Source organism: Psychrobacter sp. JB193 (assembly GCF_002285555.1).
Lineage (GTDB): Bacteria > Pseudomonadota > Gammaproteobacteria > Pseudomonadales > Moraxellaceae > Psychrobacter > Psychrobacter alimentarius.
Genome location: NZ_NRGY01000003.1, coordinates 1 through 230,686, shown reverse-complemented (window position 1 = coordinate 230,686; position 230,686 = coordinate 1). Strand labels below are relative to the sequence as shown.

Here is a 230,686-nt window from a genome sequence, read left to right as displayed (position 1 = left end):
TGGTTTTATCACGCTCATCTTCTACTGCCTATCTTCGGTTATGTATCTTAAGTGCACTTGGCGTACTTACTATAAATGCCACCGCAGCACCCAACGATGCAAACGTTATCAACGATGATGAGATACCGAAAGTCGAGCTTGATAAAATTGTTGTCACTGCCACGCGTACGCCTACTAAAACCAGCAACATCATTGCCCAAACTAGAGTCATTGATAGCGAAGAGTTGCAACGCTATCAAGGTCAGACTGTTTTGGAAGTGATTAAACGTCAGCCGGGCATTAATTTTAAACAAAACGGTGGTATTGGTGCTACTTCAAACTTTTATATGCGTGGCTACGATAGCAAACAAGTCCTCGTGTTAATTGATGGTATACGATATAGCTCGGTCAGTGCTGGAGGCGCTGCGTTAAATTTACTACCTACTGATCAAATCGATCGTATTGAAGTTCTATATGGCGCATCAGGTTCTAGCATCTATGGTGCAGACGCTATGGGCGGCGTGATTCAAATTTTCACTAAAGGCCATAATGTAGATCGAAGCAGTATGTCAGTTACCGCGGGTATCGGCTCAAACGATCATTATGTATACGGTGCAAGCGCACAACTTGCCAATAATAATGGTACTACATTCAGCCTTTCAGCCAGTCACAACGAAACAGATGGTATCAATGCGACCCGACTAGATCCCAGTAATCAATATGACCCTTATAATAAAGACGATGATGGTTTTGAGAGCGACAGCGTAAGCCTAGTAGTCAATCAGCGTGTTAATGACACGTTACTGACAGGTGCTAGCGTCTTGTACAGTAAATCCACTACTGAATATGACGATGGTACTTTTGAAAACGCTCATGCTGATCAAGAAAACGGCGCAGCGCAAGCTTATGTCGACTGGCAATATATGCCTGATGCTTCTATTAAGCTCCAATACGGTCATTCTATTGATAAGAGTAAGTCTTATGCTCAGTTTCCTAATGTATTCGATGGTACTCAAGACCAAATTAGCTTAGTTGGCAAAAACAAGCTGCTAGCTGGTGAAGGTGTTTATGGTCTGGAATACCTCACTCAAGACTTGGACAGTACTGCTTACAGTATTGATGAGCGTAATGTCAAAAGTGTCTTTGCTGGCTATGTCGTCGCCAATGACCGATTTGATGCTCAAGCCAACCTACGCTACGATGATGATTCACGTTATGGAGATGAAACCACCTATAATTTAGGGGGCGCGATGCATCTTAGCCCTAATTTTCGCGTTGGTGCGAGCTATGCTAAAGGCTTCCGCGCACCTTCCTTCAATGATTTAAGCCCTGCATACGGTGGCGACCTTAACCTTAACCCTGAGACTAGTGACAACTATGAAGTGTTTGCTCAGTACGACAGCACCAATCACAGCACACGTCTGACAGGTTATCGCAGTAATGTGGATAATTTAATTGCTTACTCTAACTTCGAAGCAAAGAATATCAATAGCGCTAAGATTGAAGGCATATCTTTAACCTCTGACTGGGAGATGAACGACTATCTATTCGGCGGCAGTTATGACTACAACCAGGCAGAAGACAGTAGTGGCGGAAGTGATGATGGGAACTCTCTTCCCTATCGTCCTGAGCATGAGGGCTTGGTATATGTCGGATACCGCCTGCCTAGCTTAGATATACGTGCTGAATATCAGTATGTGGGAGACTATTACAGCAGAATTACCAATACTGATGCTCAATTTGTGGACAATTATGGATTGCTGAACATCAGTGGTAACTACAAACTTACTGATAACTTGTCTATGACTGCACGTCTAAACAATATCACTAATGAAAACTATATAACTGATATTGGCTACAACACTGATGGCATCAACTACTTTACCTCACTAACCTATAACTGGTTCTAATCCTGAACACTTAACCGCACAAAACCACTAAGAATAAATAGGTCACCAATTGGTGGCCTTTTTTATGATAATTAAAATCACATACCACATATGCCATTATTGCCTATCATTTACCTTATCCAATAGGTGACAAGCTAGGCCTCATCTATTACAATAACGACCTCCGAGAGGTGTTGCGCCATAATGATGGATGGCGGTGTTTATGTTGAAGCACTTGCTATTCAACCCTTATGTTAGGCTCGGTTAACTGTTGGCTACCTATTCTTGGTCATCAACAGCGCAAATAACGGCACCTGCGTTTTTATTCTTTTTATCATAAATCAACCACTGATAGGAGCATATTATGGACGCAGTGTCTAACACCCCATCTGCCCATACAATCGATCCCTCTTTCACTGACTATAAAGTCGCTGACATCAGCCTTGCTGATTACGGCCGCCGTGAAATCACGCTTGCTGAAGCTGAAATGCCTGCCCTAATGGGTTTGCGTCGTCGTTACGAAGCAGAGCAACCACTCAAAGGCGCTAAAATCGCTGGCTGTATCCACATGACGATTCAGACTGCCGTGCTTATCGAAACGCTAGTTGCGCTAGGTGCTGAAGTACGCTGGACCTCATGCAATATCTTCTCAACTCAAGATCACGCAGCGGCGGCCATTGCTGCGGCTGGTATCTCTGTTTATGCTTGGAAAGGTGAGACAGAAGAAGAGTATGAGTGGTGCTTACGTCAGCAAGTACACGTTGGCGGCGAAGCATCAGGTCAGCTTTGGGATGCCAACTTAATCTTGGATGATGGCGGCGATTTGACCGCTCTGATTCATGATGAGTATGCTGAGCTTCTTGATAATATTCATGGTATCTCAGAAGAAACCACCACTGGTGTACACCGTTTGGTTGACATGTTGAATAAAGGTACACTAAAAGTACCAGCTATCAACGTCAATGACGCGGTCACAAAATCTAAAAACGACAACAAATACGGTTGCCGTCATAGCTTAAATGATGCCATTAAACGTGCAACAGACATGTTCCTTGCGGGTCGCCGCGCCTTAGTTATCGGTTATGGCGATGTAGGTAAAGGCTCTACGCAAAGCTTACGTCAAGAAGGCATGATTGTACGTGTATCAGAAGTCGATCCTATCTGTGCTATGCAAGCTTGTATGGATGGCTTTGAAGTATTATCACCATACATCAATGGCGACAATACTGGCGGCGCAGAAAACATCAACAAGCGCTTGCTTGAAGATACAGATATGATCGTCACCACCACTGGCAACTATCATGTTTGTGACAGACATATGCTAGCAGCATTGAAGCCTGGTGCTGTGGTTTGTAATATTGGTCATTTCGATACCGAAATTGACACCCAATTTATGCGTGACAACTGGCGCTGGGTTGAGATCAAGCCGCAAGTTCATCAAATCTTCCGCTCAGATGATGAAAACGATTATCTAATTTTACTTGCTGAAGGTCGTTTGGTGAATTTAGGTAATGCAACCGGTCACCCATCACGCGTGATGGACGGCTCATTTGCTAACCAAGTATTGGCTCAAATGTACCTGTTTGAAGGAAAATTCGCTGAGCTGCCAGTTGATGAGCGTTTTGATAACTTATACGTCAAAGTACTACCAAAGAAGCTGGACGAAGAAGTAGCAGCAGCGATGGTTGCAGGCTTCAATGGTACACTGACTAAGCTAACTGAAAAACAAGCTGAGTACTTAGGTGTACCAGTTGAAGGTCCATTCAAACCTGACGCTTATAAATACTAATCAAAGTACTGAGGAGCATGACTATGAGTAAGCCTGCTTTCTCATTTGAATTTTTCCCTGCCAAAACTGATCAGGGACGTGAGAAATTACTGAGTACTTTTGATGAGCTAAATACATTGTCACCAACTTACTTTTCAGTGACCTATGGTGCTGGTGGCTCTACTCGTAGCCGCACCTTAGACATTGTGCAAGCACTAAGCACGCGCGGTGACACTGATATTGCACCGCATATGTCGTGTATCGGTGACGATAAAAGCGAAATTGCTGAGTTACTTGAGCATTATAAAAGCTTAGGTATCAACCGCCTTGTTGCACTCCGTGGTGATTTGCCATCGGGTCAAGTTGGTATGGGCGAGCTGCCGTTTGCGTTAGATTTAGTGAAGTTCATTCGTGAGCATTCAGGTGATCGTTTTCGCATTGAAGTGGCGGCTTACCCTGAAATGCATCCACAAGCACGAAGCTTTGAGTTCGATGTTGACAACTTAGTAAATAAGTTTCAAGCAGGCGCAAATGCAGCTATCACGCAGTTTTTTTATAATGCTGATAGTTATTTGTATCTGCGCGATACGTTAGAAAAACGTGGTATCAATACCATTGACCAGCCTTTGGTCGCTGGTATTATGCCAATCACCAATTCTAGCAACCTCATACGCTTTGCTGATAGCTGTGGCGCTGATATTCCCCGCTATGTACGTAAGCAGTTATTTGATTATGGTGATGACAGTAAAGCCATCCGTGAGTTTGGTTTTGACGTGGTCTACCGTCTGTGCGAGCGCTTGATTAGCGAGGGCGTGCCAGCCATGCATTTTTATAGCATGAATAAAGTTGAGCCAAATAAACGCTTGGTAGAAGCCTTAGGGTTGACTGCGTAAGCTTGCAATATATTGATACCTTAATGACTGGCGCTCTTAGGAGCGCCAGTTTTTTGTTGCCGTTATTATTTTTATCCATTGGCGACAGAAAAAATAATAAATGTAGGATATCACCTACCAACAATAATACCTTTACCTTCTGTAATGATATTCTGCTAAGATATTTGAGCATACTATTATTTAAAATATAGGACTAAGTGACTGTGCGACGTTTTTTTTATGCCATTAGTGATGACATCAATACCGATAAAGACACCCCCTACTCTCGGCTGGATGCTTTATCTATAGGTGCCAGTATTGAATTAACAGACAGTATTGTTCACCACTGGTGCCGTGTATTGAGAGCCAATGTTGGCGACCAAGGCATCCTATTTGATGGCTTTGGTGGTGAATACCAGGTGCAGTTGCAGACCATCAGTAAAAAACACGCCACTGCGACCTTACTTTCGCATTTGGCTGATGATCGAAGCAGCTCTGTCATGACCCAAATCGGCTTAGTCATGAGTCGTGGTGAGAGAATGGACTACGCCATCCAAAAATCCACTGAGCTTGGTGTTACTGCCATTCAGCTACTTAGTAGCCATCACGGCGAAGTCAATCTCAAGCCAGCACAAGTAGAAAAAAAGTTGGCGCATTGGCAACAAGTGGCGATTGCTGCTTGCGAGCAATGTGGACTCAATCGTCCGCCCCTTGTCATAGCACCTTTATCGATTGGGGATTGGCTGAGCAATCTATCTATTCATTCTTCGAATTTAGCGTCGGCTGTCAGCCCTATTGTCGCTGCGCTCAGCCAAGATCCTTATTATCAAGTGCTACAACACTCAGCAGATTTGCGGATGCAGCTCAGTGTACCTGCCGCAGGACAACCTGATATGCCTGAGTCGTTGCCTAAGATTTTGAAGCAACAGACGTCTTATATTCAGCTATTGATTGGTCCTGAGGGTGGACTTAGTAATGATGAATGTAAGCAAGCTCTTGAAACAGGTTTTGAGCCTTGGCAAATTGGTACAAGAGTTTTACGTACTGAGACAGCTCCAGTCGTTGCCCTTGCAACGATGCATGTTTTAAGTCTTTAACATGCCAGCGTCTCATACATGTAAATCCATTTCTGATTCACCTTTGACGTTATGAGTTCCATTATGACTGATTTCACGCCTATTTCTATCGCAGACAAGCAGCAACTACTCGCCACATTGTGCGAGCAACTAGAGGATGCTGTTTTTATTTTAGATGCAGATTTGCGTTATCTGGCCGTTAATGCCAGCTATGAGATGATTATTGGTTATAGTGAGACGTTTATACTAGGGCGGCCACTGGGTATTTACGCAGCAGAATTTTTATCAGAAGAAGAAAGAGTTGTCTTAAAAGACATTATCCAGCAATTAGATATCAATGGTTTTTATGAAAATGACTTCTCAATGCCAAACCGTTACGGACAGGTCATTGAATGCCATATGACGTATCGTAAAATCTGTATTGAGCAGAGAGTGTATTATGCTTGCATGGTACGTGATATATCTTCAATCGTTAAAGACCGAAAACAAGTCGCACACTTGCTCAATTATGACCAGATTACTGGCTTACCAAACCGCAAAGTATTTTTGAGTCAAACCAGCGATCTGTTGTTAGACAGCTATCAAGAAGTGGTCATTGTCCGTCTAAATATTGACCGCTATCGTAACCTTGCCAGCTTACTGGGTCCCGATGACATTAACACCTTGGTTGAAGATTTTGTCAGTCGTGTCAAAGATCTTAAATTGGACAACTTACACTGTTTTTCTCACTTTGGTGGTGATGATTTTGCTTTATTGTTTGAGTGTACTGACGCCAATTTGATACGGCATCAGCTAGACAGCTTAATGCAAATGTGTGAACGCCCTTTTTCATTAAACGGAAATACTACGACTGATACCAATATCTACTGTCATATTTCTGTCGGAGTCAGTTATTTTCCTGAAAACGGCGACGACTTAAAAGAGCTGCTGGCCAAAGCCGAAAAAGCTTTGCACTATGTCAAACAGCAAGGTGGTGATGACATTTGCTGGTATGACACGACTATCAATGAGGCAACTGATGACAGTTTACGACTAGAAGCAGAGCTAAGAGATGCTTTTAATGAAGGTCAGTTTATCCCTTATTACCAACCAAAGTTTGAACTAAAAACAGGTATCATTACAGGTTTTGAAGCCCTTGTACGTTGGCAGCATCCAACGCGTGGACTGCTAAAACCCCACCATTTTATCAATGCCATTATCAATAATCGGCTGTCGTTTGAGCTGTTCTCACAGATGGCCATTCAAATTGCTAAACAGCTCGCTATCTGGCGACAAAAAGGCTTTTGTCAGCACATTTGCGTCAATGCTGATGCCGCCGAATTTAGTCATCCTGATTTTTTTGACATGGTAAATCGTTTGCTCAAAGAGTACGCCATTTCTTCTCATCAATTTCATATTGAAGTCACTGAATCCTCTTTGATTCAGCGCCACTCTAATATCAGACAAAAACTTAATCTGCTCAAAGAGCTGGGCGTTTTTTTGGCCTTAGATGACTTTGGTACGGGCTATGCCTCTTTAAGCTATCTTCAAGAATATCCATTTGATTTTATCAAAATTGATAAGAGTTTTATCTCTAATATCACAACTGATCATATCCAGCGTGCAATTGTAAAAGCCATCTTAGACTTGGCTACTGCCCTTGACATGCAAGTAATTGCTGAAGGTATCGAGACTGAAGAACAGCGTGATGTGTTGTTAGACATGGGTTGTCAACAAGGACAAGGCTATTGGTTTGGCAAACCTGTGGCGGCGAACGTAGCAACTGAAATGCTGGTTAGGCAATACGCTTCTTAATCCACTCACGTCATCTCTTTTGTAATTTTTCAATAATTCTAATAATTTCAGTCATTTATACATCTATAATCTTCCCCCTTACCGTTGATTGCCCAATCGATGCAAGATAGGTTCATGACTTATCAGTGCTGTGACCAAACTTGTATAATCGCTTATGAAAGCCTATCTTTTATGATGAATTTGTTAGATTGAATCAAGTCATACGCCGACTCTGACAATTACCATTCTCTTCGATAAATACTGTAAATAATTGATAACTGCATCACTCAGCGTTACTGCCTATTTTTCATTTAGGCTCGCTAGATTGAAGTGGGCAACATCTGCGTACTGATTGATTGTGCAGTTATGTACCTACTATTGACTGGTATCAGTTATATTCTAAAAAGGACAGGAAGTTATGCAATACAAAGCACCCTTACGTGATATCCAATTCGTTATGCATGAACTACTTGATAGTGAAAGCCATTACAAAACCTTGCCCGCGTTTCAAGAAGCTGACCGTGAATTGATGGACAGCTTATTTGAAATGGCGGCAAGCTTCGCTGAAAACGAGCTGTCACCATTGAACCAAAGCGGTGATGCTGAAGGTTGTCAATTTAACAATGGCGTCGTGACTACCCCAAAAGGTTTTAAAGAAGCATATAAAGCGTTTTGTGAGCTTGGGTTCCCAGCTTTGTCTGCTGAAGAAGAATTTGGTGGTCAAAACATGCCATTTTCATTATCTACAGTCATCAATGAGATGGTTGGCACCGCTAACTGGTCATTTTCTATGTACCCTGGTCTATCGCATGGCGCTATTCAAACCATCGAGCACCATGGTACTGACGAGCAAAAACAAACGTATTTAGAAAAAATGGTCACTGGCGAATGGTCAGGCACCATGTGTTTGACTGAAGCCCATGCAGGTTCTGACTTAGGTATCATTCGTACCAAAGCTGAGCCTAAAGAAGATGGTACCTATAGCATCACTGGTCAAAAAATCTTTATTTCAGCAGGTGAGCATGATTTAACAGACAACATCATTCATATTGTATTGGCTCGTCTACCAGGCGCACCTGCCGGCACAAAAGGTATCTCACTGTTTATCGTACCCAAAGTCATGGTCAATGAAGACAACAGCTTAGGCGAAAACAATAGCGTGGTTTGTGGCTCTATTGAGCATAAAATGGGCATCAAAGCCTCTGCTACTTGTGTCATGAATTTCGATGGCGCAACGGGGTATTTGATTGGACCAGAAAACCGTGGTTTACAGTGCATGTTCACCTTTATGAACGTTGCTCGTATTGGTACAGCCGTTCAAGGTCTTACGGCTGCAGAGTATGCATTCCAAGGTTCACTGACTTATGCAAAAGATCGCTTAGCGATGCGCTCACTTTCAGGTGCAAAAGCGCCAGACAAAGTAGCAGATCCTATCATCGTTCACCCTGCCGTTCGCAACATGCTATTGACGGAAAAAGCCTTTGCAGAAGGTGGTCGTGCATTGGTTTATTACCTCTCACACTTTGCTGATACTGTGGCAAAAGGCGAAGGCGATGCGCTTAAGTTCGCTGACCAAATGTTGTCATTATTAACCCCCATTGCCAAAGCGTTCTTAACAGAAACTGGACTAGAAGCGGCAAACCATGGCGTGCAAGTATACGGTGGTCATGGGTTTATCAGTGAATGGGGTATGGAACAAAACGTCCGTGATACTCGCATCGCTTGTCTGTACGAAGGTACGACTGAAATCCAAGCACTGGATCTATTAGGCCGTAAAGTCTTGGGCTCACAAGGCAAGCTACTCGCAAATTTTATACAAATCATTCAAAAATTTTGTCAAGAAAACAAAGACAATGATGAGATGGGTCAATTCATTCGTCCACTTGCCAAGCATATCAAAGAATGGGGCGATCTAACGTCACGTATCGGTATGCAAGCCACTGAAAACCCAGACGCTGTCGGCGGCGCTGCAGTTGACTATATGTACTTCAGTGGTTATGTGACTCTTGCTTACCTATGGGCGCGTATGGCACTCGTTGCTCAAACGGCTATCGCAGATGGGACTGGCGAAAAAGCATTTTATGATGCCAAGATTAAAACAGCGCAGTTCTACTTCGCTAAGTTACTGCCACGCACCACAACACATGTACAGCGTATCAGTACGGGTGTTGAGCCATACATGAGTATGGACGTGGATCAGTTTGCTTTTTAATGAAGCGTTAGATACTTTTCATACTATATTTTATTGGCAACATACTTCGGTGTGTTGCCGATTTATTTTAGGCATCTCTTTAAAACAGCAGTAGTTCTAGTGTCTCTCACTATATTTGTTATTTTTATTTTTGAAAAAGCAGAATACTTCTGAGAGTAACTCTATTTATCAAAATATATTTTATTACTACAATAGCCACTGCCAACTTTTGGTGCACGCATAATTCACGAAGAAATACACCCGCCTACATGCTTATTTGCTAAACTTTGATTGTTAATCGCTAAGATTACTTCAAGAAAACAGTTGATAATCAGCTCAGTTGATAACTTTAGTGACTCCAATTTTATTCATTTGAACCAAAGGAATGTTTATGGCTGTTTATAATGCCCCTCTGAATGACATGCGCTTTATGTTAAAGGACGTCTTTAAAGCGCCAGAATTTTGGCAAAACAACGAAAACTTAGCGCATGTTGACATGGAAACGGTCGATATGATTTTGGAAGAAATGGCAAAACTGTCAAAAAACATTTTATTACCTATCAATCGTAGCGGCGACGAAGAAGGCGCAACTTTTGAAGGTAATGGCGTGGTCACCACCCCTACTGGATTTAAAGAAGCCTATAAGCAATATGCAGAATCAGGCTGGGTTGGTTTAAGTGGTAATGCTGAATACGGCGGTCAAGGTTTCCCCAAAATGGTCACCATGTTGACCGAAGAGATGGTATTCACGGCCAACCAATCGTTTGCGCTTTATCCAAACTTGACAGTTGGGGCCACGCTTTGTCTCAATGCAGCCGCTTCTGAAGAACAAAAACAGACTTATCTAGAAAAAATGTACAGTGGCGAATGGTCTGGCACTATGTGTTTGACAGAACCACATGCAGGTACGGATCTAGGTATCATCAAAACCAAAGCCGTCCCAAACGATGATGGTAGCTACGATATTTCTGGTACCAAAATTTTTATCACAGGCGGTGAGCACGATCTGACTGACAATATCATTCATTTGGTACTGGCAAAAACACCCAATGCGCCAGAAGGCTCAAAAGGCATCTCACTTTTTGTTGTACCAAAATTTTTGGTAAACGAAGACGGTAGCTTAGGCGCGCGCAATACGTTAGCCGTCGGTTCTATTGAGCACAAAATGGGCATCAAAGCCTCTGCTACGTGTGTCATGAACTTCGACAACGCTAAAGGCTGGATGGTTGGTGAAGAAAACACAGGTCTGTCATCAATGTTCATTATGATGAACTATGAACGTGTCACCATGGGCTTGCAAGGTCTTGGTGGCTCAGAGCTGGCTTATCAAAATGCAGCTTTATATGCCAATGACCGTGGTCAAGGACGCAGTGATACTCAGCTACAAAGCCCAGAAAAACCAGCCGATGCGATTATTCATCATGCTGACGTCCGCCGTATGCTATTAAACGCTAAAGCCAACACCGAAGCATCACGTTGTTTTGCGATGTATGTGGCCAAAAGCCTTGATGAAGAAAAATTTAGTACTGACCCTGAAGCTGCTCAAGCTGCTGCTGCGCGCGTTGCCCTACTCACACCAGTGGCTAAAGCCTTCTTAACAGACAAAGCACTTGAAGCCACCGTAGATTGCCAGCAAGTCTTTGGTGGGCACGGCTATATACGCGAATGGGGTATGGAGCAAATCGTTCGTGATACCCGCATTGCCCAGATTTATGAAGGCACAAACGGTATCCAAGCACTTGATTTGCTGGGTCGTAAAGTGGCAAAAAACAACGGCAAATATGTCATGCATTTCTTAGGTGAAATTCGTGATTTTGTGAATAATATGCAAGCCGATCATGGTATCAAACAAGCCACACTTGAGGCTGCAGATACGATTGAAGCTCTAACCAAAACGGTTCTTAGCAATATTGGTGAACGTAAAAACGAGATCAATGGTTGTGCAGTTGATTATATGCATGCCTTTGGTTACCTTGCTTATTCGTACATGTTTGCGTTGATGGTAGAGGCAGCCAACGGTAAAGAAGGTGATTTTTATACCAATAAAGCCAAACTTGCTGATTACTTCGTTGGCCGTATTTTGCCACGTATCGATGCGCATGCAAAAATGGTGCAAGCTGGTAGTGATCCAATGATGAATTTTGATCTTGATTATTTCGATGTTCCTGCTAGCTAAGTAGTTATTATCATCGATTTATAGTACCCTAATCAAAAGGACAGTGACGCTACTGTCTTTTTTTTTGTCAGAAGGATTTTTAGATTGGTTACGAAAAAATAACTGCTAACAAAATAATTAACCATCGATGCATGGTTATGATTAAAATAACGCAAGTAAAAGTGTCGCGTAGATTACATAGTTCAGTTCAAATGTAAATATTACCGAGTTTTTAGCAATGTTTGCCATTGCAACACATTATATAATGGTCAACACTTCGTTATAAAAACTACTGAAATAATCATAATAAAGGATGCGACGTGTCAGAATTAAAACGCATTTTACAGCAGATTACAGCACTGAGTGATGTGCCCGATCCTGCGGTACTCAAACGCTTAATAGATGAGCTGCGGGTGAGTGAAAAAGAAACCGCGTTAGCCAATGAAAAAATTCAGTCTTTGATTGATATTCTTCGTCAACATCCAGAATATGGAGATGGGTTATCAAGTTTTGTTTTAAAATTAATCATTCAATACCGTCAAATCTCACTCTATACTGATACTGGCATTATGTCAGATCAGGGGTTTTTTAACAGCTTACGTCGCTTAATTGGTCATCGATTTTTACCGTTATTACCTCAAGATGACTCCGTTGTCGAACTGGCCGGTTACTTGTTCAATAAGCGCTCTGATGAGAAGTGGCTTGCCAATATCGAGAAAGAAAAGTGGGATGAGCTGGTTTCATTAATCAGAGTAGAAGAAAAGCACTTAGACTTAGTTGCCACGGCAAAAAACAGCATTTTAAATGCGATTATTATCTTATCTTATCGAATCAGCGGTATTGGTTTACATCCTGATTTGATGGAGTCTTATCCGCAAATATTGAATTACTCTGCATCTTTTGTGGCTCAAAACCAAGAAGCGGTGCTGTTCGTCAATCAATATAGACAAGCACATGAACTCGATAGCTTGACGGATATTACACCTGAGCAGGCTGTCGATCCTGCTCCTTTATTAGTGATGGTTGAGCAGTGTGAAGATATTGTGGCCACTGTCCGAAAACGTATTTACAAGACAGGCATCTCTATTCGCCTGACTAATATGATGCTGCGATTGGATCAAAGCTTACAACGCATGCGCATCTTGACGGCGCTACTGACAGAAAGTCATCAAAACCGTGATCGTGCAGTGATTGAGCTGATTCAAACCCTGATTACGACTTCCAATCGCCGCTACAGTATTGGCTATTTGATCGATAACAATACCAAACTGCTCTCACGTAAAGTCACTGAAAACGCCAGTCGCGTTGGTGAACACTATATCAGTACTGATAGAGCTGGTTATCGCCAAATGTTCAAAAAGGCCTCTATCGGCGGGTTTGTCATCGCGTTTATGGCTACCTTGAAAATCATCACGTACCAGTTGGCGCTTGCACCCATGGGTCGCGCCTTCCTTAATAGTATGATTTATGGATTGGGTTTCGTATTTATCCATGTCATTCGAGGTACGGTGGCGACCAAACAGCCAGCGATGACAGCAGCAGCCATTGCCTCTACCATATCTGAAAGCTCTGGCAAGAAGTCTCATCAATTGACCAAACTGTCAGAGTTAATCGTCGATATTTTGCGTACTCAGTTTATTGCAATTATGGGTAACGTCATGCTAGCGATACCCGTCGCGCTCATCATCTCTTTTGCATGGTTGCAATATACAGGCGCGCCGATGATTGGGTCCGAAAAAGCAGGACACCTCCTTCATGACCTTGACCCGTTTCATTCACTAGCGCTCCCTCATGCTGCTATTGCAGGCGTGTATTTATTTTTGGCTGGTCTGATAGCTGGTTATTATGACAATTTGGCTGTTTATAACCATGTAGGTGCGCGTATTCAGCGCCACAGATTACTTAAAGCCATACTACCCGAGCCATGGCTTAAACGCTTAGGTGGGTTTGTAGAAGCCAACTTAGGCGCCATTATGGGCAACTTCTTATTCGGGGTATTCTTGGGTAGTACTGCCACTATTGGCTTTATATTTGGCTTACCAATTGATATTCGCCACATTGCATTTGCTTCAGCGAACTTGGCACATGGCCTATTTAACCTTTCTGCTGATCAAGTAAGCTGGAATGTCATTCTATTATCGATACTTGGCGTAGCGCTTATTGGTATGGTCAACCTTATTGTCAGTTTTTCGCTGGCACTGTTTGTTGCGTTACGCTCTAAAGAGGTTCGTTTCTTCGAATGGGGACGCCTCACAAAACTCATTTTTGGTCACATTATCAGTCATCCTTCTGACTTTTTTTGGCCACGTGACAAACCGATGAAGTACGCGCGTATTGATAGCCAAGGTCATATGATATTTGATGATAGTACCGCCGTACAAAAAGGTAGCAAGGCGATACCCAGTAACTATGTGGTGCGCCGCCTGTCTGATGTCAGAGTCATTCCTAAGTCTCAGCAAGCTAGCTCGCAAGGTTCGCAGACGAATACAGACATACATTATGACAATCAACCCAAAGGCGACGCTGTACAGACGCACACCTCACCCACAAAAGTCGTCGATCTTGATGACGGCTTGGTAGATGAAGAATTGAACAGCTCACCTTATACCGATGATATTCAGTATGATCAGGCGACCAAAACGCTAAACACTTCTAACAGTAATAATCCTGAACTGACTGATGATGAGGTAGAACCGACTGGTCTTGACAGTAAGGCGACAGGCGATGCCAAAACGCCATTGCCAAAACCTAAAAAACCACCAAAGTTGCCCAGTTAAAGAGGTAGCTTTGGTGGTTTACATAGAATGATGGTTAGCTCTTAGAAAGATCTAGCCATTAATTTTGAATGAGCCGTTATGGTTTTCACACTGCGCACTTGACGTTATGACTTCTTCATCACCCAGTCTATAAGCCAATAGGTAGTTGCCCCAGACGCAGCCACCATCAAGTGCTCGCGCATAAGGCAAATCAACCTCACCTTGCAGGGCTGCCCAATGACCAAACAGTATCTTACGCGAGCGTGGCACCTGCCATTCAAACCACGGTAAAAAATCTTCTGGCATAGGTTCACTCAAGGTGCCTGAGAAGCCAAACTCAAGCGTGCCATCCTGTTTGCACAGGCGCATGCGGGTAAAATAATTGGCAATGGCTCGCATTCTGGTAAAGCCTGTGATGCCTGAATGCCAGTCATCCGCTTTTTTACTATATAAGTTTGGCAACAATTCATCAAGCTGCTCTAAACTGCCTTGTAGCTGTGCCTGTAACTCTTTTGCATAGCCAGCGGCAGCCTCAATACTCCAGTGGGGTGGTATACCAGCATGCACCAATACCGTCTGTTCATCTGGATAAGCCAGTAATGGTTGATGTCTTAACCACTCAAGTAGCTCATCACAATCATCAGCCGCAAAAATCGGTGCCGTTTTATCTTTTTTCTTGAGTTTTGTCGCACCACGCCACACAGCAATCAAATTGAGATCGTGATTGCCAAGTACCGTTGCAGCGGCTCCTTGCTCACATAATTCCTTAACATCACGTAAGGTATTCAATGAGTCCTCTCCGCGTGCCACCAAGTCGCCAGCAAACCACAGCTTATCTTGACTGGGATCAAAATCCAGTGTTTCAAGTAATTGACAATAGGCAGCATAGCAACCTTGCAAGTCACCGATGACATACTGATGTCGAAAACTCATACTACCTCACAGGTTTAGAAATAATAAAAAACGAGCATCAAAGTTAAGCACAATAAACTTAAGCTCAGATGCGATTAGCAATAATACACAATTTATAAGAGAAGCACCTTGTCGTTATTAACGACTATTTACGCTTCTATCTGCTTTGCACGATTGCTTAGCGTCACAAAGTCTTTAACGCTTAAGGTCTCAGGACGAGCTTGTGGGTTGATATCGCAAGCAGCAAAGTCTTCTTCACTCATCGTCGGCAGTAGGGTCGAATTTTTAAAAATTGCTCGTAGTGTTTTGCGGCGATGGTTAAAGGTCTCACGTACCACAATGGCAAAATAATCCTCATCTTCTGCCACGACTGGCTTATCAATATGCGGCGTCAATCGAAAAACCGCACTGGTCACTTTTGGTGGCGGATTAAATGCGCCGCGTGGTACGGTCAGCAGATAATCGGTATCGCAATGATACTGCATGATGACAGACAAGCGACCATAGGTTTTGCTACCAACGTCGGCCGTGATACGCTCAACCACTTCTTTTTGCAGCATAAAATGCATGTCTTGAATCACATCGGCGAAGCTCAGCAAATGAAACAAGATCGGCGTAGAAATATTGTAAGGCAAATTACCCACCACACGAAGCTTACCGCGCTCTTCACTATATAGCTCACGGTAATCAACATGCATCGCATTGTCTTTGATAATGGTAAAGTTTGGATGACTATTGGCGCCAATCCGAATACGCAAGCTGTCTGCCAAATCTCGATCCAGTTCCACCACTGTCATGCCATCCACTTCTGCCAACAGTGGCTCAGTCAGCGCGCCCATACCTGGTCCAATCTCAATCAAATTATCATCACGTTCCAAACGAATACTATCGACAATTTGACGAATGACACTGGTATCATGCAAGAAGTTTTGACCAAAGCGTTTACGCGGTTGGTGTTTGGCAGCTTTTAAGCTGTTAGAAATAGATTGAGCATCGAACGTAGAGTTGGACATAAAAGAGTCTTAATGTATAAAGGATAAATGGGCAATAGCGCTGTAGCAATAAGGTGCTATTTTATAATGTCGAATTATACCACAGCTCATAATTGGGGCGTATTTTCGAGACATTTTATCTATAAACCATCCACAATTTAGCGCAACCGACATAGCAGATTTTTGTTTTTAAATCATTTACCATAATGTACCTTTATACGTTAACTCCTTTCTTTTTTGTCTTCTTGAATAAGTTGTTCACGTCGTAAGAATGCCCAATCAATTAATGCCTCCATTGACGGCCCTAAAGCAATGCCCATTTTAGTCAAATGATACTCAACCTTAGGTGGCACTTGCGGGTAAACCGTTCGCTCTACAATACCATCTTTCTCAAGTTGCTTAAGTTGTTGGATAAGCATTTTCTGATTTATGTCATCTATACGTCGCTCAAGCTCAGAGAACCGTAGGGGGCATTTTGCTGCAAACAGTTGACAGATAATCACCATTTTCCATTTCCCTTCTAGGACTCTAAGTGTCTCACTCGTTGCCGCAGCCCAAATAAGCTGTTGTTTCGGATCTTCACAGTGCCAATCTCGTTCACTCATATACTTACCTTTTGGTGTGTACCATACCTTTTAGTAGGTTCTTGTTATTTTGAAGGTTAGAGTATATCTTAATTAGTAAATCAATAGTAAGGCGTTTATCTATGAAAATTGGAATTATTGGCACCGGTCATATTGGAAAAACATTAGTAATAAGATTAAGTGAAGCGGGTTATCAAGTAAAAGTAGCCAATTCACGAGGTCCACAATCTATTGAAGCTGATTTGCTGATAAATGGAGCGCAGCCTGCAACGACTGAGGAAGCATTAGAAGATGCCGATGTCGTTATATTGTCGATCCCACTAATACGGATTCCAGATATCGCACCTCTCATTAGAAAACTTCCAGCTAAAACAATCGTTGTCGATACGTCAAATTACTATCCTCTTCGAGATGATCGAATAGAAAGTATTGATGAGGGTCAAGTTGAAAGTTTGTGGGTAACAGAGATATTAGGAAGACCAGTAATCAAGGCATGGAATGCTATTGGTTCCCATTCTTTCGCCGAAAAATTATCTCCCGTTAATAGCATTGATCGCATTGCTATCCCTATTGCTGCTGATAATAAGGAACATAAAGAGATCGGAATGATGCTTATTCAACAAACAGGATTCGATGCAAAATACTCTGGTAAGCTTGCAGAATCGTGGAGACAACAGCCTGGCTCACCATCTTATTGTACTGACTTGACTTATGAAGAGCTTGGTTCTGCACTTTCAATGGCTGAAAAGAATCGCCTCCCTAAAAGAAGAGATATATCTGTCGAAGCTATCTCTGAGCGGATGGGCGATAGTAAGACAAACCCTGATGCTGACTATGCTGTACGTTTAAGTCGTGCACTATTTATGTAAAATATTACTCTATGGACAGAAGCTAAATGCTTTATCAGAGATCGAATATTGCCTGAACACAATGCCTATTATGGCGTGTACCTAATTCCCAAATTGTAACCCAATAATTATTTCCATTTATCAATAGGAACAAATCTTATGTCCAAAATCATTCGTTTTCACCAAACTGGCGGTCCTGACGTTCTTCAAATCGATAATGTCGACGTTGCTGCTCCCAAAGCCAAAGAGGTTCAGATACGTGTGAAAGCCCTTGGTATTAATCGTGCTGAAATTATGTATCGAACTGGACAGTACGTAATTGAGCCACAGTTTCCCGCTGTTTTGGGCTATGAAGCCGCTGGTATTGTTGAGGCCGTCGGGCCGGACGTGACCGAATTTGTGGTTGGCGATACAGTCAGTGTGGTGCCCGCTTTTTCGTTTGCTGACTACGGTCTTTATGGCGAGTTGGTTAATGCGCCCGCGCATGCGGTGGTTAAGCATCCAGAAAATCTGTCCTTTATTGAGGCTGCGGCAACGTGGATGATGTTTGTTACTGCCTACGGCGCCTTGATCGAATTTGGCAAGCTTGAAGCGGGCGAAACCGTACTGATCGGGGCAGCCTCAAGCAGCGTGGGACTAGCCGCAATCCAGATTGCGAATATGGTTGGTGCTACACCGATAGCCTTGACGCGCAGCAGCAAGAAAAGACAGGCATTACTTGACGCTGGAGCTGTGCACGTAATTGCAACGCAAGAGCAAGATCTGATTAGCGAGGTAATGGCGCTCACTGACGGCAAAGGTGCACGCATGGCGTTCGATCCTGTGGGAGGTCCCGATGCTGGGAAAATTCTTCAAACGCTGTCCATGCAAGGAATCTTCTTTCAGTACGGTGCACTGGATAACCGCGATATTCCCGTTCCGGTCATGGATATATTGAGCAAGCACTTAACGCTGCGTGGCTATGAGCTTTTTGAAATTACTGGCGATCTGGACAAGCTGGAACAGGCAAAGAATTTCATCAATCATGGCCTTGCCAATGGCGAGCTGCGTCCTATTATTAATCGGGCATTCGCTTTTGAAGAGATGGCGGAAGCTCACAGCTATATGGAATCCAACACACAGGTTGGCAAAATTGTTGTGACGCTATAGGAAATTTCTAGAGGCATACCTCAAGGGAACTAGTCAGGTGCTTTCACTGGTTCGGTTCCCTAGTGAGGACTTGAACCTTAGGCTGTGAGATATTGCTATTAGTACTCTAAATCTATTTAGATAAAATCAGTGTACATAGCAATGTAACTTTCAAAATGTAAGGTTGAGTATACAAACCGGGACGAATAATAATTATTCAAGATTATCTTTTACTTTGAAAGGTTCTGAGAATTGTAGAATTAAGAAATTAACAACTGATAATATAATCGCTATCTCATAACGTCCATAAGCAACAGAGATGCCGATAGCAGCGGTATTCCATAAACTTGCAGCTGTCGCAGTGCCTTTTACCGTATTATCACCTTTAAAAATCGCACCCCCACCGATGAAACCCATGCCCGTAATAATAGCGTACATGATTCTCGCTTCGGGTTCTGCTGCACCTCCATGATAGATATCGACAGCCACTAGCATGAAAGCACAAGATGCAATACTGACTAATGGGAAGGTTCTGAGTCCTGCACCCTTATCTTTCATCTCACGATTAAGCGCAATCGGTAGGGAAAGCACGAAAGCAATTGCTAATTGAATCAAATGATATAACATTAATTTTAAGTTTAAATCAAATTCAAACATGGCTTACTGCACTCTTTAAAAGAAGGTTAAAGGTTAAATGAACAAGGGTGATCATCGTTATTTTTAATGCGTCGAAGATGACTTATTACTGCGTAACTTACCAATCATGGTAACAATAGCCACGACAATAACACCGACTACTAAACCTACCAAAGCATTTAAAAGCATGGTTGTCACACTTTCAAATATGCCAGTTAGGTGCGCTAAGTCTTCCACTTCATGATGCAAAAAACTGATCCCGTGCACTAAGATACCGCCGCCCACTAGAAACATAGCTAATGTCCCAGCAATCGATAGAAACTTCATCAGCTTTGGTGCCGCAGACAATAAAATCCCACCTATTTTCTGCTTTGCACCGTTCGTCTGTTTCATTAGGTAAAGACCTAAATCATCCATTTTAACGATACCCGCTACTAAGCCATAAACGCCTACTGTAATGCCAATAGCAATAATAGACAGCATCACGCTCTTCTCTAAAAGCGTCGCTCCAACTGCTGAGCCGAGTGCAATTACGATAATTTCAGCCGATAGAATAAAGTCTGTGCGCACCGCACCTTTGATTTTGTCCTTTTCAAAAGCAACCAGATCAACCGTCTCATCAGCATTGGCACGTAGACGAGCTATTTGTTCTTCATTGTGAGGTAAGAGATGTGGCCAAAACTTATGAATGATTTTTTCAGCACCCTCATAAGCCAAATAGACACCTCCGCACATCAATAAAAAGGTGACTAATGGGGGATAGATGGCACTAATCAGCAACGCTAATGGTACTAATATAAGCTTGTTAACGAATGAGCCTTTGGCGACGGCCCAAACTACTGGTAGCTCACGGTCGGCTTTAACGCCTGAAACTTGCTCAGCATTAAGGGCCAAATCATCACCCAATACTCCTGCCGTTTTTTTAACGGCAACCTTGGTCATGATTGACACATCGTCTAGTATAACACTGATGTCGTCAAGCAAGGTTAATAAACTGGCTCCTGCCATGTGTGCTCCTTTGCGTCTATTTATATAAATTAATTGATAGGTTTTTTATTAAAATCTTTCTAATGTTTTTTGGTATCACCGACAATCTTATCCATCAAAGCAAATAACAGGCCTGACAGTACAAACGTCATATGGATAATCACTTTCCACATCAATCTATCAGCATCACCTTCGCTCATCTCTTTAGGTATATCCATAAATGATTTAAGAAGATCAATCGCAGAAATGGCAACGATGGCACCAATCACTTTGAGTTTCAGCCCAGAGAAATTGATTTTCCCCATCCATTCAGGACGATCCTCATGATCTCCGGTATCAATTTTTGAGACAAAAATCTCATAACCACTAAATATGATGATAAGCAATAAACTTGCGACCAATGACATGTCGATAAGCGCCAACGTACCAACGATGACATCGGCTTCAGATGCACTGAACACATGAGTCGTCATATGCCACAGCTCTTGAAAAAACTTAATAAATAATAAAATGATACCGAGCACCAATCCCAAATAGAACGGGGCTAGCAGCCAACGACTATTAAATATGGTTTTTTCTAATCTTTGTTCAGCTTTCTTCAGCATTTGTGTCTCTTGTTGTTGGCAATATAAATGTTTGAATATAATGTCTATTATTAGGTAATAAAAAGCAATGCATGTTAGAAAAAAGGTTATACCAATTATTTGGCATAACCTGTTATTAACGATATTCTAAGATAGGGGCTGTAGTAGATAAGGATTAAATAACACACCTTTTTCTCAAACTTTTAAGCTGCTCATGCTGCTGGCCATTTGCTCAGCCAGTTTTTTAATGTCAGATTGAGTAGTCATTGCTTATTCTCCTGCTATTGGATTATAAGCAGTTACACAGTTTTTAGGAAAAGCTTCAAAGCGCCAACTTATCCTTATATTCACACATACCTTTTAATGCATTATCGATTAACGTTTTCATCTTAGACAGTTCTGAAATTTTAATTTCTAGCTGTTTGTTTTTTTCTAGAAGCTTTTCACCCATTTGTGATTGCGTCAGGTTGTTTGAATACAATAGCTCTGTTAGCTCTCTAATCTCTTTTAAGGTGAAACCTAACTCCTTCGCCATAATAATCATATTGAGCTGTTCCACAATCCTGTTATCGTAATCTCTATAACCATTAGATTTTCTAGATGGTGACGAAATTAATCCTTCCCTTTCGTAAAAACGGATCGTATCTCTGCTTAGTCCGACTGTTTCAGTTAATTCTTTTATATTCATTATCGAGCACCCTCAATTAACGCTTGACTGTGGAGTAATGTCCATAGTTTATAGTAGGCGTTAATTAACAACAAGTAGGTTCTTTTATGGATATAAATATTCTGACGGACGACAACGTCGAGCTGCGTGCAACCCTCTATAAAGCGAATAACCCTAAGGCCGTTGTTCTAATAAATCCAGGAACCGCTACTAAAACTTCTTATTATTTGCCGTTTGCTAAATACTTAAGAGAGCATGGTTTTCATGTCATTCTTTGGAACTATAGAGGGTTTTGCGACTCTAAAATAAATCATCTAAAGGATTGTCATCATCAGTATTCTGATATCGGACGGTACGACATTCCTGCTGTTATCGATACAGCCAAGCGCCTATTCAATGATTTACCCTTGTATTGCGTAGGTCATAGCACTGGAGGCCAACAAGTGGGTCTTGCTTATAACGCTGATCAATTGGATGCTCTAATCGCAGTAGCTGTTTCAGCGGGATATTTTAGCTATATGCCACCTCGTTATCGCCTTAAAGCCAATTTCTTTTTCCGTTTTTTGGCGCCACTTAGTAATAAAATTTTTAATTATGTACCCGCTAAAAACCTAAGACTTATGGAAGATTTGCCTGCTGGTTTTACAGATGAATGGGGGGCTTGGTGCCAAGAAAAGGAGCTGTTTTTTTCAGATAAGTTCTATGGGAAAACCATTCCTCTTGGTACTTATAAAAATTTCAATGTGCCAACCTTCGTCTTCACTGCCGATGATGATGAAATTTGTACTGAACGCAACCTGCATAATTTTTGGAAAAATGTGACTAGCGATCAACCTATTACTTTTAAACGCTATAGCATTGGTAAGGGGTCAGGCCAATCAGTTGGGCATTTTGGCTACTTTAGAAGTAAAAACACTCATATTTGGCAAGATATTTTAGACACGATCAACAAGGTACATCATGATAAATCGCTACAAACAATATAAAACCTTAATTTTCATTGTATTACTTAATGTGTTTTCGAGCATTTTGCACTATGTCCATAATGTGATTCATTTTGAGCACTATCCTGAGCCTGACTGGTTATCCCCTCATCTGGTAGATGCTTTTTGGTTCGTCATGACACCAATCGGTATCTATGGCTTGATCGTGGCTGTCAAAAGCCAAATGAACAAGGGGCGTTGGTGGCTTTATTTGTACGCCTTGATGGGTTTATTGTCATTACTACACTACAACGTTGAGACTGATAATATTATGACCGTTGCCATGCACAGTCTTATCTGGTTTCAAGCAATTTGTGCCTTTTGGTTAATCGGCTATGTAACGATGTATTTTAAAAATGAAGGCAGACATTAAGAGCACTAATAAATGAAACTTTGGTCTTTATAAGAATGACCTAATCTCGTATTTATCGTTTTAAGGAATTAAAAATGAATGTTGAAGAAACAATAGCAACGTGGGAAGCAGAAGAAGCACGTATTAGAGAAAAGCTAGGTGACGCTGATGTTATTCCACTATCAGACTTAACCACTCGCAGCGGTATGGATATTTTTAATGCTATGTTTGCAGGAGAGCTACCTCATCCTCCTATTGGTCTGACACTTGACTACACTCCTATCTATATGGAAAAAGGTATTGCCGTTTTTCAAGGGCGTCCAAAGCGTCATCATTACAATCCACTGGGTACAGTCCACGGTGGCTGGTTTTGTACGCTTTTAGATTCTGCTGTTGGTTGTGCTGTACATACTCTCTTACCAGCAGGAAAAACCTATACAACGTTAGAGATAAAAGTAAACATGGTGCGAGCTTTGACAGTGGCAACACCTTTAGTACGGGCTGAAGGTAAAGTCATTCATGCTGGTCGAAGAACAGCGACTGCTGAAGGCAAAATTGTAGGGCCTGATGGCAAATTATATGCTCATGCCACCACAACCTGCATCATTCTTGATGTTTAGACAAAATTTTTAATAGTCAATAGAGCTTATTTGACAGTCTTAAGTCTAATAGCTTCTAAATCAAAGAAAAACGCTAAGAATATAATGGATGTTATATGGGTATACCCCAAGGGAACTAGACATTTCGCCCCTTCAAACCTATTAATAGACTACTTAAAACAGACTGGTATAATGGAACCATTTATACTAGGTCACGTTTGATAATTTATAAATAGGTATTGCTGATACCAGTATTGTCTAATCCTGCGAAATATACCTTGCTAAGGCACCAACTTATGTAAAAGGTCTATTAGTAAGTGACCTGTCTGCCATCTCATTTGCCATTATTAATGCTTGGTATAAGCTGGTGGCACTCGCACCGCCATGTCCTGCCAAGTCAAGCGCCGTGCCGTGATCGACCGAGGTGCGGATATAAGGCAGACCTAAGGTTAGATTGACCGTATCGCCAAATCCATGCGACTTGAGTACAGGCAATCCTTGATCATGATACATAGCAATCACTGCATCACAGTTTGCCAAGTGTCTGGACGTAAATAAGGTATCAGCAGGCATTGCCTCTGATATATCTACGCCAGCATTGATAAACTCACGTAGCACAGGATTGATAATTTCAATCTCCTCACTCCCCAGATGACCGCCCTCGCCTGCATGTGGATTGAGACCGCAGACCAAAATGCGTGGCTGCGTCAAGCCAAATTTTTCATGCAAGTCATCGATGACAATTTGTACCGTTTGGCGTACGTTTTCTGCAGTGATAGCAACAGGAATGTCTTTGAGCGGTAAATGGGTAGTCACAAGTGCGACTTTCATGGCTTGATTGGCCAGCATCATGACCACTTTTTTACAGCCGCTTTGCTGCATAAAAAACTCGGTATGACCGCTAAACATCGTGCCATCCGGCAGTTTGATACCCGCATCTATCAACGCTGATTTTTGTAATGGTCCTGTGACAATTGCCGCCACAGTTTGATTTGTCGCAAGCTTATGCGCAATCTCTAATTGTTTTGCCACCATCGCTGAGTTATCAATATTAATTTGCCCAGACGTTACAGGCGCGGCACAAGGTATATTCAATAGCACAAAAGCCTGGTCAGTATCAATGCTTTGTTGCGATATCTGCTTTGTTAAAGCCTCCTCTTCTAAATCATCTATATCAAAGGTTTGCCAAGTAGGACAGATTTTGAGCACACCAGCAGCGATAAGCGCGTCCGCACGCTTTTCCATGGCGTTCGCATCAGCAGTGACCCATATTGGACGCAAAAAATCTTGCAACTTATTTTCAGCTGCCAGTAGCAACACAATATCCATACCAATACCAGCAGGTTCACCTGTGGTCAACAAGAGCGGTCGTTTTTCCTGATTATCATTGTGTGTTTTTTTCATATAAGTCACCGATTTTATTGTATTTTTAGTCGTAATATCATTGTTATGTCTACTGCTTTGAGCCATTATTTGACGACACCAAATCCAGAGAATTTTGTCATCAGAACCATCAAGATGTTTATAATGTGATAGAATTTCGCTTCTGATTGTAGCATTTACTCAGGCATGCTGAGACTCCATTTTGATACTTCTGTTGTAGTAATCAAACTTGTGGGTTGTGCGCTATTATCGACCCATTCTAGTCACAAACCTGTTTTATACCGACTTTTAACACATTAGGCACTCATGGCAGACACCGAAAAAACCGACGAACTACTCAATCAAACACCGCCACATAATATCGATATCGAAAAGGCATTACTTGCGTCTTTGATGAGTATTGAAGAGGCGTACGACAAGATTGCCGATATCGTCACCAAAGATGACTTTTATGCAGGGCGACATCAGTATATTTTCGATGCCATTGCTCACCTTGCAGCCGTCAATGAACCTTATGATACGGTCATGGTGCATGACTGGTTAGAAGCACAGAAGCTCTTAAAAGGTGCTGGCGGTGACAGTTATTTGGCAGATATTTTGAGCCAAAGTCCTGCGACGTTGTTTAACCTGACCGCTTATGCTCAGCGTGTACGTGAGCTATCAACACTACGCCAGCTCATTACTACGGGCAATGAGATGCTAACGCTTGCTTATAACCCAAAAGATCAAACCGTCAGCGATATTTTAGACAGTGTTGAGGGCAAGATATTTAGCATTAATGAGCAGCACAACAAACGTGCTGAGCAGCGTGGGCCTGTTGGGATCACCTCTGTACTGACCAACGTTATTGATAAAATACAAGAGCTAAAATCAAATCCTGATGGCATGATTGGTCTACAAACGCCATTTGTCGAGTTGAACAACAAAACACAAGGTTTGCAAGCAGGTGATTTGATCATTGTGGCTGCCCGTCCTTCTATGGGTAAAACCACTTTCGCCATGAACTTAGCAGAAGGTGTTTTATTCAATGAAGATCTGCCGGTCGTGGTATTTTCGATGGAAATGCCAGCCGAATCCATCGTCATGCGTTTGCTGTCCTCATGGGGGGCGATTAACCAGACGCATCTGCGCTCTGGGCAAATGAACGAGGATGAATGGGCAAAAATGATGAATGCCATTCAACATCTGCAATCTAAGCATTTATACATTGATGATAGTACGGCACTGCCGCCATCTGAGATGCGCTCTCGCTGCCGACGTATCGCCAAAAACCATGATGGACGTTTGGGCGCTATCGTCGTCGATTATCTACAGTTGATGAAAGTACCAAGTCTAGACGGCAACCGTGTGGGCGAGATCTCTGAGATTTCTCGTAGTTTAAAAGCGCTGGCACGTGAGCTTGAATGTCCCGTTATTGCCCTATCTCAGCTTAACCGTAGTCTAGAAAACCGTCCGAATAAACGCCCTATCATGTCGGATCTGCGAGAATCTGGTGCGATTGAGCAGGATGCCGATTTGATTATGTTCATCTATCGTGATGAGGTTTATAATGAGAACTCCGACCACAAAGGGGTGGCTGAAATCATCATTGGTAAACAGCGTAACGGCCCGATTGGTACCGTGCGATTGGGTTTTGAGGGGCAATTCACGCGCTTCATCAATCTGACACCAGAGTATTATCAAGGCGTTAGTTTTGAGAATGATGAATAATATTCTCAATATATACCTAGTTAGCGGCAACACTCTCGTCTGATTGTAGCCAAGAACATCTATAAAACATAAGTTATAAACACAGCCAGTGGTGCATCAACATGATTGATGCGCCACTGGCTTTATGCTTTCCTACTATCATTCCATAGCTCTGCTAATTTCGACATTTTGCTAATAAAGAAGGCGATTATGCGTACCATTACCATCAAACCAAAAGCCATTACTCACAACCTCAATCAGGTCAAAAAACTGGCGCCACAATCCAAAGTCCTTGCAATGGTTAAATCCAATGCCTATGGTCACGGAGTGGCAGCAGTACTACCAGCGTTAACGCGAGCAGATGGTATTGGCGTTGCTACCTTTACCGAGGCGTTAGAAGCGAGACAATTGGGCTGGAACAAAACTATTGGTTTGGTAGAAGGGGCGTTTACCGCCGATGAGTGGCAGCAGGCGATTGAACATGACATCAGCTGCGTGATTCATCATGTGCCGCAACTGACGTGGGCATTGGACAATGTCCCACCAGTCGCAAGCGCAACCCGAGTGGTATGGCTAAAATACAATACTGGCATGAACCGCTTAGGTTTCAATGCCGAAAGGGTTATGGCAGCAGCTAAGCGTCTGCATGAAGCAGGATACCAGCTGATATTGACCACGCATTTTGCCAATGCTGATAACCGCGACCATCCGCTAAATGCGTTACAAATACAGCGTTTTACCGATGTTCTAAATGCTTTACGAGAGAGCATTAGTGCTGATATTAAAGGCTCATTGTGCAACTCAGCTGGTACCGTCAATTTTTCAGAGCATCATCATGATTGGGTACGTCCGGGTATCATCTTATATGGCAGCTCACCCATAATTGATAAAAGCGCGCAAGAATTAGACTTACAACCTGCTATGAGTTTTAGTGCCCAAATCATAGCGCTGCAAACTGTCAATGCCAGTGATGCAATAGGTTATGGTAGTCGCTGGGTGGCACAGCAAGATACTAGAACAGCGCTAGTAAGCGTGGGCTATGGAGATGGGTATCCACGTGTGGTCAGTGACGATGCTTATGTGTCTGTTATTGATAATACAAATAACCAAAGCTACCGGTGCGCCGTGATTGGACGTGTGGCCATGGACATGATCGTCATTGATGTCAGCACTGTACCAGAGGACGCCCATCTGTTAGATAGTCAGGTATTGCTGTGGGGAGATGCGCCGCACATTGATGAAGTAGCCGTACATGCTGACACCATCAGCTATGAGTTATTGTGCCGTGTAACAATGCGACCAAGACGCATACAAGCATAATGGTCGCAAGAAAATGACAAATGAATGGTCTACTTAAGTGACTTATCATTCAGCGTAAATTGAACATTTACATTGGAAGTAATTACGCTATACTAAAAGTTTGTTGTCACCCCAGCATATGCATTAATGCGATGCTATTGAAGACTGATAACGTTTCACTGACTGCGATCGACTGCTAGGATTACTATGAGTTTGCGCCATTTTTTGACCTTATCTGATTTAACCAAACAAGAACTAGAAACCCTGATCAAACGCGCGAGCGAACTGCGTAAGATGCAACATGCGGGCGAGATATATCAGCCCTTTGTTGGTCGTACGCTTGGTATGATTTTTGAGAAATCTTCTACCCGTACGCGCATATCTTTTGAGACTGGTATGGGTCAATTTGGCGGTAATGCTATCTTTTTATCGCCAAACGATACCCAACTTGGGCGCGGTGAGCCATTAGAAGATTCAGCCCGTGTCATCTCCAGTATGGTCGATATCATCATGATTCGTACCTTTGGTCACGAAAAGGTCGAAACCTTTGCTGAATACTCTAGTGTGCCTATCATCAATGCGCTGACTGATGAGTTTCATCCTTGCCAGTTGCTTGCTGACATGCAGACTTACTATGAGCATCGTGGAAGTATCGAAAACAAAATCGTGACATGGGTCGGTGATGGCAACAATATGTGCTCGTCCTTTATGCAAGCCGCCAATCAGTTTGGCTTTGAGCTACGAGTGGCTGCGCCCTATGGCTTTGAGCCAGATCCAAAACTGATGGAACGCTTCTCTCATTGTGTGAGCTTGGTCGAAAACGTACAAGATGCGGCAAAAGATTCTCACTTAATCGTCACCGATGTATGGGCGAGTATGGGACAAGAATCTGAACAAAACACCCGTGCCCGCCGTTTTGCACCATATCAAGTGACGCCTTCATTATTAGATAAAGCTGATCCTGAAGTGGTGTTTATGCATTGCTTGCCTGCACATCGTGGTGAAGAGATTTCTCACGATATGCTTGATGACCCTCGTTCAGTGGTGTGGGACGAGGCAGAAAACCGCTTACATGCGCAAAAAGCCTTGATGGAGTTTTTATTAAAAGACAAAATCAAACTGTCTTAATAAAGCCTCTGCGCGAATCGTTTATAAAATAATGCATATAAAAAAGGCAGATCACCTTGATAGTGGTCTGCCTTTTTTGTATTTATCCAAGCGTTAACGCTCAATTAACGGAGCAGTGTTTAACGGATTAGTGTCTCAACCCCGTTACTACTAGCTTTTAGCAGCACATCTGCTTGGTTAGCAGCAAAAATACCGTTACAGACGACACCAACGATATTGTTCAACGCTTTTTCAAGCGCTACTGGATCTCTGACGTCTAAATCATACGTATCAAGAATAACATTGCCATAGTCAGTGACAAAGTCTTCACGGTAGACCGGCTCACCGCCCAATTTAGCCAACTGGCGCGCCACATAAGAGCGTGCTTGTGGTAGTACTTCAATCGGTACCGGAAACGCGCGGCCTAGTGTTTCGACACTTTTGCTCGCATCAACCATGCATACAAACTTATTTGAAGCCGCCGCAACAATTTTTTCGCGAGTGAGCGCACCGCCGCCGCCCTTTATCAGTTGCAGATGCTCATTGACTTCATCAGCGCCATCAATATAAACATCAAGCGTACCCGCAAAGTTTAAATCTACGATTTCTATACCAAGCGCACGTAATTTGTCTTCCGTTACCTGCGAGCTTGCAACAGCTCCGGCAAGCTTTAGCGTCGGCAACAGCTCAATCAAACAGTTGACCGTACTACCTGTTCCTACCCCAAGTATCATATTGTCTTCAATGTAACTTAGAGCAGCCTTGGCTGCGGCTTGTTTTTGTGCTTGCTGATCACTCATTATAAATCCTTGGTAAAATAAACGTATCGTCTTAAAAGAAGTAGAAAGCTAAAAGAGATAAAATGCGCGGCTATTATAACCGATGACTTTATTGAATGTCAGCGTAATCCTTTTTCTAAATTTTAAACCGACCACAGTTTCAGCTCATACTGTTTTTTTGGATTAAGTTTAAACATTTGACAAATAAGGCAACCAAAAGACCAAAGCCAGTAACGTCGCTAATAGTACAGGCGGCGTGATAAGTAGTCCAATTTTCATATACTGGCCCCAGCTGATCTTATAATCTTTTTCTGCCAATACATGCAACCATAATAAAGTCGCCAGACTACCGATGGGTGTGAATTTTGGCCCCAAATCATTACCAATCACATTGGCATATATCATCAACTCTCGAGTCGCTGCCGGTACTTGTGCGCTATCAATGGCCAATGCGCCAACCAGTGTGGATGGCATATTATTCATAATAGACGCCACAATGGCAGACAAAAATCCTGTGCCTAATGTTGCTGTCATTGCGCCCTGCTGCCCCAGCCAACTTAAAATTTGAGCGCCATAATCGGTGAGTCCTGCATTTCCTAAGCCATAAACAACCAAATACATGCCGATCGAAAACAGTACAATTTGCCAAGGTGCATTACGCACAACATCACGCACGGACACCACTGCCCCGCGACCACCTTGCCAAAAGCGACTTGCAATTGCCATCAGGAGTAAGGCCGCCGCGCCAGTGACGAGTGAGATATGTAATCCCAATGACTCAGTTGCAAAATAAGCCATCAATAATAATGCCAGCAATGGGAAAGCGGCTTTGAACACTAAAGGATCTTCGATAGCGGATTCAGGCTTGCTCAGATTGGCAATTGAATAATGCGTTGGAATATGGCGATAATATGCAATCCACAACACTGCTAATGTTGCTATCACAGAGACGATATTGACGGGCACCATAACCGCTGCATAACGCCCAAAACCAATATCAAAATAATTGGCACTGACAATATTGACCAAATTAGACGTCACCAGTGGCAGACTTGCTGTATCGGCAATAAAGCCCGTCGCGATGATAAAAGCCAGTGCAGAGGGTGGTGAAAAATTCAAACGTAGTAGAATAGCGATAACAATCGGTGTCAAGAGTAACGCGGCACCGTCATTGGCAAAAAATGCCGATATAAACGCACCCAAGATAACAATCATAGGAAATAGCAAACGCCCTTGCCCATTGCCCAATCTTGCCACATGCAGCGCTGCCCACCCAAAAAACCCTGCCTTATCTAAGATAAGCGAGATAATGATAAGTGCTACAAAGGTAAAGGTCGCATCCCAGACAATATCCCAAACCACGCTCACATCAGACCATTGCACCACCCCAAAAGCCAAGGCAATCAACGCTCCGCCTAATGCACTCCAACCAATGCCCAACCCTTTAGGCTGCCAAATCACCAAAACCAAAGTCACAATAAAAATAATGAGTGCAAGCATTGAACAGCCTTATTTAAGTAGACTCAATTTAGAACCATTAATTTAGTAATGAGGTTAAATTGATTTTTGATTCACGCGGCGTGAGAGTTCCTCAGCACTTTCTACGCGTTCTGAATAGCGATCCGTTAGATACTCTGAGCGCCCACGTGTGAGCCAAGTAAACTTCACCAATTCTTCGCAAACATCGACGAGGCGCAAATATAAAGGAGACATATCCATGCGATTGTCATCGTTAAATTCTAAAAAGGCTTTTGGGATAGAGGACTGATTAGGGATCGTAATCATGCGCATCCAACGACCGAGAATCCGTAGCTGATTGACCGTGTTAAAACTTTGACTGCCACCACTCACTTGCATCACTGCCAGCGTTTTTCCTTGGGTCGGGCGTACGCCACCAAGTGACAAAGGTATCCAATCAATCTGTGCTTTCATAATGCTGGTCATACTGCCGTGACGTTCTGGACTGACCCAAAGCATGCCTTCTGACCACTGTGCCAGCTCTCGTAATTCTTGCACTTTGGGATGCTCGGCATCTGCATCATCTGGCAATGGTAAACCTGATGGGTCAAACATTTTGACCTCACAGCCATACCAACGCAATAAACGACTGGCTTCTTCGGCTGCCAGTTTAGAAAATGAGCGTGTGCGTAAAGACCCATACAATACTAATATCTTGGGTGGATGACGCGGATCACTTGCACCAAGCAAAGATTCAATATCAATCGGTTGTATGTGATTTGGATCAATATTGGGCAACTCGTCAAAATTGATGCTATCTAACTCTATCGACTCTAAATCAGCCGATCCAAGGTTTGCTTTTTCTGCTTGGTTATTAAGGTTGTGCATGATGAATAACCTCTCCATCCTCTTTAATAAAACTACTCACTGGCGTATCCAATAGACCAAACACTCGCTCTGAAGGGCGGCACAATGCCGCGCCTTTATCCGTAACCACAATAGGACGATTGATTAAAATAGGATGAGCAATCATGGCATCAATCAACTGATCATCAGAGACACTAGCATTATCTAAACCCAGCTCCTTACAGATTGGCTCCTTGCTACGTAGCAGCTCGCGCGGAGAAAGGTTCATTTTTGCCAAAAGCTCAACCAAGTAGTCACGCGTTGGTGGTGTTTTTAGGTACTCCACCACTTCTGGCTCCTCACCTGAGGCTTTGATAATAGCTAAGGTATTACGTGAAGTACCGCAGTTAGGATTATGAAAAATCAATGGCTTCATAGCAACCTCATCTGGTTTGTAGGTGTATTTATCAAAATATATGTCAGTAATCATCTTAATGGTCTGCTTTAACCACTTCGCACCCACTCAAGCTACTGACAAGCGATGCACACAATTCCGGATGTCCTGCACAGCAGTCTTGCAATAAAAACTGAACGACCGCTTCCATATGCGATAAAGAAGCACGATACACTATCTGCCGGCTGTGTCTTTTTGAGACGACCCATCCAGCTCGTGCCAGCACAGATAAATGCGTTGACATAGTATTGTGAGGCACGTCCAATTGACGGGCTATTTCACCCGCAGGTAAGCCACTCGGCTCTTGATTAACAAGTAACCGAAAGGCTTTTAAACGAGTGTCTTGAGAGAGCGCAGCAAAGCTGGCGATAGCAGTAGTCATTTCCATATGTCCAATAATACAGACATATGAAAAGACGTCAAGCGTTTGATGAAGAATTTTATTAAGTTGCGCCGCTAATTTTTACTGGTTCATTCCTAAAGCCGTCAATCATAGCAAAAAATGCAATTGTGTCTTGCAAGACAATCAAAATCAGCATAGGCTAATCTATTTCATTTTTTATATTCATTCATACTTCTTATATTCATCTACATTTTGTTTAGGAATTACTATGCTGTCACGTTGGGTAAGAGCCATTTTGCAAGCCACCGTCTATGACGTTGCTATTCAAACACCACTTGAAGCGGCACCCAAGTTGACTCAACGTTTTGCCAACGATATTCGCTTCAAACGTGAAGACTTGCAACCCGTAAAATCCTTCAAATTGCGCGGCGCCTATAACCGTATTAGCCAATTGAGCGACGAGCAAAAAGCACGTGGTGTGATTTGCGCCTCGGCTGGCAACCACGCGCAAGGGGTCGCCTATTCTGCCCGCAAGTTATCGCTTAATAACATCATCGTCATGCCAACCACCACGCCAGACATCAAAGTAGATGCGGTGAAAGCACTGGGCGGTAATGTCGATTTACATGGCGATAGTTTCGATCAAGCCAATCGTTACGCAATTGAGCGTGCCGAGCGCGAAGGTCTTACTTTTATCCCGCCCTATGACGATGAGCTGGTTATTGCCGGACAAGGCACTATTGGTTTAGAGCTGACTCAGCAGTGGCGTAATATGGATTATGTCTTTGTAGCGGTAGGCGGTGGCGGTCTAATCTCAGGGGTTGCTGCATTTTTAGGGGAAGTCGCGCCGCATGTTAAAGTCATTGCGGTAGAAGCGGATCAATCTGCCTGCTTGAAGGCAGCACTTGAAACAGGTGAGCGCGTTAAGCTTGAGCAAGTCGGATTATTTGTAGATGGCGTCGCAGTCGCGCAGATAGGCGAGCTACCTTTTGACGTGGTACGTATGCAAAAAAGTGATCGCTCAGGTCCTGTGGTCGAGCCTGAAGTCGTTACCTGTACCAATGATGAAGTTTGCGCCGCCGTCAAAGACATTTTTGAAGAAAACCGTAGCATTGTCGAACCTGCTGGTGCCTTGTCTGTGGCTGGCATGAAAAAATATATCAAAGCGAACAATCTACAAGGCAAAAACTGCGTTGGCATCGTCTGCGGTGCCAATATGAACTTCGATCGTTTGCGTTATATCGCTGAGCGTACCGAAATTGGCGAGAAAAAAGAAGCCATTTTTGGCGTGGCCATTCCTGAGCAAACGGGTGCTTTCTTGAACTTCTGCCGCAGTCTACATGGACGCAACATTACTGAGTTTAATTACCGTGCTAATAGCAAAAAATCACCTGATTCTATGGAGCCAGCAGCAATCTTTGTCGGTATTGCCTTAAAAGAAGGCGAAAAAGAACGACAAACCATTAGTAATCAATTGGCAGTTGACGGCTATGAAGCTCATGACTTAACAGATGATGATATTGCCAAATCGCATATCCGTCATTTGATTGGTGGTCATGCTCATATCGAAAACGAACAGCTGCTAAAAGTAGAGTTTCCAGAGCGTCCGGGCGCTTTGCTGACGTTCTTAGAAAAATTGGGCGATGACTTTAATATCACCTTGTTTCATTATCGCAATCATGGCGCTGCTGAAGGGCGCGTTTTGGTCGGCTTGCAAGCCACTGAAAGCAACTCGCGCCAACTACAAGATGCCCTACTCGATATTGGTTATGACTGTACCATGCTAAATGACAATATCGGATATCAGCTGTTTTTGAAATAAGTACAAACGATCATCTAGCAAGTCAGTTTTTTAATGGATTAAAGAACTGACTTTGATGAATTGATAGAGAGTACTAGTTTTTAGCCCTCTCTCATTTATATTAGACATATTGATATTGGGCAGTTATGAAAAACATAATAATGGTCATAGTTTTATTAACTTTAGCGCTCTTAGCTTATAAGACCCTTCAACCTAAAACATCCATAAGTGGGTCTACAGTTGATGCTGTAATCGATATACCAACTGCCACTAATTCTCCATCTACCGATTTTAACGACATACCACCAACGTACGTTGATTCTGACCCATCTACAGCATCAGTCCCAATAGCAGAGCCAGTATTAAGTACAAAACCAGCTGCACCAAGCTTTACGTGTGATGGCAGACAACATTGCTCGCAGATGACCTCTTGCGCAGAAGCCACCTATTTTAGTAATAACTGTCCCAATACCAAAATGGATGGTAACCATGACGGTGTGCCTTGTGAGCAGCAATGGTGTAACTAGTTTTCCATATTGCACCTACTAAAAACGTACCCTTTTTGTCAGAATACAGAAGGAGAGATCGTCTTAATAAGGTCCTCTTCCACGTCTTTTTTTATTTCAATGATCATGCAAACTTTACTATGCTCAATGACAAGATCCATTTGCAAATACGAAATTCGCCCTAATATTATTAGTATTGTCTTGTTTTAAATAGAGATAGAAATCAATACAGAGTAACTATTATGAAAAACAACATTGATGATAAAAATCAATCACTTGCTAGAATTCGTCTTGATAAATGGCTTTGGGCAGCACGTTTTTATCGGACGCGTACGCTTGCTAAACAGGCCATCGAAAGTGGACGGGTGCACTATGGTGGTAGCCGGGTGAAAACCAGTAAAGAGATTGCGGTCGGTGATGAATTAACGATTCGTCAAGGTTCAGCTACTGCGATGACTGAAAAAACCGTCATCGTTGAGGCGCTATCTGCCCAACGTGGTAATGCCGATGCGGCTCAAGTCTTATATTCAGAGACTGAGGAAAGTGAAACGCGCCGCGCTTATTATGCCGAGCAGCGCAAACTTGCCAACCTTGCCAGGCCCGACAATAAACCCAATAAAAAAGAGCGCCGTGACATTCAACGGTTTAAAAGTAAGCAAGATTAAAACCATCAAAACCTTACATCACGCTATCAGATGACCCTATTGTTCAGCCTCTGCCCTTGCCATTCAAGGCATTACGCGTTACGCTGATAGCTGTTTTTAATCGATTGCATGTTAATAAGGGCCACATACGTTACGTGGGTTTCTTATGGCATGTTTTTTTTGTTATGAAAGGTCATATTATGCTGCTAAAAACTTGTACGCCATCGTCGGTACTGTTGGTTTGCTTAGGAAGTATTTGCCGGTCTCCCACTGCTGAGGAGATTTTTCGTCAGCAAGCAGCCATTGCTGGCTTATCGATTAAAGTAGATTCAGCAGGCACAAGTGATGGTCATGTAGGCTCTGCACCTGACGAGCGCTCACAACGACATGCAAAGTCGCACGGTTATAAAATAAATAAATTGGTTGCGCGCCAAGTAAGTGATGATGACTTTCGAAATTTTGATTTAATTTTGGCAATGGATGCGCAAAACTTAGCTGATTTACAAGCCATGAAAGAGCGTTTGGAAGGTTCAGAAGATGATTTGGCTAAGCTTGCTTTGTTTAGTGAAGAAGATCCTACATATAGCGGTGACGATGTTCCAGACCCTTATAAAGGCGATAACGATGACTTCGAAGAAGTAATTGAACGTATTGAGTCAAGTGCTCAAGCTTGGATTGAGAGTTGGAAAGCTTGCTAGGCTTGAGTATTAATTTATGCGCCTTTTATGTTTTGTATCCTTTATAATAAGTGCCGCATAGTTTGCCATTTATTCGCCACATAGGCTCTGTTATGACCTCAACTTTACATCTCGATAGTAGCGCTCAGCCTACCATAGACATTGATTTTCCAAACAGATTACTTTCTGAGTCATCGGTGGATTTATCGCATAGTAATACAATGGCATTGGCTTGTGCAGCTGGGTCGGTCGTAGAATTAACAGATGAATCGCAGCTTGACGTTTTTATGGCAAGTTATGAAGACATTATAAGTCAAAAGTCATTATTTGTACTTTCTGGTGGCAGCAATGTCTTATTGCCAGCGCAGCTAGACGCAATCGTCTTACAGCCGAAAATGCGCGGTATTACTTTGGTAGCGCAAATCGATGAGTACGTAGACATTGAGGTCATGGCAGGCGAAAACTGGCATGACTTGGTGGTACATACGGTAAGCCAAGGCTGGTATGGACTTGAAAATCTTGCACTGATACCTGGTCTTACTGGAGCGGCTCCTGTACAGAATATCGGTGCTTATGGTGTTCAGCTAGAAGATTGCTTAGAGTATGTACGCGCTTATCATTTACCAACCAAAACATGGCATCAGTTAAGCACAGCTGATTGCGAGTTCGGCTATCGTGATAGTATCTTTAAACGTGCACCCAATACGTGGTTAATCAGTTGCGTTGGGTTTAGATTGCATACTGATGTCAACAAAGTCTTAGCCAGTTATGGAGATGTAAAAACAGTTGCACAGCGCTATGCTGAGCAGCAAGACCGTACGCAAGTGACTCCTGTAGATGTGATGCAGGCTATCATAGATATCCGTCAGCAAAAACTGCCCGACCCTAAACACCTACCGAATTGCGGTAGCTTTTTCCAAAACCCTATCATACCTCAAAAGCAATTCACCCAATTACAAACCACCTACCCTACTATCGTTGGCTACCCCATGCCTGATGACATGGTCAAAGTTGCAGCAGGATGGCTTATTGAGCAAGCAGGATTAAAAGGTGGCGGCATTGCACCCATCGTTACTCATCAACATCAAGCCTTAGTACTGACTAATCATACGCCTTATCAAGCAACCCAATATGACGTGGCAACCTCTCAAAAATATATCGCCACGGTTGTTTTTGAAAAATTTGCCATTCAATTATCACGTGAGCCAGTTTGGGTAAATACGGATGGCTCAGTTGGATATGATGAGTATGTGGCGTAAATCGTCAAGATCCAAAAGACGGTCATCTGAGCAACCGTTATCTAAAAGATTGTGGCGGTATTATTTGCGTTCAGCTGAACGTATGATGAAGCTGTTTCGTATTATCAATATTACTTTTGTGCTTGGTTCAACGACGGTTATTTTAGTGATTATCAGTTTATTCACACCGTTGTTTTCTCAAACGATTGTTTATCTATTTACTCTGCTACCGTTACCTAAAGTGTCTGGCATGGCGATGACTTCGCCACCGACTGCTTACGTAGTATTGGGAGGAGGATTAACCAATAATAATAACAATCAAATCATCCTCAATAACTACAGTCTCAATCGTGCTCGTACGGCTGCTAGCGCCTACCATGACTTGCCTTTGCCGATTGTGTTGAGCGGTGCTGAAGCACCATGGCTCGGTCAATGGCTTATTGAGCATGGCATCGATGGACTGATTAGCGAAAATGCCAGTATGAATACTTGCGAAAACGCGCGCTTTACTGCCAAACGTATTCCTCTGCATCATGTGTACCTCATTACCGATAGCTACCATATGGCACGCGCACGTAGACAATTTGCTTTAAATGGTATCAATAGTACGCCGCTTAGTGCTCCTTTGCCTGTCAATCGTGATTGGATGAAACCTGCACAAAACCTGAGCCATTCAAGACGTGCTGTTTATGAAGTTGCCGCCTATTTGCGTGATGTGATACGACCGCAGGTAGATTGCCGTCAGGCTAGAGACGTGACTTCACAACAGTTGCTAACGCCAAGAGGTGATGCTGAAAAGACAACGGCTGAATAGTGGCAAACGTTGGTCTACAAAAGCATATTTTATGATACTCATTTGCCTCACATTCATCACCACACTGACAATGGGTGTATAATGATCAGGGAAACCGCTATTTAAGAGAGTTACCATGCTCAGTATATTTTTACTAATTCCATTAAGTCTCATGCTGTTTGTGGTTGCCATTTGGGCCGTACGATATGCCGTCAAGTCAAATCAGTTCGAAGATTTGGACAACGCCTCACAACGTATCATCTTGGACGACCGCCAAGAGCGCAGGCAAACCATGCAAGCTCATACGCATGTAGAGCCTACTTCCCAGAAGAGCGAGCTGACTGTGACGAACATCAATAACCCAGAATCAGACAGAACCGGTACAGAACTCGCCGATCACGCTGATAAAGAAAAAATATCAAAACTTTGACTGTAATCTGTCCCCCTCTTTCATTGAGCTACTTATCATACTTTTTGACTAACTCTCAAAGACATTATTAGGTTTTCTTTTTTAGGAGATGCCCTCTATGACCACAGCTTTACTTGTTGCCGCGTTACTCATGGGGTTTTTTGGCTCTCCGCATTGCCTAGGTATGTGCGGCGGTCTTGTAACCGCATTCGGGTTATCGATGAAAGATTCAAGCCCAGCCAAACGTCGTGCGCTGGTTGCCACTTATCATATTGGGCGTTTGGGCAGTTATGCATTTTTAGGTTTGATCGCAGGCTTTATTGGTACGACTGTGCTAGAGCCATTGATGACTGGTAACAATCTGCCACGTATTTTATTGGGCTTAGTACTGGCCTTTGTTGGCGTCACCATGCTTGGTGCGCCGTTTTTGAATAAACTTGAACGGTTTGGTATGCGTTTTTGGCAGTACCTAAGCCCCCTTCGTCAAAAAGTATTCCCATTAAACACCTTTCCACGTGCTTTGACTGCGGGTCTGCTTTGGGGATTTTTACCTTGTGGTTTGGTATATGGTGCATTACTTATCGCTGTGGTTGCTCATAATCCTATAAGCGGTGCGGCACTCATGTTTGTTTTCGGTTTGGGAACAGTACCGATGCTTGTAGCCACTCATGAAACCGTTGGCTGGTTGCGTGATAAAATTGGACGTTTCCGTTTAAGACAACTCAATGGTGCTGTGCTAGTGATATCTGGCTTAGCAGTTGTATTTACGCCCATCGTCATGTCTAGTATGCATGGTGGACACAGTCACGGTGGCAGCCATACAACTATGGATCACAGTAGCCATTCTGATATGAGTCAAATGAATCACGATATGAACCCAGAGATAGATCATAGCATGCATGATATGAGTGATGACACTGAGACGATGCATCATGCTCATTGATTTTTAGAAAGTGTCTATAACGCCAATTTTTTCTATGAATAATAAAAAAGTTCCTACTCTCGCTTCTGATAGTAGGAACTTTTTTATTGAGTACCGTTATTTTATAAAAATTACTCTTGCCACTGCTCAAGCGCAAACTTAGTCTCTAAGTGATCTTCTAACGCTGGTATATTAAAAGCATCATCTTCACTCACAAAGCTGATACTAATGCCTTTTTGTCCAGCGCGACCAGTACGTCCAATGCGATGCACATAATCATCTGGTTGGTCAGGCAAAGTATAATTGATCACATGACTGATATCATCGACATGAATACCGCGACCTGCTACGTCCGTCGCCACTAAAACTGAGGCATGACCATCTTTAAAACGCTGTAGATATTTTTCACGTTTTTGTTGAATGACGTCACCCGATAACATGACAATTTTATGGGCTTGGCGCAGCTTATGATAAAGACGTTTGACTTGATCTTTGCGATTGGCAAAGATAATCACTTTTTCTACCGTAGCATCATTAATAATGCGCTGCAACGCTGTTAGCTTTTGATCTTCCGTTAATAAGTAAAAATGCTGATCGACCAACTCACTGGTTTTGTGCTCAGGTTCAATCTCAACAAACTGGGGTTCATGTAACCAGCGGTAAGCTAAATTCATCACGTCTTGGTTGAAAGTCGCCGAAAATAATAAACTTTGACGATCCGTATTAGCTGGCATTCGGCCTACTAGGCGTTTGATATCTGGGATAAAGCCCATGTCAAGCATGCGATCGGCTTCATCTAATACCAGCACTTCCACACGATCTAAAAAAACCATGCCTTTATTGGCAAGATCAATGAGACGGCCAGGCGTTGCTACTAGAATATCAACATATTGACGATCAAGCTCATGCTGCTGATTTTCATAATTGGTTCCACCCATGATGCACACACTATGAAGTGATGTGTACTTAGTCAAGGCAAGACAATCTTCAAATATTTGCTGAGCAAGTTCACGAGTGGGTGCCATGACCACGGCACGTGGCTCTCCTAAGTAGCGTTCTTCATCGCTATCAAAAGGACGCTTAAGTAGTGCTTCCATAATAGTCAATAAAAACGTTGCCGTCTTACCAGTACCCGTCTGTGCCTGCCCAATAGCATCTTGGTTTGCCAAAGTATGAGGCAGTATTTTTGCCTGAATAGGGGTCAATGCCGTAAACCCCAAGTCATTGATGGCACGTAACGTTGCAGCTGACAGTGGCAAGTCAGTAAAGGTCGTAAAATTACTCAAAAAAATGTCCTTTTAAATGAATGGCTACTTATTATTGATTATAAATAGGTGTTGAATAATCGGTTGTCTTACTGTGCAACAGGAACAATGATGAAAACGCCATTTGATCTGCACATCATTGACAAACATAGGAGCATAAAAAAAGTCAAACCCAATACCTTATTCTACCGAGTACATTGATTTTACTCAACACAGGTAAGATAAGCTGGGCTTGACTCAGTAGTATATCAGTAGTGTATACAGACAATATAGCGAAACCGCTGTAATGACTGAATAGATTACTCTCCTACTTTTCTGACTTCTTCAGCTTGAAGGCCTTTATCGCCTTCAACTACGCTAAACTCAACCTTTTCACCGTCTTTCAAAGAACGATAGCCATCACCTTGAATCGCACGGAAATGGACAAAAATGTCTTCTCCGCTGTCACGTTGAATGAAACCAAAGCCTTTTGAGTCATTAAACCACTTAACGATACCTTGCTCACGAGCTGACATAATATTGCTTCCTAAAAAAGTCCGCTTAGCCCCAAATTCCTTTGCAACATTGCATACAAACGGGATCTAAGATTATAAAATCAAAAACTTAAGAGTACTACTTTTACCATCATTATTTGCATAAAGCCGTCGTCTTAAAGAGTTGTTCTTATAACCAAAAACTCTCTTCTTCAAAAGCTCATCATAATGATAGTAACAAACTTGCAATAAATATTGCGTAAAAAATATCATAGCACGGGTTTTTAGCAACATAAAGACTTTTAATCTGTTTTTTATTCTTTATTTTATTTACGCCATAATTTTTTTATAACCTTATGAGCAAGCTGTTATCATAAAGAGACATACTATTAAATTACCTCTTTTTACTTTTTTATCATCGACATATTTCACAATGCATTATAATTTACCCCCACTGCGCAACTGTTATAGAGAACATTATGACAACCCCTTCTCAATCTGCATCAAGTACAGAAACCTCGGATCAACACATCACTAAACACCTTACCCACAAATTGCTGCTGATTAATGGCGTCAATTTGAATTTGCTGGGTAAGCGTGAGCCTGAGATTTATGGTCATACAACGCTTGTAGACATTGAGAAACGTTTGATAGCCCGCGCTGCTGAGCACGGTATTGAGTTGATTTGTATACAATCAAATCATGAAGGCCAGCTGGTTGATGAAATACAGCATTATGGATTACTGGCCAATGCAACCGAGCAAGTGGATGCGATGATTATTAATCCTGCCGCCTTTACTCATACCTCGGTGGCGCTACGCGATGCACTGCTGGCCACACAAAAACCCTTTATAGAAGTACATTTATCTAATGTTCATGCGCGCGAGCCTTTTCGCCATCATTCTTATTTGAGCGATGTCGCTGTTGGTGTTATCTGCGGCTTGGGACATTTAGGGTATCACATGGCATTAACGTATTGGCTTGATAATCTTTACTCTGTGGATATGAACGATATAGATACTCATAACTTCAATCGTAACGACTGATATCAGTAAAAGATTAGAGCTTGCATTAGATAACTTTTTTATCAGCACTGAACCGCCCCGAGATTGTCGGAGACTCAACTTTCTGAGAGAATACGACAATGAAAACACGAAACTATACCCCTGAAATGAAAGAGCGTGCGGTTCGCATGCTCATTGAAGCCAAAGACGAATATCCTTCCACATGGTCTGCAATTCAAGCCATTGCCCCTAAGATTGGCTGTACGCCTGAAACCTTGCGGTCATGGTATAAGAAGCACATCGATCAAACCATACCTGCTAATGTTCAAGCTCAAAGCCAAGCCGAGCGCATCAAAGCGCTTGAACGTGAGAACAGAGAATTAAAGCAAGCTAATGAGATTATAAGGAAAGCAGCTGCTTTTTTCGCCCAGGCGGAAATAGACCGCCCACCGAAGTGATGATCAAATTTATTGATGAGAATAAGTCAGAATATGGGACCCAAGCCATTTGTAGAGTCTTGCCGATTGCTCCATCAACCTATTACCGTGCTAAAGACTTGGAGAGCTGCCCTGACAAGCGCTCATTACGCAGTCAACATGACGACTTCTACATCAGTGAAATCAGGCGCATCTGGCAGGACAGCAAGTGCCGCTACGGTGCGCGTAAAGTCTGGCAGCAAATGAAGGCTGACGGCAGTCATGTGGCTCGTTGTACGGTAGAGCGGTTAATGAAGCAGCATAGCATGCAGGGGGTTTGGCGCGGTAAAGGTAAGATAACCACCAACAGCCGTGATGACCAGAAGCGCGCTGATGATTTGGTCAATCGCAACTTTAGCGCACGCCACCCTAACCAGCTGTGGGTGGCTGATTTTACCTATATCAAGACGACAAGCGGCTGGGTTTATACTGCTTTTATCATTGACGTGTTTGCTCGCGCTATCGTGGGCTGGAAGGTATCTAATCGTATGAACACCGATATGGTGATGGCAGCACTAAACCAAGCAATAGCAGATAGAAATAATCCAAAAGATGTGATTCATCATAGTGATCGCGGGGTTCAGTACTTGTCTATCCGCTATACAGACAAAATGACAGATTCTGGTGTGATCGCCTCTGTTGGTACAACGGGTGATTCATACGATAATGCGTTGGCTGAAACGGTTAACGGGCTGTATAAAACGGAGGTGATTGATTATTTAAAACAGCAGTGGCAAGGTGTGAATGATGTTGAATTAGCAACCCTTGAATGGGTGGACTGGTTTAATAAAAAAAGGCTGCATAGTGCGATTGGCTATGTGTCACCTTTTGAGTTTGAGAAGCGGTATTATGATAATCTTAATCTGTTAGGCATTGCTGCTTAACTTGAATAAACAGTCTCCGATATAGTCGGGGCGGTTCACACATTAGTTAAACAGCAATCATCTGGTTAAAGTATTAGAATTACGGCTGAGCAAACAATCCACTATATGGTGATATGAATGGCAAAATCGTCTGGAAAGCGCTTTATGAAACTCGCTGGTATGACAGCAAGTATTGCCGGTAAAGCAGCTAAAAACTCATTTAAGCATCTCTCAAGTGACGAAGAAAAACGCTTACAAGCGCGCTCAGAGCTAATGCAAGACGTGGGTATTCAGATAGCCGAAACCTTGGGAGAAATGAAAGGCGCAGTCATGAAGGTGGGACAAATTGCATCACAATATAAAGATGTGTTCCCCCCGGAAGTGGCTACTGCATTAGAAAAACTGCAAAAAGATGCACCGCCCATGCCTTATGCGCAAATACGCGTACAAGTAGAGCGGGAACTAAAAGCACCCATAAAAGAGCTGTTCAGCGAATTTGAAGAAGTGCCCTTTGCCGCTGCCTCTATTGGACAAGTGCATAAAGCCATTTTGCCATCTGGACAAAAAGTGGTGGTAAAAGTTCAGTATCCTGATGTGGATGAAAACTGCGATAGCGACCTAAAACAAGTCCGTATGGCATTGAAAATCGCTGGTGTGCTCAACATGAGCAAACAGCTACAAGAACAACTATTTAATGAAATTCGCCAAAGCTTGCATGACGAGTTGGACTATATTAAAGAAGCCCATAATTTACGAGTGTTTGGGGCTTTTCATGCAGATGATGAAGGACTTATCATCCCTAAAGTTATTACCAGTCACTCATCCAAGCGCATTTTGACTTTGACTGAAGAGATGGGCGAAACTCTGACAATTGCTGCAACTTGGAATAATGACATTAAACAAAAGATAGCTGAGCGATTGTTCCACTTTACCGCAGGGCAACTATTTGGGTTGTATCGTATGCATTGTGACCCACACCCAGGTAACTTTGCTTTTCGAGAAGATGGCAGCGTCGTGGCTTATGATTTTGGTGGGATTCGTAGCTATAGTGATAGCGAAGTTCAACTGTTTCGTCGATTCGCCAAACATGCCATCAAAGGTGATGTAACGGCACTTGAGCAGGATTTAATAGCCTTAGATATCCGCCGTGATGATGATAAAAACATACCGGGAGAATTCTATGAAAAATGGTTATCCATTGGTCTAAAACCTTTGTCTATTAAGCCTTATCATGAGGGCGATTTTGATTTTGGTAGCAGCCAGATACATCACGAAGCCATTGCGCAAATGCGTACCTCTTTAAAATACTTTGGACAATTTCAACCTTCTGCAACCACCATGATGCTAGATCGCACCATATCAGGACAGTATTGGAACTTAGTTAATCTAGGGGTTAAGATTGACCTGTCGCCATTCGTTGATGAGTATATTGACGTATAAACGATAATTGCGCCTTTAAACGTTAGACGAATATTATTGCCACTATCTAGACATGTAATGCATGACCACAGCGATCACAAAACTCTGCCCCTATAGCATGCCCAAACTTACCACAGTTTGGACAAGTAACTGGATCGAGCTGCGGACGCATGTTACGCGTCAACTCTGAGGTAAAGATACCGGTTGGTACCGCAATGACAGCGTAACCTGTAATCATGACCATCGTTGCAATGGCCTGACCAAGTGGCGTTTTCGGTGAAATATCACCATATCCCACTGTGGTTAACGTCACAACTGCCCAATAAATAGAGATTGGAATACTTGTAAAGCCGTTTTCTGGTCCTTCTACCACGTACACGATAGAACCATATATAGTCACCAAGAGAACAAGCGATAAGAAAAATACCGTTATCTTTTGCTGACTGGTTCTTAGTGCTGAAGCCAAAAAACCTGCTTGCTGCATATAAGCTTTGAGTTTGAGGACTCGAAACACGCGTAAAAGACGCAAAATACGTATGACGATAAGATACTGCACGCCACCAAAGACAAGGCTCAAATAACTGGGTAAAATGGACAGTAAATCTACAACGCCAAAAAAACTAAATACGTATCGAAAGCGATTGGGTGCCGAAAACAGCCTTAATATATATTCAATCGTGAACAAAATAGTAAAAAACCATTCTGCATAAAAAAATATCGTCCCATATTGCAAACGTACAAACAACACACTGTCTAACATGACCACGCCCACACTGGCCAAAATTGCAATGAGCAACACAATATCGAAAAGCTTGCCCAAGCGGGTATCCGTACCTTCAATAATGATATGAATGCGATTACGTAAGTGTGTGATGGCTTCAGCAGTTGGTTGTTTCATAGAATCCGTACGTCGTAAAATCAATGGCTTGATAATAAGCAATGACTTAAAATATGATGAATAAGGCCAAGTTAGTTAAAATACACGAAACTGGTTTATAATATTACTGACTTATCGCCGTTAATATAGTTTATAAGTTGCCACAGTGTAGCAAAAAAGCACTTCTAACAACATACAAATCGTTAACACATAGGTAGCTCTATTACGTTAAATACACGGATATTCCGAGTAGGAAACGCGCGTTTGAGTATTTATAAGTGTTATTAATCGGTTTTTTAAGCATAAAAAATAATACGCAAAAATTAAGGATGTTATATGGCAGGCCATTCAAAATGGGCAAATATCAAACACCGTAAAGCCCGTCAGGATGCGGTAAAAGGTAAAATATTTACCAAAATTATTCGTGAAATTGTTTCTGCTGCCAAGCAAGGTGATCCTGATCCGGATAAGAACCCACGCTTGCGTGCTGTCATCGAAAAAGCATTGTCAGTCAATATGACCCGAGACACCATCAATCGCGCTGTCGATCGTGGTACTGGTGGCGGTGATAACGAAAACATGGAAGAAGTCAGCTATGAGGGTTATGGGGTTGGCGGTGTGGCAGTATTGGTTGAGACTATGACTGACAATCTTAATCGTACCGTTAGCGAAGTACGTCATGCATTTACAAAAAATGATGGTAATTTGGGCACATCAGGATCAGTGGCTTACCTATTTACCAAACGTGGTGAAATCAGTTTTAATGATACCAACTTAGAAGAAGACGTCATGCTGGTTGCACTAGAGGCTGGCGCGCTCGATATCGAAAATGATGGCGAAACATTGATGGTCATCACTGAATGGGAAAGTTTTGGTCAAGTTCAAGACGCGCTTAATGCTGCTGGTCTTGTCTCTGACAATGCAGAAGTGACTATGTCACCCTCAACCACAGCTGAAATAGACAATGTGGAAGATGCCGAAAAAATCCTAAAAATGATCGATATGTTAGAAGATGCTGATGATGTGCAAGAAGTTTATACTAACGTTAACTTCTCTGCTGATGTAATGGCACAGCTTGAGCAATAAGTTTATTCAATCATTGGTTGTTACTCACAAAAGAGGCCAAACGCCATAAACGTTCGGCCTCTTTGTATTTTACGACTGATAGCTGTTGGTGATAACTCAACTCAAACTAGACTTTGCAGGTAATTCCTTCTAGCGCTAATAAGTACTCTTTCTTATCCAGTCCACCTGTATAACCACCAAGTTTACCATCACTGCTGATGACTCGATGACAGGGAATAATCACGCTGAAGGGATTTTTACCATTGGCTTGCGCTACTGCACGAAAGCCTTTGGGATTATCTACACGCTGAGCAAGAGTGGCATAACTAATAGTCTCGCCATATCCAATCTCTTGCAGTGCACCCCAAACTCGCTGCTGAAATGCTGTACCCGAACTGGTATCAATTGGCAAGTCAAAGTCACTACGCTGTCCTTGCATATAATGCTGTATCTGAGCAATGCTTGCCAGCAATACCTCTTGTTCTTTGTCATTGGACTCTAACTGATCAGCAGCGATAAATGTCACCTCATCGACATCAAATTTATAATGCTTTGATAAAGCTTTGAGTTTGATTTTATCTTGCCAGTGCTCATCAAGCGCAAGCCAATTACACCAAATCAGCTTTGCCGTATTGTTGATGACATGGCTTGCCAGCAACAAAGCAGCCTTAGGTGATGAGCTATTATCGTGAACGATATCGGTTAATACAACGCTAGTAACGATCATATACTGACTCCTTTCCTATTATTTGGTTGCTGGCAGTTTCGCTAATTACTCTTTATCGTCTGTTTCAAACAATGCAGCGACGAACTGTTTTGGACTAAAGGCACGTAAATCATCAATCGATTCGCCCACTCCAATATAACGAATAGGTACATCGGTCGTCTCAGCAATATTGAAGACCACCCCACCTTTAGCCGTACCATCTAGTTTGGTGATGGTAATACCCGTCAATGGTACCGCTTTATTAAACAATTCAACTTGGTTAATTGCATTTTGACCTGTGCCAGCATCAAGAACAATCATACCTTCGTGCGGTGCGCTTGGATCCGCTTTACGCATGACTCGTACCACTTTCTCCAGCTCAGCCATCAGATGCGTTTTGTTTTGCAGACGTCCTGCCGTGTCTGCGATTAGCACATCGATATTCTTTGCTTTAGCAGACTGCATGGCATCAAAGATAACAGAAGCACTATCAGAACCATGACCTTGCGCTACAACTGGGATGTTGTTGCGCTCACCCCAAATCTGTAGCTGCTCGGTGGCCGCCGCGCGGAATGTATCACCTGCCGCCAGCATGACTGATTTGCCTTCACCTTGTAAACGCTTGGCAAGCTTGCCGATAGTCGTGGTTTTCCCCACCCCATTGACCCCCACCATCAAGATAACAAATGGTTTTTTGCTGATATCAATCACGAGCGGCTCAACTTTGGGGGTTAAGATATCAACCAACTCACTTTGTAATGCTTTATACAATGAATGGGCATAGATCAGATCGCCACGGGCCGTCTGCTCAGTTAAGCTTTTAATAATGCGATTGGTGGCATTGACACCAATATCGGCAACCAACAACTGATCTTCAACTTCTTCTAAAAGCTCATCATCGATCTCTTTACCACCGATAAGAATACTGACCATACCTTCAGCCAAATTCTTACGTGACTTACTAAGCCCCGTTTTCATACGATTAAACCAGCTGTCTGATTTTTTATTTTCTTGAGTCTCTTGTGATTCTACAGCAGGGTTTTCTAGTTCTGGCGCTTTTGGTGGGTTGTCCATAGGCGCAACGCTTGGCGTATCCCCTAACTGCTCTTGTAACGGCATGGCTGGGATAGAAGGCATAGCATTAACATTAGCGTTTACTGCTACATTTGTTTCTTGAGTATCTGACTTGGTATCTGAAAAACTTTCAAATGTATTGTAGGGTGCACTCTGTCCTTCTGTTATACCAACGGGAGTACCCAAAGCGATACTATTAGATTCATCCGTATTGACGATACCTTGATCGCTTGTATCATTTACTTGTTGTTCTGGTATGCTTTTATTATTGGGCGTTTTGGTTGCGACGGTATCTTCAGTCTCATCAATAATGGGGACAGATTGCGTCGGCAGACTGGGTAAGGTAATATCATCGTCATCTAAGTCATCAAGATTGCCGTCAAGATTGATGACAACACGATTGCTATTATTTGGATTGTTCATAAGCTTGCCCTAAAAGTTATCACTATCAATTATTCGTTTATTTTAAGTAGATTTATATATCGTCATAAGCGTACTGCCTTATGACAGACAATTTTTAGTCTAGTTTAGCATAGTTCGAGTGGTGCTCAGACCTTACCATCGTAGACTATCATCAAAATTTACAAGTTTAAAAGACCAACGGATGATTTGAGAAAGTTTCGCTTAAGATTCGGACACAAAAATCCGACCTGTTGTCAGCCGAACTTCGCCTACTCTAACAAGCTTTACTTCATCATTTTCTTGTCACTTTATACTTAATTTATAGGAATTACCTATGACATCATTATCCACTCTTTGTAAAAAACAAAGCAAAAAAACAGCGGCCATTAGCGCCACCTTATTATTCGCGACATTTGCTCTATCAGCTGTTTCAGGTTGTACGACCACGCAAGAGTTTAAACCGACGGCTAGCGTAATGGTTGGGGCACACAAATCATTATAAAACCGCTTATGGTTATATTTGGATGTGGTGCATCCATCCCTTCCTCTACAACTTGTCATTTATATAAGTAGAACATACCATGTCATCGTCTTTACCTTTATCTACTCTTTCGCTGCGTATCGCCTGTGCGTTGGCCATAACCGCTACGCTTGCTGCTTGCCAAACCACTACTATTGGCTCTAGTTTATCTTCTACTGACAACAATCAAGCCACTCAAGCTGTTTCAAATAAAAATACCTTGAGCCAGAACCCTTTAGGTCAAAACACAGCAGCTCAAGATAAAAACTCGCAAGCAGATATATCATCTGAGCTGACCATGAATACGTCAGGTCGACATGACTATCAGTTAGAAAATGGCCTAAAAGTAGTGGTAAAAGAAGATCATCGCGCACCAGTGGTTATGACACAGATTTGGTATCGGGTTGGTTCAACGGATGAGCCAGCTGATAAAGGCGGTATTTCTCATTTGCTTGAACATATGATGTTTAAAGGCACGTCTAATGTTTCAAGTGATGATTATGAGCGTTTGATTGCCAAATTCGGCGGCGTCAACAATGCCTTTACCAGCTATGACTATACCGGCTACTACGAATTGTTTCCTGCCAATCGCTTCCCTTTAGCGTTAGAGCTTGAAGCAGATCGCATGAAAAACTTAATGTTTAATGATGACGCTTTTGCTAAAGAGCATCAAGTTGTCATGGAAGAGCGTCGTCAGCGCACCGATGATAACCCATTGGCTAAAGCCTACGAATCTTTCCGTTTGCTAGCCTTACCTAACAGTCCTAAAGGCGAGTCTATCATTGGGCCTATGAATGAGCTGGAATCAATCAAGCTCTCAGACGTAAAAGACTGGTACAAAACATGGTATGCCCCAAACAATGCCACCTTAGTCATTGTGGGTGACGTGGAGCCAACAGAGGTATTGGCGCAAGTCAAACGTTACTTTGGTGAGTTGTCTCCAAGCGAGCTGCCAAACCGCCCTGCTGTCAATCAAAAAGGTTTTCGTGGTTATCAGCAAGTTGATTCTGAGCAAGCCGTACAAGTTCCAGTGCTACTGATGGGTTACAACGTACCAAGTCTAGTAACAGCAGGCGCCAGCAATGAAAACCAAGCTTACGCACTGTCACTGGCTCAGGATGTATTAGATGGCGGTTTGTCTGCACGGTTGGAGAGTCGATTGATACGTGAGAAAGGCCTTTTGACGACAGTAGGTACGTCTTACGACTTACTGGATCGCGGCGATGGTCTATTTTTGATTCAGGCAACACCACGTGAAGGTGTCAGTCTCGATCAAGCGCAACAAGCCATTATCGCTGAAATAGAAAAACTAAAGACCGATCCCATCAATGCAGATGAAATCAGTCGTGCCAAAACCAATACAGTAACAGGTCTTGTCTACGCTCAAGATAGTATGGAGGGTCAAGCACGTATGATTGGTTCACTACAGTCTATTGGTCTTGATGACAGACTGCTTGCCGAACTACCAACCAAACTCGATAAAGTAACGATTGCTGATATCCAAACAGCAAGTAAAAAGTATTTGGTAAAGGATAACTTAACGGTGATGCATATCATACCGCCCACTGACAACGCCGCTAAAAAAGACAAATAGTGACAACGTATGACTCCTTTATCCAATCAAAAAGCCCACTAAAAAGGCTTCATTAATAAGAAGAAAACCATGACTCAACCCAGTGATTTATATCAAATCAGAAAAAAGTCGTTGAATAACGCATACTCCTCAACGCCGGCAGCCACGTCTACGCTCAAGAAGTTGTCCAGTCTGAGCGTTGGCGTACTCTTAGGTCTTGCAACGTTGACCGTGACCGCACAAGCAGACACAGCGGGGGTTGAAGAGCCTCGTGGATCAGCTACATTGGTTGATACCAACGCGCCAATTGCTGCCTTATCAACATTGACGAGCATTGACGATGCCAAGCCATTAAAGGTTACCGCACCCACGATTCAACAGTTTAAAACGAAAGCTGGCGTGCCCGTACTCTTTGTACAAACAACGACCCTACCAATTGTCGACATCGATTTGCGTTTTAACGCTGGTAGCGCCCGTGATGCCAGCATACGTAAGGACGGTTTTGGCATTGCCAATATGACTGCGACGATGTTGACACAAGGCACAAAAAAGCTCAACGAAGATGAATTTACCCGAGCAGGTGAAACGTTGGGGATTAATCTAAACAGTAGTGCTTATAAGGATATGTTTATCGTCTCGCTGCGTAGCTTATCTGATGATAAACATTTATTACCTGGCATCGATTTGATGACCCAAATGCTCAACGACCCTGCTTTTGACGATCAAACATTAGCACGCAACAAAGCACGACTTTTGGTCGGCTTGCAGCAGCAAAAGCAAGACCCAAACAGTTTGGCAAGTGACGCTTTTAACCAAGCCTTATATGGCGATCATCCTTATGCCCATCCATCAGCTGGCACTTTAGACACTGTGCCTAATATTGACCGACAACAATTGATTGACTTCAAAAACCGTTATTTGGTTGCTGCCAATGCTTCTATTGCGATGACAGGTAATCTGACCTTGGAACAAGCGAAAAAGCTGGCAGAAGGTATTACTGCTGGATTACCCGCTGGTCAATCCGCAGCGACCTTACCTGAACCAAAACTGCTCAATCAAACAAAACACATTCATATTCCGTTTCCAAGTACTCAAACCACCATATTGATGGGTCAATTGGGCAGTAAACGCGCAATCAATCCAAAGGATCAGCAACAACAAACCAATTTTGCTGTGGGTAATGAAGTGCTAGCTGGTAGCAGTTTTAATGCGCGATTGATGACTGAAGTTAGGCAAAATCTTGGTTATACCTATGGAATCACAGGCTCAATGAATCCGATGTTGGCCAAAGGCCCTTATCAGATTGGTTTTTCAACCCGAAATGATAAAGCGCGTGATGCTATTGATGCCAGCTTAGCGGTCATCAATGACACTTTGGATAAAGGCATTACCAATAGCGAGATGCGTCTTACAACAGACAATCTTAAAAACAGCTTTCCGATGGGTTTTGCCAGCAATGCAGGCATTAATAACTTGCTCGGTATGATGAATTTTTATCAATTACCCAGTGACTATTTAAGTAATTATATCAATCGTATTGATCAAGTGAAGCTGGCCGGCGTTAATCAAGCGATGCGCGACACACTAAAGCCTGAAGACTTCTTAATTGTCACCGTTGGACAAGACGATCCTTGGAAGGACAAAAAGGCTAAAAAACCATAATCACAAAACCTGCTGCAAAAGACATGTAAATAAGGGGGAATGCTTTATGCATTGCCCCTTATTCACTATAAATGCCACTAATATTTATATTTAATCCAATCTAAAATCTAACAATCAATCAGAAACCGTTACCGCCACATCATACATAAGATTTTTAGGTTTATAAGTTGCCCCGTTGTATGCCAACCGAATCACATGTTTGTCATAAGAATCGACTTTATAGTCGCCATTGGCAAAATTATGCATCATAGGTACTACCAATAGCGCTTCGATTTGACTGTTATTGACTTTGACTGAGATGCTCTGACCGCTACGTGGATACAAAAAATAATCGCAATAGTTGTCTATCATAACTTCTTCAGTACGTTCAATGACCTGACTGCCCACTTCTTCTTGTATCAGTTTTGGACAAAGATCGGTACGTTCAGCAGCCAATCTGGCGTAAGAGTTTCTGATACTCTCTTCAACCTCTTCCGCATTTTGTGCCTTTCTATCAAGCTTGGCAGACTTATCTCCCGTCAATGATTGGTCCTCAGGAGAAGTCTCTGGACTACAAGCACTCACAAATACCAAGAATAGAAAAATCAGACCAAACACAGCCACGGCTATATTGTTTGGTCGTAGAAAAGTCCTTTTTGGTTTACCAGAATCATCATCTTTGGGTATTATTGAATACCGTTTTTTCATAAATCCTGCTCATAATAAGTGCTGTTTTTTACTTTATAAATCAAAGAATATAAAGTGAATAAAACCTACTATTAAAGCACAATTTATGAGCGTTAGAAAATTTATGATGACTTAGCCGTCTATCTTTTAAACTTACGATATTTAACTTTCCACACCGATTTTATCAACATGATTGTACTTTCTATCGCTCTATAAAATATTCATTTGATGGTTGAATGCGTTATAAATCGAATCAGTTAATAGCGGCAAGAAGAGCTACTACTAGCATGGTTAAAGCCCCATTTGCGATAGCCATCCGTATCTAAATGAATGGCGCCCGTGGCATACAATCCCAAACCAAAATTATGCTCCTTTCCTTGGTATTGCCAAAACTGACACAACCCATCTTGCATGGTGCTGCGTTGCCACAAATTATCTTCGTACTCTGGTACCCAAATATCCATAGCGCTGCCATTCATGTGCTTACTACTATCTGCACCACCTGCACAATTATTTAAGCCAGGACTACGATATACTGAGCGTATCTCACTGGTGGCTGGAATAATGCCTTGGTTTTTGAGTTCAGTATACAAACGCAAAGTCGGTACTATATTTGCCCATAATTCTTGCGGTGGTAACTGATAAGGCTCATAACCACATTTGTCCCAGCTACGAGCTGTAGTAAGCAATTGAGACAAAGGTGGTACATTTCGTGCCCCTACTCTTGTAGTCAGATATCGATGATACTCTGCGACTTGCTGAGCACGATAGCTATTGCTGTTTAGCCACGCATTAAAACCTATATTGCTAGAGTCACTATTGTTGCTGTTGTAAGTATTATTTGCGGTACTGTATTTATTATAAGTGGTGCTATATACAGGCGTACGGCGATTGATATTCACCTGTTTATTCTCTTGAATCGATATGCTTGCATTGGGAGTAAAATCACGCTGTTTTTGAGCGATTAATCCTTGCATACTATCACCAGTATTTGCACCGCTTAGTATTGTCACACCAGGACTGTGATTTGAAGCGTTTGTAGAAGAGCTGATATAAGCATTACCATTATCGGCACTATTACCATGACGTATTTGAATACGGCGCTCACTGCTGTCACTCAACAAAGCTGCATGAGCAGAGAGGCTACTGGCACAAATAAATAGTACAACAAGCGGTTTTTGAATCTGTTTGTAAGCAGAATTTTTTGTGTTGGTCATTGCAAGAAACTACCAATAAAAAGGTTTTATCGATACTATCAAATTTTTGATAAGCAGGCTAAACTATCGTCTCTAATTATAGAGGTGATATTCGTAATTAACACTTATCCTCACAGTTTTTATAATTACGTGATTTTGGTACTTGCGCGTTACCTTATTGTTGACATCCAATTAGAATAGACACAGTATCGTCACATTTTAAGCCTTCTTTTTAAGCAAAAACTTCCTCCTACATCAATTGCTAGTCACTCTTTGCCTATGTCTTCTAACCTGCAGTATCGTTTTTCACGTCAAAGCCATCACTTAGGTCAAGGTCATGCACCGACACTATGGCAACGTATACATATAGATCCTTGGTTGACTCTTCTCTTGTTAACGGTTTGCTGTATTGGTCTGACGATTTTATACAGTGCTTCTGGTCAGGAAGTGAATATGGTCCTACGCCAAATGGTCAGCTATGGAGTGGCTTTTTCGGTTATGTTTACCATGGCGCAGATACCACCCAGTATCTATCGCACCTTCACGCCTATCTTTTATGTGCTTGGCCTAGTGCTGTTAATTTTGGTCGATATCATCGGCGAAGTACGTATGGGTGCCCAGCGCTGGATTAATTTACCCGGATTTGGCAGTGTACAACCATCTGAATTTATGAAACTGGGTATGCCAATGATGTGTGCTTGGTTTTTATCCAAACGTGACCTGCCACCTTCTTTTTCGAGTATTGCGATTACCTTAACTTTAATCGTTGTTCCCGTGTTACTGATTGCTAAAGAACCTGATCTTGGTACGTCGCTGTTAGTAGCAGGTAGTGGCATATTTGTACTGTTTTTAGCGGGGTTATCTTGGCGATTGATTTCAGCCGCTGCCATCTTAGCTGTACCTTTTATTGCTTTTGCATGGAATTTTTTATTACATGACTATCAGCGTACACGTGTATTGACCCTACTTAATCCAGAAGCCGATGTACAAGGAGCTGGCTGGAATATCATTCAGTCAAAAACAGCTATCGGCGCAGGTGGTCTGACAGGTAAAGGCTATTTGGAAGGCACACAATCTCATTTGCACTTTTTACCAGAAGGACATACTGACTTTATCATCGCCGCTTTTTCCGAGGAGTTTGGTCTGTTAGGCGTCATGCTCTTGATGTTTATTTATTCTTGTTTGCTTATGCGCGCTTTGTATATTGCATTTACACATCCTGACGTCTATAGCAGATTATTAGCAGGCGCTATTGCTATGTCTTTCTTTGTTTATGTATTCGTTAATGTTGGGATGGTCAGCGGTCTCTTACCTGTCGTGGGTGTACCTTTACCTTTCATTAGCTATGGCGGTACAGCTATCGTCACCCTGATGGCTGGGTTCGGACTGCTGATGTCTATTCACACTCACAAAAGCAACTAGCCTTAATACTACCAAACTATATATGAATCAATGGTTTGCTGTCACTTTCATCCTATTGTGCCCTTGAAATGTGTCAGTAAACCCACCACATAAGCCTTCTCGCTATAATCAATATAGTGCAAAGTAATTATTCAATCGTTATTAGATACGTAGGCGTGGCGATTTATACCCTTTCAACTGGCACTCCTATTCTATCTTTCTTGCTAACGCCCGTTTTATCTTAGTTTAAACAAAGAGATGTTGTAATCGCTTTGTGCAGATAAACGCCCTATTCATCTGTTGCTGATCTTACTAACCCAAAAATGTAATTAGTCATATTGGTAGTGATGTACATCCTTAAACTAGCTCAAATACAGTCAGACGTTCTGATTTTATAGCAGTAGTTACAAAAAATTTATTATTGTTTACTATGAATTTAGTGCTTTTATTATGTACTTTATAAGGATTTCTTCACAATTAGGCAGTTTGACACTCAAGTTCGAAAGAACTTAATCCTTGTTTTTTACAAATAATTGCGTTAACCTCGTTTTATTGCAGCTTGATACATAACCCGTACAGAGCTGCTAATAAACTTTGCATTTAATTATAGTTTGGTTATAGCCCTTACGTATAGTTAGCAGCTTATAGATTTATGAATTTCAAATACACTACTTAATTAACGTTTTAATAACAAAGTAATACGTAATACCTTGTAAAAAAACATATTAATTTAGCAAAGAAAGAAATTTTGTAAATTTGGCATATAGTGGTATTAGCACCCAGATTCTTATTGTAAATTATGGGCTTACCCGTATTACTAACTATCATTTGAGCGTTTTATAAGTATTATCGGTTATGTTGCCGTTATCCACTTATTATAATGAAATGAAAATTACCATATATTAAGACCTATAAAAGCCGCAATTTGACATCAACGATTATATGAACAGCCGGTTGATGGTAAGGCTTTAGAGCTTGTGTGAGTATTAGATTGGTCTATTACTTGTGCACTCAATCTAACAATGATTAGAGCTAGGTTTTGATGTATAAGTTATAGAGGTATCTATGAACAAGCGTTTATCTGGTCTACTTACTATGTCAGCTGTTTTATTTGCTGGCTCTGCAGTCGCTACCAATGCAAATGCGGTAGAAACAAAAACCTCTCTTGCGATGATTTCACAAGATAACGCCTCCCACATTGATCGTGTACTTGGTGAGCTTAGCCGTCAACATGATGGTGCATCAAGTTTGGTTAAATCAGCGCGTCAACCCACTTCACTAGCACTCAACAGCTCTCTATTAGCAAGCGATACTACGCTGGCCAGTAATGATGAAGATGTATTAGAACGTCTTACCGCGGTAGCTTCTAACTCAGTGAGTAAATTTAAGCAAACTGGCTTGGCGTCTTGGTACGGTCGTAAGTTCCATGGGCGTAAAACAGCCAGTGGCGAAACCTTTGATATGAATGCTTTGACAGCGGCTCATCGCTCATTGCCACTTAACTGTTACGTTAAAGTGACCAATAAGACAAACGGCAAAAGCGTCGTGGTAAAAGTCAATGATCGTGGTCCATTTCACGGTAACCGTGTAATGGATTTATCTTATGGTGCTGCTAAACGTCTAGGTATCACGAGCAAAGGTGTTGGTAACGTTGCTATCGAGCGTGTTTCAGGTCCATAGTTTATCGTTTCAGGTTCATGGTTATAAACCAGAGCAAAAAAACAGCGCCTAACTTCATTGGTAGTTAGGCGCTCTTTTTATGACTGATGCTTATCATAAAATAAGTATAGTCGACTCTACATAAAACAGATACATGGTATGGTAATGCTGGATATGCCAACGCTGAACTGGTATAAATTTTTCTTGCTTGCTGTGGCTTCGTAGATAGAGGCTGCCAAACTTCTCTTTTAAAGATAAGATCCAGTCACGCTATATTATTTTTATATTGAACTCACTATGAATGAGCTTACAACTCAAAGGCACTTTCAATCGCATCATCCAGACGCTCTACAGCAATTACATTAATACCTTTAAATTGTGGAGCATCCTTGGCAGGTGCATTGGCCTTCGGAATAATGGCGTGTTTAAAACCATGTTTCATGGCTTCTTTTAAACGCTCTTGTCCGTTGGGCACTGGGCGAATCTCTCCAGATAACCCCACCTCACCAAATACCGCCAACGAAGATGGCAATGCCCTCTCTTTGATACTGGAAGCACAAGCCAACAACACCGCCAAATCTGATCCTGTCTCGATCACTTTGACCCCACCAACCACGTTAACATATACGTCTTGTCCGCTAGTATGAATCCCGCCATGACGGTGCATGACTGCCAATAGCATAGACAAGCGCTGAAAATCTAAGCCTAGAGCCATACGTCTCGGTTGTCCTTGCGAATCATCGACCAATGCCTGCACCTCAACCAGCAACGGTCTTGTGCCTTCACGACTCACCATAACCACAGAGCCTGCGACAGGTTTATCATAGCGGCTTAAAAATATTGCCGATGGATTGGCAACTTCTTTGAGCCCCATGTCAGTCATACCGAAGATACCTAGCTCATTGACTGCACCAAAACGGTTTTTGACCGCCCGAATCATTCGAAAGCGTGAATCAGACTGACCTTCAAAGTACAATACCGTATCAACCATATGCTCAAGTACGCGTGGCCCTGCTAGCGTACCCTCTTTAGTCACATGACCTACTAAAAATAGCGCTGTACCAGTTTGCTTAGCATAGCGTGTCAAAATCGCAGCCGACTCTCGAATTTGGCTGACGCCTCCTGGTGCTGAATTGATCGCGTCAGTATAGATAGTCTGAATAGAGTCAATAATAGCGATGGCAGGCTGTTCTTGTGTCAGTGCGGCGCAAATGGTTTCAACATTGGTTTCAGCCAATACTCGTAATCTGTCAGCAGGCAAATCTAAACGCTTAGCCCGCATAGCAACCTGCGCTAGTGATTCTTCACCAGTGACATATAACGCACTACCTGCCAGTGAATCGACACGCGCCATATTGGTCGCTGTCTGTAACAAGATTGTTGACTTACCAATACCAGGGTCGCCCCCGATCAATACGACGGAACCTGCAACCAGACCGCCACCAAGCACACGATCAAACTCGCTGATACCTGTTGGCAAGCGAGTATCTAACGTGACACTGACCGCATTGAGAGGCATAACGGCACTATGAGTACCAGAGTAATTTCCAGCTGGCGCGCTAGTGCCACGAGGCGTAGCACGGCTAGCATTAGGTTTAGTCGTATTTTTATTATGATGTGGCATACTGACATTTGGCGCTTCAACCAGACTGTTCCATTCACCGCAGTCAGTGCACTGTCCAGCCCACTTTCCAAAATGCGCTCCGCAATGTTGACAGACATAACTACTTTTACTTTTTGCCATAACAGATCAGCCTTATTCAGAAGATCAATCGAGAATAATAAATAGAATAACGTGACGCTTCAATGAAGCGTTTATTTAAGAATAGTTTTTAAGGGAAGCCTATAGTCGAAGTAACTGGCTTAGTTTTATAGAAGAGGCAATACAAGATATAAGAAAAATTTAAATATAAGAAAGAAGATTAATGACCGCTGGCTCAAAATTTTACTTTAAAATTTTGATACCAGCATTAAACGTAGATACAAGCTGTGATATGTTTTGATGTATTCAACTATACTTGAAAATCTTTACCCAAATAAACCGACTTCACCAGCTCATTGTCTAACACTTCATCAGAAGTACCTTCAGCAATAATCGCACCTTCTGACACAATATAAGCCTTCTCACAAATAGCCAAAGTATCACGGACATTATGGTCGGTAATGAGTACACCAATACCCCGATTCTTTAGGGTTAAAATAACGTCTTTGATATCACCAACAGAGATAGGATCAACCCCTGCAAAAGGCTCATCTAATAAGATAAATTTTGGATTGGCAGCTAAAGCACGCGCAATCTCGCAGCGACGACGCTCACCACCCGAAACACTCATACCTAACGATTTACGTACATGCTCTAGATGGAACTCACCAATCAATTTTTCAAGTTCTTGGCGCTGCTGACTTACATTTAACTCCTTGCGAGTTTGCAAAATAGCCAAAATGTTGTCTTCAATAGATAATTTACGAAAAATAGAGGCTTCTTGTGGCAAATAGCCAATACCAGCGCGCGCACGCTCATGCATCGCATACTTAGACAAGTCCATTTTTCCTAAGGTGACACGTCCTTTATCCATATTCACCAGACCCACTACCATATAGAAGCTGGTGGTCTTACCTGCGCCATTTGGGCCTAGTAGCCCAACGACTTGGCCTTGCTCAACAGAAAAAGAAACGTCTTTAACCACCCAACGTTTGCCATAGCGTTTACCCAAATTCTGCATGGTTAATCGCGCAGCAGGTGCTGCATTACTATCAGTTATCAAAGAATCTGTATTTTTATTATCACTCATAACTTACTCATACTGTGGCGAAATACAAGCACCGCTAGAGGCATACGGACTTGTTTATGTATCGATAGATTAACTACCCGGTTTTTTATTAGCGTACACCACTTTGACTGTTATTGCCGCTTGGCGGGAAGACAAGCTCTACTCGCTGATTACCGCCTGCAGTCGCTTCAACGTCGCCAGCTTTTAGGCTATAGCGAATAACGTTACCTGCAAAACTTGCTCCGTTTTGAACCAGCTTTGCATTCCCTGTCAATGTAATGATACCTGTGACCGCATTATAATCAATTTTATTGGCTTGACCTTTTGCTAGGCCTTTCTCCTGCGTGACAACTTGCTGCATTGTCGCTGGACGTCCAGTTGCTACAGCAGAATTTATACTGCGCTGTTGAGACAGATTGACGGTGATATTATCAGCCGTCATCTTAAATGTACCCTGAGTGATGATAACACTACCAGAGTAACTCGTAACGCCTGTACGCTCACTATAAGTTGCTTTATCAGCCAACAGTTTGATTTCTTGATTGGCATCTGATGGTAGTGCATGACTATAAAGCGGTAGCGCTAAGAGCATAACCACTGGCAACGCTTGCAATCGACGCGAGCGATATGTGGCTGAATAAGAACGTATCAATGATGAGCGCAAAGTAGGCAAAAATTTAGATTTCATAAAAATCACTCGTTTTATAAGGGGGTAGTAGGATTTGCAAACTTCATGCGAACTACTGTTTTGTCATAAGTTTTTAGTATAAACGCAGCTTAGATTAGAATAGTGCTTTATCTTGGCGATCAGAAGGCGTAAAAGCAACAGCAACTTGACCGAACTCATACTCGCCTGTTTCAAGATTTGCTGTCATACTTGATGCTTCAAATCGATTCATACCTTGTTCAATCTTAACAGGCTCTTCACTATATACTTTTCCGGATTTAGTGTTCCCTTTAAGGGTGTTACCAGTTACCTTTATCGGTTCAATGTCAGACCCACCTTTGTTGCCTTCACTGACTAAGGTAAACCCCCCCGATAAATTAAGATCGCCTGTCTGCTGACTGATTGCCGCACTACCCGCTTCAATACGATAGCGTTGCTCTGGCGACGGCTCCCAGTTCATAGTGATACCTGACATCTCATCTAGATTGGTCTGTGGATTGTGCGTTAATGATTCAGCTGTAAGCTCGTATTCCGTTTCGCCTTTCTCATTGGTCTGCACGGCCTTGATCTCTGTTGCTTCATAATCAACATCAGACGTTTCCATACTGACAGGCGGCGATACTTCACCTTGCTGCTGAAAAAACCAGCCTGCAATACCAGCCACAATCAATGCAAGAATTATTAAAACACGAGTATTCACGACAAGTCATCCTGAGTTTTTGCTTCATCAAGCGTATAGTGTGCGATAAAGTCTTGATAGTGACCATGACCTTTTAAAATCAAGTCACATATTTCTCGTACAGCACCTGTACCACCTGCACGAGTCGTCACCATATCGCTACGATTAATGACTTCTGCATGCGCATTCGGGACGGTGGCAGCAAATCCTACGGTTTGCATCGCTTTGATATCTGGCAAATCATCGCCCATATAAGCACAGTCGGCAGCAGTGATGCAGAGTGCAGGATCAATAGTGGACAACAGCTCATTTAACGCAATAAGCTTATCATCACGGCCTTGCACCACATAATTGACACCCATTTCCGCAGCGCGCTTATCAACCATAGCACTACTACGACCCGTAATGATGGCTGTCAAAATACCATAACGCGCTAAAGACTTAACACCGACGCCATCTTGAACAGAGAATGCTTTGGTCTCGATACCATTGGCATCATAAATGATTTGACCGTTTGACAAAATACCGTCGACGTCCATCACTAACAGCTTCACTTGTCTCGCTTTTTTGATTAAGTCTTGCATTTGTTATCTCTTATTAAAGGCCATTTTTTAATATAGTCGTCACTTCACACCAGCTTGCAGCAAGTCATGTACAGTAATAATCGCTTCTAGGGAATTTTTTTCATCAATAATCAATAACTGACTGATACCGCTTTCATTCATCACGCTAAGCGCATCGGAAGCACGCATGGTCTTATTAACATGGCGCGGATTGCTTACCATCAACTCACGCATTGGCGTCTTTAGATCAATACCTTTTTCTAAGCCGCGACGTAAGTCACCATCTGTGAACACACCAACGACCTTATCATTGTCATCAGTCACTACTGTCATACCCAAACGACCAGCAGACATAGTAAATAGAGCTTCTTGTAATGGTTCATCTTGATGGATGAGAGGCAAATCCTCAGATTTAGTATGCATCAAATCTTCAACTCGCGTCAGTAGTTGACGACCTAATGCACCTGCAGGATGCGATAAAGCAAAATCTTCTGAAGTAAAATTGCGAGCGTGTACCAAAGCAACAGCCAAGGCATCCCCTAGCGCTAACGTCGCTGTCGTACTTGACGTGGGCGCAAGGTTCAATGGACATGCCTCTTGCGACTTACCAAGCGTTAAAACAATATCGGCTGCATGTGGTAACATCCCACGTTTGTCACGACTAATACTGATCAACGGAATATCTAATCGCTTTACAACTGGCAATAGCATTTTAATTTCATCCGACTCACCAGAATTAGAAATGGCTAGCAATACATCACCCTTTACTAGCATACCCAAGTCGCCATGTCCTGCTTCGCCTGGATGCATAAAGAAAGCTGGCGTACCAGTCGATGCAAAGGTTGCTGCTATTTTTCGACCAATCAGCCCTGACTTACCCATACCCGTAACAACCACACGGCCCTTACAAGCCAAAATAATATCACAAGCTTGCGCAAACCTATCATCTATCTGCTCGGTCAACAATGAGAGTGCAGAGATCTCGGTATTAATCGCCTCTATAGCGGTACTTATAAATTGCTCATAGGTCAAATCGACTTGGGTATTGCTCATGAATCCACTCTATTTTTATAATGAATCAGTATAGTATTTTACTATACTATGTCTAATATTAATAATAATCTACGAAATCAAGGACCGTTATCTTCATAAATGAGGCCAAACGGTTATTTTCTACCTATTCATTCAAACAAAAAAAACCCACTATTAGAAGCAGGTCTTGATCAAATAAACATATCTCAACAATGCATCTTTAATAATGCATGCACACACTTAGCCATTATTCTCATCAGAGCCGTCATTTGGCTTGTCTTCAAATCGTGGACTGTCTACTGAATTCTCAAAGCCACGGTCTTGACCAAAGCCGCCACGCTCAAAACCACGTTCCTGACTCTGACCAAAACTACCACGTTCAAAACCGCGATCTTGGCCTTGGCTAAACCCACCACGATTGAAACCGCTACGATTGGCAGCAAAACCACGTTCTTCAAAACCGCCTGCGTTGGCTGGGTTATTACTGCGCTCGAAACCACTACCTTGATAGCCAGCTGGTGCTATACCTTGAGCTTGGCTACTAGCGCCTGTGGTTGCGCTACGAGGATTACGCGCTGGCACAACCGTTGAAATCGCATGTTTGTATACCATTTGACTAACAGTATTCTTAAGCAATACTACGTACTGGTCAAAAGACTCAATCTGCCCTTGCAGCTTGATACCATTAACCAAAAAAATAGAAACAGGAATGCGATCTTTGCGCAGCGAATTCAAGAACGGATCTTGTAAAGTTTGTCCTTTTGACATGAAATCTCTCCTAAATATTATGTAGTTATATTTTAAGTGCCAATTATTTTAAGTGTTACTGTCATTATAATGGCCAAAGGTAGATACAATACTAAGTTTTCTTTTTAAAACGTATCTAAATAAGCGTTCAACGTGTTTTACTGATATTAAGTTACTGTAAATATATTCATGTGATGCGCAATGGAATAGCTACTCATCTCATTAAAAAACCATATAAACATGTACTAATCAGAGACTAACAATACCAATGTCAAGCTTATTGTTACAACTGATTTAAATTATAACAGTTATCAAAGGTGTATTTTGAAACTAATTGTCATTGCTGTATTATTTGTTTATAAAAACTTTTACTAAGCTATATGGTTAATAAACTACATTTTAAAAATGGTCTAAATTTTATACGCTTGTTTATTGCAGTAAATGGTTCATCACTGTAAATAATCTTTCGCTTGCGCCGTAGTAGTAAACATCTCTACCTTCATACCTCGATTGATAAGAGCGTTTTGATCGTCAACTAGGTTGGCTTTAATTGATGAATTTACTGAAGCATCACGTAACTGTCTTACCTTTCTTAACCACGTGTACTGACGCTTTGCAAGCTGTCTTGTAGCATATAATGCCTTATTTTGCATTTGCTGACAAGCAAGTGCCTCAATCTGTACATCTGAGGTACTTGCTTGAGATAGTGTTTGCAGCGCATTATCCGTTTTAAACGCATCATAAAACAATGCTTTGTCCAAATGCGGTTGCTCAAATACTGGATGCTCAATCTGTACTAAATACTCTAAAACTTGCCGATACCCCACGCAGCGCATAGAAGGCAAATTGGGCGTCAAAGGGTATTTATGCAGCAAATCAATGACTTCAGCTACTAACCCATCATTCCACATAATATCTAAACGCTGCTCGATGCGCTCGTGTAGCCATGAGCGATCTGGCATTACCCCTAGTGCGTACCATTGCTGATTTGGGTTTTGTGCCAATGCCTGTTTGGGCTGACCTTGCCAGTCACTGATTGGAATATTGGTTTGTAAATACACTTCGACTGCACGGGTTATGCGCTGGGTATCAGTCGCATTGAGACGCTTATGACTCGCTGAATCCACTTTACCAAGGTACTCATATAGTGCACCAATGCCTTCATCTTGTCGCCATTGTTCCACGCGTGTACGAATGTCATTATCGCTATCTGGCACAGGAGACAAGCCGTCAAGCAGCGCCATGTAATACATCATGGTACCACCTACAAGCAAAGGTATCTTGCCATTCTGGTGGCAGTTATCAATCAACTGTGCAACATCATCGACAAACTCAGCAACACTATAACTTTGCATCGGGTCAACAATATCTACCAGATGATGAGGATAACGGGCAAGCTCAGCGGCCGTTGGTTTAGCTGTTCCAATATTCATATCACGATATATCAGCGCTGAATCCACGGATATGAGCTCATAACGCCCTGTGTCATAAAGCTCGTAGGCCAAAGCAGTTTTACCACTTGCTGTTGGTGCCATCAAGCACACCACACTGTTATCCGTGAGATCATTGGATAAGCCAGACGACTGTCTCATAGAATTGCCTTTATTAGTAGTTTATATGGTAAGTAATTGATATGAGAAGTGAAATAGGTACGCCCTCAATCTAGGCAAAAGCTAATTGAAAGCCATATATTGCAAATGATCGGGCTGCTCACAATCCAATTGAAAAGTCAGTTTGACAATGACTCTTATATGGAGGTGAGCATCAATGTGACCAGTTGATTACGGTCAATCAATTTGATGGCATTGTTCACTAACAAAGTTTCAATATCTGTTATAAACAAGGCTAAGTCCTGCTGTGTCATTTGAGCACTTATGGTTGCAAGTTGTTGATTGACATCACTGGCGTAGCCTTCGCCTTTTTTAAATACGTGACTATCTAATACAGTAGATTCAAATAATAAGCCAACCTTTACTCGCCAATCCTCCGAACTAATCAAGATGCATTTCTTTTGATAATAAAATAGTAACCAAGGTAGCGGCTTATTATGACAATATTGACCAATGACAGACTCAGGCGCTATGTCATTCATGCTGGTAATAATATCTAGACAATAGGGTAAAGAGGTTGTATAAGCAGCAGATTGACTCAAAATCGTAATGGTGTCGGTATCAGTTGAAGACAACTTTGACGTACCAGTCTTTTGAATCAAAGGCTTTTCAATAAAAGAGTCTACATGCTTAGGGTATTTATCGTTCTCTGATAACTGGTAGGAAGTTTTTGGCGACTGTACTTGCCTGCCTTGGGTAACAGGATTGATTGAGGCCGTATTAGCTAGTGCTTTCTCAAATGGCTGATTGATCAAATCATCCTTTGCAGAATCAGTATTTAAAGAACCACCATTTGACGGGCTGTTGTCTTGTTGAAGACTACTGGTCGCCTTACGTGCTGCAAGCTTTGGGCGCAGCGCATGGCTCAAGTGAGCCATAATATTATTTAACGGGCTGATTCTAATTCGCTGTTTGGAGGGATGCACATTGATATTTAACCATTCAGTGGGTAAGTCAAAATAGAGTGCGTAGCCAACACCTGCAAGCTGTGCCTCTTGGGCGAGTTGTCGAAGCTGATTGCTGATTATTGCTTCTTTGACCAGTCGACCATTCACATAAATCAATTTTGGCAATGCATCGTTTTTTTCATGCATCGGCCATAACCAACCAGTGATAGCCGCATGGTTTCTATTTTGACTGACATTATATTCTGACGACTGTTGTACTAAACCCGATAAGTCCACTGCTACTTCAATAGCATCATCCGTTAACGAACGACCAATGGCTTGCTCAAGACGGGACACGGATAGACGGTTATTGTCACTATCGATAGCATTTGTAGATATAGCGCTTGCAGATAGTGACAGCCGTTTTTTCTTATCGTGAAAAAGAATGATAGTAATATCCGCTCGTGCTAATGCAACGTCGCGAACAACGGTCTCAATATGACCGAACTCGATGGCCATTGATTTTAAATTGCCTCGGCGTGCTGGCACATTAAAGTATAAGTCTCTTATCGTAATCGTCGTACCACGATTGTGTACAACGGGCGATAGTTTGGGTATATCATCCAATACCCCAGCGACCTGTAGTTGACGACCGATACCACTATTATCATGACTACTAATCAGCGTCAAACGAGAAACTGCCGCCGTCGCGGCCAACGCCTCTCCTCGGAAACCTAAGGTCATGATACCGTGCAGATTAGCCACATCAGCCACTTTGCTGGTTGCATGACGAGTAATCGCCATGATCATATCATCAGGATGGATACCAACCCCATTATCCACCACTTCGATCATCCCCATACCACCTTGAGTAACATGTACCTCAATATGGGTCGCACCAGCATCGATGGCGTTTTCAAGCAACTCTTTGACCACGGCTGCAGGACGCGTCACTACCTCACCAGCTGCCAATTGATTGATGAGCAGCGGCGATAATTTTTTAATACGGGTATCAGAAGGATTGTTGGTCATGAATAGCTATAATATATTTTAGTCAGCTGAAGATGAAAGATTATATGTTGGGGTAAAACCTAAATATTAAGTATGGATAAGTCTAGACATTGTGCTTGTCCTGTCTTGGACAGTCGCAACTCAACCTGACGAGCTTCTTTACCATCATGACCATTTGCGCTTTGCGTCAGATTGATGAATAAGTCTGGTACTGGTAAATAGCCATCCGCGCGACTGGCCCATTCAATTATCACCAGCGAATTCGGCTCGTCAAGATATTCATCAAACCCTATAAATGACAGCTCTTCTGGGTCTTGCAGACGATAAAGATCAGCATGGTAGACAGGTTTGGTTATGCCGTTTTCTTGCTCAATACGGTATGGCTCTACCAACGTATAGGTCGGACTTTTTACCGCGCCCTTGTGACCCAAAGCCTGTAGCCAATAGCGCGTCAAGGTTGTTTTGCCTGCCCCCAAATCACCTGCCAGCCAAACGCTCCCTGTCAATGGTAGCGCTGCCAATTGCTTAGCCAATGCCTGCGTATCGTCTTCGGAGTATAAGATTAACGTCTGCACATCTTTGCTATCTGTGTCGGTATGAATTTGAGCTTTATCATTATGCATCGGGCTGAACCTGCATGGTCACTGATGGATTCACAAAGCTCTCACCACGAATCAGCTTGGCATACAGATCGGTGTCGTGCCATTCAGCGCGGACTTGATCACTAAATTCAAAGTCACCTAATACGAGTTTTCCCATTTGTTCATTGGCGACATCATCTGCAAAACATTGCGCGTAACCTGTTGCTGTTTCATGAGCAATTACTGAATAAACGCTAACATCTGTCTCGCCGTTTTGCATTTGAGTTTGTTGCAAAATCTCTTGCGCCCAAAAGAAAATGACTCGTGAAAACTGCTCTGCGGAAGGTGATACTGGCAAACTAATCCAGCGCGCACTGAATTTTTTGCAGGCAGCGATATACTCAGGATCGTCTTTACTCCAAAAGCAGATGGCATGGTCAAAACTGTCAATAATGTCTTTAATCGAAGATTTTAATAAGCCAAAATCATAAACCATTTGTCCATGATCTAAGCGCTTAGCTTCTAGAATCAATTCGATCTGATAGCTGTGACCGTGGATAGAGTGTTTGCAGCGCTCAGAACTACAATTGCGAACAATATGAGCATTTTCAAATTTGAAGAGTTTACGGATACGCATAATAATCAACCAAAACAGTAAGCATCGTCGTGCTAAATGAAATTTGCCGCTTCTAGTTATCGGCTTGTTGCTCATTATAGCAAATCGTCATGTATCCGTAAGTAAGCACTTATGAATACTCGTATTGATTGAACGAATCGATACGAGCCAATTAATCTATAGGTAGATAAGACAATGGCTGGCTCATAAAAAGGCGAAAACGTAGATGAATTGTGCAAAGGCTATCTATTGCTCAATCTTAAGCCTATACTCAAGCAAGTACGCAGTGTCTGCGTCACGTGTGGCGTTCGTCTTCAAGTATAGTGACACTTACTTGCCAGACAACCTACCCGACTCCAAGAGGAAAAAACGATGAGCAAAGGTCAAGACAGCAAAAAGAACGTTAAAAAGAAACCTCTATTAACCGCAAAAGAGAAAAAAGCGGCCAAACAAGCAAAAAAAGATGACAATGGTAGTATCTTAGGTAAACACTAATATTATATGTCTCAAAGCGCTAATTGAACCCTATGGTTCGATTAGTCGTTTTTAAATCAAGTACCACGCGGTGCGAACATAATAATCGCCATCCCACACAGCGCAACCGCAGAGCCTACTATGTCCCACGTGGTTGGCCGAATACCATCAACTGTCCATAGCCAAATGATTGCCATAACGACATACACACCGCCATAAGCGGCATACACTCTCCCTACTGCCGTTGGATGCAACGTCAAAAGCCATACGAATGCCGCCAAACTAAGCACAGCAGGTATAAGAAGCCACATCGACTTACCTTCTCGCAGCCACAGATAGGGTAGATAACACCCCACAATTTCTGCAAGCGCAGTAAGCGCAAAAAGCCCAACTGTTTTTAATTCCGTCAAAACCTGTTATCCCTCAATCGTAATAAAACCTGTCAGATATTGCACGGCGTTACCAGAAACCAGCACTCTCTCCCCTGCAACCACACAGTCAAGCACACCACCTCGACTTGATGCCTGATAAGCAGTCAGCTCATTTTTGTCTAAACGCTGCGCCCACAGAGGAGCAAGCCCAGTATGCACTGAACCTGTTACTGGATCTTCCCCGCCACCATCGTTTGACCAAAAATATCTGGAGATAAAATCAAAATCACTATATTCGTCGGACGTAGCCTGACAAGTCACTACCACATTCAATGGCAATAGCTCTTTTAACTTTTCGTTATCCCGAGCGACAGTTAGCACGTCAGACTCAGCGTTATACATCACAAAATAGGCTTTTTCATTACAATAAACGTCAGCAGGTGCGATAGAAAGACCTTCTAGTAAGCCATTAGGTATTTCATTCACCTTTTCAGGCATTCTATTGGGAAAATCCATCTGGATTTTATTATTAGCCGTTTGTATGACCGTAAAGACGCCCACCGCGTTAGCTGAAAACCGAATGGTCTCTACTGTAGGGTTTTTCTTAAATAGAACAAACGCAGATGCCAATGTACCATGCCCACAAAAAGCAATCTCTTTAAATGGTGAAAACCAGCGTATATGATGAAGTCCGTTAGCGTCAGGGACGATAAACCCAGTCTCAGACAAATTGTTCTCAAAAGCAATGGACTGCATCAAATCATTGGATAACCAATGCTCTGTAATAATGACTGCCGCAGAGTTGCCTTTAAACACGGTATCTGTAAAAGCATCAATAATATTTATTTCTAATTGCATGTTACGTTCTCATTTCAACTGTTTGTATCGTTATATTAATCAATATCGGCCGTACTTTAGCATCTTTAATGAATGTTTGCTGATCTGTGTATTTTTGAGAATATCGCCCAATTTAAACCCATGATGCCATTGTTATTTACCGAAATAACGCCATTTACATACCATCAAAATATAAATAACCGCTTATTAAAGCGTTTTATTCTAAAGTTTCATTTAAACTTTTATTAGGAAATTAGCGAAATGATGCGTATTGGATTGTTTTTATTAACCAACTTAGCCGTGATTGTCGTATTTAGCATCGTGTTTGGTATTTTATCCAGAGTCTTTGGTATTGGCGGTGTACATGCAGCAGGCGGGCTTAACTATACCAGTCTTGCTATTATGTGTGGCTTGTACGGTATGATTGGTTCGATGGTTTCGTTGTTTATCTCAAAGTGGATGGCAAAACGCTCGACGGGCACGGTTGTAATTGATACGCCGCAAAACTCCACAGAACAGTGGCTGGTGGATACCGTGGCAAAACAAGCACGCGCTGTGAATATTAGCATGCCTGAGGTCGGAATTTTCAATAATTCACAGCCAAATGCCTTTGCAACTGGCTGGAATAAGAACAAGGCATTGGTTGCCGTTTCGTCCGGCCTATTGCAAAATATGACAGCGGATGAAGTAGAAGCGGTATTGGCGCATGAGATTGGTCATGTGGCAAACGGTGACATGGTCACACTGGCACTTATTCAAGGAGTGGTAAACGCCTTTGTCATGTTCTTCGCTCGTATCATTGGCAACTTTGTTGACCGCACTGTTTTCAAAAATGAAGGCGATGCGCCTGGTCTTGGTTATTTTGTCACCAGTATTGTGATGGATATTTTGCTCGGTTTCTTGGCATCTGCCATCGTGATGTGGTTCTCGCGTTTACGTGAATTCCGTGCAGATCAAATGGGCGCTAAACTTGCCAGCCGTGAAAAAATGATCAGTGCGTTAAATGCCTTACGTCCGGCTGAACAACGTCCAGATCAAATGCCTGAGAACATGAAAGCGTTTGCGATCTCTTCTGGTCAGACTCAAGGCTTTAGTATTGCCAACCTTTTCCGCTCACACCCGACGCTTGATGATCGTATTGAAGCGTTGCGAGCGTACAATCCCAATCAAGCATAGTAGGAAGCGTGATTGGCTGACTACTTCTTTAGAGTGCGATATCCCAATCCTATTTGCCAAAAAAAGCCTATCTATAAAAGATAGGCTTTTTGCGATTTATAGCAACGCTCAGTTTGATAATAAACTTAAATATCAAACTCAAGCGCTCTGTCGCCATTACTGTCTTGAATACGCGTTGGTAAGCCAATCTTATTCAACAAATTGATAAATGGCTTGGCATCCAGCTCTTCGACATTCACCATTTTGCCTGCATCCCACTCACCAGTTGCAACCAACATGGCAGCCGCGACAGGTGGTACGCCTGCGGTATAAGAGATACCTTGGCTACCCACTTCATTGTAAGCGTCTTTGTGGTCTGAGATATTGTAGATAAATACTTCGGTATCAACACCATCAATCTTGCCTTTAACCTTATCGCCAATACAGGTCTTGCCTGTGTAGTTCGGTGCAAGTGAACTTGGATCTGGCAGTACGGCCTTGACCACTTTTAATGGAATGACTTCTTGTCCTTCGGCCGTCATCACTGGCTGCTCAGACAATAGCCCTAGATTTTGCAGGACAGTGAATACATTAATATAATGCTCACCAAAGCCCATCCAAAAGCGAATGTTTGGTACATCTAAGTTGGCAGACAGTGAATGAACTTCATCATGACCACTCAGATAGCTGTTTTGCACGCCAACGACTGGCAAATCATCAGTACGCTTCACTTCAAACATCTTGTTAGACTGCCACTTGCTGTCTTGCCAAGAGTAGACCGTGCCAGTAAACTCACGGAAGTTGATCTCAGGGTCGAAGTTTGTCGCGAAATATTTGCCATGGGTACCCGCATTGATATCAATGATGTCGATATCAGTAACAGATCCTGCATCCATCATGTCATAGCCAAGACGTGCATACGCATTGACCATTCCAGGATCAAAACCTGCCCCTAAGATAGCGGTGACATTATTGTCTGCACAGCGCTCGCGACGTTGCCATTCATAATTGTTATACCATGGCGGCGTCTCGCAAATCTTACGTGGGTCTTCATGAATCGCAGTATCAATATATGCCACGCCTGTTTCAATACAAGCCTCAAGCACCGTCATATTGACAAATGCTGATCCGACATTAATGATAATCTGTACACCTGTGGCTTGTATCAGCTCTATCAATGCTTGGGTATCCATTGCATCGACTTGGTGGGTGTGCAATACCGCAGGCGCTTTAAAGCTATTTTTATCTATCACGCTTTGGGCGATTGCAATGCATTTATCTACCGTACGCGAGGCAATATGGATCTCACCCAATACATCATTATGCATGGCACATTTATGCGCAACCACTTGAGCGACTCCGCCGGCTCCAATGATGAGTACGTCTTTTTTGCTGGGCTTAACTGATTGGTTTGTGTTCAAAGAACAATCCTCCTTTGTGTTCCTGTAGATACCATTAATAGTGGCTATGCAAAGCAGAAACGAGTGAATGATATGCGTGAATTAAAAAGGAAGACCGAGGAAAACCCACGCACCCGTCGGGCAAATATGGCTATTTTTGCCCGTGGCGATTATAGCAATTTTTACATGCTTTTCGGCAATAATTAATCGTTATAACCAATAGTTTTATATATCAAAAACCAGCAGACTTAAAATTAAGACAAACTCGCTTTATAGTCTTGATAATCAAACTCACGCTGCACATCAATGCGCCCATCTAAACGACGAATCACAATGGCTGGCATGTTAACACCATTGAACCAATTTTTCTTGACCATGGTGTAACCTGCGGCATTGCCAAAAGTGACAGTATCCCCTACTGCCAAATTGTCTGATAGCTCATACTCGCCAAAAATATCCCCCGCCAAACAAGAACGACCATAAATAATCGTATTTTCTGTCGTTTGCTCAGACTTGGCTGTCGACTGCTCATGAATGGTTGAATCATCGATAATAGACTTGACAGGATTGACATGAATAGTGGCTTCATTGATAGCTGTAACGGGCGCTGACTCACGATAGATCAACAAATCCAGCATATGCGCTTCGATAGAAGAATCAACGACAGCGAGATTTTTTTGATTATACATGGTATCTAAGACAGTCGTGACCAATGAACCTGCGCCATGGATACTTGCCTCACCTGGCTCAAGATACACTTGGACACCGTAGGTTTTGCCAAAACCTTTTAGTCTTTCGGCCAGTTTTTCAAGCGGATAATCAGGCGCGATGAAATGAATACCGCCGCCTAAACTCACCCACTCTAGCTGCTCTAAGATATCGCCAAATCGTGCCTCAATGTCCGCCAAGCTCTCACTAAAAGCCTCAAAGCTGTCATTCTCACAGTTGTTGTGAATCATCACACCAGTAATGTCACCAAGCACCGCTGTAATTTTTTCTTTATCATGCTCGCCAAGACGACTAAAAGGGCGAGCTGGATCAGCAATAATAAATGACGAATTGCTGGTCTTAGGATTCAACCGCAATCCGATAGGAATATTTTTTGCGGCGGCTTGATCTTTAAACGCAGTTAACTGTGAGATTGAGTTAAAAATAATCTTATCAGCATAGCTCAATACCTCGTCGATTTCATCAGCGCTGTACGCCACACTATAGGCGTGGGTTTCTTTTTTATCTTTGCCATTAACATCAGTATTATTACCAAAAGTCTCGTAACCCAACCGCACTTCATTCAATGATGAGGAAGTCGTTCCATGCAAATAGGGTTGCATCACATCAAACACACCCCATGTTGCAAAGCATTTGAGCGCCAATAATGCTTTGGCACCTGACAGTTCACACAGACGAGCAATAATCTGCATATTGGCAACGATTGCAGCTTCATCTAACAAATAATAAGGTGTTGGTGGTAGTGATACGTCGGACGGTTTTACTGAGTTTTCTAAATTCATAATAGGTTACCTAATCGCGCTATTGGCGTCATGACAGATATAAATATTTGCGCTATAGTAGACTAAATTCATCATAATTAGAATATCTTATGTCACTATCAACCGACTATTCTACTTCTAGTAGCCAAGCCAATTTATCTCAGCTCGATCCACAAAACATGAATTTGGAGTACCTTGATGCTGATGCTCGAGCTGTTTTAGATTTTTGGTTTAACAAGGACAACAAATCATATTGGTTTGCAAAAAATGATCATTTTGACCAACAAATAAACGATAAGTTTAGAAAGGTTTGGCAGGCGGCGAAACGAGGTGAATGCGTGACGTGGCGCAGTGCAGAAGCTGCTAAGGATAGCAACAGCTCCATTACCGCTTTGGCTGGACGCTTAGCAGAGATTATTGTTTTAGACCAATTCTCGCGTAATCTGTGTCGCGGACAGGCGGGTGCTTTTGCGCAAGATAGTATGGCAGTAGTCTTGGCACAAGAAGCCATTCAGCAACCACATTTTGACACGTTACCAGTGGATTGGCGCAAATTTATGATTATGCCATTCATGCATTCTGAATCCTTGATGATTCATAAGCGCTATCTACCTTTGTTTGAACAATTGAACGATGCTGAAACCTTGGATTTTGAACATCGTCATAAGAGCATCATTGAGCAATTTGGCCGTTATCCTCATCGTAATGATACGCTGGATCGTGAGTCAAGCGATGATGAAGAAGCCTTCTTGCAGCAGCCGAACTCTTCTTTTTGATTTCACATCCATAAACCCATAGCAAGGGTGCAGTCTATGCTTCATTCACGGCACCCGTCTTAAAAACAAAGCTCTTACGTTCTATCGCTTCACTATCTATCAACACATTAAAGCTCACGCGATATTCACTATTGCCATACAAACCGCAATTTTTACTTTTACTATTAAAACCCTCGCAGCTTTTTAAATCGTCGGTAATAGGTAAGATAAACGCTTCATTTTCTGGCAGTGCATTGGCTGTATCTTTGTAAGGATCTTGACGATAATCTAGCAATTCAATCGGTACATTGATATTGCGCCGAACATCATAGAATGTCACATTGCTGATGTTAATCGTGCGCGCTGACGGCACACTGATATATATGGGCTGCCCAATTGGGTCCTTTTGTAAGTCGCGACCCGTATGCTTGACGGGGTCGGGAGTTTCATTATATAGCGCGGTCACGGTATCAGTGACACCTTGACATGGATAAGTAAACACGCCTCTGACGGTTTTATTTTTGGTCGCTTGCGTTGCAGCGCTCTTATTGACCAATATGTAACCTTGATTATTGGTAGCATCTTTATTATATGGCTTATAGGTAACCATACCTGTACCAGTCAAATATAAGCTTGGGGACATAAGAGACCGCAAGTGATACGGCGCAGCCAATAATGACTTGGCCATTGAGCTTGCCATGACCTCTGAGCTAAACAGCTTACCTGCTGAACTATAATACATCGATTGTGCGATATTTTCGGCGGCACCAAAGCGTGCATTGGCGTAGTCTGCATTGGATAATCGCGATCCCAGATCTAGCCCGCCAAAAAACGGATTATTGGTATTGGTTACGTTTGCAATATCTGCAATCTCATTTTCGTAATGCGCATTAAATATGGTCGGTGCGCTATTGGCAAAAACGTATTTGATATAATTGGCATGCTGAGTGGCAATATTTTCTAAGGCCATATCAGCAGACAAACCATTCAGACCACAACTGGTTCTCGCCAAGCTGAATGCATTGTTGGCAATTAGCGCCGCATTGGTATCATTGTTTCCTATTGAATTGGCAGCCGGATCGTCAAGATTATTATTTGATTGGTCTATAGAGATATCACTTGGCTCAACGATAGGTGGAATGACTCTCGGTGCAGGAGTCTTATCAGCATCTTCCCCACCACCATTACAAGCCGTCAAAAGTACCGTTAAAAACAGGATGGTCGCAACGTTTTCATGTGAGGTGTGTGACATCACTTTTTATCCTATAACGTAGTAGCCCACATACGAATTTAATATAGCTTAGAATTAACTATATGAATGTTATTAAACAATATGATGCTATTTTATAATACTATACTTCTACTTAGGCTATTTGAATTAAAGCTATTAATAAATGAGTGTTATTTTTAATTTTCAAGCATCTTTTTGACTGGTGCAAAACTGCGCCTGTGCGCCGGTAAAATACCGTGCATTTCAATGGCTTCCATATGGGTCTTTGTTGGATACCCTTTATGCTTGGCAATGCCGTATTCTGGATGTCTCGTATCAAGCTTATACATGGTTTTGTCACGACTGACTTTTGCCAATATACTGGCGGCAGCAATACTGGTATGACGCGCATCGCCTTTTACCCAAGCCTGACAATCGATAGCGGATTTTTTGACACCTACTTTATCAAGTGTGGCTTTGTCTAAATCAGGACATCGATTGCCATCGAATAATACCTGTACGTAAGTATGAGCCCTTGACTGCGAATCGCCATCAGCGTTGTCAATAATAAGATGCGGAGCGACCATTTTTAATAATAACTCCGTACAGAGACGCATACCAAGCATCGTCGCTTGCAAGATATTAATCTGATCGATAACGGCGGCTGGTACATCTGCAACCACATACCCAATTGCGTATTGCTGTACCAACGGATACAGCACATCACGCTTTTTTTCACTCAATTGTTTTGAGTCTGTCAGTATGGACAATGGCGTCTCTTTGAGGGGCTGATTCTCAATCAGTCCTGACCAAGCGCTAGGTAATATCGCAGCCGCAACATTGACACTGCCCAAGAGTGGGCCGCGTCCCGCCTCATCAACGCCAATCTGTAGCGCCAACTGTACCAAATCTTCTTTTGAATTTATCGAATATTGAGTACGTAGCTCAGAGACGTTGAGTTGACCAGATAAATGGACAGGCTCAGCCAGCTGGATATACTGACCTTTAATATCAATCCGTTCAATAATGACGTCAAATGGTGTGGCAAAATTCTCGACAGCGTGCTCGTTACTCATAGTGTTATTTTGTCTACATTATTAATGGGATAAATGGGGATTAAGAGCGATAGCAGTTCAGGGTTTTTGGTTATTTTTGATAAACCATTGCTCAATCACACTATTGGCAGGCTCATGATTGCTTTGCTGCTCTAGCGCTTGCTTGGTGGCTAAAAGATCGCTTGATTGTTCAGCATACGCGCGAGGTTGTAGAAGACGCATGACGGTACGGCAAATATTATCACCACTTGCCTGCTCTTGGATAAGCTCAGGAACGATCGCTGTACCTGCCAAAATATTGGGCAATGCGACATAAGGCACTTTGACCAAACGCTTGGCAATTTGATAAGTCATCTGATTTAATTGATAAACCACGACCATAGGACGCTCAAGCAGCATCGCCTCCAATGTCGCCGTTCCAGAGGCCAGCATGACGATATCAGACGCTGCCATTGCCTGCTGACTAAAGGTCGGCTGACTGTCATCATACACCACCACAATAGCAGAGCGCAGCTGCTCTGATCGCTGATCAATGACATCTTGTACGATATATTGATGGTTTTGATCGACAGTTGGAATAATAAAACACAGCTTAGGATCTAACAATAAAAGCTTTTGGATGCCATCTAGCATCAATGGCAAAATAGCGGTAATTTCACTACGTCTAGAACCCGGCATCACACAAATAAGCTGACTAACATCATCAAAGCGCTCAATAAAAAACTGCTGCAAACCATCATTGTGCCAAACCAGCTCGCTACGCCGCTGATTGATCGGCGTCTCTAACAACGTTCGATCTATAGTACGAAGCAGAGGATGACCAACACAGATGGCTGGATGGTTATGACGATCATAGACGGGTAGCTCAAAGGGGAACAAACACAGCACCAAGTCAGTCGCGGCTTTGATGTTATGAATACGCGACTCACGCCATGCCCAAATAGAGGGGCTCACATACTGCACACAAAATATGCCTTTGGGCTTTAATTTTTTAGCGACTCTAAGATTAAAGTCTGGCGCATCAATACCGATAAACCAATCAATATCAGCCGCCTGAAACGCGGTCAGCAGCTCACGGCGGGCTTTTAGCAAATCAGGCAACTGTGCCATGACTTCCACCAGTCCCATCACCGCCAGACGTTCCAATGGAAAAATACTTTGTAGTCCCTGCGCTTGCATCTTACTACCACCAACGCCTACCCAGACAATATCGTCACGCAAATTGTTCATTTGCTGCATAAAGTCTGCGCCTAAGCTATCGCCTGACACCTCCCCTGCCACGATACCTATGATGAGTGGCGCTTTTTTTAATTCAGCTACCTGAGAATCTATTGTTGTCGAATTTGTTAGGTCAGTATAGGTATTAGGCGTCGCAAAATCTGTCATGACTAGCTCTCAATATTCAAAAATACAATTGATACAAAAGAAATATTATAAAATATAGCACAAGAAAACAGAGATAAAATACTAAAGCCACTAAGCACCTTTATTATTTAGGGCATCTCAATCACATTGTGTAAGTCGCCATCATACGTGACGATAGCAAAAATAGCGAAACTCACCCATAAAAACTGAGCGTTGAGCATCCAATATTTAATCAACACTTATTAATAGACAGAAAAACGAAATACCAAACATGCATTTGCGACGTCAAATGCAAGCCTAAGTGAGTGTAAGTATAACTAAGTTTTGGTTTCCACATTCCAGTTATCAGTTAATTAACTGCTCGACTACCCTTGTCAACTAAGTGTTTTGTCCGCATAATGAATATTCCTATAAATCAGCTAGATGATATATAACCATGACAACATCAGTTACCCATAATGCAGATATTGACGACGTGAATATTGAAAAATTTATTCCTTTGATTACTCCCGCTGAACTAAAGACCGAGCTACCTTTATCAGACAAAGCGTATGACACGGTTCTAAAAGGGCGCAACACCATTCAAAACATCTTGGATGGTAAAGATAAGCGCCTATTTGTGGTCATTGGCCCTTGTTCTATCCACGACATCAAAGCTGCTCACGAATATGCCGATCGTTTGGCTGTATTGGCAAAAGAGATCGAAGACAGCGTCTTTGTTGTGATGCGCGTTTATTTTGAAAAACCACGTACCACTGTCGGCTGGAAGGGTATGATTAATGACCCTGATATGAATGACAGCTTTGACATCGAAAAAGGTCTACGTACTGCTCGTATGCTATTGCTTGACTTAAACGAAAAAGGCTTGCCGTGTGCGACCGAAGCCTTAGATCCTAATACCCCGCAGTACATGCAGGATTTGATTAGCTGGTCTGCTATTGGCGCACGTACGACTGAGAGTCAAACGCACCGTGAAATGAGCTCTGGCCTATCTTGCCCTGTCGGCTTCAAAAATGGTACTGACGGTGGTATGACGGTTGCCGTCAACGCCATGCAAGCCGTAAAAGCTGGTCATAGCTTCTTGGGTCTGTCATCTGATGGCAAAGTCTGTATCATCAAATCTAAAGGCAACCCTTACGCCCATGTGGTACTGCGCGGTGGTAACGGCAAGCCTAACTATGATGAAACTGCCGTTGCTCAAGTCGAAAATGAGCTAGCGAAAGGTAAGACGAACGGCAAGATCATGATTGACTCAAGCCATGCCAACTCAGGCAAAGATCCTTACCTACAGCCAATGGTCATCCAAAACGTCGCCGAGCAGATCCAAAACGGCAACAAATCTATTATTGGTATGATGATTGAGAGTCATCTCAAAGGTGGTCGCCAAGAGCTGACTGCTGATTTGGATGCGCTTGAATACGGTAAGTCAATTACTGATGGCTGTCTAGATTGGGAAAGTACGGTCACGTCACTACGTAACTTACGTGACATGGTAAAAGACGTCCTGCCTAACCGTTAATCACTGTGCACATCAATGAGTCGATGTTCATCAACTTAAAAAAGCCCGTTTGACACTAGTATTGTCAAACGGGCTTTTTCTTGCTTCAACATAAGGATATGTCAATAGTTAGCTGTTTGCAGCATTTAACACACTGTCTAAACTTTCCATCACATGCTTTGACGTCACATTCCTTTGTAAGTCCAATAAGCTATCATGAGCCATTTGACGACGTGGCTCAACCAATGTATTCCAGCGGGCTAATACTTGTAACAAGCGTGATGCCAATACAGGGTTGGCATCATCCAGCTTTTTAATCACACCCGTATACATATCAAGACCTTTTTGTGTCCACAATACCGTAGGCTGAGCGCTAAATGCCCCCACCACTGAGCGTACACGATTGGGCGTATTCCAATCGAAGTCTTCGTGCATAAGCAATGACTCAATTACATCGACGCTCACATTATTGGCAGACGCTTGCACACTGAACCATAGATCGATGACCAAATCATCTGCTTGAAAGCGCTGATAAAAATCTTGCAAATAATTGTCAGCGTTCGCCACTTGATGATTGACCATGGCTTTTAGAGCACCAAAGCGTTCTGTCATACAGCTGGCATGATTGTACTGCTGCTCAGCCCACTCTGAGGCATCGTTGACACCAGCAGTCAAAGCCATGTCAAGTATCACATTACGCAAAGCACGTTTACCACGCGCTTCAGCACTGTCTTCATAGGCATCTATAGGTAGCTGTTTATAAAGCTCTGACCATTGGTCTTTAAACGTATCTGCCACTTGTTGATACAAGCTTTCACGCTGCGCTTTCACCAACTCTGGATCGTAATCTTTTTGAATTGCTGAAGCCAGTTCTTGTGCTGATGGGATATCGAGCAAACGCGCGGCCAACATCGCATCGTCAGACGCTAGTACTGGCAATGCCTGTGACAATGCTTGCAGATATATATCAGGGCTGCTTTTTGAGCTTTGTCCTTGCAGTAAAATACGATTGACAAGCATTTGAGTCACTTGCCAGCGATTAAACCCATTGGTCTCATATTTGAGCAAAAATGCCAAGTCTTCATCTTGATAATCATAATTGAGCTGTACAGGCGCACTAAAATCACGTAATAACGACACCACAGGTTCGCTAGTAATGTTTTCAAACACAAAGGTTTGTGTGGCTTGATCAAGTAGCAGCATACGCTCAGCGACGATGCCGCCAGAGTTTTTATCAAACAGCGCCGTCGCTACTGGAATTGGAAGAGGTTTTGGTGCGTCAAAGCCACTGACGTGACGAGTCTGCTGACTCAACGTAATGGTGAGTGTCTGTGCGGTACTATCATAACTTTGGTGACCCGAAACAACTGGCGTGCCTGGCTGACGATACCAATCGATGAAGTTTTCAATTTTATTGTCAGTGATACTCAGCGCTGACAAAAAGTCCTCAACCGTCACCGCCTGCCCATCATAGCGGCGGAAGTACTCATCTGTGCCTTTACGAAAGTCATCTGGCCCCAATGTATTGGCAATCATACGCACAATTTCTGCGCCTTTTTCATAGACAGTTGTGGTATAAAAGTTATTGATCTCAACGAAGCTCTCAGGACGCACAGGATGCGCCAGTGGACCTGCGTCTTCGCTGAACTGGTGCGCACGCAAAGTAGCCACATCATCAATTCGCTGAACGGCACTTGATTGCTGATCCGCTGAAAAAGATTGATCACGGTAGACCGTAAAGCCTTCTTTTAGACATAATTGGAACCAATCGCGGCAAGTGATGCGATTACCAGTCCAGTTATGAAAATATTCATGAGCAATAATGGCTTTGACGCTAAAGCTACGCGCATCGGTTGTGGTCTCAGGGCTAGACAATACGCAAGCGGTGTTGAAAATATTAAGACCTTTGTTTTCCATCGCACCCATGTTGAACTGACTAACCGCGACGATCATATAACGATCCAAATCATAGGCTCGGCCATAATTGACCTCATCCCACTCCATAGCGTCTTTTAGCGCCTGCATACCGACATCACATTTATCAATATCAGCAGATTTTGCATAGAGCTCAAGCGTGACTTCACGGCCTTCGCTTGTGGTGTAAGAATCTGTCAGCACGTCCAAATCAGCCACCACACAGGCAAACAAATAACTTGGTTTATTGGTTGGATCATGCCAAATCGCGTAATGACGGTTTGGCTCGTCTACCACGTCACCTGCCTCGACCAGATTGCCATTGGCCAGTAACGTGGCGTAGCGCTTGTCTGCTTCAAGACGCGTTGTAAATATGGCCAACACATCAGGACGGTCTGGATAAAAAGTTATCTTGCGAAAGCCTTCAGGCTCACACTGAGTGACAAACATAGTATCGTCACCACTGCCCGCCATATACAGTCCTTCAAGCGCCGTGTTGGTTTGTGGGCAGATGCGTACTTGAATATCTAATGTCACTTCATCAGACGCATTGGCAATGGTTAACGTCCTTGCTTCTTGCTGATAATCTCCTTCATCCAATTGGTGACCATTCATCTGAATCGTTAGTAACTCAAGCTCTTCACCAAATAACACCAGATCGCCTTCGGTTTGACGCAGCATTTTCAAAGTACTATTTACCTGCGCATACTCCTCAAACAATTTGATATCCAAATTGACGGTTTCCACATTAAAGCTTGGTTTTTTGTAATCTTTTAAATTGATTTTGCTTGGAGCAGTTGGCGGCACATCAGGCATATTTGGATTGATGATTTGAGCATCAGTTTCAGCAATAGACATATGAGTTCCTATTATTATTTATAATATATGAGTAAGGATAGTAGCATTTGACGATGATGTGTATTGAATCATACGTGCAATAGATCAGATAAAGTCAAAGATGAAAGACGATTTAATTTCGATGATCTGATAGTTAAATTGACCTAAAACCCTAAATTTCAAGAGCGTACTTTAAAGTAACTGTTTTTTAACTATGTTGCTAATACAGAACCGCTTTCAAAAAGAGAATATATATACCGAAATAATTAACCTACTCTATTCATTGGATAATGACAATTAAAATGATTTAATAAGCACAATGATACTTAACATTTAATAAATGGCTTATTACATGACACAACATAGCTCCAATCACTCGAATATTACTCTACCACTTCTCATAGATTATGTTGATGCCTTGCTACCATCACTGACCACAGAAGTAGGCGCAACATCTAGTCAACCTAATGATAACGCTGAAGTGCTATGGGTACTACAGGATAAGAACGCGCAATTAGCGATTGGGCCGCAGCTAAATAGTTATGTAGTTAATCAAAGCCACAGATCATCAACAGCAGACATGCAAAAACTACAGATATCCACATTATCAAAGCTTTTTCACCAACCCGTACCAGAGCGTTATACACTCGCCTGCTTTTGGCTACCGACATTATCATTAGAGCTGCTACAACAATATATTCCACTACTCATGCGCTATCGCGACCTTTATGCCGCTCACGTTTTAATCGCTCTAGATGATACTGTAGATCTAAAAGCTTATGGCTTCACACCGTTTGATGTCTTAAATGAGCAGCCTTTAGAAGATAAAGTTATCAATAAGGCAAAATCTGCATCATCAGATTCAGCTACCTTGTGGCAATTTAACTTATATGACTATAAACAATTACCAAATTGGCTCAATGCTGATTATTGGGCCAATCCTGAAAATTGGGGCAAGAACCGTTGGTAATGCGCTCGATATCCATATGTAAATTCAAGAGTTATTTACAGTAATACTACTTACATAATGTAACATTTAGTATATGCTAGATAGCAATTGCCTGAGTTTTATTGTAAGCAGTTTAAAAAAACAAAATTAATTAAATTTTTAGGAGCTTATTATGTCAACCAGTTTTTCTAAGATCGCTGTCCTCGCTGTATTATCAAGTGCTGTTGCATTGACCACAGGTTGTGCTACCAAGCGCGCTACCTCTGAAGTTGTCGTTGCGCCACTAGGCATTCCAGGTGGACAAGCAGGATATAATGGTGCTGTAATCGTTGATAATTCTAGTGCAGTGGTTACGGGTGCTGAAAATTTGCAAGCGGTTGTCTATTTTGCTTTTGATAGCAGTGAAATTACTTCACAAGCTGCAAACGTCCTCAATCAGCATGCAAGCTTACTAAGCTCAAACCCGAACGCTGGTGTTGTTATCGCAGGTCATACCGATGAGCGTGGTAGTCGTGAATATAACATCGCATTGGGCGAGCGCCGTGCACAAGCTGCTCGTAACTACCTAGCAGCTCAAGGTGTCGCTGTAAATAACGTCCGCGTTATCAGCTATGGCGAAGAGCGTCCTGCTGCTACTGGTACTACTGAAGAAGCCTATGCGCAAAACCGCCGTGCTGAATTGTCTTATTAATACTGGTACAATTCATCAAGTGCACTCTGCTTGATAGTAAAAAGCCCAACGATATTATATTGCTGGGCTTTTTATGTTTTACTAAGCGAACTTATATCAATCGATTCCTACCAATGATATCAACCTTGAGTCTGACCCAGCTGCATTATACTCAGCTTGACGCCACAACCTGGTGTGCTACTGCGCAAGTAAGCGAAACTTTGAAAGCGCAGCAAGAAGAAAAAATATGGCAAACAGCTGCTTTTATATCTCATATAGCTCGCTATGACTTTACAGAAGTAAATTGGCAGTATCACTCTGCAACCCTGACTCTATCAGTACGGGAACTGGCTCATAAGCAGCGCCAACTACAACGGCAGGGTGTTCGATTATTATTGAAAAAATTACTCAATGAACTCAACATAAGCGATTCTTTAGACGAATCAGGTTTTCCTTATCGCCTCAGTAATAATGGCTATTATGTATGCTTTAGTCATACAAGCAGCGCTAACAAAAATAACGTTAGTGAACGCTCTGCCCTAACACTCAATGAGACGCTAAAAAGTCACATTGCCGTCATTATTACTCGTCATCGTCCTGTAGGTATTGATGTAGAAAGTAACAATGTTAAATGGCGAGTCGCAAAGCGTTTTTACTCAACCGATGAGCTTGCAGCCCTAAAGTCACTTCCCATTATTCAACGTGACAACATTGCCAAATTATTATGGCAAATAAAAGAAAGCTTTATCAAAATTCATCAATATACCTTGGCACAAGGATTGAGTATGGATTATGCTGCTCTCATTCCTGATTTGATGTGTTGCCTAGAAGGCGAATCCACTATCCAAGTCGTTCAATATGATTTACCTCATTACCGTATTGCTATTTTGCCTAACCAACAAACGATCGTTATATTTTAAATAACCTATTTTCACGATTTCTTTACACAAAAAAAATGACCCTAAAAAGGGTCATTTTTTACTTTAATCTTTTCTAGTAACAGTATTTAAACTGTCATTAGATTAGAAACGGTAAGTTGCACCAACTTTAACAATTGGGAACCACTCTAGGTAATCTTTATCTTCAAGTTCTTGCTCAGCAGCTTTAGCAACATCTTTACCTGTAACAACAGTAGTAGAAGTATTACCGCTATTACCAGATACAGCAGTAACTAGGCCGTCTGGATTGCTTGAACGAACAGTAGCATCAGTTTTGCCCATGTATGCTGCACCAATTTCACCGAACACACCAAAGTTGTTAGTGATGTTAGGACGGAAACCGATAGTACCATAAGGCGCTAGCTTGTTACGGTGTTCGATAGTACCAGACAATGTACCAGTCTGACTAGCATTGTAATCAACGTCGTCGATTCTGAAGTTTGGACCTTTAGAATTTGCACGTACATCGATATCGTTATCAGGAACAATGATACCAGCACCCATTGTGAACCAGTTAGCAACTGGACGGTACTGAACACCTAGGTATGGGTTGCTGAAATCAGCATCTACATCATAGTTGATGTCATTAGCATCAAAGTCACCGCCGAATAGGTCAGCAACATCGCCACCTGCCCAACCAGCTTGCAATTCAGTTTTTTCGTTCATTGACCAAGCAACGTTAGCACCATAACCTAAAGTACCAACTTCAGCACTTACAGATGCTGGGTTGATAGCAGTTTGGAACAAAGTCTTAGTACCACCTAATACAGCACCAGTAGTGTTGCTTAGTACACCAGCGTCAGCATTATAAGCGTAAGAAGGAGCAGGTTCTGCTTCATAGGCTACTGCAACTGGCTCTGCTTCATAAGCTACTGCAACTGGTTGTGCTTCATAAGCCATTGCATCGTTATTATCAACAACAATAACAGGTTCAGCTGCTAGTGCAGCAGTTGACGCTAAAACGGCAGCAGAAATTGCTGTTAATTTAATAAGTTTCATAAATACTCTCCTAAAGTGTGGAATAACTCGCCCAAAAAAAATGACAACTTAGCTTTTTTTAAATCGATCATTTTGTTGAGCAGATTAAAACAATTTTGGCTCAAAAAGTCACCCCTACAGATGCGCTTTTTATTTACCGTTATGTAAAGATTGCATAGATATTGTAATAATTACTACACTAACCCGTAAAACTTCGACTTTCTGTTACACAATACTCTCAAACCAACTAAATGACCCAGACATGAACATTGGATGCTTAATGTTCATGTGAGGATATTACAAAATATGTCATTATCATCGCTTACTTTATTATTTAACTCAATGACAGTTATATAGCTTAATACTACAGTTTGTTGTGTTTTGTGAGTTCACGTATCTATTATTACCTTTATATAAAATTTGAGACAGATGCCCACGTAAGACCAATGTTTCTATATAATGAGAAGAAACGTCCTATGCGTTCAGTACTGTACTGAATCGAAAGAAAAAATCAAGAGAACGGAACCCATAGTATTTGTCTCTGTTTATTTGCTTTGTGACTGGTTGTAATGGTCTTTGTTTGTTCTTTTTACCACTGTTGAGCCCTCTATATGCCTAAAGTATCGTCAATTACCCGTGTGCTAGAGATTATAGAAGCGGCATCTTACGCTTCTAAACCTTTGTCTCCACTTGAGCTATCGCAAGAATTGGATATTCCCAAGCCGACCATTCATAGACTGATCCAAAACTTGGTTGATGAAGGGTTTTTGACTGTCGATATCGGTGGCGGTATTATTCCTGGAAAGCGCGTACGTAATCTGAGTGTTGAGCTTTGGCAGCAAAGACTATTCTTTAATGAACGACAAATGATTCTGCAAAAGCTGGTTGATGAGCTAAAAGAAACCTGTGGCATTGGGGTTCCTTATCATATGAATATGATTTATACCAACCGTGCTCAGACGACCCTACCACTACAAATTTACTTACCAGTCGGCGCAAAATCGCCAATGTGGTGTACTGCAACAGGTAAGCTCTACTTGAGCCAATTATCCGCTACCAGTCGCCATAAGATACTCCAAGGTCTGCCGCTCGATAAGTTCACTAAAAATACTATTACTGATATTGATGCATTAAACGCTGAGCTTGATCGTATTGCTGAAACAGGTATTGGGATAGACAATGAAGAGTTTATTTCTGAAATGGTAGCAGTGGCTGTACCTATATTAGATAAAAAGTCACGCTATCTGGCCTCGTTATACCTGCATGCGCCCACCATACGTGTATCACTAGATGAACTATTGGTTCATGTCCCACGTCTACAAAAAGCGGCGCAGGATATTCAAGCCCTTGTGTATGACCTGCAAAGCTAACATATCAATTCATATGAAATAAAAAAGGGTCTGCACTATATATAGCTATGCAGGCCCTTTTTTATTTGCTTATTCGTTTTATATAAACCATCAAAGATACGGTCGATTTACTTTAAAAACAAGACAATGCGACTGGGATGGCTTTTTCGTGGCCTCTGTGTTCGCAGCAAGTAAGAAAAATATATATCAGTCGCACGTGTCCCTCAATGTATCGGTTTGATATATTAAAACAGTACTGAGTGGTCATGACGACCCATAATACTTGAAAAATCCTTATCGCCATTCTCTACGGTGTGTGCTTCATAAAGCTCTGCGGCTTTAGCGCCCATTGGCGTTTCGACATTGGTATCCTGAGCAGTTTGCATGGCAAGATTGAGGTCTTTTTGCATCAACTTACTCATAAAGCCGCCCTGATAACCATTGCTAGAGGGCACATTTTCCATCACTTGAGGATAAGGATTATAGACCTCCAATGTCCAGTTTCGACCTGAGCTTTGTAGCATAATATCTGATAATACTTTGGGGTCCAGTCCATTCTTGACCCCTAAATTAATGGCTTCTGCTGTTCCCGCCATCAAAATCCCCAGCAGCATGTTGTTGCATATTTTTGCGACTTGCCCTGCGCCTTGATCACCTGCATGAAAAATGTTTTTGCCCATGACGGCTAGTATTGGTTGCGCTTTGGCAAAGGCTTCATCACTACCCCCAACAATAAAGGTTAAGCTACCAGCAATTGCACCGCCTGTCCCACCAGATACGGGCGCATCTAAGAAGTCGATACCAAGCTGACTTGCCGCTGCAGCGACTTTCACGGCATCTGCAGCCGCTATCGTACTGCTATCAATCACGAGCGTGCCTTTAGGTAACGCTGTCAGTAATCCATTAGAGCCATTTTTACCCAAGTAAACAGAATGAACATGCTTGCCAGCAGGCAACATACTGATAACAACTTGGGCGTTACGCGCAGCTTCAATAGGGCTAGATGCAACGCTTGCCCCTGCTTGCTGTAAACGCTCTGTTGCAGCTTGCGACAAGTCATAGACAGACAAGGTATAGCCTGCTTTTAGTAGATTCTCTGCCATGGGTGCGCCCATGTTACCCAGCCCAATAAAAGCTATTTTTGGCTTATCGCCGTCTTTATCAGTTGCGTTTCTATCATTGATATCCATCTCATCGCTCCTTGATGATTGCTTATGCAGACATTGCTATATATGGTATTTACTGTTTTTAAGTCTTATTTATACTTAGTAATTATTCTGATGCTCAAACCTTTAGCGTACAAGCTCATTGCCTAAAGCATGATCACTCAGCCAATGCTCTAAAGGATGTTCACCTTTAGAATAAGGATTGACGAGATGCTGCTGAATGTATGCTTGTCCTTCTTCACTCAAACAATCAGCCAACGAACGTGACCACTGCGGATTGCGATCTTTGTCAATCAGTAATGCTCGTACGCCTTCCTTAAAGTCTGGATTGGCAGCACAATGCACGGCCACATTGGTTTCTAGATACAGAACTTGCTCTATCGATAGGTCGGTAACTTTATGATACAGCGCATACGTCAGTGCAGCCGTCGTAGGACAGCCATGACGATACGTTGCTACTGCTCGCTGTGTCCAGTTGTCCTCAAAGAAATCTGCTCCTAGCTGTGCAAGCGCTTCATCACTCTGTAGCAGTGCATCAATATCGCCCAAACCGCCACTATTCATCAGTTTTTGAATCGGAGACCAGTATGCAGCCAACTTACTAGGAGGTAGGTCAGCAGTGGCCTGTGCAGCCAGTGCACGGCTGACGATACTATAAGCACTATTGTCATGAAGGCTCTTAGTATCAGTAGATTCAGTTGCCGCTTGCCAATCGCTCTGCTTTAAACGCTGGATAATGGCATCATAATTGTCGCTTGAGACGGCATACTCTGCAAGATTGGCGAAGAGAGCGTCGTTGCCATTGCACATCGCACCCGTCAGCCCCAAAAACAACCCTGTCTTGGCTGGCATGCGTTGTAAAAACCAGCTGCCAGAGGCATCAGGAAACAAGCCAATAGTTACTTCAGGCATGGCAAAACGCGTACGTTCAGTAACGATGCGGTGACTGCAACCTGCCATCAGCCCCATGCCGCCGCCCATGATAATCCCATCGCCCCACAGTATTAATGGTTTTGAATAAAAATGCATCTGGCGATAGAGACGATATTCATGACTGAAAAACTCTGTGGCATAAGGGTTTGGCATTGGCGCATTCGCAGACATACTATCGTATAGTTTACGAATATCACCGCCTGCACAAAATGCTTTGTCACCTGAGCCTTTTAGTACCAAAGCAACCACCTGATCCTCATTTTGCCACTGCTCTAATTGTGCTGATAACAACTGGCACATATCGACGCTCAGAGCGTTCAAAGATTTGGGCGTGTTTAAGGTCATTATTCCGATCAGATGACCGCAATCGGTCAGTTCAGTCTCGAAAAGTACAGACGCGTTCTGCTCTATCGTTTTTTGATTATCACCATCGTCTATCGCTGTCATCGCTGCTGCCATCAAAATCACCTACAAGAATTAGAAAATTTAATTTATTTATTTTGCCAATTTGGTTTACGCTTTTCTAAAAATGCTTGAACACCTTCGCGCTGATCTTTGGTATCAAACAACTTAACAAAGGCCTCACGCTCAAGAATAAGGTTCTGTGCAGGCGGTGTGTCTCTAGCCGCTTGGATAAGCGTTTTAGAATAGCTGACAGCAACTGGTGACTGTTTGGCAACCTTTTGCGCCAATGCTTGTGCTGCCGTTAGACCCTCGCCTTTGGCCGTGATTTCCTCGACTAAACCAATTCGCAGAGCCGTATTTGCATCGACACGCTCGCCGCACAATATCATGCGTTTTGCCCAGCCCTCACCCACAAGCCAAGGCAGATTTTGTGTACCGCCCGCGCAAGGCAGTAAGCCTACGCCCGTCTCTGGCAATGCCATCTGCGCGTGTTCTTCTGCGATACGAATATCACAGGCAAGTGCACACTCAAGACCGCCCCCCATTGCATAGCCGTTGATAACAGCGATACTCACGCCACGATAAGCGGATAAAGCTTCAAAAGCTTCGCCAAAAGCGATAGCCATGCTGATTGCATGACCTTTGTCTCCATCTGCAAAATTATTCAGATCCGCGCCTGCTGAAAAGAACTTCTCGCCGTCTCCACGAATGATTAAAGCATAGACATCATCCTTTGCATTCAAGTCAGCAATCAGTTGTTTGAGCGCTTGCAAGCTATCCATCGTCCACGTGTGGGCAGGTGGATTATTCAGTGTGACAATCGCCGTATGATGATCAATTAATAATGTAAGATTGGTATAATCTGTCATAAAACATCCTTGTTTTAACATGGTTTTACTACATGCACTTTATGGGTAAAGAACCATACCGATGTATTAGCGTAATTGACTCAGCGCATCGTCTTGCAACAGCTGACGTGAGACAATTACTCGCATGATTTCATTGGTGCCTTCCAAAATCTGATGGACACGTAAGTCTCGAACATGGCGCTCAAGTGGGTATTCATTCAGATAGCCATAGCCGCCATGTAACTGTAAGGCTTCATTAGCGACGTCAAAACAAAGATCTGTCGATAAGCGTTTTGCCATTGCACAGTATACGGAGGCCTGCGAATCCTCGTTATCGACCTTGTTCGCCGCTAAATACAGCATTTGCCGTGCCGTAATCGTTTGGGTCAGCATATCTGCCAGTTTAAATTGTACGGACTGTAAGCTGGCAATCGGACTACCAAATTGACTACGCTCTTGGACATAATTGGTTGCGGTCTCTAACGCGGACTGTGCCGTACCAACCGCACATATGCCAATATTAATACGTCCACCATCCAAACCTTTCATAGCAATACGAAAGCCTTGACCTTCCTCACCTATTAAGTTTTCTACAGGCACCTTGACGTCTTTAAAACTGATCGTTCGTGTTGGCTGTGCTTTCCAGCCCATCTTATGCTCATTTTTGCCGTACTCAATACCATCACTATCGGCTTCGACCACAAATGCTGACACACCTTTTGGTCCTGCGCCGCCCGTACGTGCCATCACTACTAATATATCGGTCGATCCTGCTCCTGATATAAAGGTTTTTTCTCCATTCAGAATATAGTAATTGCCTTGCTTATCAGCTTTGGTACGTAGAGAGGCGGCATCAGAACCAGCATTTGGTTCTGTCAAGCAGTAGCTACCAAGCCACTCACCGCTGACCATATTGGGAAGATATTTCTTGCATAAAGCGTCATTGCCATACTCACCAATCATCCAGCTCGCCATATTATGAATACTCATATAAGCCGCAACTGCCGTATCGCCCCACGCCAGTTCTTCAAAAACCATGGCAGAATCCAGTCGTGGCAATCCCAAACCATCGTACTCTGGATTGGTATACAGTCCCAAAAAGCCAAGCTCACCTGACTTTTTGATAACATCAATAGGAAAATGTGATGTACGATCCCATTCTGCTGCGTTTGGCTTAAGCTCTTTTTGAGCAAACTGTCTCGCAGTTTGGCGAAAGGCAATCTGATCATCAGTGAGTGAAAAATCCATATGGTCATCCTTGTGCATGTATAGCAAATATGGTGAATGAGGCTAAGTGTGTCATTGTCTTCTTGTTTTATTATTTCATTAAAAACGCAGTATGGCGATAAAAGTATGCTACTGCAAAACCACAAGCAGAACAATGAACACACCGCAGCGATAGTGAATGACTATATCGAAATAGTCGTATTAACACCGCGACTCGCTTCGTCATCAAACCATCGCGCCGTCACCGTTTTCGTCTGAGTATAGAACTGTACGGCTTGCTTACCATAAGGACCAAGATCGCCAAGCTTACTTGCACGTGAACCTGAGAATGAGAACATGGGTAGTGGCACAGGAATCGGTAAGTTAATACCAATTTGACCGACCATGATGTCTTGCTGAAATTTGTGCGCGGCGGCACCTGACTGGGTAAAGATGGCCGTACCATTGCCATGTGGATTGGCATTGAGCAGCTCTATCGCCTCATCCAAACTAGCAGCACGCATGATACACAGTACAGGACCAAAAATTTCTTGCTGATAAATTTGCATATCGCTTGTGACATTGTCAAAAATAGTCGGTCCGACAAAGTTGCCTTTTTCAAACCCTTCAACGGTAATGCCGCGACCATCAAGAATTAAGCTAGCGCCTTCTTCGACACCAGTACCAATCAAATGCTCAACACGCGCTTTTGCAGCAGGTGAAATCAGAGGCCCTAAATCTTTATCATTCTTGCCAGCCGATACGACCAAGGCTTCCGCTTTGGCTTTGATATCATCAATCCACTCACCTGCTGCGCCAACCAGCACGACCACTGACAACGCCATGCAGCGTTGACCAGCAGCACCAAAGGCAGCACCTGCCAATTGATTGAGCGTTTGTTCTTTATTAGCGTCAGGTAAAATTACCCCGTGGTTTTTGGCGCCCATCATACACTGCGCACGCTTACCTGATTTACTCGCGCGCTCATAGACATGTTTACCAACGCTGGTAGAACCCACAAAAGACACCGCCTTGATATCTGGATGATCGCAAATAGCATCAACCGTCGCTTTACCACCGTGAACCACATTCAACACACCTTCAGGGACGCCCGCTTCTACAGCAAGTTCAATCAAGCGCATGGTGACCATCGGATCTTGTTCAGAGGGTTTTAGGATAAAGGTATTACCTGTTGCAATCGCCATTGGAAACATCCATAGCGGAATCATGGCAGGAAAGTTAAAGGGCGTAATCCCTGCACAGACCCCAAGTGGTTGCCAAATGCTATAAGTGTCTACGCCAGAGGCGACATTTTCGACGAAATCACCAATCTGCAAATTGGCAATACCTGCTGCGTGTTCGACCACTTCTAAGCCACGAAATACATCGCCACGGGCATCAGCAATAGTTTTCCCTTGTTCTGCGGTTAAAATCTCTGCAAGCTCATCCATATGCTCACGAATCAGTGATTGATATTTTAAAAAGATACGAGCGCGGGTGGTAATTGGTGTTTTACGCCAAGTTTGAAAGGCTGTTTGAGCAGCGGCAACGGCCTGATTGATTTCATCATCTGTGGATTGTGGCACTTTTGCGATGACTTCTTGAGTGGCGGGGTCGGTAATATCAATCCATTCATCAGTAGTAGACTGTGTAAATTGACCATTAATGAGTTGCTGAACGTGGTGCATAAGATATCCTTATCTTGTTTATGTGACTACTGCGACAGTGTCGCTATATTTATGGTGTCTTTATATCTATAAAGAGCGCTAAAAGAGATAATTTTTAATAGCTATAATTTAAAATGATTTATTTTGTATCGTTATTGACTATAACAATAAAACAATTTTAGGGTCAAGCGCTTTGTTGAATTTTTAGCTTGTTTGAGAAGATAAGCAATAAAAAAGCCCATGATTTTTCATGAGCCTGTAATTTTACATCCATACTCTGTCATAAATCTTGTCTGAATGAGAGCGCTAGTATTCTTTCATAGATTGTTTGATGGCATCAATCGCTGCTGGATTATCAAGCGTTGACATGTCTCCTGTGTCCTTGTTTTCTGCTAATGCCCGAATAGCTCGGCGTAATATTTTGCCAGAACGGGTCTTTGGTAGGGCTTGCGGAAAATAAATTGCTGCTGGACGCGCGATACCGCCCAATGACTTGATAACCGCACCGATCACTTGTTGCTCAAGGCGAAACCGATTTTCAGTGGTTGCTACTTGCTCGTGATCTTTTAGTACACAAAACGCAATAGGCAACTCACCCTTCAATTGATCTTGGATGCCCACGACGGCGCACTCTGCCATTTCAGGATGACTACTAATGGCTTCCTCAATTTCTTGCGTCCCTATACGGTGGCCTGCTACGTTAATCACATCATCAGTACGTCCTAGAATATAGAAATAACCATCTTCATCCGTGACTGCATAGTCTGAGGTAGAGTATTGCTGGCCGTCAAATAAGCCAAAATAGCTACTGATAAAACGCTCATCGTTGCCCCATACCGTCGTGAGACAACCTGGCGGCAAAGGCGCTTTAATGGCTAACAGGCCTTTTTCACCCGCCGCGCAAGGTTTGCCTGTTTCTTCATTAATGACTTGAGCATCATATCCATACATTGGATAACCAGGTGAGCCTTGCTTATGCGGCTTATCATTAAATTTGGGCGTATTGCTCAAGATGGGCCAACCCGACTCTGTCTGCCAGTAATGGTCTAAAATAGGGACACCCAAATGCCTGCTGAGCCAATTGGCGGTAGATTCATCAAGTGGCTCGCCTGCCAAAAAGAATGATTTGACACTTGATACATCATAGCGAGTCATCCACGTTTCATCTTGTTTTTTGAGCATACGCACACCTGTAGGCGCAGTAAACAAAATATTGACCTTGTTGGCCTCGACAATACGCCACCAAATACCCGGATTTGGGCGATGTGGTAGGCCTTCATACATAATACTAGTCATACCCGCAAGCAATGGTGCATATATCGTATAAGAGTGTCCAACCGCCCAGCCGATATCCGATATCGCCCAAAAGGTTTCACCTGCTTTGCCATCGTAGATATAATCTATTGAGGTAGTGAGTGCGACGGCATGACCACCTGTATCACGCTGCACACCTTTGGGCGTACCCGTGGTGCCAGAGGTATACAGCAAATACGATGGCGTGTTTGACTCAAGCCAGACAGGTGCTACTATCGCATTTGCCTCACAGCTGTACCGACGTTCTGTCGCATAATCGACATCGATGTCTTGCGGCTGAAAAGGCAACACGCCTCGATTTACCACGAGCACATGCTCAGGTTTTTTGGTTGCTTGCTCAACCCCTTGATTGACCAAGTTTTTATAATTAATGACTTTACCACCGCGCAAGCCTGCATCTACTGTGATGACCATTTTTGCGTCAGCATCATTCATGCGTATCGCCAAATTATGGGCGGCAAATCCCCCAAATACGACCGAATGCACCGCACCGATACGAGCGCACGCCAGCATGGCGTAAGCGGCTTCCAAAATCATCGGCATGTAAATGATGACACGATCGCCTTTATCAATACCATAACGCTGTAGCACATCAGCGAAATAATTGACTTCTTTATACAAATCATTATAGGTCAGGCGACGCTTGGTATAGTCAGTATAAAACTCTACATTATTGCCCAAGTCTTTGAAGGCGTTAACAACGCCTGGAAAGGTTTCTATCAATTCTTGATTGATCTCTGACGATAGCCAAATGAAGGCATCTTGTTCTGCGCGTTGTTCCAGATGACGATCCACGCAGTTATAACAAAGATTGGTTTCACCACCGACAAACCATTTGGCAAAGGGCAACTTACTATCATCCAAAATCTGCTCAGGTTCTTTATGCCAATAAATGCGCTCTGCTTGCTTGGCCCAAAATTGCTCACGATCACTGATTGAGGCCTGATATATGTCAGTAAAGGTTGAGATAGTAGTGGATGATGCTTGAGAGATATGATTAATATTTGGATTGGTGGCGTGCTCGCTCATAATGGCTGTCCTTAGCATAAACGATAGTAATGCGATTTTATTAGATAACAATATAATATAAAACTGGCTTTCCTTGCCAAAATAAAAAACCGATACAATATGTATCGGTTTAAAATGTAACAGAGCAATTTGTAAAGGTCAACTGTTAAGCGTGTACTTTAGTCTATATTAATAAGAGCAAACGTCTGAGCAGTAGACAATTTAAGATCATTATTTTTCAACGGGTTTTGTGTACATCTCACGCATGACCTTCTTGTCATGTTTGCCTACTGAGGTTTTTGGCAATTCATCCACAAATTTGAACTGATTTGGTACGCCGTATTTAGGGATCATGCCACGCTCAACCGCTTTCTCAGCAATCGCTCTAATATCTTCAGCACTGGTATCTTGGCACGCAGGCTTAAGTACAATTAACGCCAATGGACGCTCACCCCACTGCTTATCGGGAATCCCAATGACAGACACATCACCGACCGCTGGATGAAGGGATAAAATCGTTTCAATCTCAAGCGATGAAATCCACTCACCGCCTGATTTGATCACATCTTTTAAACGATCAGTGATTCTCATATAACCGTCTGGTCGTATGTAGGCGATGTCTTGGGTATGCATATAGCCATTTTCCCACAGCTCTTTACCTGCATCTTCATTTTTTAAATAGCTTTGAGTCAGCCAAGGGGCACGTAATACAAGCTCACCAGTGTTGTCCTTACCCACGCCTACCGATTGGTTGTTCTCACCCCATACCTGAGCATCAACCATCAAAACAGGCTTACCTGTCATACAGCGACGAGCAATATCCTCTTCTTCTGTCATCTCAGGTTCATTTAAACTGAACTCTGTCAAACTAATGAGCGGCGCTGTCTCTGACATACCGTAGCCTGTATACACCTCGATACCTTGTGCCATAGCAGTTTTTGCCAAGCCTTCTGTCAATCTTGACCCACCAATGATCATCTTAAGACCATTAAAACTGGCATTACGATCCTGCGCTTCTTTGAGTATCATCTGTAAGATCGTCGGTACGCAATGGGTAATACTTACCTTTTCATTAATAATTAAGTCCATTAGAGCATCAGGCGCATAACGCCCCGGATAGACTTGCTTTAGCCCAACCATCGTGGCTGTAAATGGAAAGCCCCATGCATGTACATGAAACATCGGTGTCAGTGGCATGTAAACATCCCCATAGCTGACACCTTGTTTGTTGGGCAGCATACCAAGCGTTGCTGCTTCAGCTAAGCTATGCAATACCAATTGACGATGACTAAAAAACACCCCTTTTGGATCTCCTGTCGTACCTGAGGTATAAAAGGTGGTTGCGATGGTGTTTTCATCAAAATCTGGAAAATCAAAATCACTATCAGCGGCGTCTATTAATGATTCATACTCACCTATAACTCGATTTTGGTTGCCGCCAAAAACCCCTTCAAACGTTACCCCATTATCATCTAACCAAATAATATGCTCAATGCTAGAATTTTCGAACTGATAATCTTTGACTAATGGTGCAAACTCAGAATTGAGCAGCAATACCTTGGGCTTAGCATGATTGATGGTATAGAGGACTTTTTCTGGTGATAGACGTATGTTAACCGTCTGCAAGATATACTGTGACATAGGCACAGCAAAGTAGGACTCAAGGTAGCGGTGACTGTCCCAATCCATGACAGCGATTACGTCACCTGCATCAAGATTCAGCCCAGCCAATACATTGGCTAAACGGTTGATACGACTAAACAAGTCTTTATAAGTAAAGCGCTTTTTGTCTGCATAAATAATTTCTTGCTCTTGCGATACCGTTTTGGCGCGGTTTAATAGTTGTTTTACCAATAATGGATAATCATAGGCAGACGGTGCACTCTGGTAAATATTTGACATAAATCTGACTTCCTTGTTGGTCATATGTATAAATTATTATAAGTATAAATCCGAACAGCAATACAACGATCATTGTTTTAAAAAGCAAGTCTTTTTTGACAATAGCTGCTTGAACTATCAATAAAATTAATCGTATCTCTATCGATAATAAGAAAAAATCAGCGTTATGTAAAGCAACCTTGAGTAAGTATCACAAAGCCAATGTAGAACGGGCCAGTTCCTATTAAGGTAGGCATTTAAGGAGCAGGTGACTTGGTTTTGATCATACCAAAACTTGCCATAAGCAATGCCAACACTTGCACGAACAGCAGCAGACATACCGTGAGTGACCACTGCCCTCGTGCATAAACCAGACCGCCCAGCCAAGCACCTAACGTTCCGCCCGCGTAGTACCCCATATAATATAGGCCCGATGCTAATGAGCGTCCCTTTTTGACATTGACAGCGATGTAGCTAATAGTCGCTGACTGCGTGATAAATACCCCCGACGACATCACAGCCAGCCCTATAATGATACCCCACAAAGGCGTAACAAGCGTCAACAACACGCCAGCCATCGACACCAGAACAGCAACTCTGACTGTCCTTGCTGAACCAAACCGCCTGAGTAGCTTGGTTGACAACGGTGTGATAATCACGCCTATCAGATATACCGCAAAGATGTTGGCAAGCGCGCCCGTGCTCAATTCATAAGGTGATTTGGCAAGATGCAGATTGATAAAAGTAAAACACCCTACAAGAGAAAATAAGACACAAGCACCCAGCAAGCAGGCAGTCACAACATAGCGATTGGTCACATGCTCGCCTAATGTCTGTATGGCTGAGCGAAAGTTTGGATTGGCCACAAAACGACGAGACGATGGCAACATCTTAATAACCCACAAGGCACCTATCAGCGTCATACCAGCCATCACATAATAGCCATAGCGCCAGCCGATCATCTCGTGCAAGTGCCCAAGTAAAAACCGGCCCATAAAGCCACCAAGCACTGATCCTGACACATAAAATGACATCAACTCTGTCAGAGCTCGTCCCTCAAACTCCTCACCAATATAAGCAATGGTCACAACTGTAATACCTGGTACGGACAAGCCTTGCAAAAAACGCCACATGCCCATCCAACCGATACTAGGACTTTGCGCAATCAAAGCCGTCGGTATGGCTAAAAATAATAACGCACCGACGATAAATGATTTGCGCCCTACCGCATCAGAGAGCATACCCAAAAACGGTGACATAATAGCAATCGCTAGCACGGTCGCGCCGACCACCATTCCTGCCTGCACTTCACTTGCTGACAAATCCATCATCAATACCGGCAAAATAGCCTGAATAGAATAAACTTGTAAAAAAGCAAACATCCCAATCAGACCAATCGTCAATTTTAAGACCCACGAGGGTGAATTAAATGGTAGCTGACTGGCAGGTATGGTAGGTGTTTTTTTATTCATCGCATCAATCTTTTGGTTTGGCTGACTGTGATCTGTCACATGGTTTTGTATATGATTATTCAAAATAGGGCTGACTGTATTAGACGCCTTTCAGCAAAGGCTAGAGAGACGTGGGTAATAGAAATGAGACAATAGGAGCGAGACTTGTATCCATCGTACAGTGGCAAAGTCCAGCTAATTTTGACTATCATAGCGAATAATAAGCGCAAGGTTCAGTATATCGTTCGTTTTGTTTTTACACATCTACATTGTTTCTATCTTTTTTATTACAGACATTGCGTCTTTAAAAAATCATACTCGTAGAGTCTTAAACACTCTCAGCAGTGTTCATAGCTACAATTTCGTAACCATAATATTTACAACGACAATAATGAATAATTTGAGAAACCCAGTATTGAGGAACCAGTTTTATGACCGATGAAATTTATGATTTAGGCCAAGGGTTTTGGAGCATACGAGGATCCTTTATTAAAAACGGCATAATGGACATCGGGGTGCAATCTGCTCTGATAAAACTGGCCTCAGGACGATTTATTTTTTTGGACAGTTATACGCTAACGGGTGAGGTTCGACAGCAAGTCATGGCACTGACCAACGATGGACGAGATGTTGAGGCGGTGTTAAACGTTCATCCGTTTCATACCGTCTACTGCGCGCAAATGGCTAAAGACTTTCCGCAAGCCATCTTTTATGGCAGTAGTCGTCATCATAAGCAAGTACCAGGTGTGAGCTGGTCTGAGGATTTGGTCGAAAGCGATGCTGTGACAACACGCTATACCGAACTTGAATTCTCACTTCCTAAAGGCATCTATTACATTTCGCCTAATGAAAACGTCCATGCAAGCTCTTTATTGGTCTATCATCCCGCCAGCCAAAGTCTCTATATTAATGACACCTTTGAGATTCCACCTTCTAAATTGTTTCATGCGGTACAACCGAGTTTGGGTTTACATCCCACAACCAAGCAAGCGCTAATCGATGAAGCTACGGCAAGCGAGCAATATTGCGATTGGGCAACGAACCTTGCGCACGCATGGCGTGACGCTCGATACTTTTGCGGTGCACACTCAGGTCTGGTGGAGTTTGGCGAAGGTAGATTTGAATCAGCACTGCTGTCTGCTATTGACGCGGCTCGTTCTGAGCTTCAATCACGATAGATCATAAAATAACACTTAAGGTAAGAACGATATTTATTATCCATTGAGACTTACTCATACTTCAAGCAACTCTTTTCAAACATTACCTAAGAAGAAACAACAATGTCAGATAAAATATACGATTTAGATGCAGGGTTTTGGAATATACGTGGATCGTTTCGCGTTGGTGGTATCTTAAATATTGGCGCGCAATGCTCACTTATTCAATTAGCATCAGGGCACTTTATCTTTTTAGACAGTTATGCGCTCACTGGTGACGTTCGAGATAAGGTCATGGCACTGACTGATAACGGTCAAAAAGTGGAAGCGGTGCTCAATTTACATCCCTTTCATACGGTGCACTGTGCACAAATGGCAAAGGATTTTCCGCAAGCCATCTTCTATGGCAGTAGTCGTCATCATACAAAAGTACCTGAAGTCCAATGGGCCGAAGATTTGGTCGAAAGTGAGGCAGTGGCTCAGCGCTACCCCGAGCTTGAGTTCTCGATAGTAAGAGGTATTGATTATATCTCGTCCAATGAGATGATTCATGCAGGCTCTTTGTTGGCCTACCATCCTGCCAGCAAAAGCTTACATGTCGATGACACTTTTATAAGCCCACCGATCAAAGCCTTAGAGGCCATATTGCCTGAATTAATGCTGCATCCTACGACCAAAAAAGCGTTAAAAGACAAACCAAACGCTGGTCAGCAGTATTGCGATTGGGCGACTAATTTGGCCCATGAGTGGCAAGATGTTCGTCATTTTTGCGCCGCACATTCACATTTGGTGACCTTTCATAAGGGCGAGTTTAAAAAATCTTTATTAAAGGCTATCAATAAAGCACGTCCAAAGTTAGAAAATATTTAGTTAGCAATCTGTTTTGAATGTGTAGAAATATATAAAAGGGTTGCCAATATGGTTGCCCTATTTTTATAAAATACTGTCTTGTATTCATGGCATGGTAAATTGACTACACCTCACCTTGCCATTTACGAATAAACTCGCCATTTGGATCATATTGCTGGGTCTGTTTGTTGAGATTAAATTGCCTGCATCCTCTCGGATCAGCGCCAACCCCAGCCAAGTACTGCCAATTACCCCAATTGCTGGCGACATCATAATCGATCAGCTGTTGTTCAAAGTAAATCCCACCATAACGCCAGTCTAAACCCAGCTCATGAATCAAACAGCTAGCCACTAACTGTCTACCGCGGTTCGACATGTATCCTGTACTTTTTAGCTGATTCATACACGCATTGACGATAGGATATTGCGTGGTTCCATTTTTCCACTGCGCCAAACGCTTTTGATCAAACTGGATCGATGGCGAGTGCTGCGCAATGCCTTTAAACCAAAACAGCTTTTGTTGATGGGCAATAGCATACCAATAAAAATACTCACGCCACAGCAGCTCAAACCATATCCAATAAGTAGACTCATTCGCAATGATATCGCGCTCATAACGACGCAGACGATTCAGTACCATGTTTACAGACAGTGAGCCGTTGGCTAACCATGCCGAAAGCTTGGTAGAATGTGTCCAGTCATCAAGCGCATTTCGCGTGGTTTTGTAAATACTCGGCGCATCGGCATCAAAATAAGCATCTAGATGCTCTAAACCGCACCTCTCTCCACCTTTCCAATCAGGTAGTTGCTGTGATGGCTCATTGAACGCTTGTGCTGCAAAAAAGTATTCGTGGCTGTCTCGCAAATTTTCAGGCATTGGCGGCAAGGACTTGGGCATTGGACAAGTCACAATATCTTCTTTTGCCTGCAATAAATCATAATTTGATTCGATTTTTTTGCGAAAGGCGGTAAAGCTTTTGGGCAATTCATCGAGTGGTAATTTATCGAACAACGTGGCAGTGGTTTGTACATGCCAGCATACTTGTGGGTTTTGCTCCTGCAAACATTTGTAGACTTGGTTTTGGTTATAATCTGCTGTTTGACTGACACAGATATCTGTGACACTTTGCTGCTGAATAAGCTCATTCAACTGGGTAAACGTGTCTGATGTCGCCACGTTGTTTTGCAAATACAGCAATTTATTGCCAAGTTGCACGAGTGACGCATCTAAAGCTGCCAAACTCTCAGACAGAAATCGCTGGCGCGCCTGACCCATAGTGTCATAGAGATAAACCTGCTGGCTGACTTTTTTGTCCAATGTATCGGTCAATGATGGTGCATAAACGAGCAATAACTGTCCGTTACTGGACAGATTAGCCGCTTTTGATAACGTGGCATTGTCTGTAACTCGCAGGTCATTATGAAATAAAACCAGCGTAATATTTGACGTCAATGACTGATTTGGCATGTGTTAAGCCTCTTAGTATTTAGATATGATGAATAAATCACAATCCTTCATTTTCAACAGTATTTTTAAAGCTTCAAAATATCATATACTGTCAATGTCATGTTTGATATTCGAATACGGTATGCTCAAAATATTAATTGGGTAAGACCCAGAATTTTAAAAACCACTTATGTGCATTGACTCTCATGAGCATGACTGCTTAAATAGTTAACCCCTAGGAGAATATGGTATGACTGAAAAAAATGCCTCAGACGAAAAACGTCAGCTTATCAATCGCTTTTTGATCATACTGACAAAAGAGCAACCGCAAATGTATTATGCCTCAACCTCCGAAATTGCTCGTAGTCTCTATAAAATGATTAAAGAGCATACCAATCGCTTATCTGTAGAGGAGCAAGCGCTGGTTAGACGAATGAGCATGGAAGAAATTGAGGGCTTGCTTGGTTTCCATGCTAGGTAATAATTTTCCCCATAAAAAAAGACCGCTACTAAGGCGGTCTTTTTTGTATCTGGCTTGATGCTTAGCAGAGTCATCCGTTATTAAAATGCATAATCACGTGGTTTGTGCTGCATTGATATCCAATGCGTTCGAGTAAACTCTTCTAGTACCCACTCACCATTGAAGCGACCAATACCTGAGTTCTTTTCACCACCAAATGGTACATTGCTTTCATCATTTACTGAAATATCATTGATATGAGTCATACCGGCTCTGATACCACGGGCAAAACGCAATCCTTTTTGCATGTCTGTAGTAAAGACGGCACTAGACAAGCCATACATTGAGTCATTGGCTATCGACAATGCATCCTCTTCATCTTTGGCACGAATGATACCGACCAATGGTCCAAACACTTCGTTGCATGACAAGTCCATCTCGCGCGTCACTTCTGTGAATATATGTGGCGGTACCACTTGACCTTTAATCTCACCACTCAATAACATCGTAGCCCCCTCTTCTTGAGCTTTAGCAATTTTATCTGTGAGTGATTTGACTTGTTTTTCATTAATAATTGGACCGACTGCCGTGTTCTGTTTGCTAGGATCGCCAACATTCAGTGTCTTTACATGAGCCAAAAAGCGCTCTACAAACTCGTCATAAATGTCGTCTTCTACGATAATACGGTTAATAGCGATACAGATTTGACCTTGATGCAAGAATTTACCAAAAGCGGCAGCTTTGACTGCTTGCTCAATATCGGCATCTTTTAGGACAACAAACGGACTATTGCCACCCAGCTCAAGCGCCACTTGCTTGATATAGTCGCCGCCGCTTGCCAGCTCACCAATGTGTTTACCGACTGAGGTAGAACCTGTGAATGAGACAAAGCTTGGAATATCATGCGTAACAATAGCATCACCAATTTCACTACCCGCGCCAACCACAACATTCAGTAGCCCTTTAGGCAGACCCGCCTCTTCAAATATTTTTGCCAATAATAAACCGCCTGTAATGGGTGTATCACTTGCAGGCTTTAATACCACAGCATTACCAAGGGCCAACGCTGGTGCGATAGAGCGCTGTGTCAGATGCAATGGGAAATTCCACGGGCTAATCACAGCCACTACCCCAATTGGCTCACGATAAATAAAGTTTTCTTTACCTGCTGTATTAGAAGGGCGAATCTCACCATGTACACGGCTTGGAAAACTGGCCGCTTCAAGCGTAATGGCTCGTGCACTACTGAACTCTACCATGGCTTTAATACGAGTGCTGCCCGATTCTTTAATGAGCCAATCGACGATCTCGTCTTGGCGCTGATCAAAGATACTGACGACTTTATACAGAACAGCAGAACGCTCAGCTGGGGTTGTTTGCGCCCACTCTTTTTGAGCCAGAGTGGCTGCTTGATAGGCTTCATCAAGCTGCTGGCTGGTCGCTTGCTGGATTTCTACTAGCGTGTCACCATTGTAAGGGTTGGCATCGGTGTTGACACTATCGTCTTGTCCACTTTGCCATTCACCTGCGATATATTGCAAATGAAAATCTTGATAGACATTAGGTTGGGTATTATTGGTATCAGTTGACATAATTTATCCTGGGTATTTTATAGTTGTGGTTGTCATGTTGAGTAACATCTACTAGAGTAAAAATAGTTGGCGACAGGTTTACAATACATCATTCCAGCGCCACATTATTCTTATGTATAAGTAATTATTTATTTATGGGTGCTCATTTATCAATAATGCTCTACACTCGCAGCAAACTTATAACAGTGAGTAACATCTAGCAACGTTCTTTAAAACATATACTTGATAGACGACTGGTCTAATGCTACCATAAACTTAATGAGAATGAGCATATTTGGTCATTAAGTCTTGTTGAAAAAACGTAACTTCACAACATAACCTTCGATAAAAACAAGTGAAGCGTACTGCCCTATTTAACCTCGTTTAACCTTTACTGATGACACTTATCCATTCATACCACTTATTTAATCTTAGGAGCACATGACTATTATGTCTGTTAACTCGACGAATACCCCGCCAGACACCAAAACCCATCTGTTAGATATAGGCTATCAGCTTATTGCTAAAAAAGGATTTACCGCTGTTGGTATCAAGCAGATACTAGACACAGCAGGCATTCCTAAAGGCTCGTTCTATCATTACTTTGCCTCAAAGGAGACTTTTGGTGAAGCCATTATTAGTAATTACTTTGTGCATTATAAAGAGCGCTTAGATACCATCGCAGATCAAAATGTTAGCGCTCAGCAGAAGCTATACAACTATTTTCAAAACTGGTATGACACTCAGCAAAACGGCTGTAATCATGGAAAATGCTTGGTCGTTAAGCTCAGTGCTGAGGTAGCAGACATGTCTGAGTCTATGCGTCTCGCCCTAAATGCTGGTTATCAACAAATCATCAATTGGCTGGCCGAACAGATCAAAGCTGGATGGGCTGATAACTCAGTCCCCCGTTTTGATAATGTGGCTGCTGAGAGTATGGCCAAACGCTGGTATTTTGCTTGGTTAGGTGCCAGCCTAATTGCTAAAACCAGTCAGACCAACACCCCACTCGCAGAAGTTTGGCAGATGACGACCACACAAATGGGCCGTTGATTCTGTCATTTTAGACCACGTCTATAGAAATATCCTTTGGCAGAAGATTTGCATTATTAGAGAGTTTTGTAAATTTACTAGACGACCGGTCTAATTAATGTACAATGGCCGCAGATGCAATAAACGGATTGGCAAATAAGCTACCGTCATCTTTATACAATTTATATTTAATAAATATCTAATAACGTTTAGGAATTTTATGAACAACTTTCAATATTACAATCCCGTCCGTATCGTCTTTGGTGAAGGTCAAATCACCCAGTTATCAGAATTAGTGCCTACAGATGCACGTGTACTAATCACTTATGGTGGTGGTTCAGCGCAGCGTACTGGTACGCTGGATGAAGTAAAAGAAGCTTTGGCAGCAAGTGGGTCACGTGACATATTTGAGTTTGGTGGTATCGAAGCCAATCCAGAATTCACGACACTACTAAAAGCAGCAGACATGGTGAATGAGCATAACATCGACTTTATCTTGGCAGTCGGTGGCGGTTCAGTACTTGACGGTAGTAAGTTTGTTGCCTTGGTTGCCTCTTTAACTGAAGAAGACGGCACCGTTTCACGTGAGCAAGCGTGGGATGCCTTAATCAGCTATTGCAAAAATCTTGATTCTGCTATTGATCTGGGCGCGGTTTTGACGATACCAGCGACTGGCTCTGAAATGAACTCAGGTGGCGTTATCAACTATAGTGAACGCCAAGCAAAACTGCCATTTGGCAATCCACTGGCCTTTCCTAAATTTTCGATTTTAGACCCTATCAAGACATTGACTCTACCTGAGCGTCAAGTCATGAACGGTGTTGCTGATGCATTTGTTCATGTAATGGAGCAATACTTAACGTATCCAGTGAACGCTAAGGTTCAAGACGCATTTGCTGAGAGCTTACTTAAAATTCTTATTACAGAAGGTTTGGTGGTGAAGCAAGAGCCAAATAACCTAGAGACTCGTAAGAACATCATGTGGACAGCTACGATGGCACTGAACGGCCTCATCGGTACAGGTGTTCCACAAGATTGGACAACCCATATGATTGGTCACGAACTGACCTCATTGCATAGTATTGATCATGCTCGTACCTTGACCATCGTGCTGCCATCCGTCATGCGTGAGCTTAAAGAAAGCAAAAAAGAAAAGCTGCTTCAGTATGCCCGTAACGTATGGGACATTACCGATACAGATCAAAATGATGACACTATCATCGAGACGGCCATTGTTTATACCGAAAACTTCTTCCGCGATCTTGGTTTACCAGTCAGCTTAGAAGATGTTGATTTAACAGAAGAAGCAATCGACCCAATCGTTAAACAGCTTGAAGCGCATAAAATGGTAAAACTGGGTGAGCATGGCAAGAATGACTTAGATGTCTCACGCCGTATTTTGCAACGTGCGGTTACTAGTAAAGCGTCTTAATTAGAAATACCATAATAATAAAAATATATCTTTTTGATTTTAAAGTAACTACTCAGCACTGAGTGGTTACTCCTTTAACAACGAACACTAATATTTATAAATAAAAAAAGGATTATTAAAATGAGCTTTGATAAGCAACAAAACCAAAATACAAATCGTCAAATCAAACTTGCCAGCCGCCCTCAAGGTGAGCCGAAGGCTGAAAACTTTGATTTAGTGACTAGCGATATTCCCTCGCCTAACGACAATGAGATGCTATTACGCACCGTTTATTTATCATTAGATCCGTATATGCGTGGACGTATGAGCGATGCAAAAAGCTATGCAGATCCCTTAGCAGTGGGTGATGTCATTATGGGTGGAACGGTTGCCCAAGTCGTTGAATCTAATATAGATAAATTCGCAGTCGGTGACTTGGTGGTCTCAAACTCAGGCTGGCAAGATTATAGCGTTAGCAATGGCGAAGGTGTCCTAAAGCTTGATAAAGATATGAAAAACCCCTCTTATGGCTTGGGCGTATTAGGTATGCCAGGGTTTACGGGTTATATGGGTTTGACTGATATCGGTAAACCACAAAAAGGCGAAACGTTGGTGGTTGCAGCCGCAACTGGTCCAGTTGGCGCTACTGTCGGGCAAGTGGGTAAACAATACGGCACGCGTACAGTGGGTGTCGCTGGCGGTAAAGAAAAGTGTGATTTCGCAGTTAATGAGCTTGGTTTTGATATCTGTATCGACCACAAAGCCGATGATTTTGCTGAGCAATTAAAAGCGGCGTGTCCAGATGGTATCGATATCTACTACGAAAATGTCGGCGGTCATGTGTTTGATGCCGTAATGCCCCTCTTGAATGCCCATGCTCGTATTCCAGTCTGTGGTCTAGTCGCTCAATACAATGCGACGGACTTGCCTGAAGGTAAAGATCGTTTGAGCATGTTGACAGGACTTATCCTGAGTCGTCGCTTAACGATTAAAGGGTTTATTATTTTTGAAGAATATGGAGATCACTATCCTGAATTCTTAGAAACCATGAGCAAATGGGTAGAATCAGGTGATGTCAAAACCAAAGAGTATGTTGCTGAAGGCTTAGACAATGCCCCTGATGCTTTCGTTCGCATGCTAAATGGTGATAACTTCGGCAAAACAGTGGTTAAAATCGCTGACGTCAACTAATAGTCTTTTTATTAGTTGATATTAGATGAGTAATAATAACCACTTAACAACACAATTTACTCATATTGCTACTGCAAACTGTTTACATTGCACTAATACTATTAGTGACAAATAGACAAGCAATGACAACTTATTCAATCACCCAGTGCTAATCATCATACCTTTAAACAGTATGGCTGTTAGTACTTGGTTACTTCTAAATCTTGATCAAACATCAATAATAACTAAGGATACTTATGAATATTTTAATGGTACTAACTTCACACGATCGCCTCGGTGATACTGGTAAAAAAACAGGTTTTTGGCTAGAAGAATTTGCCGCTCCTTACTATGCTTTTATTGACGCTGGTGTCAACGTAACGCTAGCCTCTCCTGCAGGCGGTCAGCCACCTCTTGATCCTAGTAGCGATACAGCAGATGCGCAGACAAAAGATACCAAACGTTTTAAAGAAGATGCAAAAGCACAGGAACATCTTGCCAATACTGAAAAACTTGCTGATATGAAAGCAGAAGATTTTGACTCTGTCTTTTATCCAGGTGGCCATGGCCCATTATGGGATTTAGCCGTCGATAAAAACTCAATCAATTTGATTGAAACGTTTGTGACGCAAGACAAGCCAGTAGCGTTTGTTTGCCACTCTCCTGCTGCATTAAAAAATGTCAAAATTAATGGCGAGTATCTGGTCAAAGGCAAAACCGTCACTGGGTTTTCTAACTCAGAAGAAGAGGCCGTTAGTCTGACAGATGTCGTACCTTTCTTAGTAGAAGATGCGCTAAAAGACAATGGCGGTAACTATGAAAAAGCGGGTGATTGGGAGTCATTTGTTGTCGAAGACGGCTTGCTGATTACAGGGCAAAACCCAGCGTCATCAGAAGAAACAGCCAAACGCCTAATGGCCAAGTTAAAAGGTTAGTATGAAACACTAAGGTGAACATAATCAACCACGCAAAAGGCCACTACCATGATTCGCTTACATCATCTCAATCAATCACGCTCGCTACGCATCCTATGGCTTTTAGAGGAGCTTGGCGCGTCTTATACGGTCATTAGTCATCAACGCGATGCTAAAACCCATTTGGCACCAGAGAGTCTAAAAGCGGTACATCCACTTGGTAAGTCTCCGGTTATTGAAATGGATGGCCGACTTTATACTGAGTCAGGGGCTATTACTGAGCTATTGATTGAACGATTTGCGCCAGAGCATTTGCGTCCTTCTATAGATAGCGCAGATTATGGGACGTATTTGCAGTGGATTCATTTTGCCGAAAGCTCGCTTATGTTGCCATTATTACTTGAACTATTTACCAAAAAAGCAGGTATTAACGATAATGAGTTTTTGGATAATTATATTGCCGAAGAGAAACACAAGCTGCTGAGCTATTTGGATGATGAAGTGGCTGGCAAGGCTTTTATCGTTGGCAATAAACTGAGCGGGGCTGGCTTTATGTTGTCTTTTGACTTGATTATGCTTGCCAAGCGCGAGATGCTAGAGGACTATCCGTCCATAAAACAATACGCCTTACAACTCGCTAGCCTTGATAGCTATCAGCGTACCATGCGTTTGGAAGTAAATTATGACGAGTCCATCTAGTACTTTACTTTAACGCCCTTACTTAATTTTTATTATATAAGAACAGTTCTGTAGAGAGCTGTTCTTATTTTTGATTCAACCATATGTCCATTATCTATAAGTTGGCGTACGATAGTATTTGAATATAAGTTAAAAACAGCATAGCGCGTTACGTGTATATGACAAAATCTTGATAGAAATTATGATAGAATCCTGCCCGCTATTTTTAAGTTATATTTTTGTCTTATCCGTATTGAATAGCGTCTATCTTAATTGATACCCATCCAATAGGTACAGTTTCTGTCTGGGCGCTGCCCCATGTCATTTACTCTCTTACAAAACATCGTCGTACGCTCATGAATACTGAATATCAATTTAAGCCACATGAACAACCAATGATGGTTGGCTCTCCAGCCAATCCTGATCATCCTGCACGCCGTAAATTATTCTATCTACTTATCGGGATTTTTATTGGTCTGACTGCCAGTTTCCAAAACGGATTATTGGTGGCGAATTTGACGCAAATCCAAGGTGAAATGAACCTAACACCAGTAGAAGGTGGCTGGATATCTGTCAGTTATAACATGACGAATGCTTGTATCACCGTTTTGTTATATAAAATTCGCCAGCAATTTGGCATGTCGCTTTTTAGCAAAATCACTCTGTTTTTTCTATTAGCGGCCACAAGCTTACAGTGGTTTGTCAACAGTCACTTCTTGGATGCGATTAACATTCAAATTGATGCTTACTATCTAGAGATTATTGCTAGAGGGTTAAGTGGTATGGTCGCTAGTGGTATGACCATCCTAGGTTTATTCTATTGTTTGCAAGGCATGCCTACGGTCAAACGCACCAGTGGTTTGATATTGGGTTTTGGCTTGGTGCAATTTGGTATCCCATTATCACGAATTATCTCGCCCTATCTCGCTATCGACGGTCAGCTTGAAAACTTATTCTTATTTCAATTTGGTTTGGCATTGATCTGTTTTGGGTTAATTAATATTTTAGAATTGCCACCCGGTAATACCGAAAAAGTCTTCGAAAAGCTCGATTTTTTAAGCTTTGCTTTTTTTGCCAGTGGTCTTGCTGCGTTGGCTGTATTCTTAGTACAGGGCCGCATTCAGTGGTGGACAACACCTTGGCTAATTTATTCACTCATTATTGCAGCCGTCAATATTAGCATAGCACTGTGGATTGAAACGCATCGCAAAAACCCTATGTTGCAAGTTCGCTGGATGCGTAGTCGCAACATCATTGCTTTTATGATTACTGGTGCTGTGATGCGTATTTTGCTGTCTGAGCAGAATGTCGGCGCGGCAGGATTGCTTGCCAGTCTTGGTTACGGTAACGATCAGCTGATTACGTTTTATGCGGTCATACTATCCGCCAGTGCCTTGGCATTAATCATTAGTATTTTTAGCACTGATGCGATGGATTTACGCCGTCCCGTTATCTTTGCAGTGGCATTAATTGCTATAGGGTCCTGGATGGATACAAGTGTGTCTATTAATTCAGCGCCTTATATGTTTTATCTTAGTCAGTCTTTGATTGCATTTGCGGCTATATACTTCATGGGACCGCTGGTTTTTGAAGGGTTTTTACGCGCTATCGCTAGTGGCCCTGCCTATATTATTAGTTTTTCTGTGATTTTCGGTATTTCACAAACGGTCGGCGGGCTTGCAGGTGCTGCCGCTATTCAAGCCTTCACAACGATTCGTACGCAAGCGCATTATGCAGATATGGTCGGCTCACTTAATTTGGGCGACCCGGCTTTGATGGGACAAGTCGCTGGTGCCAGTCGTACTTTATCGAGTCAAATAACAGATGCCACCCAAGTCAACGTAGCAGCCATGAGCCAAGTCTTACAAGGTATACAAAAACAGGCGACTGTCGCGGCATACAATGACCTATTCTTTTTGATGGCAAGCATTGCTACTATCACTACCATTATTCTATTGATAAATTATTTCTATTATCGCTATCATAAACGTAACCCACTGGCCAAAGAACTGGCGGTGATTGCCAAAATGCGTGAAAACAAATGACCCAATCTATTCACTCTACAGCACTAAAAACTTGTAAGCCTATGTTTAATAAAATCAGGAGAGCGTCATGAGCCAAGAAAAATCCAATGATCTGACTCAAAAAGCTCAAACGTCAGATGGCGCTCCAGCAGTGAAATCGCAGACAGAATCCGATACTAGTACAACGCAAACTGCGACGGACTCCATTCAGAACAACCAAGAACCAACTCCAAGTTCTAGCAGTCAGGACAAATCTGATGTGGATGATACGCCAACTGGTAATGAGCCTCCCATGCCACCCAAAGAGCCTATTCCTGACTCAACTGGCTGGTCGCCCAAGAAAAAATCGTATTTAAATTTGGGGTTATTGATACTACTAATTATTATTGGTGTGACCTTGATTTTGTATGCGTGGAAATTACCTCCTTTTACACCGACAATACAGCAGACAAACAACGCCTTTGTGAAAGGTCAAACGACCATTATCAGTCCGCAAGTGTCAGGTTATGTGACCGAAGTAGCTGTACAAGATTTTGCCACTGTAAAAGAAGGTGATTTGCTCATAAAAATAGACGATCGCACCTTTCAGCAACAGCTTGATCAAGCACAGGCCGATACAGAGGTAGCACTCACCAATCGTTCTAGTAATACTCAAGATACGCAAAGTAGCCAAGCACAAATCGAAGCACGAGAAGCGGATCTATACAGTGCCAAAATCAACGTGGAAAGCGCGCGTGAGGACGTGAATCGCTATCAAGGTTTAGATGCTATTGGTGCTGTCTCAAAAGCAGAAGTGGCTCATATCAAAGCCCAACTCGCTCAGGCGCAGGCAAGTGTGCAACAGGCGGAAGCCAATTTGCAAGCCGCTCGTCAAAACCGTGATAAAACCAGCGGTAGCCGCTCCTCACTGGATGCGAACATAAAAAGCGCTGAAGCTGGTGTGAAGCAAGCACAGATTAACCTAGACAATACTATCATCACGGCGCCAGAATCTGGTCAGCTCAGTCAAGTGAGTGTTAAAGAAGGGCAGTATGTCAGCGCAGGTACACAGTTGATGTATATCGTACCTGAAGGCGTATGGATTATTGCAAACTTCAAAGAAACTCAAGTGGCAAATATGGCGATAGGTGAACCTGCAACCGTTCGGGTGGACGCACTTGGAGGAACAGAGTTCACTGGTCATGTCAGTAATATATCACCAGCAACTGGTAGTGAATTTAGTGCTGGCGCTGCCAATCCTGCGACTGGCAACTACATCAAAATTGCTCAGCGCATTCCTGTACGGATTGACTTAGATAAGGGTCAGCCAGAGCTTGCGCGTTTACGTCCCGGCATGTCAGTTTCGGTCGATATAGACACCGATCACAAAGTCAAAAAATAGTACAAAAAAAGCCATTCTAAATTCCTTGATTAGTGGATTTAGAATGGCTTTTAAACTATCTATCAAATACTTTTAAAAACTGGTCTTTGCCTTTACGGCAACAAGCGTTTCGTTGTCCAAGTAAAGGTTCCCTTGTTATTATCTTGCACATAAACGAGGCGATCATGCATGCGGTTAGCACGTCCTTGCCAAAACTCGATTTTTTCAACCGTAATCTCATAACCGCCCCAAAACTCTGGCGTAGGTACGGCTAGGTTTTCTGGGTAATCGGCCTGCAATTGTGCAAATCTTTCTTCCATAACCTCACGATTAGACACTTCACCACTTTGCGGTTGGCTTACCCATGCCCCAACTTGACTGTCATGTGGACGTTTTTGAAAATATGCCGCAGATTTTGTTGCATCAATTTTGGCAATTTTTCCACTGATACGAATTTGGCGCTCAAGCTCATGCCAAAAAAACAGGGCTTCGGCATTGGGATTTTCTGCAATATCCTGTCCTTTTGCACTTTCGTAGTTGGTATAAAAAACAATACCCGTTGCTGTAATCTCACGTAGCAATACAATACGTACACTGGGTTTATTGTCTGCACCGCAAGTCGCCAAACTCATGGCATAGGGTTCTTGAACGCTTTGCTCTATTGCCTCACTCATCCAAGCATTTAGCAGTTCAAATGGTGACTCTGGTATTGATGTTTGATCCAGTGCGCCTTTTTCGTATGACAGGCGTTGGTCAGTGAAGTCCATGCTCATGGTCATTCCTTATTTTGGTCTTATTCGTTCAAAGGCGGTTATTGTAATACGGATTTGATAAGATCAGCTAAGTCATTTGCCATGACATCACATTCTATAATGTCATCCGACTCGACCATGACACGTATCATCGGCTCCGTACCTGACTGACGAATCAAGAGACGACCACGTCCTTCCAATGTCGCTTGTGCTTTTTCAAAGGCGACAACCAGCTCATCATGCTTGTATGGGTCTTGCATCTTAGACAAGCGTACATTGACCAGTTTTTGTGGCAGTACTTCAAACCCTTCAATAAGATCACTCAGTGCGCGCCCTTGAGCTTGCATCACTGCCAATACTTGTAAGCCTGCTATGATGGCATCTCCTGTACGGCTCTTATCCAAGCATAGAATGTGCCCAGAAGGCTCTCCACCCAATATCCAGCCATTGGTTTCAAGCGTCTGCATGACGTAGCGATCCCCTACTTTTGCACGCATAAAGTCAATACCAGCATCCTTGAGTGCCAGCTCTAACCCCATGTTGCTCATGAGTGTCCCTACCACGCCTTTAGCTTTGGTAGAACCTTTGGTAGCCAGTAGGTATAAAATACCGTCACCATCAATTAGTTGACCAGTTTCATCGACCATTACGATACGATCGCCGTCACCATCTAAGGCAATACCAACATCTGCTTCGTGATCCAGCACTGCTTGTTGCAGACCTTCTGGATGCGTAGAACCACAGTCATCATTGATATTGATACCGTCAGGTTCATTATTGATTGCAATCACATTAGCACCAAGCTCACGCATGACTCTTGGCGCCACACTATAACCTGCGCCATTTGCACAATCGACTACGATAGTCAAATGACTCAAATCGTATTGATAAGGGAAACTGCCTTTACAAAATTCGATATAACGACCTTTGGCATCATTGATTCGGTTGTTCTTACCAAGATTGGCAGGATCAAGAATTGGCATGATGACGGCATCGCCAGCTTCTGACTGACTCATTACTGCCTTTAATTTGTCATTAATAGCAGTTTGCATGTCATCGGTTAATTTTTTACCATCACCCGAAAAAAACTTGATACCGTTATCATAGTACGGATTATGAGAGGCTGAAATAACCACGCCAGCATCCGCATTAAAACTGCGGGTCAAATGTGCGATGGCAGGTGTTGGCAATGGGCCAAGCATATGAACATCAACACCAGCGGCATTAAAACCCGCTTGTAGAGCCCCTTCAATAACGTAACCTGACAAGCGAGTATCTTTACCAATGACCACACTCGGTTTACGGGCAGGATTATCATTGTTTTCCATCAATACTTGACCCGTTACATAACCCAACTTCAAAATAAAATCAGGCGTAATCGGTAACTGACCAAATTTGCCGCGAATACCATCGGTGCCAAAGTAGCTCATTATGTGTTCCCTAATTGTAAACTAAGTCTAAAAGTAAAAGGCCAAACGTATACGCAGGCACTGATATTGTTATAGTAAACCGTTATGTATTTTACAAAAAAAACGGCCAACAATAACAAAGCATTGTTGGCCCTTTGTATATCAAAGTCACTACAATCCTGCAACAACGCTATTGTCAATATAACACAGGATTATGAGTTGATGTCTAATTCACACGGTAGTTTGGTGCTTCTTTAGTGATTTGAACATCATGAACATGTGACTCTTTCATACCAGCTGACGTCACCTTGATAAACTGCGGATTTTTGCGCATGTCTTCAATAGTCGCAGAGCCTGTGTAGCCCATAGAAGAACGCAAACCACCCACCAACTGGTTGACAATACCAGCTACTGGTCCCTTATAAGGAACACGGCCTTCAATACCTTCTGGTACAAGCTTCTCTACGCCATCTTTGGCATCTTGGAAATAACGGTCTGATGAACCATTTGATCCTGACATCGCGCCAAGACTACCCATACCGCGGTAGGCTTTATAATAGCGACCTTGGAACAATTCTACTTCACCTGGGGCTTCTTCCGTACCTGCCATCAATGAACCTACCATGATGCACGACGCACCAGCAGCAATGGCTTTTGCCATATCGCCAGAATAACGAATACCACCATCAGCGATCAATGGAATGCTATCTTGCAAAGCACTGGCGACATTATCAATGGCTGAGATTTGCGGCACACCAATACCAGCGATAATACGAGTGGTACAGATAGATCCTGGACCGATACCAACTTTTACAGCGTCAGCGCCTGCATCACGCAATGCCTTAGCTGCATCACCTGTTGCAATGTTACCACCAATGACTTGAACGTTTGGATAGTTTTTCTTGATCCAAGAAACCTTGTCGATCACGCCCTTTGAATGGCCGTGCGCGGTGTCTACAACAATAATATCTACATCAGCACCAATCAGCGCTTCAACGCGTGCTTGCGTGTCTGCACCTGTCCCAACCGCTGCACCCACTCGAAGACGACCTTTCTCATCTTTACAAGCATTTGGATTGTTTTCAGCTTTCGCAAAGTCATTAACGGTAATCAAACCACGCAAACGAAACTTGTCATCAATAACGATAACTTTTTCGATGCGATGCTCATGCAGCAATCTTTTGATGTTCTCGTTGCTTTCGCCTTCATGCACAGTCACCAATTGGTCTTTTGGCGTCATGATCTGACTGACCGGCATTGATAAGTTGGTTTCAAAGCGCCAGTCTCTATGAGTTACGATACCCACGACATTGTCTGTGCCTTTTTCAACCACAGGTACGCCTGAGATATTATTATCTTGAGTCAAACGTAGCAATTCACCAATTGTCATCTCTGGATGCACGGTGATTGGATCCACGACCGTACCTGCTTCAAATTTTTTGACACGGCGTACTTGAGTAGCCTGTTGTACGATATCCATGCTCTTGTGCAAGATACCCATGCCACCTAATTGAGCCATCGTAATGGCCATTTCAGACTCAGTCACTGTATCCATAGCCGCAGAGATTAGCGGTAGATTCAAGGTGATGTTTTTGGTCAAACGAGTAGACAGATCGGCAGTTTTTGGCAAGACTTCAGAATAGGCTGGCAATAATAAAACGTCATCAAAGGTTAAGGCTTCATCGACAATTCGCAACATACAGACCCCTAGTGGTGGTTATTTTGATGGGTGGGATTTTTGCACTAAAACAATCAACAATAGACCAGCTAACTATCGCACTCGAAAATTGCCATTGATTCATCAATCATAAGTATACGCAAATATAGCGCTGTCTTATTCTTGACGGCTCATTTATCCCTTAAAAATAACGCCATATTATAACAAATAAGCAGACAGAGCGCATGCTTATTTGTCAGCTTATTTTAGAGAAGCACGTCTTTGTTTAATCACAAGCGCGCTTCATGTCATTATTCACTTTTTTCATTACTAGCGGCTTTGATTCATCACTAATTACTTTCGCCCAAAGTAAAACGCTCTGTGGGTAAGTACTGATGCTGCTGTTCATGTAAGTAGCCAAGCATCTGTTCGCGTACTTCACAAGCGAGTGTCCATGCCTCGATAGGTCCTACTCCTGACACAGCGCCACGCAGTTGAATCGTCTTTTCAGTCACCTCAACGACGAACACTTCAGGTTCAGTTTTATTGTCCCAAAGCTTATTTTCTTTAGTCACGGATATAAAATGTTGGCGAATGGCATCAATGTCTGCTCCATAATCGATATATAAAAATACAGGACAGGTCTGATGTACTTCCGTATGTGACCAGTTCTCTACCATTTCAGTAATCAACTCACGCATCGGTACGATCAATCGTCGTTCATCCCATGTTTTTAGAACAGCATAAGTGTACCGTAAGTCTTCAACTGTACTAAAGTTACCTTTCATAATTACACTATCACCAATCCTTACAGGCTGTGTGACTGCCACTTGCACACCTGCGATGATATTGCCCAATATTGGTTGCGCTGCGATACCAATGACCACACTGGCAATACCAGCTGAGGTCAACAATGTCCTACCAAGACCCTCGATATTTGTAAACTCACTAAGTCCAATCCAAATGCTACCGAGAATCATAAAAAAGATAAACACGCGGCGAAAGATTGACACATAGGTGCGCCGACGTCGCACTTTATCGAACTGCTCTTCTCCTAGGTTTTCAATCTGCATACTTTGATAGCGATTGGCAAAGAAGTTGATGACACGAATACCCAGCCACATGGCACTAAAAACCAAAACGATCCAGATCAGTGGACGAATAGATGAGGCAACCGCATCTAAATAAGGAAAGCCGCCTGAAACTAACGTAAAAACCAATAGAAAGCTGATGGTAAAAGTCAAAGGCACCGTCAATTTACTGACCAAATCAGCAACACCGTTACTACTGCCTACATACATGCTGTACTTTTCGGCATCAATATAGCGACTGATAAGCTTTTCTGTGCCTTTACTCAATAGCCAGCCAAGCCCCATCGTAAGTAAGAGAAAAGTCGTTAGCGCGATAAATTCCCACAGAGCAATACCGAAAAATTTGAGTTTTAACCATTCAGGTAAATAGCGTTCAAACTCTGATGGGTGATACTGCTCATAAAGATTGTCGATATTGCCCACTGTTTGCTCAGAAAAAACCCAAACAGGGGCACTGTCTTCTATTCGTACTCGCTGTAAATAAATAGGAACACGGCGTTCACGATAATCAATATAGCCAAGTTGTATAGAACGCCTAACAATACCCGTTACACTACTTTCGTTACCCAATAATGGCTCCATCAAACCATCTGGCCGATCTGGCAAATCATCAAAGACATAAAGCTTTTTTTCAGATAACAAAAAATCAAGACGTTTTGCAAGCTCAATAGCACGGCTGCGCTGAACCTTCTCATCAATCAAATTCATATTAAGGGCGTAAGCTGCCAAGTCATATTGCTGCTTCATTACCGCTGATTGAAAAAACTCCAAGGTTGCAAGCGGGGTTGTCAGGTTCGGTGGCACAGACAATGGCGGTAATCCCGCATTGAGCTTATTTAATTCATAATAGCTCTCATTATATTCGCCCGTGAGCCCAGCATCGCCTTGCAGTGTCCCTGCTTGCTCTACAGCGTTTCGCTCGGTCGGATCAAACATCTCTTCTGAAACATCAGAAAGTTTTATCTTATGACTTTTAATCGTATCAATCTTTTGCGACGCATACTCAGTTAGTGTATCTGGCGCACTTGTGCTTTGCTCACTACTGTTTTGTGTATCATCATTGCTTGCTGCCTGCGCAGAGACAACTGGCATAAAAATAGCGCTTATCACCATGCACAAAGAAGCCAGTAGTAACTGAAGGCAATGATAGCGCCGCACTTCGCCATATTTACGTACGTATTGAGTACCGTTCAACTGGCTATCATTAACCTTAGCTGCCATATTATTGACTGCTGTAGAGCGGTCCTTTAGAGTATTCATATCTTTAAAAGCCATCAGTTCATATAAGGTTTGGACGCAAAAAATGTATCGTCTAAATTAATAATTAATGCAGTTTACAAAAAAAGCCAGCATATAGCTGACTCATTTTATTACTATAACTGGATATGTTTTGTAATTTTTACCTTATGCACGGCGCCACGTTGTACCAGCACGGCTGTCTTCAAGCTCAATACCTGCCTCTTTTAATTGCTCACGTATGGCATCCGCACGCGCAAAATTTTTGTTGGTCTTGGCCTCTGCACGCTCAACAATAAGACCGTCGATCATCGCATCTGTTAAGCTGTTTTCAGTGGTATCACCTACCACGGCTTGCAAAAACTGCTGCACGGGCTGTTGTAAAATATTTAGCACTTGCGCCAGCGCTTTGAGCTGCTGAGCCAATTTCCAAGCCGTTTCTACGTCTTCCGCCTTAATCGCCTTATTTATATCACGTGCCAGCCCAAATAACACACTAATCGCTGTAGAACTATTGAAGTCATCATTCATGGCTTTGATGAAGCTTTGTCCAGTCTCGCTACTGTAGGCCTCATTGACCAAAGCGTCGTCAATGTTCAATGTCTGTTGTTTTTGTTGTTCTGCCAATTTTAGTGCATTATATAGTCTGCTTAGGCTATTATGCGCTTCATCTAAGGCGCTATCTGAAAAGTTCACTTGGCTACGATAGTGGCTCGATAGTAAGAAAAACCGTACCGTTTCAGGCAAATACTTGGCAATGACATCCCGAATGGTCGAAAAGTTACCCAGTGACTTAGACATTTTTTCGCCATCGACATTGATAAAACCAACGTGCATCCAGTTACGCGCATACTCACAACCCGTCGCTGCTTCTGATTGGGCTATCTCATTTTCGTGATGCGGGAACTGTAAATCATGACCACCGCCATGAATATCAAAAGTATGGCCTAAGCACTTGGTTGACATGGCCGAGCACTCAATATGCCAGCCAGGACGCCCTTGTCCCCATGGTGATGCCCACTGCGGTTCATCAGGTTTTGCCGCTTTCCATAATACAAAATCAAAGGGATTACGTTTATCGTTTTCGACATCGACTCGTGCGCCTGCCTGCATATCATCTAGATTACGCTTCGATAATTTACCATAATCAGCAAAACTATCGACGGCATAATAGACATCTCCATTGTCACCTGCATACGCATAATCACCTGTGACAAGGGTCTCAATCATCTGTTGCATCTCATCAATATGATCAGTTGCCCGTGGCTCAACATCTGGTGCCAAGCAACCAAGTGCAGAGAAATCTTCGTGCATCGCTTTAATAAATCGCTCGGTCAACGCACCAATCTCTTCACCATTTTCGGCAGCACGAGCAATGATCTTGTCATCAATGTCTGTGATGTTGCGCACATAATTAACGTCATAACCCAATTGTTCAAGCCAGCGTACCGCCATATCAAACCCAATCATCATCCGAGCATGGCCAATGTGACAATAATCATAGACGGTCATACCGCACACATACATGCCGACCTTGCCTTCAACAAGCGGTTTAAATGACTGCTTGCACCCAGTGAGTGAGTCGTAGATTGCAAGCTGAGACATAGCGTCTGCAAGTGGTGTGGTCATAGGAGAAAAGCCTTTTTATTTATTAAAAGTATAGAGAATAAGATAACAATATAAGTAAAATATGACAGGTCAAAGCCATGAGTAAAACATAGAATCAATAAACACAGATGATACTGCAAGTATTCTAGTATCAAAAAACGCTAGTCATATAAAACTTAACCCATTATCTTAGCGAAAACAGCCATAAAATACTACAATGAGCGCGCAACTAATATTATTCGACCATAAAAACAACTAAGGGTATCAACATGGGCAATCGCTTAAGCAAAATATATACACGCACGGGAGATGATGGCAGTACAGGCATGGCAGATGGCAGCCGCGTTAGCAAAGCGGACCACTTATTCAATGTCATGGGTGATGTCGATGAGCTCAACTCACACATTGGTCTTGTACGCGCACACTTGGCTCAAACAGCCAACAATCAGGAATTAGTTCAGCCGCTACTTGTCCATGTCTCGCCACAACAAGTAGTAGACTTTGAGCAAGCATTGGTTATTATCCAGCATTTATTGTTCAATATCGGCGGTGAGCTTGCCATGCCAGAATACGAAGGCATCAATGCCACTCATATTGACTGGTTAGAGCAGCAAATTGATACCATGAATACAGGTCTGCCCCCACTAAAAGATTTTATTTTGCCAACAGGTTCGGTCTTGGTCAGTCAATTGCATATCGCACGCTGTGTTTGTCGCCGTGCTGAGCGTCAAGCGGTTTCATTACAGGAGCAACGCCCAAAGGCGATTCGTCCTACAGCAGTGAGCCTTATTAACCGTTTATCAGATTGGCTATTTGTCGCTGCTCGCTTTTGCACCGATCCTAACCAAATTTCTGAAGTACTGTGGGACAATCAAGTATTACAAGTCTTTGCTAAAGAGCAATAATGATATAAAACAAAAAGCCCGCAATGTAAATTTTGCGGGCTTTTTTTTGAAATCAATTCATGGATACCGACACTTAATAGCAATGCCAATTTGACGAATTAGTAAGTCGCACTTTCGTCTTCGATAATAACCATATCGATACTCTCATCTTTAGGTACTAATTTTGGTGAAGCGGGTGTTGTAGAGTTTTTGGTTTCAGAAGACGGTGCGGTTGCTGCGCTATTTTCTGTCGCATTGTTTTGACTGCTACTTGGACGATTGACCGTTGGTGGTGTAGTAGGCTCAGCAGGACGAGTTGGTTCCACTGGCGTTGTTGGTCTAGGCTGACGAGCAGGCGCTGGTTGGTTATCGTTACTGCTGTCATTTCTCTGAGCAGCGGCGCGTTGTGCACGCTCATTGTCCATCGCTGATTTGTATACAGAACCTGCCATCACATCGGCTACTACAGTCAGCAAAGCTGGTTGCCCAGCAATACGTGTGCGCACCTGGCCACCTTGGGTGCCAACAACATAGGTAAAGGCATCATCAACCAGCATATTATTATTAATACGAATATTGTTTTGCGCTAAACGTGACTGTAAGCTTGGCTGATTGTTGGCCGCTTGCACTTGACTTGCTTGATATAAGTCTTCGCTTGGCAGCGTCATGCTAACGCTTGCTTGACAAGTGGTCATGCCATTACTATTGGCTTCTTGTATGACAGCTGCATTTTGTACGTCTATCATAATGCCATTGGTTTTATTGGTGACGACGCCGTTGTCCAGACTGATTCCTGAGTCGTTTGCGTAGTTAGCAGCCAGTGTCTGTGCTTGTTGATTGAGTGTGTTTTTTAAAGCGGCTTTAAGACGATCTTGTACCATCGGATCATCACAATTAACGGCATTAGCAACTGTATTTTCTTCAACTACTGGTTCTTGCTCCGTTACTTCTGCTGTCTGAGTAGTATCTTCCTTCTCTGAGCGATCGCAGCCTGCAAGCGCCAAACTACATACAATGCCAATTCCGGCAACTTTGTGCCACTTGCTCAAACTATTATTTGCTACGCTCATGCTGTTCTTGCTCCCAAATTACTAATTCGTACCGCCACTGATGGACAGTGATTGATGTTCAAACCGTCCCTTTAACTATCGTAGGCTACAAAACCTATTACTGTCTGCTTTCTGAACGGCATGGTCATTATTGTAACCTCTGTATGTACAAATAGCGCCCCTTATTAGGCCTAAAACCTACACTTAGTTGCAAAAACATAACAAACTCATATGTGGATGATATCGATCAATCAGATTGAAACTTTCAGTCATCAAAAAATACCTATCCATAAAAACCATTAGACGCCATCCAAGTGACACTATATGATTACTCGTAAAAATAGCAATACTGTGTGAGCCATGATAAATTTTGAACGTACACTTTTATTGGGTCATCGCGGTGCTCGTGGTGAATCATTAGAAAACACTGTGACGGGTTTTCAATATGCTCAGCGTCTGATGACACGTGGTTTGACTGGCATTGAGTTTGACGTCCAATTAAGCGCTGATGGTTGTTTGGTGGTGTTCCATGATGATGACTTGGCGCGTATGTGTGGTCAGCAATCACGCATCGATCAGCTAAATATTAAAGAAATACAGCGGCAGCGACAATTTGGCCATCAAATTGTTACATTGACAAGTATAGCGCCAGCTTTGTACGGCTTTACTTATATTGAGCTTGAAATCAAGACACATGCTCGCACCGACTACATCAAATTAATTGCAGCACTAGCACAAGATTTGGTACATAGTCCCTTGGCTTCCCTACCTATTGTCTTGACCAGCTTCGACGTGGAGCTACATGCACGACTACAGCGCAGCAAACTATTAAAACATATCCCGCGCGGCTTATTGATTCGTACGCATGAGTCCTTAATGGTCGCTACCAATACGGCGATGACCCTTGGCTGTACTCGACTGGGCGTTTATCATCCGCTACTCAGTCAATCCTTTATTAAACATAGCCATCGCTATGGTTTGCCAGTTAGCGCTTGGACAGTCAATGATACGGATAGTATTCAGCAACTCATCAAATGGCAGACTGACGTTATTATCACGGACTTTCCAAGTTATCTGCTCTTAAATTAACCCACTTGCATTTTGTACCTTTTACCCCCAAAACCATACATATTTACCGTGTTTCTTACACTTTCACCCAACGCCTGATAAGTGACCGATTATTTTTGCAAACACATTCTATAATCGATACAAGTTATTGTTATTTAGCAATATTTTTATAGTGCATAACTGTTCACTTTATTATGTTTTTCAGGTACTATAGGGTCTTAAATTAATACCGCTAGGGATATTATATGATTGCAAAAAAAGCACTTGGCTTCCCGCTTAAAGGCTTACGTTTCGCTATCAAATCTGGTGATACGCTTGTAAAGGCCGCCAGCGTTCAAGTCTCACGTTTTAAAACACGTTATGACGAGAATAAAACGAAAAGCGCACTCAATGAGCAGCCTGTTGCCAAGCGCAACTACGCTGACGTTGATCAAACTGAGGTTTCTGGTAAAGAAGCCAGTATTGATATGCGTGAGTTTGAGTTTACAAAAGCACCAATCAACTGGATTCCAGCAACCATACTGGTAGCCACGCCTATCGCTGCGGCTATCATTACACCATGGTATTTGTTTACTCATGAAGTAAGCGCACCTGTTTGGGGTGTATTCGGTGCCTTTATGGTTTGGACAGGTATCAGCATCACCGCTGGTTATCATCGTCTGTTATCGCATCGCGCTTATAAAGCACATCCAGTGGTAAAAAACTTTTTGTTGCTCGGCTCTACTCTAGCGGTGCAAGGTTCTGCATTTGATTGGGTATCAGGTCACCGTACTCATCATCGTCATGTTGATCATCGTTTAGACGATCCTTATTCAGCAAAACGCGGATTTTGGTTCAGTCATATGGGTTGGATGTTGCGTAACTACCCTAGTGGTAAGTTTGACTACAAAAATATCCCAGATTTGACTAAAGACAGAACGCTACAAATTCAGCATAAATATTATGGTTTATGGGTAGTCGCGTTGAACGTCGGTATGGTTGCTGCGATTGGCTGGCTACTTGGTGACGTATGGGGCACGTTAGTTATTGTTGGCCTATTACGTTTGGTCTTAACGCACCATTTTACCTTTTTCATCAACTCTTTATGCCATATGTTTGGTACGCGCCCCTATACCGATACCAATAGTGCTCGAGACAACTTCTTCTTGGCATTAGTGACTTGGGGTGAAGGCTATCATAACTATCATCATTTCTTCCAATACGACTATCGTAATGGTGTCAAATGGTGGCAATATGATCCAACCAAATGGCTGATTGCTGGTTTATCAAAACTTGGCTTGACTAGTGAGTTGCGTACGGTTGATGATACAACCATCAAGCATGCTGAAGTACAAATGCAGTTCAAAAAGGCACAACAGCAGATTGATACAGCAACCGGTACTGGTCTTGATTTGCCGCACGCAATGAAAGCTTTCCAAGACCGTATTAAGTTTGAATACGATGCATTCACGCAGACGGTTGAAGAATGGCAAGCACTCAAGGCGAAGACGATTGAGCTGAAAAAAACAGAGTTTGCTGATCGATTGCATGAAGTTGATGATAAATTGAAGCATGATTATGCCAAGATTGAGCAAAAGATACTTGAACATAATAGCAACTTAAAAACAGCGTTTCGTTCTATTGGTCAAAACACCAAAGCCGCTTAATTGCTAATGCTGCATTCGTAACCAAGCTATTTTATTTTGATGTTTCTCCCTCCCCCTATCTGCAAAAGATAGGGGGTTTTTTTGTTGCTTCATAATATTTTATTATCGCAATTTTTTATGGCAACGATTGAGTCGTCATAGATTACAAGAGATGGACATAGTAAAACGATGCATCGTAAAGGCTATGCTATAGTGAGTCATTAATTTTATTAAGCAATTGGAGCGACTGTATGCGTTATAAAAATACTTATATTAATTTGGACACTCGTCTCTATCATGAGCAGCCACCAACGCCTTTAGAAAACCCACGTGCTGGGCATTTTAATGAGCAAGTTGCTCAGCAATTGGGCTGGACAGACGATGAAGACCTCATGGCACGCTGGGTTGACATTCTTGCTGGTCAATACGTACCAGCTGATTTTGAACCACTTGCCATGGCTTACGCAGGCCACCAATTCGGACAATGGGCTGGACAGTTGGGTGACGGACGCGGCCTATTGATGGCACAAGTACTCGATAAGCAAGACAAACTACAAGATTTACATTTGAAAGGTATTGGTCTGACACCTTACTCACGCATGGGGGATGGACGTGCGGTATTGCGGAGTACCATACGAGAATACTTATGTGGTCATGCGCTCAATCAGCTCGGTATCCCCTCTTCTAATGCGCTAGGATTTGTTGTCTCTGACACAAAAGTACGCCGCGAGCGTATGGAAGCAGGCGCTGCCTTGATGCGCGTGGCAGACAGTCATATTCGCCTTGGTCATGTTGAATGGATTGCCAGCTTCGCACCGGATTTACTTGGTGAATTTACCGATTATATGATTGACACTTATTATCCAGAATGCCGCGATAGTGAAGCACCGGTACTGGCATTTTTAACAGCCGTGGTTGAACGTACAGCGAAGATGATCGCTGATTGGCAATTGATTGGTTTTGCACATGGGGTGATGAATACAGACAATTTATCGATTACAGGTAGTACGTTGGACTTTGGTCCTTTTGGCTTCATGGAGCGCTTCAATCCCGCTTGGATCAATAACCACTCTGACCATACCGGACGCTATGCCTACCAAAACCAGCCGGCCATCGGTCATTGGAATCTTAATATCTGGTTGCCGCATTTTATGCGTTTAGAAGGGGTGACTCGTGAGACGCTATCAGAATGCTTAGCACCTTATGAAGCGACCTTTATGCAGCATTATCAACAAGGACTGTGCCGTAAGCTTGGACTGCCACATGAAAGAGACAGCTTAACCTTGGCTTTTGAGTGGTTGACACTGCTCGAAGACAACTTGCTGGATTATACCAATAGCTTCAGGGCGTTATTGGGACTTGTCGCGCCAGACGAGCATCCTTACGAGCAACATCTGCTGGCAATGATGACGACAGAGCTCAATCAGGAAGCGCAAAAAGCATGGCAAGACTGGTCAATAGCTTATTTGGCGCAAATAGAACTTGTGTCGTTTGAGCAAGCCATCAATGACATGAAAACGAATAATCCTATTTATGTGTTGCGTAATGGCATGGCACAGCGCGCCATTACGGCGGCAGAGCAAGGGCAATTTGAAGAAGTGGATCGCTTATTTGAACTGCTAAAAACCCCTTACGATATACAGGATATTGCTACTGATCTTGATAGCACACCCCCTAATCCTAATGCACCGCAAATGCCAATCAGTTGCTCATCATAAACGCTGATATTGAGGAATAATAATAACAATAATGTAGAGATTATGGTTGATAAAGGCCTATAGTCTTTAGTATTATCAAGTGGCGAAATAATGAATATCATTTTAGTATATTATTCGTGCCATCCATTGCTACTAACTACGTAGTGGATTGTTAGTAATATTAGAAAGATGGGCTATATTAGCCTGTTTTTTTAATCTGGTATTCAATCGCTTATTATTGTTTGCCCTTTGTCATTTTACGCTTTGATCTTCATCATTCAATGATCTTTTTAGCGTATGACATTAATTACTATCATTTACTTTAATACAATTTATTCCAACCATGGCCATTATTATGAATGACGATACCAGTTTGAATACGGACAATCTTAGTACAGAAAAAGAGCAGTTTGAACAAGCTGCCTTACACTACCATGAATTCCCACGCCCAGGTAAAATATCAGTCACCCCTACTAAACAGCTGGCTAACCAGCGCGATTTAGCACTTGCCTATTCACCAGGTGTCGCCGTACCTTGTCTTGAAATCGCAAAAGATCCAAAATTGGCCGCCAAATATACGGCGCGCAATAACTTGGTCGGTGTTATTACCAATGGTACTGCTGTACTGGGTCTAGGTAATATTGGTCCATTAGCATCAAAACCTGTGATGGAAGGTAAAGGCGTTCTATTCAAAAAGTTTGCAGGTATCGATGTTTTTGATATTGAAATTGCACAAAATGATCCTGACAAATTCATTGAAGCCGTTGCGTCTCTTGAGCCTACGTTTGGCGGTATTAACTTAGAAGATATCAAAGCACCAGAATGTTTCAAAATCGAGCGCGAGTTACGTGATCGCATGAATATTCCGGTATTCCATGATGACCAACATGGTACTTCAATCATTGTTGCAGCGGCGATGCTTAATGCTTTGTTGATTACTGGCAAAAAAATTGAAGAGATTAAAATCGTGTGTTCAGGTGCAGGCGCGGCTGCCATTTCTTGTCTAGATATTATCTGTGCCCTAGGTGTCAATAAAAATAACATATTTGTTTCAGATTCGCGCGGTATCATCAGTACCAGCCGTGAAAACCTTGATGAAACCAAACAGCGCTATGCTCGAGATACGACTGCCACGACGATTGAAGAAGTCATGGACGATGTTGACATGTTCTTGGGTCTATCTATGCCAGGCACGTTATCAGAAGATATGGTTCGCCGTATGGCAAAAGACCCTATCGTCTTTGCACTAGCGAACCCAACGCCTGAAATTATGCCAGAATTGGCACACGCTGTTCGTCCAGACGTCATCATGGCCACTGGTCGCTCAGACTATCCAAACCAAGTAAACAATGCGTTATGCTTCCCTTACATTTTCCGTGGTGCCCTAGATGTCGGTGCAACAACGGTCAATGAAGAAATGAAAGTCGCTTGTGTCAAAGCAATCGCTGCAATGGCACACGTTGAAGCCACGCCAACCACCAGCGCTAGAAACATCGAAACCATTCAGAGCTTCGGTCGTGACTACCTGATCCCAGGTCCGCTAGAGCCAAATCTGATCATTGAAATTGCTTCTGCTGTTGCCAAAGCGGCAATGGACTCAGGTGTGGCAACCTTACCGATCGAAGATATGAGAGCCTATCGTCAACGTCTGTCAGAGTTTGTCTATAACTCTGCGTTTGTCATGAAGCCTATCTTTGCTCGTGCTAAATCTGCGCCAAAGCGTATCGTATACTGTGAAGGTGAAGACAACAATATCTTGCTAGCAGTACAAGTTGTGGTTGATGAAGGACTGGCTCAGCCTATCTTGGTTGGTCGCCCAGCGGTCATTAATGATCACATCAAAAAGTTAGGCTTGCGTTTAAAAGATGGTGAGAACATCACTATCGTTAATCAAGACGATGATCCTCGCTATAAAGACTATTGGCAGGGTTATTACGAGAAAAACAAACGCCGCGGTGTCAGTATCGAACTTGCTCGTCGTGATGTCCGCCGTAAGACCACTTTGATTGGTTCTTTATTGGTCGATAATGGTGATGCTGATGGTATGATTTGTGGTACGTTCAGTGATTATCAGATGCATTTAGAGTATGTCAAAAACGTTATTGGCAAAAAAGAAGGCATCAATGATTTTTATGCCATGAATGCTGTGTTGATGCAAGATCGCAATATCTTTATCGCTGACACATATGTTCATGAAGACCCGAACGCTGAACAGTTGGCTGAAATGACTGTTTTGGCTGCCGAGCAGTTACACCGCTTTGGTATCACGCCACGTGTTGCGCTAGTCTCTCATTCTAACTTTGGTGCATCAAATCGTACCAGCGCGGTCAAAATGCGCAAAGTTCATCAATTACTGACTGACATGAATGTTGACTTCGAGTTTGAAGGTGAAATGCAAGGTGATGCAGCGCTTAATGAAGTTATTCGCTCAAATCAAATGCCATCAAGTCCGCTAAAAGGTGCCGCAAACCTACTTATCTTGCCAACACTTGATGCATCGAACATTGCCTTTAACTTACTCAAAACAGCAACCAGTAGTGCCTCTATTGGCCCTATCCTACTCGGTACTTGTAAGCCAGTACATATTCTAACGCCATCAGCGACTGCACGTGGTATCGTCAACATGACTGCCCTTACGGTGACAGAAGCTCAGGACTTAGAAAACGAAAATCAGTAATACATCATATTTAGCAGTACCTCATACCTAGTATGCAAATACAAACGTATGACAGTATGATTAAGCGGGTTCTGTTATCTATTGATAGAACCTGTCTGCTATACTAAAACCAGTCAACGCCATTCAAATCGCGTTGACTGGTTTTTTTTGCTCAGTGCAAGCTGGGTAAGTAAAATTGGGTCAAAAAAAGAGAGTATTATGCAAGTTTATCTCGTTGGCGGTGCTGTTCGTGACCATCTATTAGGCCGTCCTGTTAAAGACAAAGATTTCGTTGTGGTTGGTGCCACAGTGTCTGAAATGCTGGACGCAGGCTTCCAGCAAGTGGGCGCAGATTTTCCTGTGTTTTTGCATCCTATCAGTCACGATGAGTACGCACTGGCTCGTACAGAGCGCAAACAGGGCTTAGGCTATCAAGGCTTTAGTGTCCATGCCAGCCCTAACGTTAGCTTAAAAGACGATATGCAGCGTCGTGATCTGACCATCAATGCTATGGCTATAGAAGTCACCAGCTTAATGGACGACTCTCCTATCACAGGAGAAGTGATTGATTATTATGGTGGGCTGAATGATATAGACAGTAAAACTCTACGCCATGTCTCCATTGCATTTAGTGAAGACCCATTAAGAGTATTGCGAACGGCTCGTTTTTATAGCCGTTATTATGATTTGGGATTTACCATCGCTGATGAGACGTTGAGATTGATGCGTCAGCTTGTAGACTCAGGAGAACTTATGCATTTGAGTGCAGAGCGTGTCTGGCAAGAATCGAGTCATGCAACCATGCAGCTATCACCTCAAGTATACTGGCAGCAACTGTACGATATTGGCGCACTGAGTGAGTATTTTGACCCTGTACATCATGCTTGGGCGAGTGTTCATGTCCGAGAAACAATACAGACAGCGCTCTACTTTTCAGGTCAGATGCAACTGAGCTTGTCACAGCGCTGGGCCTTACTGATGGCCAGTCTCAATCCTGCTTTATTTGATTTGAAATACAAAGAATCAAAGCCTAACGACGCGGCGATCATAAAAGGCATTCTTGACATAGGTAATAAGGTGAAAGTGCCAAAAGCGCACACCCAATTTGCTAAGCTGTTTGTTCAGCAGATCGAAAAGTTAGCAGCAATAGATATGCTTAGTGCTGCCGAGAAGATTGAGCTGATACAAGTTTGCGGTGCTCACAAAGAGCCTGATAAACTCTCACAGCTGCTTGTAACCAGTCATGTCTTGCAGCTAGCAATCCAGCATCGTCAGATGATGATAGCGTTGGGTAGCTTTCATGCCATTGGTATGGCAGATATCCCGCCCAATCTAAAAGGCCCTGCGATTGGTGACGCTTTGCAGCAAGCCAGAGTTGAGCATTTGCAGGCAAACCACGACTGATATCAACTTTAAAATAACACAATCAATTATTATGAATCAAAAGCCTACAACGCACACAGTCAATAACCATGCGCCAGTGATGCTGGTGACTGGCAGTGCCAAACGCATCGGCGCTGCCATTATTGAAGCGGCTCACCACCAAGGCTATAGAGTCATCATTCATTGTCACTCTAGTGAGCAAGAAGCCGATGCCTTGGCAAAGAAACTTAATAACACTCGCACCAATAGTGCCGCTGTTGTGGTTGCTGATTTGTCCATTATTGAAGAGGCTAACTCATTAACTGATTTCGTCGAGGAAGTCATACATGCTTTTGGTCAGATAGATGTGCTGGTTCACAATGCCTCCCGCTTCTATCCAAGTCCTCTTGGCGACATCAATCATGCACAATGGCATGAGCTTTTTTTGACCAATGCCAAAGCACCTTTGTGGTTGAGCCAAGCGCTATACCCTTATCTTAAAAGACAAAAAGGCTGTATTGTCAGCTTGCTGGACATCCATGCTCATGATAAGCCTTTTGTGAATTATACTGTCTATAATATGGCAAAGGCGGCTCACCGTATGATGGTACAGTCGTTGGCGTTAGAGATGGCACCGGACATACGCGTCAATGGCGTTGCGCCTGGGGTCAACATCCTACCAGAAACCGATAGCGACCAAGCGCTTGACCATGAGCAACAACAAAATATCATGCGCTCAATCCCTCTAAAGCGGATAGGACGGCCTGATGAGATTGCCCATAGTGTGCTGTATCTGGTAGAGGCCCATTATGTCACTGGTGAGATTATTACCATCGATGGAGGTCGTAGTTTGACGCTAGCTGGAAGCCTTGTTTAATATAAAATTGCGCTTAATAAGAAATTTCTTCACAACTTTCTATCTTTTACTTGAAAAATCCAAAAAATCAGGTATCATTGTGCGTCTAACGTTAGGGCCCATAGCTCAGTTGGTTAGAGCAGAGGACTCATAATCCTTTGGTCGTAGGTTCAAGTCCTACTGGGCCCACCATATATAAGCAATACCATTAAAGACCTTCAAGAAATTGAAGGTCTTTTTTATTGTCTGCTGGTTTTCGTCAGCATGTAAAAATTATCAAATAGTACCCAGTGAATATTTAACACGCTCTAGTAATCATTAAGCTAAAAGTACCCTCTTTGAAGCTCTGCTATTTATTATAAATAATTAGTGATTTAAAACGCTTGGTTCTCGCTAAGTTTCTCCTATGTCTAATTCTGTATTATAAATCCATACCCAAAAGGTAGCTGACAAAATCAATAAACAGACTGTCAGACGTAAACTTAATATAAAGGTGATCCTCATGCAAAATTTATCAGCGCTAACCAAATCAGCAATCATTACTCTTACTGTTGTAGGTGTCAGTGCAGCTGCTATCGCAGCGCCTGTCCTCAGTACTAAAGCTACAACAAGTTCAAGTGAAGCCGTCAGTGCCATGCAAAGTAAAATTAGCCTAGCGCAGGCGATCGCTATAGCCAAACAAAATACTAAAGGCGACCTTGTCAGTGCTGAGTTTGACTATGATGACGACGATGCGACTAATGAATATGAAGTTAAGCTCATCGCGAACGGCACTTCTTACGAAGTAAAAATCGATGCCGATACGGGCAAAGTGATTAAGTCTGAAAAAGAAAGGCTAGATAAAGAAGACATGGCTGAATATAGCGCCATGAAGCAAGCCAAAGTATCACTGAATAGTGCTATACAAAAAGCCACTCAAAGCGTGAATGGCAAAGTAATAGCGGCCACATTCGATTTAGAAAGAGGTCAGTCTATTTATGATATTGAAGTGGTCAAAGGCAATCAGAAATATGATGTGAGCGTAGATGCCAATACGGGTAAAATCTTGAGCAGTCAGATTGATAGAGACGATTAAGATTAAACGAGACATTAACGTTAATGCTCAGCAGTAGCCGATATCTCAATAGAATGGATATTAGTTGCTGCTTTTTTATTGATACATCATCTAGGCGATAACGGTAACGCCATATCAAAGCGCTAACATGTCAGAAATTATAATGCCCGTATTTAAGATAGTTTTATAAATCTAATGTAAAGTAGATTCATCGCAACGATATCATATGTTAAGAGCACGCAGATATATGATTTAATTGTCGATAGTATGACAGTTCAAGTTATTATTAGCCAGTTAGGTAGCGATGACTAAAATAGTCGCGCCGAACGTCTCAGATTTTAATATATGCTTTATAGGTCAGGATATTTAATGCGAGTATTAGTAGTTGAAGATGATTTAATGATTGGCGAAAGTCTTAGCGAAGCATTGCAGGATGAAGCCTATACAGTCGACTGGGTCAAGGATGGTCGTCAAGCTATTTTCACGCTGAAAGTCCAACCTTATGACATTATTCTCTTGGATCTAGGTTTGCCAGAGGTCGACGGCATGGGCGTATTGAACGCTATCCGTGACGCTAAAATTGAGACACCAGTATTGATACTCACCGCACGTGATCAGTTAAAAGATAGAATTGCAGGATTGGACTCAGGGGCTGATGATTATGTCGTCAAGCCTTTTGAATTAGGCGAAATCTTTGCACGCATGAGGGTATTGATACGACGCTCTCAAGGCAAGGCTGACAATCAAGTTGCCGTTGGCAATCTAAGTCTAGATACTGTGCACAAACGCGTTATGATGGATGGCAACTCTATCGATTTGACTGCAAAAGAATATATGCTCCTCACAACATTTATGCTATCCCCTGAAAAAGTCATGTCTAAAAGTGCGCTGGAAGATTCTTTATATGGCTGGGGTGATGAAGTTGAAAGCAATGCCATTGAGTTCTTGATTCATAGCTTACGTAAAAAGATTGGACAAGATAGAATCAAAAATGTTCGGGGACTTGGGTGGTATATCAGCAATGTCTAATTTTAAGCAAACCACTCAAAAACATGCTTTACCATTGCTAGAAGTGAATTGAGATGCCCAAACTCCGTAAGCTTTTGAACTCACTACAATTCCAGCTCATCTTTTGGTCTGTTTTGTCGTTATTATTATTGGCTATCGTCGCTGGTGGTTACGGATTTTGGTATAACTATAACGAGATAAGTGACTTTCAAGATGATAACTTGAAAAATACAGCAGCATTGTTAGAGCAGTCACTTGATATCAGTGTTTTAGGTAATAGGGGCTTAAGTAATAGGAATTTGGATAGCGATGCAGCTCTTTCAGACAATGAGGATCGGGCGCGCAGCAATATTCACTTTGACACCGATGACGATGATGGTGCTATTACCGTTGATATCATTATACTTCCCGCCCCACTCGATAATGGCGTACAAGATTATCAGAACGATGAAACTGATGATGACAATAGCGATGATGAGCATGATTACTCAGAACCTATACCGATGGCGTTACTATCTGATATTCCACTAGGCATAAGCGATCAAGATATTGACGGCCATTCTTGGCGAACTTATAGAAATGACGTGAAGATTAAATCCTTAGATACTAATGAAGCAGTCGCACTTATCTTGCGTCAACAAACGGAACTCCAAGACGATTTAGCCAAGGCCAGTGCGCTACAGTCTTTTTTACCCCTTATTATCGGTATCGCCTTCTTAATAATTCTGTTACCTTTTATCATGTGGCGAATGATGAAGCCTGTGCGCCAATTGCATCATGAAATCAGCACACGTAATGAGAACGATCTAAGTCCTTTGCAGATTGACAGACTGCCCTCTGAGTTGTTACCACTAGCAGAATCTTTAAATAGGTTATTGGCTGTTGTGAAGAGTAGCATCGAGCGTCAACAACGCTTTATAGCAGATGCCGCCCATGAACTGCGCTCGCCGCTGACGGCCATCTCATTACAGCTACAACGATTGCAGCGTATTGCCAATGATAAGATTATGTCAGAAGGTTTAGATAAACTGGCGGTCCGTCTAAAGCGTAATCAAAGCTTGGTTGAGCAGCTATTAACACTCGCTCAAGCTGGCAATATTAATACTGCATTAGAAGATGAGTACACACCGACCAACGTCAAATTTATTGTCGAGCAAGTCATTGGCCTACTCATTCCTATTGCTGATCATAAACATATCGAGCTTATCGTTGATTTGCAACCTAATAGCAAAGTAAATATAGATGAGACCTCATTATTAATACTTGTCAAAAACCTTATCCAAAATGCCATTATTTACACGCCAGCTAATGGTCAAGTCATTGTTAAACTGTATCAGCTTGAACAAAACTGGGACAGCTTACATAAATCCGCTTTAGATGCGCCGTATAATTTTGGCACCCATGTCATTCACTCTGGAAAACTAAGGCATTTGTCTAAAGCATCAGGGAGCAGATTGATGTTACAGATAATAGATTCAGGCGCAGGTATTCATCCTCATGAATATAAAAATGCTTTTGAGCCTTTTGTGCGGCTTAATCAGTTATCAAATAGCGATGAGCAACTCAGTGATAATATCCATAAATCGAGATCAGATAGTGCCAGTCAGAAATCACAAGCGGTAGAAGGAACTGGACTTGGACTCTCTATCGTCAAATCAATCTGCGAGCAAGCAGGTATTGACGTCTTTATGAATGACGCTACCGCGAACATTTTAAGTCAAAATAGTAATCGAGGACTCTGTATCACATTGATGTTCTAGGCTAAGGATAGAAAATTTCGCAGATTGATATATCTTGACGCTTGTTTAACACCTTTATTGATGGTTTAGTAGTTTTAAATATTCAGTTTATCCATATAAATAACCTCAGAATCGTTCAGTTTAGAAGCCTAATCTGAAAATCGAAAAAGCCGAGTACCACTGCTCACAGTAGTACTCGGCTTTTTTATTGATACTTTTTAGCTGCTTCTTAATTACTTCTTAGTTACTTTATAGCTACTTTCTAAGGGCTAGAAAGAAGTGCGACGATAGTTGCGGTATCTTGGTAACCAGAAATTGGCTTTCAATCGACGCTCTAGATTTTCTGCCGTGACAGGTAGAGCCAGCTTATCTTCTATCGCTTGTAACGCCACTGCATAAGCAATCTTTTCACTGATCTCTCGAATGAAGTTAATAGAAGGCAATATTGCACCTGGTGCTTTTTCATATTCCATGGATATGTCTGCAAGTGCTTGGCTAGCAGCCATTAACATATTATCGCTGATACCCGTCGCATGCGATACCAAAACACCTAAACCAATACCGGGGAAAATATAGCTGTTATTGCATTGAGAAACCTCGAAAGTCTGCCCTTCAAAAGTGGTATGAGGAAAAGGACTACCTGTTGCAACAATCGCTTTACCACGACTCCAGTTCATGACTTCCTGCGGTGTCGCTTCAACACGAGACGTTGGATTTGACAGTGGCAATACGATTGGATGTTCTGTATTAATACACAAGGTTTCGATCACTTCTTGGGTGAACAGACCTTTTTGTCCGCTGACGCCGAATAATACCGTCACCTTGCCTTCTTTAACCACTTGCGCCAAGCCAAGTTTTTGACTCTTATCCCAGTGTGCAATGTCGGATTCTTTTTGTACCAAAGGTACTTGGAATTTTTGTAGCTCTGTCATGCTATCTGTTAATAAGCCATAACGATCCACCATGAACACTTGGCTGCGAGCTTGCTCTTCTGTTAACCCTTCACGTTGCATTTGGCGAATAATATGTTCAGCGATACCACAACCTGCAGATCCTGCGCCTAAAAATGCGATTCTTTGCTGACTTAGTTTCTGACCCTTATTCAAGCACGCTGCAATCAATGTACCGACTGAAACCGCCGCCGTTCCTTGAATGTCATCATTAAAGCAGCATAGTTGGTCACGATATCTGTTCAATAATGGTGTCGCGTTTTCTTGTGCAAAATCTTCAAATTGTAATAACACTTCTGGCCAACGGCGTTTCACTGCTTGAATAAACAAGTCGACAAATTCATTATATTCATCACCAGAGATACGTGGATTTCTCCAGCCCATGTACATAGAATCATCAAGCAATTGTTGATTATTGGTTCCTACATCCAATAAAATCGGTAGGCAGTAAGCTGGACTGATACCGCCACAAGCCGTATACAAAGACAATTTACCAATTGGAATTCCCATACCGCCGATACCTTGATCGCCCAAGCCCAAAATACGCTCGCCATCGGTCACAACGATGACTTTTACCTTTTGTTTGGTGGCATTTTGCAGCATGTCGTCGATGTTATGACGCTCAGGATAAGAGATAAATAAACCACGTTTACGGCGATAAATTTGTGAGAATTTTTCACAAGCTTGGCCAACGGTTGGCGTATAGATAAGCGGCATTACCTCTTCAATGTGCTGCTCAACCAAGTGATGAAACAAGGTCTCGTTTGTGTCTTGTATATTACGCAAGTAGATATGCTTATCCATATCATTATTAAACGAGCGAAGTTGATGATAAGCACGTAGTGACTGCTCTTCAATCGTCTCAATGTTGTGAGGCAATAAACCTGTTAAATTGAAGTTATCCCGTTCTTCTGATGAAAAAGCGCTACCCTTATTTAATAAAGAGGTTTCTAATAGGGCTGGTCCAGCAAAAGGAATGTATAACGGACGTTTTGTTTGCATAATAAATCTTCTTAGTGAAAGTGTATTGTGGTACAAATTTAACTATTTAAATATTTTTGTTCATTCATTAAATAATCAGAATTTAAAGTGGAAGCGATCAAAAGGATCATAACGTCAACTTAAGTGCAGCGGTTCAGTCGTTAAGAGCAGCGGTGCAAACGTTATCCATGTGCCAAAACAAAACCAGTTGAGGCAAGCTTATTAGCACAGCACCCTATTATACTGAAATTATGGCAGCTCTTGGCAAAATCAATCGACTTAAATAGCAATTAAGAACAGCTGAAAGAAACCGAGGGATATTGATTGCTGGATCTGGATCTGCATTTTCAGTACTGATTACCTTTAAACGCATTAATCTTGATTTAAATCTTGTTACCTTACTGATACTTTAATAAACAATTGCTTACTTGATTAATTGAATATATAATTTTAGAAAGTCTGTATATATAGGAGGCCACATTGTTTATTGATCATAATCAGTGTCCGAAATGCGGCACCAAACTAGAACATCCTGTTTGGAAATGTAAGCAATGTGGTCATCAAGATTTAACCAATTGGCCTCTAACGCTATTATTGTGGGCGGCTATTTTATTGATTGTAGGCATCGTATTGTTGTTTATGACAAATAATTTTTGTCAATTCGAAAGTTTTCAACCACTGATCAATAACTACGGTGTGATGTGTTAGTGTTAGACACAGCACTGACTAGCCGATTAATAACAGCCATTCATTTAAAAGCAGTCCATTGATAAACCATATCAAGAAACTGCCCTAAATGCCGACCAACGCATAATCTTAATTAACGCAGATCATCAACGACCGCCAGCATAGCAATCAATGAGGCTTCGCCAAATCTTGCAGAGCGCGCAGGCGACCAACCTGTCTCTGCGTCAGGCAAATTGTCATTGTCTTTAAAAGGCATCTCTAACGTGTTGGCAAGACAATCGAAACGTTCTGCCACCCAATTGGTAGCAAGCGTCATATTCGCTTCACCAAATTTATCAACCTCGTAACCGACCTCAGATTGAAAATCAGCACTGGCCAATGTCAATACTTCTGAAAACTTATCCCGCAGTCGTGCAAGTCGCTCGTTGTAACCTGGCGCTCCTTGAGAACCTGCAAGGAAGACATAAGGCAATGCTTCATCACCGTGTACATCGTAGAATAGATCGACACCTGTCTCTTCCATTTTATTGATCACATAAAATACCTCAGGACTCTTTTCTAAGCTTGGATTTGACCATTCACGATTTAAGTTAGTCCCTACTGCGTTGGTACGTAGATGTCCGCGAACACTACCATCAGGATTCATATTAGGTACAATATAAAAGTTTGCGCTGTCCAATAACCGCTTAGCGGTGGCATTATCACTATCGAGCAAGCTATGCATCAAACCCTCAACCAACCACTCAGCCATGGTCTCACCAGGGTGCTGACGTGCCGTGATCCAAATGCTTCGTTTGCTCGTGTCATCATCACCAATCTTGACCAAGGTTAAGTCACGCTTATCGATAGTTTCTCCCAAACACTCTAAAGTTACCAAAGGGTGAATCTGTATGGCAGCTAATAAATCTTGATGACGTTCATAACTGTAAGGCGCAAAATACGCAATTTGCATGGTGTCATAATCCAAATCGGCAATGATGGTTAGCTTTCCGTCTTTATAAGAAGTGGGTAGACGAAACCAATGCTGACGATCGTATGAAGCAACTGCTTGATAATTTTCCCACCCTTCCAAGTATGAGGCTTCTCCTGCATTCATAATATTAAGGACGTATTGTTCCCCAACCTGACCTTCTAAACGAAAGTTAAACCACTGGAAAAACTCACCACCAACATCTGGACGAATAGCCAGTTGAATGTCTGCTTTATTTTCTAAATCAATAACGTCGATATTACCTGCGTCAAAATTTGCTGTGATGCGCATAACTTCTCCTTGATGCGTTTTTGTAATGATGTTTAAAAAGTAATCGTTCTTATCGTACTTTTATCCGCTCAAATATAACATTTTTTTCTCACTATATTATGTCAAAGCTGGTTTGATGCGTCGTTATCCACATTGATAGAGCGTGAGCTATTGACATAACATTGAATAGGTATAACAATAAGCAAAATAATAATGATTATCAATCACAAAGCCTATGTTTCATTTAACATCTCCTACCCAGTTCTCTACCGCTTTAATGAGCATCACTTTGATTTAAATTACCTATGACTCCGCTACAAAGCGCTGACGTGATAACACTTTGCTATACCCTCTATAGATTGGATTAATATTTTATGGCTCAACCTTTTGTTCAAGATACTATCGATAAAATCCCTTTAGACGTTGCTGATAAAACACTGTTCATTGATCATGTCAACGAAGAGCATCAAGATGAGCTAGCAATGTTCATCAATATTTTTACTAAAGCGTCCATACGAGAAGATTCGGTTCCATCTATAGTTGAGCTGTATTCTGATGGAATGCTGCTGGCATTGACAAGTATCGACAAGAATCAGACCGACCCTGAAAATGCGGCCCACCCAACTGAGCAATACTTTGTTCATTTTACCTCTCCTGTTGTTGATGCGGCGTCATTGCAAGAGCAATATATAACCTTATTACAAAGAGCCGCCACCAAGCTTGGCAAACGTACGATAAAACTGCGTGATCAGTTCTTTACGGTCATGGATGGTTACTATGCCAGCCCTAACATGTACCGTCTGCTAGTCACTGCTCCTGACAATACGCCACTTAATCAGCCCGGTTACGCCTATTTGCTTGATCTCAATGCCTCATTCGCTGCTTCAAAGCTTGACTCAGGCGAACGCCGTGATTCGAATGACAGTGATAACACTGATGAGTTCCAAGGTGTGTATCGCTATTATTCGCTAAGAAAAGCATGGCAGAATGCTGATAGCTCGTCTGTTCATGCTTGGATAGATGTTTATATTCATGGTGATACCTCAGGTGGCAATTGGGCCAAATCACTTGATACAGGTATGAAGATAAAAAGCGTGCGTGAGTACCCTGAAAAACTAGAACACCTCACTGATGGACAATGTCTGCTTATCTGTGATGAAACCTCCTTACCCACAGTCGCCAATCTCTTAGAAAACTGGCAAAATCCATTATCACCACTTGTTATTGCCATTACTAATGATTCAAAAGATATAAATTATCTACATGACATCACACTCAGTGAGCGCTTATCCAAAGATGAGCGTTTTAGGCAGGATAACTTGCTACATATTATCAATACACCCGCAACAGCACTTACTGAACAAATAATGACTACTCTAAATTCGAGATTGACAACCACACCAAACAAGATTGACAAAGTGTGGGGCGCTCTTGAAGCCGCAAACATTAAATCTTTAAGACCACAATTAAAATCAGTTCTTGGACTATCACGTCAGGACATGACGATACAAGTCTATTGGCGCGCTTAATGACGAGAATTTTCTTGCGATATGAAACCTATCCTATTCTCTCTACTACCTACACCTACTTAATAATGTAATGACTTATATTATTAAACACTTTTAGCAAGAACATATTGTGAATAAAAATGAAAATCATTTGCATTATTAAGTCCTTTTTATTTAGAATGCTTCATTTACTTTAGACTGCTCACTATGATGTACATCAACAAGTTAAGCTTGATACGACAAAAGAAAGTATTGCTGCAACCCATTTCTTTTAAAATTAAACCGAAGAAGCTATATGCTTTGATTGGTCATAATGGTTCGGGCAAATCTAGTCTTATCAAGGCGATGGCAGGAGAAATGACACCGACTCAAGGTGACATCCTTATCAATGAGCACAATCTAAAGGATTTTTCGGCCAAAGCATTGGCACAAAATCTGGCTTATTTACCCCAAAACCTACCTGATGCTGGGGCATTTACGGTCTATGAGCTGGTCATGCTGGGACGCTATCCTCATCAAAAATGGCTACAAAAACCGAGCGCGCAAGATCATGAGCATGTGAACAAAGCCATTACGCTGACTCAAGTCGAGGCTTTTAGAGACCGTCAAGTATCTACCTTATCGGGTGGCGAACGCGCTCGTGTGTGGTTGGCAATGTGTTTAGCACAGCAAACAGAATTTTTACTATTGGATGAGCCATTAGCAGCACTTGACGTGGTGTATCAAGTCGAGGTGCTGAAACTGATTCGACAGTTGGTTGATCAGCAAGGTTTGGGTGTTGTCATCATCTTACATGATCTCAATCTGGCAGCAAGATTTTGTGATGAATTCATTGCGCTAAAACAAGGTCAGCTTTGCCATATGGGTGATGTCCCAAGCACCATGCAAAAAGAAGTACTACAGTCGATATTTGGGGTGGATTTTACCTTGCTAACTCATCCTGACACCAATCATAAAGTAGCGGTTATATGAAAGCGATCCTCTCTTCGATCGGACTTTCTATCGCATTATGCTCAAGCTTATTGCTGAGTAGCTGCCAATCATCGGATGCAACGCCAGCAGCACTGAACGCTTCAAACCCTCAAAAGACGCCCAGCGTGATGACTCCAGATTGGGGCATTGCTGCAACGCTAACAGGTATGGGATATCCGCCAGTTGCCATGGGTGACAAAACTTTTTATAAAGAATGGGTCGGAAAACCGCTGATACCCACAGATACCTACGATGTGGGCACACGCTATCAGCCCAATCCTGAAATGTTCTCTCAGCTTGACTTAGATGTGGTGATAGACAACGCTTTTTATAAGCATCTGCAACCTATGTACGGCGACTTACCTATTCATTCTATCGAATTGACCAGTCCAAATCAGATGGCAAAATGGGAAGATTTTATAGAGCCAACCTTAGCATTAGGACGATCCATCAATCAGCCGCAAGCCGCTCAAATGTATTTAGATAAGAGTAAAGAGCAGATAACACAAGCGGGCCAGACGTTTCATAAACGCTATCCTCATATCAAAAAAATGGCAGTCGTACAATTTGCTGACACCAATAATTTGCGCATGTTTTCATACAACAGTTTGTTTCAACCAGCTTTAGATACCATGGGTCTGGAGCTAACCGCATTTGCAGATGGTAACGAATGGGGATTTATGCCCATCATGCTTGGCGACTTAGCGCAGCTTGATGATGATACGTGTCTTGTGGTCGTTGAACCTATCGGTGACCTTCTGAAACTAGAGTTAGAAGATAGTCTAGTGTGGCAGCGCTTGGGATATTCTTTTCACGAAAATCCCAAATCCGCTGGTAAAAGTCGTTGTCTTACTGTACTACCTGCCACATGGAACAATAGTGGTGTCGCCTCTATGAATGTCTTGGCCGATCGTCTCATGAATGCCACTTTTGTAGGCAATACCGACTTATGATTAAAAATACCTTTTCGTCTACCAGCCGTATCTATCTGATGGTTGTTTTTTTAATAGTAATGGCGGTGGTCAGTAGTTATGCAGTCGTGCATCAGCTATGGAACCTGCCTTTTATTGAGCTGTTTACCCCTTCATTTGACTTATCCCTTGCGGACATGAGTATCCAGCTACAAATCTTACCGACGATGCTGGTTGCATCAACGGCTGGCGGTCTCTTAGGATTAGTCAGTGTGTTGCTACAGCAGCTGGTAAAAAATACGCTTGCTTCAGACACAACCCTAGCCGTCGGTAGCGGTGCAAACATAGCCTTGCTGCTGGTCACTTTATTCTTCCCCAGTTTCAATTTGGGTGGCAGCTTTTGGGTGGCTTTTATTGGTGCTATCAGCAGTATGGCAATCGTCTTTATCCTAGCTGCTCCTAGTCGCATGAATCCTTTGGTACTGGTACTAGGGGGGCTGGTCACCAATATTTTACTGGGTGCTATCGCGGCTTTATTATTAATCTATTATGCTGAAGAATCCCTGAATATTATGGTATGGGCAGCAGGCAGTCTTACCCAAAATAATTGGCAAGTCTCTGTCGCTTTGACCATTGCTAGCGTGGTTGCTTTTATCAGCTTAATGCCGTTGTTAAAGCCGCTAGAAATCATGAGCCTAGATGATCGACAAGCCAAAAGCTTAGGCGTGCCTGTCAACCTCATTCGTGGATTGGTAATAGGATTGGTGGCGATTTTAACAGCGCTTGTCGTCAGTCGCGTAGGCCCTATTGGATTTATTGGTTTGGGCGCGGCAACCCTCGTCAATGTGTTTTCTGTCAGAAACATCGGGTATCGTCTGTTATTGGGATATGGGTTTGGGGCGCTTTTATTATGGATTACCAGTAATGTCACGACGATACTACAGCATTATCTGTCTCTCAATATTCCTGCTGATGCGATGACGGCGTTACTGGGTGCGCCGTTGGTTATATGGCTGATTATGATGCAAAGTCGCCAGCATACTGAGGAGCTTGCACCAACACTTGTCTCAGAACGTCGCGAGACACACTTGCTTGCTTGGAGCATTGCTTTAGTTTTGCTAATAGGCAGCATACTCGTATTTACTGCTACCGCCAACGGTTGGCAGCTAAATGCCGTATGGGATTTAATTGTTGATTTTAGACTCCCTCGTACCTTGAGTGCAGCGGCCACGGGCGTCATGCTGGCAACTGCTGGCGTATTATTACAAACGTTGACTCGTAACCCTATGGCTAGCCCCGAGGTATTAGGTATCAGTTCAGGCTCGGCAATAGGCGTGGTATTGGCATTTATTTTCCTACCCAGCTTTGGCTATACAGGCATCGTACTATCGGGATTATTGGGTGCCTCTATCGTGCTTTGTTTAATCTTGTGGCTGGCTCGCAGAGTGAATGCTGCTTACTTATTATTGGTGGGAGTGGCGATTGCTGCCTTAATGGGTGGTGTGTTAAGTCTGGTCAAGATATCCGGAGATCAACGATTACAAGCAGTTCTCAGCTGGCTGTCAGGATCTACTTATCTTGCCAGTCCTGAGACTGCTTGGCTGCTTGTGGCGTTTGCTGCCGCACTGTTTTTATTGAGTTTTATGATAGTAAGACCCTTAGAGATATTGAGTTTGGGCAGTGGGATAGCGCGTGAGCTTGGCGTTTCTTTAAGACTATTCCAAAGCTTGATATTAATCTTGGTAGCAGTGCTTAGTACCATATCGACATTGGCTGTGGGTCCACTCAGTTTTGTGGGATTGATGATTCCTCATTTGGCGACAACGCTTGGCGCAGTTCAGCTCAAACGTCAGCTGCAACTGGCTGCTATCTTGGGTGCCGCTTTGATGGTAATCGCAGACTGGCTTGGTCGTTATATTATTTTTCCTTACGAGATACCCGCTGGCACTATTGCTGCCATCATTGGTGGCGCCTACTTCTTGTATCTCATGCGCCGTATCAGAGCGTAAATAACAACTATTAGATATCAATAGCTAAGCACAAAAAATATTTACTGTGAGTCAATGACACCCCTACTCACCTAAAACGATTTATAACATGCTAAAAAGGGATTGGACATCTCTCCCCTCTCTTTTATGCCATCAAATATACATAAAATTCATTCTATTACTGAGCCATTATGTCTTCTCGCACTCCATCGTCTTTGTATCGTATGATTTGGGCATACTATCGCCTGCCTTTTCTCAAGGTTATTTTACTGAACCTAGTTAATGCGGCAGTCAGTGTTGGGATTATTGCTTATATCAACCACACCTTTATCAGTCAGCCTGTCTTTAATACTTTGTCATGGTTAAGTTTGGGCTATTTTGCAGGTTTAATAGTACTACTACTGGTCACAACTTTTATCTCACAGTATACCTTGACCTGCTTGGGACATAAATTTGTCTATGAGCTAAGAACCAAATTGGTCAAACAGATCATCGATACCAAGGTACCGCAAATTGATAATCTAGGAAGTGCGCGGTTAATTGCTAGCCTATCCTCTGATATTCAATCAATTACGGTCGCTTTTGTACGCATGCCAGAATTGGTGCAAGGGGTAATTTTGTCGACTGGGGTGGCAATTTATTTAGGTTGGCTCTCGCTGCCATTACTCTTGATTGTCATGTTTTGGATTGCGATGACGATTTGGATCAGTACTATTTTAGTGAAGCATGTTTATCAGCATTTAACGGGATTAAGAGAGCTCAACGATCTTTTGTATCAAGATTATCAATCAATTATCGAAGGACGCAAAGAGCTGGCTTTGAATCAGCACCGTGCTGAAAAATTGTACAAAACCGATTTTGTGACGCATGCTAAGTCGTATGAAAAATCTGTGATCAAAGCCGATACGTTTCATTTATCAGCAGTGAACTGGTCAAATATTATGATGTTCGCCGCCATTGGGGTGGTGTTCGCGTTGTCCAATTATCTTGATATACCAATGGGGGTTGCGACGACTTTTTCCTTAACGATTTTATTTATGCAATCGCCTTTATTACATGCAGTCGGCGCTTATCCCACCATACAAACGGCTCAGGTGGCATTGGATAAGATTCACTCTCTAGAACTCAGTGATTATCATCCAGAATTTGCCACCAATGCAGCCATACAGAATTGGCAATCTATATCATTGACCGATATTGGTTATCGTTACCAAAATATCGAAAACAATGCTCAAGACGCCGCCACTCAAAAACACGATACGGCTGGCGATATACTAAGCGATGTCAATCTGACGCTAAGACGTGGCGATGTGGTCTTTTTGATCGGCGCAAATGGTAGCGGCAAATCCACCTTAGCTAAGATCATTACCGGTATTTTTACCCCAACTATGGGTCAGGTAAGCGTTGATGAGCACGTTGTCTCGGATGCCAATGTGGTTGATTATAGGCAACTATTTTCTGCTATTTTTAGCGATCAACATCTGTTTAAGCAGCTTGTTGGTCGCGAAGGCAATGATCCTGATATGACGTTGGTAACATCGTGGCTGCACAAACTCAATCTACAGGACAAAGTCAGCGTGACTGACGAGCGTTTATCGACAGATAAGCTTTCGCAAGGACAACGTAAACGCTTGGCGATGTTGATTTCTGTGGCAGAACAAAAAGACATTTTACTACTTGATGAATGGGCTGCAGATCAAGACCCTGCGTTTCGCCGCGTATTCTACCAAACGCTCATTCCTGAATTAAAAGCCATGGGCAAAACCTTATTTATTATCAGTCACGATGATGGATATTTTGAACATGCTGATCGACTGCTGTTGATGAAACGAGGCAAATTGATCGAACTAAATGCTGAAGAACGACAGCGTGCCAGTGCTGATGCGATATCTATGCTGCATTAAATAATGCCACAACCTAGCCAAATTATGAGCGCAGTATTGTTTGAAATACTGCGCTCATATATATTTTATCCTGTTTTTACTCATTTTATTTGCCTAACCCTTACGTATAAGTAAGCGTTACTATGATGCAAACCTATCATTATGAGCTCATTATAATTATAAAATATTGTTCATAATTATCCTGCCATTTATCCTCCTAGCAAAACTCCTTACCACTCCTGCTCAGAAACTATGTGTCAAAAATATTTCTGTATTGTATTGCTAATCATAATAATTATCATTATCATGTACAAAAATTAAAATTGCTTCTCGGCATATTTTCTTATCAAACTATTTATTGGTCAGCCATCTAATGCTTTATTGAAAAATGGCGTCCTAATTTTTCTATTACTTGAATTGAGATATCATCTGATGTTTATCATTGCACAAGGTACAAAGCAACATAAGCCAAGCACATTAAGTTGGTTCGTCAAGAAGACCATGCATCTTTCAGCGATTGCTTCTTTGGCGGTCAGCTCTTCGATGATTCATGCTGAAACCTCACAGCAAACCACGACTACAGATGAAGGTAGCGAAATAAATCGTGCAGACGGCACAATAGAGCCAAGCACCACGCTACCCACCATCGTAGTCACAGCAGACACAAACAAACAGATTACAGAAAATACGGATAGCTACACCATCCCTGTCGCCAGTAGCGCCACAGGACTGGCCTTATCAACCAGAGAAACCCCACAAGCTACCAGCGTAATCACTAATCAACAAATAAAAGATCAAAACTCTAATACTTTAATAGACGTACTTAAGCGATCGCCTGCCATTCAGGTAAGTAGCATTGATGGCGCGCGTAATGGCTTGTCATCAAGAGGTTTTGCTATCAATAGCTTCCAAATTGACGGCTTGAACACCAATTTTATTCAGCAAGCGGCGATGGGCGAATACTCTGCCAACACGGCTATGTTTGATCATGTTGAAGTCGTGCGAGGCGCTACCGGTTTGATGAGTGGTTCAGGTGACCCTTCTGCCAACATCAACCTTGTACGTAAACGTGCTGATAGCGACGTTCCTGTCACAGAGCTGTCTGCCAATGTCAATCGTTATGGCAATTATGGTGTTAGCATTGACCGTAGCCAGTCATTGAGTGAGAGCGGTGCCGTAAGGGGCCGTGTCGTCGCAAGTTATCAAGATGGTGATACCTTCATCGATCGTCAAGAATTGGGTCAAAATCTGATTTATGCCACGGTTGATGCGGATGTGAGCGACAGCACCACAGTCAGTGTCGGTGCCAGTCGTCAACATAATAAATCAAGATCTACCATGTGGGGTGGTTTACCAAACTATTTAAGTGATGGCTCAAAAGCGGATTGGGATACCAGTAAAAATGGCAGTGCCAATTGGACAAACTGGGATTCTGACAATGTCTATTACTTCGCTGATATCGATCATGATTTTAATGAAGATTGGAACCTGACTACCAAAGCCAGCTACAATGAAAGCGACAGCAGTCCAAAACTTCTCTACCTTTTTGGCGGCCCACTTAATGTCGACACTGGTCTGGGACTAGGTTTCAACGTATTCCATGCAGATACCGAACGCAAACAGACCAATGTTAAAACTGAGTTAACAGGTAATTTTGATGCGCTAGGCAGAACGCACAAACTCATTGTGGGCGGATCTTATAGCAAAAGTGAACTCGATACCTTTACTTATGCCCCGCCTGCTGAAGATGACCTTGCTCCATTGACCAATTTCTTTGAGTGGGATGGCAGCTACCCTGAACCAGCATGGGGAGACAGAACTCGAAGCTCTGATGTCACCATTAAAGAAAAATCCGTGTTTGCTGCAACTCAGCTCAAATTGACGGATCCTTTATCAGTCATCTTGGGGTCTCGCGTGTCTGATTATGAGCGTTCAGGTGTGCAGTATGGCCGAAATGTGAATACTAAATCTGATCACATTTGGACGCCTTATGCAGGTATTACTTATGACATTGATAAAAATCACAGCTTATATACCAGCTATAGCGATATCTTTAAGCCTCAAACCCAGCGTGATATCAATGGCAATTATCTCGATCCAATCGAAGGTAAAAACTATGAAATCGGTCTAAAAAGCGAGTCAGATAATGGCGCCTTACAAAGCCAAATCAGCATTTTTAGAATTGAACAAGACAACCTTGCTCAAGTAGACGGTAGTAATAAAATCCCAGGTACCAGCCCTCCTGAACAAGCTTATTTTGGAGCAGAAGGTGCTACCAGTCAGGGCGTGGAACTAGAAGTCACTGGTAAAATTAGTGACAATCTACAAGCAAGCGTTGGGTATACGCATTTCAATGCTGAGGACAATAGTGGTAAAGCCATTAACACAGGTTTTGCTGATACCACGCTTAACCTATTTGCCACCTATGATATGGACGACATTATTCCCAACTTGACCATTGGCGGCGGTGTAGATTGGTCAAACGGCTACTATGGCATCGTGACCAACCCTGTAACCCAGCGCTCTGAAAAATACAGTCAAGATGATGTGACCCTTGCGAGCATTATGGCAAGATATGCTGTCAATGAAAATCTAGAAGCGCAGCTTAATGTTAATAATTTATTCAACCAAAAATATCTTGCTGGTAGTACGTTCAGTGAACTGACGTATGGCGAGCCGTTAAATGTGGTAGGCCGCTTGACCTATCGTTTTTAATCTTAATTATTTGAGTACATAGGCTTTCACATGAGTAAACGCTGTAGTAGCCACGATTTTTATCTACCAGACTTTAGCGTTATCAGTCGTATTTTTTTAGCGATTGGCGGTAGCTACGGCATCGCGGTACTCACTGACTTACTGTTTTTGGCGTTACCTATAGATGACATTTCTGCTATTTATTGGGGGCAAATAACAAGTGTCGTGGTCTGTGCGCTTATGATTATTTTGGTGTTTTCATTACGCCGCTTATGGTTGGCATGGGCAGTAGTGGCGAGCCTATCAAGCATATTAGGCTTGATATGTTATGCCACTATTTAGACTTTTATTATCAGGTCATCTTTGATGTCAGACTCTACTAAAACCCAATCCGTGCCGATGACCAAACGTCAGCAGAAAGATAAAACCAAGGTAAAAGGCTATCGGCTGCTGATGTCTGATGTCCATACTTGGTTTGGATTACTATTGGGTTGGTTGTTATTCACGATCTTTTTGATGGGTACAGTCAGCTATTTTAATAATGAGCTGACGGCATGGATGCAACCTGAGATTACTGCTGTCTCTAAGCCCTCAGCCCTACCCCTTTCATCGCAAAATTCGCCAAACAAGGCTCAGACGTCCGAGCCTTTTGGTGTGGCAATCGCCCATCTGCAAGCCACTCAAGCAAACGCCAAAAACTGGTTTATTACCAAAGGTCCGACCAGTACGAGTAACGAGCAGCGTTTACATATCACCACCAGTGCTGACGACGAAAGACTACGCTATCAATTTGATACGCAGACCCAAACAGCATATATGCCAAGAGACACGGCGGGTGGTAATTTCTTTTATCGCATGCATTTTGATCTGCATTATATGAGTGTGATATGGGCAAGAATAATCGTTGGCATTGCATCTATGATGATGTTGATTGCGATCATTGCAGGCGTTATCGTTCATAAAAAAATATTCACCGATTTTTTTACGTTTCGTTGGGGCAAAGGACAACGTTCATGGCTTGATGCACACAATGCTTTTTCCGTGCTACCCCTGCCTTTTCATATCATGATTACGTTTACTGGCATCATCACTTTGATTGCGCTGTATATGCCATGGGGCGGCAAAGTTGCCAATATTGATACCGAGCAACTTTTCGAAGGCATCTACTCTTATCGAGCCGCCGATGCGACTGAGTTGCAACCTGCACCGATGGTCGATATTTCCCCACTATTAACAACGGCTCAATCAGAGTGGCAAAAACTCAATCCCAATTATGCGATTACCAGTGTCAGTATCAATCATCCCAATACTGACCATAGTAAAATTATTGTTGATGGCAGAGCCAACCGTCAAATCTCGACAATCGGTGCGTTTCGTATTTATGATGGTCAGACAGGAAACATCCTTGAGCAAAGTAAGCCACCACCACTTGCTGTGACCACCCATACGGTGATGATAGGGCTGCATGCAGGACGCTTTGCTGATTATTGGCTACGCTGGATGTATTTTTTATTGGGCAGCGCAGGTTGCGGTATGATTGCGACTGGATTGGTACTTTGGACGGTAAAACGTCGTCGCCAATTGCTCGATATGGATAAGCCTTATCTGGGGTTTTGGCTGGTAGAAAAGCTTAATATTGCGACATTAGCTGGGTTACCGTTGGCTATGGTAGGACTGTTATGGCTCAACCGACTGTTACCTTTAGAGATGACTGCACGCGCCAAATGGGAAATAGACGGTTTTTTTATAATATGGGCCGGTAGTTTTATATTGACGTTGTTACTCTCTAGTCGTCATGCATGGCGCGTATTATTGTCATTGGTTACTCTATCTCTTTTATTCACGCCACTCCTCAATAGTTTCACTACCGAGCGTGGATTTCTCCAAAGTGTTTTGAGTGGTGATGCGTTATTTATCAGCTTTGATATTGCGTTTTTTATACTAGCGCTGCTATTTGCTTACATCACTTATGCTGTCAGTTTTAAGAAAATGTCTCCTAAGCAAAAAACGAAGTCAAAACGTCGCGTCGCCTCTCAGATAGAGATCTCATAATATGTCGAATTTAGTATTATCTGAGCTGCTATTTTTGCTGAATTTGCTGGGGATGATTGCCTTAATGATGACCAGTAAAAAACATAAAGACAAATTTCACCGTAAGTTGCCACTCGTTTCAAAAGGACAGAGTCTACGCTGGCTGGGATTCACGCTGTTAGCGATTGCATTTTTATTGACCTATTCCTCATACCAAACAGGCTATTTTGTGGTGGTATGGTTTGGCAGTTTGACTGTGGCTGCAGGCTTGGTCTATCTCATTATGATGGTTTATGAACAGTTAGTGCGTGTCAAATATTGACTGTCAAACTAGTACTTGCCAAATGCGGATAGTCAAAACGCGCTTTAATTTCCATCTTAAACTGCATACTTCTTTGCGCCGACCACGCAAGCCACTGCGCCTAGCGTGCTGATTAGCATACCTGTACTGACTATCTCATGAAGCAATAAAGCTGCCAGTACCAGTGCTATAAAAGGTTGTATCAATTGCAACTGGCCAACGGCAGCAATACCGCCTAAAGCCAAACCACGATACCAAAACACAAATCCAATAAACATGCTGAATAAAGAGACATAAATCAAGCCTGCCCAAGCCGTGATACTCACCTTTGCCAAAGACTCTGGCCACGTCAACCATACCATCGGTAGCATCATCGGCAGAGATAGCAACAATGCCCAACTGATCACCTGCCAACCGCCTAATGTCCGTGACAGCCGTCCACCTTCTGCATAACCCAGACCACAAGCCATCACCGCACCCAGCATCAAAAGCCCACCTACTAATGAAGCATGTCCGCTATTTAATGCGGCATAGCCTGCGACAAACGAGCTGCCCAACAAAGCAAAAAACCAAAACAATACTGGTGGACGCGTCTCTCCTCGCCAAACCGCAAAAATGGCGGTAAATAACGGCAAGATGCCTAAAAATACAGTTGCGTGAGCAGAGGTGACATACTGTAAAGCCCATGCGCTTAGCAAAGGAAAGCCAACAACCACACCCAAAGTTACAATAAATAGAGACGGTAAATCTGTCTTGGTTGGTAGACGTTGCTTTAATATTAATAAAACCATACCACCCAATAATGCAGCTAGCGTGGCCCGTACCGCCGTAAGAAACATAGGATCAAAGTCCATCACCGCTAGGCGAGTCGCTGGCAAGGACCCTGCAAAAATAACCACGCCGACCAGTCCGCTGATCCATCCTTGAGTTAATTTTTTCATAATCATATCACTGTGTGTTTGATGTCATGATTACACCAAAAGCGTGATAGGTTATCTATATACAATACCGTACAATAAGACAGAACTGTTTGGTGTCATTTGCCCATACAGTTCTTTTAATATTAAGAGGGCACTATAGCCACTCCACTATAAAATAAACACAGTGCTGCCAACGTCATATTTTCTTGCTTGCTGTGCCTTCGCAGACAGAGGCGACGAAAATATATCGTTGGCAGTCCAGCATTATTGTTGTACCTTTTTTATTTAGGATTAGCTATAACTTTGATAGCAGGCTCTCTATAAGTTTCCATAGTCGGCTTACGTTCGAAAATTCGCTTTAAGAAGTTCTGTACTGAGATGAGCTAAATGACCAAAATTGAAATCATAATGGCAGATGTTAGGGCAAAAATAGCCACAGTCACTTACCTGCCAGGAACGCGCCTGCCGTCTGTGCGCGCCACTGCCAAACATCACGGATTCTCGCCCTCTACGGTGGTAGAAGCTTATGAGCGACTACAAACAGATGGCATCATCGCCTCTCGCCCCGGTGCAGGCTTTTATGTCTGCGACATCACAGCGCCTCTGTCGTTGGCAGCAATAGGGCCAAATCTGGATCGAGCCGTAGACCCATTATGGGTATCGAGACAGTCTCTTGAAACGACGAGTGAGGCCTTAAAACCGGGTTGTGGCTGGTTACCGCCTGATTGGTTATATGCAGAAGGCATGCGCCGAGGTTTACGCTACGTAGCCAAAGCAGATACTAGAGTAATCAGCGAGTATGCCTCGCCGTTAGGATTGTTAGAGCTGCGCCAGTTATTGACAAGGCGTATGGCGGGCTTGGGTATTGAGGCAAAACCCGCACAGGTGATATTGACAGAATCTGGCACTCAGTCGATAGATCTAATTTTTCGCTTTTTATTGATGCCTGGTGATACCGTTGTGGTGGATGATCCTTGTTACTTTAATTTTCATGCCTTACTGCGAGCTCATCGGGTGAACGTTGTCGGTGTGCCCTATACACCAACTGGTCCAGACGTTGATGCCTTTGTATCGGTCTTAAACGAGCATAAACCGCGCCTTTATATTACTAACGCCGCCATCCATAATCCCACTGGTGCAACCTTAGCGCCAGCGACGGCATATCGGGTACTACAGTTGGCACAAGCAGCTGGCTTATACATCATTGAAGATGACATTTTTGCCGATTTTGAGACCACACCAGCGCCTAGATTGGCGGCGCTGGATGGATTATCAAAGGTATTTTATATTGGCAGTTTTTCCAAAACCTTGTCAGCGTCCATGCGCTGCGGCTATATCGCTGCACCTAATGAATGGGTAGAGAGCTTATTGGACTTGAAAATAGCCACAGGTTTCGGCGGTGGTCAACTAGCGGCGGCGGTTGTATTGTCTGCACTGACGGATAGCGGCTACCGTAAGCACATGGCGGCGCTTCATGCTCGCTTAGCCCGCGCCCGCGCCCAAACAGTGCCTCGCTTGACCAAAATGGGTATTGTGCCTTGGTTGATACCGCAGGCAGGCATGTTTCTTTGGTGCAAATTGCCTGATAATAATAGTGCCGCAGCGTTAGCAAACCACTGCTTATCACAAGGCGTGGTCTTGGCTCCAGGAAATACGTTTAGCCAATCCAAAAATGCAGAAAGCTTTATGCGTTTTAATGTCGCCCAAGCAAACGATGCCAAAATATTTGAGGTATTGGCGCAGGCATTAAACTAACGCTCACTTGGCGGATGTTATGCCGCGCCGCTCATACTATCATTAAAGGTTTTGACAATCAGATTCGCGCATTGTACAGGCGCTTCCATTGGCAAAAGATGCCCATTGTCTGGTAACTCAATAATTTGTGTGGTTGGAACCAGATTTTTCCAGACTTTGCGGACTTTATGGCTAATAAAGATAGAAGGCTTACCTATAATAATAGTATAGGGAAACGCTATGTTATTAAGCGTCTTTAGTGCGTCATTGACGAATGGTGTGTCAAAGTAGCTTGCCAGCTCTTGCTCAGGCGTGAACAGTAAGCGATATTTATGCTCTTCTTGAACAAGGCTGTTTTTTGCGAAGACGTAAAGATGGTCATCATCAATACGTTTGAAGGCACGATGTGCTCGTAGATAGTCGTAGTACGCTTCAATACTTTGCCACTCTGCTTGCTTAGCAAGTGTACTTTTAAATGGCTCATGACTTATTTTTAATTTAGCTGGCATCAAATCCATCATAAGCTTTTGCGGTTTGGTAAACGTCACCGGCTCTATCAAATATAGCTGTGAAAACAGCTCTGGGCGTTTGGCAGCAGCGATGGCTGTCGCAGTTGCGCCTTGAGAATGACCAATACCCACCACCGGCTTATCTTGCGTTTTCTCCAAAAAATCAATCAACATATTTGCATCTTGCTCACGGGTCAGCTTTTTGAGCGTTGGCAAATCTTGCCAATATCCACGCATGGCCAGACTACTGAACTCGAAGCGCTCACTGAGCCTGCTTAATAGCGGTATATAAACCCCCGTCGCAAAACCATTTCCCCCATAAAAATGTGCGGGTGTCGACTTGGCATCTTTTGCTTTTTGACCTAAGTCAGACAGATCATAATATCGGGCGTTTTTGCCATTTATATTAATAATACGTTCGAATGTTTGCATAGTACGGTTCTTATTATGGGATAAGTAGTTAAAAATATTTTGAGTACAGACGTATTCATTAAGGCCAAAAGGTTTATTGAAGCCAACGATACAATGCTACTGGTATTAACGTTCTGTTTTGAACTTTGTTTAGAAATATAGCATAAAAAAACTGGCTATCGTCCTGTCAGTAAAAATACTCCCACTCTCATTTAACAAAATACTGTTGCATTTTTTTGATAATAATATACGATTCATATACATTTCGTATATTAGAGATTTACCATGGGTATCGTAAAAATCGATGATGACTTACATGAAGAGATTCGCAAAGCGAGTACTGTGATGGTGCGCTCAATCAACGCCCAAGCTGAATATTGGATGAAGATAGGCATGCTTGCTGAGGCCAACCCCACCTTGTCGTATTCCCAAATTATCAATGAAGAGATGAGAAAAGCAAATATCAACATAGGAAATCTTATCGATGGCTAACATCATTTTAAAAACACCTGAAGAATTGGCAATCATGCGTAAGTCTGGACGCCTACTCGCCTCTGTTTTTGACTATCTCGATAAAAATATTACCGTTGGCACCTCTACGATGGAGATTAACGATCTTGCTGAGCGTTATATCATCGATCAACTAGGCGCACGTCCAGCGAGCAAAGGTCAATATGGTTATGAGTATGCGCTAAATACCTCCGTCAATAATGTCGTCTGCCACGGTATTCCTTCAGACAGTCAAATACTCAAATCAGGCGATATCGTGAATGTGGACATCACTTTAGAACAAGGCGGCTTTATCGCAGATTCGAGCAAAATGTATCTAATCGGCGAGGTTTTACCACTAGCAAAACGTTTGGTGGATAAAACCTACGACGCCATGTGGGAAGGCATACGGATGGTAAAACCGGGAGCAACGCTTGGTGATGTTGGTCATGCAATTCAGACTTATGCTGAAAAACATGGCTACTCTATCGTAAAAGAATACTGTGGACATGGCATCGGACGTGAGATGCACGAAAAACCAGAAGTGCTGCATTATGGGCATGAGGGAAAAGGTTTAGTACTAGAAGAAGGGATGACCTTCACGATTGAACCTATGATCAATCAAGGTAAGGCCAAAGTTAAAACGAAAAACGATGGTTGGACGGTCGTTACAAGTGATAAGAAATTGTCCGCACAGTGGGAACATACCATTGCGGTCACATCAAATGGTTATGAAGTGCTTACGCTTCGAGAGGATGAGCGTGTGTAGATAATGACTGAGATAGACGTTTAAATTTGAATTATAGATCTCTTGTAAAAGCATTCCATCACCGTCTAGCATTACGATGTTTAGACATGGCTTTTACAAGAATTCTATCTATTATTCATTAGAATTTATAACGCTGACCATCGTTCGGCACCAGTACGCGCTGCTTATCCAGATGCTTTTCTTCAATAAAGCGGCGCAGTTCTGCTTTGGTGAGCGTGGCATGATTGACGGTATCCATGTGTATACCAATAATTTTGGCGTCAGGCGCAAATTGATATGCGCGATATAAGTCATCTTTACCCATAATGATAGAATCATCAAAAGTTGTCAGTTTTGCATACCCTGTGTTAAGAATAACGACATCAGGTTTGTAGCGAGTAAGCGCATTCTCTACTTGCTTATTCCAAATCGTATCACCTGCTACATACACGGTTTGGTAGTTAGGTCTTTGGAACACCATGCCCATTGTTCGACCAAGTGATTGCGCAAGTGCTGGAACTTGATACATTGCATTAGTACCATGCTGACCGATGGTTTTATGAATTCTCGTTCCTTTAAACACAATGCCTTGTTCTGTTAATACTCTGACATCGGTAAATCCATCTTTACGCACGATGACAGCATCCGCTTCATCTTGAGTAAAAATCGTCATATCACGAGGGACTATGTTGCGTGCAGCTGGATCCCAATGGTCAGCATGTAGATGCGTCAAGATAATGGCATCTGCCTTTAGCACATCTTCAACAGACAGAGGTAGGTCAACCATTGGATAGCGAGTCTCACTATTTACTGTATCTGCAAATCCTGGATACGCGTTTTTAGGAGCGAGCATCGGATCAACCAAAAACGTAGTATTTTCATAACCAAGCTTAATGGTTGCATTACGGATTTGCTGAAATTCAACCGTGTGAGTAGCCGTCTGTTTATTGACATTAACATCAGTCGTAGGACTGGCAAATGTGCTACATGCTGTTAAAAACATTATCCCACTTAGAATTGTGGTACTTGCTAAAGATTTCGATATTTTCATAATCTGCTACCCTGTTAATGAAATTCTTATTGCTGAGTCTGTTTTACGGCTTCATGAGAGTTTGATTAAACCTTCAGAATTAACGCGCAAGCCATGTTTGCGTATCAACCACTTCGCCATACATAAACTCGAAGGCCGCCATAATAGTGGCATGAACCTGTACTGCAGGCACTTGGGTATCATTGAACTCTAAATCCATTGTGGCACAAGCATCTTCAACCGTGGTGACACCATAACCATAATCAAAGGCAGCGCGAACGGTAGCATCCACACACATATGGCTCATAGCACCAATCACGGTAATGTCTTTGATACCTGCGTTATCAAGTATGTCTTTAAGTGGTGTATTGCGGAATGAATTGGGATAGTGCTTCACGATGACGGTTTCATCGTCTACTGGCTTTACCCTCTCGTTGATCTCTACACCCTTGCTATTAGGCGTGAAGATTGGTGCCTCAGCAGATGGCATCTCGTGACGCACATGAATGACGGTATGACCCTTTTGTCGGGCCGACTCAATCACCAAAGCTGCATTAGCAGTGGCTTCTTCAATACCAACAAGTGGCAATTTACCTGCTGGAAAATACTCATTTTGGATGTCTACAACGATAAGAGCTTGTGTGCTCATGATTATTCCTCTTTTTTATAAAAGTAACTGTATAGGCGTACAGTTTACAAGTGCTGTGCTACACTAACGAGTGGCTGCATCGACACATAAGAGGTTAATAACGACATATGACACAAAAAGAACCTATAGAGATCGGATTGGTGATTTATGAAAAGGCACAAATGGCAGCCGTACTTGGCTTGACTGATTTACTGATCATTGCCAGTAAAATTGCTGCCAAACGTCATGACAATGCAGCCCACTCCTTACAAGTGAGTCATTGGGAAATACAAAATACTAGGCAGCAACCGACACCTAGCTTTTCTAGCAATTCAAGTGTATTCGGAAAACTTTCGGCCATCATTATTCCGCCTACGTTAGAGGAGCCTATTGGTGTAGAAGCTGCAAAGCCTTGGCTAACGTGGCTTAAAGAACAACATTCAGAGGGTGTCATACTGTGTTCTGTGTGTGCTGGTGCTTTTTTACTGGCTGAAACAGGATTACTTGCTAAACGCAAGGCGACCACACATTGGGGTTATGTAGAAAGCTTTGACCGTCGCTTCCCCGATGTGGAGCTTGATATTGATCGTATTATTATTGAAGATGGTGATATTGTGACAGCGGGCGGTGCAATGGCATGGACAGACTTGGGTTTAAGAATGGTAGATCGCTTTCTTGGATCGCAAGTGATGAATGAGACTGCTCGTGCACTATTGATTGATCCTTCAAGACGTGAACAATGTTATTACAGTGCGTTTTCTCCAATACTCACCCATGGTGATACTGCCATATTGAAGGTACAACATTGGCTGCAAAAAACTGAGGCCCAAGATATTGATTTATCCACACTTGCAAACTGTGCGCAGTTAGAGGAGCGTACTTTTTTACGTCGCTTTCATAAGGCCACGGGCATGACCTCAACCGAATACTGTCAGCGATTGCGCATTGGTAATGCCAAAGACTTTTTACAGTTCTCGTTGCTGGCCGTTGAACAAATTGCGTGGAAAGTTGGCTATAGTGACGTCAGCGCGTTTCGTAAGATATTTAAACGCATCGTTGGATTGACGCCAAGCGAGTATCGTCAGAGATTCAATACAAATCAATAGATTAAAGTAAAAAATAAGTAGAAAAAAGCCTCCTTTACGCTGAGGTAACGGAGACTTGTTTTTAGACAGTTATTTAAATGGTTACTTGATTGGATCACTCGTCATATTAAAGCCATAGCTTAATGAATTATTTTCATAGATGCTAAAAACTAAATCCAACATTTAAGTTGACCCGTGACAGCCATTTATCACTATTTTCAGACGTCGTTGACGTAAAGCCTGTGCTATTAGTCGCACCGCCAATGATATTAGCGTTCTTACCGTAAGTATGGTCTAACCAAACCAAAAACGGTGGCGCAATGAACATCAAACCTGTGGTATTCATTTGTGAGTCAGACCAGTCATCATGATGTTTTTTAAGATAACTGTAATCGTTATATACTTTGACCGCTTTTAGTGCCCCCATATCTTTCATCGGAATGGTATATGCCAAATTCACACTACCCACCGTTCCTTCTGAGGCAATAAAATAGGCTGGCGTTAATCCATTTGCCCCCATCAATGTCATACTATCATCAATCCCGCTAGGGTTTTTGGCATCATAGTCATAATGGATAAGCGAGCTTTGAACATTGAACTTTTCAAAATTATTATTAGTGTGAAGACCAACTGCATAATAGTCGCCATCATCGTTGGTCAGACCATTCTCTAGCTGCGAATAAGCACCTGATACACCAATCTCCTGCTTGCCTGATGTCGTTTCAAACTTACGAGCGATACGCGCATTGACTTGGTTTTTCTTCTCGTTCTCATATTGACTCATGGACGGAAACGTATTGTCCAACTCACTATAAGCGCCGCTTTCAGGAGAATACCGCAAGTCTTCTGCCAACATTTCAGGATAATATCCAAGCTTTACATCCCAATCTGTACTTTCATGGTTTAGATTTACACCAGGAGCAATATTGTTACCGTAACCCAAAAAGAAAGGTAAGTGATAAGTCCAACCATTTTGAGGGTAAGGATAAATCGCAAAAGGCTTATACACCAAACCTGCCTCAACACTGTTTTGTTCATCGACGTTGTAACCCACATAAGCCTTCTCGATTGAGGTTTTATCATCGTCTTGAAAGATATAACTACTATTTAAATAAAAATCATCATATTTTCCGTCTACATCTAAGCGAAAAATATCAAAATCAGGGTCGCCTAATCCAGAGTTATACTTATCATCACCCCAACTCTGATAACGCTGGTTGAATCGAATGACACCCCCAACATTTAGTTCTTTGCTGCCATCCTCACTTTTGAGTTCGAGGACTTTGGCCTGAGCGCTAGTAATGGTCGGTAGCCATAACACTGGGGCTAACACTATTAATGATTTGAAAATGAGCTTGGTCATGACATATTCCTATTATCTTGGGAGTAAAAATCCTTTTTATAAAACCAACCGATATCAATACTTAATACAATTTCTTTTGCGGTGGCCCTGCGAACTTGAGCGGACCGATCCCATTCATATTGACTTCAACCAAACACATGCCTTCTTGTTTCATAGCCTCATTAATCTTGATATCAAACTCTTCTAAAGAGTTGGCTTTGTAAGACTTACAGCCCATCGCTTCACCAAGCGCGACAAAAGAGGGCGTGTGCAGCTCGTTATAGTATTGTCTGCCATCAAAGTACTCTTTTTGAATACCACGCATGACGCCATAACCTCCGTCGTTCATCACCAGTAAAATCATATTGGCGTTCTCCTGTATGGCTGTGGCAATCTCGCCTACACCCAACATCAAACCACCATCACCTACTAGTGCCACTGTTTTCTTGTCTGGATTGGCAATTGCCGTACCAATACCATGTGATAGACCAAGGCCAATAGCACCTGCCAAAGAATGAATGTTCTGTAACGGCTTATTGACTGGAAACAATCGACTGCCCCACGTGCTGCCCGACATCGTAATGTCTCTCACCAATATGCCGTCTTCTGGCAAGGCTTTACGCAGCAAGTAGCACAGATCAGCATACGGCCCTAGCTGAGTCTCTAGTGCATTAATGGCAAAATCTTTAGCTGCTTCGATGCGCTGATCATAGTCGCTATCGGTTTTATCAGTGTCTCCTAACTGCTGAATCACGCGTTGTAAAAATGATTTTGCTTCAGTACAAAAAAAGTGTTTGACCGAGTAATTTCTTTGCTGCGCCATTGGGCTTGCATCGATCTGTATCAGGTTTTCTGGGAATTTTAGTGAGTAGGTTTTTGTCTCATTACTACGTAAGCGAGAGCCAATAACGATGCAAGCATCACTCTCTGTGATAAGCGCTTCGACTGCGGATGAGTTATGAAACGCATTTAAACTTCTTGGGTGCGTATCGGCTAAGACACCGCGCGCATGAGTGGAGGACACCACAGGTATGCCCATGTCAGCCAATTTTTTGATCTCATCGCTCGCTTCGATACAGCCGCCGCCTATCCATAAAATAGGGTTTTTGGCAGATTTGATTTGATTTGCCACAAAATCCACAGCATGCTCAGGGGCGTCAGGCAATTGCATAGCGCCCACATACGACAACTCAGTCGGTAGCTCAATGGTTGTCGCTTGTACATCAATCGGTATTTCAATACTGACGGGGCCTTTGGGCACAGTCGTCGCTACCCGAATCGCCTCTCTCACCATGCCAACTGCATGCTCAGGACTCAAAATTCTAAAAGCTGCTTTACTACTGGATTTTAAGTAACCAAGCTGATCAGCCGCTTCATGGATAAAGCTTGCATCACGATCCAAGTATTCTTTTTCGACTTGTCCTGTAATATGAATCACCGGGCTACCCGCGTTACAAGCTTCAACCAAAGAACCAATGGCATTCCCTGACCCTGCACCTGTACTGGTAATGGCCACGCCCAATCCTTTGAATCGAGAGTAGGCATCTGCCATATTGACGCATCCTGCTTCTCCACGTGAGCAGATAAATCTGATTTTATTCCTTCGACCAATGGCATCGGCAATCGGTAGGTTGTGAATAGAAATCAAGCCAAAAACATCGCTCACACCATGCTCTTCTAAGACTCTGGCTACTGCTTCACCAACAGTCACTGTCGTTTTTATGCCAGTTGTAATCGTGGTTGTCATAATCTCATCCCTGTCTATAGGTATCATCTGATTGCTTAATAAGAATGTTAAACATGGTTTTTTGGTACATTGTTTTTTGGTACATGGGTACTTGCTAAATAGTTATTTAGTACATAGCTATTTGGTTTCACACCACGGGTTTGGCGTTTCATCAAGGTTCAAAAATATGCTTTTTGTTTGCATATAATCCAAAATACCGAGACGTCCTTTTTCTTTACCGACGCCGCTTTCTTTGTGTCCACTAAAAGGCGTAGCAATAGAAAATTTCTTGTAAGTGTTTATCCATATCGTGCCAGCTTCAAGGCGCTTTGCCATATCAAGCGCTTTGCGGTAATCCTCTGTCCATATGCCAGCGGCAAGACCATAGACACTCTGATTCGCCTCAGCCACCAATGCCTCTTCATCATTGAATGACATCACAACCAGTACGGGGCCAAATATCTCTTCTTGGCAAACTTGGGCTTGGTTGGTTAACCCTGTAATGATGGTTGGCGCGTAGTAAGAACCTTTATCAAATTTTTCGCCAGTGAGTTTGTAGCCGCCAGTCACGACATTACCGCCCTCATCTTTAGCCATTTTGACGTAGTCATCAACTGTTTTAAGATGCGCTTCACTAACTAAAGGCCCCATTTGTGTGTTGGATGCTTCTGGGTCGCCCACGATGATTTTCTTGGTTTTCTCAATCAAAACATCTAAAAACTTGTCGTAAATACTCTGATGAACAAATAGTCTTGAGCCTGCAATACAAGCTTGTCCCGATGAGCTAAAAATGCCATAAATCACACCGTTTACTGCGATATCAACGTTGGCATCCTCAAAAACAATCGTAGGGGATTTACCACCCAACTCTAAGGACGTAGAAATAAGCTTTTCGGCTGCCACATGAGCTAAGTGTCTACCCGTACTGGTACTGCCAGTAAAAGAGATTTTTTGTACCAGCGGATGTTTGACAATCGCTTCTCCAACGATAGAACCCCTGCCTGTCAATACACTAAATAAGCCTGCTGGCAAGCCGGCCTCTTCAAGTATCGTCGCCAGCTCAAGGGCGATAAGAGAGGTTGCTTCAGCAGGTTTTAGAATAACGGCGTTACCCCCTGCCAGTGCAGGTATGATTTTTTGTATCTCTGACGCAATTGGAGAGTTCCATGGTGTGATCGCGGCAACGACCCCTAACGGCTCATAAGTGGTGAACGTCAAGACAGACTTGATGCGCTGATTGGTCAGCTCGTTGTCTAAAGTCTCAAGACAACTGGCGATATACCGAGTCGTGGCGATCGCACTATTTACCAGACCCATGGTTTCAGAGATCGGCTTACCGTTATCTCGGGTTTGCAATTTGGCTAAAAATGTCTTTTTGTCTTCTAATAGGTTCGCCACTTTAAATAAAATGGTGGCTTTTTCTGAGGGTAGCGTGTCGCGCCAGTCTGAGTGCCTCCAAGCAGCATCAGCCGCTAAAATGGCTTCATTAACATCATCCAAACTTGCGGTTGATATTTCCGCATTTTGTGAATGGTCGGCTGGATAATAGCTTTTTGTCGGTTTGCCACCACCAAGTTTCCACTTACCAGCGATAAATATTTTTTTCATAAGGTTTCTCACATTAATGGCGCTTTATATTTGTAAGGTTTGGTCGATCCGACAGCACAAGCGCAAAGCACTAAAGGCTGCTAAACTTGAAGTCTTGGGATTTTCGGCTAATGGTAATCCAGTCATACTGATCTCAAGCTTGCCGAACACGCCTTCAGCGGTGATATGATGAATGTTGTGTTCAAGTGCTGGATCAGCGATTAACTCTACCGTCGTATTATCAAGACCAATACCTGCCAGCGCGATGGTAGCAGCAACGTTTGAGTTGGCTGGGAATAAAGCCGCCGCTTCTCTCGCAGTGCCTGTAAAGAAGACCGTTGCTTCTTTTAAATGGTCGTAATCGATAAGCTGATCGGCATGACTGCCCTTCCAGCTGTCGGGCTGCTTTCTGCCTTGATAAACCACACGATCGAGTCCTGCCAAACTTGCCGCATTGATACCATCAATGCCAGCCACGGCACCTGCTAAGATATGGATTTTTACTCCGTTTCTTTGTGCGGTATCAGCAAGTGCTACGGCAAACGTTTCATCGGTAAGTGCACCGACGGAGACAATGCCAAGCGGGATACATTTTTCCAAGATTTTGATGGCGTGTTCTTTGAGTCCATTTTGGCCTGACATCTCAATGGCCAAATCAGGCATGTGAGTCAAATCATCAACGCAAGTAATCACCTCGATAGATTCGCCTATTTCCGCCTTGATACTGTCTACGCTTTTAGGGCTGGCAACTACCGCTGATAAAACGATATTTTCAGGCAACATCTTATGTACTTTTTTTGCCATTGATCCGTAGCCTATGAACATCACGCTTTTCATGCCTTACTCCTATTTATATCTTTTATATTTCTTTGCTCAAACCACCAGAGACGTCAACCACCGAGCCTGTGGTATAAGAGGATAACGGAGATGCCAAAAACAACAGTGCGTAAGCCGCCTCCTCTGGCTTGCCTAAACGGCCAAGTGGAATCTGCTTTTTGGCAGCGACATGAGCCGTCCATTCTTGCCAGTTTTTGGTTTTATCTGATCGTTCCTCAAAACGTCTGCGCCACTGTCCAGACTCCACCAACCCAATCAATATAGAGTTGACTCTGATGTTTTCTTTGACCAGCTCATTAGCGAGATTTTTACTTAGATTTAATAAGCCTGCTCTGGCAACTGAGGTTGCTACCATGTGAGTTTCTGGCTTTAGACCCAGCAAAGAGTTCACATTGGTTATCGATGCAATATCGGACTGCTTTAGATGTGGTAACGTCGCATTAATCATATTGACCACGCTAAAAACTTTTAACTTAAGCTCATCAACCCAGTCTTGCTCTTCGGTTGCAAAAAAATCTGCCACTTTACCTTGTCCGGCGTTATTCACAAGCATGTCAATTGCACCAAATTTTTTGATCACTAACGCGACATAATCTTCTACTTGCTCTTTGTCGAGCACATCACAGTGATGAATGAACATCTGGTTTGCGTCGTATTCTGCACTCAACGCGTCAAAGGTTGATTGAAGTTTCTCTTGGTTTCTACCACACCAAGCGACTTTGGCACCTTCTGCTAGGAATAGCTTGACCAATTCAAGTCCTATACCAGAGGAGCCACCAGTGATGATGACTACCTTATCTCTTACTTTAAAACTCATAAATCATCACCTTGAATGATTGATAAAAGGACTTGGTTAAAACGCGCTGGCTGATCCAAGTACGATAAATGACTGGCTGCATCGATAGCATGCAATGAGATGTTTTTATGCCGCGCTGCAATCTCAAACATAATCTTGGGTGTGGTGATACCATCCTCAGTGCCATAGATTAAGTCGACAGGTTTGTCTATCTTTGCTAGATAATGGTGAATACTGTCATGTGCCAATAACCGTGATGACTTTTCAAACCCTTCTATCGTAATGCGTTCCATTATTTTTTCGAGCAGCGCGACCTTGTCCTCACTGGCATCAAATAATAAAGCGCTACTCCTTTGCCTTGCCATCTCTACGCCGCCAAGTGTCCTTAATAGTTTTGGACGCATCTTGGCAATCTCATCTTGCGTTGCTTGCTCAAACTCTCCGTAGCCTTGGGCGGGATTGACCAAGATCAGCTTATTTACCTTGGCTGGGTATTTGGAGGCAAAACCTGCGGCGATAAGCGCACCTAAGGAATGCCCTACGAGATGAATACGATCGATATTTTTTGATTCGAGAAGCGTCAATAGTTGCTGGCTGTAATCAAGCGCAGTAGGCATCTCTTGTTCAATTTGCTCACTCTTACCATATCCAGGCGCATTCCACGCTAAAACAGAAGCGTGAGTTTCCAAGGCGTCCACTTGGTTTGACCAAGAATCAGAACCTGAGCTGATACCGTGTAACAAGACAATCGTCTCCTCACCCAGCCCATCATTTTGAATAAACTCAATACGACTGATGGAGTCATATTCTTTGTCAAAATTTCTCATACAGATTCCCTTATGTATCCAAAAATCAGAGCCGATTCATCTCGTTACCATTGATGAAACAAAGACGTGTTCGCAAGATCTAACGTTTAATCTTAGACAACGGATGGTCATCTGGGTAAGTCGGAATGACAGGTTTTGGATTACCAATCATGACGCACATCAGCGCATCTTCTTGCGTATGATTTCGAAGCCCTCTATACACATTGGGCGGTATTGAGATCAAATCTCTATAATTCAAAACCAAAGAAGTTTCTTCACCGTTCTCTTCTACCGTTAACTCAATGGAGCCGCGAAGCATAAAAAAGACTTCTTCAGCATCGGTATGCACATGCGGTGGGCCTTCACACCCTGCTGGTAGCAACATTGTCGAAAAGGTAAAGTTTTCAGCTGGCACTGTATTGGTATCCCCAGAAATACCAGTCGCCCCTGTTCCCATATAGCGCATTTGAGCGCGTCTATACTTAGGATCAAAATCTGCTTGAAACTTCAGCGCGCTAAAGTCGTACTTGCGATTTTCAAATCTTGCGACACGGGTTGATATCCAATCTTTTAGCGTACTGCCTTCTGGTCTTTTCCAAGTTTCAGTGTTTTTAGTATTCATAACTGTACTCCTTGTGGTTTCACTCACTATTTAATCGGTTGATTTAACAAAATTTTGTGCTGTTCACGCTCTTTCTTTTTACATCTAATATTTCTTGAGCAATGGCACTAAGAAGAAAGACGATACGATAGCCACACCAGCTAAGAACATGATCCCGTAGTCAATATTGCCTGTATAAACAACAATATATCCGATGATTACAGGTGCTAAGGCACTACCAAAATTCCCAAATCCATTAAAAATACCGCCTGCAGTCGTTGCCACTTCTTTTGCTGTGGTATTGGCAAGTAGTGCAAAAATGGCAGACACATTAAATCCCCATAAGAAAGCACTGGCAGACATAAAGATGAGGACATTCACCACACTTTGTTGATAAATTAATAAGAACATGGTGACGCCAGCGCCAAACAAACCACCAAAGACTTGCAGTGCTCTTCTGTGCGGATATCTGTCTGAATTAAAGGCACCAATGATTTCGCCTACGAGCATGGCTAAGAAGGGAATCATAGATAAGCTGCCAAACTGCTTTAAATCAAATCCTTTTGCTTCTATTAGGTAAGTCGGTATCCAGCTGTTGAGACCCCATAAGTAGGCCAACGTCCCGACATTGAAAAAGGTAACCAACCAAAACGGCTTACTGCTTAACAGTTTTGTGAAGTTTGTTTTATGGTCAACGCTCTTTCTATTCGCTTTCACATACGTAATACCCTTTAAGCCAAAAAACACGAGGATTAATAAGAATATGGTGATAAACGATATGAAGAAGAAGGTGGCTTCCCAGTGGTAGTTTTGTAGAATAAGCGCGGTCAGTGGAAATCCAAGCGCCGCACCCAGCGGTGTACCCAATAAGAATAAGGTAGACGCACGTGCCTGCTCAGATTCTGTATAGTTTTGCTTAACAATGCTGTAGCAGAGTGCCAATAACGGCCCTTCAGCAATGCCAAGTAACACACGGTAGAACAAGAGCATGTAAAAATTATTGGTCAAACCCATCAGGAGCATCAACACGCCCCAACTGGCAATACCGCACAGTAGGATTTTTTTTGGTCCAAAAATATCACCCACAAAGCTAAGAAAAACGGATGAGAGACCATAGGCCAATAAGAAGATACTCATCAACCAGCCCAGTTTGGTTTTATCGCCTGCAATCCCAAAGTCAGACAAAAAAGCAGGATCTGAGAAAAGGACAGCGATACTAATTTTGTCAAAAAATGCCAGTATCACTGTTATCATTAATACAATGGCGGGTAACCAGTATCTAAAACCACCCGGTCTATTTCTTTTTGCGCCTACAGCATCAACATTGTCTACGGTTATATCCATTTCTATCATCCTTGAGAATTGACTTAAGATTTGATGATGCAATCAATGATTGAATAACATTCAAATCGTCTAGTAGAAGCGTCTTTCCTATTCAAAAAATAGCACTGCATGTATAAGGGTCTATTTTCTGTGATTAGCTATTTGGGTTTTATCTTCATAAGATTGAATGACTGGTCTTTTAGCATATCTGGATCAAGTGGCCATTCTGCCTTAATCCACCTTTTGGCCATTTTGACAATTTTGTTGTTGTTGACGGCGACTAGGTAACGCAGTTTTTTCTCTTGATCGAGATAAAAAAAGCAGTAATCTCCCTCTTTATCTGCTCTAACCACCAATTGACAGTGGTCGATATCGACAGGTGAACCTAATATTTGAATGTTTTTATCGTATTGATCGGACCATAACCATGGTGTCTCTTCATAAGGTACCTGCTGAGAAAGCATAGACTGGGCAGCAATAACACCTTGATGTTGAGCATTTGACCAAGACTGAATACAGAATCCCAAACTGGGGTGAATCGCCACATCGCCTGCCGCATAAACATTAGGATCACTGGTTTGGCAGTATTTATTAACGACAATGCCATCACTCGTTTCTAACCCTGATACTTCAGCAATCTCTTTATTGATATGCGCTCCTGTGCCCAAAAACACCAAGTCATAGACAGCCGTATCGGTGTCATTGCTAACGTGGATGCTGACGCTTTGATCCTCATCTGATTGATTTAAGTCAAGGTGTTTACAAGACAGTCTGATATGGACGCCTTGCTGCTCATGAAGCGCTAATAAATAATCTGACACCTCTTGACTCACGCTTCTGGCGCACAATCTGTCATTCATCTCATATAGGGTCACGTCGATATTTCTTTTGGATAAAGAAGCGGCGACTTCTAAGCCGATCCAGCCACCACCGATAATGCCGACCTTTTTTATATGGTTGAGTTTTTCCTCAATGCGCAGACTGTCCTCAATATTGCGAAGGCTGACAACATTGTGAAAAGAAGACCATTCTTTAACAGGGATTTTTGCCTTACTTCCAGTAGCAATCAATAACTTATCGTATGGAATTGCTTGGTCAGTATTGGTATAGACCTTCTTATTCTGACGATCGATGTGAGTCACTTTGACTGGCTTTAATAACTCAATATTGAGCTCATCGACAACCTCATCTTTAAAAATCTTTAAGGATTCGTGAGTGACTTCACCCAATAGCACTTGTTTGGATAAAGGAGGACGTTCGTAAAAGGCATGATTTTCATCACCTATAATTGTGATGTGACCTGCATAACCTTCAGATCTTAAGGTTTTTGCCGCCCATATTGCGGCCTGACCTGCACCAATTACGACTATCTGATTCATGGTAAACCTCCTTGTGTGTGTGCCATCTCTTTCCATATAACTCATGTAGCTTTGGTCATTCACATGTTATTGATTTGCCGTCTCGTGGTGTCATCAATACCACCCTCGACTGCCCACTCTGTAAACAAATCCAGCGAGTAATCATAATGACGAGCTTGCCATTCCGGCGTTAAGTAATCGTCGTTGGTGTAGTATTCAAATGCCCCGCCAAATGGTGAATGGACATACCAAAAGTACGCGGAGGACACAGGATGGCGACCAGGGCCGATAAATGAATCCCATTTTTTTCGGTTCATGTGCAGACCACCGCCAATGACTTCATGTATGTCTCTGACAATAAAGGCCACATGATTTAATCCAGGCGTATCCTTATGGGGCAGCTTCAATAAAAACAGATTGTGGTGCCAGCCCTCGCCAGAACACCGTAAAAACGCTCCTCGATTGTTATAAGCATCCGACAGATAAAAGCCTAATTTGTTTTCGTAAAATGTTTGTGCTGCTGCAAGATTGGGGCTAAAGAGAACAACATGACCCACACCCAATGGCGAGGCTTGTTCATACACTGGACTGGCTTGATTGATTCTATTAATAGAACCATACTGATTGATGCCAGCGCTTGCTTTATCGAGGCTGGTTTGCATGACGCAGATTTCAAAAGACAACGTCAGTCCATTTGGATCACGGCAATACAAAATATCGGTCTCTGCTTTATAACCGTCGACACCTTGTAAGCTATCCTTTAGCTTGTCAAAACTCTCTTGATTATCGACTGCCCAAGTCACTTCTCTTAGCGTCGAGCCGTCTTCAAAAGCAGGAGGTAGTCTGGCATCATCTTTATCATAGACATAAATAGCACTACCGTTGTTCATACTAAATTTTGTTGTGCCCTCTATCTCTGAACTGACTGCTTCTAACCCAAAGTCAATTGCAAAGTTTTGGCATTTTTCTCGGTCTTCAACACCGAATTTTAAGGTTTTAATTCCGTTTATCATGTGAAATCCTTATTGGAATGCTTTGGTCACTCACAGTGACGCAAGCTTGCTAGTTAAATACCATCAGTTAAATACCATCAGTTAAATACAAAGCCACCATTTACTGGAATGTTTTGACCTGTGACAAATGAGGCAAGGTCAGACAACAGATAAACTGCTGTGCCATCAATGTCTTCAGGATATTGCTTTCTGTTGAGCGCGCGACCATTGACATAATGATCGTGGCGTTGCTGTGGTACATAAGCAGTTGCCTCAACGATGGTAAGGCCTGGCAAAATACAATTAACACAGATGTTGTCTTCACCAAGCTCACGCGCCATGGAACGGGTCATAGAGATGATTGCGCCTTTACTCGCGGTATAAGCCATCAGGTTTGGCGCGCCCCAAAGCGCGGTATCAGAGGCAATATTGACAATCTTTCCCGCAGTAGAAGCTCTGAGATAAGGAATCAATGCCTTACTCAATAACCACGTGCCTTTGACATTAATCTGCATCACTCGATCCCACAGATCCTCGTCATAATCCATCATGTTTTTGCCGCCAACCCCAGTCGCTAATGCGCCGCAGTTGATGAGACCATCAATTTGATCATTCTGAGCAATCACGTTATCAACTGTCGATTTGATGTTTGATGCTTCTGCAAGATCTATCTGCCAAGCAGTTGCCTTTAGTCCCTGCTCTTTTAACAAGTTGGCTTGACTATGGACCTCATCTGCCAAGATATCCAACATGACCACGTCTGCGCCTTGCTTGGCACAAGCAGTGGCAAAAGACAGACCCAACCCACGAGCCGCGCCTGATACAACAATTCTCTTATTGAGTAATAGATTGTTCATTAGTGCTAAAACTCCCTTTCAATTTGTATTTTGCTCGTATGCCAGAGTTAAGAAGCAGTCCAATTAAGCGCTGGCCTTCTCTTCTTTTAACTCTTTTGACGCTTGCAGCTGGTTAAATTGTTTTTTACCTTCTTTTTGAAAGATTCTTCTTAAACGGGCAAGCCCCACGTCGTGCTGATACAAAAACTCATGAGCCTGCGCCTGTGGTGCCATATTTTCTAAAATAATTCTGTCTTGTTCTAAGACATCCCAATGCAATTTTTCCAGATAAGTACGGTACATAAAGCGCCACGTATCACGTTGCCAGCCTTGCACTTCACGGCAGCGCCAAAAGAAAACACGGGTATGATGCTCGTCAATCGGTGTGGCAAAACCAACAATCCAGAAAACACCACCAGGCCCAAAATCTTTCTTATAAGGAATAGACAGTCTTAACCAAGGGCTACCCGTATCGCCATATTCTACCCAGTCAAAATTTACGCCTTTTTGACCTGTTTTTTCGAATACGAAGCCATCTTTGGTTTTTCTGAACTCCATATCAGATTGTTTATCTCCCTCTGACATGGAATGAGAAGTCGCGTGCAAAAAAGCGCCGTGCATTGGATCCATCACATTATCAACGGCATACTGATAATTGACCTTCCAATCAGCCATGCACAAAAAGCTACTCCAATCATCACTTGCTAGCTGTTCTGGTAATTCAAGTGGTGTTGGCGCTTGACCATCTTCTAAACCAAACCAGACAAAGACGGCACCATTTGACTCTTCGACTGGATAGCTCCGTACGCAGGTCTGACCTTTCATTGGGCAATCATTCACCGCTGGAACATCGACGACTGTACCCGTTTTGTAGACTTCTACCCCGTGATACCAGCAGGCAACCTTGTTACCCAAGTTCCAACCTAGAGATAGTCTGGCACCGCGATGCGGACATCTGTCTTCGAGGGCATGGACTTTGCCGTCTTCATCTCTCCATAACACAAGGTTTTCACCCAATCGCGTGATACCTACTGGATTCGACTCTATTTCCCAAGAAGACAATACTGGATGCCAGCGATTCCTTAGTCCTAATGACAAATACTCTTCTAATGACTGAAACTGTCTCATCGCCTTATACTCCTTATTTGATGATTTTTTAATATCCCAACCGTGCCATTTCTCGTTCAAACGACTCAGTGGTAAAAGCGCTGCCATCTCCATGAAGCATGCCTTGCTCATTCAGGGCGATGACGACTGCTTCTACAGTCTCAGCACCAGACGAAAATGCCATCACTAAATTTTTTGCTAAAGACAATTCATAGTCTGTCGGCTCATGATCGCGGGTCTGCCAAACCATCAATGTTGGCTGCCCTGGCATTTGAATATTGTTGATACCTGCATCCTTGCTAGGACTGTGTTGCTTCCAACGGATCAAGCTTTCGTTGTATTGCTGCATCCTCTTTCTCCTTTGTGGCGCATTGCTTTAGATTTTTTTAAGCCTTGTCTTGAATGTAAATTTTGTCTGCTTCGATTTTTAAAGCGTACGTACATAGGTTGCGATCAGCAGGACCACTCAATACCTTGCCACTTTTGATATCAAAAATAGCCTCATGTAAAGGACACTCCACTGTCTCATCTTCGATAAAACCGTCAGTCAACAAGGCATAAGCATGTGGACACACATTTTCTAGCGCAAAGTAAGCATCCTCAATCTGAAAAACCCCAATTTTCTTGCCGTTCACTTCTACAGATTTAGGCTCATCTTCATTGATATCTGATAGATCGCATATGGGTAACCAGTCCATGTAAACCGTCCTTAGTTTTGTATATGAAACACTGTTTAATATGTAAAACTTAATATAGCGTAGACTTTCCGCACTTGTCAACTAAAGATTAAATAGCGTACAAACGAATAAAATTTAAATAAAATTATTTATAATCAATAACTTAAATAAAATTACCTATCCTTATGAAGTTTTGATTTATAAAATATTTATAGGTATTTGATGCAAGGCGAGAATAACAGACGTCATTTTTGTAGGAGAAAAACTATCGAATTGACGTAGAAAGGAGGAATGTAACTGAGGTAGATAAAGTCGTTTTATGACCTATAAATTAGAAAGTCAGCAGTCGTGGTTTGAACGATTTAGACAACAAAGACGACATTAATCATATGGTTCGGTAGCCGCATGATTGAAACCAATAAACAGCGTAATTTGAATAATTGCCTTATGAAGTTGGCTAGAAAATACTATTGATACACGCAGAGGCAGGAAGGATATAGATTGATATAAAGCAGATAAGTTAATAAATTGTTCACCATTGTCTATTTATTATCAAGTCTTGTGGACTACGCGATAAATTACCTTGTATGATAGAATATTTCTAACCAATTTTTGAGATCGATATAATGTCCGAATCATTACCTGATGATAAATATATGGTAAACAGCCTAAAAAACGGGCTTTTGTTGATGGAGTTGTTTAACAAGAATGAGATCGTGGAGATGTCATTATCAGAGATAGCAGCACAGCTAGGCATCAATAAATCCAGTGCATATAGACTATTATTTACCTTAGAACAGATGGGTTACATCAAAAAAGACCATAATAAAAACTACATGTTAGACATCAAAGTGGTCGATTTGTCTCACTCATACCTTACGTCTATTTCATTCAAACAAGAAGCCTATGCAGTCATGGAAAAACTCAGAGATGATACGGGTACTGCCGTACATCTCTTTACTTTAGATGGCACAGAGATTGTCAATTTACAAAATATTCAACCTTTGGGTAGTTTTACCTCAAATATACTACCTGGACTGAGATGGCCCGCTTATGCTACTGTCATTGGACAAATGCTCTTAAGTGATTTACCAGATGAAGAAGTTAAAAAAAGGTTTGATAATTTTTCGGATTGGAAAGTCTACTCTGATGCAACACCTAAAAACCTTGATGAATTACTACAAGCAGTCAAGCGAGCTCGCGGCAAAAGTCATTTAACCAGTTGGCAAAAGTTCAACAATGACATGATTGCATGTGCTGCACCTATTAAGGACTTGTCTTCCAATAAAATGGTATATGCCCTATCTGTAAGTTTTCCAGTACAAGCTTTTACCTCGGAGCATTTTGAGCAGCATATTACCCCAGCCATTGTCGATGCCGCCAATACGCTCAGCAAAATTTATAAGCCTGGTTCTAACTGGTGATGGTCTTTAAATAACAGCTGATTTTAAAATACCATCTCATCTGAACGATAATAAAAACCCCTGAAGACTCAATGATTGTCAGGGGTTTTTATTGGGTAAACCTTTACTGCGGATTTTTGATGTACTGTACCTTGTACGACTCTAGATAGTTTCTTTTTTATAATCGAAACCTTCTGCATCGTAGATTTGATAAGTGACATTTAGCAATGTTTTTAATAGCTCCGACTTGTCGAAATGTCTGACGCTCATCACAATTGGGGACGTAATCAATCCATCTTCAAAAGGGATATAAGTCACTTCTTGATTGCGCAAATGTTCAAGCGTTTTTGGCACGATGGTCAAACCCTCACCTGCCGCCACCAGTCCCAGCGCCACATGCAACTCACGCACTTCTGTAAAATAATTGGCTTTTAATTTGCGTGCTTCAAATAATTCCAGCACGTAATCTATAAAGCTAGGGCGCGGCGCGGTTGGATACAACAATAGATTTTCGTTGATCAGATCGATTAATCTGAGACTGGTGCGCCCCTCTTTTACTAAAGGATGGCCAATAGGAACCGCAACGACCAAGCTCTCCTCTCGAAGCACCATCCGCCTGATAGAAGCGTCCTCAAATAACAGTCTGCCGAACCCCACGTCTATTTTTCCTTCTATCAAACCCTGTGTTTGCTGCCAAGAGTTCAGCTCATAGAGTTTGATCTCTATATTTGGATAGACTTCACGAAAATGGGCGATCACTTTTGGCAAAATACCATAGAGAATCGATGAGACAAAACCGATAGACAGCGTATTATCAAAATTGCCTTTACGAATGGTCATCGCACGCAGATCGTCTGATTTTTTTAATATCTGAATGGCATGATCATAAAAAAACTCGCCTGCCTCAGTGAGCTTAAGCGGACGATTTTCTCGATCAATGAGCGTGACACCCACCTCATCCTCTAGCTGCTTAATCTGTCTACTAAGCGGCGGCTGTGAAATAAACAGACGGGTTGCCGCTTTATTGAAGCTCTTTTCTTCTGCAACCGCCACAAAGTAGCGTAAGTGCCTCAGTTCCATCTTCTTTCTTCCTTGATATAGATAACAATGCCAGCTGAGTAAGATTAGACATAATGGACGTCATACCTAAAGAACATAACATGATGCAAGATGAATATCAAAATACCTAAAAGGTATTAAAATTAGACTAAATAGGTCTTAGACATGCTGATATCTAACATTTATAGTTCTTATTAAGCATATGGAAGCACCATTCATCAATTAGGGACTGTCATGATTCGTTCAATCAATACCTTGCTGGTACCAATACCTACTATCCGAGCACACAAGCTTGCTTGTACCGTCATGAACGAACAAGTACTCGTACTCGTACACATCCAAACAGAAGATGGCTATGAAGGCTGGGGCGAAGCGACAACTATTGGTGGTCTAAGCTATGCTGACGAAAGCCCTCACAGCATCAAGACCAATATCGATACCTACTTTACCCCGTTATTACTAAAAGAGCAGCCTGCTAGCGCAGCAAAAGCCATGCAATTGCTAAATATTCATATCAATGGCAACCGTTTTGCCAAATGCGCGATTGAAACCGCATTACTCGATATTGAAGGCAAACGTCTCAACCTGCCTATTAGTGAGCTAATCGGTGGTCGTGTTCGGGATCGTATCGAAGTGGCATGGACACTTGCCAGTGGTAATACCGCGACCGATATCAATGAAGCCAAGCAAATGGTGGCACAAAACAGACACCGCATTTTTAAATTAAAAATTGGCAGCCGTCCTATACTTGACGACGTGGCGCATGTATTGGCAATCAAACAAGCCTTACCCAACTGCCGCATCACGGTCGATGTCAATCAGGCTTGGACAGAACTTGAAGCAATGAAAGGTATCAGTCTATTACAAAATGGCGGTGTTGATCTTATCGAGCAACCCGTATCGATGCGTAATAAATCAGCGCTCAAACGTTTAACTGAGCACTTTGATGTGCCGATTATGGCCGATGAAGTGGTTCAAGACCCACAGAATGCGTTTCAATTAGCCGCCGACCACTGTGCAGATGTTTTTGCGGTAAAAATCAATCAAGCAGGTGGCCTAAAAGCAGCCTGTCTGATTGGACAAATGGCACATTTAGCGGGCGTGGAGCTGTATGGCGGTACGATGTTAGAGGGCCCTATTGGCACAGCGGCATCAGCCCATGTGTTCTCAACGTATCCAAGTTTAAGGTTCGATACAGAGCTGTTCGGCCCGCTTTTATTGACCGAAGACGTTTTAGCACAGCCACTAGACTACCAAGATTTTGGCCTAAATGTCCCTACAGGTGCAGGTCTGGGCATCGAAGTGGACAGCGACAAAGTCTATCACTATGCCAAGCAGGCAGCAGCCATGCTAACAACGTCATCGTCGTTAGATTATGCAAGTAATGCTTATAGTGAGACCGTGTAACCGAGCACTATCAGGTATAAGAATATACCAATAGCCATAAAGGCTGGTAGAAAGCCATTATCAGTCGCACTCCCCTCATTAAATGTAAGGAAACAATTATGTTATATCACGTCAGAATGGATGTTTTACTACCAACCGATATGGATGTAGATATGGTCAATGAGCTTAAAACCACCGAAAAAGCCCTGTCGCAAAAACTACAAGAGCAAGGTAAATGGCGTCACATTTGGCGTTTGGCTGGTGAGTATGCCAACTTTAGCATTTTCGATGTTGAGAGTCATGAAGAGCTACACAATATCATGATGTCCTTACCGCTTTATCCTTATATGAAAGTCGAGATCACGCCACTACTTCGTCATCCATCCTCTGTGCGTGATGACGATAGCTGATAACTGGCTGGTGCTATTGATAAGTGTAATCACAACCAGACACCTCCTCAATAGCGCAGCTGACTAACAGCTTCTTATTTCTTATTTCTTATTACTGAACAGACGTGGTCTATATGAGACCAAGCGTACTTTATTACCCAAAATTTGATCAAACAGTCAGTCAGACAAACAAAATTTGAGTAAGAATACTCGATAACCTGACCTTTTAAACAGTCCTCAACAAGGAGAGAGACATGGAACGCAGCCAAATTGAAGCTTTAGCCACGCAATTCGTCAAAGGCAAAATCGACTTCCCTGAACAAGTCAATCCACGCATACAAGCGATCGTTTTGCGTCTCGTCACCGACCTTATGCAAGCGATCAATGATCTGAAAATCACGGCCGACGAATACTGGTCTGGTGTAGAGTTCATCGGTGATTTGGGCAAAGAAGCAGGATTATTATCACCCGGTCTTGGCTTTGATCATTTCATGGATCTGATGATTGAAGAAGATTTAAAAGCCGCGGGTTTAGATGGCGGTACTGTTCGCACCATCGAAGGCCCACTCTATGTCGCTGGTGCGCCAGAAGCAAAAGGCTTTGCGCGTCTAGATGACGGTACAAACCTCGATATTGGTACTGTGTTGTTTATGCAAGGCACGGTTTATGGTGCAGACAACCAGCCGCTACCAAACGCCAAAGTAGAAGTCTGGCACGCCAATAGCTTGGGCAACTATTCGTTCTTTGATGAGTCACAAACACCGTTCAACCTACGTCGCAGTATCATCACGGACGAAAACGGCAAGTATGCGTTTCGTAGCATCGTGCCACTTGGGTATTCAGTACCGCCAGATGGCATGACACAAAAAGTACTCGGTGCGCTAGGCCGTCATGGTCATCGCCCTGCCCACATTCACTTCTTTGCTAGTGCAGAGGGTTATCGCAAGTTGACCACACAGATCAACATCGATGGCGATGAGTACTTATGGGATGACTTCGCTTTTGCAAGCCGTGAAGGTTTAGTACCAGAAGTCACGATGGTCGAAGAGGCAGACAAGCTAAAAGAAAAAGAAGTTGATAAACCTTACGCCAGCATTGATTTTGATTTTTATCTTGTCAAAGACCTCGAACAATCCGTCCAAGGCAGCGAAGTCGAACGCCGACGCGCCCAAGGTTAATGATCGGTTGATAGCGTCATGCAATAGCAATCGTTTAAGACTACAGCAAGCGTTTAAGACTACTCACTATTGACTATAAATAAACCATCAAATTTTGCGTTTGATACGTCCATAGCTGCCGTATCAAGCGTCGACTCTTACTCTTATTTCATACCGTTATTATACAAGGAAGGCCATTATGAGCGAGCGTATCAATCTAGTACCTGAAGGATCAGATATTACCATTGATGATTTTTTAGAAGAAAATAAAGAAAAAGGCATTTATCGTTTGCATCGTAGTGCCTTCACCAATCAAGAGCTGTTCGAGCTTGAAATGAAGCATATCTTTGAAAGCAATTGGGTTTATCTGGCACATGAAAGTCAGGTGCCAAATAACAATGATTACTACACCTCATACATTGGACGTCAGCCCGTCATCCTTGCCCGTAATAAAGAAAGCGAGCTACATTGTATGATCAACGCGTGCTCACATCGCGGCGCACAATTATGCCGTCATAAAAAAGGCAATAAAGCGACTTACACCTGCCCCTTCCACGGCTGGACTTTTAATAACTCAGGCAAACTACTCAAAGTAAAAGACCCAAGACACGCAGGGTACCCTGAAGGCTTTAACAAAGAAGGCTCTCACGACCTCAAACCAGTCAAGCTTGCCAACTATAAAGGCTTTTTATTCGCCAGCCTAAATGATGACGTTGCCCCTATCGAAGAGTGGCTGGGCGGCTCTACCAAAATTCTTGACATGATTGTCAATCAATCTCCAGAAGGTCTCGAGGTCCTACGTGGCACCTCAACCTACACCTTTGATGGTAACTGGAAGCTGCAAGCAGAAAATGGTGCCGATGGCTATCACGTATCCGCCGTACATTGGAACTACGCGGCGACGACTGCGCGCCGTAAAGAGCAAGAAGCGATAAAGGCGGACAACATCAAAGCCATGAATGCAGGGAAATGGGGTCGTCAAGGCGGTGGGTTTTACTCTTTTGAAAACGGTCATATGCTGCTGTGGACACATTGGGAAAACCCACAAGACCGTCCAAACTATGCATATCGTGACGACTATGTGGCCAAATATGGCGAAGCGATGGCGGACTGGATGATTGGGCGTTCGCGTAACTTATGCCTGTATCCAAACGTCTACATCATGGATCAGTTTGGCTCGCAAATCCGCGTGCTTCGTCCACTAGCCGTTGATAAAACTGAAGTCACCATTTGGTGTATCGCGCCAAAAGGCGAAAGTGACGAATCACGTACGCGCCGCATTCGTCAGTACGAAGACTTCTTTAACGTCACTGGTATGGCGACGCCTGACGATTTGGAAGAGTTCCGCTCGTGTCAAGAAGGCTACAACGGCATTAAGCTGGAATGGAACGATATGTGCCGAGGCTCAGAGCATTGGATCGAAGGCGCTGATGAAGGCGCAGCTGCCATTGATCTTAAACCTTTGATGAGTGGGGTTAAGACTGAAGATGAGGGTCTTTATACCGTACAGCATCGCTACTGGCATGAAGAGATGAAAAAAGCCTTGGCGCAAAAAAACAACGACACGGTATAGCTGGCGACCTCAGTCTGTCAGTGGCTGATGGTGGCAAGACCAATCAATATATAAGGATATGATTATGAAAAACACAAGCGTTAGTATCGAAGAGATTCGGCAGTTTTTGTACCGTGAAGCACGCTTACTGGATGAAAAAAAATGGGAAGAATGGCTCACCTGTTATGACGAAGACTGCCCGTTTTGGATGCCGAGTTGGGATGATGATGGCGAGCTGATTAGCGACCCGCAACGAGAGATCTCACTGATTTATTACCCTGATCGCCGTGGTCTTGAAGATCGAATCTTCCGTATCGAAACGGAGCGCTCATCCGCAACCATTCCCGATACTCGCACTGCCCACAACTTGTCCAACATTGAGTTACTTGAGAATAACGACGGTATTGTGACGGTGCGTTTTAACTGGATCAATAAATCTTATCGCTATCATGAGACCAATACCTACTGGGGTTACTCTCAATACAAAATAGACATGACCCAAAACCGTCCAAAGATTTTGGATAAGTATGTGGTCTTAAAAGACGACTATGTGCATCAAATTATGGATGTCTATCACGTCTAACGTTTGCTTATTATTTGGTCATTGATCATCCACTATCTAATCAATACTTAGTCACTATTTAGCCACTACGTTTCATTTCATACGTGTTGAAAAGGGATATTTCTCATGGAATACAATATTGCTCTACAGTTCGAAGACGGCGTCACAGGATTTATTAAGTGTGAAGCAGATGAGACGGTTGCCGAAGCCGCGTATCGTCAAAAATTTAACATTCCAGTGGATTGTCTAGATGGTGCATGTGGCACTTGCCGTTGCCATTGCGAATCGGGCAGCTATGACATGCACCCTGATATGTATATTGAAGATGCTCTCACAGAAGCTGAAGCGGCTGAGGGCTACGTATTGACCTGTCAGATGATTCCTGAAAGCGATTGCGTCATCAAAGTACCAAGCTCTTCTGAAGCTTGCAAAGTCGGTAAATCAACTTTTAAAGGCAAGCTAAAACAGCTCAATGTCTTGTCTGAATCGACCATTCATTTTGGCATTGATATCGAAAATCCAGATGCTTTAGTGTTTTTACCCGGACAATACGTCAATATCAATATCCCCGATTCTAACGAGACACGCTCTTACTCGTTCAGCTCTGTGCCCAATGCCAAGCAAGCTGAGTTTGTGGTTCGTAATATTCCTAATGGCAAGATGAGCACCTTTTTATCTGATATCGCGCAACTTGGTCAAGACATTGATTTTGAAGGGCCATTTGGTAGCTTTTATTTGCGTCCGCTTGTGCGTCCGACTCTATTTTTGGCAGGTGGAACGGGCATTGCACCTTTCTTATCCATGTTAAAAAGTTTGGAGGTTGCTGGCGGTCATCACCCTGTCAAGATGGTTTATGGGGTCACCAATGATACAGATTTGGTAGAAATCGAAACACTTGAAGAGGTGAAACAAAACCATGCTTGGTTTGATTATCGTACCTGTGTGGCAAGTGAAGACAGTCGTCACGAGCGTAAAGGCTATGTCACAAGTCACGTGGAAGAGGACTGGTTAAATGGCGGCGATGTCGACGTGTATCTTTGCGGCCCTTTAGCCATGGTTGATGCTGTCAGTCATTGGTTAGATGCCAGCCAGCTCAAGCCCAGTAATTTTTATTACGAGAAATTCACGCCAAGTGAAAAATAACAGGGCTTAAATCATAAAACGACAAGCAAGGTTTTTAGGAGATAGCAATGAGTAAACGCTTTGATAATAAAGTCTGTATCGTAACGGGTGCCGCTCAAGGTATTGGGTGCGGCGTTGCCATACGTCTCGCCAGCGAAGGCGCAAAAGTCGTTATGGCCGACTTCTCACCGTTGGTGGAGGACGTGTTAGCAGAAATCACGGCAAACGGCGGCGATGCGACGACGATTCAAGCCAATCTTGAAACCTATCAAGGAGCACAAGATGCGGTCAATAAAGCCATGGAGACTTATGGTCGTGTCGATGTACTCGTGAATAATGTTGGCGGTGCGATATGGATGAAGCCCTTTATCAACTTCTCAGAAGAGGACATCCAAAAAGAAATCAGTCGCTCATTATTTCCCACACTCTGGTGTTGCCGTGCGGTATTGCCAGCCATGGTCGAGCAGCAATCAGGCACTATCGTAAACGTCTCTTCCATCGCCACACGCGGCATCAACCGTATCCCCTATTCCACTGCGAAAGGCGGTGTCAACGCTATGACCGCCTCGCTCGCTTTTGAATACGCCAATGATGGTATCCGCGTCAATGCGGTCGCAACGGGCGGTACTGATGCGCCGCCCAGAAAAATCCCTCGAAATGCTACACCCTTAACAGATGATGAAAAGCTATGGATGCAAGCAGTCGTTGACCAAACCATTGATCGCACCTTTATGAAACGCTACGGCACAATCGATGAGCAGGTCAATGCCATTGCGTTTTTAGCGTCAGATGAGTCCTCCTATATCACTGGCAGCACAGTTCCTGTCGGTGGTGGCGACTCAGGCTAAATTTTTTAGCAGTATTGTAGACTGACTCATCGTTACCATCCTTTGATTACCGCTCATTTGCAAGGAAGCAATATGGCCTCTGTCATCCAAACCTTAAAAGAAGACTGGTCACTCTCAGCGTCCGTGGCAGGATTTTTGGCGGTACTCATCTCATATGCTGGTCCGTTGATTATTTTCTTTCAGGCCGCGCAAGCCGCTCAGGTCTCAGATGCCATGATGGCTTCTTGGATTTGGGGCATATCTATCGGCGCTGCTGTCTCTGGTATTTATCTGTCTATTAGGTATAAGGCGCCTATTATCACTGCTTGGTCAGCTCCTGGAACAGCGTTACTAGTGACCGTTTTTCCTGAGATGAGTATTAATGAGGCCATATCTGCTTATATTCTCTCAGCCGTGGTGATATTTTTGGTGGGCGCGACTGGTTCTTTTGACAAGATTTTGCGGTGGATTCCTAACGGTATTGCAGCAGGCATGATGGCCGGTATTTTGTTTCAGTTTGGCTTAGAGTTGTTTGTTGCCACCAACACCATGCCATTTATCGTATTTAGCATGCTCGGTTGCTACTTATTCGCCAAGCGGTTTTCACCGCGCTATACCATGATTTGGGTATTGTTATGCGGGGTCATACTAAGCGTGTTACTTGGCAGAATGAATCCTGTCGATATGGATTTGGCGATTACCATGCCAACGATTATCTGGCCTGAATGGACTTGGAATGCGACGTTCAACCTTGCTATTCCGCTCATCTTGGTCAGCTTAACGGGACAGTTTTTACCCGGCATGGCCATTTTGAATCTTAGTGGTTACGACACGCCTGCCAAACCCATCGTCAGTGTGGCAAGCCTTGCCTCATTAGCCGTCGCTTGTGTGGGCGGCATTACCATTGTACTCGCGGCCATCACCGCAGCCTTGTGTACGGGCAAGGATGCGCATGAGCTACAAGAAAAACGCTATATCGCAGGGGTTGCCAACGGTATCTTTTATTTATTAGGCGGCTTGTTTGCAGGCAGTATTGTCATGGTGTTTAGTCTGTTGCCAAAGGAGCTGGTCGCGGCATTGGCTGGATTGGCGCTCATTGGCGCTATTTCTACCAACATCACGATTGCCATGAAAGACGACGAACAAAGAGATGCCGCCTTAATTACTTTTTTGGCGACCGCTTCTGGCATGAGCTTTTTGGGATTGAGCTCGGTGTTTTGGGGCATCGTTATCGGTATGGTGGCTCATTATGTGTTAAACAAAAAACGTCTATTGTCATTTTCTTAATCAAAAATTTCACGAGTTATTGATAACACCATCTCTCAGTAACCCCTGTTAAAACAATATTACTCACATGCTTTACTAAAAAATTTATTAAAGAAAACGCTAGCCAACGTTAACTGACTCTCCCCTTTTATAGGATATCAATATGATTAACAAAGCAGATAAAAACATCACGGATGTGCTCAGTCAAATCAAAGACGGTGCCACTATTATGATTGGCGGTTTTGGCACAGCAGGCCAACCTGCCGAACTGATTGATGCGCTCATTGATTTGGGTGTTAAAGACCTAGTGATTATCAACAATAATGCTGGTAATGGTGATCATGGACTTGCCAAGCTATTAAAAACAGGCGCGGTGCGCAAAATTATTTGCTCATTCCCCCGCCAATCGGATTCTTGGGTATTTGATGAGCTATATCATGCAGGTAAAATCGAGCTTGAGCTGGTGCCACAGGGCAATCTAGCGTGCCGTATTCAAGCCGCAGGTATGGGTCTTGGCGCATTATATACGCCAACGGGTTTTGGCACTTTACTGGCAGAAGGTAAAGAGACGCGCCATATCGATGGTAAAGACTATGTCCTTGAGTATCCGATCAAAGCAGATTTTGCGTTAATCAAAGCAGATAAAGGCGATCGTTGGGGTAACTTAGTCTACCGCAAGTCTGCCCGCAATTTCGGTCCTATCATGGCGATGGCAGCTGACATCACTATCGCTCAAGTTTCTAAAACGGTCGAGCTTGGTAAGCTAGATCCCGAACACATCATTACACCCGGTATCTTTGTGCAGCACGTAGTACAAATTGAACCTACTTCCTCTACTACCGCAGCGATCGCTTAATACGATTCATCATAAGGAGCGTCACCATGAGCCATACATTACTCACACGGGATCAAATCGCTGAGCGTGCTGCCCAAGATATTCCAGATGGGGCCTATGTCAATTTGGGCATTGGACTACCTACCAAAATCGCAAAATATTTACCGGCTGATAAAGACGTGTTTTTGCATTCAGAAAACGGGCTACTGGCTTTTGGCCCGCCACCTGCCAAAGGTGAAGAAGATCCAGAGCTTATCAATGCCGGCAAGGAATACGTCACCATGCTTGATGGCGGTAGCTTTTTTCACCACGGCGACTCATTTGCCATGATGCGTGGTGGTCACATTGATATTTGTGTACTGGGTGCATTCCAAGTGGCAGCCAATGGTGACTTGGCCAACTGGAGTACAGGTGCGCCAGATGCCATACCTGCTGTTGGCGGCGCTATGGATTTAGCCGTTGGTGCCAAAAAAGTCTTTGGGATGACCAATCACACGACCAAAACAGGTGAGCCAAAGATAGTCAGCGAACTCACTTATCCTGTGACAGGCAAGCACTGCGTGGATCGTATCTTTACCGATCTGTGTGTCATTGATGTCACTGATAAAGGGCTGGTAGTCACAGAGATGGTTGAGGGCTTGAGCTTTGCTGAGTTGCAAGCAGTGACTGACGCCACACTCATTGATGCCACAGGAATCAATGCCACGCAGGTATAACAAGACTCCATACTCAAATCTCATAACAGGATATGACCATGACCGACTTTATCACTGGTTTAAATGACGCTTATATTATTGATGCCATTCGCACACCATTTGGGCGTTATGGCGGTGGTTTGGCACCAATACGAGCAGACGATTTAGGTGCCATCCCCATCAAAGCATTAATGAAGCGTAATGCTAATGTTGACTGGAAGCAAGTAGATGATGTTATCTATGGCTGCGCCAATCAGAGCGGAGAAGACAATCGTAATGTTGGACGTATGTCATCACTACTGGCTGGCCTGCCTTATCAAGTGCCCGCGACTACGGTAAATCGTTTGTGCGGCTCATCAATGGACGCCATCGCCATTGCCGCTCGTGCGATTAAAGCTGGAGAAGCCAACCTTATTATCGCAGGCGGTGTTGAAAGCATGAGCCGTGCGCCATTTGTGATGGGTAAATCAGACAAATCGTTTGGTCGTGCTCAAACCCTTGAAGACACCACGATGGGCTGGCGCTTTATCAATCCAAAGCTTGATGCCTTATACGGTACGGAAACCATGCCACAAACTGCCGAAAATGTCGCTGAGCAGTTTGATATCAATCGTGCTGACCAAGATGCGTTTGCGCTACGCAGCCAACAACGTACCAAAGCGGCGCAAACGTCAGGGTTTTTTAAAGATGAGATTACCCCTGTCATTATTCCGCAGCGTAAAGGCGATGCAGTCATTGTCGATACAGATGAGCACCCTCGCGCTGATACAACGCTTGAAAAATTAGCCAAGCTTCGTGCCATCGTCAAAGAAAACGGCACAGTGACGGCGGGTAACGCCTCAGGTATTAATGATGGTGCGGCCGCTTTTTTAATTGCCTCAGAGCAAGCGGTGACACAGTTCGATTTAAAACCACGCGCTCGTATTGTGGCGGCAACGACGGTCGGTGTAGAACCGCGCATCATGGGATTTGCTCCAGCTCCTGCTATCAAAAAATTACTGGCACAAACAGGTCTGTCACTTGACGAGATGGATGTCATCGAACTGAACGAAGCCTTTGCTGCCCAATCATTGGCCTGTACGCGTGACTTGGGATTGCCTGATGACAGCGCGCACGTCAATCCCAATGGCGGTGCGATTGCACTTGGTCATCCATTAGGCGCATCAGGGGCAAGATTGGTCTTGACCGCGCTCAATCAACTGGAAAAAACCAACAAACGCTTTGCCATCTGCTCGATGTGTATTGGCGTGGGACAAGGTATCGCCATGATTATTGAACGTATGGATAGCCAATCATCGTAGTCATAACCCCATGCGCCACTACCATCTTAATCACCCCACAATGACAAATAAGGATGATTGTTATGCCTATGCTTGAAAATAAAAACGTTACCTTAAACTATGCCACTTTTGGTGATCGCCACAACCCTACCCTGATATTCTCTAACTCTTTAGGGACCAACTACCAGATGTGGCAGCCGCAAATCGCTGACTTGCAAAACGAGTACTTTATCATCTGTTATGACACTCGTGGTCATGGTCAATCGTCAGCGCCAACAGGTCCTTATAGCCTAAATGAGATTGGAAAAGACGTCATCGATTTGCTCGATCATCTGAATATTGATAAAGCCTTTTTTTGTGGTATCTCAATGGGCGGCATGACAGGTCAATGGTTGGCTATCCATCATCCTAACCGCTTTCATCATTTGATGCTGTGCAATACTGCTGCAAAAATTGGCAACGAGGCTGCATGGACAGAGCGGGCACAATTGGTGCGAGAGCAAGGTTTAGATCCTATCGCGGCCACAGCAGCATCGCGTTGGTTTACACAAGGATTTATCAGCAGTCATCCTGATGTGGTCGAAAGCTTGTCTGAGGCGCTTGCCACTGGTAATAGCGAAGGTTATGCCAGTTGCTGCGAGGCGTTATCGACCGCTGATACGCGTTCGCAATTACAAGATATTGATGCTGCTATTACCGTATTGGCAGGATCAGCCGATCCGGTAACGACAGTTGAGGATGCTCAATATATGGTCGAACGCATTCCTAATGCCACGCTCGCTACCATTGAGGCGTCACACATCTCGAATATTGAACAACCTGACGTATTCAATCAGTTTATACGGCAATACTTGGTGCGTTGATCACGTCACTACTACGGCGTATCCAAACAAGGCTATAAAAGTACTACCCACAAGGACGTTACCCCCAACAAGGAAGAAACATGAAAAAATCATTGCAAGCATTGGTTATTAGCATTGCTGTCTGTAGTGCCTTTAGCGCTCACGCTGATATCAACATTGACAAAGAAGTCAAAAGCGTTGAAAAAAAGGTGATTGAATGGCGACGCGACATTCATCAGCACCCTGAACTAAGTAATCGGGAAACCCGTACCGCTGCTATCGTGGCTAAGCATTTAAGATCTCTCGGTATGCAGGTCGAAACTGATATCGCCCATACCGGTGTTGTAGGCTACTTAAAAGGGGCAAAACCCGGCCCGACCGTAATGCTACGCGCAGACATGGATGCCCTACCCGTCACCGAAAAAGCCGATGTTCCATTTAAATCAACGATTGTTACTAAATACATGGGAGAAGACGTGGGTGTGATGCATGCCTGCGGACACGATGCCCACGTGGCCATGCTTATGGGGACAGCTGAAGTATTGGCTGCGGTACAAAAAGAGCTTCACGGCAATATCATGTTTGTGTTTCAGCCAGCAGAAGAAGGCGCGCCTAAAGGAGAAGAAGGTGGTGCCAATTTGATGTTAAAAGAAGGCATATTTAAAAAGTATCAACCAGATGTTGCGTTTGGATTGCATATTATGTCGAATCTAAACACTGGACAGATTGGTTATCGAAGCGGCCCTATCATGGCCAGTGGCGACACGTTTGATATTACCGTAAAAGGCAAACAGACTCATGGTTCAGCGCCGTGGAATGGCGTTGATCCTATTGCTGCCGCGTCACAGATCGTGACTGGGGTCAATCATATTGTCAGTCGTCAAATTGACATCACTAAAGAGCCTGCCATTATCTCATTCGGTAAAATAAGTGGCGGTATCCGCGACAATATTATTCCAGACAGTGTTAACATGATTGGTACGATTCGCAACTTCGATATGGACAATCGCGCTAAAATTTTTGACAACATAAAGACAACGGCCTCCCATATAGCCATGGCATCAGGCGCAGAGGCAGACGTCAAAATAACCAAAGGCTATCCTGTCACCATCAACGATCCCGCGCTTACCGCGCAGATGCTGCCCACGCTCAAAAATGTAGCGGGTGCTGACAATGTCTTTGATGTACAAAAATTAACAGCCTCTGAAGACTTTGCGTTTTATTCTCAAGAAGTACCGAGTTTGTTTATTTTCTTAGGCGGTACACCGGTAGGACAAGACGCCAGTAAAGCACCCTACAATCATTCTCCCTATTTTTACGCCGACGAATCCTCTTTTAAAATCGGTACTAAAGCGCTGAGTCAGCTGGCCATAGATTATTTAGCCATGAATCAGTGACGCATAAAACCTAGGCGTCTCAATGACGCTAAACCATTACCTATAGCTTTGCCATACCAACAAGGAAAACATATGAGTATCAGTCAGGCCATCGAAAAAGTCGAAGCACGTTATGCCCACCAACCTGAATTCGTTCAAGCGGTCAAAGAAGTTGCCATGACGATTGCACCGCTATACGACGCCCATCCTGAATACAATACGTTGAAAGTATTCGAGCGTCTCGTTGAGCCTGACCGCATTATGGCGTTTCGTATTAACTGGGAAAATGATCAAGGCGAAGTGCAGGTCAACCGAGGCTGGCGCGTTCAGTTTAGCAATGCGCTGGGGCCTTACAAAGGCGGTGTGAGGTTTCACCCTACCGTCAATCAATCTGTTTTAAAGTTTTTGGGTTTTGAGCAAATCTTCAAAAATGCACTGACTGGATTGCCAATGGGCGGCGGTAAAGGTGGCTCAGATTTTGACCCCAAAGGCAAAACGGACAGCGAAATACGCCGCTTCTGTTATGCCTTTATGCGCGAACTACATCACTACGTGAATAAAGACATTGATGTGCCTGCAGGCGACATTGGCGTTGGTGGGCGTGAAGTCAGTTATATGTTTGCCATGTATAAAAATCTCACGCATGAATATGGCGGCGTGTTGACTGGCAAAGGCGTTGGTTTTGGCGGAAGTTTGATGCGAACGGAAGCAACGGGATATGGCGCCGTATATTTCTTAGAAAATATGCTGGCGGCGCAACACCAAACCATCAATGGCAAAAGAATACTCATTTCAGGCGCAGGTAATGTCTCACTACATGCTGCTGAAAAAGTCCATATGCTGGGCGGTATCGTCGTCACAGTATCAGACTCACAAGGTACTTTGTACGATGAAGCGGGCCTCAACCAAGAAAAAATCGACTGGCTTAAAGCGCAAAAAGCAAAAAGTAAACCTTTGGCAGACTATGTAGCTGTGTACGGCGGTGAATGGCTAGCCAATCAAAAGCCGTGGCAATTCAAAGGTGATATTGCGATTCCATCAGCAACCCAAAACGAAGTCACGGTAGACGACGCCAAGCTCATGGTTGACAATGGTATTATCTATGTCATTGAGGGTGCCAATATGCCGCTAACTGCCGAGGCAATTGATTATGTGCGCTTGCACCGTGTGCATTATGCGCCTGGTAAAGCTGCCAATGCAGGCGGCGTGGCTGTCTCCGCGCTTGAGATGTCGCAAAACTCGGTACGTCAATACAAAACGTTTGAGCAAATAGATCTACGTCTCAAAAATATCATGAAAAACATCCATGATAGCGCAGCTGATGCCTCAGAACAGTACGGTCAAACCGATAATGGCTATATCGATTATATGGCGGGTGCCAATATCGTTGGTTTTAAGAGAGTTGCTGATGCGTTGGTTGCTTATGGTATTTTGAACTGATCCAGTTTTTGGATATTTAACTCGCCTTAATAAAAAACCGCTCACCTATCTTTTAAACAGGTGAGCGGTTTTTTATTGGTATTTTTACATTGGTATTGTTAGAGCGATGAGCTTTTCAAAGAAAATATGACCATTGATACCGATACTGCACCAACCAGCAAATCAACATCCATACCCTCTAGGTATAAATTTATACTTAGAGGGTTTTTGACTTGATCCTTATAAAACCCTAACTTAATAAGTACTTATAGGGACATTACCCACGGAGAAAGTCGAATGGAATCACCAACTTTAAACATCAATAAGGTCATTGATGATGCCAAATTTGCGCCCTTTCATTGGAAAGTGCTTTTTTGGTGTTTGCTCATTATCATTTTTGATGGCTACGATCTTGTCATTTATGGCGTGGCGCTACCTCTACTTATGGAAGAATGGTCATTGACCGCCGTACAGGCAGGATTACTCGCGAGCGCGGCACTTTTTGGTATGATGTTTGGCGCGATGATTTTTGGGACGTTATCTGACAAAATCGGTCGCAAAAAAACGATTATGATCTGCGTTGCGCTTTTTAGTAGCTTTACTTTTTTGGGAGCCTTTGCCAACGGTCCCATCCAATTTGCCACTTTGCGTTTTTTTGCAGGGCTGGGTATCGGTGGCGTCATGCCTATCTGCGTTGCCCTAACGTCTGAATATGCACCAAAACGCATTCGCAGCACCTTAGTCGCTATTATGTTCAGCGGTTATGCCATCGGTGGCATGGCGTCAGCCCTACTTGGATCATTTTTGGTGGTGGATTTTGGCTGGGAAATCATGTTTTATATTGCTGGTATACCGACTTTATTACTCCCCATCATCTGGAAAATGTTGCCTGAGTCTTTGATGTATTTGGTCAAAGAAAAACGGGATAAAGAAGCAAGAGTTATCGTACAAAAACTGGCTCCACAAGAAACCATCACTCCGGCTACTACCTTGCTATTAGATGAGCCAACCAAAGGTGACGATGCCCCTATCAAAGCGCTTTTCTTAGAAAACCGTGGCTTTACGACGATGATGTTTTGGGTGGCTTTTTTTATGTGCCTACTGATGGTGTATGCCCTAGCCAGCTGGTTGCCCAAACTGATGATTCAAGCAGGTTATTCGCTAGGGGCAAGTATGCTATTCTTATTTGCGCTCAACATTGGCGGTATGATTGGCGCGATTGGGGGCGGTGTGCTCGCTGATAAATTTCATCTTAAACCCGTCTTAACCATCATGTTTGCGCTCGGCGCAGTCTCATTAATACTGCTTGGTTATAACAGTCCGCAGGTGGTGCTATATACGCTTATCGCCATTGCTGGCGCGACCACGATTGGCTCACAAATTCTGCTTTATACCTTTGTGGCGCAGTACTACCCGACTGCCGTTCGAACGACAGCAATGGGCTGGGCATCAGGTATTGGTCGCATTGGCGCGATCGTCGGCCCCATCTTGACGGGTGCATTACTCACGCTTGAGCTGAGCCATCAGACCAATTTTTTGTTCATTGCCATTCCAGGTATGATTGCAGCCGTTGCTATCTTTTTAGTCAATCTCAGTGCGGCTGTCGATGGCAAAAAAAGCAAAAACCAGCCAAGTACTTTGAACACTCCAATATCGACATAGTCCTGATTAAAGCCTCATATTCAGTGCTGGAACACCTTTTAATATTAATCAGCTTTTGGCGTATTCATGATATGGATGCGCTATTTTTTTGTGTGCCTTGCATTACCTTTTATACCCTTGTATGAGCCTCTCATCCGATTGGGCATTTGCAACGATACTGTCTTAAGGTTCAGTTAAGGTTGGTACCTTATGATTCTTCCATGATGTTAATCGTTCTAAACGCTTTTAACAATTTGGAGGCCGCTCATGTCATTATTTATCAATAGCACTCATCCCTTACAGAATGTCCTCAACACGACTTTCTATATTGAGGCAGTTAAGCCAATGCCAGTATTGAGTGTACAAGGAATCCCCTCGTCCTTATACGTTCGCGCCAGCACGCAAACGCCAGTACAAGCATCGCCCGCTTCATATGCCCAAAACCAAGATGCTCAAGCCTTTATCAAGCAAATCTACGAATACATCCATCACGCCAGATTAAGTTACTTTATGCCTATTTTGTTTTCAGGTTTTGCTGATATGCCCTCTTATGGCAATTGGTTATCCTCTGATGATAGCGCTTTACCTGCATTTAGAGGGACAAGCGTTGCGATTGGTCTAAAGCCTATTTCTGAAGATAAGGTATTTTTAGAGCAGTATTTGGAATCTCATATACAAAATGAAGTCAGTCAGATAGCAGGAGAGCAAGTCAGTCGGCAGCGCATTTTTGAGATTGGCAATTTGGCATCCGGTCATGCTGGCAGCGCTCGGCTCATGATTGCATTTTTGGTGTTTTATTTATCTACGCCTACCCTGCATCCAGTAACTCATGAGAGCCAAACCAAAGCCGACTGGGTGGTCTGCACAGGCACAGATGCTGTGCGACATATATTGGCACATATGGGTATTCATAGTCATATTATTGCCAAAGCCACTGCCGAAGCATTGAAAGATCCTGAACAAATATCAGCATGGGGACATTACTATCAACAAAACCCCTTGGTGGTTGCCATCAATGTGGCAGACGCCAAAAGAGTATGCGCGCCTCATTATCGCTATACCGAGATGTTAGAGATGGCTGTTACCGCAGATCTCCCTCTCCACAAAATAACCACTTAACTGATAGAACTGTAAAACCACAAAGTAGTGAGGACGAAATGACACCAATCTATACCGCAATATGTGAACACGCTCGCAAGGCACCTAAGCAGGTAGCAATCAAAACTATAGAGGGCGAGCATACCGTTAGCCTCACTTATGATGAGCTTCAGCGCACACTGGCCTTGCTTCATCAGACATTGCATACATGGCAAGGCAAGCGTGTGGCCTTGTATGCGCATAATGAGATAGATTGGGTCATACTTGATTTGGCACTAAGTACCATAGGTGCTGTCGTCGTGCCTATACCCTTATTTTTTAGTGCCTTGCAAGTGGCTCACTTACTCCAAGATGCGCAGATCGAGCTGGTATACGTTGGCGCAGGTTTGACACTGCCCGACATACATGACGTAGATCGTGTGAATCACAATGTGAATAATTGGGTTATTGCTAAGACAGCAGAAGTAGACGCCGTAAAGCTTGAGCACGCCGCTCATATCACAGGCAAGTTTTATCAACTGAACAACGATGCGGCTTATACTCTGACCTCTCAAGCTTCAGCTACTGCCAGCGAGTTTTGTAAAGTCACCTATACCTCTGGCAGCACAGGTATGCCAAAAGGGGTTTGCTTGGGACAAGATACCTTGATGCGTATTGTCAAGTCTCTAGCAGAAGCACTCGCTGACACTTTGACAGATGACGCTGCCAACCCTTTAGACATCACTGATATCACAAGTAATTTTGGTCATTTAAGCGTGTTACCTTTTGCCACTTTGTTAGAAAATGTGGCCGGCGTCTACGTGAGCTTATACATGGGACGTACCTTAGTCATTGGCAAGATTGGTCAATTTGGCTTGCTATCCAATCAAGCATTTGATGCCAAGCGACTCATCACAACCGTGCAAACGCATCGCATCGCCAGCGTTATCTTGTTACCGCAAATGCTCAAAGCCATTTGCGAGTATCTAGCAGCCAACGAAAGTCGTCACGCTCATACGAGCGCTTCCAGTAACCATGCTAATAATGATTATGCTGCTAGTAACTATGCTAATAGCAACTATATAGCCAATGTCGCTTTGCCCTCCTTACGGTTTATGGCAGTCGGTGGCGGCAAAGTGTCTCCTACCCTCCTACAAGAGGCCAAAGCGCTAAACCTGCCTGTCTATGAGGGCTATGGCTTGTCTGAATGCGGCTCTGTGGTCAGTCTCAATACACCCAAAGCAAAGCGCGAAGGCAGTGTGGGCAAACCTATGCCCCATGCCTCAGTCAGCATCGCAGCTAGCGGCGAAGTTATGGTAAAAGGCAATGCTATGCAAGGCTACCTAAACCATGACAATACCAGCGAAGATATGAATAACAAAGACAATGGCGTTATTGCCACAGGTGACATTGGTTATGTAGATAACGATGGTTATTTATATATTACGGGTCGACGAAAAAACGTACTGATCAGTAGTTTTGGGCGCAATATCTCACCTGAATGGGTAGAAGCACAGCTCTTAACACAGTCAATCATCTATCAAGCGGCGGTGCTGGGAGATGGGGAGCCAAGTTTATCTGCTGTAATAGTCGCCAACCCTAACGAGGTAGCGACCAATAGTAGCGACCTACAATTGGCTATCAAACAAGCGATAGAAATTGTTAATCAAGCCTTACCCGACTATGCCCGTATCAAACATTGGCATTTAGAAAAACGGTCATTTAGCACTGACAATGGATTATTGACTGATAACGGCAAACTGCGACGACCACGAATTTTCACCACTTATAAGTCGGCATTGGGCTTGTGATTCATGGTATTTATCATTTACTTTTGGAGCACCTTATTATGAAAACCACTCTTATGGCACATAACGTAATGTCTCACGATCCACTGTCAAGCAACCTTATCAACGATAATGATGCTAAAACAATCCTATTTCCATCATCAGTGACGCCACCTTTTCCTGATACCTCAGATATTTTAGCAGCCTTAAGGACACAGGGCTGGATATTACTGCGAGGTCAGCACTACGATGTAGAGACGTTTAGCCAATTAATGAGACAATTGTGTCAAACGCTAACCTATGACCCTGCCCGACAAAACATCACTTCTGAAGCGCAAAAAGTGGATGCAGGCACGCATGCTATTGGCCTACATATCGAAAATGGCAATACGCCGATACCGCCTGACGTCATTGCTTTTTTTAGTGAATTGAGTGCCAAAAAAGGCTCACAAACGACCATTTGTGACGGATACGCTGTGTATCGAGCACTATCGCCTGAACTAAAAGCCCTATTTAGTCAACCAATACGTATCAGTCGCTATTTGCCTCAAGTCATTTGGCAAAATTATGTAGCGACTGCAACAGGCAGAGCCGATGCCGTTGACACCATTAGTCTGGTGGATTTGAATCAATTCATCACTGATACCACTAGCAAAACACTAACACATCATGTAGAGCCTCAAGCTGATGGTGGCGTGCGTTACGTATTGCAAATACCTGCTATCCCCGCAGACAATTTAAGTGGACAGCCCGCCTTTGCCAATACGTTGCTGGGGCCATCATTTAACTATGAAAAACCTGAGTTCACGCTAGCAGATGGTCAAAGTGTGGATGAAGCGCTGGTCGCTAAGCTCACACGAATCTGTGAAAAGTATACTCAAGAAGTGAATTGGCAAAACGGTGATGTGGTGATATTAGACAACAAACGCATCATGCATGGTCGTCGTCAAATCGAGGTGCCTTTGGCTGAGCGTAAGCTTTATATTGCGATGGGACTTGGTATCAAAGATTCAGACGATTAGAAGCAGCACGTATCACTACAATTTGTATTTCAAAAAGCCATGCTTTAATAATCTATGTTTCAAAAATCAGTATTCACTAAGGATGCGATATCATGACATCATCTAGCTACCAATCCACATCTCAATCAAACCTCGCTCAGCCTATCCTGTCATATACCTTGCTCATTGGAGCTACAGGCGGTATCGGGCAAGCAATCGCAACACAGTTATGCGCACACAATCGACCTGTAATTTTGGTTGGACGTAATGCCCAAACGTTGACGTATTTGACTAAAAAACTGGCCAAAGAATACCCTGATATACCGCGACTGTCGCTCAGTTGTGATTTGAGCTCACGGGCATCACAAATTCAACTGATAGCAGCGCTGCGAGAGACGGTACAAGACTGTGGCAATGTCATTGATACGGTCATACTCAATGCAGGTATCAATGATTTTGCTTTACTCACTGACCAAAGTGATGAAATTATCGAACAAATGATGTTGGTCAATGTGGCTTATCCCTTACAGCTGATAAAAAGACTGCTGCCTATATTAATGATTCAACAAAGCCCTAGCCAAATAATAAGTATTGGCTCAACGTTTGGAAGCATTGGTTATCCTGGTTTTAGTGCTTATAGTGCCAGTAAGTTTGCCTTACGCGGAGCCAGTGAAGCCTTGGGTCGGGAGTATGCCGATACCTCAGTGAAGTTTCGCTATTTTGCGCCCAGAGCCACAAAAACCACCATGAATAAAAATACCGTCGTTGCGATGAATCAAGCATTGAATATTAAGATGGACTCACCCGAAACAGTGGCAAAGGCATTGGTAAACTTTATCTCAACCACAAAGCCTCATCAGCATTTAGGCTTCCCCGAACGTTTTTTTGCATGGCTCAATCGGTTGTTTCCAAATGTCGTTGGCAACGCCATTGTCAAAGACTTACCCACCATCAAGCTATATGCTAAAAAAACGTAGGGGTTGACTCGGTACTCGTCGCATGAGTTTGCCCCTTAAACAGCCACACCAAACAAACGACCAATTAAGGCAGTTGCCATCATCGCGAGTATGCCCCAAGTAACGATTCTGGTCGTCGCACGAATAACAGGCGCGCCGCCTAGACGAGCAGAGATAATTCCAAGCAGTATCAAGCCCATAATTGTCAAAATCGCTAATGACCATACCAAAGTGCTTGCTGGTAAGAGTACTATACCGATAATCGGAAGTATCGCTCCAGCTACAAACGACAATCCCGAAGCGACCGATGCATGAATGGGTTTTGCCTGACTAAGATCCGTAAGCCCAATCTCATCACGCGCATGAGTCTCTAGCGCACTGTGCTCAGTCAAACTCACAGCAACTTGCCTTGCTAACTCATGATTCAGTCCGCGCGTCTCATAAATTTTTGTGAGCTCTAGTAACTCGCGCTCAGCGTTATGCGTCAGCTCGTATCTTTCTTTATCGAGATCCGCTTTTTCGGTATCTGCCTGCGATGAGACAGAAATATACTCGCCAGCAGCCATCGACAAAGCGCCTGCCGTCAATGCGGCCATCCCTGTCAGCATTAATGTCTGGCTGCTTGGCCCAGCAGCTGCTACCCCAACCAGCAAACTGGCAGTCGAGATTAAACCGTCATTTGCGCCCAGCACTGCTGCCCTCAGCCAATGATTGCGATTGCTCAAATGCGTTTCGTCATGAATAGAGTGATGCATAAGACCTCCAAAAGTGTAGACATAAAAGCATGACTCTAATGACATTTTTGATGCCACCGCAGCTCATACCATTTGAGACGTAAGAATATATCAAGCTTACGCTATAGCTCATAAGCAATACTCAATACTCAATACTCAATAAGATGGCTACGCGATATACTGATGCGTGGTTGATATAAATCTTGACGGCTTGCGGTACCATTACCGACAAACGACAAAACCTTTGTTTTGCTCACATAGCATTGCGCCCACGATGTCTCTCTTTTATAGTGACCTGACGATAACTTATGGTGGCAACGTCCTTGATAGTGGTTTTTTACTTCTTATCGTGACGACAAAACCTGTTTTTGATGCCGCGCGATTGGCAAAATCTAGCGTGAGGTTGTGAAGCTCAGCGATTCGATTGGCAATTGACAAGCCCAGACCACTACCTAGCTGTGCTTGACCAGCTGGACGATAGAAGCGTTCGCTGAGTCGCTCTAGTTGTTCTGGATCGACGCCCACACCGTTATCGATCACTCTGATCGTATTTACATCTAAATGCAGCTCAATCAGACAGCCTTCTGGACAGTAGCGAATGGCATTGTCTAATAGGTTGCGGATTAACAATTTAAACAATACTGGATTGATGCATATGGGCAAAATATCCTCAGGACTGTCACACTGCACTACACGTTTCAATTGGATGTGTTTTTCACGTGCCAGACGGTTCACATCACTGAGTACCGTATTGGTGAGTGTGAGCCAGTCTGGACGTTCCAATTGCTCAGGTGGCAATTGCTGTTGTGGCTCCAACTTGGCTAAAATCAGTAGTTGCTCGACCAAATGCGTGGCTCGCTCAATGCCATCGCTGATCTTTTGCGTGTGATAAAACAACTGATCGTCATCTTCTATCCCAGACAATTGCAATAACTGCTGTTGTAATAGATCTGCCTGTAGCTTTAAAGCAGCCAGCGGACTACGCAGCTCATGAGAGGCATCCGCCGTGAAGCGCTGTTCACGTTCTAGAGTATCTGCCACTTTGATAAATAATACATTCAAAGCCGTGACTAATGGTTGAACCTCTTGTGGGACATCGGCTGTAATAGGACTATCATCTTGCGGCTGTCGCTGTTCAACCTCAGTACTGATTTGACTGAGCGGCATCAGTCCGCGCCGTATCAACCAAACCGCCAAAATCATAAAGGCAAATAAGCCAATTAACATAGGCAGCACTTGCACAGACATGGCTTTGACAATCATTTCTTGACGAGAGTCAAGACTTTGACCAACCACCAATACCCGTCCTTCACGCATATCATTGTCTTTGTTATTGTTATCGTTGTCATTATTATAGTCTTCATGCGCATAGAATAATCGCCAACGCTTGCTAAAGGGATTCAAGCGCTGATAGGCTGAGTTATCATCTTCTACAAAACCACGCTGGTCTGGCAAAAAAGAAAAAGACTGACCATTCTCGTCAGCTGCCAATAGATGTCCCTGTCTATCCCAAATGGCAGAACCCATATAATCATCTTCGGCATCGCCAAGATCCCCTGATAGCTCCTTACTTTTCAAATTATATATCTTGGCAACAGGTACTTCGCTATCCACCTTTTCGTTACTATTTTCACTCTCACCTTGGCGGTTTTCTTGCTCGCTGCGCTCTTGATCATTGTCATTTGCAGATATGCCAATCAAATAGCGCACAACTTGCGTAATCTGTGTGTCATTCATCTCATTGATTTCATGCCACAATCGCCAAGCAATAAAGCTCGATGTGATCAGCCACAGTAAAGGCAGACCAATGAGTAAAGAGATTAACAAGCGCTGCTGGATACTTTTCATAAGCTCACATATTGCTCATATAGTAAAGCTCAAACTGGAGATAGATCATTCATTAGCCAAGCGCTGGATTGAGATAATAGCCAATACCGCGCTTAGTTAGAATAAAGTCATTGCCCAGTTTTTTGCGTAAATGGTGGATATGTACTTCTATCGCGTTACTATCGATGTCTTGTTGCCAGCCATAAAGCTTGTCTTCCAAACTGGCTCGACTATGAACTTGTTTGGGATGCGTCAGCATTTGCTCGAGTACAGCCACTTCTTTGATGGTTAATTCGATGATTTGACCTTGGTAAGAGACTTGATGGTTGTGCGGCCAATAAGCGACCTCACCATAGCGAATCTCAGGTTGACTGCGTCCCTGACTGCGCCGTATCAAAGCTTGCAAGCGCGCTACCACTTCATCTAAGGCAAACGGCTTGACCAAATAATCATCGGCGCCTGCATTCAATCCCGCCACTCGATTGGCAATGGCATCACGAGCAGTGATAATCAATACAGGCGTGTCTAGCCGTTTGTGTCGCCAACTTTGTAGCACCGTCATCCCGTCCCCTTTTGGCAACGTCAAATCCAGCAATACGGCATCAAACATATTTTCTTGCAATGCCATCTCACCCTGTTTGGCATCACGGAACCAATCGACCATCATGCCGTGACTTTTTAGGCCAAGCACGATGCCTTCTGCAATATTGTTATCGTCTTCTATTAGTAATATGCGCGCCATAACCACCCCATTATTTTATATATTATCGTGGACGACGTATCGTCACCGTCTTATTACCCGTTATCATCGATTTAACAAGATTTTGCCGTTCCCAATAACTCATGACAATCGCAGAAACAACATGTAAGGGGACAAGTAAGTATAAACTATTGGCCAGTGTTTCATGGATTTCTTCAAGCAGGTTTTTATCACCAAAAACGTTTGCTTCCAGCAGATAACCACTGATACCTAACCCTATAATCACAGCCCATAGCGCAAGCATCATGATGGCAGCCAATGGATTGTGTCCAAGATGCTGCTCATCTATACGGCGAGCGCCCAAATCAGATAGGTGACGCTTGATACGAGAGGGCGTGGGCAAAAAATCACTAAAACGGGCGTAGCGCGTGCCAACCAACCCCCAAAGTAGACGTACGACTACCAGCCCTACCACGGTGTAACCAACATATTGATGCCATTCACTGCCCTCTTCAGTAAAAAACAGGTTGGCCGTGATACCAGCTGCCACTGTCCAGTGCGTCACTCTGACTAAAATATCCCAGACACGTATCTGCCTCGTTTTAGAGGTATTTGATAACGAAAGACCGGACTCATGGGTCGGATTTATTACGCTGTTTTTAATCATAGCCATCATTCCCTAGATAGTTCATTGATTTGCGAGCAAGAGAATCGTTAGACATCGAATCTAACCGAGATATCGCTATTACAACAGACCAATCTTAAGACAAGCTTACGCTATGACCAATCAACACCAGTTAATTTATTTGCGGACAAATATTGGACAATTTGATACATGCAGCAAGGCTTTTGTCCAAATAACTACCGATAAGCTCAGCCTTCTTTATCCGTATGAAGTTAAACAATAAAATAACGTTGGTAACCATTTATATTCTTGACAGACAGGTTAAAACTTAATCTTGTAATAATATTGTAATGAAAACAATTATCATTATAATAAGCACTTCAACCATCTGCTGGAACTGTTTTCATGCAACTGTCTCGTTTATATTCTGCTTTATTTCGCTCGCCATCTTCACTACGAGCGCTAGGTTCAACCTGCCTATCCACTTCGGTACTACTGATCGGCGCAAGCCAAGTTGCATGGGCACAAACTGAGCCCAACACAGATACTCAGTCTGATCCTAGTGTGGTATTAGATACGATTGTAGTGACCAGCAGTGCTGACGCTTCAGCAGATGGACTGCCAACTGCCTATGAAGGCGGTCAAGTGGCAACTGGTAGCCGCGTCGGTATCTTGGGCAATCAAGATATTATGGACACGCCGTTCTCCACCACCTCTTATACCAATGAATACATCACCAATCAGCAAGCACAAAGTGTGGGTGATCTGCTCAAAAAAGACCCGACTGTCCGCGTCGCAAGAGGCTTTGGTAACTTTCAAGAAGCCTACTTTATGCGCGGTTTTGTGACGACATCAGATGACACGATGTACAACGGTCTATACGGTATATTGCCAAGACAGTACATCGCGACTGAATTGTTTGAGCGCGTCGAAGTCCAGCGCGGCGCTTCTACTATGCTAAATGGTGCTGCCCCAAGTGGTGGTAACTCAGGTGGTACGATTAACCTATTACCGAAACGCGCTGGTAATGAGCCACTACGTGAGGTAACGCTCGGTTATGGTCCGGGCGATCAAGGCAAAGTAGCAGTAGATGTGAGTGACCGCTTTGGTACAGATGATGCACTTGGTGTTCGTTTTAACGCCGCTTACCAAGATGGTGACAGCGCCATCGACGACGAATCTGCAACATTGGGTTTAGCCGCTTTGGGTCTAGACTATAGAGGCGATCAGTATCGACTGTCTGCTGACTTGGGTTGGCAAGATAACAAGATGAATGAGACTCGCACCAACGTCACTCTTGAAGGGGTTTCTAGAGTGCCAAAAGCACCAAAAGCAACCAAAAACTGGGCACAGCCTTGGACGTATTCAAACGAAGAAGACGTATTCGGCACCATTAGAGGCGAATATGACTTTAATGACGCCCTCACCGCTTATGGTGCTTATGGTGTTAGAAGCGGCGAAGAAGAAAACTCATTGGCCAATTTAACTGTCAATGACGTCGATGGTACAGGCACCACCTACCGCTTTGACAATGCTAGAAAGGACTTGGTACAAAGTGCTGAGCTTGGTCTGCGTGGTAAATTACAAACGGGCAAAATCGATCATGATTGGGTAATAGCAACAGAGCTTTATGATCAAGAAGAAAAAGGCGCTTACGGTTTTGATTTTAATAACCTACTTGCGACCAATTTATATAACCCTACTAAGTATCGTGATAACAGCTGGTCAGATGCAGCCTTTTTTGGTGGTGACTTAGACAACCCAAAATTAACAGGTGAAACGCAGCTACAAAGCTTTGCCCTAGCAGATACTTTCTCTCTATTCGATGACAAATTAAAAACCACATTAGGTGTTCGTCATCAGAACATAGAAACAACTAGCTATGACTTCAATACACAGGCTAAAACTGCTACCTATGATGAAAGCAAATGGACACCTAGTATCGGCATTGTTTATCAACCAACTATGGACTGGTCTGTCTATGGTAACTACATTGAAAGCCTAGCACCAGGAAAGAAAGCACCTCTAGAGAATGGTGGTAACCCTGTTACCAATGCAGGACAAGACTTAGCCCCTTATGTTAGTGAGCAAACGGAAGTGGGCGTCAAATATGACAATGGTACAATTGGCAGTAGCTTAGCGATATTCCGTATAGATGCTGCACGTGCTTATATTGATGACACCAATACTTTTACAGCAAATGGTGAAAACCGTCATCAAGGTGCCGAGTTATCAATATTCGGTAGTCCAAGCGAAAACATGCGCTTGATCGCAGGTGTCAGTTATTTGAGTGCTAAGCAAAAAGATACAGGTGATGTAACATTGGACGGCAATCGAGTGATTGGTCTGCCCAAACTCCAAAGTAACGTTAACCTAGAATACGATCTAGCAGCCGTCGAAGGATTAACATTAACAGGCGATATTATACATACGGGCGCTCGTTATGCTGATAATGCTAATACTTTGAAAGTTGATGGCTATACCACTTTGGACCTTGGTGCCCGCTATCGTACGGTACTGGCAGGACAAGATGTCACGTTAAAAGGCATGGTGACCAACGTCACTGGTGAAGACTACTGGCAGTCAGTAGGTGGTTATACAGATTTCGGTTATCTAAATGCAGGCGATCCTACTGCACTGAAAGTATCAGCGACTTTTAATTTTTAAGACATACGAGTAAAAGCATACTGATCCAATTGTTATAAAAAGGGCGTCTTACTAAAAGACGCCCTTTTTTAGTACCCAAATAAATTGTTTATTTGATATAAATGCGATTCTACTGAAGCTTTATTTTAGTAGCTTCCGTAGGAAATCAACCCTAGATATCACCAAAAAATCCAACAATGCTATGGCAGCAATGGCAATGATAGCCGTCGGAAATATAGCAGCCACTACCAATAAAGGAATGGCAAACGGCCACCACACTGATAGATTAAGATGACGGGCGGGCGGGTTCAATCCTATCATCTCATCGATGCCACGCGGGCGACGTTGCCACCACATGATATAACCGCTCACGCAAATGGCAATGACGGATAAGCAAAATAAAACGTTGGCGAGCACGCTCCATAATCCTAGCGTTCCCATGTGTATGGCGGTACCTGCTGCCATGAATTTGCCAAAGGCATTGTAATCATCAAAGCGGATGTCTGCTAAGACATTGCCCGAATAGCGATCGATATGCACTGTACGATCCGCCGTTGGACTCTTCATATCATAGCTCATCGAATCTTGGCTAATCGTCCATACCCCAGTCGCGCCTTGAGGTAAATTCATCTGATAACGCCCTTCAAAACCAATCTCACGGACAAACCTATCCACCGTGTCAATCATGATAGGAATATTGGGTGCAATACCGTTCTCACCCATCGTTGTCCCTGATACAGGCATTGGCGTCAATTCTAGCACCCAAGGCACATCCTTGGTACTACCTGTGTTTAGTGCATCGCCATGTGTTGGTACAATCGCTGGTGTTGCGCCATGAACGTGCGGCGCGGCATCGGCGTTATCCATATCCATATCCATACCAACATGATGCTGGCTATGGTCAATCGAAAGCGGTATGGGTGCGACGCCCCACTTACCCGCAGGGAATTGACTCCACGCTTGCACGACTCGCTCGCCCCAAATACCAGCCCACGCCATGCCTGAAATACAAAAAAATAACAGTACAATCGATATCCAACTACCCAATGTTCCATGAATGGTTCGAAAAAATGAGCGTTTTTTCTTAAGCGTGGTATTGTCATCAGGAATCAACATAGCTTTAACAGATTTACGTTTTTTCCACCACAAATACCAGCCCGTTAAAATCATTAAAATCGTTAAGGAAGCCGTGGTTTCTTGAATGTAGTCACCGACTCTGCCCAATAGCAAATCACTATGAATATCATCAAAGGTGTTATACAGATTACTATTCGTCGGTATGCTCTTAACAATCTCGGCCGTGTAAGGATTCACGGCCACCATATTGTCATGCCCTTCTGATACCACCTGAAACAAGGCCACGGTATCGCTCTCACGAGGAGAAATATATTTTATCAATGTACTATCGGGCAACGTGCCCAGCGCATTTTTGGCTTGGGTAGCGACAGGCGCTTGAACCATCGATTCTGACGTAGGTACAGTCAAACGATCATTGTCTCGGCCTAAGGTATTGGACATGAGTATCATACCAAGTCCTGTGCACGCTAAAATAATTAAGAAAGGCGCTACAAACATGCCAGCATAAAAATGCCATCGCCATACCGTAAAATAGCGCTGATTATTGTCTGATTGAGGGGTTTGTCTGTTCATGGATATGACCTTTAACACTCTTTGGTTGCTCAATAAATGACCCAGACGTATGGATAATCATCACAGATATCGTGATTACTTTCGTTTTTTACGCCAGTCATCCTTTCTATATTTTAGCTACGGCTGCATGATACGAGAAAACGTATTCAAACACCACTATTCATAGCGAGTCACTTTTGTAACAGGTTGATTTTTAGTCCATTTGTATTATTAGATAATCCCCTCCTTATTTACTACATCCAATCAAGCAATGATGATTTACTATTATTTTTTAATGATAATAATAATCATTAGTGTTATTATCTACAGCAGTTACTCTTGTCAAAACAACCTGCCATATTCACCGATAACTTGCTAATAGGACATACGATGCGGTCTCCTGTCACCTCCAATTCCACTCAAAAAAAACGTCTCACTACGGCTGTACAAATTGGTTTAATACTAAGTGTCAGTCATAGCGCTTATGCCGAAGATATACGAAGCAATATTGGAGACAATGAGACTGCCACACCATCGACCACCTTGGATACTATCGCTGTTTATGCTGACAGCTACCGCAGCACAGGTACAAAAACCGCATTAGACCCCAATGATGCGCCAATGAGTTATACCAGAATTGATCAAGAATTATTACAAAAACGTCAGGCAGATAGCGTCAATGCCGCCCTGCGTTACGAGCCCGGTATCAGCGCTGAGAGCCGCGGAACGGTTTCTATCTTTGATGAATACAATATCCGTGGATTTAAGACGTATTCCAACTTTTATGATGGACTAAGACTGCCCTATGATGGCGCTTGGAATCTGATGCCGCAAGTAGATATCTATGCAACCGAGTCGGTCGAGGTGGTGAAAGGGCCAGCATCCTCATTGTATGGCTATGCATCACCGGGCGGTATGGTCAATCAAGTCGCCAAAACCCCAAAAAACACCCAAGCGTCTGAGGTGCAGCTACGACTGGGCAATCAAAACCTAAAAGAAGTTGGCGTGGATACGACAGGTCCTATCACAGACACGCTAAATTATCGCTTAGTAGCATTGAAACGAAAAAAAGATGGTCAGATGCAGACCACTGAAGAAGAGCGTACTCTGGTTAACCCATCAATCGAGTGGCGACCGACAGAAGACGTCTCCGTGCTTGCCAATGTCTTTTATCAAGACGACCCAGAGATGGTGCCCTCTACGCCGCTACCTGCTGTGGGCACTGTCTACAATGCCAGCTATGGGAAGCTGGGTAGCGATGCTTATGCAGGCGAGAAATGGAATCGCTTTAGCAAAGAAGTACTCATGCCAAGCGTCACTGTCAACTGGGATATCAATGACAAGCTAACCTTTAAGCACATATTGCGTTATACCGATGCCGAGGCACAGCAGCGCAATATGTACAACAGTGGGTTTGTCAGTGGTAGTGATAAAATACTGAACCGCGTGGCCTATACTACCGATGAGAGCATGAGTAATTGGACCACGGACAATCAGCTGGCTTATCAACTAGATACTGCCAATACATCACACAATTTACTGTTCGGTGTGGAATATCAAGAAACAGACAGCACCGCCACTTACTATGATGCTGGGGCGGATGGCACACCAAACCTTGATTTGTCTAATCCCGATTTTTCGCAGATCAATGCGGATACTTTACCGCTAAATAACTATCGTCAGGATGAGAGTATCGAACAAAGCCAGCTTGGGTTTTATGTGCAAGACGAGATGAAATGGCGGGATTTGACGGTCGTAGCAGGTTTGCGTCATGATAACTTTGATAGTATTACTGATCAGACCAAAGCGTCTGCTGGTGCGATCTATAGCGACCAAAAGATTGATAATGACGCATCAAAAACCAGTGGCCGTCTCGCTGCCATCTATGCCTTCGATAATGGCATATCGCCTTATGCCAGCTATTCACAATCATTTCAGCCTGTCGTAGGCAGCAACTTTATCACCAACAAGCCGTTTGAACCTACCACTGCCGATCAATTAGAAGCAGGTATCAAGTATCTCTCTCCCAACCGAGCCACACAAGGGACATTGGCGGTTTTTGATATCACCCAAAAAAACGTCGTCGTAGCGGATGAGATCAACTACAGAAGCCAAACGCAAACGGGCGAAATCCGCTCTAAAGGGTTTGAAGTTTCAGGCAGTCACATGCTCAATGACTGGGTAGATGTTGCCGCAAGCTACAGTTATACCGATGCTGAAATCACAGCAGATGAATTCAACCCTGATGTGGTCGGTAATACGCCCGCGCAAACGGCTAAACATAAGGCCACATTATGGGCAGATTACTACGCTACAGACAAGCTTACCCTAAACGCAGGCGTGCGTTATGAGGGTGGCATGCAACTTGATAAACAAAACTCAGATGAGCTGCCAAGTGTGACATTGGTAGACATTGGCGGTAATTATCAAATCAATCCCATGCTCACGGTTGGCGCTAGTATCAATAACTTGTTTGATAAAACCTACGTTGGTGCATGCTATGACATCAATAATTGCTGGATGGGACCTGAACGACAAATGTCAGTCAGTCTAAAAGCCAATTTTTAATCCATACAAGCTGTCTATTTATTAACATTGCCTGCATAAAAACTGGTTTTATTATTGTCACACCGTCACAAGATAATAAGCAATACGCTCATCAATACCGTACCAAAAGAATCGTTACAAAAGAAGGAAACACCCATGGCAAAATCTAATCCAAGAGTACTTAAAGTGATTCGTACCACCTACCTTACCCCGCACATGTGCCGAGTCACACTTGGCGGTGAGGGATTGATGGATTTTCCACTCGATCAAGAAAGTGCCTATATCAAACTCATCTTCCCTCAGGGCGAAGATAATAAACCATTGATGCGCACCTATACTGTCAGTGTCCAACGCGACAACGAGATAGATGTTGATTTTGCGCTGCACGATGTTGAAGGCCCTGCCTCCACTTGGGCACGAAACACTCAAATCGGTGACACAATACTAGTAGGTGGCCCTGGACCAAAAAAACTCATAAATAATGATGCCGATTGGTTTTTATTAATCGGTGATATGACTGCCCTACCTGCAATTACTGTCAATCTTGCCCAGCTCCCTGATGATGCGCGTGGCTATGCTGTCCTTGAAGTGACTACTGAGGCGGATCGTCAAGCTCTCAAAAAACCCGAAAACGTTGACATTCATTGGGTCATCAGTGCTGAACCAAATGCAGAAAGCTGTCCATTACTTGAGCACACCAAAACGTTAACGTGGCTGACAGGAAAGCCCGCGGTATGGGCGGCTTGTGAGTTTCATAGCATGCGCGCGCTACGCCAGTTTTTTAAAGTCGAGCGTCCGATAGAAAAAACGCATTTATACATCTCAAGCTATTGGAAAGTCGACAATACCGAAGACCAGCACAAAATTGAGAAACGCAACGATGCAGAAAGCGCTGCCTAATAGGCGACGTTCTTCGGTGGCCGTGACCATATTCGTAATAACATTAGCAACCCCTTAAGCAATATGATGACATCATATACTCAGTCATATCGCTTAAGGGGTTTTTGGCTTAATAGGTATGTTTTATTTCTAAAACCAACGTTTGTAATGGCTTATATCGATAGCAACGTGTGGCATTATTTGTTAACCTCATCTATAGCACAAGGTATTGGCCGCACGCTATCATCTATAAAAGGTATAGTCATCTAATGATAATATTCCGTGAAAAATGGCTTTGGGCATTGTGCCTTGCGATATTGGTGCACGTGGGTTTTTTCTTTATTTTTTATATGAATGTAAATAAAGAAGATTCGACACAAGTGAGTAATAGCCGTGTCAATACGGCCAAGCCTTCCGAGAAGCCTGACATTCTAGATGACTTACCACCTACCATTGCCAAAACCTATACTGCACCTGTTAAAAACTTAAATACCGTCAGCTCCAAAGATAAGACAGAAATACCATCAACGACTCAGAAAAACCCCATCACATCTACACAGACAGACGACATAAGTGCTGCTAAAACAATGACAGAAGACGCTGTATTAACGTCTACTAAGTCAGCCTCCACGCTTAAAGCGCGGGCCGAAAAAATCAAGCCGCCAAGTCCCGATACAGATGAGATGTCTGCGTCTATACCATCGGACAATATCGAGGCGCTAGAGAGTATCAAGACCCGTGCTGGTTTGTTGTCTATCGACGTGCCGACCCAGCAGCCCAATATCAAAATAGACAAAGACTATCTCTCGGCAAAATCTGAAGTAGAAGACATCAATATCCAATTGAGCGCCGCCATTAATGAAGTTAAAAACCGCAATCAGCAAAAAATAGATGAGACGCAGCGGTTAAGAAATGGTGTTGATACCAGTGAAAATCAAAGCGCCAATCAGGTATTTGAACAAGAGCGTCAAGATGACTCACTCTAGAGATGATTACAACATTGCCTTTATAGTAAAACCCCAGTTATTTACTGAGGTTTTATCATTTGCGCGTCAAAGGTTTATCAACCCTTTATTACCGCTCCCCCATGCCTTCTGATAAGGTTTTAGTAATAGGTTTGGTGAGATAAGACAATACCGTACGCTCCATCGCTTTGATATCGACAGAAGCTGTCATACCCGGCTTGATGACGATCTCATCTTCCCGACCTTCAAACTCAGCGCCAGTAATAACAACCAATACCCGATAGTAAGGCTCTTCACCTTTAGGCGTTTTCTCTATCAAAGTATCTGGGCTGATGTAACTTACCGTGCCATTCATAGCTCCAAAGATTGAATAATCATAGGCATCGAGCTTGACGGTCGCGCTTTGTCCTTCTTGTACATAAGCAATATCGGCAGGACTGACTTTTGCATCAATCACAAGATCACTGCTGGTCGGCAATATCTGCATGATGGTTTCGCCTGGTTTTACCACACCGCCAATGGTTGTCACGTTAATATTATTGATTTTACCCTCTGTCGGCGACAGCAGACGCTTTTCTTCTAATACTTGTAGACTGTCTCGCAGAACCTCAATCTCGGTATCTAGCTCTTCTTGTGCTTTGGTCATCTCAGCTTGCGCTTCTTCAAAATATTTATTACGCTTGTTATTGATTTGCGCCTCGATGTCAGCGACTTGACGACTCAGTTTTATAATATCTGCTTGACTGACATCACCGTACTTCAATAACGGCTCATTCATCTTAAGCTCTTGTCTTGCCAGCACGAGCATTTTTTCAAGTGAAGAAACCTCTTCGTTGATGGCTTGACGGCGACGATTATAGAGCGCGGTTTGGTTCTGTACATATTCTGGATAGTTTTTAACTTCTTTTGGAAAGACCAGAGGTGTTTCAAAAATCTCTGCGTTTAGACGTGACAGTTTGGCTTTTAACGCGGCTGTCTTAGAAGCAGAGTTATCAACCGCCGCTTTAGCACGCTCTTCTTCTAAAACCACAAGCAGCTGTCCTGCTTTTACTTCCTGACCTTCTACAACCGCCAGCTCTGTCAATATCCCTCCTTCTGACGCTTGAATCTCTTGTGTGCGCGCGCTAGCAATCACGGTCGCTTTGGCACGTGTGACTTGATCAATCTTAGCAAAGGACGCCCATACGAGTAGCGTTATCATACCAACTAAAGCAATCCAAATATTCAGTCTTGAACGACCAACCTTAAGTTTTGTGGGCGTATATTTATAGTCTGCCATCTCTACTTACCTTGAGCGTGTATTGGAGTTTTGGTGGGGATAGGTTTGATGGTAGTGGTTTGGCTCTCTGCTTGACTCGCTTGTGCTTTTGTACGCTCATTTTTTCTTAATCCATCAAGCACGACTTGTTTCGGACCATCCATAATAATACGTTGATTGTCCATGATAATCAGACGATCAACCAATTCTAATAGCGCTGTTTTGTGGGTCGATACAATGAATGTCTGGCCTTCTACCAATGCTTGCTTCAGTACCTGCAAGCAGCGCTGCTCTTGTCTGTTGTCCATGGAAGCTGTGGGTTCATCGAGTAAAAACACATTGGGTTTGGTTAAAAGCAGGCGCGTGAATGCAACGAGCTGTTTTTGTCCGCCTGATAAGCCGCGACCGCCTTCACTGATCGGCAAATCCAAACCACTTGAATGACTGGAGACCAGATTTATCAGCCCTGTCTTCATCAAGGCGTCTTGCAGTACATCGTCATCAGGTGCCGCCATTCCTATCAATAAGTTCTCTCTTAATGTGCCTTGGAACAATCGATGGTCTTGCTGCAAATACCCCAAACACTCACTCAGGGTTTCGCGGCTGATTTGATGCATATCCAACCCGTCTAACAATATCTGTCCTTTGGTAGGTGCGTATAACCCAGCCAATACTTTTAGCAAAGTAGACTTTCCTGATCCTATGGGTCCAAGAATGGCAATGCGCTCACCGGGGCGAATGGTCAGGTTGTTAATGTTAATAGCAGCCCTGTCATTGTCTTTATAGTTGAAGACCAAATTGTCGCATTGATAAAAACCATTAATACGACTGGGTGACAGAGGATAAGCGACGCCATGGTTGTCTTGCTCAAGCTCAAACAAGGCTTCGATATTGAGTTTGGCGGCTTTCGCATGCGAGTACTGAACCAACAGACTGGGCAACGTCATCACTGGCGCCAGCACTCGACCACCCAATATCGAGCAGGCAATCAGTCCACCCATGGTCATATCGCCTTGTATCACCACAAACGAGCCGACGATCACGATCCCTACATAGCTGACTTGTTGCAGCATTTGGGTAAAATACGTGAGGTTGTCATTGGTGTGCTTCATGTTCAGATCGTTTTTGATCGTCACATTCATCACATCAAGCCAGCGTGACAAAAATTTCCAATTGCCTGCCCCTGCTTTTATCGTCTCAACCCCTTCTACCGCCTCTACCAATAAGCCCGTCTTATAATAAGAGGCCGTCGCGCCTTCAGCAGCAATCGCATCAATACGTTTGCGCGCAGACAAGCCCATTACTATCGCAATCACAGCTGCAATCACAGGGACGACAGCTACCAGAGGTGAGCCAATAAAGGCCACCAAACTGACAAAAATAATGGTCATCGGCAGATCGACCAACCCAAATAAAGTACTCGCCGTAAAAAAACTGCGTACTTGCTCATAGCCGCGTAGCTGCGCTGCCATAGAGCCCACCGACCCTGGCATCTGATCAATACGCACTTTAAGCAGGCGCTGAAACACTTCGCGAGACAAATATTGATCGAGTCCTACGACGACCTTATCCATAATTCTCGACCGTGAGAATTTCATAAAGGCTTCAAAAAGAATAATAAGAAACACACCACTGGCCAAGATAATGAGCGTATATTCACTGCGCGTTGGAATCACTCGATCATAAACTTGCATAGAGAATAGCGACACCGCCAATGCCAATACATTAATCAAAAATGTCGCGATAACCGCTTCAATCAAAATGCCTTTGTAATTGCCCAAATCTGACTTAAGCAAATCAGAGAAAGACACTTTGCGCTGTTTGGCAGGGTCATTTTTCAAGCGGATTTTTAAGATTAATGACAGCTCATCGGCGCGTGTGTGAACATGATTTTTTTCTTGACGAAAATTCCAACTTTTTTGTGGTGTCTGACCGTCGATGACACCCCATCCTAAATCAGGATGATAGGCCAATAATGGTAAAAAAGCGGCGTCCGGCTGCTCTAGTATTTCTGGTGTATCGGTAATACCAATACCTTCCAAGACAGCAATAATGCCGCCCACTTCACGAATACTTTGGTTATTTTTGGGGTGCTCACTATGCTGTTTGACGACATCGTTCAGACGTATGTTATCGACTGGATATCCCTGTTGACTCAGTAAATGCTTGATGGCATCTACAAGGCTTGAGGTCAGCTCACTCTGATCAAGCGTGTTTTGCTCATCATGATGAACAAAAGCTGCTTTCGTCGGTTTCAAGTTTGAACTCATATTCATCACTTATTTAATATTTGGGACAGCCATATAATTATTAGTAGCCCGATTATTTTGGTATTGTTATTTTCTTTGGTTGATATTATTCCCTTCAACGATAGGCGTAATACTATAGTCATCGTTTAACATGATACGTTCACCTTTATTCAGGCTTTCTTCTACATCAGCAGGCAGTCTGATTTCTATGTATTCTTCATTGAGATCTGACACGTCTGGCTGATAGCCCAAGCTTTGGCTGGTTCTTTTTTTATCCTGTTTGCTTATCCATTCTCTGACAGGATCTGTCGGCCTAAATAACGCCACAGGCTGACGGTTGTGCCCAAACTGCTGCCATTGCATCGTACCGAAATCCACTTGTAGACGATGAAATGCACCCAATATGTCTGCACGCGTTTGCACCAGTTGCACTTTATAATCATTGTGTTCACGAACGGCGTTCAACACTTCAAGCCATGATTTACGGCCAGCAATGAACTGTCTACGATAAGAGTTGACGACAATCTGCGCGCCTGCCACAGCAGCAATCAACGAATTTTCTCTGTCTTTTGCACTTACAAACTGCTGATACTGAACCTGAATATTCTCAATCACCTGACGGCGTGAGGCTTCTTGTGTTTGCACTAAGCTATTGACCTGTGCTTGAGAGGCTCGTGCCAATGCAAGATTAGAAAACCCAGCACCAGGCGCATAACTCAATCCTAGTGAAAACTTGCCGTCATTTTCATTATCGTCATGATAATAAGCGTGCTCGTATTGAGCATAAACGGTAGGATATCGAGCGGCTTGCTGTGACTCGACGCCTTGTTTGGCAGATTCGATTTGAAAATGTTCTTTGACGATGACTGGGTTATAAAAGCTGGCTTTTTCGAATGCCATTTTTTCGAAGTTGACAGATTGTTGTTTGGCTTGATTGACCAATACTTTGATATCAGGAAGACTCATGGCGCTCATTTGCGATATAGGTTGACCGATGATCTGCTCAAGTCTCGCCGCTGCGATACGTTGCTGCTCGCCTGCTGCTTGATAAGCCGTTTGTTCTTGCAAGATGCGGTTGGTCACAAGATCCAGCTCAATGCGAGCAGAAACACCTTGCCCCACGCGGCGCTGCATCATAGCCTCAAACTCGCTTAGCTCTTTTAAGGCTTCAGAATGAACATTTTGTTTTGCAATGGCTTGGATATAGCTTTGCCATGCATCAATCGTTGTTTTGGCGACGAGGTTTTGTTGTTCGTAGATATATTCTGTGGCGGCTTTATCATCAAATATGGCTTGATTGACATCGGCTGTCAGCTTGCCACCCGTCCATAAAGGCTGGCGAATAGACACTTGTGAGATAAAATCATTGTCTCTATCGTAGCCTGAGCTCACACTGGGTGTCGGTAAAAGGTTTAACTTTGCTGCATTGATGCCTTCTGTAGTGGCTTGCTGATTGGCTCTTGCCGAGCCTACCAAAGGATGGGTCTGAATGGCTTGAGTAATCAAACTGTCTACCCGTAGATCCTGTACTGCGGCTTGCGCTGTCATAGTAAAACACGTACCAATCACTAAAAGCGTCACATAATGGCAACGTAACAGCCGATCGCATAACTGGTTTTTGTTTGACGATTTTTTCATATTAAGTTTCAGTAGCTAGCCCTATAAAAATACGCTTGATTAAGTGTTTAGCTTTTGTGTGTTAAACCTTACTAAAACTTAGAGTATAAAACAATCATATACTGGCTAAAGAAATGTTTAAAGTAATAAATCAACCGAGATTGGGCTTAATATCAGATAGGTATAGAGATATACGAAGGGTAGAAAAATTAATATGAAGTAAGCCGATGAATCTATAGAAGTTTAAGCAGCATTTTTTATTTTTAGTCATAGGGTTGCAGATTCAACTATCAACATTCTATTTTTGTAGAAAATCAAATTCATCAGTAATCGTAAGTATTTTAGGATGGTAATTATGAAATGAGACTTATATGCCATTTATTGAATAAATGCATGCCGAATATTGGGGGGGGGAACAATAAGAGCTCATAAAATGAAACACTGCTTTTTAATGAGAAAAAATTAAAGCGGTGTTGGTCGTAAAACTTAAACATCAATAATTGGAGTAATCAAACCTCAACATATAGGAGATCTGATAAATTGGTAAACCTCTATAAGAATCACTCAAAATTTATGTTCGTATAATAGGTTAAACACACATCTCTATTATTATTTCAGACAATGCATAGCAAGTTTCTCGATTTTCAGCCTCCAAAACAATACTAATGTAGTGAATGTCCTTATCCACCCAGTAATTGATTAAATTAGAGCCGATACCAACCAAATTGCCCGTTTTTAATCCTTTAATATTTATATAAGAACGTATTAATTTATTAGTATTAAAAACTTTTTTATTATTGTATTTAAAAATTTTAAGAGAACAATAGGAAGCAATTGCTGCGTATTGACTGATAAATACTTTGGCAAGCGTACTCATGTCTTGGGCTGTGGTATAAGCCCGTCGTTCAAGTCCTGTACAACTGCTCCAATGACTTTGCGTGAGACCAAGCAAGTGCGATTTACGAACCATATGCGGTACAAAATTGGTTTCGCTACCAGAATGCCAGCAAGCCAAAGCAAAGGCGGCCTCATTAGAGCTGGCGATTAAAGCAGATTTAATAAGTATGATTAATGGTATTTTCTCCCCTTTTTTATAAAACTGATAATACTCACTACTGCCTTTTAATAAATCCACAGGCATCTCAATGAGCGTTTGCGCTGGGTCAATACTGTCCTGTTTGACTTTGTCCCATATCAGCATGACGGTCATTAGTTTCGCCAGTGACGCCATCATTTTTGGGGTGTTTGGCTGAACAGACGTTATAACTTTATGTTCGCTAAACTGATGTTCGTCTAACTCAAAACGTTCCACCAATATGGCGGCATTCGTTTTAACCTCTGTTAACAGCCTATTTTTTAGCCCAGCAGAGTTTGTTTCTTGATTTTGCACAGCATCGTTTTGCTCCCTTAAAAACAGTTTATTAAGACCAATACCGTTAGAGGCTTTGATAAAAACATGGTCATTGTTTTTAATAAAACTAGGTATTTGAGTCGCTAGAGTTTGCGTATCTTCGGCATAATGAGCATGTATATTTGATAATTTAAGCTGGTCTGCCAATACTTTGGTTTGCTCACCGACCAAGATTAAAACTCTAAAATCCATCGCTTCGATAATGGGTGCCAATGCTAAATGATATTTGCTACTGTCATTACCAAGCTCCAACATATCGCCCAAAATCAATACTTTTTGATGCGCGGGTACAGCTAACTGCTGAAAGGTTTCGAGCGCCGATTGCATGGAGAGTGGGTTGGCGTTATATGCGTCGTCATAAAGTGTGATTGCTCGGCCCTGATAAGTGGTATCAAGCACCTGCCCACGTCCAGCAACAGCTGTAAAAGACTCCAATCTAGTGATAGCGTTATCAATTGATAAATGATAATGCTGAGCCACTGCTAAAATAGCCATCGCATTCAGAACCATATGCTGACCACGGGCTGACAAATTCAGCGTATAAGTCTTATGGTCTATTACTATCTGTGCTTGTGCGTCTTCTTTGCTATAGTTTACTAGTCTAATGACAGCGTCATCATGCTTGCCATAGCTAATGACACGAATACCCCAAATGCGTGCGAGACGTTCAATCAGCTCATACTGCTCAATATCTCGGCACACGACGGCTAAAGAACCAGGTGCCATGCCTTCAAAAATACGTGATTTTTTGAGCGCGATATTATCGACATTATGATGATACTCAAGATGCGCAGGGGCAATATTGGTAATCAAAGCCACATCAGGACGCACCAAATCGGTATTGGCAGACATAGACCCAATCGCCATCTCTAACACCCAGTAGTCGTTAGATGGCGGCATACAGGCCAAGTTCCATGCGATACCGACAGGCAGATTTGCACTAGACTGCGTGTAATTGGCCTTGCCAAAACCATTTAGGGTATGCGCCAACATATGAACGGTCGTGGTTTTCCCTGCACTACCCGTAATGCCGATTACTTGACCATCAAACGCCTGCCGAGCATAACGACCAACATCCATCGTCGCTTGGCGCACATTGCGTACGTACAATACAGGAACGCCCATGTCTTTATAGGCTTCCATATCATCCGTGACGATCGCCACAGCGCCCTTTTTTATTAAAGACGCTACCGTTTTTTTCGAGATATAACCCACATCCATTGTCTTGCCTCGAGTCACTAGTATGTGACCTGATTCAAAACTGGGCGGCCAAATGCAAAGACCTGTCGCTGACCAATCCTCTGCTGGTGTGACCAGCCACCTACCCTTGGTTGCCGCTATAAGCGCACGAGGTTTCAATACAGATTGCTTTGGACATAGGCAGTTTACTTGTGGCGGTTGCGAGGTTATTTCATCATTTTTGCGGATGATGGTTTTGGTCTTTTGATACTGTTTGGTCGCTAGTGTCGGATATTGAGCAGTTTTTAAAAGATTTTGATACGCAATCAATCCTGATAAATAGTGCTCCACATCATCAATGCGCACTCTGAACGAATGATGACGAATAAAAAACCCATGCAAAATAGTCTGCGGCGCTTTATAAAACATCGCCATCTCAGGAAAGAAAAAACCATTCATTAAATGATTGGCACGCGCATGTAAAGCCTGATAAAAATGCTGAGTATCAAAACCTATTAATACGTCATGAAACTCTGGATGCTCATCAAGTTTCAATAGCATTTTGTGAAATGCCATCGACAGCTCAAGCAGGGTCGGAAACGTGGTGATACGATTTTTGATAAAATCGGTATAGCCTGCGATGTTATTGACCGCAAACTGAAAATATTTTTTTTCAGGTTTATAAATCACCAGCTCATTTGAGCAGTAAGACAGCCAATGGTCATGAGCGCGGTGGTGCTTGGCTTCGATAAAATAATCAAAGGCACGAGTCACACAATTCAGCCAGCGCTCATCTTTGGTCAAGCCATATAAACGCATCAGTGCAAATGCGGCCTCTCCATCATAATAAATGATGCGATGTTTTGCTTTTAAGGTTAAGTCTTTATGCAATACATGGACAAAGCTACCATCTTCTTGCTGCATCTCAGTGATGCCTAGCGCTAACTTATTGGCCAAATCACGGTATTCATTTGCCAATGGTGTGTCTGCAAATACCTGTAAATATTTAACCAACGCCAATATTGCGACTGCATTGGCACCCAGTTTGATCTCGCCACCCGTATCTATTACATACGCTTTGTCATCATAGGTGTGAATCAATTGATGAGTCAGATAACTCATTGCGCCATCAATATTGTTCTGTATCTCAGTCAAACTTAATTTGGCAGGCGCTGCTACATTGACGCTATCTAAACTGTTAGAACTATTAAGATAACTAAAACCACGGCAGGCTTCATACCCCTCAATCAGTGCATAAGTGCTACTGGCGTGACGCAAGCTATTGTAAGTATTTATCTTGCGATCAAAGCAAGGAAAATATCCATAAACGTATTGACCCGAAGGCTGGACTTGTCTGGCTAAGTACTGCGTGGAATGCTCGATGATAGGTTGAGTCGTGGCAGCCGATAGTGGCAACAGCTTACGATGACCTTTAAATCGTGGCTGTATATCGAGATTATGACAATCTCCCGTATCGCCATCAAGAAACATACCTGCTGTGTTAAAGCTGATTACGGATAAATCATCACGCAAATTGGGTAATTGGCTGCTACCATGGCGCGCCTTAAAGTAGACATCGAGGTTGGTGGTATTTACCTGTGCATGAGCCACGGTATTTCCTGCATAGAGACAAGCGTTGGCATTTAGCTCTGTTTCTGTCAGTAATAACCACGGCTCACGCATGCCTTCAAACGCAATACCTGAGCGATAATAGTTTCTTTTAAAGCGTTTTAAATCTTGCTGTAGATCTGCCCACGTTGTGAATGTTGCCTGATGCAGCCACTCAAGTCTCAGCCACACAATTGGTGCGTCAAACTTTGCTGAGAGTTTGTCTACTTTTGCGTGAATGATAGGCAATATTTTCTCAAAACTTGTAAAGCGATTGGCGCTGTCGGTTTTATCTGCTTTTATCAAGTCATCAACGATGAAAGTAACTGTTTTGGCTTTTTTATACCCATCAGATATAGATAGAACAAAAGTACCAGGTAAAGTGTCCGTGCTACTCGCTTTTATATTATTTTTGTTGTCTATATGAGCAATATGGGTTTGTATCCAATTGTCATAAATGGCTGGAAGATTTTGTTTTAGATGACTCATCAAGCGCTTTATTTTTATAGACTCATCCATGTTTTTATCGTCCCTATTATTTTTCAGTTCCATCGTATTTTTAGTAGTGTTTATTATAAAATCAGGTTAAATAGTCAAATTTTCGGACAAACATACATACAATAAAAAGCTAACAAATTTCCATTTTAAAACTTGAGCTTATCATATCTGATTGTATTCGCTCCACATTTTATATACTTAAGTTCCCCTTATTTTCTATAGCTTATTCAAAAAAAACGCCTCCATTTTGGAAGCGCTTTTCTAAGTTCAGTCAAGGATAAAGTAACTATCAGATGATGTGTGACGCATTTGCGATATTGGCCAAGTTGTCCCAGTCATTACTGGCAATAAGATTAGAGCTATCTACTGTCATGTCAGTCATTTGAGTATCAGTATCTGCTGACTTATTGCTTGTACTATCGACGGCTACCGCTGTTTCGACCGTTTCTTGCCCAGTAAACGCTAGTGTCGTCTTGCCGTCGTCATCCGTTGCAATATCGATATACTGTCCTTCGTCCACCTGTAATACATCACTGAGCATAAAATCACTGTCGATGCTGGTAGTGGTATCATCAACACTATCATTTACGCTTGCTGATAGATCAAGGTTCAGAAGGTTTACCTCTTGTTCATTATCTGCATTGACTCCTAAAATATCAGAATCATCTGAGAGTAAGTCAGAAAAAACCATACTATCTTCAATGCTCATAAGGGCAACAGGAGTTGCAACATTAGGCAGCGTATAATCAAGCGTAATGTCTAAATTTGCCGTAGAGATTTCGCCATTCGGTGCGGTGATGGTATAAGCAAAACTATCAACATCACCAAACGCGCCTGTGAAATTAGCATTGGCTGCGTAGGTATAGCTGCCATTTTGGTTGATGGTCAGTACGCCATAGTCTCCAATGATCTGTGTTCCGGTAGTTGCAGTGGTTACTGCGATACCGTCAACTGCTGATACGACCGTTCCTGCTGTAATAACATCTGTACCATCAGCACCTATGTCGGTAATGACATTTCCACCTCTTGAAGCATTTATTACTGTAGGTGGGCTATAGCTGGTGATGACATCAGACTTAGTAAGGAGCGTAAGGCTGCTCAGTAATGAGACGTCTAAAAGTCCACCATTATTACCGAGAGTAACATAATACGTCCCGCCGTCTTCAAACCTTGATAATGGTAGATCATTTGCGTTCCATGTAGTAGGTAGGGTACCCGAACCAACTAGCCAGTTGGGTATCTCTTGTACTAGCGTAGCCTGAGAACTGCCTGCTTCTACTCTATAGACTAGAAGATCAAAATCACGGTCTCCAACCACGCCTAAGCTTACCAAAGCTCTACCACTACCATCTACCGTTACCTGCCGAGTGGTATTTTCAGCCACGTTGAAAGAAAGTGCATTACCATCATTCAGTAGACTTACATCAATTGTATCCGCGAGAACACCAAGATTGAGAAGTCCTCCGACGGAAGTACTCTTCAGAGCTACAGAAGTAGATGATGTCTGGAAACCTATATTGAGTGCAACTTCATTGTCAAACGCCACTGGTACAGTCGTGTCAACGCTTATAGTAGCAGTTGCAGCGACACTTACATTACCAGCATAGTCAGTTGCCGTTGCACTCAACTGCTCAGCACCCTCACCCATTGCATTAACTTCTGCTTGATCAACGTTCACGCTCCAATTGCCATCAGCATCAACAATCGCATTACCTAGGATATTATTCGAGCCATCAGTTAAAGTGATAGTATCGCCCGACACACCTGTTCCTGTTACCGCAAAACTTGCTGCAGCCTCAGTACCATTAATGATGTTGTCACCAGCGATAGGCACATTGATCGTTGGCGCGTCTGGTGGCGTGGTATCAACGACCGCATCGAGATTGATCACCAACTCTGCTGTATCACTAATAATGCCATCAGAAACTGTATAGGTGAATGTCTCTGATTGGCCTAGTGACGCAAAATCACCATTCGCCGTATAAGTATAATTACCATTGGAACCAATAACTAAAACACCATACTGACCCTGTATAGTAAATACCGTTATACCGTCAACTACTGTAGATGTCGGCTCTAACTGATTGCTGCTACTGTCTATGTCAGTAACTGTCGTACCAGGAGTCACCGTATCTTCACCCGACTCACCTAGGATCGATGCATCAGGATCAATGACATTACCGTTGATTACCGTATCGTCCGCATAATCAAACTCAGTCACTGTCGCGGTAATATCTGTGGTTTCGAGTAGCGTTAAGGTATTGCTAAGCAGCGCTTCAGCAACAGCATCGAGTGCTGGATCGATCACACCACCAAGTAATGTATTTAATACTGTACTTCCTTGAAGTAGACTCACGATTTCACCAGCACCTAACTCTCCTGTTAAACTTAGTGCAGTGCCAAGAACACTATTAACAGTACCACCTATAAGTGAGCCTAGTGAATCTTCAATAGCAGCAAAAACAGCCTCTTGGTTGTCAGGCCCTAAAACAACGCCAGCCTGACCAAGTTCCGCTAGCGTAATATCATCAACTAAAGCTTCTAGAGCGCTACGATCATTACGTACAACGACCGTATAGTCGTCTGGCTCTAGACCAGAGACTGTTGCAGTTAACGTACCATTACCAGTCAACCCCAATAATTCTATGCCTATTACATCGCCCACCAGTGGATCACCACCAGTCGTACCAACATAGACGAGATCGCCATTACTATTGTAAACTTCTATATTGACTGCATCGGCTACTGCTACTAATGCGGTCTGCTGAACTGAGATGTTTACAGTACCACTTGTGCCTTCATTAATCGTAAAGCCAAGACTGCTATTTGCGCCATCATTACCTTCAAGCGCCCCTAGTATGACTAAATCAGAACCACTAACTGGAGCATAGTAAGTCACTTGCAACTGACCTAGATCAAGGGCATCCGAATCATCGCGAGCAGCGAAGGTGGTGTTTAGATCAAAGCCAACAGCAGCACTTGGAATGCCAACATCGCCTACTGCATTTGTTACTGTTGCAACCACAGTATAAGCACCATTATCGCTTATGCCGCCCACACCGTTTGGAATCGTAATTTCAGCAATACCATTTCCACCATTGACATCAAGATCAGCTGCTGTGACTTCATACTCGATAGTAATAGCAGTACCACCAGTAGGTGTTACTGTTAAGGTGACAATATCACCGACTAAAGTGCCTTCTGGTAACGTAACTTGGGTTTGAATACCATCTGCAAACTCTTCCGCATTGACACCATCAAGCGCTTCAGGAATCAACACTGCAGGCGCCATGATATTACCAACCGTGGCGCTGTCGGTACCTGACGGACCAACATTCCCAGCCTGATCAGTCACGTTTGCTGTAACAGTCAACGTTTCACCTTCTGCAAGCAGTGGCACTGAGGTGTCATAGCCATTATCAATCATGTCTTGATTGATAACAGTATCAGCGCCATTGACGGTAAGAGTGTCACCAACCACCGCATTGATCGGTAAGATCACGCTCACAATAACGTCGTTATTATCGTTCAAGTCAAAACCATTAACTAAGTCATCGCCATTGCCAATAATCACGGTTGGCGCATCAGGCGCGGTGATGTCTAGGGCATTGTCTGTGCCTGGATCGGATACGTTACCCGCATCATCCGTTAATGTGGCGCTGACCTCTTCACCATTGGTTAAGGCAGGGTCAAGCACAGCCGTAAAGGCACCGTCTACAATTATGCCTTCAATCACACCATTTGGGGTGGTGATGACAACCGCAGCCCCTTCTTCACCCGTGACGGTCACTGAGTCGCCAGCATCATTGATGATGACCTCTGGCGCATCAGGCGCGGTGATGTCTAGGGCATTGTCTGTGCCTGGATCGGATACGTTACCCGCATCATCCGTTAATGTGGCACTGACTTCTTCGCCATTGGTTAAGGCAGGGTCAAGCACAGCCGTAAAGGCACCGTCTACAATTATGCCTTCAATCACACCATTTGGGGTGGTGATGACAACCGCAGCCCCTTCTTCACCCGTGACGGTCACTGAGTCGCCAGCATCATTGATGATGACCTCTGGCGCATCAGGCGCGGTGATGTCTAGGGCATTGTCTGTGCCTGGATCGGATACGTTACCCGCATCATCCGTTAATGTGGCACTGACCTCTTCGCCATTGGTTAAGGCAGGGTCAAGCACAGCCGTAAAGGCACCGTCTACAATTATGCCTTCAATCACACCATTTGGGGTGGTGATGACAACCGCAGCCCCTTCTTCACCCGTGACGGTCACTGAGTCGCCAGCATCATTGATGATGACCTCTGGCGCATCAGGCGCGGTGATGTCTAGGGCATTGTCTGTGCCTGGATCGGATACGTTACCCGCATCATCCGTTAATGTGGCGCTGACCTCTTCACCATTGGTTAAGGCAGGGTCAAGCACAGCCGTAAAGGCACCGTCTACAATTATGCCTTCAATCACACCATTTGGGGTGGTGATGACAACCGCAGCCCCTTCTTCACCCGTGACGGTCACTGAGTCGCCAGCATCATTGATGATGACCTCTGGCGCATCAGGCGCGGTGATGTCTAGGGCATTGTCTGTGCCTGGATCGGATACGTTACCCGCATCATCCGTTAATGTGGCACTGACTTCTTCGCCATTGGTTAAGGCAGGGTCAAGCACAGCCGTAAAGGCACCGTCTACAATTATGCCTTCAATCACACCATTTGGGGTGGTGATGACAACCGCAGCCCCTTCTTCACCCGTGACGGTCACTGAGTCGCCAGCATCATTGATGATGACCTCTGGCGCATCAGGCGCGGTGATGTCTAGGGCATTGTCTGTGCCTGGATCGGATACGTTACCCGCATCATCCGTTAATGTGGCACTGACCTCTTCGCCATTGGTTAAGGCAGGGTCAAGCACAGCCGTAAAGGCACCGTCTACAATTATGCCTTCAATCACACCATTTGGGGTGGTGATGACAACCGCAGCCCCTTCTTCACCCGTGACGGTCACTGAGTCGCCAGCATCATTGATGATGACCTCTGGCGCATCAGGCGCGGTGATGTCTAGGGCATTGTCTGTGCCTGGATCGGATACGTTACCCGCATCATCCGTTAATGTGGCGCTGACCTCTTCACCATTGGTTAAGGCAGGGTCAAGCACAGCCGTAAAGGCACCGTCTACAATTATGCCTTCAATCACACCATTTGGGGTGGTGATGACAACCGCAGCCCCTTCTTCACCCGTGACGGTCACTGAGTCGCCAGCATCATTGATGATGACCTCTGGCGCATCAGGCGCGGTGATGTCTAGGGCATTGTCTGTGCCTGGATCGGATACGTTACCCGCATCATCCGTTAATGTGGCACTGACCTCTTCGCCATTGGTTAAGGCAGGGTCAAGCACAGCCGTAAAGGCACCGTCTACAATTATGCCTTCAATCACACCATTTGGGGTGGTGATGACAACCGCAGCCCCTTCTTCACCCGTGACGGTCACTGAGTCGCCAGCATCATTGATGATGACCTCTGGCGCATCAGGCGCGGTGATGTCTAGGGCATTGTCTGTGCCTGGATCGGATACGTTACCCGCATCATCCGTTAATGTGGCACTGACCTCTTCGCCATTGGTTAAGGCAGGGTCAAGCACAGCCGTAAAGGCACCGTCTACAATTATGCCTTCAATCACACCATTTGGGGTGGTGATGACAACCGCAGCCCCTTCTTCACCCGTGACGGTCACTGAGTCGCCAGCATCATTGATGATGACCTCTGGCGCATCAGGCGCGGTGATGTCTAGGGCATTGTCTGTGCCTGGATCGGATACGTTACCCGCATCATCCGTTAATGTGGCACTGACTTCTTCACCATTGGTTAAGGCAGGGTCAAGCACAGCCGTAAAGGCACCGTCTACAATTATGCCTTCAATCACACCATTTGGGGTGGTGATGACAACCGCAGCCCCTTCTTCACCCGTGACGGTCACTGAGTCGCCAGCATCATTGATGATGACCTCTGGCGCATCAGGCGCGGTGATGTCTAGGGCATTGTCTGTGCCTGGATCGGATACGTTACCCGCATCATCCGTTAATGTGGCACTGACCTCTTCGCCATTGGTTAAGGCAGGGTCAAGCACAGCCGTAAAGGCACCGTCTACAATTATGCCTTCAATCACACCATTTGGGGTGGTGATGACAACCGCAGCCCCTTCTTCACCCGTGACGGTCACTGAGTCGCCAGCATCATTGATGATGACCTCTGGCGCATCAGGCGCGGTGATGTCTAGGGCATTGTCTGTGCCTGGATCGGATACGTTACCCGCATCATCCGTTAATGTGGCACTGACTTCTTCGCCATTGGTTAAGGCAGGGTCAAGCACAGCCGTAAAGGCACCGTCTACAATTATGCCTTCAATCACACCATTTGGGGTGGTGATGACAACCGCAGCCCCTTCTTCACCCGTGACGGTCACTGAGTCGCCAGCATCATTGATGATGACCTCTGGCGCATCAGGCGCGGTGATGTCTAGGGCATTGTCTGTGCCTGGATCGGATACGTTACCCGCATCATCCGTTAATGTGGCACTGACCTCTTCGCCATTGGTTAAGGCAGGGTCAAGCACAGCCGTAAAGGCACCGTCTACAATTATGCCTTCAATCACACCATTTGGGGTGGTGATGACAACCGCAGCCCCTTCTTCACCCGTGACGGTCACTGAGTCGCCAGCATCATTGATGATGACCTCTGGCGCATCAGGCGCGGTGATGTCTAGGGCATTGTCTGTGCCTGGATCGGATACGTTACCCGCATCATCCGTTAATGTGGCGCTGACCTCTTCACCATTGGTTAAGGCAGGGTCAAGCACAGCCGTAAAGGCACCGTCTACAATTATGCCTTCAATCACACCATTTGGGGTGGTGATGACAACCGCAGCCCCTTCTTCACCCGTGACGGTCACTGAGTCGCCAGCATCATTGATGATGACCTCTGGCGCATCAGGCGCGGTGATGTCTAGGGCATTGTCTGTGCCTGGATCGGATACGTTACCCGCATCATCCGTTAATGTGGCACTGACTTCTTCGCCATTGGTTAAGGCAGGGTCAAGCACAGCCGTAAAGGCACCGTCTACAATTATGCCTTCAATCACACCATTTGGGGTGGTGATGACAACCGCAGCCCCTTCTTCACCCGTGACGGTCACTGAGTCGCCAGCATCATTGATGATGACCTCTGGCGCATCAGGCGCGGTGATGTCTAGGGCATTGTCTGTGCCTGGATCGGATACGTTACCCGCATCATCCGTTAATGTGGCACTGACCTCTTCGCCATTGGTTAAGGCAGGGTCAAGCACAGCCGTAAAGGCACCGTCTACAATTATGCCTTCAATCACACCATTTGGGGTGGTGATGACAACCGCAGCCCCTTCTTCACCCGTGACGGTCACTGAGTCGCCAGCATCATTGATGATGACCTCTGGCGCATCAGGCGCGGTGATGTCTAGGGCATTGTCTGTGCCTGGATCGGATACGTTACCCGCATCATCCGTTAATGTGGCACTGACCTCTTCGCCATTGGTTAAGGCAGGGTCAAGCACAGCCGTAAAGGCACCGTCTACAATTATGCCTTCAATCACACCATTTGGGGTGGTGATGACAACCGCAGCCCCTTCTTCACCCGTGACGGTCACTGAGTCGCCAGCATCATTGATGATGACCTCTGGCGCATCAGGCGCGGTGATGTCTAGGGCATTGTCTGTGCCTGGATCGGATACGTTACCCGCATCATCCGTTAATGTGGCACTGACTTCTTCGCCATTGGTTAAGGCAGGGTCAAGCACAGCCGTAAAGGCACCGTCTACAATTATGCCTTCAATCACACCATTTGGGGTGGTGATGACAACCGCAGCCCCTTCTTCACCCGTGACGGTCACTGAGTCGCCAGCATCATTGATGATGACCTCTGGCGCATCAGGCGCGGTGATGTCTAGGGCATTGTCTGTGCCTGGATCGGATACGTTACCCGCATCATCCGTTAATGTGGCACTGACTTCTTCGCCATTGGTTAAGGCAGGGTCAAGCACAGCCGTAAAGGCACCGTCTACAATTATGCCTTCAATCACACCATTTGGGGTGGTGATGACAACCGCAGCCCCTTCTTCACCCGTGACGGTCACTGAGTCGCCAGCATCATTGATGATGACCTCTGGCGCATCAGGCGCGGTGATGTCTAGGGCATTGTCTGTGCCTGGATCGGATACGTTACCCGCATCATCCGTTAATGTGGCACTGACCTCTTCGCCATTGGTTAAGGCAGGGTCAAGCACAGCCGTAAAGGCACCGTCTACAATTATGCCTTCAATCACACCATTTGGGGTGGTGATGACAACCGCAGCCCCTTCTTCACCCGTGACGGTCACTGAGTCGCCAGCATCATTGATGATGACCTCTGGCGCATCAGGCGCGGTGATGTCTAGGGCATTGTCTGTGCCTGGATCGGATACGTTACCCGCATCATCCGTTAATGTGGCGCTGACCTCTTCACCATTGGTTAAGGCAGGGTCAAGCACAGCCGTAAAGGCACCGTCTACAATTATGCCTTCAATCACACCATTTGGGGTGGTGATGACAACCGCAGCCCCTTCTTCACCCGTGACGGTCACTGAGTCGCCAGCATCATTGATGATGACCTCTGGCGCATCAGGCGCGGTGATGTCTAGGGCATTGTCTGTGCCTGGATCGGATACGTTACCCGCATCATCCGTTAATGTGGCACTGACCTCTTCGCCATTGGTTAAGGCAGGGTCAAGCACAGCCGTAAAGGCACCGTCTACAATTATGCCTTCAATCACACCATTTGGGGTGGTGATGACAACCGCAGCCCCTTCTTCACCCGTGACGGTCACTGAGTCGCCAGCATCATTGATGATGACCTCTGGCGCATCAGGCGCGGTGATGTCTAGGGCATTGTCTGTGCCTGGATCGGATACGTTACCCGCATCATCCGTTAATGTGGCACTGACTTCTTCGCCATTGGTTAAGGCAGGGTCAAGCACAGCCGTAAAGGCACCGTCTACAATTATGCCTTCAATCACACCATTTGGGGTGGTGATGACAACCGCAGCCCCTTCTTCACCCGTGACGGTCACTGAGTCGCCAGCATCATTGATGATGACCTCTGGCGCATCAGGCGCGGTGATGTCTAGGGCATTGTCTGTGCCTGGATCGGATACGTTACCCGCATCATCCGTTAATGTGGCACTGACTTCTTCGCCATTGGTTAAGGCAGGGTCAAGCACAGCCGTAAAGGCACCGTCTACAATTATGCCTTCAATCACACCATTTGGGGTGGTGATGACAACCGCAGCCCCTTCTTCACCCGTGACGGTCACTGAGTCGCCAGCATCATTGATGATGACCTCTGGCGCATCAGGCGCGGTGATGTCTAGGGCATTGTCTGTGCCTGGATCGGATACGTTACCCGCATCATCCGTTAATGTGGCACTGACTTCTTC

The 230,686-nt window shown here is 43.3% G+C and carries 184 protein-coding genes, 1 tRNA gene, 1 pseudogene and 1 other annotated feature (1 of these 187 cut by a window edge); of the genes and pseudogenes, 99 read left to right on the top strand and 87 right to left on the bottom strand.

Translation table 11 applies throughout. The features are described 5' to 3' along the window. From CIK80_RS14195 to CIK80_RS14160, 8 genes are all read left to right on the top strand, one after another. Nucleotides 1–1,889 carry the 3' portion of a TonB-dependent receptor gene (locus CIK80_RS14195; RefSeq protein ID WP_095570560.1) on the top strand. 1 nt of this gene lie to the left of the window's left edge, so 1,889 of the gene's 1,890 nt are visible here — the last part of the coding sequence; its start codon straddles the left edge of the window (only 2 of its three bases are visible, at nucleotides 1–2); it ends in the stop codon at nucleotides 1,887–1,889. A gap of 343 nt (nucleotides 1,890–2,232) precedes the next feature. Beyond that, nucleotides 2,233–3,657 (top strand): adenosylhomocysteinase, encoded by a 1,425-nt coding sequence (gene ahcY, locus CIK80_RS14190; RefSeq protein WP_095570559.1) that lies wholly within the window; start codon nucleotides 2,233–2,235, stop codon nucleotides 3,655–3,657. 17 nt (nucleotides 3,658–3,674) lie between these two features. Continuing rightward, a complete protein-coding gene (metF, locus tag CIK80_RS14185) occupies nucleotides 3,675–4,529 on the top strand; it encodes a methylenetetrahydrofolate reductase [NAD(P)H] (RefSeq protein WP_179288403.1) in 855 nt (284 codons plus the stop codon). A gap of 203 nt (nucleotides 4,530–4,732) precedes the next feature. Beyond that, nucleotides 4,733–5,605 carry a 16S rRNA (uracil(1498)-N(3))-methyltransferase gene (locus CIK80_RS14180; RefSeq protein ID WP_095570557.1) on the top strand — a complete coding sequence of 291 codons (873 nt, stop codon included), beginning with the start codon at nucleotides 4,733–4,735 and terminating at the stop codon, nucleotides 5,603–5,605. A gap of 63 nt (nucleotides 5,606–5,668) precedes the next feature. Further along, nucleotides 5,669–7,378 (top strand): GGDEF domain-containing phosphodiesterase, encoded by a 1,710-nt coding sequence (locus tag CIK80_RS14175; protein ID WP_257011790.1) that lies wholly within the window; start codon nucleotides 5,669–5,671, stop codon nucleotides 7,376–7,378. A 397-nt stretch (nucleotides 7,379–7,775) separates the two neighbouring features. After that, nucleotides 7,776–9,569: an acyl-CoA dehydrogenase C-terminal domain-containing protein gene (locus CIK80_RS14170; protein WP_095570555.1), complete on the top strand. Its 1,794-nt coding sequence runs from the start codon at nucleotides 7,776–7,778 to the stop codon at nucleotides 9,567–9,569. Nucleotides 9,570–9,939: 370 nt separating this feature from the next. Next, nucleotides 9,940–11,724 (top strand): acyl-CoA dehydrogenase C-terminal domain-containing protein, encoded by a 1,785-nt coding sequence (locus tag CIK80_RS14165; protein ID WP_095570554.1) that lies wholly within the window; start codon nucleotides 9,940–9,942, stop codon nucleotides 11,722–11,724. Between the two features lie 299 nt (nucleotides 11,725–12,023). Further along, a complete protein-coding gene (locus tag CIK80_RS14160; protein WP_095570553.1) occupies nucleotides 12,024–14,480 on the top strand; it encodes a site-specific recombinase in 2,457 nt (818 codons plus the stop codon). A gap of 51 nt (nucleotides 14,481–14,531) precedes the next feature. Here CIK80_RS14160 and CIK80_RS14155 read toward each other — a convergent pair whose 3' ends face one another. The 3 genes from CIK80_RS14155 to CIK80_RS14145 all read right to left on the bottom strand — a co-directional run bounded on the left by CIK80_RS14155 (nucleotide 14,532) and on the right by CIK80_RS14145 (nucleotide 16,968). After that, entirely contained in the window at nucleotides 14,532–15,392 is an 861-nt protein-coding gene (locus CIK80_RS14155; RefSeq protein WP_095570552.1) for a symmetrical bis(5'-nucleosyl)-tetraphosphatase, read from the bottom strand. 128 nt (nucleotides 15,393–15,520) lie between these two features. Further along, nucleotides 15,521–16,384 (bottom strand): 16S rRNA (adenine(1518)-N(6)/adenine(1519)-N(6))-dimethyltransferase RsmA, encoded by an 864-nt coding sequence (gene rsmA, locus CIK80_RS14150; protein WP_095570551.1) that lies wholly within the window; start codon nucleotides 16,382–16,384, stop codon nucleotides 15,521–15,523. 200 nt (nucleotides 16,385–16,584) lie between these two features. After that, nucleotides 16,585–16,968, bottom strand: a complete 384-nt coding sequence (locus tag CIK80_RS14145) for a helix-turn-helix domain-containing protein (RefSeq protein WP_095570550.1) — start codon at nucleotides 16,966–16,968, stop codon at nucleotides 16,585–16,587. A 101-nt stretch (nucleotides 16,969–17,069) separates the two neighbouring features. Between CIK80_RS14145 and CIK80_RS14140 the strand changes: the two genes are divergently transcribed. Together CIK80_RS14140 and CIK80_RS14135 are read left to right on the top strand one after the other, a co-directional pair. After that, entirely contained in the window at nucleotides 17,070–17,816 is a 747-nt protein-coding gene (locus tag CIK80_RS14140; protein WP_095570549.1) for an NAD(P)-binding domain-containing protein, read from the top strand. 138 nt (nucleotides 17,817–17,954) lie between these two features. Beyond that, on the top strand, nucleotides 17,955–18,944 hold the full coding sequence (locus CIK80_RS14135; RefSeq protein ID WP_095570548.1) for a zinc-dependent alcohol dehydrogenase family protein: 990 nt from the start codon (nucleotides 17,955–17,957) through the stop codon (nucleotides 18,942–18,944). Nucleotides 18,945–19,136: 192 nt separating this feature from the next. On the opposite strand, the gene CIK80_RS14130 is transcribed toward CIK80_RS14135, so the two are convergent. The 4 genes from CIK80_RS14130 to CIK80_RS14115 all read right to left on the bottom strand — a co-directional run bounded on the left by CIK80_RS14130 (nucleotide 19,137) and on the right by CIK80_RS14115 (nucleotide 21,818). Beyond that, entirely contained in the window at nucleotides 19,137–19,580 is a 444-nt protein-coding gene (locus tag CIK80_RS14130; protein WP_095570547.1) for an MgtC/SapB family protein, read from the bottom strand. A gap of 63 nt (nucleotides 19,581–19,643) precedes the next feature. Next, nucleotides 19,644–20,567, bottom strand: coding sequence for a DUF808 domain-containing protein (locus CIK80_RS14125; RefSeq protein WP_095570546.1), 924 nt, complete (start codon nucleotides 20,565–20,567; stop codon nucleotides 19,644–19,646). Nucleotides 20,568–20,626: 59 nt separating this feature from the next. After that, entirely contained in the window at nucleotides 20,627–21,151 is a 525-nt protein-coding gene (locus tag CIK80_RS14120) for a TIGR00645 family protein (protein WP_011512374.1), read from the bottom strand. A 301-nt stretch (nucleotides 21,152–21,452) separates the two neighbouring features. Beyond that, nucleotides 21,453–21,818 carry a MerR family transcriptional regulator gene (locus CIK80_RS14115; RefSeq protein WP_095570545.1) on the bottom strand — a complete coding sequence of 122 codons (366 nt, stop codon included), beginning with the start codon at nucleotides 21,816–21,818 and terminating at the stop codon, nucleotides 21,453–21,455. 86 nt (nucleotides 21,819–21,904) lie between these two features. Between CIK80_RS14115 and CIK80_RS14110 the strand changes: the two genes are divergently transcribed. From CIK80_RS14110 to CIK80_RS14100, 3 genes are all read left to right on the top strand, one after another. Beyond that, nucleotides 21,905–22,783, top strand: coding sequence for an alpha/beta fold hydrolase (locus tag CIK80_RS14110; protein WP_095570544.1), 879 nt, complete (start codon nucleotides 21,905–21,907; stop codon nucleotides 22,781–22,783). Next, nucleotides 22,758–23,153, top strand: coding sequence for a hypothetical protein (locus CIK80_RS14105; protein WP_095570543.1), 396 nt, complete (start codon nucleotides 22,758–22,760; stop codon nucleotides 23,151–23,153). The genes CIK80_RS14110 and CIK80_RS14105 overlap by 26 nt, the downstream gene beginning before the upstream one ends. 74 nt (nucleotides 23,154–23,227) lie before the next feature. Continuing rightward, a complete protein-coding gene (locus CIK80_RS14100; protein ID WP_095570542.1) occupies nucleotides 23,228–23,752 on the top strand; it encodes a PaaI family thioesterase in 525 nt (174 codons plus the stop codon). A 273-nt stretch (nucleotides 23,753–24,025) separates the two neighbouring features. Here the strand turns inward: CIK80_RS14100 and pdxA are convergent, their stop codons facing one another. Further along, nucleotides 24,026–25,135, bottom strand: coding sequence for a 4-hydroxythreonine-4-phosphate dehydrogenase PdxA (gene pdxA, locus CIK80_RS14095; protein WP_095570645.1), 1,110 nt, complete (start codon nucleotides 25,133–25,135; stop codon nucleotides 24,026–24,028). Between the two features lie 285 nt (nucleotides 25,136–25,420). Here pdxA and dnaB point away from each other — a divergent pair, with 285 nt between their 5' ends. The 3 genes from dnaB (at nucleotide 25,421) to argF (ending at nucleotide 29,230) form a co-directional block, all read left to right on the top strand. Next, on the top strand, nucleotides 25,421–26,824 hold the full coding sequence (gene dnaB / locus CIK80_RS14090; protein WP_062844681.1) for a replicative DNA helicase: 1,404 nt from the start codon (nucleotides 25,421–25,423) through the stop codon (nucleotides 26,822–26,824). 189 nt (nucleotides 26,825–27,013) lie between these two features. Next, nucleotides 27,014–28,123, top strand: a complete 1,110-nt coding sequence (gene alr / locus CIK80_RS14085) for an alanine racemase (RefSeq protein WP_095570541.1) — start codon at nucleotides 27,014–27,016, stop codon at nucleotides 28,121–28,123. A 186-nt stretch (nucleotides 28,124–28,309) separates the two neighbouring features. Beyond that, a complete protein-coding gene (gene argF / locus CIK80_RS14080) occupies nucleotides 28,310–29,230 on the top strand; it encodes an ornithine carbamoyltransferase (RefSeq protein WP_062844683.1) in 921 nt (306 codons plus the stop codon). Between the two features lie 119 nt (nucleotides 29,231–29,349). Here the strand turns inward: argF and rpiA are convergent, their stop codons facing one another. The 5 genes from rpiA to CIK80_RS14055 all read right to left on the bottom strand — a co-directional run bounded on the left by rpiA (nucleotide 29,350) and on the right by CIK80_RS14055 (nucleotide 33,128). Beyond that, the gene (gene rpiA / locus CIK80_RS14075) at nucleotides 29,350–30,009 is read right to left on the bottom strand and encodes a ribose-5-phosphate isomerase RpiA (RefSeq protein ID WP_095570540.1); all 660 of its coding nucleotides are present in this window, start codon (nucleotides 30,007–30,009) and stop codon (nucleotides 29,350–29,352) included. Nucleotides 30,010–30,177: 168 nt separating this feature from the next. Further along, the gene (locus tag CIK80_RS14070) at nucleotides 30,178–31,488 is read right to left on the bottom strand and encodes an arsenic transporter (RefSeq protein ID WP_062844685.1); all 1,311 of its coding nucleotides are present in this window, start codon (nucleotides 31,486–31,488) and stop codon (nucleotides 30,178–30,180) included. A 54-nt stretch (nucleotides 31,489–31,542) separates the two neighbouring features. Then, nucleotides 31,543–32,334, bottom strand: a complete 792-nt coding sequence (gene arsH, locus CIK80_RS14065) for an arsenical resistance protein ArsH (RefSeq protein WP_257011789.1) — start codon at nucleotides 32,332–32,334, stop codon at nucleotides 31,543–31,545. Next, nucleotides 32,321–32,728: an arsenate reductase (glutaredoxin) gene (gene arsC / locus CIK80_RS14060; RefSeq protein WP_095570643.1), complete on the bottom strand. Its 408-nt coding sequence runs from the start codon at nucleotides 32,726–32,728 to the stop codon at nucleotides 32,321–32,323. Before arsC ends, arsH begins: the two co-directional genes overlap by 14 nt. 55 nt (nucleotides 32,729–32,783) lie before the next feature. Beyond that, a complete protein-coding gene (locus CIK80_RS14055; RefSeq protein ID WP_228139832.1) occupies nucleotides 32,784–33,128 on the bottom strand; it encodes a winged helix-turn-helix domain-containing protein in 345 nt (114 codons plus the stop codon). A 229-nt stretch (nucleotides 33,129–33,357) separates the two neighbouring features. On the opposite strand from CIK80_RS14055, the gene ilvA reads away from it, so the two are divergent. The 8 genes and pseudogenes from ilvA to CIK80_RS14015 all read left to right on the top strand — a co-directional run bounded on the left by ilvA (nucleotide 33,358) and on the right by CIK80_RS14015 (nucleotide 40,100). After that, nucleotides 33,358–34,911, top strand: coding sequence for a threonine ammonia-lyase, biosynthetic (ilvA, locus tag CIK80_RS14050; RefSeq protein ID WP_062844687.1), 1,554 nt, complete (start codon nucleotides 33,358–33,360; stop codon nucleotides 34,909–34,911). Between the two features lie 368 nt (nucleotides 34,912–35,279). Beyond that, nucleotides 35,280–35,417, top strand: a pseudogene (locus tag CIK80_RS15540) (excalibur calcium-binding domain-containing protein); the annotation flags it as partial. 221 nt (nucleotides 35,418–35,638) lie between these two features. Beyond that, nucleotides 35,639–36,061, top strand: a complete 423-nt coding sequence (locus tag CIK80_RS14040; RefSeq protein ID WP_095570539.1) for a S4 domain-containing protein — start codon at nucleotides 35,639–35,641, stop codon at nucleotides 36,059–36,061. 179 nt (nucleotides 36,062–36,240) lie between these two features. After that, on the top strand, nucleotides 36,241–36,738 hold the full coding sequence (locus CIK80_RS14035) for a low molecular weight protein-tyrosine-phosphatase (RefSeq protein ID WP_095570538.1): 498 nt from the start codon (nucleotides 36,241–36,243) through the stop codon (nucleotides 36,736–36,738). A 92-nt stretch (nucleotides 36,739–36,830) separates the two neighbouring features. Next, nucleotides 36,831–37,976 (top strand): UDP-N-acetylmuramate dehydrogenase, encoded by a 1,146-nt coding sequence (gene murB / locus CIK80_RS14030; RefSeq protein WP_095570537.1) that lies wholly within the window; start codon nucleotides 36,831–36,833, stop codon nucleotides 37,974–37,976. Then, nucleotides 37,966–38,769 (top strand): YdcF family protein, encoded by an 804-nt coding sequence (locus CIK80_RS14025; RefSeq protein ID WP_062845928.1) that lies wholly within the window; start codon nucleotides 37,966–37,968, stop codon nucleotides 38,767–38,769. The genes murB and CIK80_RS14025 overlap by 11 nt, the downstream gene beginning before the upstream one ends. A gap of 115 nt (nucleotides 38,770–38,884) precedes the next feature. Further along, nucleotides 38,885–39,178 carry a cbb3-type cytochrome oxidase assembly protein CcoS gene (ccoS, locus tag CIK80_RS14020; protein WP_095570536.1) on the top strand — a complete coding sequence of 98 codons (294 nt, stop codon included), beginning with the start codon at nucleotides 38,885–38,887 and terminating at the stop codon, nucleotides 39,176–39,178. A gap of 97 nt (nucleotides 39,179–39,275) precedes the next feature. After that, complete coding sequence (locus CIK80_RS14015; RefSeq protein WP_095570535.1) at nucleotides 39,276–40,100, top strand: sulfite exporter TauE/SafE family protein; 825 nt, start codon at nucleotides 39,276–39,278, stop codon at nucleotides 40,098–40,100. Between the two features lie 110 nt (nucleotides 40,101–40,210). Here CIK80_RS14015 and CIK80_RS14010 read toward each other — a convergent pair whose 3' ends face one another. Then, nucleotides 40,211–41,365, bottom strand: a complete 1,155-nt coding sequence (locus CIK80_RS14010) for a DEAD/DEAH box helicase (RefSeq protein WP_095570534.1) — start codon at nucleotides 41,363–41,365, stop codon at nucleotides 40,211–40,213. A 278-nt stretch (nucleotides 41,366–41,643) separates the two neighbouring features. After that, nucleotides 41,644–41,859: a cold-shock protein gene (locus CIK80_RS14005; protein WP_062844694.1), complete on the bottom strand. Its 216-nt coding sequence runs from the start codon at nucleotides 41,857–41,859 to the stop codon at nucleotides 41,644–41,646. A 437-nt stretch (nucleotides 41,860–42,296) separates the two neighbouring features. On the opposite strand from CIK80_RS14005, the gene aroQ reads away from it, so the two are divergent. The 3 genes from aroQ to CIK80_RS13990 all read left to right on the top strand — a co-directional run bounded on the left by aroQ (nucleotide 42,297) and on the right by CIK80_RS13990 (nucleotide 45,600). Then, nucleotides 42,297–42,863 carry a type II 3-dehydroquinate dehydratase gene (gene aroQ / locus CIK80_RS14000; RefSeq protein ID WP_095570533.1) on the top strand — a complete coding sequence of 189 codons (567 nt, stop codon included), beginning with the start codon at nucleotides 42,297–42,299 and terminating at the stop codon, nucleotides 42,861–42,863. Nucleotides 42,864–42,961: 98 nt separating this feature from the next. Beyond that, nucleotides 42,962–44,181 (top strand): IS3 family transposase gene (locus CIK80_RS13995; RefSeq protein WP_095568366.1). Its coding sequence is split into 2 segments (ribosomal slippage): nucleotides 42,962–43,238 and nucleotides 43,238–44,181, totalling 1,221 coding nucleotides; the frame shifts between segments, so codons are not numbered across the junction. Further along, nucleotides 43,237–43,353: a sequence feature (AL1L pseudoknot), on the top strand. (Overlaps the previous gene by 117 nt.) A 117-nt stretch (nucleotides 44,182–44,298) precedes the next feature. Then, nucleotides 44,299–45,600, top strand: a complete 1,302-nt coding sequence (locus CIK80_RS13990; protein ID WP_095570532.1) for an AarF/ABC1/UbiB kinase family protein — start codon at nucleotides 44,299–44,301, stop codon at nucleotides 45,598–45,600. 46 nt (nucleotides 45,601–45,646) lie between these two features. Here the strand turns inward: CIK80_RS13990 and CIK80_RS13985 are convergent, their stop codons facing one another. Continuing rightward, the gene (locus CIK80_RS13985; protein ID WP_062844697.1) at nucleotides 45,647–46,477 is read right to left on the bottom strand and encodes an ion transporter; all 831 of its coding nucleotides are present in this window, start codon (nucleotides 46,475–46,477) and stop codon (nucleotides 45,647–45,649) included. A gap of 315 nt (nucleotides 46,478–46,792) precedes the next feature. On the opposite strand from CIK80_RS13985, the gene CIK80_RS13980 reads away from it, so the two are divergent. Continuing rightward, nucleotides 46,793–47,542, top strand: a complete 750-nt coding sequence (locus tag CIK80_RS13980; protein WP_062844698.1) for a YebC/PmpR family DNA-binding transcriptional regulator — start codon at nucleotides 46,793–46,795, stop codon at nucleotides 47,540–47,542. A 106-nt stretch (nucleotides 47,543–47,648) separates the two neighbouring features. Here the strand turns inward: CIK80_RS13980 and CIK80_RS13975 are convergent, their stop codons facing one another. Together CIK80_RS13975 and ftsY are read right to left on the bottom strand one after the other, a co-directional pair. Further along, nucleotides 47,649–48,248, bottom strand: a complete 600-nt coding sequence (locus CIK80_RS13975; protein WP_095570531.1) for a methylated-DNA--[protein]-cysteine S-methyltransferase — start codon at nucleotides 48,246–48,248, stop codon at nucleotides 47,649–47,651. Nucleotides 48,249–48,293: 45 nt separating this feature from the next. After that, a complete protein-coding gene (gene ftsY, locus CIK80_RS13970) occupies nucleotides 48,294–49,346 on the bottom strand; it encodes a signal recognition particle-docking protein FtsY (protein ID WP_257011795.1) in 1,053 nt (350 codons plus the stop codon). A gap of 691 nt (nucleotides 49,347–50,037) precedes the next feature. On the opposite strand from ftsY, the gene CIK80_RS15375 reads away from it, so the two are divergent. The 3 genes from CIK80_RS15375 to CIK80_RS13960 all read left to right on the top strand — a co-directional run bounded on the left by CIK80_RS15375 (nucleotide 50,038) and on the right by CIK80_RS13960 (nucleotide 53,458). After that, nucleotides 50,038–50,205 (top strand): hypothetical protein, encoded by a 168-nt coding sequence (locus CIK80_RS15375; protein ID WP_157769649.1) that lies wholly within the window; start codon nucleotides 50,038–50,040, stop codon nucleotides 50,203–50,205. 79 nt (nucleotides 50,206–50,284) lie between these two features. Then, the gene (locus CIK80_RS13965; RefSeq protein ID WP_095570530.1) at nucleotides 50,285–51,817 is read left to right on the top strand and encodes a pitrilysin family protein; all 1,533 of its coding nucleotides are present in this window, start codon (nucleotides 50,285–50,287) and stop codon (nucleotides 51,815–51,817) included. Nucleotides 51,818–51,886: 69 nt separating this feature from the next. Beyond that, nucleotides 51,887–53,458 (top strand): pitrilysin family protein, encoded by a 1,572-nt coding sequence (locus CIK80_RS13960; protein ID WP_095570529.1) that lies wholly within the window; start codon nucleotides 51,887–51,889, stop codon nucleotides 53,456–53,458. Nucleotides 53,459–53,572: 114 nt separating this feature from the next. On the opposite strand, the gene CIK80_RS13955 is transcribed toward CIK80_RS13960, so the two are convergent. Further along, nucleotides 53,573–54,145 carry a hypothetical protein gene (locus tag CIK80_RS13955; RefSeq protein WP_095570528.1) on the bottom strand — a complete coding sequence of 191 codons (573 nt, stop codon included), beginning with the start codon at nucleotides 54,143–54,145 and terminating at the stop codon, nucleotides 53,573–53,575. Nucleotides 54,146–54,381: 236 nt separating this feature from the next. Beyond that, nucleotides 54,382–55,341 carry a D-Ala-D-Ala carboxypeptidase family metallohydrolase gene (locus CIK80_RS13950; protein WP_095570527.1) on the bottom strand — a complete coding sequence of 320 codons (960 nt, stop codon included), beginning with the start codon at nucleotides 55,339–55,341 and terminating at the stop codon, nucleotides 54,382–54,384. A gap of 258 nt (nucleotides 55,342–55,599) precedes the next feature. On the opposite strand from CIK80_RS13950, the gene rodA reads away from it, so the two are divergent. Both rodA and CIK80_RS13940 read left to right on the top strand, forming a co-directional pair. Continuing rightward, a complete protein-coding gene (gene rodA, locus CIK80_RS13945; RefSeq protein WP_062845930.1) occupies nucleotides 55,600–56,742 on the top strand; it encodes a rod shape-determining protein RodA in 1,143 nt (380 codons plus the stop codon). Nucleotides 56,743–57,786: 1,044 nt separating this feature from the next. Next, entirely contained in the window at nucleotides 57,787–58,401 is a 615-nt protein-coding gene (locus CIK80_RS13940) for a septal ring lytic transglycosylase RlpA family protein (RefSeq protein WP_095570526.1), read from the top strand. 286 nt (nucleotides 58,402–58,687) lie between these two features. Here the strand turns inward: CIK80_RS13940 and radA are convergent, their stop codons facing one another. The 11 genes from radA to CIK80_RS13885 form a co-directional block, all read right to left on the bottom strand. Further along, nucleotides 58,688–60,124, bottom strand: coding sequence for a DNA repair protein RadA (gene radA, locus CIK80_RS13935; RefSeq protein WP_095570525.1), 1,437 nt, complete (start codon nucleotides 60,122–60,124; stop codon nucleotides 58,688–58,690). Nucleotides 60,125–60,392: 268 nt separating this feature from the next. Next, a complete protein-coding gene (lptB, locus tag CIK80_RS13930; RefSeq protein ID WP_062844706.1) occupies nucleotides 60,393–61,172 on the bottom strand; it encodes an LPS export ABC transporter ATP-binding protein in 780 nt (259 codons plus the stop codon). 88 nt (nucleotides 61,173–61,260) lie between these two features. Then, nucleotides 61,261–61,743, bottom strand: coding sequence for a lipopolysaccharide transport periplasmic protein LptA (gene lptA / locus CIK80_RS13925; RefSeq protein WP_179207253.1), 483 nt, complete (start codon nucleotides 61,741–61,743; stop codon nucleotides 61,261–61,263). Between the two features lie 190 nt (nucleotides 61,744–61,933). Next, nucleotides 61,934–62,518 carry an LPS export ABC transporter periplasmic protein LptC gene (lptC, locus tag CIK80_RS13920; RefSeq protein WP_095570524.1) on the bottom strand — a complete coding sequence of 195 codons (585 nt, stop codon included), beginning with the start codon at nucleotides 62,516–62,518 and terminating at the stop codon, nucleotides 61,934–61,936. Beyond that, entirely contained in the window at nucleotides 62,515–63,081 is a 567-nt protein-coding gene (locus CIK80_RS13915) for an HAD hydrolase family protein (RefSeq protein ID WP_095570523.1), read from the bottom strand. Before CIK80_RS13915 ends, lptC begins: the two co-directional genes overlap by 4 nt. Before the next feature lie 39 nt (nucleotides 63,082–63,120). After that, the gene (locus CIK80_RS13910; RefSeq protein WP_095570522.1) at nucleotides 63,121–64,113 is read right to left on the bottom strand and encodes a KpsF/GutQ family sugar-phosphate isomerase; all 993 of its coding nucleotides are present in this window, start codon (nucleotides 64,111–64,113) and stop codon (nucleotides 63,121–63,123) included. Between the two features lie 219 nt (nucleotides 64,114–64,332). Beyond that, nucleotides 64,333–64,860: an RNA chaperone Hfq gene (hfq, locus tag CIK80_RS13905; protein ID WP_095570521.1), complete on the bottom strand. Its 528-nt coding sequence runs from the start codon at nucleotides 64,858–64,860 to the stop codon at nucleotides 64,333–64,335. A gap of 428 nt (nucleotides 64,861–65,288) precedes the next feature. Next, nucleotides 65,289–66,431 (bottom strand): tRNA (adenosine(37)-N6)-dimethylallyltransferase MiaA, encoded by a 1,143-nt coding sequence (gene miaA, locus CIK80_RS13900; protein WP_095570520.1) that lies wholly within the window; start codon nucleotides 66,429–66,431, stop codon nucleotides 65,289–65,291. Nucleotides 66,432–66,586: 155 nt separating this feature from the next. Further along, entirely contained in the window at nucleotides 66,587–68,368 is a 1,782-nt protein-coding gene (mutL, locus tag CIK80_RS13895; protein WP_095570519.1) for a DNA mismatch repair endonuclease MutL, read from the bottom strand. Between the two features lie 59 nt (nucleotides 68,369–68,427). Further along, nucleotides 68,428–68,970: a tRNA (adenosine(37)-N6)-threonylcarbamoyltransferase complex ATPase subunit type 1 TsaE gene (gene tsaE / locus CIK80_RS13890; RefSeq protein ID WP_095570518.1), complete on the bottom strand. Its 543-nt coding sequence runs from the start codon at nucleotides 68,968–68,970 to the stop codon at nucleotides 68,428–68,430. Then, nucleotides 68,963–69,565: a 6-carboxytetrahydropterin synthase gene (locus CIK80_RS13885; RefSeq protein WP_095570517.1), complete on the bottom strand. Its 603-nt coding sequence runs from the start codon at nucleotides 69,563–69,565 to the stop codon at nucleotides 68,963–68,965. Before CIK80_RS13885 ends, tsaE begins: the two co-directional genes overlap by 8 nt. Nucleotides 69,566–69,916: 351 nt before the next feature. On the opposite strand from CIK80_RS13885, the gene CIK80_RS15535 reads away from it, so the two are divergent. Beyond that, nucleotides 69,917–70,039, top strand: a complete 123-nt coding sequence (locus CIK80_RS15535) for a hypothetical protein (protein ID WP_021815223.1) — start codon at nucleotides 69,917–69,919, stop codon at nucleotides 70,037–70,039. A gap of 56 nt (nucleotides 70,040–70,095) precedes the next feature. Here CIK80_RS15535 and CIK80_RS13880 read toward each other — a convergent pair whose 3' ends face one another. Both CIK80_RS13880 and CIK80_RS13875 read right to left on the bottom strand, forming a co-directional pair. Beyond that, nucleotides 70,096–70,428, bottom strand: a complete 333-nt coding sequence (locus tag CIK80_RS13880; protein ID WP_062844716.1) for a YnfA family protein — start codon at nucleotides 70,426–70,428, stop codon at nucleotides 70,096–70,098. A 6-nt stretch (nucleotides 70,429–70,434) separates the two neighbouring features. After that, nucleotides 70,435–71,247, bottom strand: coding sequence for a PhzF family phenazine biosynthesis protein (locus CIK80_RS13875; RefSeq protein WP_095570516.1), 813 nt, complete (start codon nucleotides 71,245–71,247; stop codon nucleotides 70,435–70,437). A gap of 240 nt (nucleotides 71,248–71,487) precedes the next feature. Between CIK80_RS13875 and htpX the strand changes: the two genes are divergently transcribed. Continuing rightward, nucleotides 71,488–72,402, top strand: a complete 915-nt coding sequence (gene htpX / locus CIK80_RS13870; RefSeq protein ID WP_095570515.1) for a protease HtpX — start codon at nucleotides 71,488–71,490, stop codon at nucleotides 72,400–72,402. Nucleotides 72,403–72,527: 125 nt separating this feature from the next. Here the strand turns inward: htpX and CIK80_RS13865 are convergent, their stop codons facing one another. Further along, on the bottom strand, nucleotides 72,528–73,802 hold the full coding sequence (locus CIK80_RS13865; protein WP_095570514.1) for a saccharopine dehydrogenase family protein: 1,275 nt from the start codon (nucleotides 73,800–73,802) through the stop codon (nucleotides 72,528–72,530). Between the two features lie 233 nt (nucleotides 73,803–74,035). Further along, nucleotides 74,036–75,292 carry a carboxynorspermidine decarboxylase gene (locus CIK80_RS13860; protein ID WP_095570513.1) on the bottom strand — a complete coding sequence of 419 codons (1,257 nt, stop codon included), beginning with the start codon at nucleotides 75,290–75,292 and terminating at the stop codon, nucleotides 74,036–74,038. 158 nt (nucleotides 75,293–75,450) lie between these two features. Between CIK80_RS13860 and CIK80_RS13855 the strand changes: the two genes are divergently transcribed. Further along, on the top strand, nucleotides 75,451–76,047 hold the full coding sequence (locus tag CIK80_RS13855) for a DUF924 family protein (RefSeq protein ID WP_228139948.1): 597 nt from the start codon (nucleotides 75,451–75,453) through the stop codon (nucleotides 76,045–76,047). Between the two features lie 34 nt (nucleotides 76,048–76,081). On the opposite strand, the gene CIK80_RS13850 is transcribed toward CIK80_RS13855, so the two are convergent. The 3 genes from CIK80_RS13850 to lpxB all read right to left on the bottom strand — a co-directional run bounded on the left by CIK80_RS13850 (nucleotide 76,082) and on the right by lpxB (nucleotide 79,677). Then, nucleotides 76,082–77,278, bottom strand: coding sequence for a CAP domain-containing protein (locus CIK80_RS13850; RefSeq protein ID WP_095570512.1), 1,197 nt, complete (start codon nucleotides 77,276–77,278; stop codon nucleotides 76,082–76,084). 155 nt (nucleotides 77,279–77,433) lie between these two features. Next, a complete protein-coding gene (locus CIK80_RS13845) occupies nucleotides 77,434–78,312 on the bottom strand; it encodes a ribonuclease HII (protein WP_095570511.1) in 879 nt (292 codons plus the stop codon). A gap of 57 nt (nucleotides 78,313–78,369) precedes the next feature. Continuing rightward, a complete protein-coding gene (lpxB, locus tag CIK80_RS13840; RefSeq protein WP_095570510.1) occupies nucleotides 78,370–79,677 on the bottom strand; it encodes a lipid-A-disaccharide synthase in 1,308 nt (435 codons plus the stop codon). Nucleotides 79,678–80,092: 415 nt separating this feature from the next. Between lpxB and CIK80_RS13835 the strand changes: the two genes are divergently transcribed. Further along, entirely contained in the window at nucleotides 80,093–81,175 is a 1,083-nt protein-coding gene (locus CIK80_RS13835) for a 3-deoxy-7-phosphoheptulonate synthase (RefSeq protein ID WP_095570509.1), read from the top strand. Nucleotides 81,176–81,283: 108 nt separating this feature from the next. Here CIK80_RS13835 and pepN read toward each other — a convergent pair whose 3' ends face one another. Continuing rightward, complete coding sequence (gene pepN / locus CIK80_RS13830; protein WP_095570508.1) at nucleotides 81,284–83,926, bottom strand: aminopeptidase N; 2,643 nt, start codon at nucleotides 83,924–83,926, stop codon at nucleotides 81,284–81,286. A 331-nt stretch (nucleotides 83,927–84,257) separates the two neighbouring features. Between pepN and CIK80_RS13825 the strand changes: the two genes are divergently transcribed. The 3 genes from CIK80_RS13825 (at nucleotide 84,258) to CIK80_RS13815 (ending at nucleotide 86,444) form a co-directional block, all read left to right on the top strand. Next, nucleotides 84,258–84,875 (top strand): DUF6231 family protein, encoded by a 618-nt coding sequence (locus tag CIK80_RS13825; RefSeq protein ID WP_095570507.1) that lies wholly within the window; start codon nucleotides 84,258–84,260, stop codon nucleotides 84,873–84,875. Nucleotides 84,876–85,026: 151 nt separating this feature from the next. Then, a complete protein-coding gene (pal, locus tag CIK80_RS13820) occupies nucleotides 85,027–85,545 on the top strand; it encodes a peptidoglycan-associated lipoprotein Pal (RefSeq protein WP_062844726.1) in 519 nt (172 codons plus the stop codon). A 113-nt stretch (nucleotides 85,546–85,658) separates the two neighbouring features. Further along, nucleotides 85,659–86,444 carry a 4'-phosphopantetheinyl transferase superfamily protein gene (locus tag CIK80_RS13815; protein WP_095570506.1) on the top strand — a complete coding sequence of 262 codons (786 nt, stop codon included), beginning with the start codon at nucleotides 85,659–85,661 and terminating at the stop codon, nucleotides 86,442–86,444. Between the two features lie 102 nt (nucleotides 86,445–86,546). Here CIK80_RS13815 and CIK80_RS13810 read toward each other — a convergent pair whose 3' ends face one another. Next, nucleotides 86,547–87,461: a hypothetical protein gene (locus CIK80_RS13810; protein ID WP_095570505.1), complete on the bottom strand. Its 915-nt coding sequence runs from the start codon at nucleotides 87,459–87,461 to the stop codon at nucleotides 86,547–86,549. A 590-nt stretch (nucleotides 87,462–88,051) separates the two neighbouring features. On the opposite strand from CIK80_RS13810, the gene CIK80_RS13805 reads away from it, so the two are divergent. Then, nucleotides 88,052–88,810: an IclR family transcriptional regulator gene (locus CIK80_RS13805; RefSeq protein WP_062844729.1), complete on the top strand. Its 759-nt coding sequence runs from the start codon at nucleotides 88,052–88,054 to the stop codon at nucleotides 88,808–88,810. Between the two features lie 224 nt (nucleotides 88,811–89,034). Here the strand turns inward: CIK80_RS13805 and mmsB are convergent, their stop codons facing one another. The 8 genes from mmsB to CIK80_RS13765 all read right to left on the bottom strand — a co-directional run bounded on the left by mmsB (nucleotide 89,035) and on the right by CIK80_RS13765 (nucleotide 100,689). Further along, on the bottom strand, nucleotides 89,035–89,979 hold the full coding sequence (mmsB, locus tag CIK80_RS13800) for a 3-hydroxyisobutyrate dehydrogenase (protein ID WP_095570504.1): 945 nt from the start codon (nucleotides 89,977–89,979) through the stop codon (nucleotides 89,035–89,037). Nucleotides 89,980–90,081: 102 nt separating this feature from the next. Then, nucleotides 90,082–91,347, bottom strand: a complete 1,266-nt coding sequence (locus CIK80_RS13795; protein WP_257011788.1) for an enoyl-CoA hydratase/isomerase family protein — start codon at nucleotides 91,345–91,347, stop codon at nucleotides 90,082–90,084. Between the two features lie 32 nt (nucleotides 91,348–91,379). Beyond that, entirely contained in the window at nucleotides 91,380–92,162 is a 783-nt protein-coding gene (locus CIK80_RS13790; RefSeq protein WP_095570503.1) for an enoyl-CoA hydratase, read from the bottom strand. Between the two features lie 66 nt (nucleotides 92,163–92,228). Continuing rightward, complete coding sequence (locus CIK80_RS13785; protein ID WP_095570502.1) at nucleotides 92,229–93,389, bottom strand: acyl-CoA dehydrogenase family protein; 1,161 nt, start codon at nucleotides 93,387–93,389, stop codon at nucleotides 92,229–92,231. A 161-nt stretch (nucleotides 93,390–93,550) separates the two neighbouring features. After that, nucleotides 93,551–95,035, bottom strand: coding sequence for a CoA-acylating methylmalonate-semialdehyde dehydrogenase (locus tag CIK80_RS13780; RefSeq protein ID WP_095570501.1), 1,485 nt, complete (start codon nucleotides 95,033–95,035; stop codon nucleotides 93,551–93,553). Nucleotides 95,036–95,320: 285 nt separating this feature from the next. Next, complete coding sequence (locus tag CIK80_RS13775) at nucleotides 95,321–97,357, bottom strand: propionate--CoA ligase (protein WP_095570500.1); 2,037 nt, start codon at nucleotides 97,355–97,357, stop codon at nucleotides 95,321–95,323. A gap of 210 nt (nucleotides 97,358–97,567) precedes the next feature. Continuing rightward, on the bottom strand, nucleotides 97,568–99,238 hold the full coding sequence (locus CIK80_RS13770; RefSeq protein WP_095570499.1) for a fatty acid--CoA ligase: 1,671 nt from the start codon (nucleotides 99,236–99,238) through the stop codon (nucleotides 97,568–97,570). 236 nt (nucleotides 99,239–99,474) lie between these two features. Beyond that, a complete protein-coding gene (locus tag CIK80_RS13765) occupies nucleotides 99,475–100,689 on the bottom strand; it encodes an MFS transporter (protein ID WP_095570639.1) in 1,215 nt (404 codons plus the stop codon). Nucleotides 100,690–101,099: 410 nt separating this feature from the next. Between CIK80_RS13765 and CIK80_RS13760 the strand changes: the two genes are divergently transcribed. Together CIK80_RS13760 and CIK80_RS13755 are read left to right on the top strand one after the other, a co-directional pair. After that, a complete protein-coding gene (locus CIK80_RS13760; protein WP_095570498.1) occupies nucleotides 101,100–101,846 on the top strand; it encodes a hypothetical protein in 747 nt (248 codons plus the stop codon). Nucleotides 101,847–101,948: 102 nt separating this feature from the next. Next, complete coding sequence (locus tag CIK80_RS13755) at nucleotides 101,949–102,695, top strand: hypothetical protein (protein WP_095570497.1); 747 nt, start codon at nucleotides 101,949–101,951, stop codon at nucleotides 102,693–102,695. A gap of 103 nt (nucleotides 102,696–102,798) precedes the next feature. Here CIK80_RS13755 and CIK80_RS13750 read toward each other — a convergent pair whose 3' ends face one another. Beyond that, entirely contained in the window at nucleotides 102,799–104,142 is a 1,344-nt protein-coding gene (locus tag CIK80_RS13750) for a DASH family cryptochrome (protein ID WP_095570496.1), read from the bottom strand. 229 nt (nucleotides 104,143–104,371) lie between these two features. Between CIK80_RS13750 and CIK80_RS13745 the strand changes: the two genes are divergently transcribed. Next, a complete protein-coding gene (locus CIK80_RS13745) occupies nucleotides 104,372–104,602 on the top strand; it encodes a hypothetical protein (protein WP_062844739.1) in 231 nt (76 codons plus the stop codon). Nucleotides 104,603–104,682: 80 nt separating this feature from the next. Here CIK80_RS13745 and CIK80_RS13740 read toward each other — a convergent pair whose 3' ends face one another. Then, on the bottom strand, nucleotides 104,683–106,173 hold the full coding sequence (locus CIK80_RS13740) for an aldehyde dehydrogenase family protein (protein ID WP_095570495.1): 1,491 nt from the start codon (nucleotides 106,171–106,173) through the stop codon (nucleotides 104,683–104,685). A gap of 429 nt (nucleotides 106,174–106,602) precedes the next feature. On the opposite strand from CIK80_RS13740, the gene CIK80_RS13735 reads away from it, so the two are divergent. The 7 genes from CIK80_RS13735 to CIK80_RS13705 all read left to right on the top strand — a co-directional run bounded on the left by CIK80_RS13735 (nucleotide 106,603) and on the right by CIK80_RS13705 (nucleotide 114,762). Next, entirely contained in the window at nucleotides 106,603–107,205 is a 603-nt protein-coding gene (locus CIK80_RS13735; protein WP_095570638.1) for a TetR/AcrR family transcriptional regulator, read from the top strand. A 199-nt stretch (nucleotides 107,206–107,404) separates the two neighbouring features. Next, on the top strand, nucleotides 107,405–108,616 hold the full coding sequence (locus CIK80_RS13730; protein WP_095570494.1) for an iron-containing alcohol dehydrogenase: 1,212 nt from the start codon (nucleotides 107,405–107,407) through the stop codon (nucleotides 108,614–108,616). A gap of 120 nt (nucleotides 108,617–108,736) precedes the next feature. Continuing rightward, on the top strand, nucleotides 108,737–109,786 hold the full coding sequence (locus CIK80_RS13725; RefSeq protein WP_095570493.1) for an NADP-dependent oxidoreductase: 1,050 nt from the start codon (nucleotides 108,737–108,739) through the stop codon (nucleotides 109,784–109,786). Between the two features lie 236 nt (nucleotides 109,787–110,022). After that, the gene (locus CIK80_RS13720) at nucleotides 110,023–110,700 is read left to right on the top strand and encodes a type 1 glutamine amidotransferase domain-containing protein (RefSeq protein ID WP_095570492.1); all 678 of its coding nucleotides are present in this window, start codon (nucleotides 110,023–110,025) and stop codon (nucleotides 110,698–110,700) included. A 48-nt stretch (nucleotides 110,701–110,748) separates the two neighbouring features. After that, on the top strand, nucleotides 110,749–111,378 hold the full coding sequence (locus CIK80_RS13715) for a glutathione S-transferase (protein ID WP_095570491.1): 630 nt from the start codon (nucleotides 110,749–110,751) through the stop codon (nucleotides 111,376–111,378). A gap of 335 nt (nucleotides 111,379–111,713) precedes the next feature. Further along, entirely contained in the window at nucleotides 111,714–113,402 is a 1,689-nt protein-coding gene (locus CIK80_RS13710; RefSeq protein WP_095570490.1) for an MFS transporter, read from the top strand. Nucleotides 113,403–113,469: 67 nt separating this feature from the next. Continuing rightward, entirely contained in the window at nucleotides 113,470–114,762 is a 1,293-nt protein-coding gene (locus CIK80_RS13705) for an HlyD family secretion protein (RefSeq protein ID WP_095570489.1), read from the top strand. Between the two features lie 92 nt (nucleotides 114,763–114,854). On the opposite strand, the gene pdxH is transcribed toward CIK80_RS13705, so the two are convergent. The 5 genes from pdxH to cysS all read right to left on the bottom strand — a co-directional run bounded on the left by pdxH (nucleotide 114,855) and on the right by cysS (nucleotide 122,515). Beyond that, nucleotides 114,855–115,508, bottom strand: a complete 654-nt coding sequence (gene pdxH / locus CIK80_RS13700) for a pyridoxamine 5'-phosphate oxidase (RefSeq protein WP_179288408.1) — start codon at nucleotides 115,506–115,508, stop codon at nucleotides 114,855–114,857. Nucleotides 115,509–115,552: 44 nt separating this feature from the next. After that, nucleotides 115,553–116,923 carry a phosphoglucosamine mutase gene (gene glmM, locus CIK80_RS13695; RefSeq protein WP_095570487.1) on the bottom strand — a complete coding sequence of 457 codons (1,371 nt, stop codon included), beginning with the start codon at nucleotides 116,921–116,923 and terminating at the stop codon, nucleotides 115,553–115,555. A gap of 205 nt (nucleotides 116,924–117,128) precedes the next feature. Then, nucleotides 117,129–118,601, bottom strand: a complete 1,473-nt coding sequence (gene guaB / locus CIK80_RS13690) for an IMP dehydrogenase (protein ID WP_062844749.1) — start codon at nucleotides 118,599–118,601, stop codon at nucleotides 117,129–117,131. Between the two features lie 308 nt (nucleotides 118,602–118,909). Beyond that, entirely contained in the window at nucleotides 118,910–120,910 is a 2,001-nt protein-coding gene (locus tag CIK80_RS13685) for a mechanosensitive ion channel family protein (protein ID WP_257011786.1), read from the bottom strand. A 144-nt stretch (nucleotides 120,911–121,054) separates the two neighbouring features. Beyond that, nucleotides 121,055–122,515: a cysteine--tRNA ligase gene (gene cysS, locus CIK80_RS13680; protein ID WP_095570486.1), complete on the bottom strand. Its 1,461-nt coding sequence runs from the start codon at nucleotides 122,513–122,515 to the stop codon at nucleotides 121,055–121,057. A gap of 248 nt (nucleotides 122,516–122,763) precedes the next feature. Here cysS and CIK80_RS13675 point away from each other — a divergent pair, with 248 nt between their 5' ends. After that, nucleotides 122,764–123,399 carry a cob(I)yrinic acid a,c-diamide adenosyltransferase gene (locus CIK80_RS13675; RefSeq protein WP_062844751.1) on the top strand — a complete coding sequence of 212 codons (636 nt, stop codon included), beginning with the start codon at nucleotides 122,764–122,766 and terminating at the stop codon, nucleotides 123,397–123,399. 98 nt (nucleotides 123,400–123,497) lie between these two features. Here CIK80_RS13675 and CIK80_RS13670 read toward each other — a convergent pair whose 3' ends face one another. Beyond that, nucleotides 123,498–124,448 carry a hypothetical protein gene (locus CIK80_RS13670; protein ID WP_062844752.1) on the bottom strand — a complete coding sequence of 317 codons (951 nt, stop codon included), beginning with the start codon at nucleotides 124,446–124,448 and terminating at the stop codon, nucleotides 123,498–123,500. Between the two features lie 339 nt (nucleotides 124,449–124,787). Here CIK80_RS13670 and CIK80_RS13665 point away from each other — a divergent pair, with 339 nt between their 5' ends. The 10 genes from CIK80_RS13665 (at nucleotide 124,788) to CIK80_RS13620 (ending at nucleotide 137,513) form a co-directional block, all read left to right on the top strand. Next, on the top strand, nucleotides 124,788–125,516 hold the full coding sequence (locus CIK80_RS13665; RefSeq protein WP_095570485.1) for a glycerophosphodiester phosphodiesterase: 729 nt from the start codon (nucleotides 124,788–124,790) through the stop codon (nucleotides 125,514–125,516). Between the two features lie 446 nt (nucleotides 125,517–125,962). Then, complete coding sequence (locus CIK80_RS13660; RefSeq protein WP_179288407.1) at nucleotides 125,963–127,141, top strand: fatty acid desaturase; 1,179 nt, start codon at nucleotides 125,963–125,965, stop codon at nucleotides 127,139–127,141. Nucleotides 127,142–127,371: 230 nt separating this feature from the next. After that, nucleotides 127,372–128,838, top strand: coding sequence for a YdiU family protein (locus tag CIK80_RS13655; protein ID WP_062844755.1), 1,467 nt, complete (start codon nucleotides 127,372–127,374; stop codon nucleotides 128,836–128,838). 334 nt (nucleotides 128,839–129,172) lie between these two features. Continuing rightward, nucleotides 129,173–131,494, top strand: coding sequence for an NADP-dependent malic enzyme (locus tag CIK80_RS13650; RefSeq protein WP_062844756.1), 2,322 nt, complete (start codon nucleotides 129,173–129,175; stop codon nucleotides 131,492–131,494). Nucleotides 131,495–131,692: 198 nt separating this feature from the next. Next, nucleotides 131,693–132,877: a tRNA nucleotidyltransferase gene (locus tag CIK80_RS13645; RefSeq protein ID WP_095570483.1), complete on the top strand. Its 1,185-nt coding sequence runs from the start codon at nucleotides 131,693–131,695 to the stop codon at nucleotides 132,875–132,877. A 31-nt stretch (nucleotides 132,878–132,908) separates the two neighbouring features. Next, complete coding sequence (locus CIK80_RS13640) at nucleotides 132,909–133,712, top strand: pteridine reductase (RefSeq protein ID WP_095570482.1); 804 nt, start codon at nucleotides 132,909–132,911, stop codon at nucleotides 133,710–133,712. A 94-nt stretch (nucleotides 133,713–133,806) separates the two neighbouring features. Then, a tRNA-Ile gene (locus CIK80_RS13635) sits at nucleotides 133,807–133,883 on the top strand. A gap of 310 nt (nucleotides 133,884–134,193) precedes the next feature. Further along, nucleotides 134,194–134,766: a PepSY domain-containing protein gene (locus CIK80_RS13630; protein WP_095570481.1), complete on the top strand. Its 573-nt coding sequence runs from the start codon at nucleotides 134,194–134,196 to the stop codon at nucleotides 134,764–134,766. 348 nt (nucleotides 134,767–135,114) lie between these two features. Next, on the top strand, nucleotides 135,115–135,774 hold the full coding sequence (locus tag CIK80_RS13625; protein WP_095570480.1) for a response regulator: 660 nt from the start codon (nucleotides 135,115–135,117) through the stop codon (nucleotides 135,772–135,774). Nucleotides 135,775–135,827: 53 nt separating this feature from the next. After that, a complete protein-coding gene (locus CIK80_RS13620; protein WP_095570479.1) occupies nucleotides 135,828–137,513 on the top strand; it encodes an ATP-binding protein in 1,686 nt (561 codons plus the stop codon). 248 nt (nucleotides 137,514–137,761) lie between these two features. On the opposite strand, the gene CIK80_RS13615 is transcribed toward CIK80_RS13620, so the two are convergent. Next, complete coding sequence (locus CIK80_RS13615) at nucleotides 137,762–139,444, bottom strand: NAD-dependent malic enzyme (RefSeq protein WP_095570478.1); 1,683 nt, start codon at nucleotides 139,442–139,444, stop codon at nucleotides 137,762–137,764. Nucleotides 139,445–140,243: 799 nt separating this feature from the next. Beyond that, nucleotides 140,244–141,371, bottom strand: coding sequence for a M14-type cytosolic carboxypeptidase (locus CIK80_RS13605; RefSeq protein ID WP_095570477.1), 1,128 nt, complete (start codon nucleotides 141,369–141,371; stop codon nucleotides 140,244–140,246). A 353-nt stretch (nucleotides 141,372–141,724) separates the two neighbouring features. Here CIK80_RS13605 and CIK80_RS13600 point away from each other — a divergent pair, with 353 nt between their 5' ends. From CIK80_RS13600 to CIK80_RS13560, 9 genes are all read left to right on the top strand, one after another. Next, on the top strand, nucleotides 141,725–142,879 hold the full coding sequence (locus CIK80_RS13600; RefSeq protein ID WP_095570476.1) for an SIP domain-containing protein: 1,155 nt from the start codon (nucleotides 141,725–141,727) through the stop codon (nucleotides 142,877–142,879). Between the two features lie 186 nt (nucleotides 142,880–143,065). Then, the gene (locus CIK80_RS13595; RefSeq protein ID WP_095570475.1) at nucleotides 143,066–143,830 is read left to right on the top strand and encodes an ABC transporter ATP-binding protein; all 765 of its coding nucleotides are present in this window, start codon (nucleotides 143,066–143,068) and stop codon (nucleotides 143,828–143,830) included. Then, nucleotides 143,827–144,783, top strand: coding sequence for an ABC transporter substrate-binding protein (locus tag CIK80_RS13590; RefSeq protein WP_095570474.1), 957 nt, complete (start codon nucleotides 143,827–143,829; stop codon nucleotides 144,781–144,783). The genes CIK80_RS13595 and CIK80_RS13590 overlap by 4 nt, the downstream gene beginning before the upstream one ends. After that, nucleotides 144,780–146,750 (top strand): Fe(3+)-hydroxamate ABC transporter permease FhuB, encoded by a 1,971-nt coding sequence (gene fhuB, locus CIK80_RS13585; protein WP_095570473.1) that lies wholly within the window; start codon nucleotides 144,780–144,782, stop codon nucleotides 146,748–146,750. The genes CIK80_RS13590 and fhuB overlap by 4 nt, the downstream gene beginning before the upstream one ends. Nucleotides 146,751–146,920: 170 nt before the next feature. Next, nucleotides 146,921–148,633, top strand: coding sequence for a multidrug ABC transporter permease/ATP-binding protein (locus tag CIK80_RS13580; protein ID WP_095570472.1), 1,713 nt, complete (start codon nucleotides 146,921–146,923; stop codon nucleotides 148,631–148,633). A 411-nt stretch (nucleotides 148,634–149,044) separates the two neighbouring features. Then, nucleotides 149,045–151,327: a TonB-dependent siderophore receptor gene (locus tag CIK80_RS13575; RefSeq protein ID WP_095570471.1), complete on the top strand. Its 2,283-nt coding sequence runs from the start codon at nucleotides 149,045–149,047 to the stop codon at nucleotides 151,325–151,327. A 30-nt stretch (nucleotides 151,328–151,357) separates the two neighbouring features. Further along, a complete protein-coding gene (locus CIK80_RS13570) occupies nucleotides 151,358–151,648 on the top strand; it encodes an iron uptake protein (protein WP_095570470.1) in 291 nt (96 codons plus the stop codon). Between the two features lie 24 nt (nucleotides 151,649–151,672). Then, the gene (locus tag CIK80_RS13565) at nucleotides 151,673–153,358 is read left to right on the top strand and encodes a PepSY-associated TM helix domain-containing protein (RefSeq protein WP_095570469.1); all 1,686 of its coding nucleotides are present in this window, start codon (nucleotides 151,673–151,675) and stop codon (nucleotides 153,356–153,358) included. Between the two features lies 1 nt (nucleotide 153,359). Next, complete coding sequence (locus CIK80_RS13560; protein ID WP_095570468.1) at nucleotides 153,360–153,659, top strand: DUF3325 family protein; 300 nt, start codon at nucleotides 153,360–153,362, stop codon at nucleotides 153,657–153,659. A 56-nt stretch (nucleotides 153,660–153,715) separates the two neighbouring features. Here CIK80_RS13560 and CIK80_RS13555 read toward each other — a convergent pair whose 3' ends face one another. Then, nucleotides 153,716–154,579, bottom strand: coding sequence for a DMT family transporter (locus CIK80_RS13555; RefSeq protein ID WP_095570467.1), 864 nt, complete (start codon nucleotides 154,577–154,579; stop codon nucleotides 153,716–153,718). Between the two features lie 366 nt (nucleotides 154,580–154,945). Here CIK80_RS13555 and CIK80_RS13550 point away from each other — a divergent pair, with 366 nt between their 5' ends. After that, on the top strand, nucleotides 154,946–156,313 hold the full coding sequence (locus CIK80_RS13550; RefSeq protein ID WP_257011785.1) for a PLP-dependent aminotransferase family protein: 1,368 nt from the start codon (nucleotides 154,946–154,948) through the stop codon (nucleotides 156,311–156,313). A 17-nt stretch (nucleotides 156,314–156,330) separates the two neighbouring features. Here the strand turns inward: CIK80_RS13550 and CIK80_RS13545 are convergent, their stop codons facing one another. Then, nucleotides 156,331–157,233, bottom strand: coding sequence for an alpha/beta hydrolase (locus CIK80_RS13545; RefSeq protein WP_095570466.1), 903 nt, complete (start codon nucleotides 157,231–157,233; stop codon nucleotides 156,331–156,333). A 264-nt stretch (nucleotides 157,234–157,497) separates the two neighbouring features. On the opposite strand from CIK80_RS13545, the gene CIK80_RS13540 reads away from it, so the two are divergent. Together CIK80_RS13540 and map are read left to right on the top strand one after the other, a co-directional pair. After that, nucleotides 157,498–157,704 carry a ParD-like family protein gene (locus tag CIK80_RS13540; RefSeq protein WP_095570465.1) on the top strand — a complete coding sequence of 69 codons (207 nt, stop codon included), beginning with the start codon at nucleotides 157,498–157,500 and terminating at the stop codon, nucleotides 157,702–157,704. Further along, on the top strand, nucleotides 157,697–158,470 hold the full coding sequence (gene map / locus CIK80_RS13535) for a type I methionyl aminopeptidase (RefSeq protein ID WP_095570464.1): 774 nt from the start codon (nucleotides 157,697–157,699) through the stop codon (nucleotides 158,468–158,470). Before CIK80_RS13540 ends, map begins: the two co-directional genes overlap by 8 nt. A gap of 118 nt (nucleotides 158,471–158,588) precedes the next feature. Here the strand turns inward: map and CIK80_RS13530 are convergent, their stop codons facing one another. Together CIK80_RS13530 and CIK80_RS13525 are read right to left on the bottom strand one after the other, a co-directional pair. Then, the gene (locus tag CIK80_RS13530) at nucleotides 158,589–159,452 is read right to left on the bottom strand and encodes an MBL fold metallo-hydrolase (RefSeq protein WP_257011784.1); all 864 of its coding nucleotides are present in this window, start codon (nucleotides 159,450–159,452) and stop codon (nucleotides 158,589–158,591) included. A 127-nt stretch (nucleotides 159,453–159,579) separates the two neighbouring features. Beyond that, nucleotides 159,580–160,128 (bottom strand): cysteine hydrolase family protein, encoded by a 549-nt coding sequence (locus tag CIK80_RS13525; protein WP_095570462.1) that lies wholly within the window; start codon nucleotides 160,126–160,128, stop codon nucleotides 159,580–159,582. 107 nt (nucleotides 160,129–160,235) lie between these two features. On the opposite strand from CIK80_RS13525, the gene CIK80_RS13520 reads away from it, so the two are divergent. Next, nucleotides 160,236–161,213 carry a GlxA family transcriptional regulator gene (locus tag CIK80_RS13520; RefSeq protein WP_095570461.1) on the top strand — a complete coding sequence of 326 codons (978 nt, stop codon included), beginning with the start codon at nucleotides 160,236–160,238 and terminating at the stop codon, nucleotides 161,211–161,213. A 142-nt stretch (nucleotides 161,214–161,355) separates the two neighbouring features. Here the strand turns inward: CIK80_RS13520 and CIK80_RS13515 are convergent, their stop codons facing one another. The 14 genes from CIK80_RS13515 to CIK80_RS13450 form a co-directional block, all read right to left on the bottom strand. Next, nucleotides 161,356–162,543 (bottom strand): hypothetical protein, encoded by a 1,188-nt coding sequence (locus CIK80_RS13515; RefSeq protein ID WP_095570635.1) that lies wholly within the window; start codon nucleotides 162,541–162,543, stop codon nucleotides 161,356–161,358. Between the two features lie 73 nt (nucleotides 162,544–162,616). Continuing rightward, the gene (locus CIK80_RS13510; RefSeq protein ID WP_095570634.1) at nucleotides 162,617–164,257 is read right to left on the bottom strand and encodes a thiamine pyrophosphate-binding protein; all 1,641 of its coding nucleotides are present in this window, start codon (nucleotides 164,255–164,257) and stop codon (nucleotides 162,617–162,619) included. Nucleotides 164,258–164,398: 141 nt separating this feature from the next. Next, nucleotides 164,399–165,868 carry an aldehyde dehydrogenase gene (locus tag CIK80_RS13505; protein ID WP_095570460.1) on the bottom strand — a complete coding sequence of 490 codons (1,470 nt, stop codon included), beginning with the start codon at nucleotides 165,866–165,868 and terminating at the stop codon, nucleotides 164,399–164,401. 24 nt (nucleotides 165,869–165,892) lie between these two features. Beyond that, complete coding sequence (locus CIK80_RS13500) at nucleotides 165,893–166,684, bottom strand: aspartate dehydrogenase (RefSeq protein ID WP_095570459.1); 792 nt, start codon at nucleotides 166,682–166,684, stop codon at nucleotides 165,893–165,895. 22 nt (nucleotides 166,685–166,706) lie between these two features. Beyond that, nucleotides 166,707–167,501: an SDR family oxidoreductase gene (locus tag CIK80_RS13495; RefSeq protein WP_095570458.1), complete on the bottom strand. Its 795-nt coding sequence runs from the start codon at nucleotides 167,499–167,501 to the stop codon at nucleotides 166,707–166,709. Further along, a complete protein-coding gene (locus CIK80_RS13490; protein WP_095570457.1) occupies nucleotides 167,498–168,307 on the bottom strand; it encodes an alpha/beta hydrolase in 810 nt (269 codons plus the stop codon). The genes CIK80_RS13495 and CIK80_RS13490 overlap by 4 nt, the downstream gene beginning before the upstream one ends. A gap of 79 nt (nucleotides 168,308–168,386) precedes the next feature. Then, nucleotides 168,387–168,908, bottom strand: coding sequence for a cupin domain-containing protein (locus CIK80_RS13485; RefSeq protein WP_095570456.1), 522 nt, complete (start codon nucleotides 168,906–168,908; stop codon nucleotides 168,387–168,389). Between the two features lie 84 nt (nucleotides 168,909–168,992). Continuing rightward, nucleotides 168,993–170,231 carry an MFS transporter gene (locus CIK80_RS13480; RefSeq protein WP_095570455.1) on the bottom strand — a complete coding sequence of 413 codons (1,239 nt, stop codon included), beginning with the start codon at nucleotides 170,229–170,231 and terminating at the stop codon, nucleotides 168,993–168,995. Between the two features lie 137 nt (nucleotides 170,232–170,368). Beyond that, nucleotides 170,369–171,589, bottom strand: coding sequence for an FAD-dependent oxidoreductase (locus tag CIK80_RS13475; RefSeq protein WP_095570454.1), 1,221 nt, complete (start codon nucleotides 171,587–171,589; stop codon nucleotides 170,369–170,371). A gap of 59 nt (nucleotides 171,590–171,648) precedes the next feature. Further along, nucleotides 171,649–172,581: a VOC family protein gene (locus tag CIK80_RS13470; RefSeq protein ID WP_095570453.1), complete on the bottom strand. Its 933-nt coding sequence runs from the start codon at nucleotides 172,579–172,581 to the stop codon at nucleotides 171,649–171,651. A gap of 77 nt (nucleotides 172,582–172,658) precedes the next feature. Next, nucleotides 172,659–173,417, bottom strand: a complete 759-nt coding sequence (locus CIK80_RS13465; protein ID WP_095570452.1) for an SDR family oxidoreductase — start codon at nucleotides 173,415–173,417, stop codon at nucleotides 172,659–172,661. Between the two features lie 63 nt (nucleotides 173,418–173,480). Then, the gene (locus CIK80_RS13460; protein ID WP_095570451.1) at nucleotides 173,481–174,524 is read right to left on the bottom strand and encodes an aromatic ring-hydroxylating dioxygenase subunit alpha; all 1,044 of its coding nucleotides are present in this window, start codon (nucleotides 174,522–174,524) and stop codon (nucleotides 173,481–173,483) included. Nucleotides 174,525–174,552: 28 nt separating this feature from the next. Then, nucleotides 174,553–174,852, bottom strand: a complete 300-nt coding sequence (locus CIK80_RS13455) for a recombinase-like helix-turn-helix domain-containing protein (protein WP_095570450.1) — start codon at nucleotides 174,850–174,852, stop codon at nucleotides 174,553–174,555. Nucleotides 174,853–174,889: 37 nt separating this feature from the next. Further along, on the bottom strand, nucleotides 174,890–175,201 hold the full coding sequence (locus tag CIK80_RS13450; RefSeq protein WP_095570449.1) for a non-heme iron oxygenase ferredoxin subunit: 312 nt from the start codon (nucleotides 175,199–175,201) through the stop codon (nucleotides 174,890–174,892). Nucleotides 175,202–175,806: 605 nt separating this feature from the next. Between CIK80_RS13450 and CIK80_RS13445 the strand changes: the two genes are divergently transcribed. Next, entirely contained in the window at nucleotides 175,807–176,604 is a 798-nt protein-coding gene (locus tag CIK80_RS13445; protein WP_095570448.1) for an IclR family transcriptional regulator, read from the top strand. A 141-nt stretch (nucleotides 176,605–176,745) separates the two neighbouring features. Here CIK80_RS13445 and CIK80_RS13440 read toward each other — a convergent pair whose 3' ends face one another. Then, nucleotides 176,746–177,663 carry a LysR family transcriptional regulator gene (locus CIK80_RS13440; RefSeq protein WP_095570447.1) on the bottom strand — a complete coding sequence of 306 codons (918 nt, stop codon included), beginning with the start codon at nucleotides 177,661–177,663 and terminating at the stop codon, nucleotides 176,746–176,748. 213 nt (nucleotides 177,664–177,876) lie between these two features. Here CIK80_RS13440 and CIK80_RS13435 point away from each other — a divergent pair, with 213 nt between their 5' ends. The 19 genes from CIK80_RS13435 to CIK80_RS13345 all read left to right on the top strand — a co-directional run bounded on the left by CIK80_RS13435 (nucleotide 177,877) and on the right by CIK80_RS13345 (nucleotide 198,833). Further along, nucleotides 177,877–179,049: a muconate/chloromuconate family cycloisomerase gene (locus CIK80_RS13435; protein WP_062844780.1), complete on the top strand. Its 1,173-nt coding sequence runs from the start codon at nucleotides 177,877–177,879 to the stop codon at nucleotides 179,047–179,049. Nucleotides 179,050–179,147: 98 nt separating this feature from the next. After that, nucleotides 179,148–179,438 (top strand): muconolactone Delta-isomerase, encoded by a 291-nt coding sequence (gene catC, locus CIK80_RS13430; RefSeq protein ID WP_095570446.1) that lies wholly within the window; start codon nucleotides 179,148–179,150, stop codon nucleotides 179,436–179,438. 233 nt (nucleotides 179,439–179,671) lie between these two features. After that, complete coding sequence (gene catA, locus CIK80_RS13425; protein WP_095570445.1) at nucleotides 179,672–180,595, top strand: catechol 1,2-dioxygenase; 924 nt, start codon at nucleotides 179,672–179,674, stop codon at nucleotides 180,593–180,595. A 178-nt stretch (nucleotides 180,596–180,773) separates the two neighbouring features. Next, entirely contained in the window at nucleotides 180,774–182,147 is a 1,374-nt protein-coding gene (gene benA, locus CIK80_RS13420; RefSeq protein WP_095570444.1) for a benzoate 1,2-dioxygenase large subunit, read from the top strand. A gap of 58 nt (nucleotides 182,148–182,205) precedes the next feature. Beyond that, on the top strand, nucleotides 182,206–182,709 hold the full coding sequence (benB, locus tag CIK80_RS13415; protein WP_218830338.1) for a benzoate 1,2-dioxygenase small subunit: 504 nt from the start codon (nucleotides 182,206–182,208) through the stop codon (nucleotides 182,707–182,709). Nucleotides 182,710–182,814: 105 nt separating this feature from the next. Then, nucleotides 182,815–183,831, top strand: a complete 1,017-nt coding sequence (benC, locus tag CIK80_RS13410) for a benzoate 1,2-dioxygenase electron transfer component BenC (RefSeq protein WP_095570442.1) — start codon at nucleotides 182,815–182,817, stop codon at nucleotides 183,829–183,831. A gap of 41 nt (nucleotides 183,832–183,872) precedes the next feature. Then, nucleotides 183,873–184,658 (top strand): 1,6-dihydroxycyclohexa-2,4-diene-1-carboxylate dehydrogenase, encoded by a 786-nt coding sequence (locus CIK80_RS13405; RefSeq protein WP_095570441.1) that lies wholly within the window; start codon nucleotides 183,873–183,875, stop codon nucleotides 184,656–184,658. A 72-nt stretch (nucleotides 184,659–184,730) separates the two neighbouring features. After that, the gene (gene benE / locus CIK80_RS13400; protein ID WP_095570440.1) at nucleotides 184,731–185,924 is read left to right on the top strand and encodes a benzoate/H(+) symporter BenE; all 1,194 of its coding nucleotides are present in this window, start codon (nucleotides 184,731–184,733) and stop codon (nucleotides 185,922–185,924) included. A gap of 142 nt (nucleotides 185,925–186,066) precedes the next feature. Next, nucleotides 186,067–186,759, top strand: a complete 693-nt coding sequence (locus tag CIK80_RS13395) for a 3-oxoacid CoA-transferase subunit A (protein WP_095570439.1) — start codon at nucleotides 186,067–186,069, stop codon at nucleotides 186,757–186,759. 26 nt (nucleotides 186,760–186,785) lie between these two features. Continuing rightward, nucleotides 186,786–187,454 (top strand): 3-oxoacid CoA-transferase subunit B, encoded by a 669-nt coding sequence (locus CIK80_RS13390; RefSeq protein ID WP_095570438.1) that lies wholly within the window; start codon nucleotides 186,786–186,788, stop codon nucleotides 187,452–187,454. 38 nt (nucleotides 187,455–187,492) lie between these two features. Continuing rightward, the gene (pcaF, locus tag CIK80_RS13385; protein ID WP_095570437.1) at nucleotides 187,493–188,734 is read left to right on the top strand and encodes a 3-oxoadipyl-CoA thiolase; all 1,242 of its coding nucleotides are present in this window, start codon (nucleotides 187,493–187,495) and stop codon (nucleotides 188,732–188,734) included. Between the two features lie 62 nt (nucleotides 188,735–188,796). Continuing rightward, complete coding sequence (pcaD, locus tag CIK80_RS13380) at nucleotides 188,797–189,576, top strand: 3-oxoadipate enol-lactonase (RefSeq protein ID WP_095570436.1); 780 nt, start codon at nucleotides 188,797–188,799, stop codon at nucleotides 189,574–189,576. An 80-nt stretch (nucleotides 189,577–189,656) separates the two neighbouring features. After that, nucleotides 189,657–190,952, top strand: coding sequence for a M20 family metallopeptidase (locus tag CIK80_RS13375; RefSeq protein WP_095570435.1), 1,296 nt, complete (start codon nucleotides 189,657–189,659; stop codon nucleotides 190,950–190,952). A gap of 72 nt (nucleotides 190,953–191,024) precedes the next feature. Then, nucleotides 191,025–192,371: an NADP-specific glutamate dehydrogenase gene (gene gdhA / locus CIK80_RS13370; protein ID WP_095570434.1), complete on the top strand. Its 1,347-nt coding sequence runs from the start codon at nucleotides 191,025–191,027 to the stop codon at nucleotides 192,369–192,371. A gap of 276 nt (nucleotides 192,372–192,647) precedes the next feature. Beyond that, nucleotides 192,648–194,012 carry an MFS transporter gene (locus tag CIK80_RS13365; RefSeq protein WP_095570433.1) on the top strand — a complete coding sequence of 455 codons (1,365 nt, stop codon included), beginning with the start codon at nucleotides 192,648–192,650 and terminating at the stop codon, nucleotides 194,010–194,012. A gap of 246 nt (nucleotides 194,013–194,258) precedes the next feature. Continuing rightward, nucleotides 194,259–195,110 carry a thermostable hemolysin gene (locus tag CIK80_RS13360; protein WP_095570432.1) on the top strand — a complete coding sequence of 284 codons (852 nt, stop codon included), beginning with the start codon at nucleotides 194,259–194,261 and terminating at the stop codon, nucleotides 195,108–195,110. A 38-nt stretch (nucleotides 195,111–195,148) separates the two neighbouring features. After that, a complete protein-coding gene (locus CIK80_RS13355) occupies nucleotides 195,149–196,879 on the top strand; it encodes an AMP-binding protein (protein WP_179288402.1) in 1,731 nt (576 codons plus the stop codon). 38 nt (nucleotides 196,880–196,917) lie between these two features. Continuing rightward, nucleotides 196,918–197,877, top strand: a complete 960-nt coding sequence (locus CIK80_RS13350) for a TauD/TfdA family dioxygenase (protein WP_095570430.1) — start codon at nucleotides 196,918–196,920, stop codon at nucleotides 197,875–197,877. Between the two features lie 92 nt (nucleotides 197,878–197,969). Then, nucleotides 197,970–198,833: an SDR family oxidoreductase gene (locus CIK80_RS13345; protein WP_095570429.1), complete on the top strand. Its 864-nt coding sequence runs from the start codon at nucleotides 197,970–197,972 to the stop codon at nucleotides 198,831–198,833. Between the two features lie 35 nt (nucleotides 198,834–198,868). On the opposite strand, the gene CIK80_RS13340 is transcribed toward CIK80_RS13345, so the two are convergent. The 4 genes from CIK80_RS13340 to CIK80_RS13325 form a co-directional block, all read right to left on the bottom strand. Continuing rightward, nucleotides 198,869–199,567 (bottom strand): VIT family protein, encoded by a 699-nt coding sequence (locus CIK80_RS13340; RefSeq protein WP_095570428.1) that lies wholly within the window; start codon nucleotides 199,565–199,567, stop codon nucleotides 198,869–198,871. Nucleotides 199,568–199,852: 285 nt separating this feature from the next. After that, nucleotides 199,853–201,394, bottom strand: a complete 1,542-nt coding sequence (locus CIK80_RS13335; RefSeq protein WP_095570427.1) for an ATP-binding protein — start codon at nucleotides 201,392–201,394, stop codon at nucleotides 199,853–199,855. Nucleotides 201,395–201,446: 52 nt separating this feature from the next. Further along, the gene (locus tag CIK80_RS13330; RefSeq protein WP_095570426.1) at nucleotides 201,447–202,115 is read right to left on the bottom strand and encodes a response regulator; all 669 of its coding nucleotides are present in this window, start codon (nucleotides 202,113–202,115) and stop codon (nucleotides 201,447–201,449) included. Nucleotides 202,116–202,137: 22 nt separating this feature from the next. Beyond that, entirely contained in the window at nucleotides 202,138–202,740 is a 603-nt protein-coding gene (locus CIK80_RS13325) for a cytochrome b/b6 domain-containing protein (protein WP_095570633.1), read from the bottom strand. 363 nt (nucleotides 202,741–203,103) lie between these two features. Between CIK80_RS13325 and CIK80_RS13320 the strand changes: the two genes are divergently transcribed. Next, a complete protein-coding gene (locus CIK80_RS13320; RefSeq protein ID WP_095570425.1) occupies nucleotides 203,104–205,365 on the top strand; it encodes a TonB-dependent receptor in 2,262 nt (753 codons plus the stop codon). A gap of 120 nt (nucleotides 205,366–205,485) precedes the next feature. Here the strand turns inward: CIK80_RS13320 and CIK80_RS13315 are convergent, their stop codons facing one another. Beyond that, on the bottom strand, nucleotides 205,486–206,994 hold the full coding sequence (locus CIK80_RS13315) for a PepSY domain-containing protein (protein ID WP_095570424.1): 1,509 nt from the start codon (nucleotides 206,992–206,994) through the stop codon (nucleotides 205,486–205,488). A gap of 369 nt (nucleotides 206,995–207,363) precedes the next feature. On the opposite strand from CIK80_RS13315, the gene CIK80_RS13310 reads away from it, so the two are divergent. The 3 genes from CIK80_RS13310 to CIK80_RS13300 all read left to right on the top strand — a co-directional run bounded on the left by CIK80_RS13310 (nucleotide 207,364) and on the right by CIK80_RS13300 (nucleotide 211,385). After that, nucleotides 207,364–209,541: a TonB-dependent siderophore receptor gene (locus CIK80_RS13310; RefSeq protein WP_095570423.1), complete on the top strand. Its 2,178-nt coding sequence runs from the start codon at nucleotides 207,364–207,366 to the stop codon at nucleotides 209,539–209,541. Nucleotides 209,542–209,676: 135 nt separating this feature from the next. After that, the gene (locus CIK80_RS13305) at nucleotides 209,677–210,420 is read left to right on the top strand and encodes a siderophore-interacting protein (protein ID WP_095570422.1); all 744 of its coding nucleotides are present in this window, start codon (nucleotides 209,677–209,679) and stop codon (nucleotides 210,418–210,420) included. 248 nt (nucleotides 210,421–210,668) lie between these two features. After that, nucleotides 210,669–211,385: a hypothetical protein gene (locus CIK80_RS13300; protein WP_095570421.1), complete on the top strand. Its 717-nt coding sequence runs from the start codon at nucleotides 210,669–210,671 to the stop codon at nucleotides 211,383–211,385. A gap of 88 nt (nucleotides 211,386–211,473) precedes the next feature. Here the strand turns inward: CIK80_RS13300 and CIK80_RS13295 are convergent, their stop codons facing one another. From CIK80_RS13295 to CIK80_RS13275, 5 genes are all read right to left on the bottom strand, one after another. Then, on the bottom strand, nucleotides 211,474–212,643 hold the full coding sequence (locus CIK80_RS13295; RefSeq protein WP_062844805.1) for an HlyD family efflux transporter periplasmic adaptor subunit: 1,170 nt from the start codon (nucleotides 212,641–212,643) through the stop codon (nucleotides 211,474–211,476). Nucleotides 212,644–212,645: 2 nt separating this feature from the next. Continuing rightward, the gene (locus CIK80_RS13290) at nucleotides 212,646–214,892 is read right to left on the bottom strand and encodes a type I secretion system permease/ATPase (protein WP_095570420.1); all 2,247 of its coding nucleotides are present in this window, start codon (nucleotides 214,890–214,892) and stop codon (nucleotides 212,646–212,648) included. A 66-nt stretch (nucleotides 214,893–214,958) separates the two neighbouring features. Beyond that, entirely contained in the window at nucleotides 214,959–216,509 is a 1,551-nt protein-coding gene (locus CIK80_RS13285; protein WP_095570419.1) for a TolC family protein, read from the bottom strand. A 568-nt stretch (nucleotides 216,510–217,077) separates the two neighbouring features. Continuing rightward, entirely contained in the window at nucleotides 217,078–221,205 is a 4,128-nt protein-coding gene (locus CIK80_RS13280; protein WP_095570418.1) for a Mur ligase family protein, read from the bottom strand. A gap of 268 nt (nucleotides 221,206–221,473) precedes the next feature. Further along, on the bottom strand, nucleotides 221,474–230,686 hold a 9,213-nt coding region (locus CIK80_RS13275), incomplete at its 5' end, for an Ig-like domain-containing protein (protein ID WP_143516802.1).

Excerpts from the sequence above, each read along its gene's own strand:
- CIK80_RS13985 (WP_062844697.1), bottom strand. The coding sequence starts at position 46,477 with ATGAAACAACCAACTGCTGAAGCCATCACACACTTACGTAATCGCATT.
- CIK80_RS13670 (WP_062844752.1), bottom strand. The coding sequence starts at position 124,448 with ATGAGCGTAGCAAATAATAGTTTGAGCAAGTGGCACAAAGTTGCCGGA.
- CIK80_RS13360 (WP_095570432.1), top strand. The coding sequence starts at position 194,259 with ATGTCATTATTTATCAATAGCACTCATCCCTTACAGAATGTCCTCAAC.
- CIK80_RS13770 (WP_095570499.1), bottom strand. The coding sequence starts at position 99,238 with ATGTCAAATATTTACCAGAGTGCACCGTCTGCCTATGATTATCCATTA.
- CIK80_RS13450 (WP_095570449.1), bottom strand. The coding sequence starts at position 175,201 with ATGGACTGGTTACCCATATGCGATCTATCAGATATCAATGAAGATGAG.
- CIK80_RS13435 (WP_062844780.1), top strand. The coding sequence starts at position 177,877 with ATGATTCGTTCAATCAATACCTTGCTGGTACCAATACCTACTATCCGA.
- CIK80_RS13710 (WP_095570490.1), top strand. The coding sequence starts at position 111,714 with ATGAATACTGAATATCAATTTAAGCCACATGAACAACCAATGATGGTT.
- CIK80_RS14105 (WP_095570543.1), top strand. The coding sequence starts at position 22,758 with ATGATAAATCGCTACAAACAATATAAAACCTTAATTTTCATTGTATTA.
- CIK80_RS13745 (WP_062844739.1), top strand. The coding sequence starts at position 104,372 with ATGACTGAAAAAAATGCCTCAGACGAAAAACGTCAGCTTATCAATCGC.
- pal (WP_062844726.1), top strand. The coding sequence starts at position 85,027 with ATGTCAACCAGTTTTTCTAAGATCGCTGTCCTCGCTGTATTATCAAGT.
- pcaF (WP_095570437.1), top strand. The coding sequence starts at position 187,493 with ATGACCGACTTTATCACTGGTTTAAATGACGCTTATATTATTGATGCC.
- CIK80_RS13565 (WP_095570469.1), top strand. The coding sequence starts at position 151,673 with ATGTCAGACTCTACTAAAACCCAATCCGTGCCGATGACCAAACGTCAG.
- ftsY (WP_257011795.1), bottom strand. The coding sequence starts at position 49,346 with ATGCCGTTACAAGAGCAGTTAGGGGATACGCCAAGCGTTGCGCCTATG.
- CIK80_RS14130 (WP_095570547.1), bottom strand. The coding sequence starts at position 19,580 with ATGTTTGAATTTGATTTAAACTTAAAATTAATGTTATATCATTTGATT.
- CIK80_RS13345 (WP_095570429.1), top strand. The coding sequence starts at position 197,970 with ATGACATCATCTAGCTACCAATCCACATCTCAATCAAACCTCGCTCAG.
- CIK80_RS13805 (WP_062844729.1), top strand. The coding sequence starts at position 88,052 with ATGCCTAAAGTATCGTCAATTACCCGTGTGCTAGAGATTATAGAAGCG.
- CIK80_RS13990 (WP_095570532.1), top strand. The coding sequence starts at position 44,299 with ATGGCAAAATCGTCTGGAAAGCGCTTTATGAAACTCGCTGGTATGACA.
- aroQ (WP_095570533.1), top strand. The coding sequence starts at position 42,297 with ATGACAACCCCTTCTCAATCTGCATCAAGTACAGAAACCTCGGATCAA.
- CIK80_RS13620 (WP_095570479.1), top strand. The coding sequence starts at position 135,828 with ATGCCCAAACTCCGTAAGCTTTTGAACTCACTACAATTCCAGCTCATC.
- CIK80_RS14145 (WP_095570550.1), bottom strand. The coding sequence starts at position 16,968 with ATGAGTGAACGAGATTGGCACTGTGAAGATCCGAAACAACAGCTTATT.
- arsH (WP_257011789.1), bottom strand. The coding sequence starts at position 32,334 with ATGCACAACCTTAATAACCAAGCAGAAAAAGCAAACCTTGGATCGGCT.
- mmsB (WP_095570504.1), bottom strand. The coding sequence starts at position 89,979 with ATGGATATCAATGATAGAAACGCAACTGATAAAGACGGCGATAAGCCA.
- CIK80_RS13580 (WP_095570472.1), top strand. The coding sequence starts at position 146,921 with ATGTCTTCTCGCACTCCATCGTCTTTGTATCGTATGATTTGGGCATAC.
- arsC (WP_095570643.1), bottom strand. The coding sequence starts at position 32,728 with ATGAAGCCATTGATTTTTCATAATCCTAACTGCGGTACTTCACGTAAT.
- CIK80_RS14025 (WP_062845928.1), top strand. The coding sequence starts at position 37,966 with ATGTGGCGTAAATCGTCAAGATCCAAAAGACGGTCATCTGAGCAACCG.
- CIK80_RS14100 (WP_095570542.1), top strand. The coding sequence starts at position 23,228 with ATGAATGTTGAAGAAACAATAGCAACGTGGGAAGCAGAAGAAGCACGT.
- CIK80_RS15375 (WP_157769649.1), top strand. The coding sequence starts at position 50,038 with ATGACATCATTATCCACTCTTTGTAAAAAACAAAGCAAAAAAACAGCG.
- CIK80_RS13720 (WP_095570492.1), top strand. The coding sequence starts at position 110,023 with ATGAATATTTTAATGGTACTAACTTCACACGATCGCCTCGGTGATACT.
- CIK80_RS14140 (WP_095570549.1), top strand. The coding sequence starts at position 17,070 with ATGAAAATTGGAATTATTGGCACCGGTCATATTGGAAAAACATTAGTA.
- tsaE (WP_095570518.1), bottom strand. The coding sequence starts at position 68,970 with ATGCATAATGATAAAGCTCAAATTCATACCGACACAGATAGCAAAGAT.
- CIK80_RS13750 (WP_095570496.1), bottom strand. The coding sequence starts at position 104,142 with ATGCCAAATCAGTCATTGACGTCAAATATTACGCTGGTTTTATTTCAT.
- radA (WP_095570525.1), bottom strand. The coding sequence starts at position 60,124 with ATGGCAAAAAGTAAAAGTAGTTATGTCTGTCAACATTGCGGAGCGCAT.
- CIK80_RS13795 (WP_257011788.1), bottom strand. The coding sequence starts at position 91,347 with ATGGCAGCAGCGATGACAGCGATAGACGATGGTGATAATCAAAAAACG.
- CIK80_RS13460 (WP_095570451.1), bottom strand. The coding sequence starts at position 174,524 with ATGAGACAGTTTCAGTCATTAGAAGAGTATTTGTCATTAGGACTAAGG.
- CIK80_RS13625 (WP_095570480.1), top strand. The coding sequence starts at position 135,115 with ATGCGAGTATTAGTAGTTGAAGATGATTTAATGATTGGCGAAAGTCTT.
- CIK80_RS13740 (WP_095570495.1), bottom strand. The coding sequence starts at position 106,173 with ATGTCAACTGATACCAATAATACCCAACCTAATGTCTATCAAGATTTT.
- CIK80_RS14165 (WP_095570554.1), top strand. The coding sequence starts at position 9,940 with ATGGCTGTTTATAATGCCCCTCTGAATGACATGCGCTTTATGTTAAAG.
- CIK80_RS13910 (WP_095570522.1), bottom strand. The coding sequence starts at position 64,113 with ATGAGCAATACCCAAGTCGATTTGACCTATGAGCAATTTATAAGTACC.
- CIK80_RS13725 (WP_095570493.1), top strand. The coding sequence starts at position 108,737 with ATGAGCTTTGATAAGCAACAAAACCAAAATACAAATCGTCAAATCAAA.
- CIK80_RS13545 (WP_095570466.1), bottom strand. The coding sequence starts at position 157,233 with ATGCAAACATTCGAACGTATTATTAATATAAATGGCAAAAACGCCCGA.
- pcaD (WP_095570436.1), top strand. The coding sequence starts at position 188,797 with ATGCCTATGCTTGAAAATAAAAACGTTACCTTAAACTATGCCACTTTT.
- CIK80_RS13780 (WP_095570501.1), bottom strand. The coding sequence starts at position 95,035 with ATGCACCACGTTCAGCAACTCATTAATGGTCAATTTACACAGTCTACT.
- CIK80_RS13480 (WP_095570455.1), bottom strand. The coding sequence starts at position 170,231 with ATGGATATAACCGTAGACAATGTTGATGCTGTAGGCGCAAAAAGAAAT.
- ahcY (WP_095570559.1), top strand. The coding sequence starts at position 2,233 with ATGGACGCAGTGTCTAACACCCCATCTGCCCATACAATCGATCCCTCT.
- CIK80_RS13290 (WP_095570420.1), bottom strand. The coding sequence starts at position 214,892 with ATGAGTTCAAACTTGAAACCGACGAAAGCAGCTTTTGTTCATCATGAT.
- CIK80_RS13875 (WP_095570516.1), bottom strand. The coding sequence starts at position 71,247 with ATGCAATTAGAAATAAATATTATTGATGCTTTTACAGATACCGTGTTT.
- rpiA (WP_095570540.1), bottom strand. The coding sequence starts at position 30,009 with ATGAGTGATCAGCAAGCACAAAAACAAGCCGCAGCCAAGGCTGCTCTA.
- pepN (WP_095570508.1), bottom strand. The coding sequence starts at position 83,926 with ATGTCTATTGCTGAAACTGATGCTCAAATCATCAATCCAAATATGCCT.
- CIK80_RS13660 (WP_179288407.1), top strand. The coding sequence starts at position 125,963 with ATGCGTGAGTTTGAGTTTACAAAAGCACCAATCAACTGGATTCCAGCA.
- benC (WP_095570442.1), top strand. The coding sequence starts at position 182,815 with ATGGAATACAATATTGCTCTACAGTTCGAAGACGGCGTCACAGGATTT.
- CIK80_RS13630 (WP_095570481.1), top strand. The coding sequence starts at position 134,194 with ATGCAAAATTTATCAGCGCTAACCAAATCAGCAATCATTACTCTTACT.
- CIK80_RS13470 (WP_095570453.1), bottom strand. The coding sequence starts at position 172,581 with ATGATAAACGGAATTAAAACCTTAAAATTCGGTGTTGAAGACCGAGAA.
- CIK80_RS13705 (WP_095570489.1), top strand. The coding sequence starts at position 113,470 with ATGAGCCAAGAAAAATCCAATGATCTGACTCAAAAAGCTCAAACGTCA.
- argF (WP_062844683.1), top strand. The coding sequence starts at position 28,310 with ATGAGTTTGCGCCATTTTTTGACCTTATCTGATTTAACCAAACAAGAA.
- CIK80_RS13390 (WP_095570438.1), top strand. The coding sequence starts at position 186,786 with ATGAGCCATACATTACTCACACGGGATCAAATCGCTGAGCGTGCTGCC.
- CIK80_RS13590 (WP_095570474.1), top strand. The coding sequence starts at position 143,827 with ATGAAAGCGATCCTCTCTTCGATCGGACTTTCTATCGCATTATGCTCA.
- CIK80_RS13560 (WP_095570468.1), top strand. The coding sequence starts at position 153,360 with ATGTCGAATTTAGTATTATCTGAGCTGCTATTTTTGCTGAATTTGCTG.
- guaB (WP_062844749.1), bottom strand. The coding sequence starts at position 118,601 with ATGTTGCGAATTGTCGATGAAGCCTTAACCTTTGATGACGTTTTATTA.
- lpxB (WP_095570510.1), bottom strand. The coding sequence starts at position 79,677 with ATGACAGATTTTGCGACGCCTAATACCTATACTGACCTAACAAATTCG.
- CIK80_RS13445 (WP_095570448.1), top strand. The coding sequence starts at position 175,807 with ATGTCCGAATCATTACCTGATGATAAATATATGGTAAACAGCCTAAAA.
- CIK80_RS13465 (WP_095570452.1), bottom strand. The coding sequence starts at position 173,417 with ATGAACAATCTATTACTCAATAAGAGAATTGTTGTATCAGGCGCGGCT.
- CIK80_RS13650 (WP_062844756.1), top strand. The coding sequence starts at position 129,173 with ATGAATGACGATACCAGTTTGAATACGGACAATCTTAGTACAGAAAAA.
- CIK80_RS13715 (WP_095570491.1), top strand. The coding sequence starts at position 110,749 with ATGATTCGCTTACATCATCTCAATCAATCACGCTCGCTACGCATCCTA.
- CIK80_RS13375 (WP_095570435.1), top strand. The coding sequence starts at position 189,657 with ATGAAAAAATCATTGCAAGCATTGGTTATTAGCATTGCTGTCTGTAGT.
- CIK80_RS13965 (WP_095570530.1), top strand. The coding sequence starts at position 50,285 with ATGTCATCGTCTTTACCTTTATCTACTCTTTCGCTGCGTATCGCCTGT.
- CIK80_RS14040 (WP_095570539.1), top strand. The coding sequence starts at position 35,639 with ATGAAAAACAACATTGATGATAAAAATCAATCACTTGCTAGAATTCGT.
- CIK80_RS13490 (WP_095570457.1), bottom strand. The coding sequence starts at position 168,307 with ATGAGAAATTTTGACAAAGAATATGACTCCATCAGTCGTATTGAGTTT.
- pdxH (WP_179288408.1), bottom strand. The coding sequence starts at position 115,508 with ATGGACTTCACTGACCAACGCCTGTCATACGAAAAAGGCGCACTGGAT.
- CIK80_RS13300 (WP_095570421.1), top strand. The coding sequence starts at position 210,669 with ATGATAATATTCCGTGAAAAATGGCTTTGGGCATTGTGCCTTGCGATA.
- CIK80_RS13310 (WP_095570423.1), top strand. The coding sequence starts at position 207,364 with ATGCGGTCTCCTGTCACCTCCAATTCCACTCAAAAAAAACGTCTCACT.
- CIK80_RS13505 (WP_095570460.1), bottom strand. The coding sequence starts at position 165,868 with ATGAAAAAAATATTTATCGCTGGTAAGTGGAAACTTGGTGGTGGCAAA.
- CIK80_RS13575 (WP_095570471.1), top strand. The coding sequence starts at position 149,045 with ATGTTTATCATTGCACAAGGTACAAAGCAACATAAGCCAAGCACATTA.
- CIK80_RS14155 (WP_095570552.1), bottom strand. The coding sequence starts at position 15,392 with ATGAGTTTTCGACATCAGTATGTCATCGGTGACTTGCAAGGTTGCTAT.
- CIK80_RS13810 (WP_095570505.1), bottom strand. The coding sequence starts at position 87,461 with ATGAAACTTATTAAATTAACAGCAATTTCTGCTGCCGTTTTAGCGTCA.
- CIK80_RS14035 (WP_095570538.1), top strand. The coding sequence starts at position 36,241 with ATGCTGCTAAAAACTTGTACGCCATCGTCGGTACTGTTGGTTTGCTTA.
- CIK80_RS13280 (WP_095570418.1), bottom strand. The coding sequence starts at position 221,205 with ATGGATGAGTCTATAAAAATAAAGCGCTTGATGAGTCATCTAAAACAA.
- catA (WP_095570445.1), top strand. The coding sequence starts at position 179,672 with ATGGAACGCAGCCAAATTGAAGCTTTAGCCACGCAATTCGTCAAAGGC.
- CIK80_RS13475 (WP_095570454.1), bottom strand. The coding sequence starts at position 171,589 with ATGAATCAGATAGTCGTAATTGGTGCAGGTCAGGCCGCAATATGGGCG.
- CIK80_RS13335 (WP_095570427.1), bottom strand. The coding sequence starts at position 201,394 with ATGAAAAGTATCCAGCAGCGCTTGTTAATCTCTTTACTCATTGGTCTG.
- CIK80_RS14175 (WP_257011790.1), top strand. The coding sequence starts at position 5,669 with ATGACTGATTTCACGCCTATTTCTATCGCAGACAAGCAGCAACTACTC.
- benE (WP_095570440.1), top strand. The coding sequence starts at position 184,731 with ATGGCCTCTGTCATCCAAACCTTAAAAGAAGACTGGTCACTCTCAGCG.
- CIK80_RS13955 (WP_095570528.1), bottom strand. The coding sequence starts at position 54,145 with ATGAAAAAACGGTATTCAATAATACCCAAAGATGATGATTCTGGTAAA.
- CIK80_RS13320 (WP_095570425.1), top strand. The coding sequence starts at position 203,104 with ATGCAACTGTCTCGTTTATATTCTGCTTTATTTCGCTCGCCATCTTCA.
- CIK80_RS14055 (WP_228139832.1), bottom strand. The coding sequence starts at position 33,128 with ATGACTACTGCTATCGCCAGCTTTGCTGCGCTCTCTCAAGACACTCGT.
- CIK80_RS13790 (WP_095570503.1), bottom strand. The coding sequence starts at position 92,162 with ATGACAGATTATACCAATCTTACATTATTAATTGATCATCATACGGCG.
- CIK80_RS13760 (WP_095570498.1), top strand. The coding sequence starts at position 101,100 with ATGACCGATGAAATTTATGATTTAGGCCAAGGGTTTTGGAGCATACGA.
- CIK80_RS13855 (WP_228139948.1), top strand. The coding sequence starts at position 75,451 with ATGAATTTGGAGTACCTTGATGCTGATGCTCGAGCTGTTTTAGATTTT.
- CIK80_RS13325 (WP_095570633.1), bottom strand. The coding sequence starts at position 202,740 with ATGATTAAAAACAGCGTAATAAATCCGACCCATGAGTCCGGTCTTTCG.
- dnaB (WP_062844681.1), top strand. The coding sequence starts at position 25,421 with ATGGCAGACACCGAAAAAACCGACGAACTACTCAATCAAACACCGCCA.
- CIK80_RS13645 (WP_095570483.1), top strand. The coding sequence starts at position 131,693 with ATGCAAGTTTATCTCGTTGGCGGTGCTGTTCGTGACCATCTATTAGGC.
- CIK80_RS13960 (WP_095570529.1), top strand. The coding sequence starts at position 51,887 with ATGACTCAACCCAGTGATTTATATCAAATCAGAAAAAAGTCGTTGAAT.
- lptB (WP_062844706.1), bottom strand. The coding sequence starts at position 61,172 with ATGAGTGATAATAAAAATACAGATTCTTTGATAACTGATAGTAATGCA.
- fhuB (WP_095570473.1), top strand. The coding sequence starts at position 144,780 with ATGATTAAAAATACCTTTTCGTCTACCAGCCGTATCTATCTGATGGTT.
- CIK80_RS13365 (WP_095570433.1), top strand. The coding sequence starts at position 192,648 with ATGGAATCACCAACTTTAAACATCAATAAGGTCATTGATGATGCCAAA.
- CIK80_RS13495 (WP_095570458.1), bottom strand. The coding sequence starts at position 167,501 with ATGAGTTTTAAAGTAAGAGATAAGGTAGTCATCATCACTGGTGGCTCC.
- CIK80_RS13640 (WP_095570482.1), top strand. The coding sequence starts at position 132,909 with ATGAATCAAAAGCCTACAACGCACACAGTCAATAACCATGCGCCAGTG.
- map (WP_095570464.1), top strand. The coding sequence starts at position 157,697 with ATGGCTAACATCATTTTAAAAACACCTGAAGAATTGGCAATCATGCGT.
- CIK80_RS13685 (WP_257011786.1), bottom strand. The coding sequence starts at position 120,910 with ATGAATACTCTAAAGGACCGCTCTACAGCAGTCAATAATATGGCAGCT.
- CIK80_RS13330 (WP_095570426.1), bottom strand. The coding sequence starts at position 202,115 with ATGGCGCGCATATTACTAATAGAAGACGATAACAATATTGCAGAAGGC.
- rsmA (WP_095570551.1), bottom strand. The coding sequence starts at position 16,384 with ATGTCCAACTCTACGTTCGATGCTCAATCTATTTCTAACAGCTTAAAA.
- CIK80_RS13525 (WP_095570462.1), bottom strand. The coding sequence starts at position 160,128 with ATGAGCACACAAGCTCTTATCGTTGTAGACATCCAAAATGAGTATTTT.
- CIK80_RS14125 (WP_095570546.1), bottom strand. The coding sequence starts at position 20,567 with ATGGCAGGAGCCAGTTTATTAACCTTGCTTGACGACATCAGTGTTATA.
- CIK80_RS13775 (WP_095570500.1), bottom strand. The coding sequence starts at position 97,357 with ATGAGCGAGCACGCCACCAATCCAAATATTAATCATATCTCTCAAGCA.
- CIK80_RS13785 (WP_095570502.1), bottom strand. The coding sequence starts at position 93,389 with ATGGATTTTTCACTCACTGATGATCAGATTGCCTTTCGCCAAACTGCG.
- gdhA (WP_095570434.1), top strand. The coding sequence starts at position 191,025 with ATGAGTATCAGTCAGGCCATCGAAAAAGTCGAAGCACGTTATGCCCAC.
- CIK80_RS13395 (WP_095570439.1), top strand. The coding sequence starts at position 186,067 with ATGATTAACAAAGCAGATAAAAACATCACGGATGTGCTCAGTCAAATC.
- CIK80_RS13485 (WP_095570456.1), bottom strand. The coding sequence starts at position 168,908 with ATGAATACTAAAAACACTGAAACTTGGAAAAGACCAGAAGGCAGTACG.
- CIK80_RS13540 (WP_095570465.1), top strand. The coding sequence starts at position 157,498 with ATGGGTATCGTAAAAATCGATGATGACTTACATGAAGAGATTCGCAAA.
- CIK80_RS13860 (WP_095570513.1), bottom strand. The coding sequence starts at position 75,292 with ATGAATTTAGAAAACTCAGTAAAACCGTCCGACGTATCACTACCACCA.
- CIK80_RS13520 (WP_095570461.1), top strand. The coding sequence starts at position 160,236 with ATGACACAAAAAGAACCTATAGAGATCGGATTGGTGATTTATGAAAAG.
- CIK80_RS13735 (WP_095570638.1), top strand. The coding sequence starts at position 106,603 with ATGTCTGTTAACTCGACGAATACCCCGCCAGACACCAAAACCCATCTG.
- CIK80_RS13355 (WP_179288402.1), top strand. The coding sequence starts at position 195,149 with ATGACACCAATCTATACCGCAATATGTGAACACGCTCGCAAGGCACCT.
- pdxA (WP_095570645.1), bottom strand. The coding sequence starts at position 25,135 with ATGAAAAAAACACACAATGATAATCAGGAAAAACGACCGCTCTTGTTG.
- ilvA (WP_062844687.1), top strand. The coding sequence starts at position 33,358 with ATGCTGTCACGTTGGGTAAGAGCCATTTTGCAAGCCACCGTCTATGAC.
- CIK80_RS14115 (WP_095570545.1), bottom strand. The coding sequence starts at position 21,818 with ATGAATATAAAAGAATTAACTGAAACAGTCGGACTAAGCAGAGATACG.
- mutL (WP_095570519.1), bottom strand. The coding sequence starts at position 68,368 with ATGACCAACAATCCTTCTGATACCCGTATTAAAAAATTATCGCCGCTG.
- CIK80_RS13340 (WP_095570428.1), bottom strand. The coding sequence starts at position 199,567 with ATGCATCACTCTATTCATGACGAAACGCATTTGAGCAATCGCAATCAT.
- CIK80_RS13655 (WP_062844755.1), top strand. The coding sequence starts at position 127,372 with ATGCGTTATAAAAATACTTATATTAATTTGGACACTCGTCTCTATCAT.
- CIK80_RS13595 (WP_095570475.1), top strand. The coding sequence starts at position 143,066 with ATGATGTACATCAACAAGTTAAGCTTGATACGACAAAAGAAAGTATTG.
- CIK80_RS13850 (WP_095570512.1), bottom strand. The coding sequence starts at position 77,278 with ATGTCACACACCTCACATGAAAACGTTGCGACCATCCTGTTTTTAACG.
- CIK80_RS13455 (WP_095570450.1), bottom strand. The coding sequence starts at position 174,852 with ATGCAGCAATACAACGAAAGCTTGATCCGTTGGAAGCAACACAGTCCT.
- CIK80_RS13835 (WP_095570509.1), top strand. The coding sequence starts at position 80,093 with ATGACAACATCAGTTACCCATAATGCAGATATTGACGACGTGAATATT.
- CIK80_RS13730 (WP_095570494.1), top strand. The coding sequence starts at position 107,405 with ATGAACAACTTTCAATATTACAATCCCGTCCGTATCGTCTTTGGTGAA.
- CIK80_RS13570 (WP_095570470.1), top strand. The coding sequence starts at position 151,358 with ATGAGTAAACGCTGTAGTAGCCACGATTTTTATCTACCAGACTTTAGC.
- CIK80_RS14005 (WP_062844694.1), bottom strand. The coding sequence starts at position 41,859 with ATGTCAGCTCGTGAGCAAGGTATCGTTAAGTGGTTTAATGACTCAAAA.
- CIK80_RS13665 (WP_095570485.1), top strand. The coding sequence starts at position 124,788 with ATGATAAATTTTGAACGTACACTTTTATTGGGTCATCGCGGTGCTCGT.
- metF (WP_179288403.1), top strand. The coding sequence starts at position 3,675 with ATGACTATGAGTAAGCCTGCTTTCTCATTTGAATTTTTCCCTGCCAAA.
- CIK80_RS14070 (WP_062844685.1), bottom strand. The coding sequence starts at position 31,488 with ATGCTTGCACTCATTATTTTTATTGTGACTTTGGTTTTGGTGATTTGG.
- CIK80_RS13530 (WP_257011784.1), bottom strand. The coding sequence starts at position 159,452 with ATGTTTTTAACAGCATGTAGCACATTTGCCAGTCCTACGACTGATGTT.
- catC (WP_095570446.1), top strand. The coding sequence starts at position 179,148 with ATGTTATATCACGTCAGAATGGATGTTTTACTACCAACCGATATGGAT.
- CIK80_RS13315 (WP_095570424.1), bottom strand. The coding sequence starts at position 206,994 with ATGAACAGACAAACCCCTCAATCAGACAATAATCAGCGCTATTTTACG.
- rodA (WP_062845930.1), top strand. The coding sequence starts at position 55,600 with ATGTCTTCTAACCTGCAGTATCGTTTTTCACGTCAAAGCCATCACTTA.
- hfq (WP_095570521.1), bottom strand. The coding sequence starts at position 64,860 with ATGTCAAAAGGACAAACTTTACAAGATCCGTTCTTGAATTCGCTGCGC.
- CIK80_RS13815 (WP_095570506.1), top strand. The coding sequence starts at position 85,659 with ATGATATCAACCTTGAGTCTGACCCAGCTGCATTATACTCAGCTTGAC.
- CIK80_RS13915 (WP_095570523.1), bottom strand. The coding sequence starts at position 63,081 with ATGCAAGACTTAATCAAAAAAGCGAGACAAGTGAAGCTGTTAGTGATG.
- htpX (WP_095570515.1), top strand. The coding sequence starts at position 71,488 with ATGATGCGTATTGGATTGTTTTTATTAACCAACTTAGCCGTGATTGTC.
- CIK80_RS13615 (WP_095570478.1), bottom strand. The coding sequence starts at position 139,444 with ATGCAAACAAAACGTCCGTTATACATTCCTTTTGCTGGACCAGCCCTA.
- CIK80_RS13825 (WP_095570507.1), top strand. The coding sequence starts at position 84,258 with ATGACACAACATAGCTCCAATCACTCGAATATTACTCTACCACTTCTC.
- CIK80_RS13605 (WP_095570477.1), bottom strand. The coding sequence starts at position 141,371 with ATGCGCATCACAGCAAATTTTGACGCAGGTAATATCGACGTTATTGAT.
- alr (WP_095570541.1), top strand. The coding sequence starts at position 27,014 with ATGCGTACCATTACCATCAAACCAAAAGCCATTACTCACAACCTCAAT.
- CIK80_RS13675 (WP_062844751.1), top strand. The coding sequence starts at position 122,764 with ATGGGCAATCGCTTAAGCAAAATATATACACGCACGGGAGATGATGGC.
- CIK80_RS14120 (WP_011512374.1), bottom strand. The coding sequence starts at position 21,151 with ATGCTGAAGAAAGCTGAACAAAGATTAGAAAAAACCATATTTAATAGT.
- CIK80_RS13555 (WP_095570467.1), bottom strand. The coding sequence starts at position 154,579 with ATGAAAAAATTAACTCAAGGATGGATCAGCGGACTGGTCGGCGTGGTT.
- CIK80_RS14135 (WP_095570548.1), top strand. The coding sequence starts at position 17,955 with ATGTCCAAAATCATTCGTTTTCACCAAACTGGCGGTCCTGACGTTCTT.
- CIK80_RS13295 (WP_062844805.1), bottom strand. The coding sequence starts at position 212,643 with ATGGCAGACTATAAATATACGCCCACAAAACTTAAGGTTGGTCGTTCA.
- CIK80_RS13285 (WP_095570419.1), bottom strand. The coding sequence starts at position 216,509 with ATGAAAAAATCGTCAAACAAAAACCAGTTATGCGATCGGCTGTTACGT.
- CIK80_RS13440 (WP_095570447.1), bottom strand. The coding sequence starts at position 177,663 with ATGGAACTGAGGCACTTACGCTACTTTGTGGCGGTTGCAGAAGAAAAG.
- CIK80_RS15535 (WP_021815223.1), top strand. The coding sequence starts at position 69,917 with ATGAGCAAAGGTCAAGACAGCAAAAAGAACGTTAAAAAGAAACCTCTA.
- CIK80_RS13885 (WP_095570517.1), bottom strand. The coding sequence starts at position 69,565 with ATGCGTATCCGTAAACTCTTCAAATTTGAAAATGCTCATATTGTTCGC.
- CIK80_RS13550 (WP_257011785.1), top strand. The coding sequence starts at position 154,946 with ATGACCAAAATTGAAATCATAATGGCAGATGTTAGGGCAAAAATAGCC.
- miaA (WP_095570520.1), bottom strand. The coding sequence starts at position 66,431 with ATGAGACAGTCGTCTGGCTTATCCAATGATCTCACGGATAACAGTGTG.
- CIK80_RS14015 (WP_095570535.1), top strand. The coding sequence starts at position 39,276 with ATGACCACAGCTTTACTTGTTGCCGCGTTACTCATGGGGTTTTTTGGC.
- lptA (WP_179207253.1), bottom strand. The coding sequence starts at position 61,743 with ATGCTCTTAGCGCTACCGCTTTATAGTCATGCACTACCATCAGATGCC.
- CIK80_RS13980 (WP_062844698.1), top strand. The coding sequence starts at position 46,793 with ATGGCAGGCCATTCAAAATGGGCAAATATCAAACACCGTAAAGCCCGT.
- CIK80_RS13350 (WP_095570430.1), top strand. The coding sequence starts at position 196,918 with ATGAAAACCACTCTTATGGCACATAACGTAATGTCTCACGATCCACTG.
- CIK80_RS13500 (WP_095570459.1), bottom strand. The coding sequence starts at position 166,684 with ATGAAAAGCGTGATGTTCATAGGCTACGGATCAATGGCAAAAAAAGTA.
- ccoS (WP_095570536.1), top strand. The coding sequence starts at position 38,885 with ATGCTCAGTATATTTTTACTAATTCCATTAAGTCTCATGCTGTTTGTG.
- cysS (WP_095570486.1), bottom strand. The coding sequence starts at position 122,515 with ATGACCACACCACTTGCAGACGCTATGTCTCAGCTTGCAATCTACGAC.
- CIK80_RS14170 (WP_095570555.1), top strand. The coding sequence starts at position 7,776 with ATGCAATACAAAGCACCCTTACGTGATATCCAATTCGTTATGCATGAA.
- CIK80_RS13940 (WP_095570526.1), top strand. The coding sequence starts at position 57,787 with ATGAACAAGCGTTTATCTGGTCTACTTACTATGTCAGCTGTTTTATTT.
- CIK80_RS13845 (WP_095570511.1), bottom strand. The coding sequence starts at position 78,312 with ATGAGTAACGAGCACGCTGTCGAGAATTTTGCCACACCATTTGACGTC.
- benB (WP_218830338.1), top strand. The coding sequence starts at position 182,206 with ATGATTATGAAAAACACAAGCGTTAGTATCGAAGAGATTCGGCAGTTT.
- CIK80_RS13305 (WP_095570422.1), top strand. The coding sequence starts at position 209,677 with ATGGCAAAATCTAATCCAAGAGTACTTAAAGTGATTCGTACCACCTAC.
- CIK80_RS13600 (WP_095570476.1), top strand. The coding sequence starts at position 141,725 with ATGGCTCAACCTTTTGTTCAAGATACTATCGATAAAATCCCTTTAGAC.
- glmM (WP_095570487.1), bottom strand. The coding sequence starts at position 116,923 with ATGAGCTACTTTGGCACCGATGGTATTCGCGGCAAATTTGGTCAGTTA.
- murB (WP_095570537.1), top strand. The coding sequence starts at position 36,831 with ATGACCTCAACTTTACATCTCGATAGTAGCGCTCAGCCTACCATAGAC.
- CIK80_RS13765 (WP_095570639.1), bottom strand. The coding sequence starts at position 100,689 with ATGAATAAAAAAACACCTACCATACCTGCCAGTCAGCTACCATTTAAT.
- benA (WP_095570444.1), top strand. The coding sequence starts at position 180,774 with ATGAGCGAGCGTATCAATCTAGTACCTGAAGGATCAGATATTACCATT.
- CIK80_RS13755 (WP_095570497.1), top strand. The coding sequence starts at position 101,949 with ATGTCAGATAAAATATACGATTTAGATGCAGGGTTTTGGAATATACGT.
- CIK80_RS13950 (WP_095570527.1), bottom strand. The coding sequence starts at position 55,341 with ATGACCAACACAAAAAATTCTGCTTACAAACAGATTCAAAAACCGCTT.
- CIK80_RS13975 (WP_095570531.1), bottom strand. The coding sequence starts at position 48,248 with ATGATCGTTACTAGCGTTGTATTAACCGATATCGTTCACGATAATAGC.
- CIK80_RS14110 (WP_095570544.1), top strand. The coding sequence starts at position 21,905 with ATGGATATAAATATTCTGACGGACGACAACGTCGAGCTGCGTGCAACC.